The sequence below is a fragment of the Leptotrichia shahii genome (assembly GCF_008327825.1).
Taxonomy (GTDB): Bacteria; Fusobacteriota; Fusobacteriia; order Fusobacteriales; family Leptotrichiaceae; genus Leptotrichia; species Leptotrichia shahii.
Genome location: NZ_AP019827.1, coordinates 1,499,457 through 1,730,142, shown reverse-complemented (window position 1 = coordinate 1,730,142; position 230,686 = coordinate 1,499,457). Strand labels below are relative to the sequence as shown.

General features: G+C 30.3%; 189 protein-coding genes, 5 tRNA genes, 1 other RNA gene and 2 pseudogenes (2 of these 197 only partly in view). 121 read left to right on the top strand and 76 right to left on the bottom strand.

All coding sequences use genetic code 11. The features are described 5' to 3' along the window. A protein-coding gene (locus F1564_RS07960) for a hypothetical protein (RefSeq protein ID WP_018450592.1) crosses the window boundary here: on the bottom strand, positions 1-331 show its 5' portion. The gene continues 359 nt to the left of window position 1, outside the view; only the first 331 of its 690 coding nucleotides appear in the window; the start codon lies at positions 329-331; its stop codon lies off the left edge, out of view. A 157-nt stretch (positions 332-488) separates the two neighbouring features. Further along, positions 489-849: RNase P RNA component class A (gene rnpB / locus F1564_RS07955), an RNA gene on the bottom strand. 208 nt (positions 850-1,057) lie between these two features. Between rnpB and F1564_RS07950 the strand changes: the two genes are divergently transcribed. Together F1564_RS07950 and F1564_RS07945 are read left to right on the top strand one after the other, a co-directional pair. Then, a complete protein-coding gene (locus F1564_RS07950; RefSeq protein ID WP_018450593.1) occupies positions 1,058-1,708 on the top strand; it encodes a DUF3298 domain-containing protein in 651 nt (216 codons plus the stop codon). A gap of 286 nt (positions 1,709-1,994) precedes the next feature. Beyond that, positions 1,995-2,615 (top strand): hypothetical protein, encoded by a 621-nt coding sequence (locus tag F1564_RS07945; protein ID WP_018450594.1) that lies wholly within the window; start codon positions 1,995-1,997, stop codon positions 2,613-2,615. Between the two features lie 169 nt (positions 2,616-2,784). On the opposite strand, the gene F1564_RS07940 is transcribed toward F1564_RS07945, so the two are convergent. The 3 genes from F1564_RS07940 to dapD all read right to left on the bottom strand — a co-directional run bounded on the left by F1564_RS07940 (position 2,785) and on the right by dapD (position 6,089). After that, positions 2,785-3,858 (bottom strand): S66 peptidase family protein, encoded by a 1,074-nt coding sequence (locus tag F1564_RS07940; RefSeq protein WP_018450595.1) that lies wholly within the window; start codon positions 3,856-3,858, stop codon positions 2,785-2,787. Between the two features lie 95 nt (positions 3,859-3,953). After that, a complete protein-coding gene (locus tag F1564_RS07935) occupies positions 3,954-5,096 on the bottom strand; it encodes a tetratricopeptide repeat protein (RefSeq protein ID WP_018450596.1) in 1,143 nt (380 codons plus the stop codon). Between the two features lie 294 nt (positions 5,097-5,390). Then, on the bottom strand, positions 5,391-6,089 hold the full coding sequence (dapD, locus tag F1564_RS07930) for a 2,3,4,5-tetrahydropyridine-2,6-dicarboxylate N-acetyltransferase (RefSeq protein WP_018450597.1): 699 nt from the start codon (positions 6,087-6,089) through the stop codon (positions 5,391-5,393). A gap of 368 nt (positions 6,090-6,457) precedes the next feature. Between dapD and F1564_RS07925 the strand changes: the two genes are divergently transcribed. The 30 genes from F1564_RS07925 to aroC all read left to right on the top strand — a co-directional run bounded on the left by F1564_RS07925 (position 6,458) and on the right by aroC (position 43,927). Next, the gene (locus F1564_RS07925) at positions 6,458-8,167 is read left to right on the top strand and encodes a nitrite/sulfite reductase (protein WP_018450598.1); all 1,710 of its coding nucleotides are present in this window, start codon (positions 6,458-6,460) and stop codon (positions 8,165-8,167) included. Between the two features lie 23 nt (positions 8,168-8,190). After that, a complete protein-coding gene (locus F1564_RS07920) occupies positions 8,191-9,255 on the top strand; it encodes a sulfate/molybdate ABC transporter ATP-binding protein (RefSeq protein ID WP_018450599.1) in 1,065 nt (354 codons plus the stop codon). A gap of 305 nt (positions 9,256-9,560) precedes the next feature. After that, complete coding sequence (locus tag F1564_RS07915) at positions 9,561-11,309, top strand: adenylyl-sulfate reductase subunit alpha (protein ID WP_018450600.1); 1,749 nt, start codon at positions 9,561-9,563, stop codon at positions 11,307-11,309. Then, the gene (locus F1564_RS07910; RefSeq protein ID WP_006805883.1) at positions 11,293-11,622 is read left to right on the top strand and encodes a 4Fe-4S dicluster domain-containing protein; all 330 of its coding nucleotides are present in this window, start codon (positions 11,293-11,295) and stop codon (positions 11,620-11,622) included. The genes F1564_RS07915 and F1564_RS07910 overlap by 17 nt, the downstream gene beginning before the upstream one ends. Before the next feature lie 539 nt (positions 11,623-12,161). Further along, positions 12,162-13,064, top strand: a complete 903-nt coding sequence (gene cysD / locus F1564_RS07905) for a sulfate adenylyltransferase subunit CysD (RefSeq protein WP_018450601.1) — start codon at positions 12,162-12,164, stop codon at positions 13,062-13,064. Next, positions 13,064-14,749 (top strand): sulfate adenylyltransferase subunit 1, encoded by a 1,686-nt coding sequence (locus F1564_RS07900; protein ID WP_018450602.1) that lies wholly within the window; start codon positions 13,064-13,066, stop codon positions 14,747-14,749. Before cysD ends, F1564_RS07900 begins: the two co-directional genes overlap by 1 nt. A gap of 199 nt (positions 14,750-14,948) precedes the next feature. Next, on the top strand, positions 14,949-15,980 hold the full coding sequence (locus F1564_RS07895; RefSeq protein WP_018450603.1) for a sulfate ABC transporter substrate-binding protein: 1,032 nt from the start codon (positions 14,949-14,951) through the stop codon (positions 15,978-15,980). A gap of 35 nt (positions 15,981-16,015) precedes the next feature. Continuing rightward, complete coding sequence (gene cysT / locus F1564_RS07890; protein ID WP_018450604.1) at positions 16,016-16,864, top strand: sulfate ABC transporter permease subunit CysT; 849 nt, start codon at positions 16,016-16,018, stop codon at positions 16,862-16,864. 82 nt (positions 16,865-16,946) lie between these two features. Then, positions 16,947-17,720, top strand: coding sequence for a sulfate ABC transporter permease (locus F1564_RS07885; RefSeq protein ID WP_018450605.1), 774 nt, complete (start codon positions 16,947-16,949; stop codon positions 17,718-17,720). Positions 17,721-18,257: 537 nt separating this feature from the next. Next, complete coding sequence (gene nifJ, locus F1564_RS07880) at positions 18,258-21,827, top strand: pyruvate:ferredoxin (flavodoxin) oxidoreductase (protein WP_018450606.1); 3,570 nt, start codon at positions 18,258-18,260, stop codon at positions 21,825-21,827. Between the two features lie 204 nt (positions 21,828-22,031). After that, entirely contained in the window at positions 22,032-25,025 is a 2,994-nt protein-coding gene (gene recJ, locus F1564_RS07875; protein WP_018450607.1) for a single-stranded-DNA-specific exonuclease RecJ, read from the top strand. Between the two features lie 124 nt (positions 25,026-25,149). Beyond that, the gene (locus F1564_RS07870; protein ID WP_018450608.1) at positions 25,150-26,049 is read left to right on the top strand and encodes a diacylglycerol/lipid kinase family protein; all 900 of its coding nucleotides are present in this window, start codon (positions 25,150-25,152) and stop codon (positions 26,047-26,049) included. Between the two features lie 281 nt (positions 26,050-26,330). Then, a complete protein-coding gene (locus F1564_RS07865; RefSeq protein WP_018450609.1) occupies positions 26,331-27,920 on the top strand; it encodes a glycoside hydrolase family 57 protein in 1,590 nt (529 codons plus the stop codon). A gap of 21 nt (positions 27,921-27,941) precedes the next feature. Beyond that, entirely contained in the window at positions 27,942-28,409 is a 468-nt protein-coding gene (locus F1564_RS07860) for a hypothetical protein (RefSeq protein WP_018450610.1), read from the top strand. A 151-nt stretch (positions 28,410-28,560) separates the two neighbouring features. After that, positions 28,561-29,259 carry a 23S rRNA (guanosine(2251)-2'-O)-methyltransferase RlmB gene (gene rlmB, locus F1564_RS07855; protein ID WP_018450611.1) on the top strand — a complete coding sequence of 233 codons (699 nt, stop codon included), beginning with the start codon at positions 28,561-28,563 and terminating at the stop codon, positions 29,257-29,259. Positions 29,260-29,473: 214 nt separating this feature from the next. Beyond that, positions 29,474-30,055 carry a hypothetical protein gene (locus F1564_RS07850; protein WP_018450612.1) on the top strand — a complete coding sequence of 194 codons (582 nt, stop codon included), beginning with the start codon at positions 29,474-29,476 and terminating at the stop codon, positions 30,053-30,055. 2 nt (positions 30,056-30,057) lie between these two features. Beyond that, entirely contained in the window at positions 30,058-30,363 is a 306-nt protein-coding gene (locus F1564_RS07845; protein ID WP_018450613.1) for a DUF1871 family protein, read from the top strand. A gap of 148 nt (positions 30,364-30,511) precedes the next feature. Beyond that, complete coding sequence (locus F1564_RS07840) at positions 30,512-30,751, top strand: type B 50S ribosomal protein L31 (RefSeq protein WP_006806019.1); 240 nt, start codon at positions 30,512-30,514, stop codon at positions 30,749-30,751. A 762-nt stretch (positions 30,752-31,513) separates the two neighbouring features. Then, the gene (locus tag F1564_RS07835) at positions 31,514-31,834 is read left to right on the top strand and encodes a putative heavy metal-binding protein (RefSeq protein WP_018450614.1); all 321 of its coding nucleotides are present in this window, start codon (positions 31,514-31,516) and stop codon (positions 31,832-31,834) included. Between the two features lie 108 nt (positions 31,835-31,942). Next, complete coding sequence (gene aroF, locus F1564_RS07830) at positions 31,943-32,962, top strand: 3-deoxy-7-phosphoheptulonate synthase (RefSeq protein WP_018450615.1); 1,020 nt, start codon at positions 31,943-31,945, stop codon at positions 32,960-32,962. Between the two features lie 22 nt (positions 32,963-32,984). After that, complete coding sequence (locus F1564_RS07825; protein WP_018450616.1) at positions 32,985-33,986, top strand: tetratricopeptide repeat protein; 1,002 nt, start codon at positions 32,985-32,987, stop codon at positions 33,984-33,986. Positions 33,987-34,045: 59 nt separating this feature from the next. After that, positions 34,046-34,921: a prephenate dehydrogenase gene (locus F1564_RS07820; protein WP_018450617.1), complete on the top strand. Its 876-nt coding sequence runs from the start codon at positions 34,046-34,048 to the stop codon at positions 34,919-34,921. Between the two features lie 181 nt (positions 34,922-35,102). Then, complete coding sequence (locus F1564_RS07815) at positions 35,103-35,705, top strand: GNAT family N-acetyltransferase (protein ID WP_018450619.1); 603 nt, start codon at positions 35,103-35,105, stop codon at positions 35,703-35,705. A 531-nt stretch (positions 35,706-36,236) separates the two neighbouring features. Next, on the top strand, positions 36,237-37,328 hold the full coding sequence (gene aroB / locus F1564_RS07810; protein WP_018450620.1) for a 3-dehydroquinate synthase: 1,092 nt from the start codon (positions 36,237-36,239) through the stop codon (positions 37,326-37,328). 118 nt (positions 37,329-37,446) lie between these two features. Then, positions 37,447-37,980, top strand: a complete 534-nt coding sequence (locus tag F1564_RS07805; protein ID WP_018450621.1) for a DUF2262 domain-containing protein — start codon at positions 37,447-37,449, stop codon at positions 37,978-37,980. 45 nt (positions 37,981-38,025) lie between these two features. Beyond that, a complete protein-coding gene (locus F1564_RS07800) occupies positions 38,026-38,556 on the top strand; it encodes a DUF2262 domain-containing protein (protein ID WP_018450622.1) in 531 nt (176 codons plus the stop codon). A gap of 39 nt (positions 38,557-38,595) precedes the next feature. Then, positions 38,596-39,888, top strand: a complete 1,293-nt coding sequence (gene aroA, locus F1564_RS07795; RefSeq protein WP_018450623.1) for a 3-phosphoshikimate 1-carboxyvinyltransferase — start codon at positions 38,596-38,598, stop codon at positions 39,886-39,888. A gap of 160 nt (positions 39,889-40,048) precedes the next feature. Continuing rightward, positions 40,049-40,669 (top strand): Type 1 glutamine amidotransferase-like domain-containing protein, encoded by a 621-nt coding sequence (locus F1564_RS07790; RefSeq protein WP_018450624.1) that lies wholly within the window; start codon positions 40,049-40,051, stop codon positions 40,667-40,669. Positions 40,670-40,708: 39 nt separating this feature from the next. Further along, complete coding sequence (locus F1564_RS07785; RefSeq protein ID WP_018450625.1) at positions 40,709-42,655, top strand: peptidase; 1,947 nt, start codon at positions 40,709-40,711, stop codon at positions 42,653-42,655. Between the two features lie 174 nt (positions 42,656-42,829). Beyond that, complete coding sequence (gene aroC, locus F1564_RS07780; protein WP_018450626.1) at positions 42,830-43,927, top strand: chorismate synthase; 1,098 nt, start codon at positions 42,830-42,832, stop codon at positions 43,925-43,927. Positions 43,928-43,979: 52 nt separating this feature from the next. Here the strand turns inward: aroC and F1564_RS07775 are convergent, their stop codons facing one another. The 8 genes from F1564_RS07775 to F1564_RS07740 all read right to left on the bottom strand — a co-directional run bounded on the left by F1564_RS07775 (position 43,980) and on the right by F1564_RS07740 (position 52,702). Further along, a complete protein-coding gene (locus F1564_RS07775) occupies positions 43,980-44,927 on the bottom strand; it encodes a M23 family metallopeptidase (protein ID WP_018450627.1) in 948 nt (315 codons plus the stop codon). A 38-nt stretch (positions 44,928-44,965) separates the two neighbouring features. Beyond that, positions 44,966-45,436, bottom strand: a complete 471-nt coding sequence (locus tag F1564_RS07770) for a hypothetical protein (RefSeq protein ID WP_018450628.1) — start codon at positions 45,434-45,436, stop codon at positions 44,966-44,968. 12 nt (positions 45,437-45,448) lie between these two features. Then, a complete protein-coding gene (locus F1564_RS07765; RefSeq protein WP_018450629.1) occupies positions 45,449-45,682 on the bottom strand; it encodes a DUF7336 domain-containing protein in 234 nt (77 codons plus the stop codon). 68 nt (positions 45,683-45,750) lie between these two features. Next, positions 45,751-46,956: a bifunctional phosphopantothenoylcysteine decarboxylase/phosphopantothenate--cysteine ligase CoaBC gene (coaBC, locus tag F1564_RS07760; protein WP_018450630.1), complete on the bottom strand. Its 1,206-nt coding sequence runs from the start codon at positions 46,954-46,956 to the stop codon at positions 45,751-45,753. A gap of 25 nt (positions 46,957-46,981) precedes the next feature. Further along, on the bottom strand, positions 46,982-48,433 hold the full coding sequence (cysS, locus tag F1564_RS07755) for a cysteine--tRNA ligase (RefSeq protein WP_018450631.1): 1,452 nt from the start codon (positions 48,431-48,433) through the stop codon (positions 46,982-46,984). Positions 48,434-48,660: 227 nt separating this feature from the next. Beyond that, positions 48,661-49,128, bottom strand: coding sequence for a retron system putative HNH endonuclease (locus tag F1564_RS07750; RefSeq protein WP_018450632.1), 468 nt, complete (start codon positions 49,126-49,128; stop codon positions 48,661-48,663). After that, positions 49,112-50,332, bottom strand: coding sequence for an AAA family ATPase (locus tag F1564_RS07745; protein WP_018450633.1), 1,221 nt, complete (start codon positions 50,330-50,332; stop codon positions 49,112-49,114). The genes F1564_RS07750 and F1564_RS07745 overlap by 17 nt, the downstream gene beginning before the upstream one ends. Before the next feature lie 30 nt (positions 50,333-50,362). Next, positions 50,363-52,702, bottom strand: a complete 2,340-nt coding sequence (locus tag F1564_RS07740; protein ID WP_018450634.1) for an endonuclease MutS2 — start codon at positions 52,700-52,702, stop codon at positions 50,363-50,365. A 288-nt stretch (positions 52,703-52,990) separates the two neighbouring features. Here F1564_RS07740 and ppc point away from each other — a divergent pair, with 288 nt between their 5' ends. The 5 genes from ppc (at position 52,991) to adhE (ending at position 62,078) form a co-directional block, all read left to right on the top strand. Next, entirely contained in the window at positions 52,991-55,792 is a 2,802-nt protein-coding gene (gene ppc / locus F1564_RS07735; RefSeq protein WP_018450635.1) for a phosphoenolpyruvate carboxylase, read from the top strand. Between the two features lie 155 nt (positions 55,793-55,947). Then, the gene (locus F1564_RS07730) at positions 55,948-56,265 is read left to right on the top strand and encodes a PepSY domain-containing protein (RefSeq protein WP_018450636.1); all 318 of its coding nucleotides are present in this window, start codon (positions 55,948-55,950) and stop codon (positions 56,263-56,265) included. 285 nt (positions 56,266-56,550) lie between these two features. After that, complete coding sequence (locus tag F1564_RS07725; RefSeq protein WP_018450637.1) at positions 56,551-57,222, top strand: response regulator transcription factor; 672 nt, start codon at positions 56,551-56,553, stop codon at positions 57,220-57,222. A 98-nt stretch (positions 57,223-57,320) separates the two neighbouring features. Continuing rightward, entirely contained in the window at positions 57,321-58,628 is a 1,308-nt protein-coding gene (locus F1564_RS07720) for a sensor histidine kinase (protein WP_232053361.1), read from the top strand. Between the two features lie 822 nt (positions 58,629-59,450). Beyond that, positions 59,451-62,078, top strand: coding sequence for a bifunctional acetaldehyde-CoA/alcohol dehydrogenase (gene adhE, locus F1564_RS07715; RefSeq protein WP_018450640.1), 2,628 nt, complete (start codon positions 59,451-59,453; stop codon positions 62,076-62,078). Between the two features lie 79 nt (positions 62,079-62,157). Here the strand turns inward: adhE and cobJ are convergent, their stop codons facing one another. From cobJ to F1564_RS07695, 4 genes are all read right to left on the bottom strand, one after another. Beyond that, positions 62,158-62,907, bottom strand: coding sequence for a precorrin-3B C(17)-methyltransferase (cobJ, locus tag F1564_RS07710; RefSeq protein ID WP_018450641.1), 750 nt, complete (start codon positions 62,905-62,907; stop codon positions 62,158-62,160). Positions 62,908-62,928: 21 nt separating this feature from the next. Then, complete coding sequence (gene cbiT, locus F1564_RS07705; protein WP_018450642.1) at positions 62,929-63,498, bottom strand: precorrin-6Y C5,15-methyltransferase (decarboxylating) subunit CbiT; 570 nt, start codon at positions 63,496-63,498, stop codon at positions 62,929-62,931. 132 nt (positions 63,499-63,630) lie between these two features. Beyond that, positions 63,631-64,995 carry a PFL family protein gene (locus F1564_RS07700; RefSeq protein WP_018450643.1) on the bottom strand — a complete coding sequence of 455 codons (1,365 nt, stop codon included), beginning with the start codon at positions 64,993-64,995 and terminating at the stop codon, positions 63,631-63,633. Positions 64,996-65,022: 27 nt separating this feature from the next. Continuing rightward, positions 65,023-65,298, bottom strand: a complete 276-nt coding sequence (locus F1564_RS07695; RefSeq protein ID WP_018450644.1) for an ACT domain-containing protein — start codon at positions 65,296-65,298, stop codon at positions 65,023-65,025. A gap of 257 nt (positions 65,299-65,555) precedes the next feature. Here F1564_RS07695 and sppA point away from each other — a divergent pair, with 257 nt between their 5' ends. From sppA to F1564_RS07675, 4 genes are all read left to right on the top strand, one after another. Further along, positions 65,556-67,343, top strand: a complete 1,788-nt coding sequence (gene sppA, locus F1564_RS07690) for a signal peptide peptidase SppA (RefSeq protein WP_018450645.1) — start codon at positions 65,556-65,558, stop codon at positions 67,341-67,343. 115 nt (positions 67,344-67,458) lie between these two features. Then, positions 67,459-68,316, top strand: a complete 858-nt coding sequence (locus F1564_RS07685; protein WP_018450646.1) for a YitT family protein — start codon at positions 67,459-67,461, stop codon at positions 68,314-68,316. 123 nt (positions 68,317-68,439) lie between these two features. Continuing rightward, entirely contained in the window at positions 68,440-69,006 is a 567-nt protein-coding gene (gene ahpC, locus F1564_RS07680) for an alkyl hydroperoxide reductase subunit C (protein WP_018450647.1), read from the top strand. Between the two features lie 59 nt (positions 69,007-69,065). Next, positions 69,066-69,698, top strand: coding sequence for a thioredoxin family protein (locus F1564_RS07675; protein WP_018450648.1), 633 nt, complete (start codon positions 69,066-69,068; stop codon positions 69,696-69,698). 568 nt (positions 69,699-70,266) lie between these two features. On the opposite strand, the gene F1564_RS07670 is transcribed toward F1564_RS07675, so the two are convergent. Beyond that, positions 70,267-72,669 (bottom strand): glycyl radical protein, encoded by a 2,403-nt coding sequence (locus tag F1564_RS07670; RefSeq protein WP_018450649.1) that lies wholly within the window; start codon positions 72,667-72,669, stop codon positions 70,267-70,269. 46 nt (positions 72,670-72,715) lie between these two features. Continuing rightward, complete coding sequence (locus F1564_RS07665) at positions 72,716-73,534, bottom strand: glycyl-radical enzyme activating protein (RefSeq protein ID WP_018450650.1); 819 nt, start codon at positions 73,532-73,534, stop codon at positions 72,716-72,718. A 545-nt stretch (positions 73,535-74,079) separates the two neighbouring features. Here F1564_RS07665 and F1564_RS07660 point away from each other — a divergent pair. The 4 genes from F1564_RS07660 to F1564_RS07645 all read left to right on the top strand — a co-directional run bounded on the left by F1564_RS07660 (position 74,080) and on the right by F1564_RS07645 (position 78,618). Then, complete coding sequence (locus F1564_RS07660; protein ID WP_040505621.1) at positions 74,080-74,805, top strand: transaldolase family protein; 726 nt, start codon at positions 74,080-74,082, stop codon at positions 74,803-74,805. A gap of 215 nt (positions 74,806-75,020) precedes the next feature. Then, positions 75,021-75,791, top strand: a complete 771-nt coding sequence (locus F1564_RS07655; protein WP_018450652.1) for a DeoR/GlpR family DNA-binding transcription regulator — start codon at positions 75,021-75,023, stop codon at positions 75,789-75,791. A 364-nt stretch (positions 75,792-76,155) separates the two neighbouring features. Then, a complete protein-coding gene (gene hemL, locus F1564_RS07650; RefSeq protein ID WP_018450653.1) occupies positions 76,156-77,475 on the top strand; it encodes a glutamate-1-semialdehyde 2,1-aminomutase in 1,320 nt (439 codons plus the stop codon). Positions 77,476-77,628: 153 nt separating this feature from the next. Then, positions 77,629-78,618, top strand: coding sequence for a nicotinate-nucleotide--dimethylbenzimidazole phosphoribosyltransferase (locus F1564_RS07645; protein ID WP_149201933.1), 990 nt, complete (start codon positions 77,629-77,631; stop codon positions 78,616-78,618). 16 nt (positions 78,619-78,634) lie between these two features. On the opposite strand, the gene F1564_RS07640 is transcribed toward F1564_RS07645, so the two are convergent. Together F1564_RS07640 and cobS are read right to left on the bottom strand one after the other, a co-directional pair. Then, positions 78,635-79,234, bottom strand: coding sequence for a histidine phosphatase family protein (locus F1564_RS07640; protein ID WP_018450655.1), 600 nt, complete (start codon positions 79,232-79,234; stop codon positions 78,635-78,637). A 129-nt stretch (positions 79,235-79,363) separates the two neighbouring features. Continuing rightward, entirely contained in the window at positions 79,364-80,131 is a 768-nt protein-coding gene (gene cobS / locus F1564_RS07635) for an adenosylcobinamide-GDP ribazoletransferase (protein ID WP_018450656.1), read from the bottom strand. A gap of 213 nt (positions 80,132-80,344) precedes the next feature. On the opposite strand from cobS, the gene F1564_RS07630 reads away from it, so the two are divergent. The 24 genes and pseudogenes from F1564_RS07630 (at position 80,345) to speB (ending at position 108,606) form a co-directional block, all read left to right on the top strand. Next, positions 80,345-80,815: a precorrin-2 dehydrogenase/sirohydrochlorin ferrochelatase family protein gene (locus F1564_RS07630; RefSeq protein ID WP_018450657.1), complete on the top strand. Its 471-nt coding sequence runs from the start codon at positions 80,345-80,347 to the stop codon at positions 80,813-80,815. Between the two features lie 54 nt (positions 80,816-80,869). Beyond that, entirely contained in the window at positions 80,870-81,832 is a 963-nt protein-coding gene (gene hemB / locus F1564_RS07625; RefSeq protein ID WP_018450658.1) for a porphobilinogen synthase, read from the top strand. A gap of 194 nt (positions 81,833-82,026) precedes the next feature. Continuing rightward, positions 82,027-83,379, top strand: coding sequence for a Trk system potassium transporter TrkA (trkA, locus tag F1564_RS07620; RefSeq protein WP_018450659.1), 1,353 nt, complete (start codon positions 82,027-82,029; stop codon positions 83,377-83,379). Between the two features lie 141 nt (positions 83,380-83,520). Further along, on the top strand, positions 83,521-84,966 hold the full coding sequence (locus F1564_RS07615; protein ID WP_018450660.1) for a TrkH family potassium uptake protein: 1,446 nt from the start codon (positions 83,521-83,523) through the stop codon (positions 84,964-84,966). 252 nt (positions 84,967-85,218) lie between these two features. Continuing rightward, a tRNA-Ser gene (locus F1564_RS07610) sits at positions 85,219-85,305 on the top strand. A gap of 13 nt (positions 85,306-85,318) precedes the next feature. Then, positions 85,319-85,412: transfer RNA gene (locus F1564_RS07605), tRNA-Ser, on the top strand. Positions 85,413-85,447: 35 nt separating this feature from the next. Further along, positions 85,448-85,524, top strand: a tRNA-Arg gene (locus tag F1564_RS07600). 491 nt (positions 85,525-86,015) lie between these two features. Continuing rightward, positions 86,016-87,065 carry a 2,3-butanediol dehydrogenase gene (locus tag F1564_RS07595; protein WP_018450661.1) on the top strand — a complete coding sequence of 350 codons (1,050 nt, stop codon included), beginning with the start codon at positions 86,016-86,018 and terminating at the stop codon, positions 87,063-87,065. 391 nt (positions 87,066-87,456) lie between these two features. Next, a complete protein-coding gene (locus F1564_RS10335; RefSeq protein WP_018450662.1) occupies positions 87,457-88,989 on the top strand; it encodes an ABC transporter substrate-binding protein/permease in 1,533 nt (510 codons plus the stop codon). Continuing rightward, the gene (locus tag F1564_RS07585) at positions 88,986-89,705 is read left to right on the top strand and encodes an amino acid ABC transporter ATP-binding protein (protein WP_018450663.1); all 720 of its coding nucleotides are present in this window, start codon (positions 88,986-88,988) and stop codon (positions 89,703-89,705) included. Before F1564_RS10335 ends, F1564_RS07585 begins: the two co-directional genes overlap by 4 nt. Before the next feature lie 494 nt (positions 89,706-90,199). Then, positions 90,200-90,823, top strand: a complete 624-nt coding sequence (locus tag F1564_RS07575; RefSeq protein WP_018450664.1) for a lysozyme inhibitor LprI family protein — start codon at positions 90,200-90,202, stop codon at positions 90,821-90,823. A gap of 14 nt (positions 90,824-90,837) precedes the next feature. After that, positions 90,838-91,620 carry a nucleotide exchange factor GrpE gene (gene grpE, locus F1564_RS07570; protein ID WP_018450665.1) on the top strand — a complete coding sequence of 261 codons (783 nt, stop codon included), beginning with the start codon at positions 90,838-90,840 and terminating at the stop codon, positions 91,618-91,620. A 1-nt stretch (position 91,621) separates the two neighbouring features. Continuing rightward, on the top strand, positions 91,622-93,271 hold the full coding sequence (locus tag F1564_RS07565; protein WP_018450666.1) for an Hsp70 family protein: 1,650 nt from the start codon (positions 91,622-91,624) through the stop codon (positions 93,269-93,271). 364 nt (positions 93,272-93,635) lie between these two features. After that, positions 93,636-95,453: a hypothetical protein gene (locus tag F1564_RS07560; protein WP_018450667.1), complete on the top strand. Its 1,818-nt coding sequence runs from the start codon at positions 93,636-93,638 to the stop codon at positions 95,451-95,453. Positions 95,454-95,570: 117 nt separating this feature from the next. Next, a complete protein-coding gene (locus tag F1564_RS07555) occupies positions 95,571-97,409 on the top strand; it encodes a hypothetical protein (RefSeq protein ID WP_018450668.1) in 1,839 nt (612 codons plus the stop codon). 600 nt (positions 97,410-98,009) lie between these two features. Beyond that, positions 98,010-100,113 (top strand): annotated as a pseudogene (locus tag F1564_RS07545) (glutamine synthetase III family protein). A 158-nt stretch (positions 100,114-100,271) separates the two neighbouring features. After that, positions 100,272-101,237 carry an AEC family transporter gene (locus F1564_RS07540; protein WP_018451147.1) on the top strand — a complete coding sequence of 322 codons (966 nt, stop codon included), beginning with the start codon at positions 100,272-100,274 and terminating at the stop codon, positions 101,235-101,237. A 360-nt stretch (positions 101,238-101,597) separates the two neighbouring features. Then, positions 101,598-102,143 (top strand): hypothetical protein, encoded by a 546-nt coding sequence (locus tag F1564_RS07535; protein WP_018451148.1) that lies wholly within the window; start codon positions 101,598-101,600, stop codon positions 102,141-102,143. A gap of 12 nt (positions 102,144-102,155) precedes the next feature. Further along, positions 102,156-103,031 (top strand): hypothetical protein, encoded by an 876-nt coding sequence (locus F1564_RS07530; protein WP_018451149.1) that lies wholly within the window; start codon positions 102,156-102,158, stop codon positions 103,029-103,031. A 222-nt stretch (positions 103,032-103,253) separates the two neighbouring features. Further along, on the top strand, positions 103,254-104,117 hold the full coding sequence (gene speD, locus F1564_RS07525) for an adenosylmethionine decarboxylase (RefSeq protein ID WP_026231284.1): 864 nt from the start codon (positions 103,254-103,256) through the stop codon (positions 104,115-104,117). 544 nt (positions 104,118-104,661) lie between these two features. After that, positions 104,662-106,125, top strand: coding sequence for an aminotransferase class I/II-fold pyridoxal phosphate-dependent enzyme (locus F1564_RS07520; RefSeq protein WP_018451152.1), 1,464 nt, complete (start codon positions 104,662-104,664; stop codon positions 106,123-106,125). A 71-nt stretch (positions 106,126-106,196) separates the two neighbouring features. Next, on the top strand, positions 106,197-106,727 hold the full coding sequence (locus F1564_RS07515) for a glycoside hydrolase family 108 protein (RefSeq protein WP_018451153.1): 531 nt from the start codon (positions 106,197-106,199) through the stop codon (positions 106,725-106,727). A gap of 155 nt (positions 106,728-106,882) precedes the next feature. Further along, entirely contained in the window at positions 106,883-107,725 is an 843-nt protein-coding gene (speE, locus tag F1564_RS07510; protein WP_018451154.1) for a polyamine aminopropyltransferase, read from the top strand. 29 nt (positions 107,726-107,754) lie between these two features. Next, positions 107,755-108,606: an agmatinase gene (speB, locus tag F1564_RS07505; protein WP_018451155.1), complete on the top strand. Its 852-nt coding sequence runs from the start codon at positions 107,755-107,757 to the stop codon at positions 108,604-108,606. A gap of 62 nt (positions 108,607-108,668) precedes the next feature. Here the strand turns inward: speB and cbiB are convergent, their stop codons facing one another. From cbiB to tnpA, 11 genes are all read right to left on the bottom strand, one after another. Next, entirely contained in the window at positions 108,669-109,610 is a 942-nt protein-coding gene (gene cbiB / locus F1564_RS07500) for an adenosylcobinamide-phosphate synthase CbiB (RefSeq protein ID WP_018451156.1), read from the bottom strand. A gap of 67 nt (positions 109,611-109,677) precedes the next feature. Then, complete coding sequence (locus F1564_RS07495; protein WP_018451157.1) at positions 109,678-110,235, bottom strand: hypothetical protein; 558 nt, start codon at positions 110,233-110,235, stop codon at positions 109,678-109,680. 20 nt (positions 110,236-110,255) lie between these two features. Then, positions 110,256-111,059: a polyphenol oxidase family protein gene (locus F1564_RS07490; RefSeq protein ID WP_018451158.1), complete on the bottom strand. Its 804-nt coding sequence runs from the start codon at positions 111,057-111,059 to the stop codon at positions 110,256-110,258. Positions 111,060-111,102: 43 nt separating this feature from the next. Further along, on the bottom strand, positions 111,103-111,993 hold the full coding sequence (locus F1564_RS07485) for a polyprenyl synthetase family protein (RefSeq protein ID WP_018451159.1): 891 nt from the start codon (positions 111,991-111,993) through the stop codon (positions 111,103-111,105). Positions 111,994-112,224: 231 nt separating this feature from the next. After that, positions 112,225-112,446, bottom strand: a complete 222-nt coding sequence (xseB, locus tag F1564_RS07480) for an exodeoxyribonuclease VII small subunit (RefSeq protein WP_018451160.1) — start codon at positions 112,444-112,446, stop codon at positions 112,225-112,227. Positions 112,447-112,473: 27 nt separating this feature from the next. Then, positions 112,474-113,028: a 16S rRNA (guanine(966)-N(2))-methyltransferase RsmD gene (rsmD, locus tag F1564_RS07475; RefSeq protein WP_018451161.1), complete on the bottom strand. Its 555-nt coding sequence runs from the start codon at positions 113,026-113,028 to the stop codon at positions 112,474-112,476. A 53-nt stretch (positions 113,029-113,081) separates the two neighbouring features. Further along, on the bottom strand, positions 113,082-113,849 hold the full coding sequence (locus F1564_RS07470; protein WP_018451162.1) for a hypothetical protein: 768 nt from the start codon (positions 113,847-113,849) through the stop codon (positions 113,082-113,084). A 199-nt stretch (positions 113,850-114,048) separates the two neighbouring features. Continuing rightward, on the bottom strand, positions 114,049-117,606 hold the full coding sequence (gene dnaE, locus F1564_RS07465; protein WP_018451163.1) for a DNA polymerase III subunit alpha: 3,558 nt from the start codon (positions 117,604-117,606) through the stop codon (positions 114,049-114,051). Between the two features lie 33 nt (positions 117,607-117,639). Beyond that, on the bottom strand, positions 117,640-118,431 hold the full coding sequence (locus F1564_RS07460) for a Cof-type HAD-IIB family hydrolase (RefSeq protein WP_018451164.1): 792 nt from the start codon (positions 118,429-118,431) through the stop codon (positions 117,640-117,642). Positions 118,432-118,531: 100 nt separating this feature from the next. After that, positions 118,532-119,668: a cysteine desulfurase family protein gene (locus F1564_RS07455; RefSeq protein WP_018451165.1), complete on the bottom strand. Its 1,137-nt coding sequence runs from the start codon at positions 119,666-119,668 to the stop codon at positions 118,532-118,534. A 2-nt stretch (positions 119,669-119,670) separates the two neighbouring features. After that, positions 119,671-120,072 carry an IS200/IS605 family transposase gene (gene tnpA / locus F1564_RS07450; protein ID WP_018451166.1) on the bottom strand — a complete coding sequence of 134 codons (402 nt, stop codon included), beginning with the start codon at positions 120,070-120,072 and terminating at the stop codon, positions 119,671-119,673. A 249-nt stretch (positions 120,073-120,321) separates the two neighbouring features. On the opposite strand from tnpA, the gene F1564_RS07445 reads away from it, so the two are divergent. From F1564_RS07445 to F1564_RS07295, 29 genes are all read left to right on the top strand, one after another. After that, positions 120,322-121,173 carry a patatin-like phospholipase family protein gene (locus F1564_RS07445; RefSeq protein ID WP_018451167.1) on the top strand — a complete coding sequence of 284 codons (852 nt, stop codon included), beginning with the start codon at positions 120,322-120,324 and terminating at the stop codon, positions 121,171-121,173. 180 nt (positions 121,174-121,353) lie between these two features. Next, entirely contained in the window at positions 121,354-121,530 is a 177-nt protein-coding gene (locus F1564_RS07440; protein ID WP_010124639.1) for a hypothetical protein, read from the top strand. Between the two features lie 241 nt (positions 121,531-121,771). Then, the gene (locus F1564_RS10520; protein ID WP_010126420.1) at positions 121,772-121,900 is read left to right on the top strand and encodes a hypothetical protein; all 129 of its coding nucleotides are present in this window, start codon (positions 121,772-121,774) and stop codon (positions 121,898-121,900) included. A gap of 270 nt (positions 121,901-122,170) precedes the next feature. Beyond that, entirely contained in the window at positions 122,171-123,418 is a 1,248-nt protein-coding gene (locus F1564_RS07430) for an RNA-guided endonuclease InsQ/TnpB family protein (protein ID WP_149201932.1), read from the top strand. An 88-nt stretch (positions 123,419-123,506) separates the two neighbouring features. Beyond that, entirely contained in the window at positions 123,507-124,772 is a 1,266-nt protein-coding gene (locus tag F1564_RS07425) for a hypothetical protein (RefSeq protein WP_018451170.1), read from the top strand. 45 nt (positions 124,773-124,817) lie between these two features. Then, on the top strand, positions 124,818-125,498 hold the full coding sequence (locus F1564_RS07420; RefSeq protein WP_018451171.1) for a DUF6320 domain-containing protein: 681 nt from the start codon (positions 124,818-124,820) through the stop codon (positions 125,496-125,498). 166 nt (positions 125,499-125,664) lie between these two features. Next, complete coding sequence (locus F1564_RS07415; protein ID WP_018451172.1) at positions 125,665-126,297, top strand: MliC family protein; 633 nt, start codon at positions 125,665-125,667, stop codon at positions 126,295-126,297. A gap of 221 nt (positions 126,298-126,518) precedes the next feature. After that, positions 126,519-127,742 (top strand): chloride channel protein, encoded by a 1,224-nt coding sequence (locus F1564_RS07410; RefSeq protein WP_018451173.1) that lies wholly within the window; start codon positions 126,519-126,521, stop codon positions 127,740-127,742. A 420-nt stretch (positions 127,743-128,162) separates the two neighbouring features. Then, positions 128,163-130,631: an ATP-dependent DNA helicase gene (locus F1564_RS07405; protein ID WP_018451175.1), complete on the top strand. Its 2,469-nt coding sequence runs from the start codon at positions 128,163-128,165 to the stop codon at positions 130,629-130,631. Positions 130,632-130,693: 62 nt separating this feature from the next. Then, a complete protein-coding gene (locus F1564_RS07400; RefSeq protein WP_018451176.1) occupies positions 130,694-132,751 on the top strand; it encodes an HD family phosphohydrolase in 2,058 nt (685 codons plus the stop codon). Positions 132,752-132,800: 49 nt separating this feature from the next. Continuing rightward, positions 132,801-133,271, top strand: coding sequence for an rRNA maturation RNase YbeY (gene ybeY, locus F1564_RS07395; protein ID WP_018451177.1), 471 nt, complete (start codon positions 132,801-132,803; stop codon positions 133,269-133,271). Between the two features lie 38 nt (positions 133,272-133,309). Further along, a complete protein-coding gene (locus F1564_RS07390; RefSeq protein WP_018451178.1) occupies positions 133,310-134,134 on the top strand; it encodes a diacylglycerol kinase in 825 nt (274 codons plus the stop codon). A 270-nt stretch (positions 134,135-134,404) separates the two neighbouring features. Beyond that, the gene (gene prfA / locus F1564_RS07385) at positions 134,405-135,487 is read left to right on the top strand and encodes a peptide chain release factor 1 (protein WP_018451179.1); all 1,083 of its coding nucleotides are present in this window, start codon (positions 134,405-134,407) and stop codon (positions 135,485-135,487) included. Next, positions 135,480-136,652 (top strand): peptide chain release factor N(5)-glutamine methyltransferase, encoded by a 1,173-nt coding sequence (gene prmC, locus F1564_RS07380; protein ID WP_018451180.1) that lies wholly within the window; start codon positions 135,480-135,482, stop codon positions 136,650-136,652. Before prfA ends, prmC begins: the two co-directional genes overlap by 8 nt. Positions 136,653-136,722: 70 nt before the next feature. Continuing rightward, entirely contained in the window at positions 136,723-137,796 is a 1,074-nt protein-coding gene (locus F1564_RS07375; protein ID WP_018451181.1) for a hypothetical protein, read from the top strand. 131 nt (positions 137,797-137,927) lie between these two features. Then, the gene (queA, locus tag F1564_RS07370) at positions 137,928-138,923 is read left to right on the top strand and encodes a tRNA preQ1(34) S-adenosylmethionine ribosyltransferase-isomerase QueA (RefSeq protein ID WP_018451182.1); all 996 of its coding nucleotides are present in this window, start codon (positions 137,928-137,930) and stop codon (positions 138,921-138,923) included. A gap of 617 nt (positions 138,924-139,540) precedes the next feature. Further along, complete coding sequence (locus F1564_RS07355; protein WP_149201931.1) at positions 139,541-140,785, top strand: RNA-guided endonuclease InsQ/TnpB family protein; 1,245 nt, start codon at positions 139,541-139,543, stop codon at positions 140,783-140,785. A gap of 156 nt (positions 140,786-140,941) precedes the next feature. Then, positions 140,942-141,994 carry a hypothetical protein gene (locus F1564_RS07350; protein WP_018451184.1) on the top strand — a complete coding sequence of 351 codons (1,053 nt, stop codon included), beginning with the start codon at positions 140,942-140,944 and terminating at the stop codon, positions 141,992-141,994. 24 nt (positions 141,995-142,018) lie between these two features. Then, a complete protein-coding gene (locus F1564_RS07345; protein WP_018451185.1) occupies positions 142,019-142,708 on the top strand; it encodes a PspA/IM30 family protein in 690 nt (229 codons plus the stop codon). Between the two features lie 29 nt (positions 142,709-142,737). Beyond that, positions 142,738-143,724 (top strand): SPFH domain-containing protein, encoded by a 987-nt coding sequence (locus F1564_RS07340; protein WP_018451186.1) that lies wholly within the window; start codon positions 142,738-142,740, stop codon positions 143,722-143,724. Between the two features lie 455 nt (positions 143,725-144,179). Beyond that, positions 144,180-145,820 carry a Na/Pi cotransporter family protein gene (locus F1564_RS07335; RefSeq protein WP_018451187.1) on the top strand — a complete coding sequence of 547 codons (1,641 nt, stop codon included), beginning with the start codon at positions 144,180-144,182 and terminating at the stop codon, positions 145,818-145,820. 286 nt (positions 145,821-146,106) lie between these two features. After that, positions 146,107-147,405 carry an adenylosuccinate synthase gene (locus F1564_RS07330; protein ID WP_018451188.1) on the top strand — a complete coding sequence of 433 codons (1,299 nt, stop codon included), beginning with the start codon at positions 146,107-146,109 and terminating at the stop codon, positions 147,403-147,405. A 350-nt stretch (positions 147,406-147,755) separates the two neighbouring features. Beyond that, the gene (locus F1564_RS10130) at positions 147,756-147,905 is read left to right on the top strand and encodes a hypothetical protein (protein ID WP_018451189.1); all 150 of its coding nucleotides are present in this window, start codon (positions 147,756-147,758) and stop codon (positions 147,903-147,905) included. Between the two features lie 35 nt (positions 147,906-147,940). Then, complete coding sequence (locus F1564_RS07325; RefSeq protein ID WP_018451190.1) at positions 147,941-148,378, top strand: rhodanese-like domain-containing protein; 438 nt, start codon at positions 147,941-147,943, stop codon at positions 148,376-148,378. 64 nt (positions 148,379-148,442) lie between these two features. Next, entirely contained in the window at positions 148,443-148,982 is a 540-nt protein-coding gene (locus F1564_RS07320) for a hypothetical protein (protein WP_018451191.1), read from the top strand. 91 nt (positions 148,983-149,073) lie between these two features. Continuing rightward, a complete protein-coding gene (gene purB, locus F1564_RS07315; RefSeq protein ID WP_018451192.1) occupies positions 149,074-150,516 on the top strand; it encodes an adenylosuccinate lyase in 1,443 nt (480 codons plus the stop codon). Next, positions 150,516-151,070, top strand: coding sequence for a hypothetical protein (locus tag F1564_RS07310; RefSeq protein WP_018451193.1), 555 nt, complete (start codon positions 150,516-150,518; stop codon positions 151,068-151,070). The genes purB and F1564_RS07310 overlap by 1 nt, the downstream gene beginning before the upstream one ends. Positions 151,071-151,254: 184 nt before the next feature. After that, positions 151,255-151,746 carry a very short patch repair endonuclease gene (locus F1564_RS07300; protein WP_018451194.1) on the top strand — a complete coding sequence of 164 codons (492 nt, stop codon included), beginning with the start codon at positions 151,255-151,257 and terminating at the stop codon, positions 151,744-151,746. 73 nt (positions 151,747-151,819) lie between these two features. After that, the gene (locus tag F1564_RS07295; RefSeq protein WP_018451195.1) at positions 151,820-153,109 is read left to right on the top strand and encodes a hypothetical protein; all 1,290 of its coding nucleotides are present in this window, start codon (positions 151,820-151,822) and stop codon (positions 153,107-153,109) included. Positions 153,110-153,522: 413 nt separating this feature from the next. Here F1564_RS07295 and F1564_RS07290 read toward each other — a convergent pair whose 3' ends face one another. The 3 genes from F1564_RS07290 to F1564_RS07280 all read right to left on the bottom strand — a co-directional run bounded on the left by F1564_RS07290 (position 153,523) and on the right by F1564_RS07280 (position 156,122). Next, on the bottom strand, positions 153,523-154,146 hold the full coding sequence (locus tag F1564_RS07290; RefSeq protein WP_018451196.1) for a DUF4125 family protein: 624 nt from the start codon (positions 154,144-154,146) through the stop codon (positions 153,523-153,525). Between the two features lie 170 nt (positions 154,147-154,316). Beyond that, a complete protein-coding gene (locus F1564_RS07285) occupies positions 154,317-155,270 on the bottom strand; it encodes a DUF4037 domain-containing protein (RefSeq protein ID WP_018451197.1) in 954 nt (317 codons plus the stop codon). A 21-nt stretch (positions 155,271-155,291) separates the two neighbouring features. After that, positions 155,292-156,122, bottom strand: coding sequence for a tetratricopeptide repeat protein (locus tag F1564_RS07280; RefSeq protein WP_018451198.1), 831 nt, complete (start codon positions 156,120-156,122; stop codon positions 155,292-155,294). Positions 156,123-156,374: 252 nt separating this feature from the next. Here F1564_RS07280 and F1564_RS07275 point away from each other — a divergent pair, with 252 nt between their 5' ends. Continuing rightward, the gene (locus F1564_RS07275; RefSeq protein ID WP_018451199.1) at positions 156,375-157,292 is read left to right on the top strand and encodes a cation diffusion facilitator family transporter; all 918 of its coding nucleotides are present in this window, start codon (positions 156,375-156,377) and stop codon (positions 157,290-157,292) included. Positions 157,293-157,372: 80 nt separating this feature from the next. Here the strand turns inward: F1564_RS07275 and F1564_RS07270 are convergent, their stop codons facing one another. From F1564_RS07270 to F1564_RS07185, 18 genes are all read right to left on the bottom strand, one after another. Continuing rightward, positions 157,373-158,101, bottom strand: coding sequence for a gamma-glutamyl-gamma-aminobutyrate hydrolase family protein (locus F1564_RS07270; protein WP_018451200.1), 729 nt, complete (start codon positions 158,099-158,101; stop codon positions 157,373-157,375). Between the two features lie 50 nt (positions 158,102-158,151). Further along, the gene (locus tag F1564_RS07265) at positions 158,152-159,129 is read right to left on the bottom strand and encodes a dipeptidase (protein ID WP_018451201.1); all 978 of its coding nucleotides are present in this window, start codon (positions 159,127-159,129) and stop codon (positions 158,152-158,154) included. Positions 159,130-159,167: 38 nt separating this feature from the next. Beyond that, complete coding sequence (locus tag F1564_RS07260; RefSeq protein ID WP_018451202.1) at positions 159,168-159,839, bottom strand: HAD family hydrolase; 672 nt, start codon at positions 159,837-159,839, stop codon at positions 159,168-159,170. 39 nt (positions 159,840-159,878) lie between these two features. Next, on the bottom strand, positions 159,879-160,313 hold the full coding sequence (locus F1564_RS07255; protein WP_018451203.1) for a HutP family protein: 435 nt from the start codon (positions 160,311-160,313) through the stop codon (positions 159,879-159,881). Positions 160,314-160,339: 26 nt separating this feature from the next. Beyond that, positions 160,340-160,780, bottom strand: coding sequence for a type II 3-dehydroquinate dehydratase (gene aroQ / locus F1564_RS07250; RefSeq protein WP_018451204.1), 441 nt, complete (start codon positions 160,778-160,780; stop codon positions 160,340-160,342). Between the two features lie 25 nt (positions 160,781-160,805). Further along, a complete protein-coding gene (locus tag F1564_RS07245; RefSeq protein WP_018451205.1) occupies positions 160,806-161,300 on the bottom strand; it encodes a shikimate kinase in 495 nt (164 codons plus the stop codon). Between the two features lie 114 nt (positions 161,301-161,414). After that, positions 161,415-161,603, bottom strand: a complete 189-nt coding sequence (locus F1564_RS07240) for a DUF4250 domain-containing protein (protein WP_018451206.1) — start codon at positions 161,601-161,603, stop codon at positions 161,415-161,417. A gap of 19 nt (positions 161,604-161,622) precedes the next feature. Then, positions 161,623-162,459 (bottom strand): hypothetical protein, encoded by an 837-nt coding sequence (locus F1564_RS07235; RefSeq protein WP_018451207.1) that lies wholly within the window; start codon positions 162,457-162,459, stop codon positions 161,623-161,625. 184 nt (positions 162,460-162,643) lie between these two features. Beyond that, positions 162,644-163,465, bottom strand: coding sequence for a hypothetical protein (locus F1564_RS07230; RefSeq protein WP_018451208.1), 822 nt, complete (start codon positions 163,463-163,465; stop codon positions 162,644-162,646). A gap of 194 nt (positions 163,466-163,659) precedes the next feature. Next, positions 163,660-164,475 (bottom strand): shikimate dehydrogenase, encoded by an 816-nt coding sequence (gene aroE / locus F1564_RS07225; protein WP_018451209.1) that lies wholly within the window; start codon positions 164,473-164,475, stop codon positions 163,660-163,662. A gap of 247 nt (positions 164,476-164,722) precedes the next feature. Further along, the gene (locus F1564_RS07220) at positions 164,723-165,442 is read right to left on the bottom strand and encodes a pseudouridine synthase (RefSeq protein WP_018451210.1); all 720 of its coding nucleotides are present in this window, start codon (positions 165,440-165,442) and stop codon (positions 164,723-164,725) included. 37 nt (positions 165,443-165,479) lie between these two features. After that, complete coding sequence (locus F1564_RS07215) at positions 165,480-166,664, bottom strand: chorismate mutase (protein ID WP_018451211.1); 1,185 nt, start codon at positions 166,662-166,664, stop codon at positions 165,480-165,482. Positions 166,665-167,017: 353 nt separating this feature from the next. Then, positions 167,018-169,483 (bottom strand): glycogen/starch/alpha-glucan phosphorylase, encoded by a 2,466-nt coding sequence (locus F1564_RS07210; RefSeq protein WP_018451212.1) that lies wholly within the window; start codon positions 169,481-169,483, stop codon positions 167,018-167,020. 123 nt (positions 169,484-169,606) lie between these two features. Further along, a complete protein-coding gene (locus F1564_RS07205; RefSeq protein WP_018451213.1) occupies positions 169,607-171,388 on the bottom strand; it encodes an oligopeptide ABC transporter substrate-binding protein in 1,782 nt (593 codons plus the stop codon). A gap of 26 nt (positions 171,389-171,414) precedes the next feature. Next, the gene (locus F1564_RS07200) at positions 171,415-172,350 is read right to left on the bottom strand and encodes an ABC transporter permease (protein WP_018451214.1); all 936 of its coding nucleotides are present in this window, start codon (positions 172,348-172,350) and stop codon (positions 171,415-171,417) included. 11 nt (positions 172,351-172,361) lie between these two features. Further along, positions 172,362-173,324: an oligopeptide ABC transporter permease gene (opp4B, locus tag F1564_RS07195; RefSeq protein ID WP_018451215.1), complete on the bottom strand. Its 963-nt coding sequence runs from the start codon at positions 173,322-173,324 to the stop codon at positions 172,362-172,364. 3 nt (positions 173,325-173,327) lie between these two features. Further along, on the bottom strand, positions 173,328-174,299 hold the full coding sequence (locus F1564_RS07190; RefSeq protein WP_018451216.1) for an ATP-binding cassette domain-containing protein: 972 nt from the start codon (positions 174,297-174,299) through the stop codon (positions 173,328-173,330). 50 nt (positions 174,300-174,349) lie between these two features. Continuing rightward, positions 174,350-175,342, bottom strand: coding sequence for an ABC transporter ATP-binding protein (locus tag F1564_RS07185; protein ID WP_018451217.1), 993 nt, complete (start codon positions 175,340-175,342; stop codon positions 174,350-174,352). A 487-nt stretch (positions 175,343-175,829) separates the two neighbouring features. On the opposite strand from F1564_RS07185, the gene F1564_RS07180 reads away from it, so the two are divergent. The 12 genes from F1564_RS07180 (at position 175,830) to F1564_RS07125 (ending at position 189,256) form a co-directional block, all read left to right on the top strand. Further along, positions 175,830-175,915 (top strand) — tRNA-Leu (locus F1564_RS07180). A 51-nt stretch (positions 175,916-175,966) separates the two neighbouring features. Then, a tRNA-Leu gene (locus F1564_RS07175) sits at positions 175,967-176,051 on the top strand. Between the two features lie 484 nt (positions 176,052-176,535). Beyond that, positions 176,536-177,231: a hypothetical protein gene (locus tag F1564_RS07170; protein WP_018451218.1), complete on the top strand. Its 696-nt coding sequence runs from the start codon at positions 176,536-176,538 to the stop codon at positions 177,229-177,231. Between the two features lie 20 nt (positions 177,232-177,251). Then, a complete protein-coding gene (locus F1564_RS07165) occupies positions 177,252-177,614 on the top strand; it encodes an AAA family ATPase (RefSeq protein WP_018451219.1) in 363 nt (120 codons plus the stop codon). Continuing rightward, positions 177,577-178,401 (top strand): ATP-binding protein, encoded by an 825-nt coding sequence (locus F1564_RS07160; protein WP_018451220.1) that lies wholly within the window; start codon positions 177,577-177,579, stop codon positions 178,399-178,401. The genes F1564_RS07165 and F1564_RS07160 overlap by 38 nt, the downstream gene beginning before the upstream one ends. Further along, a complete protein-coding gene (locus F1564_RS07155) occupies positions 178,391-178,639 on the top strand; it encodes a hypothetical protein (RefSeq protein ID WP_018451221.1) in 249 nt (82 codons plus the stop codon). The genes F1564_RS07160 and F1564_RS07155 overlap by 11 nt, the downstream gene beginning before the upstream one ends. Before the next feature lie 662 nt (positions 178,640-179,301). Further along, a complete protein-coding gene (leuS, locus tag F1564_RS07150; protein ID WP_018451223.1) occupies positions 179,302-181,980 on the top strand; it encodes a leucine--tRNA ligase in 2,679 nt (892 codons plus the stop codon). A gap of 407 nt (positions 181,981-182,387) precedes the next feature. Beyond that, a complete protein-coding gene (locus F1564_RS07145; protein WP_018451226.1) occupies positions 182,388-183,224 on the top strand; it encodes an SDR family oxidoreductase in 837 nt (278 codons plus the stop codon). Between the two features lie 247 nt (positions 183,225-183,471). Beyond that, the gene (locus tag F1564_RS07140; protein WP_018451227.1) at positions 183,472-184,386 is read left to right on the top strand and encodes a LysR family transcriptional regulator; all 915 of its coding nucleotides are present in this window, start codon (positions 183,472-183,474) and stop codon (positions 184,384-184,386) included. Between the two features lie 205 nt (positions 184,387-184,591). Beyond that, positions 184,592-186,880 (top strand): 5-methyltetrahydropteroyltriglutamate--homocysteine S-methyltransferase, encoded by a 2,289-nt coding sequence (gene metE / locus F1564_RS07135; RefSeq protein ID WP_018451228.1) that lies wholly within the window; start codon positions 184,592-184,594, stop codon positions 186,878-186,880. 249 nt (positions 186,881-187,129) lie between these two features. Then, a complete protein-coding gene (locus tag F1564_RS07130; RefSeq protein WP_018451229.1) occupies positions 187,130-187,567 on the top strand; it encodes a Dps family protein in 438 nt (145 codons plus the stop codon). Between the two features lie 168 nt (positions 187,568-187,735). Further along, positions 187,736-189,256 (top strand): YifB family Mg chelatase-like AAA ATPase, encoded by a 1,521-nt coding sequence (locus F1564_RS07125; RefSeq protein WP_018451230.1) that lies wholly within the window; start codon positions 187,736-187,738, stop codon positions 189,254-189,256. A gap of 245 nt (positions 189,257-189,501) precedes the next feature. Here the strand turns inward: F1564_RS07125 and yihA are convergent, their stop codons facing one another. The 3 genes from yihA to coaE are packed head-to-tail and all read right to left on the bottom strand — an operon-like array spanning position 189,502 to position 191,555. Then, positions 189,502-190,092, bottom strand: coding sequence for a ribosome biogenesis GTP-binding protein YihA/YsxC (gene yihA / locus F1564_RS07120; protein ID WP_018451231.1), 591 nt, complete (start codon positions 190,090-190,092; stop codon positions 189,502-189,504). A gap of 15 nt (positions 190,093-190,107) precedes the next feature. Next, the gene (locus tag F1564_RS07115) at positions 190,108-190,908 is read right to left on the bottom strand and encodes an LCP family protein (protein WP_018451232.1); all 801 of its coding nucleotides are present in this window, start codon (positions 190,906-190,908) and stop codon (positions 190,108-190,110) included. Between the two features lie 20 nt (positions 190,909-190,928). Then, entirely contained in the window at positions 190,929-191,555 is a 627-nt protein-coding gene (gene coaE, locus F1564_RS07110; RefSeq protein WP_018451233.1) for a dephospho-CoA kinase, read from the bottom strand. A gap of 426 nt (positions 191,556-191,981) precedes the next feature. Here coaE and F1564_RS07105 point away from each other — a divergent pair, with 426 nt between their 5' ends. The 6 genes from F1564_RS07105 (at position 191,982) to nadR (ending at position 196,927) form a co-directional block, all read left to right on the top strand. Then, the gene (locus F1564_RS07105; protein WP_018451234.1) at positions 191,982-192,389 is read left to right on the top strand and encodes an acetyl-CoA carboxylase biotin carboxyl carrier protein; all 408 of its coding nucleotides are present in this window, start codon (positions 191,982-191,984) and stop codon (positions 192,387-192,389) included. An 83-nt stretch (positions 192,390-192,472) separates the two neighbouring features. Beyond that, positions 192,473-193,828 (top strand): acetyl-CoA carboxylase biotin carboxylase subunit, encoded by a 1,356-nt coding sequence (gene accC / locus F1564_RS07100; RefSeq protein ID WP_018451235.1) that lies wholly within the window; start codon positions 192,473-192,475, stop codon positions 193,826-193,828. 71 nt (positions 193,829-193,899) lie between these two features. Further along, positions 193,900-194,295 carry an Asp23/Gls24 family envelope stress response protein gene (locus F1564_RS07095; protein WP_018451236.1) on the top strand — a complete coding sequence of 132 codons (396 nt, stop codon included), beginning with the start codon at positions 193,900-193,902 and terminating at the stop codon, positions 194,293-194,295. A gap of 139 nt (positions 194,296-194,434) precedes the next feature. Then, positions 194,435-195,148, top strand: coding sequence for an alkaline shock response membrane anchor protein AmaP (amaP, locus tag F1564_RS07090; protein ID WP_018451237.1), 714 nt, complete (start codon positions 194,435-194,437; stop codon positions 195,146-195,148). Then, positions 195,148-195,567 (top strand): transcription antitermination factor NusB, encoded by a 420-nt coding sequence (nusB, locus tag F1564_RS07085; RefSeq protein WP_018451238.1) that lies wholly within the window; start codon positions 195,148-195,150, stop codon positions 195,565-195,567. The genes amaP and nusB overlap by 1 nt, the downstream gene beginning before the upstream one ends. 187 nt (positions 195,568-195,754) lie before the next feature. Next, on the top strand, positions 195,755-196,927 hold the full coding sequence (gene nadR / locus F1564_RS07080; protein WP_332103013.1) for a multifunctional transcriptional regulator/nicotinamide-nucleotide adenylyltransferase/ribosylnicotinamide kinase NadR: 1,173 nt from the start codon (positions 195,755-195,757) through the stop codon (positions 196,925-196,927). Between the two features lie 216 nt (positions 196,928-197,143). Here the strand turns inward: nadR and F1564_RS07075 are convergent, their stop codons facing one another. The 12 genes from F1564_RS07075 to F1564_RS07020 form a co-directional block, all read right to left on the bottom strand. Beyond that, positions 197,144-197,641: a ferritin gene (locus F1564_RS07075; protein ID WP_018451240.1), complete on the bottom strand. Its 498-nt coding sequence runs from the start codon at positions 197,639-197,641 to the stop codon at positions 197,144-197,146. A gap of 30 nt (positions 197,642-197,671) precedes the next feature. Further along, on the bottom strand, positions 197,672-198,088 hold the full coding sequence (locus F1564_RS07070) for a Fur family transcriptional regulator (protein ID WP_018451241.1): 417 nt from the start codon (positions 198,086-198,088) through the stop codon (positions 197,672-197,674). A 412-nt stretch (positions 198,089-198,500) separates the two neighbouring features. Next, positions 198,501-200,312: a sensor histidine kinase gene (locus tag F1564_RS07065; RefSeq protein WP_018451242.1), complete on the bottom strand. Its 1,812-nt coding sequence runs from the start codon at positions 200,310-200,312 to the stop codon at positions 198,501-198,503. 1 nt (position 200,313) lies between these two features. Then, a complete protein-coding gene (locus F1564_RS07060; protein ID WP_408610468.1) occupies positions 200,314-201,840 on the bottom strand; it encodes a subtype B tannase in 1,527 nt (508 codons plus the stop codon). Positions 201,841-202,230: 390 nt separating this feature from the next. Next, on the bottom strand, positions 202,231-202,605 hold the full coding sequence (rplQ, locus tag F1564_RS07055) for a 50S ribosomal protein L17 (RefSeq protein ID WP_018451244.1): 375 nt from the start codon (positions 202,603-202,605) through the stop codon (positions 202,231-202,233). A gap of 53 nt (positions 202,606-202,658) precedes the next feature. Further along, positions 202,659-203,633, bottom strand: a complete 975-nt coding sequence (locus F1564_RS07050; RefSeq protein ID WP_018451245.1) for a DNA-directed RNA polymerase subunit alpha — start codon at positions 203,631-203,633, stop codon at positions 202,659-202,661. 30 nt (positions 203,634-203,663) lie between these two features. After that, positions 203,664-204,251 (bottom strand): 30S ribosomal protein S4, encoded by a 588-nt coding sequence (gene rpsD, locus F1564_RS07045; RefSeq protein WP_018451246.1) that lies wholly within the window; start codon positions 204,249-204,251, stop codon positions 203,664-203,666. Positions 204,252-204,279: 28 nt separating this feature from the next. Beyond that, positions 204,280-204,669, bottom strand: a complete 390-nt coding sequence (rpsK, locus tag F1564_RS07040; RefSeq protein WP_015770205.1) for a 30S ribosomal protein S11 — start codon at positions 204,667-204,669, stop codon at positions 204,280-204,282. Positions 204,670-204,700: 31 nt separating this feature from the next. Next, the gene (rpsM, locus tag F1564_RS07035) at positions 204,701-205,066 is read right to left on the bottom strand and encodes a 30S ribosomal protein S13 (protein WP_018451247.1); all 366 of its coding nucleotides are present in this window, start codon (positions 205,064-205,066) and stop codon (positions 204,701-204,703) included. 198 nt (positions 205,067-205,264) lie between these two features. Further along, positions 205,265-205,378, bottom strand: a complete 114-nt coding sequence (rpmJ, locus tag F1564_RS07030; protein WP_015770204.1) for a 50S ribosomal protein L36 — start codon at positions 205,376-205,378, stop codon at positions 205,265-205,267. Between the two features lie 21 nt (positions 205,379-205,399). Then, positions 205,400-205,618, bottom strand: coding sequence for a translation initiation factor IF-1 (infA, locus tag F1564_RS07025; protein ID WP_006805851.1), 219 nt, complete (start codon positions 205,616-205,618; stop codon positions 205,400-205,402). 273 nt (positions 205,619-205,891) lie between these two features. After that, the gene (locus F1564_RS07020; RefSeq protein ID WP_018451248.1) at positions 205,892-206,518 is read right to left on the bottom strand and encodes a class I SAM-dependent methyltransferase; all 627 of its coding nucleotides are present in this window, start codon (positions 206,516-206,518) and stop codon (positions 205,892-205,894) included. Between the two features lie 200 nt (positions 206,519-206,718). Here F1564_RS07020 and F1564_RS07015 point away from each other — a divergent pair, with 200 nt between their 5' ends. Further along, positions 206,719-206,943 (top strand): heavy-metal-associated domain-containing protein, encoded by a 225-nt coding sequence (locus F1564_RS07015; protein ID WP_018451249.1) that lies wholly within the window; start codon positions 206,719-206,721, stop codon positions 206,941-206,943. Between the two features lie 445 nt (positions 206,944-207,388). On the opposite strand, the gene F1564_RS07010 is transcribed toward F1564_RS07015, so the two are convergent. From F1564_RS07010 to kdsB, 5 genes are all read right to left on the bottom strand, one after another. After that, positions 207,389-208,261, bottom strand: coding sequence for a tetratricopeptide repeat protein (locus tag F1564_RS07010; protein ID WP_018451250.1), 873 nt, complete (start codon positions 208,259-208,261; stop codon positions 207,389-207,391). Positions 208,262-208,319: 58 nt separating this feature from the next. After that, positions 208,320-209,576, bottom strand: coding sequence for a glutamate-5-semialdehyde dehydrogenase (locus F1564_RS07005; RefSeq protein WP_018451251.1), 1,257 nt, complete (start codon positions 209,574-209,576; stop codon positions 208,320-208,322). Positions 209,577-209,850: 274 nt separating this feature from the next. After that, positions 209,851-210,990: a glutamate 5-kinase gene (gene proB / locus F1564_RS07000; protein ID WP_018451252.1), complete on the bottom strand. Its 1,140-nt coding sequence runs from the start codon at positions 210,988-210,990 to the stop codon at positions 209,851-209,853. Positions 210,991-211,382: 392 nt separating this feature from the next. Next, complete coding sequence (locus F1564_RS06995) at positions 211,383-212,825, bottom strand: alpha-amylase (protein ID WP_018451253.1); 1,443 nt, start codon at positions 212,823-212,825, stop codon at positions 211,383-211,385. Between the two features lie 43 nt (positions 212,826-212,868). After that, entirely contained in the window at positions 212,869-213,615 is a 747-nt protein-coding gene (gene kdsB, locus F1564_RS06990; RefSeq protein ID WP_018451254.1) for a 3-deoxy-manno-octulosonate cytidylyltransferase, read from the bottom strand. A 660-nt stretch (positions 213,616-214,275) separates the two neighbouring features. On the opposite strand from kdsB, the gene F1564_RS06985 reads away from it, so the two are divergent. The 3 genes from F1564_RS06985 to F1564_RS06975 all read left to right on the top strand — a co-directional run bounded on the left by F1564_RS06985 (position 214,276) and on the right by F1564_RS06975 (position 227,519). Continuing rightward, positions 214,276-220,551 (top strand): autotransporter-associated N-terminal domain-containing protein, encoded by a 6,276-nt coding sequence (locus F1564_RS06985; RefSeq protein WP_149201929.1) that lies wholly within the window; start codon positions 214,276-214,278, stop codon positions 220,549-220,551. Positions 220,552-221,428: 877 nt separating this feature from the next. After that, the gene (locus F1564_RS06980) at positions 221,429-225,961 is read left to right on the top strand and encodes an autotransporter-associated N-terminal domain-containing protein (RefSeq protein WP_149201928.1); all 4,533 of its coding nucleotides are present in this window, start codon (positions 221,429-221,431) and stop codon (positions 225,959-225,961) included. Positions 225,962-226,286: 325 nt separating this feature from the next. Further along, entirely contained in the window at positions 226,287-227,519 is a 1,233-nt protein-coding gene (locus F1564_RS06975; RefSeq protein WP_232053360.1) for an autotransporter outer membrane beta-barrel domain-containing protein, read from the top strand. A gap of 342 nt (positions 227,520-227,861) precedes the next feature. Here F1564_RS06975 and F1564_RS06970 read toward each other — a convergent pair whose 3' ends face one another. The 3 genes and pseudogenes from F1564_RS06970 to F1564_RS06960 all read right to left on the bottom strand — a co-directional run. Next, positions 227,862-229,340, bottom strand: a complete 1,479-nt coding sequence (locus tag F1564_RS06970) for a D-alanyl-D-alanine carboxypeptidase family protein (protein WP_018449615.1) — start codon at positions 229,338-229,340, stop codon at positions 227,862-227,864. A 174-nt stretch (positions 229,341-229,514) separates the two neighbouring features. After that, positions 229,515-230,159 (bottom strand): endonuclease III, encoded by a 645-nt coding sequence (nth, locus tag F1564_RS06965; RefSeq protein WP_018449616.1) that lies wholly within the window; start codon positions 230,157-230,159, stop codon positions 229,515-229,517. Between the two features lie 30 nt (positions 230,160-230,189). Further along, positions 230,190-230,686: pseudogene (locus F1564_RS06960) on the bottom strand (TraX family protein) (it continues 113 nt past the right edge of the window).

The window sequence follows — 230,686 nt, the reverse complement described above, 5'->3', positions numbered from 1 at the left end:
AATTATTTTTATCATTAAAAAGAATCCCATTCATTCTCAAAACTTGTGCATCTTCTTTTGTAAATGGGTACCAGCCTTGTTTAATCAGACTTTTAGCATACATTTTATTGTATATAAAACCGAATATAATTGATAAAACAAATATCAATGGAAAAAATATTATACCTGCCGTACTAATTACAACAAAAGTAATTCCAGCTGTGATGTAATCCTCTTTAATTAAAGGATATATAAATCCTAAAAGAAATGCTGCTCTTGAAAAACCAAATTTCACTTCTTTTCTTAAAACGTCATTTTCCAAAATCGCTCTTTTTCGATTTATCTGTTTCATGAGTAATCATCTCCTTTTATTTTATTATTTATATTTTCAAAAATATGGTATTATCAAAACATTAAAATAAAATGAGAGCTTTTATATTTTTTAAATTTGCTGCAATATATTATAGCAATCTATGAAAAAAAAGAAAAACTCAGAAATTTTTCTGAGTCTTATAGGCTTTGGTATAAGCCGGATTCTGTATTTGTTAATCATTTATCTAAATCAATAATTGCTTATGGATTTTAGCGAGCTACCAATCAAGCCAAGACGGGCCGTCTCTTAATAGCTTTCTACTTGCCCTTGCTTTGAGAGGGGTTTACCTAGCTAATTTAATCCCTTAAATCACTGGTAGTCTCTTACACTACCTTTTCACCCTTACCTGAAAAAATACAGGCGGTTTCTTTTCTGTGGCACTTTCCTTAAGATTTCTCCCAGCAGTCGTTAACTGCCTCTCTTGCCCTATAAAGTCCAGACTTTCCTCTTAAAAATTTTTATTCTAAAAATTATCAAGCGACTAACTCCAAAACCTGAATTTATATTACCATTTTTTCTCTATATTTGTCAATTTATTCTTTTATTTTGCTTATTTAAAAAAATTTAAAAAGAAGTATAAATTTTTTATCATTTAATTGAAAAAAATAATAACAAAAAAAATTAAAAAATTTGAAATATTTTCTTGCTTATGGTATAATAAAATAGGTTTTAATTAATTAAAAAAATTTTGAGGTGATTATAAAAATGAAAAAATTAACATTGTTTTTTATGGCATTACTAGTATTCAATGTGTCATTTGCAAAAGAAAAAATTGATACGACTTTTACATTTCAAGGATATTCTCCAACATCAGCAAGTATTGTAAGAGTCACTCCAAAAACAAAAGTTTTGAAGAAATCAAAGATTTCTTATCCAGTATTTGCAGGTAGAAATTCCGATGTTATAAAGAATATGAATGCAATTATGGAAAAATTTATTTCTAATTATAAATCTACAAAACATGTATCTTATGATACTTCTTACGAAGTTACAGCTAATAATAGTTCATTTTTAAGTGTTTTGTTTACAATCAATTTAATGGATAATGATTCGGGGCAAAAAACAGTTCTTCATAATGCAATAACATATAATTTAAAAAATGGAAAGCCATTACAGCTTAAAGAATTATTTGTAGATGGATTTAATGATTCATTAACAGAAGCCGTAAACTTGAAATTTAAGCAATTTGGAATTCCACAAATTGATAAATTTGATGCTATTGATAAACAACAAAATTTTTATATGGAAAATGATGCTCTTGTTTTGATTTATAATAAGGGAGAAGCTTCTAATTTTGCTGATGGAGAAGTGTATATTCCATTTTTGTTTACAGACTTAATTGGAATTTTGAAATAATAGTAGTAAATTAGAATGATGAGCCCTAAAAAAGGATTTTCCTTTATTGCAAAGATAGAAATTATAACTTTCATTTAGGAAATACAAAAAGGGTTAAATAATAAACAAAATTTGTTAAAAAATTATAAGATTATTAAGTAATTGCAAAATAAATCTCATAAAAATTGAAAAACAATATTTCCAATAATAATTATATAAAAACAAAAGAAATAAAAAGAATATATTTTTTATTTTATAAATTTTTTAGAATAACTATTATTAAAATTGTAAATAGGAGGTTTATATTATGAAATTTATTTCATATATATTTTCAGAATATTTTTCTATTATGAATTTTTCTATAATAACAAAAATTATTCTGTTAGTTTTGTGTGTATTCTATCTATATGCGATTTATAGAGAAATTGCAATCGAACATAAGAGGCTTAAATCAAAACGTAATGAATTACTTAATGGAATCTTAGCTTTTATAGTAGGGAGCATTGCTTTTTTAGTTGTAGCTTTTATATACAAATATATAATATATACAATTGTAACATTTGTTATTTATGCTATGGAACTTCATATTTACATACCATACGATGAAATAGGCTGTTTATTTTTATTAGGTTCATTTATGTTTTATAGTTATGGAATCTTTATACAAGAAAATCCAAGGTCAACAGCAACAGGTCATTCATATAATTCAGGATACAGAAGTAAAATTTCAGATTATGAATTAGAAGAATCTAGAGAATACGAGTGGATTCAGGAATATAATACAAAGTCTAGCATTGATGAATTAAGTAAACAAATAGATCAGGATATGGCAAATATGCTAGAGATTCAAGAGCGAGAAAGCAGGCGTCAAGAGAAAATTATTAATAGTATGGTAGAAAGAGAAAAAAAAGATTTGTGGAAGTGGTAAAAAATTAATTATAGTTATAAAAAAAGATGTGTTTAAAAAAATTTAAAACACATTTTTTAATTTTTATAGATTATGTAACTTAAAGAATAGAGTAATACATAATTAAATAATCACTTGGACTTTAATTGTATGAGGGTTAGAGAATAATTGTATAGTTATTAAATAAGTCTTATTTTGTTGCTTTTTCTATAATAATTTGTCTGTTGTAAGTATCCATTTTAGCTTTTGCTCCGATTGGAACGGCTATAAAAGGTCTTACGTGTCCAGACTTGAAATTTTTTATGATTGGAATATTTAATTTTCCGAAATTGTCATAAAATACTTCATCTATTGTCATATCTGTAGGATCAGCTTGTTTGGGATTTTTAAAGTCACCAAGTATGATTCCTTGTAATTTGTCAAATTTTCCAGCTAATCTAAGCTGTTGTAACATTCTATCTATACGGTAGCTTGCTTCATTTGTTTCTTCCAGAAAAAGTATTTTTCCATCTGTATTAATTTCATGGTCTGTTCCAAGCGTTGCAACTACCAAAGATAAATTTCCGCCAGTAATTTTTCCGTTTCCACGTCCATTTTTTATAATTGAATACGTGTCATCAAAGTCTAGCAAGTTATATGATTCATTGCTCATAAATGCTTTATTAAAAGCATTTTCTGTAACTGGCGGAATATTTTTTAAGTTATCTGCCATAGGTCCTTGAAATGTTATAAGCCCTGTTTTTTCATTAATTGCCAAAAGTAATGTCGTATTATCACTAAATCCCGAAATAATTTTTGGATTTTTTTTGATTACATCATAATTTATCTTATCGACAATTCTAATTCCACCATAACCTCCACGTACAGCAAAAATAGCATTGATGTTAGGATTTGCAAACATATCGTTTATATCTTTTGCCCTTACATTGTCAGTGCCTCCAAATCCGTACCACTTTGAATAAAATGATTGCCCATAAACAACGTTAAATCCTCTGCTTTTTAAATATTCCACTTCTGCATTACTATTTTCGTTGGTGTAGTTTGCAGGTGCAATTAAACCGATTGTATCACCAGGTTTTAAGCCTTTTGGAATAATAATTTCATCTGATGTAGTATTTTTGGTATTCTCGGGACTTGCAGCATTTCTTATTCTTGTGTTTATTTCTGAAGATTTTAATGGTCTGTATGTTGCAGCATTTAATGCTAGGCTAGCTCCAATTAATCCTGATATTATTAATATTTTATTTATTTTTATTGTTCTCACATCCTTTTTTTTATAGATTTATTTAAAAAAAATAGGCAATTTATCTTAACTGATGAAAGTTAGAGATACCTTGCCTTTAATTCTTTAATTTTTTACTATTTCATAGCTTGAACTTGTTTTAAAACTTCTGCTGCTCCATTTACTTTGTTATTTACAGCTTCTTGTAAAATTTTGATTGCTTCATCTTTTTTACCTTGTCCTGCGTAAACTTGTCCCAAAACAACTTTTGCATTATTATCTTTATCCTCAGTTATTGCTTTTTTTAAGTATTTTTCAGCTAATGATCCTGCACCAACGCTTCCAAAGTAAGTTCCAATTTGTCTGTTTGTTACTTTTGGTGAAGCTGATTTCAATTGACTGTAAATTGAGTTTACTTTTGCTGTATTATTTTGTACTTCGTAAATTCCTAAAAGTAATATTTTTGCAGCTGAGTTTTTAGGTTCTACTGCTATTGTTTTTGTTAAAAATTCTTCAGCTTTTGCTGGGTTATTTTGTTGTAAATAATAAGTTCCTAATATTTCAAGAATTTGTGCATTTTTACCTTTTGCAGCCGTATTCATTTCTAATAAATATTTTTCAGCCTGTGCTGGATTTTTTTCATTCATTGCAAGTTCAGCTAATAAGATTCCTGCTCCGTTTACACGATCAGAAGCTCCTGTATATGCTTTTTGCAAGTAAGATTTAGCTTGTGCAGTATTATTTTTTGTTAAGTAATATTGCCCAATGTTGTAATTAACTTCAGCTACGAAATCTTTATTTGCAGATTGTACAGCTTTATTGTATCTTGCAGTTCCTTTTGATTGTTCATTATTATCAAAGTAGAAAATAATTAAGCTCGATACTACGTCAGCATTATTTCCTCCAGATTTTTCATCTGTCCAGATAATATATTTTTCAGCATCAGCTTTGTTTTTTTGTTGGATTCCTACAAGATAAAGTAATCTTGCGGCTTCAACAGCTTCTGGAGTTGTAGATGATCCATTTCCCCAAGCTGCTTGTAAATAAGGTTTTGCTTGAGCTATTTTATTATCTTTTAAATAATAGGCTCCTAATTCAAGATTTGCTTTTTGTGCATAAGAAGCGTCTGTTCCTTTTGCAACGCCTTCTAATACTTTTACAGCATCTGTTATTTTATTTTCTCCAGCTAATTTTACTGCTTTTTCATAATCTGTTTTTCCATCAGCGAATGAGATGGCTCCTGTGACCAAAATGGCTCCTATTAGTAATAATTTTTTCATTTTTCCTCCTAATTAATTTGAAAATTTACAAAAACTAAAAAATATTATAATTATTTTTCATAAATATTTAAAAACTTACTATTTCTTTATAAGGTATTATATCATCTGCTTATTTGATTATGCTTATAAAGAAGTTTAAAAAATTTTAATAAAGTATTTTTTCATGAAATTTCAAAAATAAAATTTCTAAAAATATTTTATATCATCTTTCATTCTATAATTAACAAGGAGTCAAAATCCTTTGTTAATAAAGAAATAAAAATAAAGATTCTATTTTTTAAATGAAAATTGTTATTAGATATTTCTTAAAGCGTCAACTAGTTCTGTTTTTGATGCAGTTTTTGCGTCTACACCCTTTATAATTCTTGCAGGCGTTCCAGCTACAACTACGCCTTCGGGTACATTTTCAGTTACGATTGCTCCTGCTGCAACGACAGATCCTTTTCCAACTCTTACACCTTCCAGCACGACTGCATTTGCTCCTACAACTACATCATCCTCAATAACTACTGGATCAGCTGAAGGCGGCTCAATAACTCCTGCAAGCACTGCTCCTGCACCTATATGGCAATTTTTCCCAACTTTTGCACGTCCACCAAGAACAACGTTCATATCAATCATTGTTCCTTCACCGATTTCAGCACCGATATTTATAACAGCTCCCATCATAATAACTGCTCTGTCTCCGATACTTACTTTATCACGGATAAATACTCCTGGCTCAATTCTTGCATTAATGTTTTTAATGTCAAGCATAGGAACACCAGAATTTCTTCTGTCATTTTTTAGATAATAATTAGTAAGATTATTTTTTTTAATAATTTTGTCAATTTCTTCCCAATTCCCAAAAACTACCTTTAGCCCTTCTTTTCCAATGATTTTACAAGAATAAGCATTTTTTATCTCTTCATCTGTATAAAGTTCTACAGGTGTAGTTTTTTTTGCATCAGCAATATATTGAATAATTGCTTTTGATTTTTCTAATTCTGTCATTATATTCCTCCAACTTTCAACTTTTATATATTTTGACTTTTAATCATTGCATTTTCCGTATTTTAGCATTTTTTTTTGATTTTTACAACTATAATTATTTTTTTGGTTTTATGAATGTCTATAAAAAATGTTAAAACTGAAATTTTGATTATCAAAATAATAATATTTGTGGAAGTTTTTTTGTAAAAATGTTAAAATACAATTGTAGATACAAATATATTAATAATTAAATAAATAAAGGTTATTTTTTAAGATTAGATATTAGAATTTTAGTAAAAATTTGAAAGTAAATTTTATTGGAGAGAAAAATTTAGGAAGAAAAAATTTTAAAATCTAAAGTCTGTGAAAAAGAGAGGAATGGTGGAAGGATGAAACTGGATAACTTTGAGAGAATTAAGAGTTATGAAGCGGAAAGAGAAAAAAAAGAGTTGGATTTTATTATAAATTTGACAAGGGAAGCACTAACTGATCCTGAAAAGGAAAAGGAATGGAATGCTGTCAGAACTTCATTTGCACTTTATACCGAAGGAAGAAAAAAAGGGACATTTATGATAAGACCTCGTTTTTTTGAAAGTAAAATTGAGATTGAAGATTTTGAGTATTTGCTAGATACTGTGCAAAAATATTCGGATAAAAGGCTTCATCTTACAACCAGACAGGATTTTCAGCTGCACGGAATAGAAAGGGAAAATTTGCCAGAACTGCTGGAAGTTATCTCAAAGAGAGGATTTTTTACAAAGGCAACTTGCGGAGATTCTACAAGGGCAGTAATTACTCCTGAAACAACTGGATTTGAAGAAGAAGTTTTTGATGTTTCACCTTATGCAAAAATTGTGACAGATTATATTTTAGATGGACGTACATTTATGCATCTGCCAAGAAAATACAAAATTGCTTTTTCTAACAAAGAGGAAAATTCACTTTATGTAAAAATAAACGATATCGGGTTTCAAGCGGTGATTCAAGATGGAAAAAAAGGTTTTAGAGTGTATGTTGGAGGCGGATTGGGACCAATTTCAACTAATGCTATTATCTTGAGGGAATTTATCGAAGAAGATGAAATTTTGTATTATATACATGCAATGAGGAATGTGTTTAATGATCATGGAAACCGTAAAATTCGTGCTAGGGCAAGACTTCGTTATGTTTTACTGAATTTGGGAGAAGAAAAATTTTTGGAATTATGCAATGAATACATTTCTAATTTTTATGCTGAAAAAGGAGACAGTCTTAAAATTTATACAAGAAAATTGCTTGATGAAAGAGAAATCTTAGATAAAGAAAAAAAAATAGAAAGAATAAAAATATTTTCTAGCGAAGAAAATACCGATGAAAGCATTAAAAACGATGAATTTTTGAAAAATGAAAAAAATATCGTGGCAGGAAAGTATAAGGGAGAATATGGATATTATTTAAGACCTGCAAGAGGAAATATTTATAAGGAAGATGGAGAAAAATTAATTAATTTTGTAAAAGGTTTAAATTATAAAGTTGAATTGAAACTTACAAGTTTTCAAAGTATTTTGGTAAAAGGATTAAAAAAAGAAGATGTTTTAAAATTAAAAGAAATTATGGAAGAGTATTATGGCGGAAATGAATTTTTCAACTCATATTCTTGCATTGGAAGTACAACTTGTAATGTTGGTATTTTAGATACTCCGCCAATATTGGATTATATTTTTAAATATTTTGAAAATCCAGAAAAAATAGAACTTACAAATTACTTGCCACAAATAAAAATTGCTGGATGTCCAAATTCCTGTGCGACACCGCAGATAGCAAGACTTGGATTTAGTGGAAGACGTAAAAAAGATGGAGAATATTTTGCAATTTTTGCAAGAGGAGAATTTACAGGTAAAACTGTTAAATTAAATGAAATTATTGGAGAGATAAAAGCTGCTAAAATACCATATTTTCTTGAAGATATTGCAAATATTATAAAAGTGGAAAATATTGAATTTGAGCGACTTGTGAATGAAGATAGATTTATTGAGCTTATTGAGAAATATAAGGAATTTGAGCTTGAAACAATTGATTTTAATGATTTTCGTAATGCTGATGCAAAGAGGGCTTGGTAAAATAAAAAAGCGGGAGCGAATTTATGTATGTTGAATTAAAGAATATAAATAAGATGTATAATGATTATAAAGCGTCAAATAATATCAATTTAGGAATAAAAAAAGGAAAATTAGTGGCGTTATTAGGACCTTCGGGAAGTGGAAAATCTACAATTTTACGAATGATTGCGGGATTAGAAACGCCTGATTCTGGGGAAATTGTGATTGACGGAAAAGTCGTGAATGATGTTTCGCCTAGTAAAAGAGGGATTGGTTTTGTTTTTCAAAATTATGCGTTGTTTCGTTATATGACGGTTTTTGACAATATTGCTTTTGGGTTGAAAATTGCAAAAGAAAAAAAGTCTGTCATTAAAGAGCGAGTGGAGAAATTGATGGAACTTGTAAATATTGAAGGGCTTGGGAAACGATATCCAAATCAGCTTTCAGGGGGACAGCGACAAAGAGTAGCTTTTGCAAGGGCGTTGGCTCCAAATCCTGAAATATTGTTGCTTGACGAGCCTTTTGCTGCAATTGATGCTAAAGTCAGACAGGAACTTAGGAACTGGCTACGGGAAACAATTGACAAAGTGGGTATTACAAGCATTTTTGTAACACACGATCAGGAAGAGGCAATAGAAGTGGCAGATGAAATCATTGTAACAAATAAGGGAAAAATCGAGCAAATTGGGAGTCCAAAGGAAATCTATGCCAATCCTAAAACTGCATTTGTAGCAAAATTCATGGGAAATCCAATAGAACTGGAAAATATAAACAAATTTAAAGGTTTTGAAAATTTAGAAAATAGTCAGAAAGCAATCATTCGCCCTGAAAATGTAAGTATTATAAAATCAAATGAAAAATTTAGATACTCAGCCTCAACAGAAACTGGAATTGTTGAATACACTTTATTTCGTGGAAAAGAAGTAGAAATTGGCGTAAGAATAAACGGAATTTTGATAAAAGGAAACAGAAAAATAGAAGAAGATACGGTATCTGTAGGAGAAGAAGTCAATATTTACATATATCGTGCCTATGTTTTTGGGAAAAATGAGGAAGTGGAAATTGTGGAAAATGCAAATACAAGAAATCAAAATGATGTTGTTATTTAAAAAAAAATAAAAAAAGATTTTTTAAATATCTAAAAATATTTTTATATAAATTTTTTCAAAGAAATTATGATTAATAGAGATTTTTTCTGTAATTTTTATGTTTTTTCTTTTTTATAAAGTAAAGGGGAACAGTCGCCATCCCCTTTGCAAACCCGGCTTGTCTAAGCATTTTTAATTATGAAAATTAATTTAATTAAAAAGATTTTAAAGTAAAATATTGATAAATAAAAAAAGAAAAATAATATAGTTTAATAGTATTGAATGGAGTAGTTAATATCATTAAAATTAATAAAAGAGGTAATTTTATGGCAGAGAATAAGGATGATAAAAATAATAAGGAAAGAAAAAAACTTAAAATAAAGGAATTGGAAACGGATGTATTAATTATTGGTGGGGGAACTGCTGGATGTTATGCGGCGATTACGCTTGGAAAAAATTCTGATTTATCGGTAATTGTAGCAGAGAAGGCGAATATTAAGAGGAGCGGGTGTCTTGCGGCTGGGATTAATGCAATAAATGCGTATAATGTGAAAGGACGTGTGCCACAGGATTATGTGGATTATGCGGCAAAGGATGCCAATGGAATTGTACGGCACGATTTGTTAATTACTGCTGCGAATAGATTTAATGAGATTACCACTGAAGTGGAAAAGCTGGGGCTTGTGATTTTGAAAGATGAGAATGGAGAGTATGTTGCACGTGGAAATAGAAATATAAAAATAAATGGAGAAAATTTCAAGCCGATACTTGCTGATGCTGTGAAAAAGACAAAAAATGTGAGAGTTCTGAATACACTTAATATTACGGATTTGCTTGTGAAAGATGGGAAAGTTTATGGGGCAGTTGGATTTTCTATAAAAAAAGAGGAGGCTTTTGTAATTAGAGCGAAAAAAGTAATAATTTCAACTGGAGGAGCGGCTGGACTTTATAAGCCTAATAATCCTGGATTTTCACGGCATAAGATGTGGTATCCACCATTTAATACTGGGGCAGGATATGCGATGGGAATTTTAGCTGGAGCAGAAATGACAACTTTTGAGATGAGATTTATTGCTTTGAGATGTAAGGACACAATTGCACCAGTTGGAACGATTGCTCAGGGAGTTGGAGCGAAGCAAATAAATTCAAAAGGAGTTGTTTATGAGGATAAATACGGGCTTACAACGAGTGAGCGTGTTTATGGAACTGTGAGGGAAAATCAACTTGGGAATGGACCCTGTTATTTGAAGACGAGTGGAATTAGTGAAGATGAAAGCGATAGTTTGTTGAAAGCATATTTAAATATGGCACCGAGTCAAACATTGAAGTGGATTGAAAGTGGAAAAAATCCAAATGAGCAAGATGTTGAAATTGAAGGGACAGAGCCGTATATTGTCGGTGGGCATACCGCAAGCGGCTTTTGGGTAAATACGAATAGAGAAACTACAATTAATGGACTTTATGCGGCTGGAGATGTAGCTGGAGGCTGTCCACAGAAATATGTTACAGGTGCATTGGCTGAAGGGGAAATTGCGGCGCTTGACATAATTTCAAAGTTAGCTGATGAAAAAAATATTAATTGTGGAAAAATTTATGAAAATGTGGAAAACTTCTTGAATGAACAAAAGAATCAAATTATTAATCAGTATGAAAAAATAAGAAATACAGAAGCCAAAAGATTTTCAACGGAAGATATGGAAGAAGGAATGCAAAAAATTATGGATGAATATGCAGGTGGAATCTCTACAAACTATCAATTTAATGAAAAGCAGCTAAATTTGGCAAAACAGAAAATTGATCAGCTTATAGAGCTTTCTGATGAGCTTTCGGCAGATAATATGCATGATTTAATGTTTGCTTATGAGCTAAAAGAGAGATTGATAGTGTGTAAATCACTAATTGGGCATCTTTTTTTCAGGAAGGAAACGAGATGGCGTTCGTTTAATGAGAATCTGGATTATCCTGAAACTGATGAAAATTACTTTAAATATGTGAATTCAAGATTAGTTGATGGAGAACTGGAAGTATTTATGAGGGAAATTGTTAAGGAGGAGAAATATGAGCATAGTAATTGATCCGTATGTGTGTATAGGATGTACAAAATGTACGTTGGTGTGTCCGGGGACTTTGATTGAAATGCAGAAAGTGGATGACATGAAAATCGAAAAGGCGGTTATGCAGTATCCAAAAGACTGCTGGGGCTGTGTTTCTTGTGTAAAGGAATGTCCGGTTCAGGCAATTTCGTTTTTTCTTGGGGCAGATATTGGAGGGAATGGAAGTACGATGACGACTAAGGAAGAAGGAGATGTTCTGAAATGGATTATTGAAAAAAGGGACGGAACTGTGGAAGAAATTGATATAAATAGGAAAGATGCAAATAAATATTGATAAATATAATGAATAATAAAAATGGCTACCCCAATTATGAGATAGCCTAAGTTGATCTTTTTTCAAAAATGCTACGTATTTTGTTATATTAATTATACAACATTTTAGAGAAAAAAACAATAGTAATTTTTAATAAAAAAAATGATTTTTTGAGTTTTTGTAGAATTTAGATTAATTTTATTATATAATGTAAGTGGCTTAAAAATAAGTTTGATCTCTTATTTTAAGTATCTCCGTAAAAAGGAGGTGCAAAAATGCTACGGTATATAAAAATAACAATACTGATTATAGTATTATTCTTTTTGATACAAAATAATGCTATGTAGCAGTATTTTTTCTCACTATTCTAAATCTGAGTAGTGAGTTTTTTTTAAACAAATTAGTTTGATGTAAAAAATATTTTTATCACAAATTAAAAATAAATTGTATATACACTTGACTGTACAAATGTAATGTGTAATAATATAGAAAAATATAATATATTAAATTTTTTTATTCATAAGTTTGAAAAAATAAAAAAAGAAAGGGTGATTTATAATATGAATGAATTATCTCATTTAGATGAATTGGAAGCGGAGGCGATATATATTATTCGGGAAGTTGCGGCTGAATGTGAAAATCCTGTTATGCTTTATTCAATTGGAAAGGATAGCTCGGTTATGTTACATTTGGCAATGAAGGCGTTTTATCCTGAAAGACCGCCTTTTCCATTTCTACATGTGAATACTGGTTGGAAATTTAAGGAAATGATTAATTTTCGTGATAAAAGGGCGAAAGAACTTGGAATTGAAATGATTGAATATATCAATCCTGAAGGAGTTGAAAAAAATATTAATCCATTTGATCATGGCTCTTCATTTACAGATATTATGAAAACACAAGCGTTGAAACAGGCACTTAATAAATATGGATTTACTGCGGCATTTGGCGGAGGTCGTAGAGATGAGGAAAAAAGTCGTGCTAAAGAAAGAATTTTCTCATTTAGAAATGCAGCACAAGCATGGGATCCCAAAAATCAACGTCCAGAAATGTGGAAACTTTACAATACAGAGATTAGTAAAGGTGAAAGTATTAGAGTTTTCCCAATTTCCAACTGGACTGAAAAGGATATTTGGGAGTATATTCAAAGGGAGAATATACCAATTGTTTCACTTTATTCGGCCGCAGAACGTCCTGTTGTGGAAAGGGATGGAAATTTAATCATGGTTGATGATGAAAGAATGCGATTGGAAGAAGGCGAAGAGCCTGAAATTAAAATGGTTCGTTTTAGAACTCTAGGAGATTATCCATTGTCTGGGGCTGTGGAATCAGATGCTGTAACTTTGGAGGAAATAATTGATGAAACATTGAGTTCAGTTGAATCTGAGCGTACAAGTAGAGTTATCGATAGAGATAGTGGGGCAGCAAGCATGGAAAAAAGAAAAAGAGAGGGGTATTTTTAATGGTGAGATTATTAAAATTTATTACTTGTGGAAGTGTGGATGATGGAAAATCAACATTGATTGGAAATATTCTTTATAACTCAAAATTGCTTTATGCAGATCAAGAGGAAGCATTGATTTTAGATAGTAAAGTTGGATCACGTGGAGGAGCGATTGATTATTCGCTACTTTTAGATGGATTGATGGCTGAAAGAGAACAAGGAATCACGATTGATGTAGCTTATCGTTATTTTACTACAAATAAACGTAGCTTTATTGTGGCTGATACGCCAGGTCATGAAGAATATACAAGAAATATGGCGGTTGGAGCTTCATTTGCCGAAGTTGCAATTTTGCTTTTAGATGTTACAAAAGGTGTACTTGTTCAAACTAGAAGACACGCAAGAATTTGCTCAATGGTCGGAATACGTCATTTCGTTTTTGCAGTAAATAAAATGGATTTAGCAAATTATAGCGAAGAGAAATTTAATAAAATTGTCAATGAAGTAAAGGAATTGGCAAAAGAATTGGAATTGGAAAATATAAAAATAATTCCTGTGAGTGCAACTGAAGGAGATAATGTTACTAAAAAATCAGAAAATATGCCTTGGTATAAGGAAGAAAGCATTATCGAATATTTAGAAACAGTTGATGTGACAGAAGATACTAAAAATTCTGATTTTTATGTACCGATTCAAAGAGTTTGCCGTCCAAATCATGAATTTAGAGGATTTCAAGGGCAAATTGAAAGTGGTTTTATAAAAGTTGGAGAAGAAATTGTTGTGTTGCCAAGTAATGAAACTGCGACTGTGAAAACGATTTTGAATGGGGATAGGAATGTAGAAGAGGCATTTTCTGGACAGGCTGTTACAATTCAGCTGGACAAGGAAGTAGATGTGAGTCGTGGTTCTGTTATCACGAAAAACAAAAATCTTTCAGTTGCAAAATCAATTGAAGCCGCATTATTGTGGATGGACGATGATAAATTAATTGTTGGAAAAGAATATTTGGCAAAACTTGGAACGAAGAAACTTCCTGCAATATTGAAGGAAATTGTTTATAAAATTGATGTAAATACTGGAGAAAAAATCGAAATGCAAAGTATTGTGAAAAATGAAATTGCTCTTTGTAAAATTGAATTTTCAGATAAAGTTATTGTTGATTTATTTAAGAAAAATAAGACTTTGGGAGAATTGATATTAATTGACAGACTCTCTCATCAAACAGCTGCTGCGGGAGTAGTGGAAAATATTGATACGACTGGAGAAAAACCATATTTTGAAAAAGATGATATAAAAATTGGCGGATATATTTTTGAGGAATTGTATTTTGATTTTGAAAATGCAAGAATGTCTAAAGAAGAAACAGGAGAAAAAACGTATCATGTAGGCGACATTGTGCCTCAAAAGGGAGATAGCTTTGAGTATCCGCAATATTTTGACATTATTTCACTTGAAAGTGAAGCGGCAGTGTTAGTTAGGGATCGTAAGATTTTTGATATTGTGAGATTAGAAGATTATCATTTTACAGGGCTTCCAGTGCTAGACGAAGCAGGATTTGGATTACAGATTAAAACTAGAGAAGATATGAAAAATTATCTTTTAGATTACAATCGAAATATAAATAAAGTGGAAATTCATAAAAAATGGGCAAGATTTGAAACTTATAGAAGAATAGTAAGTGGAGATAGTTTTTACGTAATTTAATTTTAAATTCTAGATTATTAAATTAGCAAATACAGAAACAAAAAATTAATGAATAAAAAGTAGACGGTTGTATAGTAAAACTATTTTAAAACCTAACTCAAAAATTATAATTATTTTACTCAAATCCTAAATTTATATGATTTTTAAGAGTTCAATTTTGAGTGGGTTCAAGTATAAAAAGGGAAAGGAGAAGGGAAATATGCTAAAAAAATTGAAAGTACCAGCAATATTAGCTATAATTGTAATTTTGCTTTATTTTATAGGAATTGCAAGGCAAAGCAGCAAAATTGGGAAGAATAAGCAGAAGATGGAAATTGTGAATGTTTCCTATGATCCTACCCGTGAACTATATGAGAGATATAATGGGCTGTTTAAGGCATATTACAAGCAAAAATATGGAAAAGATGTGAATATTATCCAGTCACACGGAGGCTCAGGCTCACAGGCACGTTCCGTAATTGAAGGGCTTGATGCGGATGTGGTAACTTTGGCTTTGGAAAATGATGTTGCACTTCTTGAGAAGGTAGACTTGCTTGAAAAAGGCTGGATAGGCAAATTTCCAGGCAATTCTTCTCCGTATACCTCGACAATTGTTTTCCTCGTAAGAAAAGGAAATCCACAGAATATCAAGGATTGGAACGATTTAGCAAAAAAAGGAGTAAAAGTAATAACACCTGATCCAAAAAGTAGTGGAGGAGCTTGCTGGAATTTTTTGGCAGCATGGTCGTATGGGCTTGAAAAATATGGAAAAGATGAAAATAAAATAAAAAGTTTTGTAAAGAGTATTTATGACAATGTGTCTGTAATGGATTCAGGAGCAAGAGCAGCAACTACAACTTTTGTAGAAAATAATCAGGGAGATGTGTTAATTGCATGGGAAAATGAGGCGATTGCAACGGTTAAGGAATATCCTGACAGATATCAAATTGTTTATCCGAGTGTGAGCATTTTAGCTCAGCCGACAGTAGCAGTTGTCGATAAGATTTCAAAAGATGACGGGACTTATCAAGCAAGTACAGAATATTTAAAGTATTTGTATTCAGAAAAAGCTCAGGAAATAATAGCTGAAAGCGGCTACAGACCTTATGACCAAAAAGTTCTAAAAAAATACGGAAATAAATTTGATTTAAAGATGAAATTGACAAAAATAGATAATTTTGGTGGCTGGAAAAAAGCATACGAGAAATTTTTCAATGAAGGTGCGTTATTTGATAAAATTTATGAAAATTAAAAATAAAAAAGATTTTAAATGAAAGGAGTGAAACAATGAGAATATTAGCTTTAAAAAGAAAAGAAAAAACTGTGATTCCAGGTTTTGGACTGACATTTGGAATATCACTGGCAATGTTGTCAATTTTAATACTGATACCGCTTGTTTCAGTATTAGTTTATTCCTTTAGGCTGTCGCCTTCTGAATTTTGGCAACTTATAACAGAAAAGGCAGTTTTAAGTGCACTTTTTACAAGTATTGCCTGTTCGTTTGCTGCGGCTGCTGTAAACTGTGTTTTTGGAGTAATTTTGGCTTGGGTGCTTGTAAAGTATGATTTTTTTGGAAAAAGGTTTTTAGACGGGATGTTGGAATTACCTTTTGCCTTGCCTACCGCAGTTGCAGGAATTACACTTTCAAAAATGTATTCTGATACTGGAATTGTTGGAAGATATTTTGCAAAATTTGGAATAAAAATTTCATATACTCACATTGGAATAATAATTGCATTAATTTTTGTGGGAATTCCTTTTGTGGTAAGGGCGGTTCAGCCAATATTGGAAAAGCTGGATAATCAGTATGAGGAAGCTGCATATATTTTGGGAGCAGATAAAAAAACGACTTTTTGGAAAGTGATTTTTCCCGAAATAAGACCTGCGCTTTTAACAGGATTTGGACTTGCATTTTCGAGAGGAATTGGAGAATACGGAAGCGTAATTTATATTTCAGGAAATAGCCTAAAAGAACATACACAGGTCATTTCTTATGTAATTATGCAAAAATTAAATTATGTTGACTATCCATCGGCAACTGTTATAGCTCTAGTTATGTTAATATTTTCATTCATACTTTTATTTTTAATAAACCTAGTTCAGATGAATCAGTTCAAGCGAACAAACAATATTTAGCAAAGGAGGAAATGAAATAGGGGAAAAAAATAGTGCAGCGAAATACGTATTAATAACAATAAGCATAGTCTTTGTAGGAGTTATGCTTGTACTTCCGTTAATTGCGATTATTGTAAATTCGCTTCAAAGGGGCTGGGAATTCTACATAAAAAGCCTGACAAGCAGATATGTCCTTTCAGCTCTGAAAGTTACAGCAGTTGCAACAATATCGGCGCTGATTATAAATACTTTTTTTGGTGTAACGGCAGCATGGCTTCTTACAAAATTTTCTTTTCGTGGAAAACATATTCTAGCCACGTTAATAGATATTCCTTTCTCAATTTCTCCAGTAATAGCAGGTCTTGCCTTTATTATGACCTTTGGAAGAATGGGTTGGGCAGCACCTTATATTACGGCATTGAATAAATTTTTTGTGCTTGATATAAAAATAGTTTTTGCAATTCCAGGAGTAATCTTAGCAACGGTGTTTGTAACATTTCCTTTTATATCAAGAGAAATTGTACCAATTTTGAATGCTCAAGGAAAAGATGAGGAGGAAGCAGCGGCACTGATGGGAGCAGATGGATTCACAATTTTTAGAAAAATAACGCTACCACATATAAAATGGGGATTGCTTTATGGAATAATCCTTTGTACAGCAAGAGCATTAGGAGAGTTTGGTGCAGTAAATGCACTTTCAAAAGCAAGAGGCGGAACTTTCACATTGCCGCTAGAAATTGATGCCCTTTATCTATCAGGGTCATCAGAGTCAATAACAGCCGCATTTGCAGTATCTTCACTTTTGGTAATGATTTCAATATTTATTTTAATTATAAAAAACATCGTTGAACATAAATCTACAAAAAAAGGAATTTAAAAATGATTTTCTTGGATAATTTATTTAAATTTATAACGATTTATAATACTAAAAATCCTATTTAAATGACGAATTTGTTATAGACTTTTTCAACAAAAAATTAAACTCTAGTATTTTCAAATAGTTAAAATATAATTTTTTAGTTTAATAAATTGACAGAGCTTTTATTTGTTCAACTACAACTATCTGACAACCGAAAGGAGTAGTTCTGAAGCTGAGCAAATAAAGTCGAGGTCTACCTATAGGTATCGCGTAGGCAATCTTGCCACAATTTTAATTATCAGGATAAGCCTTTACTGCGAGATAAGGAGTTGCGGCAATGAGTAATTCTGCAAAAAAAGAGAAAAAACATAATAAAAATAGTAAAAACTGTTATTAAATAAAATGACTTAAAATAATAACTTGATAAAAAATAATAGAAAGAAAAGTTAAAAAGTAATTGCAAATTTGGACTAGAAAATATATAATTATATATATGTAATTGAAATTTTATAATTAAGAAAAAAGTTATGAAATTTCTAATTTTTGGAGGGAAAAATGACAAAAAATATGAAAACAATGGATGGTAACCAAGCTGCAGCTCACATAGCGTACGCATTCACGGAAGTTGCCGGAATTTATCCGATTACTCCGTCATCAACTATGTCAGAACTTGTAGATCAATGGGCATCATACGGAAAGGAAAATTTATTTGGAACACAAGTGAAAGTTGTAGAAATGCAGTCTGAAGCTGGAGCAGCAGGAATTGTACATGGATCATTGCAAACTGGAGCTTTGACTACAACATTTACTGCATCTCAGGGATTATTATTGAAAATACCTAATATGTACAAAATAGCAGGTGAATTGCTGCCAGGAGTAATGCATGTGGCTGCAAGAGCTATTTCAGCACAGGCATTGTCAATATTTGGAGATCACCAAGATATTTATTCAGCTAGAATGACAGGATGGACAATGCTTGCAACAAGCTCGGTTCAGGAAGTGATGGATTTAGCAGGAATTGCGCATTTGGCTGCAATTAAGTCGAGAGTGCCTGTTATGCACTTTTTTGATGGTTTCAGAACGTCACACGAAATAAATAAAGTGGAAGTGATGGATTACGATTTTCTTGAAAGTCTGCTTGATAAAAAAGCAGTTAGAGAATTTAGAGAAAGGGCTTTAAATCCAGAAAATCCAGTAACTAGAGGAACAGCACAAAATGATGATATTTATTTTCAGGCAAGAGAAGCTCAAAATAAATTTTACGAAGCTGTGCCTGATATTGTAAATGACTATATGAAAAAAATTAGTGATAAAACAGGAAGGCATTATGCTCCATTTGTTTATTATGGAGCTGAAAATGCTGAGAGAGTTATTGTTGCGATGGGTTCTGTAAACGAAACAATCAAAGAAGTTGTAGATTATTTAAATAAAAAAGGAGAAAATGTAGGAGTGCTAAACGTTCACTTGTACAGACCTTTCTCAAGTAAATACTTCTTTGATGTAATGCCAAAAAGCGTGAAAAAAATTGCCGTACTTGACAGAACAAAAGAACCGGGAGCATTAGGAGAGCCGCTATACATGGACATAAAAGCGCTTTACTACGGAAGAGAAAATGCGCCTGAAATAGTAGGTGGAAGATATGGGCTGTCATCAAAAGATACAACGCCTGAACAAATTGTAGCAGTGTTCAAGAATATTGCACAAAAAGAGCCAAAAAATAATTTCACAATTGGAATTGTTGATGATGTTACATTTACATCACTTGCACTGGAGGAAGAAGTTTTCACAGGAAATGAAGATGTAAAGGAGTGCCTATTTTACGGACTTGGTTCAGACGGAACAGTTGGAGCCAATAAAAATTCGATAAAAATCATCGGAGATAAAACAGACTTGTATGCACAAGGTTATTTTGCATACGATTCAAAAAAAGCTGGAGGAGTAACAAGATCACATTTAAGATTTAGCAAAAGTCCAATTCACTCAACTTACTTAGTTACAAGACCTAATTTTGTAGCCTGTTCGGCACCTGCATATCTTGGGAAATACGATATGATTTCTGGATTGAAAGAAGGTGGAACATTTCTGCTGAATACAATCTGGGAGAAGGAGAAATTGATTCCAAGTATTCCAAATGAGATAAAAAGAGAATTGGCTAGAAAAAAAATCAAATTTTTTATTATAAATGCTACAAAATTAGCTAAAGAAATTGGATTAGGAAACAGAACAAATACTATTATGCAATCAGCATTCTTTTACCTTTCGGGAGTAATTCCGCATGAGGAAGCAAAAGAATATATGAAAGAGTATGCAGAAAAAAGTTATGGAAGAAAAGGGCAAGATATTGTTCAAAAAAACTGGGATGCAATTGATAGGGGAATTGACGGCTTGGAAGAAATTGAAGTGTTGCCAGAATGGGCAAATCTTGAAGTCAACGAACAAATTATTGAAGCTGCAAAACCTGAATTTATCAAAAAAATTGTAGATCCAATTAACCTTATGAAAGGTAACGAATTGCCAGTTTCTTCAATTATAGAAAATGGAATGGTAGACGGAAGTTTTCAACATGGGACAGCACATTATGAAAAAAGAGGAATTGCTGATGAAGTGCCAGAATGGCAGCCCGATATGTGCATACAATGTAATCAATGTGCCTATGTCTGTCCACATGCTGTAATACGACCATTTTTATTAGATAAGGAAGAAATGGAAAAAGCACCTGAAGGAATGCCAACAATAAAGGCTTTGGGGCGTGGAATGAATGATTTGAATTATAAAATTCAAGTATCGCCTTTGGATTGTACAGGATGCAGTGCCTGTGTGGATGTGTGTCCTGCACCACGTGGAAAAGCGATTGTTATGAAATCTACTCAATCTCAAATTGAAAAAAACGAAGTTGAGTATACAGATTATTTGTTTAATAATGTTTCATATAAGGATAAAATTTTAGGAAAAAATACAGTAAAAGGTTCACAATTTGCAAAACCGTTATTTGAGTTTTCTGGAGCTTGTGCAGGCTGCGGAGAAACACCGTATATTAAGTTAGTAACACAATTATTTGGAGAGAGAATGATCGTAGCAAATGCGACTGGATGTTCTTCAATTTACGGAGCTTCAACACCATCATCACCGTATACAACTGGAGAAAGTGGTTGTGGACCTGCGTGGGCATCATCACTATTTGAAGACAATGCTGAGTACGGATATGGAATGTTTCAGGCTGTAAATACAATTCGGCACAGAATTTTGAAGAGAATGGGAGAAATAAAAGAAGATGTTTCACCTAAACTTGGAGAATTGTTTATTTCGTTTGAAGAAAACTTTGATGATGGAGATAAAACTACAGAAATACGTGATGAACTGGTAGAAGCGTTAGAAAAAGAAAATGCAGAAAACGTGAATGAAAAAGTTAAAAATAATATTTCTGAAATATTAGAATTAAAACAATACTTAATCAAAAAATCTATTTGGATGTTTGGTGGAGATGGATGGGCCTATGACATTGGATTTGGTGGACTTGACCATGTTTTAGCTTCTGGAGATGATGTAAATATTCTCGTGCTTGATACAGAAGTTTACTCAAACACAGGAGGACAATCATCAAAATCTTCAAGAACAGGAGCAGTCGCCAAATTTGCGGCTTCAGGAAAACCGGCGAAGAAAAAAGACTTAGCTGCAATATTAATGACTTATGGAAATATTTACGTTGCTAAGGTGTCAATGGGAGCAAATCAGAACCAAACATTAAAAGCGATAAGAGAAGCCGAAGCATATCCAGGACCATCAATAGTGATTGCCTATTCGCCTTGTATCGAACATGGAATAAAGGCGGGTATGGGTAAATTTCAGACAGAAGAAAAATTGGCGACAGAAGTAGGATATTGGCCAATTTTCAGATTTGACCCAAGATTAGCTGAAAAAGGCAAAAATCCATTACAATTGGATACAAGAAATCCAGCTTGGGAAAAGTATGAGGAATTTCTGTTAGGAGAACGAAGATATGCGACTTTAGCTGCAGAATTTCCTGAAAAGGCAAAAGAGCTGTTAGAAGCAAACTTGAAAAATGCCAAAGACAACTGGAATTATTATAAGAGAATGGCAGCAATGGATTATTCAACAGAAGAATAACTTTTAATTAAAATAAAATTTAATTTTTTATAAAAGAAATTCCCCTTTATTTTAGGGGTTTTTCTTATTTTTAGGAAAAAATTGAAATAACTGGCATTTATTTTGGTGAAAAAATGTGGTAAAATTATGTGGGTATTTAAAAATAATTTATTTGAATATTTGGGGAGGAGTTATAAAAAAGTTTAATTAAGAGGGGAAAAAATTATGAGAAATACTAGATGGGCTGCAAAAATTATTCCTAATCCACGACAAGAGCGTGAATACATCGAAAGGGACAGCAAACAGAAAGATGATTATAAAGTAAAAAATTTGAAAAAAACTAAAAATAAAAAAAAGAATTTTGAAAATATAAATTTGAATTCATTAATTGATAATGATATTTTGAAAATACTTTATTCACGTGGGATAACGACAGAGAAGGAAGTAAGGGAGTTTTTGAATCCAAAACTTGAAAATATCCAGAATCCTTATGGACTGCAGGATATGGAAAAGACAGTTTTGGAAATTGAAAAGGCGATAAAGGAACAGAAAAATATTTGGATATATGGAGATTATGATGTGGATGGGATTACTTCGACATCTATTTTGTATATGGCGTTAAAGGAGCTTGGGGCGGAAAATGTGAACTATTATATTCCAATTCGGGATGAAGGGTATGGATTGAATAATGAAGCATTGAAAAAAATAAAAGAATCTGGGGCAGATTTGGTAATTACTGTGGATTGTGGAATTACAGCATTTCCTGAAGTGGAGTTTGCAAATTCTATAAATTTGCCGATAATTATTACTGATCACCATAATTTACATGGGGATAAAGTTCCAGACGCTATCACCGTTGTGAATCCCAAACGTCCTGAAAATGAATTTTCCTTTGAGTTTCTAGCAGGAGTTGGAACTATTTTTATGGTAATTCTTTGTCTTTATGAAAGAATCGGGAAAAAGGCAAAAGCATATAAGTATCTCGATTTGGTGGCAATTGGTACGGTTGCCGATATTGTGCCGCTGGTGGAAGAAAACAGGATTTTGACTAAGTTTGGGCTGGAGCAGCTTAGCCGTTCTAAAAATAAGGGGCTTAGATTTTTGCTGTATAAATTATTTAGTACGCAAAATTCAGATTTTAATGAGAAAACTGAGTATAATTCGTATGACGTAGGCTTTATAATAGCACCTGTCTTTAATGCGGCTGGAAGGCTTAAAGATGCAAAAATGGTAGTAAAATTACTAATTTCGGATAATGATAGAGAAATTGAGATAATCGTAAAGGAATTGATTAATAAAAATTTTGAGCGAAAAGAATTACAGAATGAAATCGTGGAAAAAGTGGAAAAACACATTGAAGAAAGCGATTTGAAGGAAGATTATGTGATTGTAGACTATTCGCCTGAATATCATCACGGTGTAATTGGTATAGCGGCTTCCAAAATTGTGGATAAATATTATAAGCCTGCGATTATCATTGAAGTGAAGGAAGATGAAGGAATAGCGGTTGGATCGTGTCGAAGTATTGGGAACTTTAATATTTTGGAAGCGTTGCAGTCAATGCCTGAACTTTTTGTGAAGTTTGGAGGACATTCTGGAGCGGCTGGATTTACGATTGGAATAAAAAATTTGGAATTATTTAGGAAAAAAATAAATAAATTTGCAAAAACAAAATTAAAGGAAGAGGATTTTGTAAAAATAATAGAAATTGACAAGCAAATCCCAATTCAAAAGGTTTCCTACGAATTTTTCCAAATAATAGAACTTTTAAAGCCGTTTGGCTTTGGAAATCCAATGCCGACTTTTAGGACAAATAACGTACTTTTTGAAAATATAAAATTTATTGGAGAAAATAAAAATCATATAATGTTTGACATAAAGCAAAAGGGATTTTTTAATAGAAATGCTGTCTGGTTTAATTCTGGCGAGTATTTTAAGGAACTGAACGAGAATTTGTTTTACGATATTGTTTATAAATTAAAGACGGAAATGTTTCAAGATAGATATTATACGAAAGTGTATGTTGAAGATGTGAAGGTGTCGCAGTTGAAGGACGATACTTTATCTTATTATCATTCGCTTTTTAACACATCTTTCCCGATGAAGTCGGTATTTTATACAAATATTGAGCTGGAAACGGAAAAGAAAATTACAATGAAAATGGAATTTGACCAGGTTTCGCTTTTTCAAGGAAGAAAGTTCATTGGACGGCTTGATTATAGCATTTCCAACTTGTTAATACTTTTAAATCAGTATTATAACTGGAATTTTACCGTGAAAATTGAGAATGTAAAGCAGGCTTCAAATCATAATATTGTAAATATACTGATAAAAAGAGATTATAATTTTAAATGTTACGATTACACGCAAATTGGTATTTTTAAGAAAATAAAAGAATTTCTGATTGGGAAAATGGAGTATAATTCACAGACTAAAGAATTGCTGGCACAGTTTTTTAAGCAAAATAAAAACTTGATTATAAAAAATATTTTTGATGAAAATGAAAAATATAAGTACAAAATGTCAAATTTTGAAAACTTTTTACTGACAGTTGGAATTTATTATAAAAAAATGACTGATAAAAAAAGTCAAATTGTAGTAAGTTCAGATAAAAAGCCATCTTTTAACAATTTTATAAAATCATATTTTGATATAAATGAAGAATATTCGGAAAACGGCTATCCATTTACATTGTTTTATAACTATAAGGATACAGAAAAGCTGGAACATATTATAAAAACAGATTTTTCAATACAAAACGAAATTTTTTATGAGGCAGAAGATAAAAATGCTGTGGAGAGTGAAATTAACGAAGATCCAAAGCAACTGGAGTATAAAAAAGTTGAAAAAATAGAATTTAAAAATAATGAGAATGTGGAAAACTCTAAGAATATTGTGGAAAAACAGCTGGAAAATACTGAAAAGTTAAGTGAAGATAGAAAACAAAAAGTGGAGAAAAGATTTTGCATAATAATAAATTCTGAAGATTTCATGGTAAGAACAGATGATTTGGACAAAAATAATATTGAAGAGATAGATACGAAAATTGAAGTGCCAGAAAATATAATATTTTTAGAAAATTCAACAAAGAAGGAGAGAAAAAATGCAAAAAATATTTTTGTGGAATATTTACCGATTGAGGAAAAAATTAAATTGAAAAAATTACTGCAAGATGGAGAAAAGATTTATTCTGATTATTCAGTTAATGAGATTTTGTAAATAATAATTGTAAAAATAAAGACTGTGTAAGTGTTTATTAAGCAAGTAATTAGGATTCCTATCAAAAGATACGGGAAATACTGAAATAATGGGTTTTATAAGTTTTGTAAAAATAGGAGGAACTATGGAAAAATTAAAAAAGGCTATTTTGGTTTACAATCCAAAATCTGGAAATGCCAATACGATTTTAAGCAATTTTGATTTAATAACGACAAAACTGCTGGAAAAAGGGATTACTTTGACACTTTACAGCATAAGTTGGGATTATGACTTGCTTACAGAAATTTTGAAAAATGAAAAATATGATATTTTAATTTTATCTGGCGGAGATGGAACTTTGAGCCGTTGCTTGAGCGAACTTTATTCTAAAAATATTGAATTTCCAGAAGTTGCAATATTTCCGACAGGAACATCAAACGACTTTGCAAAAGCATTGAAAATTGAAGAAAATATCGAAAACTGGATAGAGAAAATTACGGATAAAACTGCTAAATATGTTGACTTTGGGCTAATCAATGGTAAAACTGTATTTTTATCTTCGTATGCTGGCGGACTGTTTACTAAAATTTCCTATAATACGGATAAAACGTTGAAAAAAACCTTTGGAAAAGTTGCCTATTACATAAATGGACTTGGAGAACTTACAAATATAAAGACTTTTGACTTGGATATCGTGCTGGATGGGAATGAAACAATTAAGGAAAAGGCTATTTTATATGCAATTCTGAATGGAAAAAGTGTCGGTGGATTTGAAAATGTAATTGATGAAGCCAGTATGAATGACGGATTTATGGATATTCTAATTGTAAAAAGCATTGAAAACCCGCTAGATATTCCAAAAATTATAATCGATTTAATGAACAGCAATCTAACAAACAACGATTACATCCGAACTTTACAAGCCAAAAAATGCGAAATAAAAAAAGTTTCCGAAGAAATTGACGTAAGCATTGATGGAGAAGAAGGAGAAAATATGGATGTAACAATTGAGTTTATTAGTGGGAAATTAAAAGTTTTTTGCTAAAAAAATTTGCAATATAAGAGAACTCTAATCCAAAAAAATAAAACAATCAATTGAAATTTGGAAATCATAAAGGTATAATATAATAAATGAAATATTGTATAGGAGTATATTTTATAAAAAAAATTACTTTTAATTTTGATATTTACAATGTACACAGTAAGTTATGAATTTTTTTTGAAAAAATGATATAATGATTTTGAATAAAAATGTTTTGAATTTTTTCAAAAATATGGTATAAATATATTATATAAAAAATTTTAGAAAAGTATGGAGGAAAAATTATGAATGGATATTTTAGTCTTGTTTTACATGCACACTTGCCGTATGTAAGACATCCAGAGTATAAAGAATTTTTAGAAGAAGATTGGTTATATGAAGCGATTACGGAAACGTATATCCCTTTACTTGAAATGTTTGAAAATTTAACAAGAGATAACATTCCTTGGAATATAACTATCACAATGTCTGGAACGCTTGTAAATATGCTAAATGATGGTTTATTGCGTGAAAGATATCTTCGTCATATGAATAAATTAGTTGAATTCTGTGAAAATGAAGTGGAAAGACTAAGTCCGTATCCTGACATGCTAAATGTTGCAAAACATAATTTATGGTTCAATACTAGAGCAAGACAAGTATTTGAAGAAAAGTACAACAAAGATTTAGTGGGGGCATTTAGAAAATTTCAAGATCAGGGTAACTTAGAAATCATTCCAGTTACAGCGACACATGGATTTTTGCCAGTTATGAAAGACTATCCTGAAGCAGTAAATGCTCAAGTGCTTATGGCAAAAAAAGATTATATTAAAAATTTTGGAAGAGATCCGAAGGGAATTTGGCTAGCTGAATGTGCCTATTATCCAGGACAAGATAAGTTCTTGGAAAAACACGGAATAAGATACTTCCTAGTTGATGCGCATGGAATTATGCATAGTGATCCACGTCCAGTTTATGGTATTTATTCACCAGTCTACACTAAGAATTATGTAGCTGCATTTGCCAGAGATTTGGAATCATCAGAACAAGTTTGGAGTTCTGAATCAGGATATCCAGGAGATGGACTTTACCGTGAATTCCATAAGGATGCAGGATATGAACTAGATTATGAACTTGTAAAACCTTACTTGCACAGTGATGGAGTAAGAAGAAACATAGGAATAAAATATCATGCAATAACAGATAAGAAAGGAACTTATAAAGCAGTTTATAATCCGCAGGCAGCAGCAGATAGAGCAAAAGAACATGCTTATAACTTTGTATTCAATCGTTCAAAACAGATTGAATATCTTGCTTCAAAAATGAAATATAGAAAACCTATCGTAGTGTCACCTTATGATGCTGAATTATATGGACACTGGTGGTATGAAGGACCAATATTTTTGGAATGGGTATTCAGGGCAATAGCTGAATCTAATTTTTCTACAATAACACCATACAAATATTTACAGCAATACCCTACAAATCAAATAGTCGATGTGAGTATGTCAAGCTGGGGAGCAAACGGTTATTATGACGTTTGGATAGACGGTTCAAATGATTATGCATACAGACATTTACATAAAGCTGCACAAAAAATGATAGAACTAGCAAACGGAAGAGAGCCATATAACGAATTAGAATACAGGGCATTAAATCAAGCCGCAAGAGAATTATTAATGGCACAAACTTCATGTTGGGAATTTATAATGTACACAGGAACAATGGTTGGTTATGCTCATAAAAAAATAAGCGATCATATCCACAGATTATTCAAAATTTACGAAGACTTCAAAAATGGCAATTTAGATGAAAGCTGGATAAGTGAAATTGAAAGCAGAGATAATATTTTCCCTGAAATCGAATATAGAATGTACAGAAGTGATTGGTTGTAATTATTGAAAGTGGGGGTATATATGAAAATAAAAGTATTAATATGTTTATTATTGTCATCAATTTTTACAATGGCACAAATACCGAATGTTTGGACTTGGGATTATGAACAAGGTTCAGAAATATTTGCGATTAGTAATAAACAGAATTATATTTTGGATATTTCTTGCAATGTCCAGTCTTTTAATACAGAAGGGGATCATAGTGTTACTTTGTATAAAGATAATTATGATAAACTTATTTCGTCAGCTCCAGATATTGAATTTTTAATTGATGGAAATGCGTATTATCCTCTAAGCATGAGATCAACTACTAGAAAAGGTGCAGAAATTTGGACGGAATTTATGGATGCATTATCATCTGCTACAGAAATAGAAGTTTATAAAGATGGAAATATCATTACAACATTTAAACCTAGTGCAAGAAGTACTGAAAAAATAAGTGAAAATATGCGTCAATGTGGACCTTTTGAACCTTTGACCTGGGATTAAATAATTTAAAATATAAAACTATAAGAATCTCTTGAAAGAATAAAAAATGTGCATTTTCAGATTTTTAGATGTACATTATGAAAGTACTTTTGAAGAGATTCTTTTTTATTTGTTAAAATAATAATTAATTATAATAGAAAAGGAGAAGAAAATGGAAAAAATAATAGGAATAAATCCAGTAATAGAAGTATTGAAATCAGATAAGAATATTGAGAAACTGGAGGTTTATAAGAAGATAAAGAAAGAAACAATTAGGGAAATATTGAATTTGGCAAGTAGAAGGAATATAAAGATTTTTTATACAGATAGACGGACTGAAAATTCACAGGGAGTTGTGGCACTTGTTTCGGAATTTGATTATTATGTGGATTTTACTGCATTTCTAGAAAAACTTTTGAAAAAGGAAAAATCTATAGTTGTTGTGCTGGATCAGGTTCAGGATCCGAGAAACTTTGGAGCGATTATAAGAAGTGCGGAGTGCTTTGGAGTGGATGGGATTATTATTCAGGACAGAAACAGCGTGAAAGTTACGGAAACAGTTGTAAAATCATCGACAGGGGCGATTGAGCATGTGGATATTGTAAAAGTCACAAATATTTCTGATACGATTGATAAATTAAAAAAATATGGATATACAGTTTACGGTGCAGAAGCTGATGGACAGAATTATTATTATGAAGAAAATTATCCAGAAAAAACGTGTCTTGTACTTGGAAGTGAAGGAAACGGAATGCGAAAAAAAGTGAAGGAGCATTGCGACAAAATTGTAAAAATACACTTGAAAGGGGAAATAAACTCGCTGAATGTGTCTGTGGCTGGGGGAATAATACTATCAGAGATGTCAAAATAGTAAGATCTGGAATTTTCTTATTCATAAAAAATATTTAGGTGATTGTAAAAGTGATAAAGATCGAGTAACAGCAGTATTTATAGTCACAAAGAGTCAAGACTGCTTGTTAGTGAGTGAAGCAAAACAAAAAACTCAAGTATAAAAGAGACAGTATTTATCGAATTTTTAGATTTTTGAAAATAGCTAAAGAAATATTTTATGGGAGGGAAATTAAATGGGAAAACAAAAGTATATTTTAAATAATACTTATGGAATCAATGGGATAGAAAAAATATCTTTAAAGGAAATAATGAAAATTTTTTCTGTACCTGAAGAAGTAGAAATGAAATTGAGTGATGATAAAATAACAATATCAATAGATTTGATATATAAAGGATTGAAAATATACTATTCATTATATTTTTTTGTTGAAAATCTTAAAAAACCAGAGAATCAATCTTTGACTTTTTGTATGGAAAAATTGTACTTGAATAATCGGGAAAATATAAAAGTAGGAGATGAAATAAAGACAGTTCTTCCTAAAATAAGGAAATATCTTAAAAGAAACAATAAAAATTTGAATTTTGAATATAAAGAAGATAAATTTTTTGGGCAGTATTTATTTGATGATGGAAATATTCATATATTTTTTGAAAAATTTGGGAATAAAAAAGTAATGGATGATATAATGATAAGTTTGCCTTATGAGGATATATTGCCAGAAAATAAGGAAATTTTAGTGGAAATTAGTAAAATAATGGAGATAAAGACTAAAATAGATGAGTTATTTTGGGAAAAATACAAGAGAGTTGATTAATTGTGAAATTCAAAAAGTATAATAAAAAAGAGGAAATGTATAAAATAAAAAAACTTGAAAATAATATAAAAGAGATTATTGATTTTTGGGATCCAATCAAGTTATTGTCTTTTGCTCCACAGGATGAATACGATTTTGAAATTAAGCAAATTAAGAATAAAATGCTTATAAATAAAGATATTAAAACTGACGAATTGGCTCTTGTGATACAGACTGTATTTAAAAATGCTTTTGGAGAAGATGTATATTATTCTGATGAAAATATAGAGTTTGATATTGCAAAGAAAATTTTGAAGAAATGTATTTAAATATTTTCAAAATACAAAAAAATAGAATCTTATATATTTCATCTAAATTTTACTATATGGAGACTTGAAAAATAAAGAAAAATATGGTATTATTATATGAAATATTGAAAATAATTATAGTTATAAATAGAAAGGAGCATAAGCAATTATGAAAAAAGATTTACATCCATCATACGGATTTGTAGTATTTGAAGATACAAGTAACGGAGAAAAATTCTTAGGAAAATCAACTAAAACTTCTAAAGAAACAACAACTTTTGAAGGGCAAGAATATCCAGTAATAAAAGTTGCAACAAGTTCAACTTCTCACCCATTCTATACTGGAAAATCTAAATTTGTTGATGAAACTGGAAGAGTTGACAAATTTAAGAAAAAATACAACTTATAATTTTGAAGATATTGGAAACAGGGATAATTTATTCTCTGTTTTTATTTTATATTATTTGCCATTTAGATAGTGGGATAGTTATTAATTTCTTTGCAAGGAGGCGAAACCTTTTGTTAGTAAATAATATAGATATAATTTCTATTTTTTAACGTAGTTTAGAATGAAATAGTAAATTTATTTGACAAGGGGTTAATATTTCTTTTTTTATTAATTAAATTTTAATGGTTGACAATGTATATAATATTTGCTATTATATAATAAATCATTTTAAAGTTAAATCCGAAAGTGATAATTGATTTATTTGAATTTAGTGTTTATAATTTAATTTTAAAAAGGTTTGAGTATTTGGAAAATAATTAGTAGGATAGTAGGGTAGAAGAAATTTAATTTTATAGAAAAAATAAAAGATAATTTAGTAGTTTAGAAAAAATGTAGTGATGAAGCATTGAAGGAATTTATAAAACAAATAAAAATTTATAGTTGTTTAATTTTGAAGGACATTTTATACCTAACAATTATTGAATAATTCAAGAGTAATTAAATATAATTGTAGATGCAGAGGTTTAATATAATAATTGCTTAAAGTGCCTTATAATTTAATCTAGATTGACAAGAAAAAATTTTAGATGTAATAAATAGACTATTAAAGTATCATAAAATATATAATTAAGTATATATAAATATTTAGATTTTATCCTCTCCTAAAATTATTTTAAGAGAGTTTTTTTTATAAAAAATTACAGAAATGAGGTGTAAGTAAAGATGATTATTACAACTACAAATGAAATTCAAGATAAAAAAGTCGTGGAATACAAGGGAATTGTCTTTGGAGAAGTTATTTCGGGAGTTAATATGTTTAAGGATTTGGGAGCAAATTTAAGAAATATATTTGGAGGAAGATCTAAAGGATATGAAAATGAACTTTTGGCTGCAAGAACAAATGCTTTAGAAGAAATGAAAACTAGAGCAGCAGCTATGGGAGCAAATGCTGTTATTGGCGTAAAAATGGATTATGAAGTTTTGGGATCGGATAATGGGATGCTTATGGTAACTTGCAGTGGGACAGCTGTAATTGTAGATTAATTTTATAAAGATTAAAAAATAAGAGAAAGTTTGAAAATAATAAATTAATTGAATCTTGTAAGTTTTTACAGATATTAGAATAAAAGAAAAAGAATAGGAGAAGGCATGATGATTATTAAAGTAGATGGTGGAATTGATGAAAAAATTTTGGAAAAAATGATAAATAGATTGGAAATTGAAAATAACGTAAGTGTAAAATTAATTACTGGCAAAGATTATTCCATTTTGGGATTAGTTGGAGATATTAGTACAATTGATATTAAACATATACAATCACTTGACTATGTGTTGGATGTTCAAAGAGTTCAAGAGCCTTATAAAAGAGCAAGTAGAAAATTCAAACCAGAAGATACAATTGTAAAAGTTGGAAATGTGGAAATTGGTGGAAATAATCTTGTAATGATGGCAGGGCCTTGTTCTGTGGAAAATGAAAAGCAAATTATTGATACGGCAAAAGCTGTAAAAGCGGCTGGAGCAAATATTTTAAGAGGTGGAGTTGTAAAACCGAGAACATCGCCTTATGCTTTCCAAGGATTAGAGATGGAAGGTATTGAATTGATGAAAAAAGCGAAAGAAGAAACAGGACTTCCAATAGTGTGTGAAGTTATGTCAATTGCTCAATTGCATGAATTTGGTCCACATCTTGATATGATTCAATTAGGTGCAAGAAATATGCAAAACTTTGATTTATTAAAGGAGGTTGGGAAAACAAATATTCCAGTATTGCTAAAAAGAGGATTGAGTGCAACAATCGAAGAATGGCTAATGTCGGCAGAATATATTTTAGCTGGTGGAAATGAAAATGTAGTTCTTTGTGAAAGAGGAATCAGAACTTATGAAACAGCCTATAGAAATGTATTGGACTTAAATGCGGTACCTATGATTAAAAAATTGACACACTTGCCGATAATTGTGGATTCAGCTCATGCAACTGGAAAATACTGGATGGTAAAACCGCTTGCAATGGCAGGAATTGCTGCTGGAGCAGACGGACTGATGGTAGAAGTACATCCTGAGCCAGACAAGGCGTTGTCAGATGGACCTCAATCATTGAAGTTTGAAGTGTTTGACGATTTAATGCAGGATGTGGAGAAGATTGCAAATGTGTTGGAGAAAAGTTTTAAGTAAATTTATTAGAAGGTTGTAAAAAATGAAAAGAAAATGGCTATTATTACTAATTTTAATTTCTTCAATTAATTCTTTTTCTAAAGAAACTTATACTAAAGAGGAAAAGCAGTATTTAAAGCAAATTGAAAAAGGAGATAAGGATTCACTATTAAAATTAAGTGATTATTATTTTCGAAATAGAAAATTTGAAGAATCTGAGAAATTATTATTAAAATATGAAAAAGAAAATAATAACTTAGGAAATAGTAGAGAAATAAAAGAAAAAATTATTTCATTCTATAGATACTGGAGAGATTCAATAGTGCGTTCAGTTTTAAAAGTAAATATAGAGAAAACTAAAGAATTAGAAGAAAAAATTATTGAACGGTATAATGAATTAATAAAATCTGGTGATGTAAAAGCGTTAAATGATTTGGGAGAATTTTATATTTGGATAAAACAGGATGAAAAAGGAAATAAATTGTTGAAAGAAGCTGCTGATAAAGAATATAAACCAGCTCAAGAAACTTTGGAAAGACAGAAGAAGGATAAAAGTTTTGGTGAACAAAAATTACAAGAATATGAAAATAATTATAAGGAAACAGGTGATGTTAGAGATTTAAGAATATTAGCGTATTCTTATGTAAGTTTAAAAAAATATGATTTAGCAGAAAAAACTTATTTACAGTTAATTGAATTAGAAGACTATCAACCTGATTATGCTTCATTAGCCCAAATGTATGATTATAAAACTCAAAATTATGAAAATGCCATAAAGTATTATAAATTGGCAATACAAAAAATATCTAATAAAAAACAAAAGTTTGATGCACGGGATTATTGGATTAGAATAGGAGATATGTATTTTTTACAAGGTAATTTTATTGAAGCTGAAAAGGCGTATAAAAATTCTATGGCGTTTAAGCATCCAAATGATGGTAAAACATACGAGCGAAATATGTTAATAGAAATTTATAAGTCGCAAGGAAGAACAGAGGAAATGAAAAAATTAGAAAAGCAAAATAAAAGTTGGTGGAATAATTAAAATTTTGATAGTGGTATTTAGATTGAAATAGCTGTTTATAAGAAAATTTGTAAAAAGGGGTGTTTACAATTTTAAAAAAAATAGAAAATTTGACAGTAACAATAGTGGGACTTGGAGTAATTGGAGCAGCTTTTGCACAAAGTTTTAAGGAAATGGGAATTAAGACTGTTTACGGGATTGATATTGATGAGGAAACAATAAAGAAGGCAGAAGAAAAAAAAATGATAAATAAAGGATTTCTAGAAACTAGGGAGCCTTTGGAAAAGTCAGATTTTGTGGTAATTACTCTTTACCCGAATTTGATGAAGTCGTTTTTTGTGAATAATATTAATTATTTTAAGGAAAATGCGATAATTACTGATGTTGTTGGAATTAAAGAGAAAATTATTAAGGATATTGATCCAATTATTGAGAAGAGTGGAAGAAATATTGACTTTATTTTTGGACATCCTATGGCAGGACGTGAGAAACGTGGGATTGATTTTGCAGATAGTAGAGTGTTTAAAGATGCAAATTATATAATTATTAAGGACGAAAAAAATAAAAAAGAAAATCTAGAATTGCTGTCGGAAATTGTTAAGCTGATGGGCTTTAAGAAAGTCAGTTTTCTTACAGCAAAGGAACACGATGAAATTATTGCGTTTACGAGCCAGCTTACGCATGCAATTGCCGTTTCACTTGTAAATAGCGATAGCGAAAAGTACGATACGAATCGTTTTATTGGGGATTCTTATCGTGATTTGACAAGGATTGCAAAAATAAATGAAGATTTGTGGGCAGAACTGTTTATGGGAAATAAAAAAAATCTTTTGAAGATGATACAACAGTTTGAAAGAGAATTAGATGTAATAAAAGATGCATTGAATGATAATGATTTGGGAACATTGAAGGAAAAATTCATAATGTCTACGAGACGTAGGGAAAAAATTGATTAAGAAAAATTTTAGGCAATTGTAAAAGTAATAAAGATTGAATAACAGCAGTATTTATAATCGCACTCCTTCCTTGTCAGAGAATGGAGAAAAATAAGAAATTAAATATTAAAAATACTATATTTATTGAAAGTTTTAGACTTTTACAAATGACTATAAGAGAAATCTGTTTGGGAGGAATAAAATGGAAAATGGCTTTGAAATGAAAAAATATTTGAAAACATTGGTTGGCGATGCTGTTTATCTTTCTCCAATTTCTCTTGATGATGTCGAAGAATATGCTCAAATGGTTAATGATATAAAAGTTTCGGTTGGTTTGGGTTATCTTTCCTATACAAATATTATAGATTTTGAAAGTGAAAAGAAATTTTTAATTTCAGTAAAAAAAGAAAAAATGTTTGCTGTTAGGTTGCTTGAAAATGATGAGCTTTTGGGAAATATTGGATTTAACTCGTTAGATATTGTAAATAGAAATGGTGCATTGGGAGTTCTTATAGGAAATCCCAAACATCAGAGAAAAGGCTATGGAATGGAAGCTCTAAAGTTAATACTTGATTATGGTTTTTCATTTTTAAATCTAAGAAATATATCGCTAAGTGTATTTGAATATAATGAACCAGCTTACAATCTGTACAAAAAAGTTGGTTTTAAAGAAGTTGGACGATTACGAAAAGCCTTAGAAATTATGGGAAAAACATACGATGTGATTATATTGGATATGCTAAAGGAAGAGTTTCAGTCGGTTTATATAAAAAGAGAACTTGAAAAAAGATATAATTTGAAATAAAAATTTATTTATAGTAAAATCATTTTAAATGTGTGAATTTGGTGGTTTTGCTATATTTTAATATACAAATAACTTTAAAAATCTGTCTATATATTTTGTTTAATAACAATTTTTACTATTTTTATTATATTTTTTCTTTTTTATTTTTGTAGGATTGTTCATTGCCACAAATTCTACAACCTATGGTTAGTCTACCACATTTTTCTGCACTGACAAAAAATTAGCTATACTTAAACAGTTTTGTCAGCACAGAAAAATGTTCCGACAGATTAGTTTATACTAGATTCTATTTAAAAAGTGAAAATTATATTTTAATTATTTGAAAATATACTCGAACCCATTTAAAACCAAACTATTGAAAATTATATAAATTTAGGGTTTGAATAAAATAGTCATAGCTTTTGAGTTCAGCTTTAAAGCAGTTTTACTATACTAGGTTTTTATACTTTTTTGAAAAAGTTTGTAATAAATTCGTTATTTAAATGGGTGTTAAATATAAATTATTTATTGTAAGAGAGGATGGAGAAAATTATGGAAATATTGAATGTCGGATTGGGGAAAAATTCTTATGATATTTTGATTGGGGAGAATTTTTTTGAGAAATTTCCTGAATGTATTGGGAATGTTTATGACGGAAAAAAATTATTTGTGATTACAGATTCTAATGTGGATAAGATTTATAAAAATGAATATGGGAAAATGTTTAAAGGGTTTGACTATACGATTTATGTGCTGGAAGCGGGGGAAAAACATAAGCATATTGGGATAATGCCTGCGATTTATTCGGGGATGGTGAAGGCTGGACTTACGAGAAAGGATATGGTTGTTGCGTTTGGAGGCGGAGTTGTTGGAGATATTGCTGGATTTGCAGCGGCTAGTTATATGCGTGGCATTGATTTTGTCCAAATTCCTACGACAATAATTTCTCAAGTTGACAGCAGCGTTGGAGGAAAAGTCGGAGTTGACTTGCCGGAGGGTAAAAATCTTGTTGGGGCATTTCATCAGCCGAAACTTGTTTTAATTGACAATTATTTTTTGAATACATTGACAAATCGTTATTTTTACGATGGATTTGCTGAAATTGTGAAATATGGCTGTATTTACGATAAGAATTTTTTTGAAAAGCTGGAAAATATTGTAAAATTATCTGGACTTTCTGAAACTGACAAAAATTATAAGGAAAATTTGCGAAAACATTTGATGGAGCATATAAATGGACTTGTTTACCGTTCCTGTGAGATAAAAAAGGAAGTTGTGGAAAAGGATGAGAAGGAAAGCAACTTGAGAATGATACTGAATTTTGGGCATACGATTGGACATGCCATAGAGCAGTTTACAAATTATGAAAAATATTCTCACGGAGAGGCGATTTCTGCTGGGATGGTGGATATTACGAAAATTGGAGAGAAAAAAGGGTTTACTAAAGAAGGGGAAGCTGTGAAAATTGCGAAATTGCTTAAAGCATTGAATTTGCCAACTGAAATTGAGTATCCAAAAGATGAGATTGCGAAGATTATGAAAAGGGATAAGAAAAGTACGAGTGATGGGATTAATTTTGTGATTTTGAAAGAGATTGGGGAAGTTGAGATTATGAAGATTGGGGCGGAAGAGATTTTTGAGTAAGCATTTGAAATTGTGGAAATAGAAATGTGTGATTATGTGGGGAAATTGAAAAGGTTAGGCAGTGTCTGATAAATTTATTAAAATCTTGAATTAAAAAAGAATAAAATGGAGAACTAATATGAATAATGTTATAAAAGATGAAATTTTTGGAGAAATAAAAAATTTTGAAACTGAAGTTGAGTGGCTTGGGAGAAAAATAGGTGTGAATTTTGATTATGGAATTGAGCGTGATTGGAGTGAAGAGAAAAAAGTAGAAGAAGTTAAAGGGGCAATTGAACAATTTAAAATTATGTATCTTAATCAAAAAGAATGGGATGAAAAAATAAGAGATAGAATTGTGGAAGATTTGCGTTGGTTAGCGGAAGATTGGTTTTCTTCAGTAGATGAGGAAGATATAGATGGAATGATAGAAATACTTGAAAAAAATTCAAATTCTAAATTTACGGAAAAAGAAAAGGAAGAGTTAAAAAAACAGAAAGTTTCAAAAGAAGTTTTTAAAAATGGGATTTATCTTGAAGGGGTGCATATAACTTCTGATGGAGATTTTACGGTGTACTATTATGATGATGAAGTATTTTTTGCAGGGCATGGAATTGATTTAATGGGGAATGTTAGTGGGGAATTTAGCGGTGAAGCGGATATTATAGGATAATTTTAATTTTATGAAATAAAAAAAATAATAAAATGGAGGATTAGTGTGAGTAATATTATAAAAGATGAAATTTTTGGAGAAATAAAAAATTTTGAAACTGAAGTTGAGTGGCTTGGGAGAAAAATAAGTGTGAGTTTTGATGGTGGAATTGAGAGTGATTGGAGTGAAGAGAAAAAAGTAGAAGAAATTAAAAGAGTAATTGAACAATTTAAAATTATGTATCTCAATCAAGAAGAATGGGACACAAAAATGAAAGATTTGGTAAGTGATTATGGGAAAGACGGAGTTATGGATTGGCTTTGTGTTGACGATGAAGAAGAATTGGAAGAATTTATTGAGAATATTCATGAAAATTCAGAGATTGAATTATCAGAGGAAGAAATTGAAGAATTGAAGAGAGAAATAGTTCCTGAAAGAGTATTTAGAAATTGTATTTATTTGCAAGGTTTATGGGTAACCGCTGATGGAGATTTTACAGCATTTTATTATGACAATGACATATTTTTTCTTGGACATGCTATTATGTTAAGTGGAAATGTTAATGGAGAGTTGGATTGTGATGGTGAAGTAGGATAAAATTTTTAAAGTAGAATGAATAAAAAGGAGAAAAAATTTATGAAAATAAAAATAAAACCAAGTGTATTAAACGGTACAATAGAAATTCCGCCATCTAAAAGTTATTCACACAGAGCAGTAATTGCAGCTGCATTAGGTGAAGGCGGGAAGAGGTCAAAGATTGATAATTTGAAGTTTTCAGTAGACATTACAACAACAACGGATATTATGGAAAACTGGGGAGCAAAAATCAATCGAGAGGAAAGTTCTCTTGAAATTATTGGAAATGGCGGAAAAGTTGTTCCAAAAGATAAATATGTACAATGTAATGAATCGGGATCTACAATCAGGTTTTTGATACCGATCGGGATTACAAGTGAAAATGAACTGATTTTCGATGGAAAAGGAAAACTGGTGGACAGACCGCTTGAATCGTATTATAGGATTTTTGATAAGCAGGGAATCTTTTATAAAAATGAGAATGGAAAATTACCGCTTACAGTAAATGGAAAATTGAAGGCAGGAAATTATGAAATTGACGGGAATATAAGTTCACAGTTTATTACTGGATTTTTATATGCCTTGCCACTATTGGACGGGGATTCAAAGCTGACTATTAATAAGAATTTGGAATCTAAGGGATATATTGATTTGACATTGGAAATATTGAAACTGGCAGGAATTGAGATTGTGAACAATGACTATAAGAGTTTCGATATAAAGGGAAATCAGATTTATAAGCCGTTTGATTATACTGTTGAGGGGGATTATTCGCAAGTGGCGTTCTGGATTGTGGCTGGAATAATTTCTGCAAATAAGGATAATGAAGTGAAATGCCTGCATGTGAATAAGAACTCGCTGCAGGGCGACAGGGAAATAATAGAAATTGTTCAAAGAATGGGGGCAAATCTTGAGATTTTTGATGATTATGTGATTGTGAAACCATCTAAAACAAAAGGAACTGTGATTGATATTTCACAATGTCCTGATATTGCACCAATTTTGACTGTGTTGGCTGCCTTGAGCGAAGGGGAAACTAGGATTATTAATGGGGAAAGACTTAGAATAAAGGAATCAGATAGAATAACTTCAATAAAGACTGAACTGAATAAACTTAGAGCGAATGTGGCTGAGGAAGGGGACAGTTTAATTATTCAAGGTGTAGAGGGATTTGCAGGCGGAGTTACGGTGAGTGCTTGGAATGATCATAGAATTGCAATGTCTTTGGCAGTTGCATCATCTCGATGTGAAAAAGAGATCATTTTGGAAGAAGCTGAGAGTGTTAGAAAATCTTATCCGCATTTCTGGGATGATTTTGTAAAAATGGGTGGAGAAATAGAGAAAGATTGCTAAAAAGATTTTTTAGAAAGATAAAGTTTATTTATAATAGATAAATAAGTTAAAAATGGTAAAATCTAAAATAAAAATTTTTTTAATGAGATAGAAAATTAATAGAATATGCGGATGTAAAATTTAATTAAATTTTGTTGAGACCGTTAGGAAAGGAATTTATATGAGTAAATTATTTTTGACATCATATTTAGCAGGAACGAAAAATTTAGCGAAAGAATTTTTAAAAGATGTACCAGAAAAAGAAATTACGTTTGTTCCGACTGCTTCAAACACTGAAGATTATAAAGGATATGTAGACGAAGCTAAGCAGGCATTTTTGAAATTGGGATTTTCAATAAATATTTTAGATATTTCAAAAACAGAAAAACAAAAAATAGAAAATATATTAAAGAATACAAAAATTTTGTATGTATCAGGTGGAAATACATTTTATCTATTGCAGGAACTAAAACGTAAAAAAATTTTAGATACTATCAAAGACAAAATTTCAAATGGAATGCTTTATATAGGAGAATCGGCTGGGGCGATTATTACTTCTAAAAATATAGAATACAATCAGATAATGGATAATAAGGATATTGCTCCTGATTTGGATAATTATGAAGCAATGAATATTACAGATTTTTATATTTTGCCACATAATAATGAATTTCCATTTGTCGAAAGTACAAAAGAAACTATAAAAATTTATGAAAGTAAATTAAATTTACTTCCAATAAGCAATAGTGAGGCAGTTTTTGTAAATGGAAAAGATTTTGTTGTAAAAAATGATGATAAATAAAAATGTGGGAAAATATTATGATAAATGAAGGAAAACTTTATGAAATTAAATTGTAAAAAGAAACTATATTTTGGAATGATAGCTTTATTTTTAGTAGGAATGGGGTTTAGTACGATTTCTGTTGCAAAAACTACAAGTAAAATAGTAAAATCAATTTCAGCTGATAACGCTATTGTTGGTGTAAAATCCTATGGATTTGTTGATTTGGAAGGGGCAAAAACTTCAGCAATTATTGTTGAATATAATCAAGATATTAAGGCGAGTTCTGTAGATAAAAATGATTATGAAATTACAGATTATGCGATTTATAGTGAGAAAAAAGATGGTTTTGAGAAAACGATAGAAATTGATAAAGATAGTATAAAAGGAAATGAAGGACAAATTACGAGGATTTATGTCAATGATAATCCGGAAATTTCTAAAAATGGTGGAACGAAGGAAGGAAAATATGTTATTATTGAAGTGAATACAGCATATATGCTCATGGGACAGAATTTATCCTATACGAGTACAATGATGGCCGGTGTGAAACAGATTGGTGAAATTACTGGGAAAAATGGAAAAATTACTGCGGGAACAAAAGAAGTTTCAAATTATACTTTATCAGAAGAAACACAGACAAGACCAACAGGAGAAACTGTTACAAAAACAATAATTACAGCAGATAAAAACAAAATTATCTTGCCGGAATTTGACAAAAATAGCGGATGGAAAATACATTATATTGGAAATGGAGGATTTAAAGCTACTAAGGCATATAGTGAATATACTGGAAAATATGAGGATTTTGAAATGCCTTATGCAATTTATGTTCCAAATAAAGAAGTTTTAGAAAAAAATAAAGGAAATATTTCGGTTGTTCTGCATATGGAACATGCAGGAGCAAATGATACTGATCCAATGGCTTCGCTTACTTCTTCAAAAGCGGCGGTAAAAGCGGCAAGTAAAGAGATACAGGATAAAAATCCTGCAATAATTATTGTTCCACAAGTTGAGGAAAGTCGACGTTCTACAAATGATGTTGTTTCTTCAAGTGAAGCGAATACAGCAATTTGGGAGTTATTAGATTCAGTTTTGGCAGAATACAGGGGATATATTAATGAAAGCCGTATTTATGGAACAGGTCAATCTATGGGTGGTATGCTTCTTTTAGATATGGCGGCACAAAGAGATAATTTTTTTGCAGGTGTAGCAATTTTAGGTTCTCAATGGTCTAATAACTATAATAAAGACTTTCAGAATAATGGTGCGCCGGCACGTTCTCCAGAAAATGACCCAATCAGCTTTAATGGATTTGGACTCGATAAAAAGAACTATCAGAACTGGTATTACATGATTTCAGACGACAATGTACTTGTTCATACAGCTGCGGATGATTTGATGGCAACAAGTTTGTGGAAAACGATTCAGGAATATTTTAAGGCTGCAGGAGTTGAAATTGCTCATGATGAATGGGACCCTTATCTTTCAATTGAAGAGCAAAATAAAATTGATAGAAAAATGACAACTCATGATAATACAAAACCAGGTACTGGAATTAACTGGGGAGAATTTATCAAGGGATCGCACATGTCGACTTGGAAATACGGATATCAAATAGATTATCCTTTTGAGTGGTTATTTGAGCAAAGACGGGAAACTGCTCAAGCTCGTGGAAAAGTGGAACAGTTAAAAAATAAATGGCTTGGTCGTGATAAAGATGGAAATATTAAAAAAGGATCTGGGACTGCTGAATTGAACACAGCTCAATATACGCCTAATGGAAAAAGTGATATTTACACAGAAGATTGGAAGCCTTATGTTATTGTGAGTAAATTGATAAGTGATATTCCAAATGCTGAAAAAATAGTATTGAATAAGAGAACTGGCGAAAAATATACGAAAAAATCATACGTGGAAATGGTTCGTAAATTATATAATTTACTTTCAAAAGAAGAAAAAACAAAAGTTAAAAATTATAATGATTTAATAAAATCTGAAAAATAGAATTTTTAATTTTAAAAGTTGTAAATAGAAATTAACATTGTTAAAAAAGGGTATAAAGTAAAAAATTAAATTTTTAAAGTATTATGAAATTTTTTAAAAATATATAAAGAAAAATTGATAAAAGATAAAAATTATTTTTTGTTATAATTTTCATAAAATAGAAGGAGTGAGAAAATGGCAGCAAATTTTGGGAAAAACTATAAAATTTCAATTTTTGGGGAATCACATGGAAATGCGTTGGGCGTAAATATTGACGGAATTCCAGCAGGAACAGAGCTGGATTTGGAATTTATCTCGCAGGAAATGAGAAGAAGAGCACCTGGAAGATCGAAATTGACAACACCTAGAGTGGAAAAGGATGAATTTGAGATTTTGAGTGGATTTTTTGATGGAAAAACGACTGGAACGCCACTTGCGATGATTATCAGAAATTCAAATCAGCGTTCAAAGGATTACAGCGAATTAAAAAGAAAGCCAAGACCAGGACATGCAGACTGGAGCGGATTTAACAGATATAACGGATTTAATGATATTCGTGGAAGTGGACATTTTTCTGGGAGAATAACGGCTTCATTGGTATTTGCTGGAGCGATTGCAAAACAGATTTTGAAAGAGCAAGGAATTTTAATTGCAGCTCACATTAAATCAGTGAAAGATATTGAAGATAGAGATTTTGTGGAAAGCGATATTACAGAAGAAAATATTAATAAACTCAGAAATATGACTTTACCTGTCTTGAATGAGGAAATTGTGGAAAAAATTGAAAAGACTGTGGAAAAAACTAGGGAAGAAAAGAATTCGCTTGGTGGAATTGTGGAACTTATGGTTACAGGACTTCCTGCGGGAATAGGAGATCCATATTTTGAATCCATGGAAAGCGAGCTTTCGAGAATGATTTTCTCGGTGCCGGCTACAAAGGGAATAGAATTTGGAGCAGGCTTTGGAATTACAGAAATGACAGGGTATGAAGCTAATGATGAGATGTATTTTGATGAAAATGGAGAAATAAAATCATTTACAAATAATAATGGTGGAATTATAGGTGGAATAACGACTGGAATGCCAATTTCATTTAAAGTGGCAATAAAACCGACGGCTTCAATCGAAAAAGCACAAAAAACTGTGAATCTTGAAACAAAGCAAAATGATATTTTAGAAGTTCATGGAAGACATGATCCAATAATAGTGCCAAGAGCAGTGCCAGTACTGGAGGCGACTACGGCGATTGTAATTTTGGATAGAGTTTTGGAAGCTAAGAAACGTTTTTTGTAAATAAAAAATGTAATAAATAAGCAAGAGATTTGAATGTCCCTTGCTTTTTATTTTATTTTTTTCCCACCTTTTTTAAATTCATTTTTTTAGAATTGTTTATTATTTTTTCTTTTTTATGTAAATCATCTTTTTTTTCTAAAAATATACTTTTATTTCTAAATCCAATATCATACCCTTTTGGTTCAAACCATTCTGTTCTAGCTGCTTCAGTTTGAATCTTTATTTCATGTCTTGACATCTGATTTCCATTTTTTATTTTAAAGTACATTTCTGGATCGACTCTGTTTGTAAGCCCTTTTCCACGCATTTCAAAAGCTATTTCAAAATGGAGATGAGGAGCGTGAGTACCACTTGCATTTCCAGTTGTTCCTGTTTTAGCAATTACTTGTCCAGCTTTTACCGTATCTCCAATTTTTACGTTTACTTCGCTTAAATGGCAATATCTAATGTATTTTACTTGCATTGTATTAGGGTCATAATTTGGGCTGTATGCCCATTCTCTTGCACTTTCTTTAGGCTTGTAATTTTTTCTTTTTATTTTCTCAAGCTCCTTTGGATTAACTTCCAAATAAAAATTTAATCCATACCCTGTTTTATCCACATACATATCCACAATTTTGCCATCCAGAACCGCATAAACATCTGTTCCAGGCAATGCAAAAATATCAATTCCTTGATGCCCTCTTGCTCCATTACTTCGAGTAAGCCCAAATTTAGCCCAATCAGGATAAACTTCTCCACGAAAATTGTAATACGTAACTTGTGGATTTTTTACTGGATTAATTCTAAAAATTTTGTCATCTTCATCTTCAGTTGCAATATTTCTAAAATTAATATTTTTTCTACCAAATATCATCCCCAAAATTATAATTCCTAAAATCAATAAAGCCGTTATTCCCAAAATTATTCCTATTTTTTTTCTAGATTTTGAATTTTTGTTTTCCAAATTTTCTTTTTTTTCATTCAAAACTCTATTTACATTTTTCTTTTCATTATCCATAACATTAATTCGCTAAATTTGTATAGCTTCTCCTTCTTTTATTTATTTTTTTCTTCATCTAAAATATATTCTTCAATGTAAAAATTAGAAATATGTGAAGAAAATCCTTCTATTTTCTGATATTCCTTTATTTTCTTCCTAGCTTCTAATTTTGACAAACATACTGATAAAATTCGATGTTTTTCTTTTATTTTATCTTTACCAGTATAATAAAAATGAGAAAGTACATATAATTTTTGATTTTTTGAATTATCAATCTTTACCTCATCTTCTTTATAATAAGTAACATAACCACCTTCCCATCCAGCATATTTATCCAAATGATGCTTTTCTAGCCAGAACCCATCCAAATGTGAACAAAATCCTTTGATTTTTTTATATTTTTCCAGTGCCTTCAATCCTTCTTCCCTTGAATAATAGGCACCTAAAAACCTTGCTTCTTCATTCCACTTATACTTATCATAGACATCTCCATAATCATATCCATGTGATAAAATCCATATTTCCATAGTTTCTCCTAATTATTTAAGGCTTTTAGATTTAAACCCTTTTGTGTAGTAATTTTTCCCAATTATCATGGTTCTAATTTTAAATCCTTCAGGAAAATCCCTAAAACCTTTCATTTCTTTCCATTTATCAACAATTTCCAATGCCTTTTCCTTTGTTGAAAAAAATCCTATTAATTTATCGTCATCCTTTTCATCTCTATGATACAACATGTACACTTTTTTTATCTTTTGTTTTTCAGATTTCATAATTTATTCTCCCTTTTACAAAATCAATGAACTTATAAAAATCTACACATCCATAATTTCAAAAAACTTTATCTCTTTTTCAACTCAAAAATAACTTCATTCAAAATATCATAAGCCAATTCAATCTTGCTTTTCTGACTAATTTCCACCGAAGTCCTATCTTTTTTAATAATCTCAATCACATTTTCATCGCTGCCCATTACAGACGCATTATTTGCCACTATAATATCCAAATTTTTCTTTTCCAGCTTTTTTAAGGCATTTTCCTTTATATCATTAGTTTCTGCGGCAAATCCAACCAATAGTTGTTTTTCCTTCTTCTTACTCATCTCTAGCAAAATATCAGGATTTCTAATCAATTCTATAACAAGATTTGAGTCAGATTTCTTTATTTTTTCATTTTTATATTCCTTTGGTCTGTAATCTGCAACTGCTGCACAAGCTATGAAAATGTCAGTATTTTTAAAATACTCATCCACTTTCTCATACATTTCCAACGCCGATTCCACAGAAATAAAATTTTTAAGCCCATTTGGAACTTTCAAATCCGTAGGCCCGCTAATTAACGTTACTTCTGCTCCCAGATCAGCCGCCGCCTGAGCAAGTGAATATCCCATTTTCCCACTTGAATTATTTGACAAATATCTGACAGGATCAATATTTTCCTTTGTTCGCCCGCTTGTTATAAGAATTTTTTTACCTTTTAGTGCAGTATCAAAATTTTCTATTTTTGAAAAAATACTGTATCTTTCTATTTCATCGACAATATCCTCTGGCTCGCTCATTCTGCCCTTCGCACTATAATTACAGGCAAGTAATCCTTCTTCTGCATCAATAAACCTGTATCCAAAAGATTTTAGCTTATCAATATTCTCTTTTAAAATCGGATTTTCATACATATTTACATTCATCGCCAAAGCAAAAAATACTGGCTTTCTTACCGAAACAGCAGCAAGAATCGTCGTAGGCATATCGTCTGCAATCCCGTTTGCCACTTTTCCAATTATATTATAAGTCGCAGGTGCAATCAAAACTATATTCGCCCAATCCGCAAGTGAAATATGCTCCACCTCATAATGCGGATTGCTGTCCCACATATCCACATAAATCCTATTTCTTGATAAAGTTTCAAGAGTCAAAGGTCCAATGATTTTCGTAGCATTTTCAGTCATCACAACTTTCACATTATATCCTTTCTTTTTCAAATGCGATACAATCCCAGCCGATTTATATGCCGCAATTCCTCCTGTAACTCCTACTAAAATATTTTTCATTTTTTCCCTCTTTTTAAATCAAAAATTACAATAAATTATAATCTGTACTTCCATCCTTATTATCCTTAATTTCTACCCCAAGTGCCTTCAACTCATTCCGAATTTCATCAGATAATTTGAAATTTTTCTCGCTTCTTGCCTCACTTCGCAATTTTATCAGTAATTCAATTAATTTTTTTGTCAATTCCATATTTTCTCCATCTTCTCCCTTCACAGCATTTTCTGCTTCAATCGCTATTCCAAACACATTTTCTATTTTTGCCTTCAAAGAATCATAAGATTTTTTTATTTCATAATAAATTGTGGAAAACTCACTTTCATTTGTGGAAATAAATTTATTTGTTTCCCTAATCTGATCAAAAATAGTCGCTAGTGCCTGCGGTGTGTTCATATCCTCATCCATCGCATCTTCAAATTTTTTATCAAATTCATCAATTTTTTGAGAAAACTCTGAAATTTTAACATTTTCTATTTTTTCATTCTTACATTTTTCAACAATATCTTCAAATTTATTCATTGATTTTACAATGTTTTGCAATGCTTTTTTTGTATCCTCCATATTCTCGAATGAAAAGTTAATTGGTTTTCTGTAATGAGTGCTAAGAATAAAAAGTCTTACTACATTCCCAGAGAATTTTTCAAGTATTTCACGAAGCAAAAAGAAATTTCCTAGCGATTTTGACATCTTGTCGCCATTTATTTGAATAAATCCGTTGTGAAGCCAATAATTTGCAAAGTTTCCGTGATAAGCACACTTGCTTTGGGCAATCTCATTTTCGTGATGCGGAAAAACTAAATCCTGTCCACCGCCGTGAATATCAAATGTATCTCCAAGATATTTTTTTGCCATTGCACTACATTCTATATGCCATCCAGGACGTCCCTGTCCCCAAGGCGATTCCCAAAATGGCTCTCCATCCTTCTTTTTCTTCCAAAGGGCAAAGTCTACTGGATTTTTCTTGATTTCTGAAACATCAATCCTAGCTCCAAGTTCCAGCTCCTCTATTTTCTGATTTGACAATTTCCCATAATCCTTATATTTTTTTACCTCAAAATAGACATCCCCATCTTTCTCGTAAGCAAACCCATTATCAATTAATTTTTGAATAATCTCAATAATTTCCGCCATATTCTCAGTAACTTTAGGTCTTTTCACACTCTCAAGAATATTCAGCTTGCTAATATCCTCAAAAAAATATTTTATATATTTTTCCGAAACCTCACTCGCAGAAGTCCCTTCTTCCATAGACTTATTTATAATCTTATCATCCACATCCGTAAAATTCTGTACATAATTAACTTCCATCCCTTTATATTTAAAATATCGTGCCAACGTATCAAACACCACAATCGGTCGTGCATTTCCCAAATGTATGTAATTATAGACAGTAGGTCCACAAACATACATTTTTACCTTATTTTCTTCTATTGTTTTAAATTCTTCAATTTTATTTGTCATTGTATTGTAAAGTTTCATTTTTTTCTCCTTGAAAAATTTTCTTATTTTTTAGATTATTTCTTATAAAATTTTAATATTTTCTATTAAAAATTTTTTTAATGTTGGAAGTTCATCAAAATAATTTATAATTTCTATTTTCTCATCATCATTTCTTGAGTTTTTAATACTATTTAATATCTGATTTATGTAACTTTTTCTATAATCACATAATTTATTTTCATTTAAATTTAGAATTTCAATTGTTTTTATTGCCTTCTTGTAGTCAAGTCCAGTTTCTTTTTTTGGAATAATTTACCTGTTCTTATGCTATATGAAAAATATTCTTCTGGATTTTTTTCAACTGGATTTATAAATAATTTATTATCCCAAGTAGATTGTTTTTTATGCCCACATGTTTTGTTTTCTGAACAGGATGTTAAAAAATTTCTGTAATCAAAAGTGAGATTAGCAAATTTACTTTTTGGTTTTATATGTTCTATATGGCTTTTTTTATCTTCTTTTAAATCATTATCTTCAAAAGACAGTATCATTTCACAATAAGGACAGTAACTTTTATCTCCTATTTTTTGTTCATTTTTTAACATATAAGATTTTAACTCTGGTTTTATATGAAGATTCTCTGGTTTATTAAGAACATCCCAGTGTTTAGGATTTTTCTTTCTTTTGAACTCTGAAAAAAATTCTGGTTCATCCTTTTTATTTACTTTCAACATTTTTCAAACCTCGTTTTTTTCTAATTTGAATATCCATACCCATTAAAAGCAAATCCTCATCCTTATTACCTAATATTTCTCGTAATTTTTTATATTTAGTTTTAAATTCTTCACTCTCATATTCATTTTTATCCACTAACTCCCCAGCTTCTTCCAACAACTTAAACACTTTAGGATTTCTAGTAGTTTCCAAGCCCATAATATCCTTCAACACTCTATCTGTCGGCTGTCCGTGAGAATCATACAATTCATCCCCAGTTTTAACCACAATTTTCCCTTCACCATCCTTATCTAGCAATATAATATTCTCTTTTTTTACACTTCCTAAAATATGCGGTGAATGTGTCGCAATAATTATCTGATTGTTTTTTCCAATTTTCCTATAAACATCGACGATTCTCTGTTGCCATTTTGGATGCAACGAAAGTTCTGGCTCGTCAATCAAAATAATAGAATTTTCAGGATTTAACATTCTTATAGCTAAAGTACGTAAAAATAACTGTTTTTCCCCAGAAGACAATTCATTTATATCAAATTTATCTCCTGAAGAATTTGTGAAAATCGGTATACTTTTTGCATTTTTAGAAATTCCTGAAATTTTTATATCTAAATCCAATATTTCAAAAATCTCATTTATTTCTTTGAATACAGCTGTCCTTATTTCTTGCATTGGAGTATCTTCCTGATCATTAGCCATTTCTATAATTCTTGTCGCTATGTAGGAAGGCACATCTTTTATTAATCCCGTATCTACAATGTTTAAAAACTTATATTCTCTAACTAACATAGGAGAAGCGATTTCTACTTTTTGAAAATTTATTTCTGTTGGAACATAAATTATTTTAGGAAGAATTGATAAATTTTTTTTAATAACCAAATATGAAGAATCATTCAGATTCTCTTTTTTATCATTTAAAGAAAAATATTTCAAAGTACTATAAAAATATTTTTCACTTCCTATTTTATCTATACATTCTTTTTCTTTTTTTTCAAAAAATATTTGCAAATTATTAATAATTTTTATTGCTTGAATATCAATGTAACTTTCGAAATAGTCTTTAATACTTTCTAATATTCTAGTTTTTCCACTTCCATTTGAACCTGCTAAAACTACTAAATCTAACGGCTTATCATTTTTTTCAAAATTTATAGATATATCTCTCAATCCTTTAAATTCTTTTATATGAAGATTTTTTATTTTCATAAATTTTCATTCTCCTTTAAATCAAATGTCCTATTTCAAAGTAACCACCGTACACCCAATTCCACCTTCATTCTGATTAGCATCCTTAAACTCAGTTACATATTTTGAAGTTCTCAAGTATTCGTGGATTTTTTTTCTTAGTACCATTGTTCCTTTTCCGTGAATTATGTAGATTTCGTGGTAACCTGTGAGCATTGCTCTGTCCATATAAGTTTCGAGTTCTGCGATTGCTTCGTCGGCATTCATTCCACGCAAGTCAATTTCTCCTCGTACTTGGGAAGTTCGTTTTAATGAGGCGAAGTTTTTGAATTTATTTGTTTTTTTCTTTTGGATTTTTACAATATCGTCAGTTGATACAACCAGCTTTAATATTCCAGTTTGCACTTGGATACGGTTGTTTGGCACTATTTTCAAAATTTTTCCATTTTGGTTCATTGTTTTTACAAGCACTTCTTCTCCAACAGCAAAATCTACGTTTTGAGTAACAACTTTCTTTTCTTTTACATTTTTCTTTTTATCTGTAATGAATGATTCACGTAGCATATTCAGGCTTCTTTGAGCGTTTTTGGCATCTTCTTTTTTAGATTCCTCGCTGTTAATTTTGTCAATTAGGTTTTTGGCTTTTGCCTGCATATTCTTCAGGTAATTGTCGGCTTCTTCGTAGGCACGTTTTATAATTTCATTTTTTTCATTTTCGAGTTTTACCATTTTTTGCTCGTAAATGTTTTTCTGTTTATCAAGTTCAGCTCTTGTTGCCTCCAATTGCGCATGCATCATTTCCAATTTATCATTTTTTTCCTTTATGGATTTTAACATTTCCTCAACTCGCTGATTATCTTCGCTTATATAACTTTTCGCATTTTCAATAATTTCTTCGCTAATTCCATATTTTCTTGCAATTATAAGAGCATTGCTTTCTCCAGGTATTCCTTCCAGTAATCTGTATGTTGGTGACAATGTTTCCACATTAAATTCCATTGAGGCGCTTTTAATTCCTGTTGTGTTAAAGGCATAAGCTTTTACTTCGCTATAATGGGTTGTGATTATTGAAGTTACGTGCTTTTTGTTCAAATAATCAATGATTGCCATTGCAAAAGCTGCTCCTTCCATCGGGTCAGTTCCACTTCCTAATTCATCCATTAATACAAGTGATTTACTGCTTGCATGTTCAATTATATCTTTTATTTTGCTAACATGCCCTGAAAATGAAGATAAATTTTGCTCCAGACTTTGTTCATCCCCAATATCTGCTAATACATTGTGAAAATATCCAACTTCAGTTTTTTCATTTGCAGGAATCGGAATACCAGACAATGCCATAATTGTAAGAAGTCCAGCCACTTTCAATGTTACCGTTTTTCCACCAGTATTAGGTCCTGTTATAAGCATTATATTTTCAGGGTTTCCAAGCTCAAAATTAATTGGTACAACGATATTTTCATCAATTAACGGATGTCTTGCCTCAACTAGTTTCAAATATTCCTTGTTAATAATTTTTGGAACGATACATCTTTTATTAACTGAATAAGTCGTTTTGGCATCAATAAAGTCCAGTCTTTCCAGAATTTCCTTGATTTCCAGAATTTCTTCCTTTTTAGTTTTTATAATTTCTGTAATTCTAAGCAATATTTTCCTGATTTCTTCACGTTCACGAGCTTCATATTCACGTAATTTATTATTCAATGAAACAACGTTTAAAGGTTCAATGTAAACTGTACTTCCAGTTGCAGATCTATCATGTTCTATCCCTTTTACAAGCCCTTTAAAATCAGTTTTTACAGCAATTACATATCTGTCATTTCTTTGAGTTACTATTCTTTCCTGAATTGCATTTTGTGTATTTTTATTAGAAATTAGCTCATCAAATTTCTCCTTAATGTTTGCATTAATATTTTGTTTTTGTCTTCTGACATCTCGAAGCCCAATTGAAGCATCATCCTTTAAAACTCCTTCATCATTAATCGCTTCAGAAATAAAATTTTCAATATCCTTAACTTCCTCAACATCGCTAAACAAATTCCAAATTGCCTTATATTTATCTCTTGCATTTTTAGCCCGACTTTTAGAAATTCTAAAAATTGTTAAATTCTTCTTCAAAACTGCCAAATCCTCAGCACTCAAATAAGATCCAATAATATCAATGGAATTCATCATTCTAGTAATATCCGCAAGCCCCGCAAGTTCCAATCCATCATCATACTTATAAAAGTCAATCATCTCCATCATAAGCATAAGTTCCTTATCTAAAACTGACTTTTCCTTTATAATATCAATATCCAGAAACTTTTCTTTCGTTTTTTCCAATCGTGATAAATCAATAAGTTCATTAACTATCTTATAAAATTCCAATACATCATAATTTTTTTCCATTTTCTTTTCCTCAACATTCTTTTTAATTTCAAATATCTATCTAATTTTAAGATTATTTTTATTAATAAATATTTTCTATTTTACTCATTTCTTATTTTAACGCAAGGGGGATGGCGACTGTTCCCCTTGCCTTGTCTTATTTTGTTAAAATTATATCACATTTTGGAATAATTTAAAATCGCTATTTAATATAAAGTCTTTTTATGATATAATTTAAACGGTGAAGTACTTAAAATAAATAATTTAGACAATAAATATAATTACTAAAAGAAAGAGAGTGTGAAATAAATGGATTTAAAGAATTTACCAATAACTCCTTTACCGTCAGTAAAATTGGATAAGCATCAGGAGGATTTGCTCCTTCATAATGAGCTGTTTTCCAATTTACTTGGAGAAACGATTTTTAGGTATGCAGGTTTGCATATTTATGAAGTTACTGAAAAGTTGAAGGAGGCTTCGAGTAAATATTATAAGACACAAAAACAAGAGGCTAGAAAAAATTTGTCGTCTTTTTGTTCAGATCTTACTGATGTAGAAATTTTGAGGGTAATAAGAAGTTTCTCGATTTTTTCGGCTCTTGCTAATATTGCTGAAGATGTGTATCAAACTCACGAACAGAGATATGCGAAGATTTCCAATAAGCTTCAAATTGGATCGCTTGAAAAATCATTAAAAAACCTAAAAAATAAGGGAATTAGTCAAGAAAAAATATTAAAGGCTATGGAAAAAGTTTCTATTGTTCCTGTTCTGACTGCACATCCGACTCAAGTACAAAGAAAAAGTATTTTGGATTTGACAAAAAAATTAACGGATATTCTGGATAAATATGAAAATGTAAAATTACATCAAATTGATGAAAATGAATGGCTAAATGACTTGAGCCGTGGTATTCAAATCTGGTGGCAAACTGCAATGTTGCGGGCTACAAAGTTGCGTGTGACAGATGAAATAAGCAATGCCCTAAGTTATTACAACATTACATTTTTCAATGAAATTCCACGGCTTATGAATAAATTTCAGGAAATTTCAAAAACATTGGGAAATTCTGAATTAAAATCTCAAGCCCTACTTCCACTTACAATGGGAATGTGGATTGGTGGAGATAGGGATGGAAATCCTTATGTTACAGTAAATACACTTGAAAAATCGGCACAAGAGCAGGCTATTAAATTATTCCAGCACTATTTAGATGTAGTTCGTGAAATTTACAGGGATTTGTCAATGTCAATTGCCATGACAAATGTTACCGAAGAATTGCAAAAATTAGCTGATGCTTCTGGAGAAGTTTCGCCGCATCGTACACATGAACCATACCGTCGTGCTTTAACAGCAATAAGAGACAGATTGCTTGCTACAGCTTACAATTTGTGCGAGTATAACCGTGATTTATTGCCTCCAAAAAGAAAAAATGGAGTTGACATACCTTATAAATCAGCAAGTGAATTTACAAAAGATTTGGTAATTGTGGCAGAATCGCTTAAAAAGAACAATAGTGAATTTTTAACACAAGGAAAATTAAATAATTTAATCAGCGCTACAAAAACATTTGGATTTCATCTTGCAACAATTGATTTAAGACAGGATTCAAGTGTTCATGAAGTGTGTGTTGCAGAACTTTTAAAAAGTGCAAATATTTTGGGAGATTATTTAAGTTTATCAGAAGATGCCAGATGTGAAATTTTATTAAGGGAATTAGAGTATGATCCTAGAATTTTAAGTGATCCAACAATTCCGCAAAGTGAAACATTAGCTTCAGAACTTGCAATTTACAGAAAAGCAAAATCGTTAAGAGATCGTTTTGGAGATAAGATCATTGAAAAAAATCTAATTTCACATGCTACAAGTGTTTCAGATATGCTTGAAATAGCTATTTTATTAAAAGAAGCTAATCTTGCAAAAGGAAATGAAGGGAATGAATTTTGCGATTTACAAATCGTACCGCTTTTTGAAACAGTTGAAGACTTGATTGCAGCTCCTAATATCTTGAGAAAATGGTTTAATTTGTCATTAGTAAAAAAATGGATGGATAAAAAAGGAAGAAAACAGGAAGTTATGTTAGGATATTCAGACAGTAACAAAGATGGAGGATACTTAAGTTCAAGCTGGTCATTGTATAAAGCACAAAAAGAACTTACCGCAATTGGACGTGAATTTGATGTGGAAATCTCATTCTTCCATGGACGTGGAGGAACAGTCGGACGTGGTGGAGGTCCAAGCTACGAAGCCATTTTAGCACAGCCTGAAGGAAGTACAGATGGAACAATCAGACTTACAGAGCAAGGAGAAGTAATTGGTGCAAAATATGGAAATCCTGATTTAGGATTAAAGAACTTGGAAGCATTAGTTTCAGCTGCCCTTGAGTCAAGTGCATTGACAGCAGAAGACGCAAACTGGGAAGAATATGAAAAAATAATAGAAGATGTTTCAGAATTGAGTTACCATGCTTATCGTGATTTAGTTTACAATACAGATGGATTTTCAGATTTCTTTTTTGAAGTTACTCCAATAAACTTTATTGCTGGATTAAATATCGGTTCAAGACCTTCTTCACGTAAAAAAACACAGTCATTGGAAAGTTTAAGAGCAATTCCGTGGGTATTTTCATGGTCGCAAGCTAGAATAATGCTTCCGGGATGGTATGGTGTTGGAACAGCATTTACAAAATGGATTAACAATGATAATAAAAATATGGACATTTTACAAAGAATGTATAAAGAATGGCCATTTTTCCGTTCTACAATTTCAAATGTAGATATGGTTTTATCAAAATCTGATTTATCAATCTTTTCTGAATATGTAAAACTAGCAAGTGATCAGGAAACTGCTCAAAAAATCTTTAATGAAATTGCAAAAGAATGGATTTTGACGATTGACGTTTTGAAAAAAATTACAGGAAATGACGTTTTACTTGCAGATAACCCAGAATTAGTAAGCAGTCTGCGAAATCGCCTGCCATATTTTGATTCAATGAATTATTTGCAAATTGAGTTAATAAAACGTTCAAGAGCTGGAGATAATTCAGAAGAACTTAAAAAAGCCATTCATATTTCAATAAATGGACTGGCAACAGGACTTCGTAACAGCGGATAATACAAATAGAAGGAATATTTCTAATTAAAATTAGGACTGTTCCTTTTTTTGTAAAAATTTTTTTCCATTCATTTTATATTCATAAAACTGTATTATAATGTATTCAAGATAAGAGAGAAAAGCAAAAAATAAATGAATATTAAAGGAGAAAAACTATGAAAAAGAAAATTTTAAGTATCGCATTATTAGGAATCATGGTATTAGGAGTATCAGTGACTGTAAACGCAAAAAGTAAACACAAATATAACAGAAATGTTTCTTCAAACAGCTACATCGGAGTAAACAGGGCAATGAACATTGCGTTGAAAAAAGTGCCAGGAGCGAACAGTTCTCACGTAAAAGAAATCCATTTGGATAGAGAAAATGGGAGAATGGTGTATGAAGGGGAAATTTACTACAACGGCTGGGAATATGAATTTGACATTGATGCAACAACTGGAGTCATTGTAAAATGGAAAGTGGATAGAGATTAATAAAATATTAAAAGATATTCTTTTGGAGGGTTAATTGGAAATTTATTATTTCCAGTTTGCTCTCTTTTTATTTTTTGGAATTTGTGATATATTATAGTAAAATTGATATAGTTTTTATAGTAAAACTGCTTTAAAACCAAACTCAAAAGTTATGACTATTTTACTCAAACCCTAAATTTATATAATTTTTAGTAGTTTAATTTTAAATAGGTTTGAGTATATATTAGAATAATAGAAACTTAAGATTTTAGCATTTGCTAAAAATAATACAGGAGAGAATTAAATATGAAAATTTTGTTGGCAGAAGATGAAGTAGATTTGAATAATGTTGTAACAAGATATCTAAAAAAAAATGGATATAGTGTAGATAGTGTGCTTGATGGGGAAGAAGCACTTGATTATTTGGAATATGGCGAATATGATTTAGTAATTCTGGATATTATGATGCCAAAAGTAGATGGATTTGAAGTTATAAAAAAACTTAGGAATAAGGGAAATCATACTTCGATTCTTATGCTTACTGCAAGGGATAGTGCAGACGATAAGGTAAAAGGGCTTGACTTGGGGGCTGATGACTATATTGTAAAACCATTTGACTTTAATGAGCTTTTGGCAAGAATTAGGGCAGTTGTGAGAAGAAAATATGGAAATAGTTCAAATAAGCTTGTAATAGGAGATTTGATTTTGGATACTTCAGAAAAATCAGTAACAAGAGCTGGAAAGCAGATAGAATTAACAGGAAAAGAATACGAAGTTCTGGAATATCTCATGCAAAGCAAAAATAGGATTTTAAGCAGAGATCAGATTAAGGAGCATGTGTGGGACTTTGATTATGAAGGAGATTCTAATATAATTGATGTTTTGATAAAAAATATTAGGAAAAAAATAGATATAGAAACTGGAAAACAGATAATTTATACAAAAAGAGGACTTGGATATGTTATAAAGGAGGATTAGTTCAAATAAATTAATTATCAGGAATTTTTTGAAAAGAAAGGAATAATTGAGTTTTGAAAAATAAATTAAATAAAATTTGGGGGGACTTTCCAATTACTGTGAAAGTAACTCTTTGGTATACTGTTTTTGTAGTAATCTTAATTTCGATTATGCTAACAGTATCATTTACTGTTGCAAATAAGATGACAGGAGACTTGAACCATCGAGAATTGATGGAGGCTGTGATTGAAATGACTGTTGAGATGGTTTCTGATCCTAATGAGTTTGATGAATTTGATGATGGAATTTACTTTGTTAAGTACAGTAGCGAAGGAATAGAAATGGGCGGAATGTCGCCACGAGGATTTGATTTAACATTAAAATATAAAGAAAACACTGTCAGAACTTATGAAAAGAATGGAGAAAAATATTATTATTTCGATAAAAAAATAGACAATTCTAGAGGAGAATGGGTTAGAGGGATTGTTCCAATAAATCAGCTATCTGATGAAGTAAGCAAACTGCTTATTATAATTTTAATTTTAAGTCCACTATTATTACTAATAATAGTTTATGGCGGATACAGAATTGTAAAAAAAGCTCTAAATCCAATAGCCAAAATATCAGATACAGCTTCAGAAATTCAAAAAAACGGTGATTTTTCCAAAAGAATCAAAATTGATGAAGGAAAAGATGAAATACACAGGATGGCAGATACCTTTAATGAAATGCTAAATTCGCTTGAAAATTCCTATACACGTGAAAAACAGTTCAGTTCAGATGTTTCGCACGAACTTCGGACACCTGTGAGCGTTATACTTACAGAAAGTCAGTATTCGCTGGAATATGCAGACACTATGGAAGAAGCAAAGGACTCCTTTTCTGTGATTCAGCGTCAGGCAAAAAAAATGTCGGAACTGATAAATCAAATAATGGAACTTTCCAAAATAGAAAAGCAGACTGTTATTGAATTGCAAAAAATAAATTTTTCAGAAACAATGGAAAAAATATTAGAAGATTATAAAAATCTTTTAAACGAAAAAAATATAAAGATTTCAAAAAATATTGAACAAAATATATTTATAAACGCAGATAAAGTAATGATTGAAAGATTGCTTGACAATTTATTTAATAATGCAATGAAATTTACAAAAGATAAAATAAATGTAAAATTATATTCGGAAAATGAAAATTGTGTTATGGAAATTGAAGACAATGGAATTGGAATACCAGAAGAGGATAAAAAACTCATTTGGGGTAGATTTTACCAAGTAAATGACTCACGAAACAAAAAAGTAAATAAAGGTTTTGGATTAGGACTTTCATTAGTTGCAAAAATAATTGAGCAGCATAATGCAAGTATTGATGTTGAGAGTCAATTAAATAAAGGAACAAAATTTATTGCTAAATTTATTAAAACTGAATAATTTAAAAAGGGATAATCTCTATTTTGAGAAAATCCCTTATTTTTTTACTTTATTTCAAGTTTTTAAGCTGAATCTTCTCAATATTCTCATCCTTAATCTCATTTTCTTTAAATAAAAAACTTTCCTTCATCTGCTGATTTAAGCTTTCTATATTTTGCATATCTGTAAAACAGATATAATCTCTAAAAGCGTTTTTTATAATTAATTTCTCCTTTTATTATTTAATAAATTTCCAATTAATATTTATAATAAAACTAGATTTGATAGTATTTATTCTACTATTTAAATTCTAATTTTATTAAAAAAATAAATTGATATTAGAATTTTAACATAATATAAAAATATTTTTTAGTATTAATTTTTGAATAGGAAATGGGATTGAGAAAGTCTACAGGGATAGGAACAATTTTGCTGAAAAGCACGTAATGCTAATTAAGCCAAACCAATAGAATATAAGGAATAATGAAATAGTTGTTTAGATGTGCATAAAAAAGTTGTGAGTAAACGGATGCGCATGTTTTTAAATCAGTAGGTCAAAAGGTGAAAATCACAAAAAATATGACATTTGAAGAAGAAGAGAAGTTCTTGAAGCAATTTGAGGAATGGATAAAAAAAGGTGGTTAAACACAAATGAAATGAAACAGGAATATATTAAATGTATTTGTAAATTTTAGATTTTTTTAGTTTTTGAGACAAACTTTGTTATGAAAATATAAATTAAAATTAAAAAGTGAAAAAAAAAACTTGAGTTTTTTTAGAAAATAGAGTATTATTATAATATAAGTGGAACTAGAAAATATATGTTTTATTTTAGGAGGAAAAATGGCAATAGTTAAGGATTTAGAGAGTTTGAAGGATCTTATTCAAAGGGTTAAAAAGGCTCAGGAGGAATTTGCAACATTTGATCAGGAAAGAGTCGATAAGATTTTTAGAAAAGTGGCTCAAAAAATGAATGATGAAAGAATTACATTGGCAAATTTAGCAGTGGCTGAAACTGGAATGGGAATTGTAGAAGATAAAGTTATAAAAAATCACTTTGCTTCTGAATATATTTACAATAAATACAAAGATGAAAAAACTTGTGGAGTTTTGGAAGATGACAGATCTTATGGAGTAAAAAAAATTGCAACTCCGATAGGAATTATTGCAGGAATTGTACCTACAACAAATCCAACTTCAACAGCAATGTTTAAAACATTAATTTCGTTAAAAACAAGAAATGCAATAATATTTTCACCGCACCCAAGAGCAAAACAGGCAACAATTGAAACAGCTAGAATTGCCTTGGAAACAGCAGTAAAATATGGAGCGCCAAAAGATATAATTGGATGGATTGATGAACCAAGTGTAGAGTTGTCAAGAGAACTTATGGCAAATGCCGACTTAATACTTGCAACAGGTGGGCCTGGAATGGTTAAGGCTGCCTATTCATCTGGAACTCCTGCGATTGGAGTTGGAGCTGGAAATACGCCAGTTGTAATAGACAAGTCTGCAGATATAAAAATGACGGCAAACTATATTCTAATGTCTAAAACATTTGATAACGGAGTAATTTGTGCAACAGAACAATCTGTAATTATAGACAAGGAAATTTATGATAAAGTTAGAAACGAGTTTTTAAATAGAGGAGCTTATATCTTAAATGAAGAGGAATTGGATAAAGTAAGAGAAGTACTATTTAAAAATGGAAGCCTGAATGCAGATATAGTTGGTAAAAGTGCTTATATTATTGCAAGTATGGCAGGATTTGAAATTCCTAAAAATTCAAAAGTATTAATTGGAGAAGTGACTTCAACTGGAATGGAAGAACCTTTTGCACACGAAAAATTATCTCCAGTGCTTGCAATGTACAAATCTGAAGATTTTGAAGATGGACTTAAAAAAGCTGATGAACTAGTAAGACTTGGAGGCTTGGGACATACTTCTTCATTATACATTAATTTAGCAGAAAAAGAAAAAATAGACAGATTTGGAAGATTAATGAAAACAGGACGTACATTAATTAATATGCCGGCTTCACTTGGAGCAATTGGAGATGTATTTAACTTTAAATTAGAACCATCATTAACGCTTGGATGTGGTTCGTGGGGAGGAAATTCCGTGTCAGAAAACGTAGGAGTAAAACACTTATTAAATGTAAAAACAATCGCAGAAAGAAGAGAAAATATGCTATGGTTCAAAGTTCCTGAAAAAATTTATTTCAAATACGGATCACTTCCGACAGCTTTAGAAGAATTAAAAGGAAATCATAAAAAAGCCTTTATCGTGACAGATAAAGTATTGGCTGAATTAGGATATACAGAACATATTACAAAAGTACTCGACAGCATACACATTGATTATAGAATATTCTCAGAAGTAAAAGAGGATCCAACATTAAGTTCAGCTCAGGCTGGAGCAAAAGCTATGCTTGAATATAATCCTGACGTTGTTATCGCTCTTGGTGGAGGATCTGCAATGGATGCCGCTAAAATTATGTGGGTGTTGTATGAACATCCAGAACTTCGATTTAGAGATTTGGCAATGAGATTTATGGATATTAGAAAAAGAATCGTTGAATTTCCTGAAATGGGTAAAAAAGCCAAATTTATTGCAGTGGCAACATCAGCTGGAACTGGTTCAGAAGTAACGCCTTTTTCTGTAATTACAGATGATGAAACTGGAATCAAATATCCTCTTGCAGATTATGCATTGACACCGAACGTAGCAATTAACGACCCTGAACTCATGCTTACAATGCCAAAAGGGCTTACAATAGCTTCTGGAATCGATGTATTCACACATGCTCTTGAGTCTTATGTTTCAGTTATGGCAACAGAATATACAAAACCATATTCAAAAGAAGCAGCTAGGCTTGTATTCAAATACTTGCCAGAGTCAGTAGATTTAGGTGTAAAAGCAATTAAAGCTAAGGAAAAAATGGCAAATGCCTCTTGTCTTGCAGGAATGGCTTTTGCAAACGCATTTTTAGGAATAAACCACTCGCTTGCACATAAACTTGGAGGAAAATTCCACGTTCCACACGGTATCGCAAATGCTATGCTTCTTGAAGAGGTTATCCGTTTCAATGCAGTTGAAGCACCAACAAAAATGGGACTATTCCCTCAATACAGATATCCTGACGCAATGCAAAGATACGCTGAAATGAACGATTATCTAGGATTTGGCGGAGACACTAAAGAAGAAAAAGTAGAAAATTTAATTAAAGGAATTAACGAATTAAATAAAAAAATAGGAATTCCAGCAAGTATTAAAGAATGGGGAGTGCCTGAAAAAGACTTCTTGGAAGCAATAGACGAAATGTCCCTAGATGCTTTTGATGACCAATGTACGCCAGCTAACCCAAGATATCCATTGATGGAAGAATTAAGAGAAATTTACTTAAAATCTTACTACGGAAAAGAATGGGAAAATGAAAAGGAAAGAGTAGCACAGATTTTGGGTTTTTAATTTAAATTCTTGATAAAGAATAGAATAGAACATAATAAAATAAGGGATTTTCTCAAGTTGAGATTATCCCTTTTTAAAATTAATATTCATATTTTTTTTCATATCCTCTAGGTGTGATTATTTTCCCATTTTTTACATAAGTATTTGAATTTCCAATTAATACGATTGTAAGCATATTTATTTCAAAATCAAGCATATTTTCAAGAGTTGTAATTTCATATTCCTCATTTTCACGTCCTGCATTTCTTACAATTGCAACTGGAGTGTCTTTTGACTTATATTTTAACATAATTTTCTGTGCTTCAGCAATTTGTGTTGCTCGTCCTTTACTTTTTGGATTATATAAACTTACGATAAAATCACCTTGTGCTGCTAATTCCAGACGTTTTTTTATTAATTCCCAGTCCGTTAAAAGATTGCTTAAGCTAATTGTTACGTAATCGTGCATAATTGGAGCTCCAACAATTGCGGCTGCTGCATTTGTTGCTGTAACTCCTGCGATTACTTCAACTTCTATATCATCATTTTCATTAATTATTTCATACATAATTCCAGCCATTCCATAAATTCCAGCATCTCCACTACTAATCAAAGCTACATTTTTTCCAGCTTTTGCAAGATCTAGAACTTCTAAGCATCTATCGACTTCCTTCATCATACTGGAACTTCTGATTTCAGTATTTGGAAAATATTCTTTAATTAAATCAGTATAAGTTTTATATCCTACAATAATATCGCTATTTTTCATTTTCTCATAAGCCTTAAAAGTCATGTCTGCCTTTTTTCCAGGGCCAATTCCTACTACATAAATTTTTCCATTTTTACTCATTATGTCTCCTTATTTTTTATTTTATTTTTTTGCAGTAATCACATAAATAGGATTTTCCGCCATCATCATATTAAAATCTTTGATTTTTTTATTTTTGCTTACAATTAATTGACAAATGTCAACATCTTTAAAATTATATTTTTTTAATTCTTCAATGGCTGTAAAAATATTTTCTAAAACAATAAAATTTAATGTTAAAATCCCATTTTCTGCTAAATTTTCATAGGAATATTTTATAATTTCAACTAAATTACCAGCTGAACCGCCAATAAAAATTTTATTAAATTTTATATTCAAATTTTTTAATCCATCTGGAGCGATCCCTTTAATTACAGTAATATTTTCTAATCCAAATTTTTCCTTATTTTTTTGAATTAATTCGACTGCTTCATCATTTCTTTCAATTGCAAAAACTTTTCCGCTTCGTGCAAATCTAGCCATTTCCATGCTAATAGAGCCAGTCCCGCCACCAATGTCAAGGCATACGTCATTATCCTGCAATTCCATTTTTCCAATGCTTACAAATCGGATTTCCTCTTTTGTCATTGGAACTTTTCCTCTTAAAAATTCTTCATCTTTTATATGATACATTTTTACAGCTCCTTTATTATTTGTAGTGTGAACTACTTTCGCTTGTAGAAAGACTGCGGCTTCTTACTATCTTTTGTTAAAAAGAAAGTCAAGAATAAATCCTAACTTTCTTATTTTTATATTTTTTATTAATTAATTTTTTAAAGCCTGAATCGGAGGTGCCACTTTTCCACCACGGTTTATTAATACTGAACAATCTAAATTGTTTATGTTTATTATATCAGCTTCTCCAAGAAGTCCACCAAATACTACTCTATCTCCAGCTTTTTTTCCTGGGACTGGGATCACTCTGACTGCAGTAGTTTTTGTATTTACCATTCCAATTGCCATTTCATCAGCTATTATTCCAGAAATTACAGCTTCTGAAGTATCTCCTGGAATAGCAATCATATCAAGTCCAACAGAGCATACGCAAGTCATTGCTTCTAATTTCTCAAGTGTTAAATAACCTTTGCTTGTGGCTTCTATCATTCCCTGATCTTCACTTACTGGAATAAATGCTCCTGTTAAGCCACCAACACGAGTTGCAGCCATTGCTCCGCCTTTTTTCACAGCATCATTTAATATCGCAAGTGCAAGCGTTGTTCCATAAGCCCCAACTGCTTCCAGCCCAAATTCTTCCAAAACGTTTCCAACGCTATCTCCCACAGCTGGAGTTGGTGCAAGTGATAAGTCGATTATCCCAAATTCAACTCCAAGTCTTTCGGAAACTTCCTTTCCGATTAATTCTCCCATTCTTGTAATTTTAAAACTTACTTTTTTAATGGCTTCTGTTATTTCATCAATTTTCGCAGTTTTTGAAATATTTGAAAGTGTATGTCTTACAACTCCTGGTCCGCTGATTCCAACATTTAGGACAATATCTGGATTTTCAACTCCGTGAAATGCTCCCGCCATAAATGGATTATCAGGAACAGCATTTGTAAATACAACAAATTTTGCCGCCGCTAATCCGTCGTTGTCTTTTGAAAGTTCAGCTAGCTCTTTTACAGTTTTTCCCATCATTTTTACTGCATCCAAATTAATTCCAGATTTTGTAGAACCTACGTTTACAGATGAGCAGACTCTATCAGTTTCTGAAAGTGCTTTTGGAATACTGTTTATCAAATTAATATCGCCTTTTGTAAAGCCTTTGTCAACAAGAGCTGAAAATCCTCCAATAAAGTCAATTCCAATTTCCTTTGCCGCTTTGTCAAGAGCTTTTGCAAAAATTGTATAATCTTGTGCATCTGTTGCATTTCCAATTATTGAAATTGGAGTAACTGAAACTCTTTTATTTATAATTGGCATATTATATTTACTTGCCACTTCATTGGCTATTTTTACTAAGTCTTTTCCGTTTTTTATAATTTTGTTATAGATATTTTCTGCTGTTTTTTCTGCACTGGCATCAATGCAGTCAAGTAGACTTATTCCCATTGTTACAGTTCTTACATCAAGATGCTGCATTTCAACCATATCTATCGTTTCCAGTATCTCATCAGGTAATAAATTCATTTTTTCCTCCTAAATTTTAATAATGAACTATATTCTGTGCATAGTTTTAAAAATATTTTCATGCTGCAGGTAAACTCTTACACCTATTTGATCTTCAAAGACCTTAAATTCTTCCTGAAGCCCTTTTATGTCTGTATTTTTAGGTGCTTCTACAAGCATAATCATCGCAAAAATATCATCTTCAAAAACCTTTTGTGTAATGTCAATAATATTTAAGTTTAATTCACTTAATTTTGTTGAAACATTTGCAACAATTCCAGTTTTATCTGCTCCGATAACTGTAATAACAACTCTATCATTCATTTTCAGTCCTCCATTTTTTAATTCAAATTATACATATATATTAAATTATCGCATAATTTTAGATATTTGGCAAGTAGAAAATTTATTGATATTTATTTTGTAAAGTGATATAATTTGTCATATTTATAGCAATGTGCAAAATAGATGATTGTAAAAGTGAAAACAGTAAAATACAAAGGAAAAATTTAAATTTTAATAAAACTTTCTAAACTTTTGCAAATTATTAAATTATATAAATACAAGGAGGAAAATAAAAAATGAAATTTTGGGATTTTTTCAAAAAATTTTTAATATTCACAGCAAAAGAAATATATTCATTTTTTTTAAAACTTTCATTATCAATATTTATAATTTTTATTATCGGAATGTCAATAATTGCTGTTGTTAATTCAAAAAATAAAAATGAAAATGTTAAAAAAAGTTATGAATATATACTTTTTAATGTTTCTGACGTTGTTGAGGATAAAGTTATAGGTTCAGATTTTCTCTCAGATAGAGAAAATTTATCCTATATGGACGTTTTAAACAGCTTAGATGACATAAAGAAAAATAATCAGGTAAAGGGAGTTATCATCGCTTTAGACACAGTAAATCTGTCATCTGCGAAAGTAGAGGAATTGTCAAAGAAATTTGAGGAATTAAAGGCGAACAATAAAAAAATATATGCTTTTGGAGCTTATATTACAAATGCCAATTATAAATTAGCTTCCATTGCAAATGAAGTTGTAATGATTCCATCTGCTTCAGCAAGTTTGGATTTGACAGGTTATCATTATTCAGATATGTATTATAAAGGTCTTTTGGATAAACTAGGAGTGAATATGGAAGTTGTCCGTATTGGAAATTACAAGTCTTATGGGGAAAATTATACTGGAAATGAGATGACTCCTGAATTACGTTCTGAACTTACAAGAATCTTGGAAAATAGATATGGTAAATTTATTGAAGATGTTTCTAAAAATCGTAAAATTGACAAAAATATACTAAATAACGATATTGTAAATGGAACTGACACTAATTTAACACCATTTGCCGCACGTGATAAAAACTTAGTTGACAAGTTGGAACAATTTTCTGATTTCACAAAACGTTTAAATATTCGAGAAGATAATGTTGCAGATATTACTGACTATTATGAAAAAAGGGTAAAGGATGAAAAAGTGGGGAATCCTAGAAATGGAACTATCGCTGTAATTTATGCCGAAGGTTCAATTATGTACGATCCAAATGGAGTTACGGAAGGTGTCATAACTCCCGACAATATTTTAGAAAAAGTTGAAAAAGCAATGCAAACTAAAAATTTAAGAGGTATCGTGCTTCGTGTAAATTCAGGCGGAGGTTCAGCTCTAGCTTCTGAAGTAATCTATCAGGAATTGACAAAATTAAATATTCCAATTTATGTTTCAATGTCAGATACCACAGCTTCTGGAGGTTATTACATCTCAATGGCAGGAAATAAGGTATTTGCCAATAATGCGACAATTACAGGCTCAATCGGCGTAGTTTCAATGATTCCAAAATTTTACAATGCACAAGAAAAATTTGGAGTTCATTCAAATTCAATTTCAAAGGGTAAATATTCAGACATTAATGATAGTTTTGCACCATTATCACAAGAATCTCGTGATAAAATTACCCAATCAATGCAAGAAACATACAGTGAATTTAAATCACGTGTTTCTAAAAGCCGTAAAATTGATGAAAATACTCTTGAAAATTATGCACAAGGTAAAATATGGCTCGGTGATGAAGCTAAAAATATAAATTTGGTTGATGGAATTGCAAGTCTTGATGAAGTTATAAAAATAATGGCAAGAGATTTGGGATTACGTAATAATTACGCTGTGGAAAATATTTATTTGGAAGAAGATTTTTCTAAAAAGTTAAAAGCTCTTACAAAAATGATTGCTGAAAAGTTCAGTTTGTCTGCACAGCTTCAAAAAAATATTCCGCAAGCAAAAAATGTATTCAATGAATATGACTTTGCAATGCAGAATCAAAACAAACCATTATACTATTTAACATATAAATTGAATTTATACTAATGAGTAAATTTAAGCGAAGCGAAAAAAGAATAGTGTTTATCGAATAAATTTTTTTAAGTAGCTTCGTTTTTTATTTTCATTTATTTTTTTAATTTCTTTATGAAGGGAGTATTTTATGAATAAAAAAACAATTTTTAAATTAATCAAGGAATATTTTTTAATTGGAATAGGAACTCTTTTTCTTGCAATGGGATTACAGTTTTTCTTTTTCCCAAATAAAATAGCAAGTGGAGGAGTAACAGGGCTAGCTTTGGTTATAAATAGCTTATTTGGCTTTCCTACAGGACTTTTTGTCGCTATTAGCAATCTAATTTTATTTGCTTTAGCCTTTATCGTAATTAGCGGACATTTTGGATTTAAGAGCATTTATGCAACTGTACTTTTATCTTTTTTTCTTTCTGTTTTTGAAAAATATTATCCCAATTACACTATTACTAAAGACATATTTCTAGCCACAGTTTTTGGAAGTGCAATTTGTGCCTTAGGAATAACAATTATTTATTTATATGAGGCTTCCACAGGCGGAACTTCAATAATTGCGAGAATTATTAACAAGTATTGCCACATCGGCTACGGAATGTCCAGTTTCATTGTTGATGCTATTGTTACTCTTTTGGCAATTTTTGCATTTGGTGTGGAATTGGGGCTTGTTGGACTATTAAGTGTTTATGTAACAGGATTTATTACAGATAAATTTATTGAAGGATTTAATTCACGTAAACAGATTATGGTTATTACTTCCAATAAGGATCTTGTATTAAATTATATTTTAAAGGACTTTGACAGAGGATGCACTATTTTAAAAGGAATAGGAGGATATTCTGGAACTGAAAAGGATATTCTGCTTACAATCATTGAAAGAAGACAATTTATACAATTAAGAAAATTTTTAAAAATGCATGATCCAACAGCTTTTGTTACAGTTACAGATACAACAAAAGTCTTTGGTGAAGGATTTGATCAGCTGCATTAGAAAAAAAATGAAATGCAAAAAAAAATTATTTGACAAATTAATATTTTATGATATAATGTAATTAAGAAATAATTGTAATCATTTCAAATTAAAAATAATAATATTAATAATTAGGAGGAAATTATGTCACTAATAGGAAAAAAAATTGAAAACTTTACAGCACAGGCTTACCAAAATGAAGAATTTAGAGAAGTAAACTTTGAAAAGGACTTTTTAGGAAAATGGAATGTTGTGGTTTTTTACCCAGCTGACTTTACTTTTGTATGTCCTACAGAATTGGAAGATTTGGAAGATCATAGGGAAGAATTGGAAAAATTAGGATTTAATGTTTATTCAGTAAGTACTGATACTCATTTTACACACAAGGCTTGGCATGATCATTCTGAAGCAATCGGAAAAGTTAAATTTACAATGATTGGAGATCCAACAAAAGCTATTTCAAGAGAATTTGAAGTATTAAATGAAGAAAGTGGACTTGCCTACAGAGGAACATTTATCATAAATCCAGAAGGAAAAATCGTTGCTTATGAAGTAAATGATGAAGGAATCGGAAGAGATGCCTCAGAACTTGTAAGAAGAGCAAAAGCTGCAAAATTCGTAGCTGATAATCCAGGGTTAGTTTGTCCAGCAAAATGGAAAGAAGGAGAAGCTACTTTAAAACCAGGATTAGACCTAGTAGGTAAAATCTAAAAATTTTATGATAATTATAAAAAAATAAATTGTAAAAAAATTACTTAGAAGGAGGGAAAATGGCTTTATTAGATAGTAATATTGTAGAGCAGCTAAAAGGGTATTTTGATAAAATCAACGCAAATATTGAATTGGCCGCATTTTTAGATGATAGTGAAAAATCAAAGGAATTAGATAGTTTTCTAAAAGAAGTTGATGCAATTTCTGAAAAAGTAAACTATGTGAAAAAGTCGTTTGAAAATGATAAGGCTGATTTAGATAGAGCGAATATTACTCGTCCAACATCTTTTACAATTTTAAAGGATGGAGAAAATACGGGAATTAATTTTTCAGGAATTCCTGGCGGACATGAATTTAACAGCTTTATTCTAGCAGTTTTAGGATTAGCTGGGCTTGGGAAAAAATTAGAAGGAGATCAGCTTTCAAAAGTTGAGTCTGTTGATAAGCCTTTAAATGTTGAGACATTTGTTTCATTATCTTGTACACATTGTCCAGATGTAATTCAAGCTTTAAATCTTATTTCAACATATAATAAGAATATTACAGTAACAATGGTTGATAGTGCAGTATTCTTTGAAGAAGCAAAGGAAAAGGATATTCAGGCAGTACCAGTTGTATTTATAAATGGAGAGCAAAAATCAGTTGGTGCTAAAACTATTGAAGAGTTGATAAATCTTATTGCTAATGTATAAAATAAGGTTAAAGTAATAAAAAATTGATTTATCTAAAAAATAAAATCTGTGAAAAGAGAAAATAAAAAACTTGTGAAATTATAAATTAATTAAAAAATGTATCAATAAACTATAATGTTTAAAGGTACATTTTTTATTTATTGAAATTAAAATTTTTTTGTATAGTTAAACCTATTTAAAATTATCAAATAAATCAGAGATGACTGCCTCTTCGAGTATATTAAAATTATGGGCTATGTTTTTTCTAATACCCTTTTTCTATAAAATCTGGCATTATCTATTACTATTACCATATTTTTCTTTAATTTTTTAAATAGATGTATAAACTTTTTTTCTTTCTTTTTTAAACAAGTACTTATAGATAGATATTTATATTAGATATGTTCGATTATACAAGGGGTCAAGACCCCTTGCTTCAAGATATTTATTTTATTAAATTCTAAGTTTGTATAGTTATCGAACAGGTCTCTTATAAAACTAATAATTCGTCAATGTAAAAAAAAATACAAGAAGCTGAAATCACTAGCTCCTTGTATAAAGAGAAAACTTATCCATAAAAAATATGTATTTATATTCTTTGTTCAGTTCTCGAAATAATATCATTTTGTGTAGTTCTGTCAAGTGTAACAAATTGAGCACAGTATCCAGCAACTCTTACTATTATATCTCTATGTTTTTCAGGTTCAATTTGAGCCTGTTTTAATGTTTTTCCTGAAATAATGTTAAATTGGATATGCCATCCTTTTGAACTTATAAATGATTTTATTATATTTACAAATTTTTCAAACTGTTCTGGAGTATTTACTAATTCTGGTGAATATTTTTGATTTAATAACTGTCCACCTGTAATCATCAGAGTTGGCAATTTGTTTACAGAATTTAATACTGCTGTTGGACCGTTTGTGTCAGTTCCTTGAGTTGGAGAACCTCCTTCTGCTGCAGGAGTATAAGCGTATCTTCCGTCTGGAGTCGCACCGCTCACTGTTCCCATCGGAACATTTGAAGAAATTCCAGATGTTGAAACTCCGTAACCACCGTTAATTGGTCCTCTTCCATATCTTGTATTATGATATTTCTGAATTTCGTCAATATATGTCCAGTAGATGTTCGTAGCAAATTCATCCACTTCATCAATATCATTACCATATTTAGGCACTTCTAACAATATTTTTCTGATTCTTTCCCCGTTCTCACCTTCATAATTTGTCTGAAGTGCATTGTAAACTTCTTCTTTTGTTAGGATTTTTTTATCAAAAACAGTTGTTTTTAGAGCATATAGTGAATTTGCAGCATTTGCAATTCCAACTTGGAGTCCTGAAATAATGTCATAGACAGCTCCGCCTTCTTTTGCAGAAAGTCCTCTGCCAATACAGTCATCAACTAAACTTGATAATAAAATATCAGGAAAATCTTCTAAATGTGTATCAGCCAATGCATCAAGTGCAACAGACAGTTTTGTATAGTGTTTCATATATTTTTTCCATGCTTCCCACAAGTCCTCATAAGTTTCGTAGTCAGTCAGTTTTCCAGCTTTTAGTAATTGAAGTCCAGTTCTGGCATCATAACCGTCGTTTAACACAAGCTCAGTTGCTTTTACAAAGTTCAGGAAAGTCATTCCTGTACATCTGTAACCCCATTTTCCAGGAACAGCCACTTCTACACATCCAACCATTGAATAATTGTAGGCATCTTCAATTTTTACGCCTTTGTTTAACAATGCAGGAACTATTATTTCATCTGTATGCATTGCAGGCATTCCATAACCAGTTGCTGCTACTTCGGCACATTTTCTGATAAATTTTTCTGGAGAATTTATGTGAAATCTTGCTGACAGGTTTGGCTGTGTAAGCTTATTTTCTCCAACACTTTCCAGTATTAAATAGCTTAATTCATTTGTAGAATCTTTTCCGCTTGGAGTTGATCCTCCAATTGTAACATTCTGATAAGTCGGATAACCTGCACCATATCCAGAATGTGAAGTTGAACGGACTTTTATTACAGAGTAAAGTTTTACCCATAGACATTGCAGCATTTCCTTTGCAAATTCTCTGTCTAAATCGCCTTCCAGTACATCTTTTTTGTAAAGTGGATATAAATATTGGTCCACTCTTCCAAGAGAAGCTGAATGTCCGTTGCTTTCAATCTGAATTACTAAATGAATAAACCAGATTGCCTGTACTCCTTCCCAAAATGTCTGAGCAGGATTTTCAGGTACGTTTAGACAGTTTTTCTGAATTTGAAGTAATTCTTCTTTTCTTTGAGGATCTGTTTCCTTTTCAGCAAGTTCCTTTGCCAAATTTGCAAATCTATGAGCAAAGTCAATAGTTGCCTGTGCTACAATTTGTACTGCTTTCAGGAAATCAATTTTATTGTACCCGCCATAAACTGTAATGTCTACTTTTTCCATAGAAGCCTTAGCTTCTTCAATTACACCTTTTAGCCCTTTTGTCAAAACCTTTTTAAAATCAGGTACAATATGTCCGTCACCAGAAGTCATATTTCCTTCACCATGAATAATTTTTGCAATTCCAGCTTCTTTTATTTCCTGTGGCATCTGAGCGTGTGCTTTATCTTTTAATGTCTTTCCATGCCACCATTCACATATTTCCAAAAGTTCAGGAATTTCTTCTTCAGGAATTCTAAATTTATCTCCATCACGGTGGTCAAAGTTTCCTTTTGTATTAATTTCATCTACAATCCAGTCTACTGCGTATTCTGGGAAAAGTGGTGCTGTTCTTTCATCTACAGACTGATTTCCTACGATAAGTTCCCCATCTTTTATGTAAATTGTCATATTTTCCAGAATTTCTTTAACTGCATAAGCACGAACAATGTATTTGGATTTTCCTTCATGCTCTTTATATACTTTTGTTAAAAGCCTTCCTCTTTCGACACTGACACCAGGAAATTTTGATAAAGCTGATTCTCTTAGTTTCTTTACTCTTTCGCTTTTTAAAACAAATTCTCTCATTGCTTTTCCCTCCAATATATTTTATTATTTATCTTTAATTTTCATATTATCCATTTAATTTTGCTTTTAATCCGTAACTTTTCATTATGCTTACAGCATTATTAAGTTCTTCTTGTGTATGTTTTTCCAGTGTTTTCATAGGATATTCACGACCTAGTTTTCTATATTTTTCCAATCCCATTGTGTGGTAGGGCAGTATGTTTACTTCAAGCAAATGCAACTTTTTTAAAAATTTTGCCGTTTCGTGAATGTTTTTTTCATCATCGTTAATTCCTTTTATAAACGGAAATCTCATAATGATTTTTTTATGCCATTTGGAAAGTTTTGTAAGATTTTCCAAAATTATTTCATTTGAAACAGTGGTATATTTTTTATGTTTTCCACTATCCATATGCTTTATGTCAAATAAAATCGTATCTGTCAACTTTGCCAATTTTTCAAGCTCTCTGTAACTTCCATATCCAGTAGTTTCTATCGCTGTATTAACATACTCGTCTTTTAATTTTTCAAAGAGTTTTATCGCAAATGCCGAATTTACAAGCACTTCTCCACCACTTAAAGTAACTCCTCCACCAGAATTTCTATAAAAATTTTCATCTTTCATCACAATTGTAAAAACTTCTTCCAGAGTCATATCTTTCGCAACTTGTTTTAATGTACTTGTAGTGAGGCAGTCAGAACATGAAGTTCTGTTTCCTTTATAAAGAGAGCCGTTATAATCCCAAAATTCATTTTCCAGCTTCTGTGTTTCAGGATTGGAACACCACAGACATCTAAGCGGACATCCTTTAAAATACACGACTGTTCTGATTCCTGGACCATCAAATGTAGCTCCTCTTTCAATATCTGTAACTAACGCTCTCATAGATTACCTCCCTCTTTTTCTTTTTAAAAATGTTTTTAGTTTCAATTTATTTCTTTATATTTCGATTTTATCCTATTTTTGAAAATTTGTCAACAGTTTTATTTAATTTTCTAAAAAAATTTATATAAAATATGAAAGTTAATTTAATTTATAAATAAGAAATAAACTTGTTAGTTTTGAAGTTGTTTTTAATTTAAGATATCAGAAGAGAATATAAATTGAAATAGAATAAAAATTATATTATATACGATTTTGATATAGTATCAATTTGTAGAATGATTAGGAAAATAAACTAAAATATATGTAAATAAAAATAGAAAAAGCCAGTTCAATTTGAACGAGCTTTTGTAGTTGTTTTTTCGTATTATGATTGTTTTTTTTGTAATAAATGTAACATAAAAAAAGTAATTATTCAAACAAAATTTTTAGAAAAGTTGAAAAAAAGCATTGACTTTTCTTAAATTATATATTAAAATAATATCGAAATAAAACGAAACTAATTAAAATATAAAATTATTGTTTTAACTAAAAACGAAAAAGAGAGGATGATAAAAATGCAATATTTTATTGATACGGCAAATTTGGAGAGTATAAAAAAAATTAGTGATATTTTTCCAATAGCAGGGGTTACTACAAATCCTACTATTATTGCGAAGGAAAAAAGAGATTTTAAAGAGATTATAAACGATATTTTTGATATTGTTGGAAGAGATAAAATTGTGCATGCACAGGCTGTAGGAAGCACAGCTGAAATAATAGTAAAGGAAGTGCAGCTTCTGCATGATACTTTTGGAGAAAATTTATATACAAAAATTCCTGTTACACCTGAAGGGATAAAAGCTATGAAAATTTTGGCAAAGGATGGGCATAAAATAACTGCAACTGGAATTTTGTCACCACAACAGATAATTATAGCGGCAGAAGCAGGGGCAGAATACATGGCTCCATATATTAACCGTTCTGACAACATTGGCGAAAATGGAATTGAAATTGTAAAAGATGCTTATAAAATTCTTGAAATGAATAAAAAGACTGATGAAGAAAAATTGGCACGGTACAAAAGAATCTTTGAACCAAAAATATTAGGAGCTTCGTTTAAGAATGTAAGACAAGTTCACGAAACAATTCTAGCTGGATCAAAATCTGTAACAGTCGCTCCAGACGTTTTTGAAAAATTAATTTATCATCCTTACACAGACTGGAGTATGGATACATTTAATTTAGACTGGGAAAAAGTTTATGGAGATAAGACATTGCTTGATTTATTATAGTTTTGACTTCTTGAACTTTTCAAAACTTAGTTCTGGCATAATTAATAGACTTGCTCAGAAATTATATTTATTTAAAATTTAATAAAACAAACGTTCTGAAGCAAGGGGTCTTGACCCCTTGTTAAATAAAAAAATTAAGTTATCGAACAGATATAATAAAGTTTTGAAAATTTTGCTATAATTTAGATAATTATAAAAAATATTGGAGATTTGGTATGTTTTTGGATGAAAGACTGGAAAAAATATTAGAAATTTTAAAAAATGAAAAAAAAGTAAAAGTTACTGATTTGGCAGAAAAATTTAATGTTTCAGAAGTTATTATAAGAAAAAATTTGAAGAGACTGGAGCAGGAAGGAAAATTAAAAAGAACCCACGGAGGTGCTATTTTACTAAAAAAATTGGTACATTCAAGCACTCTTGAGGAAAGAATCATAAATAGAACAAAGCAAAAGGAAATTATTGCAAAAAAAATTATAGAAAATATTGAAAATGGAGAAACTGTATTTTTTGATGTTACAAGTATAAATTACATTGCGGCAGAATATCTTGCAAATTCTGAAAAAGAAATAACTCTTATTACAAATATGCCTAGTATTACCACACATTTTAATAAAGATTCTAAAGTGGATATTATTATGATAGGCGGGGAATATAATAAAAAAATAGGTGGCAATATTGGAAGTGAAGCAATTAATTATATAAAAAAATACAATGTTGATAAGGCTTTTGTTGGCAGTGCTGGAATAGATCTGGAAACTCAGAAAGTTATGAACTTTGAAGTAAATGATGGAAATACAAAAAAAGAAATAATGAATATTTCAAAAAAAATATTTTTAACAACTGAATATGAAAAAATAGGAATTCTAGGAAATTATAAATTTAGTAATTTATCTGATTTTGATGTATTTATTTGTGAAAAGACTCAGAAAGATTATTTGGAAAGCTATAAAAAAGTTTTTGATGAATGTGAAATTTTAATTATATAGATTTGATCAAATTTTATGGGAAATAAAAAATTTTTAAAATTACTAAGATAAAAAATGTATCAATAAACTTTAGTGTTTAAAGATACATTTTTTATTGATTAGCATAGCAATGTTCGTGGTTTTAACCATAAGAATTCCAGTATAATTGAAAGGATGATTAATATTTTTCAAATTAAAATAAATATGATAAAATATATCTAATACTAATTCCCGTTAGAGTAATGGATTTGTTATAAATCCTATTTAGCAAGGTTTTTTGATCCTAAAATAAATAAAATACGTTTTCTATTTTTCAAATAGGATTTAGTATAAATTAGTCTTGCTGTAAATTAGAAAATGGAAAAAAGAAAAGAGGAAAGCAAAAATGAATACAGATAATTCAAAAAAAATTTATGAAAAAGCGAAAAAATCAATACCAGGCGGAGTAAATAGTCCAGTTAGGGCATTTCAGTCTGTTGATAAGGAGTATCCAATTTTTATTAAAAGAGGAAGTGGAAGTAAACTTTACGATGAAGATGAAAATGAGTATGTGGATATGATTGGGTCTTGGGGACCGATGATTCTAGGACATAATTATCCGAAAGTTTTGGAAGCCGTGAAAAGAGAGCTTGAAAAGGGAACCTCGTTTGGACTGCCTACGAAAAAAGAAGTGGAATTGGCAGAGCTTGTAAAAAGTTGTTTTCCATCAATTGAAAAATTGAGATTGACTACTTCGGGGACAGAAGCGGCAATGGCTAGTGTGAGAGTTGCTCGTGCATTTACTGGGAAAAATAAGATTATAAAGTTTGAAGGATGTTACCATGGACATTCAGATTCGCTATTAGTTAAAGCTGGTTCAGGGCTTTTGACTTTTGAACATCAGGATAGTAATGGAATTACTGAAGGAGTTGTGAAAGACACGATAACATTGCCTTTTGGGGATTTTGAAAAATTGAAGGAAACTTTGGAAAGTGAGAAGGATATTGCCTGTGTGATTATTGAGCCAATTCCAGCAAATATGGGGCTTATTGAAACAGAAATGGAGTACTTGGAAAAAGTGCGTGAAATTATACGAAAGGAAAATATTGTTTTAATTTTTGATGAGGTAATTTCAGGATTTAGAGTTTCATTGGGAGGAGTTCAAAAAATATTTGGAATTATACCTGATTTGACTATTTTAGGTAAAATTATTGGTGGTGGTTATCCAGTTGGTGGCTTTGGAGGGAAAAAAGAGATTATGGACTTGATTTCGCCTGTTGGGAATGTTTATCACGCTGGAACACTTTCTGGAAATCCGATTTCGGTTGCAGCTGGAATAGAAACTATTTCAATTTTAAAGGAAAATCCTGAAATTTATGAAAATATAAATAAAAAAACAGAAAATCTAGTAAATAAAATTAATGAATTAATAAAAAAATACAATGTTCCAGCAACTGTAAATTATTTTGGAAGCCTTTTCACAATATTTTTTGCAAAGGAAAAAGTAAAAACTTTGGAAGATGCAATGAATACAGATAGTGAATTTTATAGCATATATTTTGATACAATGCTGGAAAATGGTATAATTGTGCCACCTTCAAAATATGAAGCACATTTTGTATCTTATGTTCATAGTGATGAAGATATGGAAAAAATATTGACTGGTATGGAAAAAACTTTTGAAAAAATTGCTAAAAAGTCTGGAACTATACCCAAACATATTTAAAATTGAATTATTAAAAATTACATAAACTTATAATTTTGAAAAATAGAAAATATATTTTATTTATTTTTTTATGGCAAGGGGGTGGATACCTTGTTGAAAAATACTTATTGTTAGCATTTCTAAATAATAAAATTACGAATAGAGGAATAATAAATGGGGAAATTATTATTTGATACAATAAAAAAAATAAAACCGCTAGATGAAAATAGAATGGAAGAAAAGGAAAAAGAACTAAATTCCTTGTTAAAAACTCCAAAAGGGCTGGGAAAGCTCGAAGAATTGGCAATTCGGATGGAAGGAATTGACGAAAATTATAAGCCTGATGAAAGTTCAGATGTTAAAAAAGAGATAAATCTTTCAGGAATCATTGAAAAAAAAATTATAAAGTCTGGCACTAATAATATTGTTAAAGAAGCTGCAATGACTTATGAACAGGCTGTGAAAGCAATAGAAACTGGGATTGAGATGGTTGATGAATTTGTGAAGGATGGATATAATTTATTTGCAACTGGAGAAATGGGGATTGGGAATACTACGACTAGCAGTACGGTTTTGAAGGTTCTTACGGATTTGCCGATAGATGAGATTGTTGGTTATGGTAGCGGAATTGATGATAAAACTTTGGAACATAAAAAAAATGTTGTAAAAAAGGCGATTCAAACAAATGGATTGCTGGATTTTTTTGAAAAAAGTAAAAATGCTGAAGAAAAAAAGAATATTAAAAAAGATAAAAAAAATACAGATTTTGAAAGTAAAATAAATTTTGGGAATTTTAAAACGGAAGAATATCAAAAAAGTATAATAAATGTGCTGGCTAAAGTTGGAGGATTGGATATTGCGGGGATGGCTGGAATTTATTTAGGATGTGCTAAAAATCGTGTTCCTGTTGTGATAGACGGTTTTATTTCTGCTGTTTCCGCTCTTATTTCGTATAAAATCTGCCCAGTTTCTCGAGATTTCATGATTGCTTCACATTTAAGTGAAGAGCCTGGAATGAAATATATTATGAAGGAGCTGGATTTAGAGCCAATGCTTTTTATGAATATGAAATTGGGGGAAGGAACTGGGGCGGTTATGATGTTTCCTGTGATTGAGGGAGCTTGTAATATTACTGGAGTTGTGAGAAAATATCCTGATGTTTAGAAATATTCAAATATTTTCATCTATTTATATAATCAAAATAAATAAACCCATCATCTGTCACAACCATCTTTGTAATACTTCCATTATCCAGCTTAAATTTCCAATATCCATCTAAATTATTAAATAAATAATAACTAATTACAGCTTGAATGACACCAGCATGAGCTACAATAAGAATTTTTCTATTTTGATATTTTTCTTTTATTTTATCAATTTTTTTTACAATTCGTTTTTGCAAATCATTCAGGCTTTCTCCGCCTTCAGCCTTAAAATATTTCCAATTATTTTTCATTTCATCAATATAATGCGGAAATTCTTTTCCAATTTCATTATAACTTTTTCCCTCAATATTTCCAAAATTAAGTTCTCTTAGCTCTTTTGAAAAATATTTTTTGATATTTTCATCAAGTTCGATTAATTCAAGGCTTTCTCTACATCTTTTTAAATCACTTGAAAAAACTATGTCAATTTTTTCATTCATTCCCTCAAGCCTTTTTTTCGTATTTTTTAACTGATTAATTCCAGTTTTGTTCAAACTGGGGTTCAAATGCCCGTAATATAAATTTTTTTTATTGTAATCTGTTTCACCGTGGCGTATAAATAAAATTTCTGTCATTTTATTTTTTCCTTTCTTTATTTTTTATTCGATAACCTAATTTTTTTTATTTCTACAAGGAGTCAAGACCCCTTGCCTCAGGATATTTTATTAAATTCTAAGTTTGTATGGTTATCTATTATTAAAATCTTATCTTAAAACAATTCCTAAAAATAAAACTAGAATTGAAGTAAGTTCAAGACAAGCTCCCATTGTGTCGCCAGTTATTCCATCAATTTTTTTTCGTACATTTAACATAAAAATAATTATAAATATAAATGCAATGGATATAGGAATAATTCCTTTTATGCCAATTATGAAAAAAACCAGAATAGTTGATAGAGTAAGTGAAAAAATCACTTCAAATATACCATTTTCAGAAATTATGGCATTGCTCATTCCAGATTTTCTGGCATAGTTAGAAAGTCCAGCGTTTACTGGGGTTGAAAGTCTGGCAATAATTGGACAGATTATGAGATATTTTGGGTTTATCATGATTATTTCAGAGGTTAGGACAGTTTTTGTGATAAAATACAAAATTAAAACAACTGTTCCATTTGTCCCAATTCTTGAATCTTTCATAATTTCTAGCATTTTTTCTTTTTTGGCATAGCTGAATAGTCCATCAAAAGTATCTGCAAGCCCATCAATGTGGATTATTCCTGCAATTAAGATTTCTAAAATTATTAAAAATATGGCAATTATTGTTTTATTATAAAAAATATTTTTGAAATAAACTGTAATTAAAAAATTTGAAAAATATAAAATTAAGCCGATAACTAAGCCAATTAAAGGGAAAAATTTAATTGATTTTCCGAGCTTTTTTTCACTGTAATTAATTTTTAGTGGTATTGGGATTCTTGTCATAAATTGAAGCAGGATGATAAATTGTTCAAAAAAATTTTTTATATATTTCATAATATCTCCATTTTTATTTTTTAGATTTTTTTGTTTATTTTCGTAGTTATCAAACAGATTTATTTTATCATTTTTATATTAAAAAATCACGTTATTTTTACTTCTTTTGTAAAAAATTAGTGAAAAAAATATTATGTTTTAAATTGCTTGTTTTTCTGTTTAGAATATGTTATTCTATTGTCATCAAATAAAAAACAGAAGGAGCATTAAAATATGTGGTTTCCATTATTTGTAAACTTAAAAAATAAAAAAGTTTTAGTTATTGGTGGCGGAAAAGTTGCGTTTAAAAAGATTAGTAAAATTATGGAATATGAGGCTGATATTAGAGTTATTGCGGAAAATATTCCAGAAGAGAAGTTGCTGGAACTAAAAAATTTGAAAATAGAGAATAATAGAAAAATTGAAAATAATAAAGATGAGATTGAAAAACTTGTAGAAGAGTATTTTTTAGTTATTGCAGCTACAGATAATGAGGAATTGAATGAAAATATAGCTGAAATTTGTGACTCTAAAGGGATACTAGTAAACAATGTATCTTCAAAAACTAAGATGAATTCGATGTTTGGAGGAATTGTAAAAAATGATGAATTTCAAATTGCAATTTCTACAAGTGGAAAAAATTGTAAGCGTTCACGTGCAATGAAAAGTGAGATTCAAAAGGTTTTGGATAGAATTGAAAAATAAAAAAATATCTGATTTTAAATTTAAAATAGAGAAAATGAAAAAGGTGAAATAAAAATGTTTAAAAGACATAGAAAATTGAGAAAAAATGAAGCTGTAAGAAATCTTGTAAAAGATGTCTATATTGCAAAGGAAGATTTGATTTATCCAATTTTTGTTGAAGAAGGGGAAAATATAAAAAGTGAGATTCCGTCAATGCCTGGAATCTTTAGATATTCGATTGACAGACTTTCAGAAGAGCTGGATGAACTTGTGAAATTGGGAATAAATTCAATTTTACTTTTTGGAATTCCTAAAACAAAGGATGCCTGTGCTATACAGGCATATAATGAAAATGGAATTATTCAAAATGCAGTTAGATTTATTAAGAAAAATTATGATAATTTCCTTGTGATTTGCGATATTTGCTGTTGTGAATACACAGACCACGGGCATTGTGGAATACTTAATGAAAATGGTTATGTTAAGAATGATGAAACTTTGGAAATTTTGGGGAAAATAGCACTTTCTTATGCAAAGGCTGGAGTTGACATTGTGGCTCCATCTGATATGATGGATGGACGTGTGGAAAAAATTTCAGAAGTTTTGGCTCAAAATCATTTTGAAAATATTCCAATAATGGCATATTCAGTAAAATATTCATCTGCATTTTATGGACCTTTTAGAGATGCGGCAGATTCAGCACCACAATTTGGCGATAGAAAGTCCTATCAGATGAATTTTCAATATTCAAAGGATGCAATAGACGAAGTTGATGAAGATTTACGGCAAGGAGCGGATATTATAATTGTAAAGCCTGCTATGGCATATCTTGATATAATAAAAAAAGTAAGTGATAATTTTGAAGTTCCGATCGTGGCTTACAGTGTTTCGGGTGAATATTCGATGGTAAAAGCTGCGGCTCAAAATTGCTGGATTGATGAAATGAAAATTGTGATGGAGCAAATGTATGCTATGAAACGTGCTGGAGCAAATGCGATTATTACTTATTATGCAAAGGAAGTTGCAAAATATATTTGAATCCGTTTAAAATTGAGCTATAAAAAATTATATAAACTTAAGGTTTGAGTAAAATAGTTATAGCTTTTGAGTTTGGCTTTAAATCAGTTTTACTATGGTATTATAAAAGTTTTGACCACTTTTTTAAATAAAAAAACATATAATTAGATTATGTAAAAAATAAATAAAAATTTTATAAAGAAAGAGAAAAAAATATGAAAATAGTTATAGCGGGAGCTGGTGTTGTTGGAGAGTCACTTTGCAGTGAACTTTCAGCAGAAGGAAATGATGTTATTCTTATTGAAAAGGAAGAAAAAATATTAAATAAACTTGTAGAAACTTATGATATAACTGGACTTGTTGGGAATGGAGCTTCTTATGAAACTTTGCTGGAAGCGGGAACAGATACTGCTGATATTTTTATTGCAGCGACAGAATCAGATGAGTTAAATATAATTTCTTCTATTATAGCAAAAAAACTTGGAACAAAATTTACAATAGCAAGAGTGAGAAATCCTGAATATAGTTCAAATATGCAGTTTGTAAGGGAAGGGCTTGGAATTTCTCTTATGATAAATCCTGAACAGGAAACTGCTAAAAGTATTGCAAATAAATTAATGTTTCCAGTCGCTTTAAGTGTAGAAAACTTTTTTGGTCAAAGAGCTGGATTTATTTCAATAAGAGTTCAAAAAGATAACTTTTTAAATGGAATGCAGTTAAAAGAACTCGAATTCAGTTCAAAGGATAAAGTGATTATTTGTACTGTTAGAAGAGGTGAAGATGTATTTATTCCAAGTGGAGATTTTACTATCTTAGAAGGGGATATTGTCCATATTGCAGGATCAAAGGAGGCAGTACATAAATTTTACGATAAAATCGAAAAAAGTAATTTAAAAATTGATTCTGCACTGCTTGTTGGTGGAGGAACAATTTCCCATTATTTAATAGGAAAGCTGCTGGAAAACAAAATTAAAGTAAAAGTTATAGAAAATAATAAGGAACGTGCAGAAAAATTAAGTGAGTCGTATCCAAAGGCAATTGTAATAAGAGGAGATGAAGCTGATCAGGAATTTCTGATGCAGGAAGGGATAAATAATTATGATTCAACTGTAATTCTTACAGATAGTGACGAAGAGAATACAGTTATTACAATGTTTGTAAATTCCATAACAAATTCTAAATTAATCACAAAAATGAACAGGACTCTAATGCTTTCAATACTTGAAAAAAATACAAGAACATCTACAGTTGTACCTAAAAAAGTTATTTCCGATATGATAATAAGCGTTGTAAGATCAAAAACTAATATGCGAGGCTCTACAATGAGCTTTCTATATAGGTTAGAAAGTCAAGTAGAATTTATTACTTTTGAAATTAATAAAAACAGCCGTGCTATTGATATCTCGCTGAAAGATTTAAAAATAAAAAAAGGTACATTAATTGCAAGCATATTAAGAGATGGCAAAATGATTTTTCCTGGAGGAAATGATGCAATAAAAATTAACGATAGTGTGATGGTCGTTACAACAGCATCTTCGATCGAAGATTTTGATGATATTCTAGAATAAAATTTAAATATGTGTTAATATAAAAGTGAAAGCCCTAAAAATAAAATGACAGCTAAAATTTTTTATTAAAAATTTTAGAATTAAGCTAAAAAATACTGCTGTATAAACTTTTGATATACATATTGGGTTTAAGGAGTAAAAATGAATAAAAAAATGATAAGTTTTATAATCGGAAAAATACTTATACTTGAGGCTGGATTAATGGTTTTGCCTTTGATTATAAGTTTTTTATATAATGAAAGTGCAAAATATAAAATTGCTTACGGATCTGTAATAGCTCTTCTTTTGGCAATTGGATTTGCACTTTCGGCGAAACTTCCTGAAGATCAGAGGATTCAAGGAAGAGAAGGGTACATAATAGTGTCCTTGTCTTGGATTCTGATGTCTATATTTGGAGCATTGCCGTTTGTGTTTACAAAGGAAATACCGTCGTTTATTGATGCTTTTTTTGAAATTGTAAGCGGATTTACAACAACAGGATCAAGCATAATAACAGATCTTACTAAAATTAGCCATTCTAATTTGTTTTGGAGGAGTTTTACCCATTTTGTGGGAGGAATGGGAGTTCTGGTACTAGCACTTGCAATTTTTCCAAGTTCTGCAACATCAGTTCACGTAATGAAGGCTGAAGTTCCTGGACCAACATTTGGAAAATTAGTTTCAAAATTGTCAACAACTGCCAGAATGCTTTACAAAATTTACATTGTTATGACAATAGTTTTAATAATTTTACTAATGTTTGGAGGACTTGATTTATTTGAATCTTCACTTATGGCATTTGGTACAGCTGGAACAGGTGGATTTGGAGTAAGAAACGGAAGTATTTTACCATACAATAGTCCTTACATTGAAGTAGTGCTTGGAATTGGAATGATAGTGTTTGGAGTAAACTTTAACATTTATTATTTTATTTTAATTGGAAAGATAAAAGATGTATTTAAAAATGAAGAGTTAAAATATTATTTGTTAATCGTATTTGGAGCGATTGTCCTAATAGTTCTAAATATCTGCAAAGGTTATGATTCAATTTTACATTGTATAAGAGATGTATTTTTCTCGGTTTCATCGGTTATTACGACAACAGGATATTCCACAGCTGATTTTGGAAAATGGCCGCTATTTTCACAAGTTATATTGTTAATTTTAATGTTCTTTGGAGCATGTGCGGGATCTACGGCTGGAGGATTAAAAATATCAAGAGTCGTTTTAATGGTAAAAATCTATTTTGCAGAAATAATTCAAATGATAAGCCCGAATCGTGTAGTTACAATAAAATATGATGACAAACCTGTAAATATGAAAATGCAAAAAAGCATTGCAGTATACTTTTTGGTTTATTCATTAGTTTTTGGAGGAATATTGCTAATGATTTCTTATTCTACAGATGACTTTATGACAGCTTTCAGTGCTGTTGCTGCTACATTTAACAACATTGGACCTGGATTGGGAAAAGTTGGACCAGCATTTAGTTTTGCTGAATTAAGCAATTTTGCAAAAGTAATTTTAAGTTTTGGAATGTTAGCAGGAAGATTAGAAATTTTTCCAATGTTAATATTATTCTCACCAACAGCATGGAAATTAAAATAGAAAAATATAAAATTAATTTATAAATTATGCCAAGACACTAGTAGTTTTAACTATAAGAGAATGGCATATTTTTTTGTGCTATAGTAAACTGATCTAAAACCAAATTCAAAAGCTATAACTATTTACTCAAACCTTAAGTTTGTATAATTTTTAATAGTTCAATTTTAAATTGGTTCAAGCATATTTTAGAAAATATGAAAAAAGTTATTGACAATTAATATAAAAGTATGATATACTTACTGAGTAGTTTATGGGTGGATGTCCGAACGGCTAAGGGACCGGTCTTGAAAACCGGCGAAATCGCAAGATGTCTGGGTTCGAATCCCAGTTCACCCGCCATTTGAATAATTTTGGAGAAGTGGCAGAGAGGCCGAATGCGCTCCCCTGCTAAGGGAGTATCCGGGCTAAAACTTGGATCGAGGGTTCAAATCCCTCCTTCTCCGCCATTTTTTTTTAATAAAAGAATGGAAAAAATATACATGCATCTGTAGCTCAATTGGATAGAGCGTCTGACTACGGATCAGAAGGCTATGGGTTCAACTCCTGTCAGGTGCGCCATTTTATAAATAAAATACAATATTTACATAGCTTGAAGAGATTTAAAAATACCTTTGGAGACATTTTGGAGGCGTTTTTAAGACTCTTCATTTTTTTTGTAATAGAGTTTGATACTATTTCCCATTTAAATAGCAGATTTATTATAAATTACATGCTGTTTAGCAAGGGATCAAGACCTCTTATTAGAAAATGATATAAAATAATATTTTATTTAAATTACTTTGTTATTAAAATATTTAGATGAAAAAAATTGTAAGTACATATTGATTTTGAAAAAAAATAGGGTATACTATTAAAGTCTAAAATAGTATAATAGGTGATTGTAAAAGTAATAATATAAAAACTCAAAAAATACAGTATTTTAACCTGAAATATTAAAATTTTATATCAAAAATGTCAGAGAAAAATAGTAAGAATTACAAGTGTAAAAGTATTGTAATTATTGGAGATTTTAGACTTTTACAAATAACTTAAGCATAGGAGGGAATAAGATGGCAACAATGAAAGCGGCGAGATGGCATAATAGAAAAGATGTAAGAGTAGAAGAAGTTGAAATTCCAGAAATAAGAAAGGAAAAACAAGTAAAAATTGCAGTAAAATATGCAGGAATTTGTGGAAGTGATTTACATGAATATTTAGGGGGACCGATTTTTATTCCTGCAAATGAACCACATCCTTATACGGGAGAAAAAGCGCCAATTACAATGGGACATGAATTTTGTGGAGAAATTATAGAGATTGGAAGCGGAGTTACTAAATTTAAAGTTGGAGATAGAGTTACAGTTGAGCCTATTTTGGCAAAAAATGGATTAATTGGGAAATATAATTTGGATCCAAACTTGAATTTTGTTGGACTTGCAGGTGGAGGAGGAGGTTTTTCTGAATTTGTAGTTGTAAATGAGGATCAGGCTCATAAATTGCCAGATGAAATTGATTATGAACAAGGAGCATTAACTGAACCTGCAGCAGTAGCAGTTTATGCTGTCAGACAAAGTAAATTTAACACAGGAGATACAGCAGCAGTATTTGGATGCGGACCAATTGGGCTTCTTATTATTGATGCTTTAAGAGCTTCTGGAGCAACAGAAATTTATGCTGTGGAAGTTTCACCTGAAAGACAGGAAATCGCTAAAAAACTGGGAGCAATTATTGTAGATCCTGCAAAAGTAAATTCAGTTGAATTTATAAAAGAAAGAACAAATGGAGGAGTAAATGTTTCTTATGAAGTGACAGGAGTTCCTGCTGTATTGCAGCAGTCACTTGAAGCTGCGGAAAAAGATGGAGAGTTAATGGTTGTAAGCATCTGGGAAACAGAAGCATCAATTCAGCCTAATGAAGTGGTAATTCAAGAAAGAACAATAAAAGGAGTTATCGCATATCGTGATGTATTTCCTAAAACATTGGAATTAATGAAACAAGGATATTTCTCAAAAGATTTATTAGTGACAAAGAGAATTAAATTGGAAGATATTGTAAATGAAGGATTTGAAGCGTTAGTTAAAGAAAAAAGCCAAGTTAAGATTTTAGTATCTCCAAAATAATTTGATAATTAATTAAATCTCAAATTATACTTAAATAAATAATGTTTAGCGGGAAATTTTATTTTCCTTGATATTGATAAAATTAATTTTTTATTTTTAAATATAGATTAATATTAGATAAATCTGCTTTTATTTTTTAGAATTTCTAAATTAGGGAAAGCAGATTTTTTTGTTTAAATAATAGAAATATTTTAAATTCCTATTTAATAGTAGCTTAAAATTTTTCTGTTATTAATAAATTGGATATAAGTTCTATTTTTTATATGATTTAGTATAGAAATATATAATTTTATTTTCTTTGACAATATATTTTTTTTGTAGTAAAATTTACGCATTGAAAAAAATTTGATTATTTTTAGAAAAAATTTTAATTTGAGAGTTAGGAGGAAAAATGAGAAAGAGGGCATTAGTTTTAGTGTCGCTAGTATTGACAATTTTAATATTTTTTACAGCTTGTGAAAAAAAAGATACAAAAAATCAAAATGTGAAGACAGGAAAAAAATATATTATTGCAGTAGATTTGATTTATCCGCCGTTTTCTTTTAAGGAGAACAATTTGGATAAGGGAATTGATGTGGATTTGATGAAGGCGGTGGCAAAAACGCAAGGATTTGAAGTGGAAATTCAGCCGATGGATTTTGGAGGAATTATTCCTGCGATGGAATCTGGGCAAATTGATGGTGCGATTGCGGGAGCGAATATTACCGAGGAGAGAAAAAAGGTTGTAGATTTTTCTGATCCATATTATGATACAGGAATTGTTGCGATAGTTCATAAAGATAATAATACGATAAAAACTGGAAAAGATTTGGTTGGAAAAAGACTGGCAGTTAAAAGTGGAACTGCAGGGGAAAGATATGTTCAAGAAAATTTGAAGGGAAAATCTGAGGTAAGAATTTATGATGACACAGTTTCAATGTTAAAAGCGGTTGAAAATAAACAGGCTGATGCGGGATTTGAAGATTTACCGGTAGTTTTGTACACTTTGAATCAAGATCCAGATACGCAGTTAAAAGTTGGAACTGGAAAGTTGACAAATGTTGGAAATGGATTTATGGTAAAAAAGGGAACTCACAAAGAGTTGCTGGAAGAGTTTAACAAAGGTTTGAAGACTTTAAGACAAAATGGTGAATATCAAAAAATTGTGGATAGATACACTAAAGGTGGAAAAACTGTGGAAAAAGGTGGAATTGCTGGAGTTATTGATTCCTACAAGGGAATTTTGACTGGTTACGGACTAAAGTTTTTAAGAGGACTTGCAGTTACCATTTATATCACAGTTGTTTCGTTATTTTTTGCAACATTGATTGGTTTAGGGATAGGATATTTAAATTTTGTGCCGACGGATAAAAAAGGTTTTCACTCGAAAATGGTAAAAGTTTCGCAATTTTTAGGAAAAGAATATATTGATTTAATAAGAGGAACGCCACTTATGGTTCAGACAATATTCTTTTATTTCGGAGTTGTGCCGCTGCTTCCAAAACTTTTAAAATTGACATTTCATTTGAGTAGTGAGCCAGGAATGCTTTCTCCTGAAATTTCAGGGATAATTATAATCGCACTAAATGCTGGAGCATTTTTAGCTGAAATTTTTAGAGGCGGAATACAGGCGATTGACAAAGGACAAATGGAGGCGGCTAGAAGTTTGGGGCTTTCTTTTAACAAGTCTATGACTAAAGTAATTTTGCCACAGGCTATAAAAAATATGATTCCTGCCATTTTAAATCAGTTTATAAGTTCACTAAAAGATACTTCCTTATTAGTTGTAATTGGAGTGGCAGATTTGATGAAGGAAGGGCAAGTTGCTTATAAAACTAATTTTAAAACATTTGAAACGATGCTTATAGTTGCGGCAATTTACTATATAGTAATTAAATTATTGTCTAAATTGTTCAAGAAAGTGGAGGATAAGTTAAAAGTATGATTAAAATAGAAAATTTAAAAAAACAGTATGGAAATAATGTCGTTTTAAAAGATATAAGTCTTAATGTGAAAAAAGGGGAAGCAATAAGTGTGATTGGACCGTCAGGTTCGGGGAAAAGTACATTTTTGAGATGTATAAATGGGCTTGAAGAATTATCTGGCGGACATATTTGCGTGGATGAATTTGACCTTGCGGATAAAAATTTGAACATTGACAAATTTCGTGAAAAAGTTGGAATGGTTTTCCAAAATTTTAATTTATTTCCACATTTAACAGTTTTGCAGAACATAACTCTAGCTCCAGTAACTCTAAAAAAAATGACAAAGCCAGAAGCTATGAAATCGGGAAAAGAACTCCTTGAAAAAGTTGGACTTCTTGATAAAGCCAATGTCTATCCGTCAAGTCTGTCTGGTGGGCAAAAGCAAAGAGTGGCAATTGCAAGAGCTCTCGCTATGAAACCGGAAGCATTACTGTTTGATGAGCCGACAAGTGCATTAGATCCTGAAATGGTTGGAGAAGTTTTGAAAGTTATGAAGGATTTGGCTAAAGAAGGAATGACAATGATTGTCGTGACGCATGAAATGGGATTTGCAAGGGAAGTTTGTGACAGAGTTATTTTTATGGCTGACGGAGAAATCGTAGAGCAGGGAAAACCTGAAGAAGTATTTTTGAATCCGCAAAATGAGAGGACTCAGAATTTTTTGAAAGTGTTGTAAAAAAGATAATTGTATAAATTTTAGATTATTTTTATGTAGTATTATTTTTCATTTAAATGTTGAAATTATTAAGAATTTTTTAACAAAAATTCAAATCTAAAAAGAATGCTGTTAAAAGTTATACGACAAATTGTGTGAATAATTCGATAAAAATCGAAGAAAATGAATATTTGGTTTTGCTGAAATTAAAAAAGTTAAATTGAAATATCATAAAGAAATATCAAAAGGTTATAAAATAAAGTCGAAAACATTGATAAATAGTAATAAAAATTACTACATTTCGATTTTTTTAAATGAGCATTTATTATTAATTTTTTTTAAAAGAATAAAATAAATAAAGTTAATTATTGGTAGATCCAAAATAAAAATTATGGAAAGTTTAGTTACAATATTGCTAAGTATTTTTTAAGAATAATAAATGGCATATATATATTAATATAATATTTTTTAAAAAAATATAAAATAAAAAAATTAAATAAGACAGGAGATTGAGGATGGAGCAAAATAATAATAATGGAATGAGGAATATCTTAATAGTAATTATAATTGTTTTAGTAATAGGGACAGTTCTTAGTGTGGGATTTTATATTTTTACTACTCAAAATAAAATGGCAAAATTGGAAAACGACAAAAAGAAGAAGCCAAATATAGTACAAGACCCGAATATGATTTCAATAAAGTCTGTAAAGCCCCAAGTTAATAATAGTCAGGAGAAAAAAGTATACAGCAATAATACTCAAAGCAGACCAAAAACATTGTATGAAAAGTCAATGGTAAATAGGATGGCTTCAGTTGAAAATGAATTAAATTATTACACACTTGATAATACTTCTTCATGTGATGAATATGTAGGTTATCGTGTATCTCTACATAACAAATGGGATAATGAATTAAATCAAATATATAAGCTGTTAATGTCCAGCTATCCAGATTCACAAAAGAAATCACTTAAAAGTGAGGAACTAGCCTGGATAAAGGAACGTGAAAGAACAACGGATAGAATAAGAAGTGAAGCATCTGATGACTGTTCAGCAAATATAGAGATTGAGAATAGTGAAATTGATACAATAAAGTCTAGGGCAATAGAATTGGCAGAAAGATATGATAGATTGAATTAATGGAGTTGATAGAGATGAAATTTTTTTGGAATTCAGATGAAAAGGGTAAATCGGATGAAAAAAAGGAATTTGAAGAAAAGGATGAGGTTGGAAAAACAGGAAATTCAGAAGAAGAAATGAAACAGGAAAATGAGCCTGAAGAGGTGGAAAAAATAGAAAATGATAAAGTGGATAAACCTGTGGGAAGAGAAATTGAAGGGGAGGAATATGGAGAAGAAGCTGAACAAGAAGAAACAGATAAGAATGATAATAGTAAGAATGATGAAAATAAATTAGAAAAAATCTTGGAAAATATTGAAGACATTAATGGAAAAGTTGAAATATTAAATAATTTATTTTTGAAAAAGATTCAAAGTATTGAATTTGAAAAAAAGACAACGGATAAACTATATAAGGAACTTCAGGAGTATAAGAATGATATGTATTTTCAGCTTATAAAACCTATTGTGATGAGCTTAGTGAGTATAAGGGAAAGTATGAAAAAAAATTTAAAGAGTTTTGGTGCAATGTCAGAAGAGGAAAAGTCAGAAATACTCCAAAGTTATATTGAAGAAGTGGAAATTATCTTGGAAAATAATGATATAGAAATTTATGAAACCAATATAGAAAATGATAGCTATGTTGATGTAAAAAAACAAAAAATAATAAAAAAAATAGAAACACCTTATGAACAGCTGCATGGGAAAATAGAAAATATTTTAAGCAGCGGTTATAAATATAAAGATAAAATTATTTCACCAGAAAAAGTTGAAGTAAATATTTATAAAAAACCAGAAGAAGATTTGAAGGGAGAATAAAATGTCAAAATATGTATTTGGAATTGATTTGGGAACAACTTATTCATGTATAGCTCGTGTAGATGATACTGCAAGGGCAGAAGTAATAAAAAATAATGAAGGTGAAAATATAACTCCTTCTGTAGTCGCTTTTGAAGGGGATAATGTAATTGTTGGAAATGATGCAAAGGCTGAAGCAGTTTTAAATCCAGACACAACTTCCATGTTGGTAAAAACATTGATGGGAAAAACGGACTTTGCAATTAGATATAATTATGAAGATAAGACACCAGAGGAAATATCATCATATATTTTGAGAAAATTGGCTAAAGATGCCTCAGAACAGTTAGGAATAGAAGTTAAAGATGTAGTTATAACTTGTCCAGCTTATTTTGGTACAGCAGAGCGTACAGCAACTAAAAATGCAGGAATAATAGCAGGTTTAAATGTATTGGAAATTATAAGTGAACCTACAGCGGCAGCATTGTATTATGGCTGTGCAAATGAACAAAATGAAAAAACTATTTTAATATACGATCTTGGTGGTGGAACATTTGATGTAACAATTATGAGAATAAGTTCTGATAAAATTGAAGTTATATGTTCAGACGGAGATCATGACCTAGGTGGAAGAAACTGGGATGAAGTATTAATAAGATATTTAGCTAATCAATTTATAGAAAATATAGGAGCTGAAGTAGAATTTGATGAATATGCGATACAGGATTTGAGATTGAAAGCTGAAAAGATGAAAAAGCAGTTAACTTCAAAAAATCAGGCTAGTGATATGTTAGAAGTAAATGGAAAAAGATCAAAAATTTCTGTAACAAGAGAAAAATTTGATGAAATAACTTCTACATTGCTTGATGAAACTTTAAATAAAACGAGAGAGGCAATTGAAGTTGCTAGAAATAAAGGATATGGTAAAATTGATGAAATACTTTTAGTAGGTGGATCTACAAGAATGCCTCAAGTAAAAAAAATGTTGACAGAGAATTTTGGAGAAAGCGAAATTAAAATACTTGAGCCAGATGAGGCTGTTGCTAAAGGAGCTGCTATTCATGCTGTAAATGTATATGTAAATAATCAAAAAAGTCTTGCGGGTCATGATTTTAATTCTGATAAGGAAGTGAAAGTATCAGTTAATGGAGATGAAAAGGAATTAAATGCAAGTGATTATAAGGAAGATTTGTCAGTAACGCCTGAGATGATGAGCATTGGTGGAGCTGCTAGACAAATTATAATAGCTACAACAAAAAGTTTTGCAATAAAGATAATTCATAGGAATGAAGAAAAATGTTACAATATGATAGTAAAAAATGAACCTATGAATAATGGATTTGTAAATGTTTCTCAAGTTTTTGGAACAAATGTTCGCAATCAGAATACAGCAAATATAGAAATTTATGAAAATGATTATATGGATGAATATTTTAATGTTGATGATGATTTAAAAATTGGAGAAGCAATATTGGAACTTCCTGCGGGACTTTCACAAGGGGCACCAATTGAAGTTACATTGAAATTGAATAAAGAAGGAATCCTGGATGTTAAAGGAGTAGATAAAACTGGAAATAGGGAAGTAAATGTAAGAATGGAAACAAAAGGTGTAATGTCTGAAGAAGAATTAGAAAAAATAAAACAACGTTCACAAGGCATCTCGGTTCTATAAGTTCCAGTTAATTAATGACTTATTCAATAATTTTATGATCTTAAAGAATTTAGTAAAGGGTCTTTGGTTTCTGAAAATAGAAGTAGCTTATGTGAATATTATTTACAAAAAAAGTTTAATAGTTAGAACTTTTTTATCAGAGTTCAAGATTTCCTTGCTTTAGAAAATTTTTTGATAAATTTTAAATATATAGTTTCTGAATAAGTTAAATTTATAAATTACAACTAAACATAATTAAAATTACTCAAATTTCTTTTATTAATACTGTTTTATATTTTTTGAAAAATTATAAATGTAATTTAGAGAAGTTTGAGTATATTTTAATTGGGAAAAATATTTTCGAGAAATCAAGGGAGAAAAAGAGATGGCAGATAGAAATAAAATTGAATATAACTGGTATGAAATACTTGGATTGGAGTATTATCCGGCTGCTGAAGAAAATGAAGGAAAAATAAAGGCTAGAATAGAAGAAAAAAGGAAGGAATGGCTAAGAAAAGAAACTGATCCATTAAATGGTACAAAATATAAAAATTATGGTGAACTTTTAAAGCATGGAGTTATAGAAAGTGAAATGCTTGACAGCACTAAAAGAAGAGAATTGATAAAAGATGCACAAAATAAGCTATTTGAACCGATAGATAAATTTTTGAAGTATTTTGAAGGAAGTATTATTACATCAAAGAAAATAAGAGAGATAGCCGATAAGACTAAGAGAAAAGAAGAACTAATAAAAAAAAGAATTGAAGAGAATGGTAAAATAGAATTATATGATGAAAAAATATACAAAAATTATTGTGAATATATTAATAGAAAATATGAATTTTTGACAGTTGAACAAAATTTAAAAATATTGGATAAGAAGGATTTATATAAGTTTCTTAATTCTGAAAATATAAATGCAACAAGATTGAATGAAGGGGGAATTATTGAAGCGATTAAAGAAAAAAGAAAAAATCTAATTAAATCTGATAATGAGACTTCAGCCAAGAAAAAATTGCTTACGGAATGTGAGAAGATATTTGGGAATAACGGAAAAAGAAATGAATATGATGAATATCTTAAATATTTAAAATATGTAAATGTAAAAAAGGAACTGGAAGAAATAAAAACTATCTATGAAGTTACTGATAAACAAGTATCGAATAAGGAAAATGATAATTTTAATAATATAAAAAATATATTGAATAGTGAAAAGGAAGCTAAAAATATATTTATAGGATTTTGTGAAGCAAATAAAATATCCTATAATATTTCAAAAAGATCAGATGATTCAAATAGACCGCAAGAAACACGTCAAAATGATGCAAAAAGATTAAGTGAAGCCGCCTGTGAAAGAGCCTTGAATGCTATAGAGAATTTTAGATTCAATGAAGCTGTAAAATGTTTGGATGAAGCAAAGTATTACTGGCCAGAAAATCCACGAATAGCGATGATAAGAAAAAGAATGAATGAAAAAGCGGGGGCAAGTCCTAATAATTATTACGGTAATAACAACAATCAAAATAGAAGTTCTGGGAATAGTAATAGCAATGGGACTAATGTCATATTAATTGTTAGCGGAGTAATACTTTTTATAGTAATAGTAGTTATGGTATTTTTAACAATAAAAAATATGTCAGCAAATTCTTCTGACGAAAAAAGAACTCAATCTGAAGATAATTTTCCAAAAGTGACGAGTCCAACTTCAGGAACAACCCCAGAAAATAATGAAAATACTACACCACCTGTAGATACTAATCACGAAACAATAAACGGGTATACTTATTTAAAAGATGACGGAAAAGCTTCAACATTTTCAAGTAGAGATCTTGGATATGAAGAAGGAATGATGGGTGTAAGTGATAACTCATCTGCTTATGAAAATATTAAAGCGAAATATTGCAATGCAGTAAATGAAATTGTAAAAGTAGACGAAGGAATAGTTCCTGGAACAAATACTCCATTTAGACAGGCCACATATATAGAAGTTGATGATGCATATAAGGAATACTTGCAGGAAATAGCACAAATGAGACAAGTTGTTTTCTTATTAAATAATGGAAATGATAGTGTAATAGAGCCAGAATCTGGATGTTTTTATAAGGGTACTCGTTGGAATACAGAAAATTCCAAGTATAAGGCAAAACAATTTGAAAGAGATGAAATAGTTAATTATTATAATAACTATGGAAATCAATATTAAATGAAGGTATTCACAATTTTATTTGAATATATGGATTTAGTAATTTAAGGAAATATAGGTATACTTTAATTAGAGAAAATATTTTTGATAAATATTTGAATTAAAGGAGAAAAAGGAATGACAGAAAGAAATGAAATTGAATATAACTGGTATGAAATACTTGAATTAGAGTATTATCCAGTAGCAGAAGAGAATGAGCAGAAAATAAAAAATAGAATAGAAGAGAAAAGAAAAGAATGGTTAAGAAAAGAAACAGATCCATTAAATGGCACGAAATATAAAAATTATGGTGAACTTTTAAAACGTGGGGTTATAGAAAGTGAAATGCTTGACAGCATCAAAAGAAAAGAAATAATAAAAGATGCACAAAATAAGCTATTTGAACCGATAGATAAATTTTTGAAATTTTTTGAGGGAAGTGTTATTACATCAGAAAAAATACAAGATATAGCAAATAGAACTAAAAGAAAAAAAGAATTAATTAAAAAACGGATTGAAGAAAACGGTAAAATAGAATTATATGATGAAAAAATATATAAAAACTATTGTGAGTGTATTAATAGAAAATATGAATTTTTGACAGTTGAGCAAAATTTAAAAATATTGGATAAAAAGGATTTATACGAATTTTTGAACTCTGAAAATATAAATATGAAAAAATTCAATAAAGAAGGAATTATTGAGGCTGTTAAAGAAAAAAGAAAAGATTTGATTAAATCTGATAATGAAACTTCAGCTAAGAAAAAATTACTTACTGAATGTGAGAAGATATTTGGAAGTATTGGAAAAAGGAATGAATACGATGAATATCTGAAATATTTGAAATATATAAAAGTAAAAAAAGAATTGGAAGAAATAAAAGCAATTTATGAAGTTACTGATAAGCAAATTTCAAATGAGAAAAGTGACAATTTTAATAATATAAAAAATATATTGAATAGCAAAAGGGAAGCAAAAAACATATTTATAGGATTTTGTGAAGCAAATAAAATACCTTATAATATTTCAAAAAGCTCAGATGATATAAACAAACCACAAAATACATATAAAAATGATAATAATGAGTCAAAAAAATTAAGTGAAGCTGCATGTGAAAGAGCCTTAAATGCTATAGAGAATTTTAGATTCAATGAAGCTGTAAAATGTTTAAACGAGGCGAAATATTACTGGTCAGAAAATCCACGGATAGAGATGATAAGAAAAAGAATGGATGAAAAAGCGGGGGTAAGTTCTAATAATAATAATAATAATAATTACGGTAATAATAATAATCAAAATAGAAGTTCTAGGAATAGTAATAGCAATACAACTAATGTCATATTAATTGTTAGCGGAGTAATACTTTTTATAGTAATAGCAGTTATGATATTTTTAACAATGAAAAATATGTCAGCAAATTCCTCTGACGACAGCTATTCATTAAAAAGAACTCAATCTGAAGATAATTTTCCAAAAGAGACAAGTCCAACTTCAGAAACAACCCCAGAAAATAATGAAAATACTACACCACCTGTAGATACTAATCACGAAACAATAAACGGATATACGTATTTAAAAGATGACGGAAAAAATTCGACATTTTCAAAAAGAAGTCTTGGATATGAACAAACTTTAATTGGGGTAGAAGACCAATATCAACCTTATATGGATATAAAATCTGAATATTGCAATGCAGTAAATGAAATTGAAAAAGTTGACAAAGGTATAGTTCCTGGAACAAATACTCCATTTTCACAGGCTACATACACTCAAGTTGATGATGCTTATCGAGAATATTTACAACAAATTGCACAGATTAGGCAAGTAGTAATTTTGGCAATAGCAAATGAGGATATGGAAAATGAGGTAGGCTGTTATTATAAAGGAACTCATTGGAATAATGCAAATTCACAGTATAAAGCAAAACAGTTTTACAATGATGAAATAGATAATTATTATAATAGCCATAGAAATTAATATTAAATGGGAAGATTTATTATTGTGCCAGTACTCTAAGATTATATTTTCTCAAATTAAATTATTACGATTTAACAAGGGGTCAGTTCAAAACCCCTTGTTTTTAAATAAAAATAGGATTTCCTATAAAAATCATTCACAAGGCTTTCCTTTCCTAAAAAATTTCCTACAATGGTTGTGTCTGAAATATTATAAATCTGCTGAAATAAATTTCCTATTAAAATTGGTAAAGAAAAATAAATTATAGTTTTTGGTTCATTTCCTTTTGTTAAGTCTTTCATTTTGTTTTCTCTCTTTCAGTTTTTTGTAATAATTTTTTAATTTTGAAAATTTTGATTGTAAAATAACTCAGTTATATTTTAACATTTATTTTATTTAATATGAATAACGTATTTTTTTGTGAGTATATTTTATTAATTAGTATGACTTTAGTTGTAAAATAAAGTATATTATTTTTTGTTTGTAAAAATAGAAAAAAGTAGAAAAAAATTTTTATTTGACTTATATTTTCTAGCATTGTATAATAAACTTATGTTTATAAAAGTGGAGAGTGAAAAAACTGAGCCATAAGAAAGATATGGAAGAGAAAGAGGTAAATTTATGGAAAATGCTATGAAAAGTTTTGGAGAAAACGTCTTCAGAGACAGCAACCTTAAAAAAAGAGTTTCCAAAGAAGTTTTCAAAGAATTTAAAGCATCGCAACTAGGAAAAACAGAATTGTCAAAAGAAGCTGCGGAAGTAATTGCAAATGCGATAAAAGACTGGGCAACTAAAAGGGGAGCAACTCACTACTGCCACTGGTTTCAGCCGCTAACAGACTTGACAGCTGAAAAACACGACTCATTTTTGGAACCAACTGAAAGTGAAGAATTAATTTACAAATTTTCAGGAAGCAATTTGATAAAAGGTGAGCCTGATGCTTCATCATTTCCAAATGGAGGACTTCGTAGCACATTTGAAGCAAGAGGATATACAATTTGGGATACAAGTTCATATCCATTCATAAGAGAAAATAAAAATGGAGTTACATTATATATTCCAACCGCCTTTATTTCATTTACAGGTGAAGCGCTGGATAAGAAAGTTCCTTTGCTAAGAACAATGAAGTATATAAATGAGCAGGCTTTAAGAGTGCTAAGAGCATTGGGAAATACAACTTCAAAGCATGTATTTAACACACTTGGAGTTGAACAAGAGTATTTCTTGGTTAAAAAAGAATTGTTTGAAGCAAGGGATGATTTACTTCTGACTGGGAGAACATTGTTCGGAGCTCCAGCACCAAAAGGTCAAGAGCTGAACGACCACTACTTTGGAAAAATCAAAGATAAAGTTATAAACTTTATGAGCGATGTCGATGTGGAACTTTGGAAATTAGGAATTCCATCAAAAACTAGACATAACGAAGTTGCTCCAAACCAATTTGAAGTAGCGCCATTATTTTCAGTTGCAAACTTGGCTTCAGACCAGAACCAGATTATAATGGAGACAATCGAGAAAACTGCATTAAAACACGGATTAGTCGCATTACTTCACGAAAAACCTTTTGACGGCGTAAATGGTTCAGGAAAACATAACAACTGGTCGCTTGGAACAGATGACGGAAAGAACTTGTTTAGCCCTAAAAGATCCTAAGACAAATACAAACTTCCTAATCTTTGCATCTGCAGTAATTGAATCTGTTGACAGGTATTATCCAATGCTGAGATATTCAACTGCAACTGCTACAAACGACCATAGACTTGGAGGGCATGAAGCACCGCCAGCAATTATTTCAATCTTCCTAGGTGAAGAATTGACAACAATTCTAGACAACATTGCAAACAAAAAAGATGCACCTGTGTCAGAAGCTTCAGAAGTAAACTTGTCAGTTGATGTGCTTCCAACATTCAGCATGGATTCAGGAGATAGAAATAGAACTTCACCTTTCGCATTCACAGGAAACAAATTTGAATTTAGGATGCCAGGTTCAAGCTCAACTCCAGCAACAACAGCGGCGGTAATAAATGCCATGGTAGGAAAAGTGCTGTCTGAATATGCTGAGAAGCTTGAAAAAGCAACAGAGAGAACTTTACCAAAAATAAAAAATGAAATCATTGCAAATGCCTACAAAAAACACCACAGAATTATTTTCAACGGTAACGGATACAGCGAAGAATGGGTTAAGGAAGCCAAAAAAAGAGGACTTACAAACGAAGTTTCCGCAAACACAGCACTTAGGAAAATGGTTGACCCAGAAATTCTGGAATTAGTAGATGGAATTGGAATGCTGTCAGAACAAGAATCATTAGCACGATACAACGCTTATGCTGAAAGATATGTAAAGCAGCTTACTATCGAATCAAGAACATTCATTGACATTGTAAACAAAAACATCCTGCCATCAGCTCTAAAATTTGCGAACCTGTTGGCAGACCATATTGAAAAAAATTCAAAATACGGAAAAGCCTTTATAAAAGAGCAGGAAGACTTGTTAAAAGATGTTTTGTCAAATGTGACAGCATTAAGAAAAGAAACAAAATCGCTTGAAAAAGAAATTGCAAGAGTTTCAAACGAGGAAGATCTTTCTAAACAAACTGATCTAGCAAAAGAAAAATTAATATCAGGACTTGAAGCATTGAGAGTTCCTTGTGATAATTTGGAAAAAGTTATTGGTAAGGAATATTGGGATTTTCCAACTTATACGGATTTATTGTTTAAATTATAAAGTAAATTATGGAAAGAGCAGGGATTTTTTAAGTCCTTGCCTTGTTTAATTTATAAATTTAAAGACTGTATTGAGAAAGTTAGATTTTTGTTAGATGATATTTACAAAATTATCAAATTAAGTTTAAAAAATAATAAATAAAAGGAAGGGATTGAAAAATGATTTTTTTAAAATCGTTGGGAAGTATTTTTCCCATCATTGTTATGATTGCAATTGGTTATATTTTGAAAAAAAGACACTGGTTTCACCATACATTTAGTGAAAATGTATCAAAACTTATAACAAATGTGGCTTTGCCTTGTTCAATATTTTATTCAGTTTTAAAATATTTAAATATGGATGCCCTGAAGGAAGTGTCAAACCGTTTAATTTTTACATTTGCTTCAGTGATTATTGGATATGTTACAGCTTTTGCAGTTATAAAGATAGTGAAAATGCGAGATGGAAGACGTGGAGTATTTTATAATGCGGTAGTTAATGCAAATACAATATTTATCGGGCTTCCACTAAATATGGCTCTTTTTGGAGAGGCAGCCTCAAAATACTATTTAATGTATTACATTACTAATACAGTGTCAATATGGACTTTGGGATATATGCTTTTGGCAAATGATCCAATGAATGGAGGAAGTAAAGATGGAAAAGGTGGATTTAACTTAAAAAAATTATTGTCGCCACCGCTTATTGCCTTTGTTATTGCTTTTGTCGTACTTCTTTCAGGAATAAAGGTTATGACCCCAATCGTGGAAACTACTAAATATCTTGGAAGTATTGTAACACCGCTTGCTTTACTGTATATTGGAATTGTACTGGCAGATGCAGGGCTTCATAGCATTAGATTTGACTTGGATACAAATTTAGCTTTACTTGGGAGATTTGTATTTTCTTCAATTGTTATGATTGTACTTTTAAAAATTTCGGGTCATTTTGTGCAACTTGCTGATTTGGAAATAAAAACTTTTGTAATTCAGTCAGCAGCCCCTGTATTTGCAGCATTGCCTATCTTAGTAAATGAAACTGATGGTGATATTGGATATTCTACGAATGTGGTTACTACAAGTACGATTTTATTTATATTAGTTGTGCCAATTCTTATGAGTATACTTAATGTAATTCATATTTAATTTAAAATTTAGAAAATCATTAATTTGATTTTCTTTTTTAATGACTAAAGTATTAATTAAATTTATTTGTTTTATTTTTACATACTTAAGTTTATTTAAAATCGAACTGATTTAAATTGGATAAAACTAGGATATTTTATAGAAAAATTATAATTTTTAGATTTCACTTTAAAGAAACTTCACATAGACATTAATCTTGAAATTAATAAGAAAGTATGATAAACTTATTATTAGCAATATAGGATTAAAATATGTTTATTTAGAATTTAATAAATTTAAAAATTGAATAGAGAAAGTATAACCTTTGAGTTTGGTTTTAAAATGATTTTAGTATAGTAATTGTAGATTTTAGGAGGAAAAGTGAAAAAATTAATAATGATGTTTATTTTATTAATATCGGGGATTTCATTTTCAGGTGCTGATACATGTAAATGGATAAAGAATCCAGATATATATGTGACTAAGGAAATTGAATTAATAAATCATTCCCAGTTAAAAGGAAACATTTATTGTGATGTAGAAGGTGATTTTATGACATATTATATTGGAATGGAAAATATAGAAGTGGGACTAATCTATAATGTTAATGAAAAAAAGGAGCTTACTTATGATAATATTTTTAATATAATGACTGATTTTCAACAGGATGTTGCAAAATTACTTCCTAGGAATATACCTAAAAAGAATTTGAAGAAAAAACCGAAATACTATACTTTTAGGCTTTATGCATATAATGCAAAGAAAAATGATACTTTTATGCTATTTAAATATATTTTTGATACAGATAAACCTGATGGGGATTGGAAAATTTATTATAATAATGAAATTTTTTCAAAAACAAGTGAGAAGATGCAAAAGATTCTGAAAAATACAGGATATCTTCCAACAGAAGATATTGTGTATTAATTGAGGGGAAATATGAAACTAATTTTAGAAGATGATATAGAGTATAAGGCAAAAATAAATGATTTTGGAGTCGAACCCATAAATAAACGGATTATAACAACAGGAGAAAAGTTAATATACTTTAATAAAGGAAAATTTGAGAAGAAAAGCGGAGGAAAAGTAAAAAATTGTGAAATTATAAAATATATAAAAGAAAAAAATCAATTATTCGTTTCTAGTATATTTTTTGTTTCTACGCCAAGCGGGAAAGTATATAAATGTGACGGAAATAAAAAAAGAATAGTAGAGCTTGTATTTGATATGGGAGATATAATTCAGGTTATGAATTTTATAACAAGCGGAAGAATTGTTTATATTAAGGATAGTATCCTTTTTTCTTATGATGTCGATACAAAGGAATTAATTTCCACAAAACTTTCAAAATGTAAAAAAAATGGAAATTACAAGATATTTACAAGTGGAGAAAATGTTATAATTAAATTTAGGGAAGATCATAAGCAAATAAATACAATAAATATCTTTGAAAACAGATTAAAAAAAATATTTGAAGTAAAGACAGAAAACAATCATGCCTATTCAAAAATAGTTGGACTTCAGTATTTTGCAGGAACAGAAGATGGTGAAGTTGAAATATGGAATATTTTGGATCAGGAGCTTTATAATTCAATAAAAATTTCAGACAGAAAAATAACATACATTGAAGAATTTGAAGGGAAATATTTTATTGGTTTGGAAAACGGAGAATTAATAATTACAGATAGTAAGTTCGATATTTTAAAACAGGAAAGAGTATTGAAGGAAAGAATTGTAAAAATTTGTGTAATTGAGAATGAGATTTATGTGATGGGGTGTGAAAATAGGATAGTAAAGTATAGAATGATTTTATGAAATAAAAATGTTAAAATGACAGAATAAAATATTTAAACTCACAGTTATTAATTTAGCTGTGATTTTTTTTGAAAGTTCATTTTATAATTTTCATTGTAAAAATTGTATATAAATGTTATAATTTGTCGAAAAAATAAGTTACGAATTATGAATAGAATTTAGGGGAATAGACAGATTTTTAATATTGCTATGAATGAAATTTATGAAATGAGAGAGGAAGTGATGAATGAGTTGGAAAATAATAAAATTAAGCTATATGGATTTAATAATTTAACAAAAACATTAAGTTTTAATATTTATGATATTTGCTATGCGGAAACAGAGAGGGAGCAGAAGGACTATATTGCATATATTGACGAGCAATATAATTCAGAAAGACTTACAAAAATACTTATTCGTGTGGCAGAAATGATAGGGGCACAAGTCTTGAATATATCAAAGCAGGATTATGAGCCACAAGGAGCTTCTGTAAATGTTTTGATTGCAGAAGAAAGGATAAGTCCTGAGAATATTGATAAATCTTGTAATCAAGGAAAGCCATTCTTTGAGGAAATTGGGATAGATAGTCAGAATATGAAAAAGGAAAATACAAGCCAGGACACTGATACGGTTCATGCTCATTTGGATAAAAGCCATATAACAGTGCATACTTTCCCAGAATACCATCCAGATAATTCAATTTCTACTTTTAGAGTGGATATTGATATTGCAACTTGTGGGGAAATCTCTCCATTAAATACGTTAAATTATTTGATAGACAGCTTTGATTCGGATATAATTACAATTGATTACAGAATACGTGGATTTACAAGGGATATTTCAGGAAAGAAATTTTTTACAGATCACAATATAACTTCTATTCAGGACTATATTGATCCTGAAAAGCTGAAAATTTATGATGCGATAGATGTAAATGTGTATCAGTCCAACATTTTTCATACAAAAATGCTTATAAAGGAAATTGAGCTTAAAAATTATCTTTTTAATCAGGATGTCTATGAAATTGCACCTAAAAAAAGATTGGAAATTACAGATAGACTTAGGAAGGAAATGATTGAAATTTATAGTGGAATGAATATTTATTAAAATCATTCTACACTTAAATTAAATATCAAAAAAATATTTTTTATATTTTGGTTTCTAAAGTATTTTGATTAATAATAGTATTTCTCTTATTTTTATTTATATTAATTTTTTTTAAAGCAGAGGTATCAAACGCCATACCTCTGCACTCCCGCTTCTCGAATTTCAATTTTACAGCAAAAGACAAAACTCGCTTTTAACAAAAGTTATTTTAATTTCATAAGATCGTTATTTAATTCAAATATAACAGAAAAGCTCAAACAAGTTGTCTTTTACTGAAAAATTAAAATCTCGGAAATTTATAAAAAATTTTTTAATTATATTCATGAAAATAATTAAGTAAAATAATTGTTATAATTGAATCAGAAATGTTGTGATTTTTTGGAAATAAAAATTACTGTTTGAGCGAAGTGAAAAGAAAAAACATATAAATTACAAAAAAATAGTTACTAATCAAAATGTAAACGTAAATTGTCTAAATGTTTAATAAAAAATTTTGGGATTTAAAATTATAAATAAATTAAAAAATATGAAAGGAGTTGAAGAAATGGGGAAAAATATTGATAAAGATAGACAAAATAAGACTGTTCTTTTTGATGCGTTGAAAAATCATCTTTCTAACAGGGTTGTGAGATTTGATGTGCCAGGGCATAAAGGAGGGCGTGGAAATAAGGAGTTTCGGGATTTTATTGGGCTGGATGCAATGCAGATGGATGTTAATTCGATGAAGCCGCTTGATAATTTATGCCATCCGACTTCGGTTATTAAAGAGGCACAGGATATAGCAGCGGAGGCTTTTGGGGCAAAAGAGGCTTATTTTATGGTAAGTGGAACGACTGGGGCTGTACAGGCTATGATTATGGCAACTTGCAAGGCTGGAGATAAAATCATTATTCCACGAAATGTGCATAGAAGTGCCATTAATGCGATGGTAATTTGCGGAGCAATCCCAGTTTATATTAATCCCGGGCTTAACAAGAAACTGGGAATATCACTTGGAATGTCAATTAATGATGTAAAAAAAGCAATTCATGAAAATCCTGATGCAAAAGCAATACTAGTGAATAATCCCACTTATTATGGGATTTGTTCAGATTTAAAATCTATTGTAAAACTGGCACATGAAAATAATATGCTTGTGTTAGTTGATGAAGCACATGGAGCACATTTTTCCTTTGACGATAATTTACCAATTTCAGGAATGGCAGCTGGAGCGGATATGGCGGCGATTAGTATGCATAAGACAGGCGGTTCTTTAACACAAAGTTCGATTTTGTTAAGTGGAGAGCGAATAAATGCCGATTATGTCCGTCAAATTATTAATTTGACTCAAACTACAAGTTCTTCATACTTGCTTATGACATCGCTTGATGTGGCAAGAAAAAATTTAGCAATAAATGGGAAGGAACTTTTTGAAAAGACGGTTAAATTTGCAGAATATGCCAGAAATGAAATTAATAAACTAGGTGGATATTATGCGTATGGGAAGGAACTGATTGATGGAGATTCGGTCTATGACTTTGATACAACAAAATTATCTGTGTATACAAAGGATATTGGACTTGCTGGAATTGAAGTTTATGATATTTTGCGAGATGATTATGAAATTCAGATTGAATTTGGAGATTTGGGAAATATTTTGGCAATAATTTCAGCTGGGGACAGAGGTTTGGAAATAGAGCGGCTAATTTCTTCACTTGCAGAAATTAAACGGCTTTACTCAAAAGATTCTACAGGAATGTTTGATCATGAATATATAAACCCTGATGTTGTGCTTCCGCCACAAAAAGCCTTTTATTCAGAAAAGGAAATGGTTCCCATAAAGGAAAGTGCTGGTAAAATAAGCGGGGAATTTGTTATGGCTTATCCGCCAGGAATACCGATTTTGGCACCGGGAGAGCGAATCACAGAGGAAATTATAAATTATATTGAATATGCAAAGGAAAAAGGATGTTTGCTTACGGGAACTGAAGATATGCATGTTGAAAAGATAAATGTTGTTTTGGAGTGAAATTTTTGACATAAAAATGTAGACAATATCTGCAGAATTCCACTTAAAATAAATGAAAGAAGGAAATAAAAATGGCTGACAGCAGATTTTTGAAATTTTTTAATTATATTTTGCTAGTTGAAGGAAGCTACTCTAATGATAAGAATGATAAAGGCGGGGAAACAAAGTACGGAATTACTAAAGAAAGAGCCAGAGAATGTGGGTACAAAGGAAATATGAAAGATTTAACAAAAGTAATGGCACAGAAAATTTATGAGGAAAAATATTACAAGGCTAGAAAATTGGATCAAGTGAAAAATGATAAAATGGCATTAAGTATATTTGATTTTTCAGTAAATGCTGGGAGATATGGAATTAAAAAGGCACAGGAGGCTGTGAATAAGGTTTATGGTAAAAATGTTGTGAGTATGGATGGAGCAATTGGAACTCAGACGCTAAAATATTTAAATGAAGTTAATCCAGATAAATTTTTGGTTGTATATCACAGTTTACAGCGTGAATACTATAAATATCTTGCTAAAAGAGATGCGACTCAGAATGATTTTTTGACAGGATGGTTAAATAGGGTTAAGGTTAAGGAAAATTATTTGAGAAACGTTTAATGAATGTAAGAAAATAGAACAAAATTATAAAAAGTGGAAAAACTGAGGAATTAAAAAAGTTTCAAAGTAAGAAATATTGAAAATAAAATACTAGATATTTTTTTATTGTAAGATTTTTATAAAAAAGGTAATACAAATTGAAAGGAGTATAGCAGATGGAATTATGGTATACAGAAGAGCATACGAAAAATGTTCGATTTTCTATAAAGGTTGATAAGCAATTGGTTAGTGTGAAGAGTGATTTTCAGCGAATAGATATTTTTGAATCGCAGGAATTTGGGCGGTTTCTAACGCTGGATGGATTTATGATGTTAACAGAAAAGGATGAGTTTATTTATCATGAGATGATAACACATATTCCAATGGCGGTAAATCCTAAAGCTAAGAAAATATTGGTTATTGGTGCTGGAGATGGCGGGACTGTCCGTGAACTTGTAAAATATGAACATATTGAGCGAATTGATATGGTGGAAATTGACAAGATGGTTGTTGATGTTTGCCGTGAATATTTGCCTAAGACAGCGAATAAGCTGGATGATGAAAGAGTTTGTATTTATTACGAGGATGGATTGAAATTTGTACGTTCCAAGACAGATGAATATGACATTGTAATTGTGGATTCGACAGATCCATTTGGGCCTGGAGAAGATTTATTTACGAGGGAATTTTATGGAAATTGCTTTAACGCATTAAAAGAAGATGGAATCCTTGTAAATCAGCACGAAAGTCCATATTATGAGGCAGATGCTAAAGCAACAGCAAGAGCAAATAAACAGTTAAGAGCAGTTTTCCCATTTGCAACAGTTTATCAGCTGCATATACCGACATATCCGTCAGGACATTGGCTATTTGGCTTTGCTTCAAAAAAATACAATCCTGTAGGAGATTTGAAGGCAGATGAATGGAATAAGTTTGGGATAGAAACAAGATATTATAATACGGAATTGCATAAAGGGGCATTTGCTTTGCCAAATTATGTGAAAGATTTAATAAAATAATTAGAATAAAAACTAGAAGGAGAATTTATATGAAAAATAAAAATATACATACATTTATAGGGTGTGATAATGAATATAATGAGAGCAAAATCGCTATTTTTGGAGCACCGTTTGACAGTACAACTTCATTTAGGCCAGGGACTAGGTTTGCTTCGGCGGTTATGAGAAATGAGAGTTTTGGGATAGAAACTTATAGTCCTTATCAGGATAAGGATTTGGAAGATATAAATGTTTTTGACGGGGGAGATTTGGAGCTTTCGTTTGGAAATTCGGAAAGTACGCTACATGATATTCAAGATGAAACGGCAAAAATTTTGAAGGATGGGAAAATTCCGTTTATGATTGGTGGAGAACATTCAGTAACATTGGGCTCTGTGAAGGCGGTTGCTGAGAAATATCCAGATTTGCATATTATACAGTTTGATGCGCATACTGACTTGCGAGATGAATATTTAGGGCAGTATTATTCGCATGCTTCTGTAATTAGAAGATGCTGGGATATTGTTGGAGATGGTAAGATTTTTCAATTTGGAATAAGAAGTGGAGAAAGAGATGAATGGAAGTTTGCAAAGGAACATCTTCACACAACAAAATTTAATTTTGATGGACTTGATGAAGTTGTGGAAAAATTGAAAGGGAAACCAGTATACTTTACATTGGATCTAGATGTACTTGATCCATCTGAGTTTCCAGGAACTGGAACGCCTGAAGCGGGCGGAGTCACTTTTGTGGAACTTCATAAGGCGATAGAAAAAATTTCTCAGTTAAATATTGTTGGACTTGATATGAATGAACTGTCGCCTGTATATGATCAATCTGGGCAATCTACAGCATTAGCTTGTAAATTATTAAGAGAAATCTTGTTATTTATTTATAAATAGTTTTTGATTTAGCAAGGGGTTTTAACCCCTTGTGTACACAAAACTTAAATGTAATTTAAAATTTATAACATTAAATAAACTAAATAAATTGTAGAAAAACAGCAGATTGAGACAAAACTTGTCATATACATTAATAATATATTTTTTTTTATATCATCTAATCTAAATTCTTTTAATTTATCTCCAATTGTCGGCTTTTTTACTTCTTTTCCAAAATATGAAACTTTTCCACCAAACTGAACTCCCAATGCTCCAGCTACAGCACTTTCTGGATGAGCAGAATTTGGACTTGCGTGATTTTTTCTATCTCTTTTGAATATTTTCCAGGCATTTTTATAATTGTATCTTAAAGTATAACTTGCCATCGTTATGAAAATTCCAGAAATTCTAGCAGGAACAAAATTTGCCATATCATCTAATTTTGCTGAAAACATACCAAATTTCGCATACTTCTTATTTTTATATCCAACCATTGAATCGAGAGTATTTATCGCCTTATAAGCCATCGCCAGTGGAAGACCACCCAAAAACATATAAAACATCGGTGCAATCACTCCATCCACCATATTTTCCGAAATAGTTTCCATCGTACTTCTAATAATCATAACTTTATCCATCTTTTCAGTATCTCTTGAAACCAAATAAGACAATTTTTCCCTTGCTACTTTCAGATTTCCTAATTTTAAAATTTTATAAACTCTTTTTCCTTCACGGGCCAGTGATTTTACTGAAAATACTGTATACATCAAATAAATTTCCAAAATTTCCAAAACTTTTACAATTTTTGTCAATTCCACAAATCCATACATTACAAAAAATGTACTTGCAACTACTAAAATACCTAAAACTACTCCACCAGCAAAGCTTCCTTTTTTCCCATATAATTTTTTCTCTAAAAATGTAATCATTTTACCAATAATCTGGACTGGATGTCTAATTTTTTCTGGATCTCCAAAAATTAAATCTAAAATGAATGAAATCCATATTTTTATTAAAAAATTCATTATTTATCTCCTATTATTCATTATTGTGTAACTCTTCTATAAACTATTTTACTTAAAAATCACTTTTTTAATAAACTATATCATCTGTTGCCCTTGCTCCCACTTTTTCCATAATTTCTATCATTTCAACAGCATTCTCATCATTTTTATTCCAAAAATCTTTACTATAAAAACGCTTCCATTCACCATTTATTGTATCATAAAGAATCATATAAATCATAAATTCATCCTTATTTTCAGGACTGTAAATATACATTCTGTATTTATAATATTCTGGAGAATTACTATATTCTAACTCTGTCAAATTTTTCCAAGGATATAATTTAATTACATCCTTTTCAAATTCATCCAAATAATTAGCAATTTCAATATAGGTAAGCCCCTTTTTGCTTCCTTTGTTATAAATTAACCCTACTTCCATAAAACTATCATTATTTTTATCCTCTGTTTCATATACCATTTTATTTTTTTCTACATCACAATAAATTTTATCTGTTAATTTTGTATTTTTAACCAGTTCTACCATTTTACTTGCAGATTCTGTATTCCCTGTATACCAATTGCAATTAACTGAAAATCCTATTGCTTCTATCATTAAAAATACTAAAAATAAAATTTTTTTCATAAATTTGTCTCCTCCCTTTTTTATTTAAAACTAATCATAGCCGTAGCCCTTCCAGCACTTTTCCCTTCTCGTCTATGAGAATGAAATTTATCACTTATATTTCCCATTTTATCAATTTTACCATACGTGTCTTCATAGGAAATAATCAGATTTTCTGGTTTTATTCCAAGTGATAAAGCCATTATTTCATTAAATTTTGTATTATCAAAGTGATATTTCCCAGTATTTTCATTCCATTCAAATGATTTTTGCACCAGTTCACTCTCTTTTCCAAATTTATTTGCAAAATTCTCATAAAATTCCATTCCAACTTCATAAAATTTTTGCTGCATTCCAATTCCCAATCCCATTATTACATTTTCAACTTTTGTTCCATAATTTTTTTTCATTTCCAGAAGTCCAGATTTCATCATTTCTTTAAACGTTCCAGGCCATCCCGAATGCCAGACCCCGATAACTTGATTTTCCTTATCATAAACAAAAATTGGCAGACAATCTGCATAAAACGTAAAAATCGCAATATCTTTTCTTTTTGTCAAAAATCCATCAATATCATCTTGTTTTTCATAATAATATTTCCTTGTATTTTCATCAATAATTTTCACATTGTTAGAATGTGTCTGAAAAGCCATAACTTCTTGTTTATCTTCTAAATCCAGCTCCTTTAACAACTTTTTCCGATTTTTTTTCTGTATTCCTTCTTCCTGATTTCCAAGTGGACAATAATCAGACATATTTCCAGCAATTTTTTTGGTATAAACTGCTGTTATTCCATATTTTTCAAATTCTTCAATATAAAAGTAGTTTTTCTTCTCGATAAACATTTTTTCTCCCATTTAAATTATAATTTTCAATATATTTAACTATTTATTTTTTCCTATTCCCAAAATAATCCGTCAATTCCAAAAACAATTGATTCCCATTAAAGTCATCAATAATAATTTTTCTTGCTTTTTTCAAATATTCCTGAAGTAGCCTTTTACTTTCATCCAATCCAAAAATGCTAGGATAAGTAGTTTTTTCATTTTCCACATCATTCGATTTTTTACCAATTTCCTCAAAATTCCCTTCAATATCCAAAATATCATCCTTAATCTGAAAGGCGATTCCCAATAATTTTGAATATTCTACCATTTTTTCATGCTTTTCACTTTCAATATCCAAAGCAATCATTGGTAATTCAATCGCAGCAGTCAGCAATTTTCCAGTCTTGTGAGCATGAATATATTTTAATGTGTCGATTTCCACTTGTTTATTTTCAGACTCCATATCTACAAACTGCCCTCCGACCATTCCAAAAAATCCTGCATATTCAGACAATTTCGAAATAATTTCAACCTTATTTTTATCTTCCAATTTTTTAGAATTTGCAATTATCCCAAAGGCTTCCGTCAAAAGAGCATCTCCCACAAGAACCCCAATTGCTTCATTGTATTTTTTGTGAACTGTAAGTTTACCACGCCTGTAATCATCATTGTCCATCGCTGGTAAATCATCATGAACAAGTGAATAGCAATGTATAAATTCAAGTGCAGCAGCAATTTCCTTAATTTTATCATAACTTTTACAATTATTTTTTTCAAACAAATCACAAATCATATACATCAAAATAGGACGTATTCGCTTTCCTCCGTTCATAACTGCATATTCCATTGCCTCTGCCAATTTTTCAGGATATTTACCCCTATAATTCCCAAGCAATTCTATTAGACTGCTTTCCACAATCTTTTTTTTTTCTTCCAAATATTCCCGTAACATTTTATCTCCCGTCATTCAATATCTTTTATTTTAGACAAGAGGTCTTAACCCCTTGTGACTTATACTATTCTCCACTTAAAAAGTGAAAATTATATTTTAATTATTTTGAAATATTAATTTGGAAAAGTTTGTGATAAGTTCGTTATTTAAACTGGGTTTAGTATTATTTAACCATATCCAAATTTACATAGTTATCAAACAGCCTTTTATTTAATTTAATATTTACTTTTTCTATTCAAATTCTTCCATTTCCACTTTTCCATTTTTTTCAAGTACCTTCATAACTTTCCCTTCCCCAGCTTCAAGCAATTTCTCCGAATCCTTAATCAGTTTAATCGCCTTCTCGTATTCAGAAATTGAATCATCTAGTGATAATTCCTCACTTTCCAATTTTTCCAAAATTTCATCAATTTGTGCAATATTTTCTTCATAACTTTGTTTTTTTACTGCCATTTTTATTTTCTCCTTCATATTTTTTATTTAATCATCAAACCTATAAAAACTAACTACCTTCTTATTATAATCCCTCTCATCGTACTTCACAAAATTACCTATTTTATCCGCCATTTTCTCATACGTGCTGTGTTCTGAAATTATAATTCCATCTCGTTCCAAAAGATTTTCTTCCGAAATTTTTTCAATCGTTTTCGTTGAAATATTTTCCTTGTAAGGCGGATCTAAAAAGATTATGTCAAATATTTCATTTTTTCTTGCCAGAATTTCTATCGCACGAAAAACATCATTTTTATAGGCACGGCATTTTTCTTCCATGTCTAAATGATTTACATTTTCAATAATTATTCTAAGAGCCTCCTTATCTTCCTCAATCATAATTGCTCTTTTTGCCCCACGGCTAAGTGCTTCAAATGAAACATTCCCAGTTCCTGAATACAAGTCCAGAAATTTTGCCTCCACAACTTTTTCTCCAATTATGCTGAAAATTGCCTCTTTTATTCTTTCTAGCGTAGGTCTGGTTTCTCTTCCTTCTCTTGATTTTATTCTTCTATTTTTCAATGTTCCTGCTACAATCCTCATTTTTCCTCTTTTCGTTTTTTATATTTAATTTTTATCTCAAATAAATTTAAAATCTACTCAAATTTTATCACAAGTTTGCCATCTAAATTTATTCCACCTTCAAGCAGCTGGTAATGCTCTTTTTTATTATTTTTACTGATATTTTTAAATTCATAGTCTTTAAAATCTATATTCTTAATTTTTAAATCTGATTTATTATAAATATTTACGTATAAAATTTCTGCTTTATTCTTATTAAAAAAGTTTTCCACTAAATCAAAACTATACACAAAATCTTTATTTCTTGAAAATTTAGTATTTATTAAGTCATAATAAACAGCCACTTTTCCTTCTTCCATTGATGGAATTATTTTTGAAATGGCAAACCATTCACGCTGAATATTATCTGTGACTTGATTTTCATAAATACTTTCATCAAAGTTAATGACTGCCCGCAGACTTTGTGCTTTTTTATAGTCTGTTAGAAATTTTATATTTTTTACAAATTTTCCCCGATTATTTGTATTTTTATTACTAAAATCCTTTTTATCAGTCTTTTCCACATTTGTATCAAGCCAAAACATAAATGTTGATTTTACATTGTAATTTCCAATGTTTTCAAATGTATAGACACTATTTACTTTTATTGTCCTATTTTTTTCAATTGTAATATTTAAATCCTCCCTTTTTATTACCAATGGCTCTTGCCGTACAATTTTTAAATTCCCAATTGCCAGAAATTCTGAATTTTCTGAAAACGTTAAAACAGTAAATGTAATAAATATCGCTATAACAAATATTACTGAAAAAAAGTTTTTCAATTTTTTTGTAAAAAAATTCATCTTCTCGCTCCTTTAAATTTTCTCTTATTATATACCTAATTCTTTTTAAAATCAAATAAATATATCAGGACTATTCGATAATCTAAATTTTAATTCTATAAAAAAATTTAAGATTAAACTTATTCCTACTTAATTAAATCATTTTATAAATTTTCTTAACTATAATTTTTATAATAAAATCTATTTTATAAAAAACTATTTATCTTAGTTTTATTCTCTCAATTCCAAGCAATTTTGCAACTTTTCTAATAAATTTCAGCGACAAATTCACATTATACTTCTTAGACAATTTCACAACTTCCTTTTTCTCATTCGTTTTAAATGCCAAAAATACTTGACTATCGCCTTTATTTTTTAAAATAATCTCTTTCAATTTTTGATTTGTTTCTTTCACTTCTTCGTCGATTAAGATGTATAATTTCAGATTTTTATTTTCTTCCAGATTTTCAATGTTACAAATATTATTTAAAATAACTGTATTTCTATTTTGCTCAGAATTTACAATTCCTTCCAGCACCATAATCTGCCCTTCTGTGATTTTATAGCCAAAAGTTATGTATTCTCTTGGAAAACAGATTACTTCAATACTTTTTTGAAAATCTTCCATTTCAAATTTTACCATTGGCTCTTTTCCAGCCCGTGTTGCAAATTTTTTTACGTTTTTTATTATTCCGATAATTCGTACTTTTTTTAGCTCTTTTTGAGAAATTTCTGATATTTTATTATGGGAAATTATATTTATTAGATTTTTTTTCTCATTTAAGGGATGGCTTGAAACATAAATTCCAAGATATTCTTTCTCATTTTCAAGCAAAACTTTTTGAAGAAATTCATCAGCCTTTTCCATTTCAAACTTACCTTTAAATTCCTTCTCGCCACTAAATAAAATCATTTGCAAATCCTCTTCAGATTCATATTTTTTCTGGCTATATTCTAAAATTTTATCAATAGATTTATATTTTTCAAATCTATTCCCGTTTAATTTATCTAAAGCTCCTGATAAAATAAGTGATTCCAGCTGCTTTTTCGTAATCCCATTTTGTTTCATTCGATAAACAAAATCTTCATAAGAGGAAAATTCCTCATTTTTTCTTTCTTTTTTTATTTCATTAATTAAAGCCGCTCCAATACCTTTTACCGCAAATAGTCCAAATCTAATTCCTATTTTTTTTATTTCATTATTATTTTCAAAACTTTCTTCAATTCCAAAATCATAGTCAGATAAATTCACATCTGGCAAAAATATATTAATCCCCTTTTCCTTCGCTTCATTCACAAAAACAACAAATCTATCCAGATTATGTACTTCGGTTGTCATTATCGCAGCAAAAAATTCCAATGGATAATTTGCCTTAAAATACGCTGTCCAGTAAACAATCAAAGCATAAGCCGCCGAATGTGACTTGTTAAATCCATATCCACCAAATTTTTCCACTAAATCATAAATTTCGTTTGCCTTTTTCGATAAAACTCCCTTATTTTGGGCATTTGTTACAAATTTTTCACGATTTTTTTTCATTAATTCAGGATTTTTCTTTCCAATCGCACGCCGCAGCTCGTCAGCTTCCCCAAGTGAATAATTTGCCATTTCACTCACAATTTTCATAACCTGCTCCTGATACAGAATTATTCCGTAAGTTTCCTCAAGTATGTATTTTAGTGAATTATCAATATATTTTATTTCAGTCCTGTTATTTTTCACATTAATAAAATCATCCACCATTCCACTTCGCAAAGGACCTGGACGATAAAGTGCCAAAAGAGCTATTATATCTTCAAATTTTTCAATTTTCATTTTTCTCATAAGACTTCTGATTCCTGCCGACTCACATTGAAAAACTCCCATTGTATCAGCTTTTGTAAGCAATTCATAAGTTTTTTCATCATTTAGCGGAATGTCATTTAATACAATCTTTGTTTTTCTTCTTTTCTCAATATTTTCCACAGTTTTTCGCAAAATCGTAAGATTTTTCAAACCAAGAAAATCCATTTTTAAAATTCCTAGCTCTTCTAGTTCCTTCATTTGATATTGCGTCGAAACAATTTTCGTTTTTCCATCTGAATATGTCGGAATCTCATCACTTAGCACATCTTTGGAAATAACGACTCCAGCAGCATGAACAGAGGCGTGCCGCACTTTTCCCTCCAATTTAAGCGAATAATCAATCACCCTTTTTATTTCCCTGTCAGTTTCATACATTTTTCTAATTTCAGGGATATTGTTCAAGGCATCTTTCAGTTCCGTATTAAACGGTATCATTTTAGCAATTTTATCCACTTTTACAAGCGAAACATTTAACACACGCCCCACATCACGAATCGCAAGCCTAGCCTTTAGCGTTCCAAACGTAATAATATGTGCCACGTATTCCGCCCCATATTTATTCACCACATAATTTATGACAATTTCCCGCTGTTCCTGATCAAAATCTATGTCAATATCAGGCATCGAAATACGTTCAGGATTCAAAAACCGCTCAAAAATCAGATTATATTCAATCGGATCAATTTCCGTAATATTCAAGGCATACGAAACAATGCTCCCAGCCGCAGAACCCCTTCCAGGCCCAACATAAACCCCATTTTCACGTGAGAATTTTATAAAATCCCAGACAATGATAAAATATCCATTGTATCCCATTTTATCAATAATTTCCAGCTCATACTCTGCACGCTCCAAAACATTTTCCAAATTATTTTTTAATAATTCTTCCCGAATTTTAACTTCCTTCAATTTCTGCCCAGCAATTTCATCTTTTGCAATCTCTTTTTCAATTATCTCAAAATTTTTATCCAGCTGCAATTTTTCAGAATCTGAAACAGATTTTTTCAAGTATTTGTGAAAAAGCCCCTCAAATACTAGATTTCGCAAAAATTCCTTTTCACTTACATTTTGTGGCAACGAATATTTTGGAAATTTAAAATGATGAAACTCAAAATCAACATTGCAGTTTTCCACAATTTTTTCCACATTATTAATTCCAGTTTCATAAAACTCGCTATATTCCTTATTTTCAAAACTTTTTTCTATTTCATTTTCAGATTTTAGATATAGGTCATCATACAAAATTTCACTATTTTCCGATTTTTCTGTATCAATTTTGCTTCCCTCTTTTATTGATTCCACAATTTTCTGCAAAACTGCATCTTCCCGATTTGGATAATAAACATCGTTTGTAATAACAAAATTATCAAATTTATTTTTACGCACAATGTCAAAAAGCATTTTCCTAGCCTTTCCCAGCCTTTCCACAGCAGGAACTTCAATAAAAAAATTATCCCCAAAATCCTTACCAAGTTTCTCAATAACCCTTCTAACTTGAGTATTTTCCAAATCTAGAATACCCTTTACAACCTCACTATTTATGCCACCTGACAAAATATACAAGTCATCTGAATATTTTTTCAATTCATCATACTTAATTTTATTCCGATTCCGTGTAAATCTGCTATATGAAATTGACGACAATTTTGATAAATTCTTATACCCATTCTGATTTTTAGCAAGTAAAGTAAGCGAAAACTCCCCTACTTTCTCCAGTCCATCAAGAAACACCTCAAGTCCAATAATCGGCTTTATTCCAGCATTTTTACACTTCTTAAAAAACTCGATTGCCCCAAACATCGAAGTATCGGTAATTGCAAGTGCTTTTACTCCTATTTTCTTAGCCTTTTCAACATATTCATCTATTTTCCCTACTCCTTCAAGCAGTGAATACTCCGTATGCAATTTCAAATGTACAAATTTATTTTCCATAATTTCTACCTAATTTCTATTTTTATAAAATACCTAAAGTTCTTTTATTATTTCATAAATTCCATCTTCATCATTTGACAATGTAATTCTTTCTTTTGAAAATTCCTGTTTCAGCTCTTCCGTAGCATTCCCCATAAGATACCCATATTTCACAAACTTCAACATTTCCAAATCATTCCACTGATCCCCAAATGCCATTGTTTCTTCTGGAGAAATATCATATTTTTTCAACAGTTCCTTTATTGCCAGCCCTTTATTTACTTCCTTATTCAAGCATTCTAAATAATGCGGTTTTGAAAATACAAAATTAATATGTGGCAATTTTTCTTCCAATTCCTTTTTTAACTCCAGTAAAATCGAATTTTCTGCAATAAATAACGCTTTTGTAGAAGTTTTTCCAATAAATTCGTCAAAATTTTTCACATAATATGGAATTTCCACGCTTTCTGAATATTTTGCACCTTCATCTGTTTCATTTTCAATATATAATTTGTCATCCATATATAAATTCAAATGAATTCTTTTTTCCCTCGAAACTTTAATAAGTTCCTTAACATCCTGTGCCTCAACAGGTTTCTCAAAAATAACTTCACTATTCAAAGGATTTGTAATTCTTCCGCCATTATAATTAATTACTGGATTTTTTATCCCCAGCATTTCCACAAAAGGCTTTGACGAAGAAAAGGTTCTTCCAGTCGCAATAAATATTTTCACTCCTTTTTCTTCCACTTCTCTCAATTTTCTTATCAAATTTTCCGAAACCTTATGCTCACTTGTTAGCACCGTTCCATCCAAATCCATAAATATTGCTTTTATATTATTCATTTTAATTCCCTTTCTACTAACAATTTATTAAATTTTGCTTTCTCATTTTCTATTCTTTTTGTAAAAAGACTACCTGATAACCTGTTTTGCATTTTTATATTTAAATAACTTCAATTAAATTTTCTATAAAATAATCTATTTCTTTAACAGTAGTGTCTTTCCCAATGCTAATTCTAAATGAACCTTTCAACTCCTCATCGATAAGTCCCATAGCCTTCAAAACGTGCGAATTTTCAAGCGAGCCTGACATGCATGCTGAACCGCCGCTTATGCAGATTCCTCTTAAATCTAGTGCTACCAGCAGCATTTGAATATCCACTCCTTCTATGTAAACGTTTGTTGTTGTTTTTATTCTATTGGATTTTTCTCCATTTATCCGTACTTTTTTACCTAATTTTTTAATTTCAGTTTTCAGTTTATTTTCTAGATAATTTTGCAGTTTATCTTCTTTTTCTGATATTTCTTCCAAATTTTCATAAACTTCCTCAAGTGCCACACCAAGTCCCAAAATTCCGTGAACATTTTCTGTTCCAGCCCTTCTGTTCCTTTCCTGTGAGCCACCCCAGATTTCCTTTTCAAGTGAATATTTTTTATCAATAAATACAAATCCTGCTCCCTTAGGCCCGTAAAATTTATGAGCTGTTGCTGTCAAAGCAGTTATCTTCAAATCTTTTGGTAAAATTTTCAATTTTCCTATTGCCTGAACTGCATCTGCATGAAAAAATATATTTCTCTCTGCCAAAATTTCCCCAATTTCCTTAATCGGCTGAATAACCCCAGTTTCATTATTCACAAACATTATCGAAACAAGTGCCGTATCTTCCCTCAATTCCTGCTTCAATTTTTCAATATCCACAACTCCCTTTTCATCGACACCAATATATGAAACTTCATACCCTTCATTTTCCAGCTGCTCAAAGGTTTTTAAAATCGTAGAATGCTCAATCTTAGATGTTATAATATGTTTTCCTTTATCATTGTTCGCCTTTAAAAATCCCCTTATCGCAAGATTATTCCCCTCAGCTCCGCCAGATGTAAACACAATTTCAGTCGTTTCAACTTTCAAATTCTGTGCTACAATATGTCTTGCCCTTTCTATAGCTGACTTTGCACGTTGTCCCAATGAATGTACAGAAGATGGATTTCCATAATTTTCGCTAAATGATTTTGTCATCTCTTCCATTACTTTGTTGGACATTTTTGTAGTTGCAGCATTATCTAAATATACTATTTTCATCTTTAAATTTTCTCCTTTTGTTCTTGAATATATTTATTCATTATTTCTAGTGGTGCATCCCCAACACTCATAACTAAATAACTTCTGCTCCAAAAATACTCTTTCCATAATTTTTCTCTTATTTCGGGGAAATCTTTTTTTATCAATCTGCTGGAAGCACTCTTGTAAGTATTCACAAACTTAGAAAGCTCAGTATTCGGTTTGGCATTAATCAACATACGGATATGATCAATATTGTGTTCCCATTCTTTAAGAATGATATTGTATTTTGGACATATTTTTTCAAAAATTTCTTTCAATCTGTTAGAAATTTCATCATTAATGACTTTTTTCCGATATTTTATACAAAAAATCATACGATAATTTATGTTAAAGACTGAATAATAATTATTATTATATGACATTGTTATTAACCTCTTTTAAGTTATTTTACTGAATAAATTATATCATAAACATTTTATTTTTTCAAATTTTTTCATAATATAAATTGCAATGTTAATTGTGGTATTTTCCACTTGTAGAAGTTGGAGATTTTTTGCTAGATCTTATTAAAATAAATAAGATTTGAATTGCTAAGGTTTATTAAAAAAAGTAGAAAAATATGATTAATAGGTGTATAATAATGTAAAATAGTATTGAAGGGGATGAAACTGATGAATAGAAAAACAGCGTTAGTTCTTGAAGGTGGAGGAATGAGAGGGATTTTTACTGCGGGAGTTTTAGATTTTTTTCTAGAAAAAAATATCGAAGTGGATAATTTGATTGGAGTGTCAGCTGGGGCGGCATTGGGGGCAAGTTATACTTCAAAACAGTATAAAAGAGGATTTAATGCAATTGCGGATCATATAAATAAGAGAGAATATGCAAGTTTTTATAATTTGATAAAGACTGGAGATTTTTTTGAGGAACAATATGCGTATCACGATATTCCTGAAAAATATAATCCGTTTGATAATGAAACTTTTAAAAATAGTAAGACAGAATTTCAAGCAGTTGTTACAAACTGTGAAACTGGAGAGGCGGAATATCCTGTGGTTAAAGATGCGATAAAGGAAATTGATACTTTAAGGGCGTCGGCTTCGCTTCCGTTTTTATCTAGATTTGTTAAATTAAATGGAAAAAATTACTTAGATGGAGGGGTTTCTGATCCGATTCCTTTAGATTATTCTATAAAAAAGGGAAATACAAAAAATATCGTGGTGCTGACGAGAGATAAAAATTATCGTAAGAAACAGAGCAGGTTAGGAACAATTTCAGCAATAAGATATAAAAAATATCCTAAATTTGTGGAGCTTATGAAAACAAGATACAGTCGATATAATGCGACTTTGGATCATATTTATGATTTAGAGAAAAAGGGGGAAATTTTTGTGATTCAGCCGTCAGTTCCGCTGAAGTTGGGAAGAATTGAGAAAAATAGAGATAAGTTACAGAAAGTTTATAACATTGGGTATGAAGAGGCAAAGAAAAATTATGAAAAATTGAAAAAATATTTAGAAAAGTAATTCTTAAATAGTATTTCTAATAAAAATAGTCCCATTAGATAACTATATAAACTTAAAATTTTATCCTGAACTAAGGGATCTTGCCCCCTATACAGATAAAAAACCTTAGGTTATTAAACATATCTAATATGAAATTATAAATTTATGAATGATAATAAAAAAATAAGAAGGGAGGGAAAAGTGAAAAATGAAAAAATTTGGTATGAGTTAGATGCCTTTGCAAAAACGTATTCTTCGATAATTAGTGAAGGAAGAACAACATGTTTCAGACTTTCGGCATTATTTTCAGAAAATATTGATTTAGAAGTATTGAGGAATGTGGCGATTTTGCTTGAAAAGAAGTATCCGTTTTATTAAATAGTGCAAGAACGCTCGCAACTTTTAGTCGTGAAATGAATTGCACGAAAATTTTAGTAAGCATATAGGGAAACTTGTATGTAGACACGGAGCAAAATCGTGCAACAAAGAAACTGAACTGCTGGGAACTCTTAAAGCTAGTATAACCACAACATAATATCTAAGTGAAGACATGGTATAAGTGTGAAGGTAGCGAAAGCAGAAAAAATATACTAGATGATGCAAGGTTAAATCCTAAACATTGAGCCGTACGTATAGAAAGGAATATAATAGACAATCAGCAGCTAAGCCTGAAAAGGAAAGTTCAACGACTATCCCTCGTGAGGGGAGTACAATACAAGCGATAGGTATTGGAAGTGGTTTCGCCTAAGTCCTTGAAATAGGATATGGATAAGATATAGTCTGTGCTTGTTAGAGATAACAAGAAGTTCAGGGATAATCTTCTTAATTTATTAAGGAGTATATATGCCAAGAGAACTGCATAAGTAGTAGCGAACTTATGTGAACGACGCTTCCCACTGTTGTAGGGTTTTAAAAACTTTAAAAATATTTAAAAATAAATAAAAAATATTACTTTTTTTGACAGATAAAATGTAGAATACATGGTATAATATCTTTGATAAAAAGGAGGTGATTATATATGTATTTAACATTAAAACAACAGGTAAAACATCTTAGTAAAAAGGAGTTTAGGAATTTAAAATATTTATCTCATATAGCCAAGAACTTAACTAATGAAACTATATATAATATTAGACAGTATTATTTTAATAAGAAAAAGTATTTAAGTTATAACGAAAACTATAAAATGCTTAAAAATAGTGAGAACTATAAGAAGTTAAATTCTAATATGGCTCAACAAATTTTAAAAGAAGTAGACGGAAGTTTCAAATCATTTTTTGGACTTTTAAAACTTGCTAGGAATGGTCAATATAATTTTAAAGATATAAAATTACCTAAATATCTTGCTAAAGATGGATTTACAACTCTTGTTATAGGTTTTGTTAGATTAAAAGATGGTATGCTGATAGTTCCTTATTCAAATTCATTTAGAAAGACACATAAGGAAATCGCAATAAAGCTACCACCAGTATTAAAAGGCAAGAAGATAAAAGAGATTAGAATAATACCAAAACAACATTCTAGGTACTTTGAAATTCAATATACTTACGAAGTAAAAGAATTTCAAAGGGAATTAAATAAAGAAAATGCACTAGGAATTGATTTAGGTATAGATAATCTTTGTACTTGTGTTACAAATACTGGAGCTTCATTCATAATAGATAGTAGAAAATTAAAATCAATAAATCAATACTATAATAAGATAAATGCAAAATTACATAGTATAAAAGATAAGCAAAAGACCTCCCGCACAACATTAAGACAAAAGAGAATAGCTAGAAAGAGAAATAATCGTATAGAAGATTATCTTTCAAAAGCAGCAAGAATAATTATAAATTATTGCCTTAATAATGATATAGGAAGAATAGTTCTAGGATATAATGAAGATTTTCAAAGAAATTCAAATATAGGAAGTATAAATAATCAAAACTTTGTAAATATACCATATGGGAAATTAAGAGATAAATTAATATATCTATGTAGACTATATGGAATAGAATTTAAACTGCAAGAAGAAAGTTATACATCAAAAGCAAGTTTCTTTGATGGAGATGAAATCCCGATATATGATAAAGAAAATCAAAAAGAATATATATTCAGTGGAAAAAGAATAAAAAGAGGACTATATCAAACAAGTGCAGGTAAACTCATAAATGCGGATTGTAATGGAACATTAAATATTTTAAGAAAAAGTAAAGTTGTGGATTTAAGTATCCTATACAATAGAGGTGAGCTGGACACGCCTAAAAGAATAAGGGTAGTGTAAAGCTATCAAACTTCTTAGAAAATTTTTAAATGTTTTTAAAGATTTTAGAACCCTGTGACTTTAGTCGTGGGAGGTTCAGAATTCTGAATTGAAAAAAGGAATTTTTTGGAATTATTTACAGCAGAAAAAGACACATTTTATGATTGAAGAGGAAAAAACTTATCCTTGTACGGATATACAAAAGGACAATCCGTTGCGAATTATTTATTTTAATAATAAATTGTCAATAGAAATTGCACATTTTTTAACAGATGGGAAGGGTGCGATGCTATTTTTTCAGGATTTAATTGAAGAATATGTGGAAGAGAAGTATTTTTCCAAAAGCAGTAGGAACAGAAATTTTGGGAATGTAGATATTATTGAAAATAAGGGAAAAAATGAAAATGAAGAGAAGATTGAAATAAAAGATAAAGATTTGATAAAAAATAAAAAAATGATTGATTTTCCGAAAAAAAAAGGGGATAAAATTAAAAATTTTGAAAATAAAAGTTTTTTAGAAAATAAAAAAAAGATTTTGGAAAAGAATGAAGAAATATTTGGAAATTATGATGAGGAAAATGGTGTAAAGGAAAGTAAATATGTTGACCTTTATGAAAAATATATGCGGAAAGTAAGTAAGGAAACTACAATAAAATCTGCATTTCATTTGCCAATAAAAATACTGGAGAAGGGGCAGTATCATATTACAACTGGTGAGATTTCTGTTGATAATTTGAAAATGGAAAGCAAGAAGTATAAAACGACAATTGGAAAATATTTACTTGCGGTTTATTTTAAAGTTTTGCTGGATAGGTATTCTGGTGCGAAAAATCCGATTGTTATAGGAGTTCCTGTTGATTTACGAAAAATTTTTGAGGAAAAGACATATAGGAATTTTTTTATAAATATAACTCCAAGTGTGGATGCCAGTCTTGGGGCATATTCCCTATCTGAAATTATCACTTATCTAGATAATTATTTTGCCTTAAAGATTACAAAAAAGGAATTTTATAAAAGTATTTATAAAGCAATGAATCCAATGAGAAATATAGTTATAAAGTCCGTTCCATATTTGATAAAACGGATATTTTTTCCATTTATATTTGATTATTATGGAGAACGTGGTTACACAACAGGATTTTCCAATTTGGGGATTTTTGAAATTGATAAAAAGTATGAAAAATATTTAAAAGGATTTAGATTTTTGCCACCACCAAGCAAAAGGTGCAAAATTAAGATGGGAGTTATAAGTGATAGTAAAAAAGTTTATATAAATTTTGGAAATTTAACTGCAGATTATGATATTGAAAGGGATTTTTTTGTTTATTTACGAAAAAGAGGAATAAGATCTAAAATAGTTACTAACTATTTTTAAAAATTGAAAAATATTGTTAAAAAAATAATAAAGAGGGAAATAAAAATGTATTGTATAAAATGTGGAGTAGAGCTGGAAGATGGAGTAAAAAGATGTCCGCTGTGTGAAACGGATGTTCCTGAAATAAAGGGATTGGAAGAGGAATTTGCAAGGGAATATCCGATTGTTAATATAAATTTGTATGAAATGAAGATGAAGAAAGTGAAAAAGACTGTATTTCTATCATTTTTTACAATTTCAATTATTTCAATATTGGAGGTTTTTTTTCAAAATTTGATAATGTATGGGAAACTGGAATGGGGATATTATGCGATTCCATCTATTTTAATCTTTGATTTGGGATTATTTGTATTTTTAGATTCCTATAGAATGAGAACAAATTTATTTTTGATATTGATTGGTCTTACAGCTTTTTTTCTTTTGCTTGATTTTGGGGATAAAAAATTGAGCTGGAGCATTGGACGTGGAATTCCTATTGTTTTTGCATTTTATCTCATTAGTCTTGTTTTTTCGTATGTCTGGGATAAGCATAAAGATGACAGGTTAAAAATATTGAATTTTTTTATTTTTTTTGTTGGAATATTTCTTTTAGTTTTAGAATTAATTATAAGCAAAAAAATGACTTGGAGCATATTTTCTTCGATTCCATTATTTATTTTAAGCATAATGTTGCGATATGCCTACAAATCGTATAAGGAAGAGTTTAAGCGAAGATTGCATAGGTAATAGCCACTATATTTTGATTGATTTTAGATAAATTCAAATAAATTGTAAGACTATTAAAAATATAATCAATTTAATATTAAAAACAAAGTAAAGTGTAGTATACTCCTACTGAAATTTGAGAGATAAAAATTTCAAAAATTAAATTGAAGAAAAGAGAGTGAATGTTATGAAATCTACAAAAAAAATGATTTTGGCAACTTTAATTGGAGTATTGGCTATCGGTTCTATTGGTTATTCAGCTATGTCAAAATCTTCAAGAAAAAAAACTGAAACAGTTTCTAAATCAAATTTAACAAGAAAGTTTAGCTGCAACAGCAAAGATTTAACAGTAGAAAATCTTTCTACAAATAAAGTTAAATTGACAGATGGAACTGGAAAAGTTTATAACTTGAAATTAACAAAATCTGCTAGCGGTGAAGAATACAAAGGTAATGGAGTTTCAATTCAAATAAAAGGAAATGATGCTGTATTTACATCAAATGGAACTGATGAAAGCTGTAATTTAACAAGTGATACATCTTCAACTAAAAAAACTGCAAGCGGTAACTTATTGAGAAAATTTTCTTGTGATGGTTATCAAGATTTAACAGTAGAAAATGTTTCTACAGACAAGGTAAAATTAGCTGATGGTTATGGAACTATTCATAACTTGAATTCTGCAGTATCTGCTAGTGGAGAAAAATATGCTGATGGAACTGTTTCAATCCAAATAAAAGGAAATGATGCTGTTTATACAGAAAATGGAAAAGATAAAAGCTGTAATTTAACAAGTACTGACCATGGTTCAATTGAAGAATAGTTACAAGTAAAAATTAAAAATTCAAAATTAAAAAAAAGCTGTTTATACAATTTTTTCAATTGTGTTAAATGGCTTTTTTAGTTTTTTAAATATATTTTATATTATTTGCTAACAAGAGAATCTTGACTCTTTGCAAAGAAGATTATAAACAGTCCGCTGTTCAAATGGGGAATAGTATAAAATAGTGCTTAGTATAATGAATATTTAGAAAGGAAAATTAAATGTTAAAAAATATAAAGGAAAGCTATCAGTATTCTTATTTCCTATATTTAAAATTGATAGCAGTAGCGGTTATCATTGGTTTTATTGTTGGAGTGACTGATACGATTTTTGGAAGAGAGCTTCTCTTGATTGGGGATATTAGAAAAGAGTATTTGTATTGTCTTGTGCCTTTTATCGCTTTAGCAGGGCTTTTAATTGTTTTCATTTATAGAAAGTTTGCTGGAAAAGCTGGCAAGGGAATGGGATTGATTTTTGAGATTGGGCATAAGACTGAAGAAGAGATTCCGTTGAGGCTTATTCCTGTTGTGACAGTTGCAACTTGGATTACACATTTGTTTGGGGGAAGTGCTGGGCGTGAAGGGGTTGCAGTGCAGCTGGGAGCAACGCTTTCTCATAGGTTTAATAAGTACTTTAATTTTCCTGACAAGTCTAAAGTGTTTTTGGTAACAGGAATGGCGGCAGGTTTTGGCGGATTATTTCAAACACCAATCGCAGCGTTATTTTTTGCCTTAGAAGTTTTGACGCTGGGGAATTTACAGTTGTATGCTTTGCTTCCAGCTATTGTTGCAGTATTTACTGCTAGTTGGACTTCATCTTTTTTAGGACTGGAAAAGTTTACTCACATTGTAAATACGAATTTGTCAATAACTCCAATGACATTTGTAAAATTTGCAATTTTAGGAATAATTTTTGGAATTGCTGGAAATCTATTTGTCTATTTGCAAAATTTTTTGAAAAAATTTATTTCAGAAAAAATTAAAAATCCATATTATCGAATTTTTTCTATTGGAATTTTTCTTGGCATAATACTTTTGATGTTGCATGAAGGTCGATATACTGGGCTGGGAACGAATTTGATTGAAAATAGTTTTTCAGGGAAGCAAATTTATGTATATGACTGGATACTAAAATTATTATTGACGACGTTGACATTGGCTGCTGGATTTCAAGGTGGAGAAGTAACACCGCTGTTTTCGATTGGAGCTTCGCTAGGGATTGTGATAGCATTTTTCTTTGGATTACCAATTGAATTTGCTGCAGCCGCAGGGTATATAAGCGTGTTTGGAAGTGCAACGAATACTTTGTTGGCACCGATTTTTATTGGCGGAGAAGTTTTTGGATTTAATAATTTGCCATTTTTTGTGATAATTGTGATTTTTGCTTATTTGGTTAATCGGAAGATATCGACTTATGGATTGCAAAAAAACTATTTTGAAGAATAAAAATAGGCAATTGTAAAAGCAATAAAGACTGAATAACAGCAGTAAATCATAAGAGATCAAGACCTCTTGTCAGAGAGCGGAGAAAAACAAGAAAATTAAACATTAAAATACTGTATTTTCTGAAATTTTTCTGCTTTTACAAATGGCTATAAAAAGCAGAATAAGGAGGAAAAAAGCATTTGAAATTTTATTGGTTGAATTATTGTCAATACCGTTGGAGGCACATAGTAAGGATGTGAGTAAAAAAGTAACAAAACCAGTGAGAATAGACCAAAATAAGAAAAAAAATGAAATGAATAAAAAAAGAAAAATTAATTTCTAAACAAATAATCATTGTTGTATAAGCAATGGTTATTTTTTTGTAAAGAAAAGTTGAAAAAAAACTTTTTATATAGTAAAATCTTTAGTATAGGAGGAATAATGAAAATTTCTGAATTTATTAGTAAAAAAGCAGCAAATGAGATGAGGATAGAGATTGAGGAGGCTAGCGGAAATGAAGTATTTTTTAGAGGGATTCCTGATGAAAAGGGAATTGTTTCTGAATTTGAGGTTATTGCTAGGGGAAATGAAAGCTCTGTTGCTGCATTACTGAATATGATGAGAAAAAATGAGGTTATAATACATAATCATCCATCTGGAGTGCTGATTCCGTCTGATGAAGATGTGAATATTTCTAGTATGTATGGAGAAGTTGGAGGAGCTTCATATATTGTAAATAACGATGTGAATGATATTTGTGTAGTTGTGCCTTTAAGAGAATTTATAAAAATTGATATTGATGATTATTTTGGAGAAAATGGAGTTATCCATAGGAATTTTGGTAAATTTGAAGTACGGCGGGAGCAGTATGAAATGGCTAAGTTTATTGAAAAAAGTATGAATGAGAATAAGAAGCTGATAGTGGAAGCTGGGACTGGGACTGGAAAGACGATTGCTTATCTTTTGCCTACATTGATTTATGCTATTGAAAATAATCTAAAGGTAGTTGTTTCTACAAATACGATTAATTTGCAGGAACAGCTTATTAATAAGGATATTCCGCTTTTGAAAAAAATTATTGATGAAGATTTTAATTACCAGATTGTGAAAGGAAGAGGGAACTATCTTTGTAAAAGGAAACTTTATAATTTGGAGGTTGTTGATAAGGAAACGGATACAGAAGATGAAAAAAAGGAAAAAAATATTATAAGAAATCTTATCGAATGGGATAGAAAGGTTACAAAGACAGGTGACAGGAATGAGCTGAAATATGAAATTTCAAACAGTATTTGGGAAAAAGTGAATAGTGAAGCTGATATGTGCAAAGGCGTGAAATGCCCATATTATTCAAAATGTCATTTTTTTAATGCGAGAAAGAATATTTCAGATGCGACGCTTCTTATTGTGAATCATCACATGTTCTTTGCTGATTTGGCAATTAGAAATCAAACTGGATTTTACACAAATTATTCGATTTTGCCAAATTATGATATTGTAGTTTTTGATGAAGCTCATAATATTGAAGATACTGCTAGAAATTATTTTACTTTTGAAACGTCAAAAATTTCATTTGGACGGCTTATGGGAAACATTTATAATAGACGTGTAGTGAAATCAAGTAATGGAGGGGCTCTTGTAAGACTTTTGACTTACTTGAATGAAAGCCTTTCAAGTGAAGAATACAAAGAAGTTGATGAATTGAAGGAAGATGTTGTTGAAGAACTGAATAAATTTTATGATAAGGGAATTGATATTTTTGATAAGTTGACTTGTCTTTTTTCAGAAAATAATGATAATAGGGAAATTAAAATGAAAATTGATAAGGAAAAAATGCAAGGGAGCAAGTTTTTTCGTGAGGCAATGAAACTAAATAGCCAGTTTAAGGAAAATTATGGAAATTTGGTTATAAAAATTAATAAATTTCTGAATAAAGTGAACAATTATAATCTTGAAGATAAGGATGGATTTTTATTTGAATTTTCAAGGTATTATGAAAGACTGAAGCAATATTATAAAAAGTTTGAGTTTATTTTAGAAGGAAAAGAGGAAGGCTATGTCTACTGGGCAAATATTACAACAGTACGTCCAAATGTAAAATTGTATGCGACACCTTTTGATATTTCAGATGAACTGAATGACAACTTGTTTACGAAAATGGATAGGATGATTTTTACTTCAGCTACACTTGCTGTTGACAATAAATTTGACTATTACAAAAAAAGTATCGGACTTATAAAGGAAAAACATAAAAAAATAGACGAAAAAATTGTAAAATCACCATTTGATTATGAAAAGCAAATGAAAGTCTATATTCCAGAAGATGCACTTGATCCAACGAATGTTGAGTTTATGAGGGATTTGGAAGGATTTGTTGAAAAAGCGATAAAAAGTACGAAGGGGCATTGTTTTTTATTATTTACTTCGTACAGTACCTTAAATTTTTTATATAACCGAATAAAATCACGGTTTTCACAAAAGGAATATACGCTTATAAGGCAAAATGATTTTCCCCGTCATGAAATGATTGAAATATTTAAACATTCTAAAAATCCAATATTATTTGGTACAGACAGTTTCTGGGAAGGAGTCGATGTGCAAGGAGAGCAGCTGAAATCGGTAATTATTACAAAATTGCCATTTAAGGTGCCAAATGATCCTGTGACAGAGGCAATTATTGAAAATATTAAAAGAAATGGACAAAATCCGTTTAATGATTATCAAGTTCCACAGGCTGTAATTAAATTTAAGCAAGGAATTGGAAGGCTTATTAGAAGTAAGTCGGATAGCGGGAATATAATAGTTCTTGATAATAGAATAATAAAAAAAATGTATGGGAAGAAATTTTTGGCTGCTCTTCCAAGGAATAGAGTAGTTGAAAGTAAAAATGAGATTTTAAAGAGAATGAAATAAAAATTTAAAATACGATAAAAATAAAAAGGGAGGCTTATAAAATTTAGGAAAGGATAGGGAAAATGAGAGTAAATATATTAGGGCGGGAATTTCTTCTTGAAATAAAAGAAAAAAAGAAAAAAAATAATGAATCCCAATCTTATATCAAAAATAGATTTATGTTTAGATTTGCTATTTTGGCGATAACATTTATGATATTTGGAATAATTATAGAAATGTCAAGACTAAATATAAACTATAATGTTGGAAGTATTGCAAAATCTGATATTGTGGCTTATAAAAATGTATCGTATTTTGTAGATATTTTAGATGACAGCATTGAAGAAAAAATAGTGAAGACAACACAGCCTGAATTTGATAAAATAAAGGATGTAAATAGAGAAACGGTAATTTTACTTAATAAATTTTTACGTGATATTCGAAATATGAATTTATCTGATGACGCAACTCTTGAAAAATATATAAAAGACAATAAATATACATTTACTAATGCAGATATTAGAGAGATAGCGGCAAGAACAGAAAATGTAGAATATTCTGTAAATCTTAATGAGATTATGTCTGAAATTTACAGCACAGGAATTTATAAAATGGAGAATTTGCCAAAAATAATCCGAAGAAAGGATATACAGGCTGATAATTTGGATATGAAAGTTCTTCAAAATTTTATAAAGCCGAATTTAGTCATAAATAAGGAAGCAACAAAGAAAAAAATTGCAGATAATATGATGTCGTTGAGAGATAAGGAAATAAAGATTTACAAAGGAGATATTATTGTAAAGAAGGGCGAAATAATTGATTCAGATGCATTTTTGAAGTTGGAAAAACTGAATTTGGTAAGAAATGAAGATAAGTTTAAAAAAGCAGTTGGGCTAGTAACAACATTTTCATTACTTTTAATTTTAATATATTATCTCCTCAAAAAAAATGTAAGAAAAATTGTAGAATCAAATGCATTTTATCCGACATTGATTACAATAATAGTTGTAAATATGTTTTATGTTTTATTTTTAAATAATCAGTTTCTTATTTACTTACTTCCCTTTGCAATGCTCCCAATTATTTCGACAATTTTAGGAAATAAAACTTATGCAATTATTGTAACATTTTCTAATATGGTTATGCTATCTCAGGAGGAATCGTGGTTTTTTGTGACAATAGCAGTTTCACTTGTTGCGATTTATAAGGCAGATGATCTTGTTGGTAGAAGTGATATTATTAAATTGAGCTTTTTTTTGGGGATATTTCAGGCATTGCTGGCATTTAGCTATGGAATGGTAAATCAGTCAAATTTAGGATTAATTATGTTAATGATAGTATTTTCAGTATTTTCTGGTATTCTTACTGGAATGATGTCGCTTGCGGTGTTACCATATTTTGAAGATTACTTTGATATTTTGACAACAATGAAATTGCTGGAATTAAGCGACTTTTCACACACGCTGCTTAAACAGCTGCTTATAAAAGCTCCAGGAACTTTTCATCATAGTATAATGGTTGGAGCATTGGCTGAAGGGGCGGCTGAAAGTATAGGAGCGAATGCCACTTTTGCAAGAATTGCTTCGTATTATCACGATATTGGAAAAATGAAGCGTCCAGAATTCTTCGTGGAAAATCAGCGAGATGGAATTAATCCGCATAATAAGATAAAGCCGTCATTAAGTGCATTAATATTGACTTCACATACAAAAGATGGATATATAATGGGTAAAGAGAGTAAATTGCCAAAGGAGATATTAGATGTGATTTTGCAGCATCATGGAACAACCTTGACTCAATATTTTTACTATAAGGCACTAGAAAACGGTGAGAAGGTTGTAGAAAGCAACTTTAGATACAGTGGGCCTAAGCCGAAAACAAAGGAATCAGGCATAATCCTTCTGGCAGATACAGTGGAAGCGGCTACAAGAACACTTGAAAATAAGAGCAAAGAAGGAATTGAGAATTTTATCCGATATTTAGTAAAATCAAAAATTGAAGACAAGCAATTAAGCGATTCTGATTTAACTTTAGGAGAACTGGAGAAAGTTATTCAATCATTTATAAATACGCTACAAGGTGTTTATCATGAAAGAATAAAATATCCAAAAATGGATGAAAGAACTAAAAAACATAAATAAATTTAGGTTATTGAATATATCTAATTAGAAAATGGAGAAGGTATAAAAAATGAAAAAAAAAATAGAAATAGACATAACTTATAGTATTGAAAAAATTGACAGTTTCTTCGATGAAGAAAAAATAAATGAATTTGTAAGCTATATTTTAAAAGATGAATACAAGGAAAATTTTGACAAAAATGAATACTATCTTTCACTGCTGATTACAACAAATGAGGAAATTAAGGAAATAAATCGTGAATATCGTCAAAAGGATGCTCCAACTGATGTAATTTCTTTTGCCTACAATGAAACAGAAAACGTAGGAGCAGTCAATATGTTAGGTGACATTGTAATTTCAATTGATCGTGTGAGAGAGCAGTCTAGTGAATATGGACATTCTGATGAACGTGAATTTTACTATGTTTTATGTCACGGAATGTTGCATTTGCTGGGATATGACCATATTGAGGAAGAAGATAAGATTGTTATGAGAAAGCGGGAAGAAGAAATTTTGAGTAAATTTAATTATATTAGATAAATTTTTTACAAAAAATTTAGGAAGGAGTAGAAAATTTAATGGAGAAAAATAAAAATAATGATAAAAAAAAGAAAAGATCAATATTTTCATTGTTTCATAAGAAGAATAGATATAATTGGGATATAAAAAAGGAAAGGGCAAGGGATAAAAGACTTGTTGACAGTTTTAATTTTGCTATTGAAGGGTTAATTTCTGCATTGAAAGATGAGAAGCATATGAAAGTTCATATACTTGCGGCAATTATTATTGTAATTTTGGCGATTCTTATAAATGCGAGCAAAGTGGAAATTTTGATAATTTCATTATCAGTATCATTTGTTATAATTACAGAGCTTGTAAATACTGCAGTTGAGGCAATCATTGATTTGGTTTCTCCTGAACGGCATCCACTTGCAAAATTGGCTAAGGATGTAGCGGCTGGAGCGGTTCTGGTTGCTGCGATTAACGCACTTTGTGTGGGATATTTGCTGTTTTATGATAAATTACTGGATATTTTTGATGGTGCGAATAAATTGCACGTTATAGCTGGTAGAAAAGGTAATATTTCAATTTTGATATTAATTTTAGTTTCAATTTTGGTAATTGTTTTAAAAACTTTTTTTAGAAAAGGTACGCCGCTTGAAGGCGGTATGCCCAGCGGACATAGTGCGATAGCCTTTGCAGCTTTTGGAATATTGGCATTTATGACTTCGGATATAAGAATACTGGTTTTGGGATTCTTTATGGCTGCATTAGTTGCTCAAAGCAGAGTTAAGTCTGGGATTCATAGTATTAGGGAAGTTCTGGCGGGTGGACTGCTTGGGTTTTCAGTTGCATTTGCTATATTATTTATAATGATGCAATTTGGAATTTTGTATAATTAAAAATTGAAAAAGATTAAAAAATGTGCTATAATATCTAACGTTAAAAGTTATCTGAAAAAGAATTATTGAGAAAATTTATTTTAGATAATTAAAAAGATTAGTAGACCTGTTTGGTAATTATACAAACTCAGAATTTAATAAAATAAATATTCTGAAGCAAGAGGTCTTAACACCTTGTTAGCAATATCTAAATATAATTAAGGTTCAAAAATAATTTTGATTACAAATTGTTTAAATAAAATCGAGAATTTAGGAGTTGGAAAATAGATTATGTTTCAAAAATTAGACGATGTTGTCCTAAAGCACGAGGAACTTACAAAAATGCTTATGGATCCTGAAGTTGTATCAGATCCAAAGAAAATTATGGAGTACAATAAGGCTTTGAACAGCATTGATGAAGTTGTTAGAAAATATACATATTACAAAAACCGTAGAGAAGAAATGGAAGGTTTAAAAGAAGACTTAAAATCTGAAAAAGATGCAGAAATGAAGGAAATGATGCATGAAGAAATTCATCTGATTGAAGAAGAAATTCCACATCTTGAAGAAGAATTAAAAGTTCTTTTACTTCCAAAGGATCCCAACGATGATAAAAATGTTATCATGGAAATCCGTGCTGGAGCAGGTGGAGATGAAGCGGCATTATTTGCAGCTGATATTTTCAGAATGTTTACAAGATATGCAGAAAGAAACCGTTGGAAAACTGAAATTATTGAAAAAAATGAAATCGGTGTCGGTGGACTGAAAGAAGTAACATTTTTGATTAAAGGACATGGAGCTTATTCAAGGTTAAAATTTGAAAGTGGAGTTCATCGTGTACAAAGAGTTCCAGCTACTGAATCTTCAGGAAGAGTTCATACATCTACAATTACAGTCGCAGTATTGCCTGAAATAGATGATGTAAGTGAAGTTGAAATTAATCCAAGTGATTTAAAAATTGATACGTACAGATCGAGCGGTGCAGGTGGACAGCACGTAAATACTACTGATTCTGCTGTAAGAATTACCCATTTGCCGACTGGACTTGTGGTAACTTCACAAGATGGACGTTCGCAAATAAAAAATAAGGAAGCTGCAATGAAAGTATTAGTTTCTAAATTGTATGAAATAGAATGCGAAAAACAAAGAAGTGCAGTTGAAAACGAAAGACGTTCACAAGTTGGAAGTGGAGATAGATCTGAAAAAATCAGAACTTATAACTTCCCACAGGGAAGAGTTACGGATCACAGGATTAAATTGACGCTTCATAGGCTTGAAGGAATTTTGGATGGGGATCTGGATGAAATGATAGATGCCTTGATAGCTTATGAACAAGCTGAATTATTGAAAGAGGTTGGAAATAATAATGAATAATTTGCTGGATATTTTAAATAAATCGGTTAATTATTTGGAAAAAAAAAATATAAAGAATGCTCGATTAACAGCGGAAAGCATAATTGCTGAAGTAATGAAAATGGAAAGAATTATGCTGTATGCTGAATTTGAGAGAATATTATTAGAAAATGAGTTAAAAAAAATTCGAGAAAAATTAAATGAAGTTATAAATGAATCAAAAGAAAAAAATATATTTGGTGATAACGATTTTGAAAATATAGTAAAGTCTGAAAAACAATTAAAATTGCTGCTTGACAAAAGTATTCAATATCTTAAAAAAAATGATATTGAAGAAGGTAAATTAATTGCAGAAATTGTATTTTCACATGTTTTGAATATTGATAGAATGATGCTTTTTACAAAGTATAGAGATGATATTGAAGATGAGAAAATCGAGAAAATCAGATATTTTATTCAAAAAATTGGACGTGAAAAGTTTCCGGTTCAATATTTGCTAAATGAGCAAGAATTTTATGGAAGAAAATTTTACGTTGACAAGGGAGTTTTAATTCCACGCCAAGATACAGAGATCTTAGTTGAAAAAATGATAGATATTCTGAAGCATAATATTTTAAAAACTCAAGATTTTGTGGATAAAGACAATATAAATTCAAAAGTTCATCCAAAAATACTTGATATTGGTGTTGGAAGTGGTATAATAGGGATTACAGCTGCATTAGAAATAGAAGGTTCTTATGTGCTAGGTGTGGATATTTCAGAAAAAGCGCTTGAAACTGCTCAAAAAAATAAAGAGATTTTAAAGGTTTCAAATATAAAATTTTTGAAATCTGATTTATTTGAAAATGTTGAATTTAGAGAGTTTGATATGATAGTGTCAAATCCGCCGTATATTTCCCTTAGTGAAGTTGGTATTATGTCAGATGACGCTTTATTACATGAGCCAAGCGAAGCACTTTTTGCAGAAAATGACGGATTATATTTTTATTACGAGATTTGTCGGAAGGCATCTGATTATTTAGCTAATTTTGGGTATTTATTATTTGAGATTGGCTATAAGCAGGCGAAAAATATTATAGAAATTATGACAAGCTCTGGTCTTAAAAATGTTGAAGTTATAAAGGATTTAGCGGGATTGGATAGAGTTGTTGTAGGACAGAAAATTATAAATAAAATTGAAAGTTAATTAAGCATTAAATGATTTTTAGTATTTAAAAAATATAAAAATTATTTAAAAAAAGAATGGAGATGAGTTAATGATTAGTGATAGGAGATTTTTTAAAAGAACAGGAGTATCGTTATTGAGTTTAGCATACTCAATAGTATCATTTGGAAGTGAAAATATTAAGGAGGTGTCGTTAAAAGGGAACATTGAAAGCGTAAGCACGCCTAAAACAGAACCTGCATCGGTGGCTTCAACTAAAACTAATAATTCTCAATTGGAAAAATTAATTAAAGATCAATATAATAATAAAAGTATAGATTTAAATGTAAATACAAGTTTGAAAAATATGCGTGATAGTGGAAGTTACGAACGTCCAAATGTAAACACTTATACAGCAAACAGAAAAACTCAGCAAGGAACGCCCGATATGAAGTTATCAAGGGAACAATTGCTCGCTGTAGCGGAGAAAATTTTCCAAAACGAAACTGGTGGAGTTAGAAATAATCTAGTTGACTGGAACGATGGAGAAAATTTTCCGTCACTTGGAATAGGGCATTTCACGTGGTTTAAGGCTAGTGGTGGAAGAAGCGGATTTGGAGACAGCTTACCTGATATGATTGCCTATTATAAGGAAAAAGGTGTTACATTGCCAAAATTACTTGCAGAATTTAAACATTCTCCTTGGAACAGCAAATCAGAGTTGATGTCTAAAAAAGCTAGTGGTGATAGGGATATTCAAGAATTAATTGCATTTTTTGACAGTACAAGGGATATTCAAGTAATGTTTATTTATGACAGGCTAAAAGGTTCGCTTGACAAAATGATACAGGCTTCTTCAAATAAAGAAAATTTAAAAAATCAATTTGAAAGAATGGTAAATACTCCCAATGGGCTATATGCATTAATTGACTATGTAAATTTCAAAGGTGAGGGATTAAAAGGTGTTTCATCATATAATAATGTTGCTTGGGGATTAAGACAAGTGCTTGAGAATATGAAGGGGACAGCGACTGGACAAAGTGCATTAGTGGAATTTAGCAATTCTGCTAAAGACATATTAGCCAGACGTGTAAGAAATGCTCCAAGAAATGAAAGCAGATGGCTGCAAGGATGGTATAACCGAGTAGATACTTATAAAACATTTGAAATTGGAAGTGCATATTAATAGGATATATTTAAAATACATAAAAATTATGGAAATTGGCAGGGAATTATTAAATTCCCTGTTTCCTTTAAAAAAGGAAGAATGAAAAGAGGGAATATAAAAAATAATAGAAAGTGAGAAAAATAATTTAAATGAAAATTTCAGATTTTGATTTTGAATTGCCTGAAGAGCTGATAGCACAGCATGCAGTTAATCCAAGAGATCATTCAAGATTGTTAGTGTTAAATAAAAAAGAAAAAATATTGGAGTATAAAAAATTTTATGACATTATAGATTATTTGAAAAAAGGCGATGTTCTTGTAATTAACCGTACAAAAGTTATTCCCGCAAGATTATTAGGTCATAAAGAAAATGGTGTTGTGCTTGAATGTTTTCTTTTAAAAAGATATGATTTGTATACGTGGGAGGTTTTGCTAAAACCTGCGAAAAAGTTGAAAATTGGGCAGAAAATTATATTTTTGGAAGGAATTCTGGAGGCAGAGCTTTTAGAAATTAAAGATGATGGGAATAGAGTTGTAAAATTTAGTTTTGAAGGAAGATTTGAGGAAATTTTGGATAGGTTGGGAGAAATGCCGCTTCCACCATATATTACTGAAAAACTGGAGGACAAGAATAGATATCAGACTGTATATGCAAAAGAGGGGGAATCTGTTGCCGCTCCAACTGCAGGACTTCATTTTACGAAAGAATTATTAGAAAAAATTCGTCAAAAAGGAATTATTATTGCGGAAGTATTCTTGGATGTGGGACTTGGGACATTTAGACCTGTGAAGGTGGAAAATGTGTTGGATCATAAAATGCACAGTGAAAAATACCGAGTGCCTGATGAAACGGCTAAAATTGTCAATGAGGCTAAGAAAAATGGAAATCGTGTGATTGCAGTAGGAACGACATCAGTAAGAACATTGGAATCAGCTGCTTATGAAAATGGAAAACTTATGGCAGATGAAGGAAATACAAGTATTTTTATTTATGGAAATTATAAATTTAAAATTGTTGATGCGATAATTACAAATTTTCATTTGCCGAAATCTACGTTAATTATGCTAATTTCAGCATTTGGTGGAAAAGAATTTATTTTTGAGGCTTATAAAAAGGCTATTGAAGAGAAATATAGATTTTATTAAATAGTGCAAGAACACTCGCAACTTTAGTCGTGAGATAAATTGCACGAAAATTTTAGTAAGCATATAGGGAAACTTGTATGTAGACACGGAGCAAAATCGTGCAACAAAGAAACTGAACTGCTGGGAACTCTTAAAGCTAGTATAACCACAACATAATACCTTCGTTCAAATATGGTATAAGTGTGAAGGTAGCGAAAGCAGAAAAAATATACTAGATGATGCAAGGTTAAATCCTAAACATTATGATAATAGACAATCAGCAGCTAAGCCTGAAAAGGAAAGTTCAACGACTATCCCTCGTGAGGGGAGTACAATACAAGCGATAGGTATTGGAAGTGGTTTCGCCTAAGGTATTGAGATACACTATGGATAAGATATAGTCTGTGCTTGTTAGAGATAACAAGAAGTTCAAGGCTAATCTCCTTAATTTATTAAGGAGTGTATATGCCAAGAGAACTGCATAAGTAGTAGCGAACTTATGTGAACGACGCTTCCCACTGTTGTGGGGTTTTAAAAACTTTAAAAATATTTAAAAATAAATAAAAGATATTACTTTTTTTACAGATAAAATGTAGAATACATGGTATAATATCTCTGATGAAAAGGAGGTGATATCTATGTATTTAACTTTAAAACAACAAGTAAAACATCTTAGTAAAAAGGAGTTTAGGAATTTAAAATATTTATCTCATATAGCCAAGAACTTAACTAATGAAGCTATATATAATATTAGACAATACTATTTTAATAAGAAAAAGTATTTAAGTTATAACGAAAACTATAAAATGCTTAAAAATAGTGAGAACTATAAGAAGTTAAATTCTAATATGGCTCAACAAATTCTAAAAGAAGTAGACGGAAGTTTCAAATCATTTTTTGGACTTTTAAAACTTGCTAAGAATGGTAAATATAATGGTAAAATAAAATTACCTAAATATTTTGCTAAAGATGGTTTTACTACTCTTGTTATAGGTTTTGTAAGATTAAAAGATGATATACTGATAGTTCCTTATTCAAATTCATTTAGAAAGACACATAAGGAAATCGCAATAAAACTACCACCAGTATTGAAAGGCAAGAAGATAAAAGAGATTAGAATAATACCAAAACAACATTCTAGGTACTTTGAAATTCAATACATTTATGAAGTAGAAGAAGTTCAAAGGGAATTAAATGAAAACAATGCACTAGGAATAGATTTAGGTATAGATAATCTTTGTACTTGTGTTACAAATACTGGAGCTTCATTCATAATAGATGGTAGAAAATTAAAATCAATTAATCAATACTATAATAAGACAAATGCAACATTGCAAAGCATTAAAGATAAACAAAAGATAGAGCATATAACATTAAGGCAAAAGAGAATAACTAGAAAGAGAAACAATCGTATAGAAGATTATCTTTCAAAAGCAGCAAGAATAATATTAAATTATTGTCTTAATAATGATATAGGAAAACTAGTTTTAGGATATAATGAAGATTTTCAAAGAAAATCAAATATTGGAAGTATAAATAATCAAAACTTTGTAAATATACCATATGGAAAATTAAGAGATAAATTAATATATCTATGTAAACTATATGGAATAAAATTTAAACTGCAAGAAGAAAGTTATACCTCAAAAGCAAGTTTCTTTGATGGAGATAAAATTCCAATATATGATAAAGAAAATCTACAAGAATATATATTCAGTGGAAGAAGAATAAAAAGAGGACTGTATCAAACAAGTAAAGACTATCAATTAAATGCAGATTGTAATGGAGCATTAAATATATTAAGAAAAAGTAAAGTTGTGGACTTAAGCGTCCTATACAATAGAGGTGAGCTGAACACGCCTAAAAGAATAAGGGTAGTGTAAAGCTATCAAACTTCTTAGAAAATTTTTGAATATTTTTAAAGATTTTAGAACCCTGCGACTTTAGTCATGGGAGGTTCAGAGCTTTGGAGATTCTATGTTTATTTATTAAATTTTATTTAACTTGAGGTTAAAAACCTTTTGTCAAGGAGTATTTTAATGAAAAGTGATGATTTTAGATGTAAAAATTGTGGTGGAATGATGCGGTTTGATCCGAAATCTGGGAATCTGAAATGTGAGAATTGTGAAACAGAAGAAGAATTGCCAAAAGTTTTTACACATAAAAGACACGATATAGATGATTATGAAAAAAGGATAAAAAGTAAAATATCTGAAGAAAAAACTATTGTTCAATGTAGTTCCTGCGGAGCTATGGTCGAGATGGAACCACTTGAAACTTCAAAAAAATGCCCTTATTGCGATACAAATATCGTGTTGAGCGAAAAGGCGGTATCTGTATTAGAGCCTGATGGAATAAGACCTTTTATTGTGGATAAAAGAGAGATAGGGAATCTTTTTTCAAATTGGATAAAAAGAAGATGGTTTGCTCCGAATGTTTTAAAAAATTTGTATCAAAGCGGAAAAATAACTGGAATATATCTTCCATACTGGTCTTTTGACAATAATGCAGATAGTGAATATACCGCTCAGGGAGGGATTGATAGAACGGAAACTTACGAAGAGGATGGAAAGACGAAGACAAGGATAGTTACAGACTGGTATTATGTAAGTGGAGAAGTTGAAAATAAATTCAGAAATGTCATAATGAGAGCTTCCAGAACGCTAAATGACAGGCTTTTAAAAAGTCTTGGAGGATTTAATGTGGAAAATACGATAAATTTTGATTCAAGATATTTGTCAGGGTACAATTCTGAAATTTTTAAAATTTCCATGAGGCAAGGCTACGAAGAAGCTAAAGTAAAAATGGAAAATGAAATTTATAATACAATTTCTTCAGATGTGCTAAGAAGATATGACAGAGTACGAGATATAAGATATTCTGTCTATTGGAGCGATGAATATTACAGGCTTTTACTATTACCTGTATATTCAATGTCTTATTCGTTTAATGGGAAATCTTATCAAATTGTTATAAATGGGGAAAATGGGAAAATAGTCGGAGAATATCCAAAATCGGCTGTAAAAATAGCTATTGCAGTTATATTGGCTGTAATAGCATTGGGATTGTTATTTTACTATATGAATAAATAAAAAAATATATTGGAGGAATAAAAAATGGCTGGTATTTTAGAAAGATTTAAAACAATAATGGCATCAAATATTAATGCGGTGCTGGATAAAATGGAAGATCCTGAAAAAATGATAGATCAGTATTTAAGGGATATGGAAAAGGATCTTGGGAGTGTAAAGGCTGAAACAGTTGCTGTAATGGCACAGGAAAGCGCAGCAAAAAGAAAAGTTTTGGAATGTGAAGATGAAATTAAAAAAATGGAAAGTTATGCGAAAAAAGCCCTTCAAGCTGGAAATGAAGCTGATGCAAGAATGTTTTTGGAAAAAAAGGAATCTATTAAAATAAAATTAGAATCGCTTGAAAAGGAAAAAATGGTTGCGGTTGAAAACTCTTTAAAAATGAGAGAAATGCATGATAAACTTACAGTGGATATACAAAAACTTAATGCTAGAAGAAATGAAATAAAGACAAAAATAAAAATGGCAAAATCTGCTCAAAAAATTAGTAAATTATCATCTTCTACTGGTATAAGCGGGAAAATGGATGCATTTAATTCTGTTGAAGAAAAGGCTAATAGAATGTTGGACGAAGCAAATGCAAGTATAGAACTTAATTCTCCAAAAAGGGATGAAGTTGGTGATCTTATGAAGAAATATGATGATGCAGAATCCAAGGAAAATTCATCTGCGGTTGATGACGAACTTGAAAGATTGAAAAAGGAAATGGGAATATAAAAAATAAAAATTGAAAGGAGAAATCTGTAATGGGATTATTTGGAAATCAGCTTGCCAATGTTATAGAATGGGAGCAGTATGATGATGAGACTCTTTTTTGGAAATGGTCAAATAAAGAAATAAAAAAAGGCTCAAAATTAATTATAAGACCTGGGCAAGATGCAATTTTTCTTTCTAATGGAAAAATAGAAGGTGTTTTTGAAGATGAAGGAAGTTATGATGTCGTTTCACAAATAGTTCCTTTTTTGTCGACATTAAAAGGATTTAAGTTTGGATTTAATTCAGGAATGAGAGCTGAAGTGCTTTTTATCAATACAAAGGAAGTTACTGTAAAATGGGGAACTAAAAATGCTATTAATATTCCAGCACCAGGACTTCCAGGAGGAATGCCAATAAGAGCTTTTGGCGTAATGGCTTGTAAAGTTGACAACTATAATGTATTTATTGATAAAATTGCTGGAATTAAGCAGCAGTATAATATTGATGATGTAAAAGAAAGAGTAATTTCAATGCTGGATCAGCTTCTTATGAAATGGATAGCTAGAGAAGGAAAAGATATGTTTAACCTTCAGGTTAATTCTTATGAAATTGGAAATGGGATTAAAGAAGATATGGATTTTGAAATGAGAAAAATCGGACTTTGCATTCCAAGTTTCACTATTTCCAGCTTCAATTATCCAGAAGAAATAAAACGTATGCAGGAAAAGGCAGCAGGACAAAGTATGGTTGGGGATGTAAACAAGTATACTCAAATGGCAATGGCTGACTCTATGGAAAATGGAACAGGTGCAGGAAATATGGCTGGAAACGTTGCAGGTATGCAAATGGGAATGATGATGGGACAGCAGATGGCAAATCAGATGAATCAGCAAAACCAAGCCCCAAATAATAATAATCAGGCATCACAAAATAATCAATCTTCAGGAAATACAACTGTTCCAAAATTCTGTCCAGAATGTGGAACAAAGACAAATGGAAGTAAATTTTGTCCAGAATGTGGAACAAAATTATATTAGTTTTATGAATCAATACTAAATTCATTTAAAATTTATTAGAAAAATAAATCTATTTTCAATCTTTTAAAATATTTAATACTTATGTATTTTTATTTGATATATATTCTAAAAACATAAAGAACAGTTGTTAAAAAAAATAAGAAAAAATGAAATTATCTAGTGCAGCTGGACTAATAATACTAAACCCCATTTTAAAAAAATAGAAATTATATTCTATATTATTTGCTAACAAAGGGTCTTGATATCCTTGCAAAAAATTTATAGCTAATATGTTGTTTAAATGGGAAATAGTATCAAATAAGATAGGTATTGTAAATTTTGAATTACATATTATTTTTTATTTGAAATTCTAGTAAAAAAAAGTAGCAAATTGAAAAAAAATATGGTATAAATACAACGTGATAGAATTTTTAAAGCTAAAATAAAAAATTAAAAATGAAGAGAGGATTGATTTGATGAATGCGATTAACTATCAGCAAATGGCATTTGGATTTTTAGGTGGATTAGGATTATTTCTATTCTGTATAAAATATATGGGAGACGGGCTGCAAATGGCGGCTGGAGACAGACTTAGATATATTTTGGATAAATATACGACTTCACCATTTTTAGGAGTTCTAGTTGGAATACTTGTAACAGCGTTAATACAGTCAAGTTCAGGTACATCAGTTATTACAATTGGATTAGTTGGAGCAGGACTTTTAACTTTACGACAAGCTATCGGAATTATTATGGGTGCCAATATCGGTACAACAATCACAACATTTATTATTGGATTTAATATTACTGAATATGCATTACCGATATTATTTCTAGGAGCGGCATGTCTGTTTTTTGTAAAAAATAATTTTATAAATAATTTAGGTAGAATTTTATTTGGTTTTGGAGGAATATTTTTTGCATTAACGTTGATGTCTAAAGCAATGGAACCACTTAAACATTTGCCAGCATTTACAGAACTGACAGTAAGACTTAGCCATAGTCCAATTTTGGGAGTATTTATCGGAACAATGATTACAATGCTTGTTCAGGCTTCAAGTGCTACAATTAGTATTTTGCAGAATGTCTATCAGGAGCATCTTATAACGTTGAAAGCTGCACTGCCTGTACTTTTTGGAGATAATATTGGAACAACAATAACAGCTATAATCGCAGTAATTGGTGCTAATACTTCAGCAAAAAGGCTTGCATTGTCACATACAATGTTTAATGTCATTGGAACAATATTTTTTATGATTATGTTATCGCCATTTTCAATTTTTGTAGAAACAATGTCAAAAATTCTTCATTTGAATCCGAAGGTTACAATAGCATTTGCGCATGGTTCATTTAATATCATAACAACAATTCTGTTATTTCCATTTATTGGTGTTCTAGAATACATTGTTGTAAAATTGATTAAAGAAAAAGATGAAGATGTTGTAGAACATCAGCCACGATTTTTGGATGCAGCCCTAGTTCATACACCATCAATTGCATTGGGGCAAGTAAAACAGGAAATGTTATCAATGATTTCAATTGCAGTAAAAAATCTTAGCAGATCAATCGATTTTTTCCATGAACATAATGAAAAAGTTGCCGAAAAAGTTGAAAAAACAGAAGAATCAATAAATAATATTGATCAGGAAATTACAAAATATTTGACAACGTTGTCACAGGAACACATAACTGAAAAAGATGGGGAAGAAATCAGCATGTATTTGGATATGTGCCGTGATGTGGAACGTATTGGAGATCACGCAATTGGAATCGTAAGAGATGTTAGATATGAAATTAAGAAAAAGTTGGTATTTACTAAAGTAGCTCATGCAGAAGTACAAAAATTATTTTTAATTTCAAAAGAAATCATAGAAACAGCTGAGGAAGCACTTAAAAACAATGATACAGAAAAAGCCTTTACAGTAGTTGACTTGCACAATAAACTTTATGCAAAAGAAAAAGAAGTAAGAAAAGCTCATATAAAACGTGTGAGCAAGCAGGAATGCGATGTAAAAGCTGGACTTTACTATATAGATGTTGTATCACATTTTACGAGAATTGGAGATCATGCTAGAAATTTAGTTGAAAAAATGATTGAAAATAAAACTGTTAAATAATAAATTAAAAAAATAAAATACAAAAATAGGCGATATCAGCCTATTTTATTTTGGAAATTATTAAAGTTTTAAGTATTCTTGCATTAGTTGATAAAATAGTTTGGTAGAAAAAGTTTCTTATTTTAGAAATAAAGCAAAGACAATATTGAAAAAAACTAATAAATATAGTAAAATAAATAGTAAAAAGATAAAAATTTTAATTTAGATGAAACATATAAATTTTTTTAATTTTTTACATTTCAATAAAATAAGTAAGAGAATTCTAAAAATTTGGGAGGAATGAATTATGGAAAATAATACTTTTGTAATTGTGGGAACACAATGGGGAGATGAAGGAAAAGGTAAAATAATTGATGTTTTATCTCCAAAAGCAGATTATGTAGTTAGGTTTCAAGGTGGAAACAACGCTGGACATACAGTTGTTGTAAACGACGAAAAATTCATTTTACATTTGTTGCCATCAGGAATAATAAATTCAGCTGGAAAATGTATAATTGGAGCTGGAGTTGTAGTGGATATTGAAGTTTTGCTGCAAGAAATAGATGAATTGGAAAAAAGAGGGAAAAAATTAGATAATTTATTTATTGATGAAAGAGCTCATGTAATTATGCCTTATCATATTGAAATTGATAAGGCGAAAGAAGAAGCAATGGGTAAAAACAAAATTGGTACGACTCAGAGAGGGATTGGACCTTGCTACATCGACAAAATTGCTAGAAATGGAATTAGAATCGGAGATTTATTGGAGCCAGAAAGATTTAGAGATAAACTTACTTGGAATGTAAATGAAAAAAATGATATGTTAGTTAGATATGGTAAAGGAACTTTCAATTTGGAAGAACTTTATGATAAATTTATGAAACTTGCTGAAAAAATTAAATTTAGAATTATTGATGCAGTTGTGGAAATTAATGAAGGTATTGAAGAAGGAAAAGTTGTACTTTTTGAAGGGGCACAAGCGTTAATGCTTGATATTGATTATGGAACTTATCCTTATGTAACTTCATCATCGCCAACATCTGGTGGAGTAACGGTAGGAACTGGAGTTGCACCAACAAAAATTTCAAGAGTGCTTGGAGTTATGAAAGCCTACACAACAAGAGTAGGAGAAGGCCCTTTCCCTACAGAATTGGAAAATGAAGATGGAGAAACTTTGAGAAAAGTTGGACACGAATTTGGTGCGACAACTGGGCGTCCTAGAAGATGTGGATGGCTTGACTTGGTAATTGGAAGATATGCAGTCTTAATTGACGGATTAACAGATATTGTATTGACAAAACTGGATGTATTGACTGGATTTGAAAAAATAAAAGTGGCAGTAGGTTACGAAATTGATGGAAAAGTATGCCATTCTTATCCTGGAAACTTGAGAAAATCTAAAGATTTGAAAATAATTTACGATGAACTAGATGGCTGGAAAGAAGATATTACTCAAATAAAAAATTACGAAGACTTGCCTGAAAACTGTAAAAAATATGTTGAATATATTGAAAATAAATTGAAATGTAAAATCTCAATGATTTCAGTAGGGCCTGAAAGAAGTCAGAATATTTATAGATATGATTTGGGAGAGTTTGTGAAGTAGAACAGAAATTTGATAAGGAATATCGAATTATGAAAAAAAATTTTATTAATTTTAATTTTTATAAATATTCTTAACAGTTCTAATGCTTCAACTATTGATTTTTCATCTTTAGAACGACAACTGAAAATTTATAATCATTACTCGGGAATAGAAGAAGAACTTAAAATAAGACTAGAAGAATTTATTTCAGAAAAAGATTTTTATGAATTTGATAATAATGAAAAAAAAGAGAAATATAAATTTTTTATTCCAAAAAGAAATATTATTAAATACAGTGAAGATAAATCATATTTAACTTTTTATAATAAAGTAAACAAATCTTTACTTGAAAAAAAGGAAGTTTTTTTAAATTGGATACAGATAATCTGAAATTATTTCTGTATCTTGCTAATATAGAAAATTATGAAGATAAAGTTTTGGAATTTAGGGAAAGACTTTTGGATAGAAATAAGAATTTTATAAAAGAAAAACAAGATATTGAATTTGAGAAAAAATTATGAAATAAAAAATTTGGATAATGAAATGGAGAGATAAAATGAAGATAAGAAAAATAATGTTGCTGACAATGATTGGATTATTTTCTGTATTTGAATTTTCTTGTAGTAAAACAGGAAATGAAAAACAGAGTTTAACAATGTCAAAAGAATCAAAAAATGGAAAAAAAGCAGAATATAAAAAGATAACTTCAGATGAAGCAAAAAAGATGATGGAAACTCAAAAAGTTATAGTTGTAGATGTTAGAACTTTGGAAGAATATAATGAAGGGCATATTCCAAATGCGATTTCTGTTCCACTGGAAACTATTGAAAATGAAGCAGAAATAAAATTGAAAAATAAAGACGATTTAATTCTAGTTTATTGCAGAAGTGGAAGACGAAGTAGGGAAGCAGCATTAAAATTGATTGAAAAAGGTTATACAAATGTGATTGATTTTGGTGGAATAAAAGATTGGAATGGGGAAGTTGTGAAATAACAAATGTAGTATTTAAAGATGTAAAAGAAAAAATACTGTATTTTGAATAAGAAGGGAATAGGCAATGAAAAAAATACTGATAATGTTGATGCTAGGTATTGGGATTGTTTCGTTTTCAGTTTCAGCACAAAATGATAAAAAGTCTAAAATTGATAAAACTGTGAATGAAAGTGTTGCACAAAATTTATCTTTTAATACGATTACATTGAAATTAGTTGGAACCAGAGTTTCAAAAACTGATAAAAATAAAATAGAATTGGAATATGAAAATTTTAAGGCAACTGGAAATAATAAAAAAGTTTATACAGAAAAAGACTTTCAAGTAAATGGCAAAAATCCTAAAATTATTGTAAGTAAAGTGATTTTTAAAAAAATGTTGGAAAATTTTGTTTATAGTGATCAAGAGATATTTGTAATTGGATTTTATGAAAGTGATGAAGGAATTAAATACAAACCATTTGATTTTAGTCTTAGTGTGAATAAAGATGAAGTGAAGAAAATTTCTTTTAAGGATGGGGCGATTTCTATTTTGGATGCAGATACAAATTCCACAATGCCTATTGAAGAATCTTTAAAAAATCTTGAAAAGAACTTATACCATTAGTAACTAATAAGTAATAAATTTTTTTTAATGAAGGTAAGTTGTATTAACTATAGAGAAAAACAAATAAAAATAATTAGGAGGAATTGAGAAAATGGAAAATATGAGTATATATTCAAATCCGTTGGCGGAGAGATATTCAAGTAAGGAAATGTTGCACATTTTTTCACCTGAGTTTAAGTTTAGAACTTGGAGAAAGCTATGGATTAATTTGGCGGAGGCTGAGAAAGAGCTTGGGCTTGATTTTATTACGGATGAGCAGATTGAGGAACTTAAAAAATTTAAGGATGATGTGGATTTTGAAGTTGCGGCAGAATTTGAGAAAAAATTGAGACACGATGTGATGGCTCATGTTCATACTTATGGAGAACAGGCGAAAAATGCGAGAAAAATCATTCACTTGGGAGCAACAAGTGCGTATGTTGGGGATAATACTGATTTGATTCAAATTAAGGAAGGGCTTTTAGTTATTAAAAGAAGAATGCTTACTTTGATTGAAAAAATGAGAGATTTTGCATTGCAGTACAAAGATTTGCCAACTTTAGGATTTACTCATTTCCAAGCGGCACAGCTTACTACTGTTGGGAAAAGAGCGACTTTGTGGCTTCATTCGTTACTTCTTGATTTTGAGGAGCTGGAATTTAGACTTGAAAACTTGAGATTTAGAGGAGTTAAAGGGACTACAGGGACTCAGGCTAGTTTTAAAGAATTGTTTGAAGGAGATTTTGAAAAAGTAAAACAGTTGGATGAATTGGTTACTGAAAAAGCTGGATTTCGTAAAAAACAAGGTGTTTCAGGACAAACTTATGATAGAAAAGTGGATGCGCAAATCTTGAATTTATTGTCAAATATTGCTCAATCTTCTCACAAATTTACAAATGATTTTAGACTATTGCAGCATTTGAAGGAATTAGAAGAACCGTTTGAAAAAAATCAAATTGGGTCAAGTGCGATGGCATACAAGAGAAATCCAATGAGAAGTGAAAGAATTTCATCACTTGCAAAATATGTAATTTCAAGCTCACAAACAGGAGCATTAGTTTTTTCAACACAATGGTTTGAAAGAACATTGGACGATTCTGCAAGTAAAAGACTTTCAATTCCACAAGCATTCTTGGCAGTTGATGCAATCTTAATTATTTGGCTTAACATTATGGACGGAGTTGTCGTTTATCCAAAAGTAATTGAAGCAAATATTCAAAAGGAATTACCATTTATGGCAACTGAAAATATCATTATGGAATCAGTTAAAAAAGGAATGGATAGACAGGAAGTTCATGAAATCATAAGAGAACTTTCGATGGAAGAAACAAAGGAAATTAAATTGAATGGAAATCCTAACAGATTAATTGACAGAATCATAAAAGACGGCAGATTGGGACTTAAAGCAGAAGATATGGAAGGAATCTTGGTTTCTGCTAATTATACTGGATTTGCTGGACAACAAACAGAGGATTTTATTAATAATGAGATTAATCCGATTTTGGATAGATATAAGGATGAGATTGTTGAGGATAGGGAAGAATTGAGAGTTTAATGGAAAATAATATAATTGATTATGAAAATTCTTGGAAAAGAAAAAATGAGGAAAGAGAATATTTTAATTCGGAATTTTTGGATAAAATAAATATTAAAAAATATAAAGATGAAGTTGAAAAATTTGATGCTTTAGCTATAAAAAATCGTGCAAAATATAAAATTTCTAAAAAAACAATTGACGAAATAAAGGATTACTGTTTTTCATATTTGCCAATGTTTACAGGGATGAAAAAGGAAGTAGTTGGTGAACTGTTAAATGAAAAATACAATATTGATGAAATGGAAATAGACATTCCAAATAAATTGTTTTTTGAAGATGAAGAAGTAAAAAATGAGCAGAAACATTGGTTTCAAATGTATAAAATGTTATTTGGAGAAACAGAAATTGAAGAGTTTAAAAAAGAAGATCTGATTCCAATTGCAGAAGATGAAGAATTTATGTTATTCATTGAAAGAAGAACTGGAGAAGTGTATATTAATATTTATGAATTATTCTTTTTTTGTGCAATTTCTGATAGTTTTGATGAGTTTTTAGATGCAATTAAAAAATAAGTAAAAGGTGATTTTATGAAATTTATAAAAAAATAGAAATTACTATTTTTATTGATATTTTGCATTATAATGTTAAGTTTTTTGTGCAAGTAATACTGGGAACAGCGATATTAGCACTTACAGCACTAATAGGAAGAGCATGTATAGTTGAATCCCGGATAAATGTCCATAAGGATGTGGAAAAATGAAAAAGAAAAAACCTCTCACAAGAAGCCAGAACATGGCAAGAATAAAATCTAAAAACACTAAACCTGAAATTTATATTCGTAAATTGCTTTATAAAATGGGGTATAGATATAGAGTGAATTATTCACGGCTTCCAGGAACGCCTGACATTTTTATATTGAAATACAATACTGCAATATTTGTGAACGGATGTTTTTGGCATAGGCATGAAAATTGTAAAATTGCAACTTTTCCTAAGACACATGCTGAATATTGGGAAAAGAAGTTTAGGAGAAATGTAGAGAGGGATATTAAGGTTCGTGAGAAGCTTTTTGAGATGGATATTAGTGTGATTACGATTTGGGAATGTGAAATTAATAAAATGCAACGAAATGAAGAATACAAGGAAAAATATTTGAAAATTTTGAAAGACAGAATTGAAAGAGTCTTTAATTATGAAGAAGAGGATATTTCAGTGCAGATGGAGATTGCAGAAGAAAGCATGCAATAAAATAATTGAAATTTGGTTAATTTGTACTGAAATGGCTTTGAAATAATTTGACAAAAACTAGGAGGAATTTTTTGTGAATAAGAATTTAAGCGAGTTTGAAAACAAATTGCCTAGTGTATTAGAATACGATACACAGCAGCTTTTGGATTATTATTATGAAAGTCCAGAAAAAATGAAGATTGCAGAAGTATTTTCTGAATTTCTGACGGAAAAAGGAATAAAAGTGGAATTGAAGGAAATAGGAGAATATCAGTATATTCATGAGATTGAAACTGGATATTACTTATTGCCTTTATTTGTCGGGGGTGGAACTACTGATAAAAAAATGTCAGTGAGCATTAATATTCATCTTTTTCACGAAAAATATTTTCCTGAAGGAATGAAAAATTGGAATGGATCTCAAATGAACCTTAATTATAAAGATTCCTTGGTACAGGCTTTTGAAAACTGGTTCAATTATGATAGACTTAATTATTTAAAATTAGTAAATCCCGATAAAACAGATTTGAGAAGAATAGAAATTAATGGAAAGAAGAAAATCATTGTTTCTGGAAATGTAAAAACAATATATAACTATGATGAAGAAAAATATCAAGGAAAAGAAAGGGAAGAAAATTTTTTATCAAATATATTTTCACTTATTAAAGAAAAAATTTCATTAAAAAATTCTAAAGTTGACATTTCTCTTTTAAAATATCCATATAATAATTACGGAAGCTATCTTGAAGAATTTGATAAAGGTGATTTTTATGTAGATTGCCGTATAGATGATAATCGTTTATACGGTAATGAATTAAATCCAGAAGGAAATACTGAACTTTATTATAGAGAAATTCTAAAAAACTGGAAGGATTATGAATATAGTAAAAGTCAAATATTTTTCGTACTTGACAATAAATTTGAGAAAAGTGAGTGGTTAAAAATAACGGAATTTGAATTTTTGCCTAAAATTAAGCTAAAATATGTTGAAAAACCTTCTTGGAAAAAACTGGAAGAAAATTTTGGTAATTTGAAGGAAATGGATAGAGGACACGAGGGAGATTTTGCCTTTACGATGGCTGAAGTTTTGTTTGATAGAATGATACATTGTGGTTATAATGTCAGATTAGTGGATGATTGGGTGTATGATTTTGATAATGAGTGCTATTTGCTTCCTTTGCTATCAACGAAAGACTATAAAACTATTCCGCACGATGATATTTATCAGGTTGTTACTACTATACAAGTCCATAATAAAAAATATTTTCCAGAAGGGAAATTATATATTCAAAAATTGATAGGCGAACCGCTTTATGATGCAATTTGGATAAATTATAGAAACTGGATAAATAATGATTATAAAAAGTTGTGTAAAAATATTTAAATAAAAAATAAAATTTTAAAAAGTATTAAATACAAGTAATCAGAATTAGAAAAAATGAGGGGTTAATGGCACTTAAGGAAAAAAAGGAAAAATAATAGAAGGTGAAAAATATATAAAATGGCAATGGATAGAGGTTCGCGAGAAGTGGAAGTAGAATATAATACTATATTGATATTGGAAGAACACGGTTTATAAAATATGTGTTTGATAAACTAAGTTTTTTATCTCCACAAGGGGTCAAGACGCTTTGTTTTAGGATATTTATTTTGATAAATTCTGAGTTTGTATAGTTATCGAATAAATCTATAATATTAATTTAATAAAAAAACAATATTTCATTTTAATAACAAGGGGATTTTTACCCCTTGTTAGATAAGAAAAATTTATTATTCAAAAAAAATTTAAACTATTTTTTACAAACTTTCTTCCGCTTCTTCAATTGTTTTGTATCCTTTTTCCAGCACAATATTTTCCAAATTATTTTCTGCTAAATTTATATTATTTGAAACGCAGTTTTGGATATATTCGTAATACAATTTTAAAGTTTTTATTGAATATGAAGATAATTCTCCCTTTAAATAAGTTTCAATTGAAGTATAATTTGGAGTATCATATTTTGAGTGTAAAGGACGACCTTTTGCGGTAAGTTTTGGATATTTTTCTATTATTTCTTCTTCCCAATGTAAATAAATTTTTACTATTTTTTGAATTAATTCTTTTTTTTCTTGTGAAATTTCAGGTAAATAGTTTTTGATTACTTCATATTCTTTTGGAGCACTATATTTCATCATTCTGGCATATTTATCCTGAACGATGTTTTCGCCACGATGTTTTGCTAAAATCAAGTCTTCCAGATAACTTTCCAAGATTTCATCAGGCAGTGTTTCCCATTGGCTTCTTCTCATAATTTCAAATTCCTGTGGATTATCTTGACATTCTGCTCTTCCTTCTGTATGATGCACATTTTGAAAAAATTCCCATTCTCTTTTTAAAATTTGTCTAATAAAACTTTCTTTTTTACTAACTTCTATTTCCATTTTTGATTCTCCTATTTTTAAATCCATAATTATTTTATAAAATATAATAGATATATGTTCGATAAACTAAGTTTTTTTGTCTTTACAAGGGGTCAAGACCCCCTTGCTTCAGGATATTTTATTTATTAAATCCTAAGTATAGTTATTGAATATATCTAATATTTTTTACATTAATCCATCGCAGGATTCCAGTTTCTTAACTTTTCGTCTTCTATTTTATTTTGCACAAAAGGTCCGTAATCCTGTAAAAAATCACTTGTTAATTGTCGTGGAACAATATTTTGATATTTCAATTCTAAAATCACATTAGCACTTATTTCTTCAATAATTTGAAATTTTCGATTTACTGCACCAACTGGCAATTTTACTAATTCCTCAATTAGAAAATACGTTTTTTCTCCTAAAATTTTTAAATTTTTCAAGGCTTTTGGCATCCATTTATAAAACAGCTTATACTTTTTATTTAATAAAAAAATTATATGAATTGTCTCATTTATAAATTCAGTTTCTGCCAGTCTTGCCGACACAATCTCATTTCTCCTCATACACCGCAAATAGTTATATTGCCCAGATTGTGCCATTTTCATACATCTTGTGGCTATTTTATTAAGCCGTATATCTTCTGGAAAATATTTTTCCAAGTCACTTCTAATTTTTGTAAATTTTCCCAAATTATCTAAAAAAACTTCCCCATTAACCGCCGTGGAAAGCAATTCTTCTGGAATCAATCTCCAATCATACAAATTTTCAGGTGCTTTCATATCCCCCAAAAACTTAAAAAACCAATCATCCATATTCAGAACTCCACGTCGTCCATCTCCAAATTCACTCACATTCAATGCCCTAAATCCCAAGAATTCCTTAGGTAGTTCATTAAGCCTTTTTTGCAAATTCAGCCCATATTTCCCATAATCCTCCGAAGTTAGCCAAATACAGCAAGACGGTCCAAAATCATGATCCTGCGAAATCTCATCATCAAATCCAAAACATTCTGAACCTTCTCCCGCAAGTCCAGCCGCCATTTTTTCAAAAACTTCTGAAAACTCACTTTTTATAACTGGCAGATAAATTTCTTCAAAATATTTCCTTGAAAGTTCCAGTCCTTTTATTTTATTTGAATCCATTTTTTCTCCTTCTAAAAAAATCTAAACCATTTTTTCTTTTACAATTTGAATATTTTCCAAAATATTTTTATAATTATTACTTTCCTTTCCAAATGTTTTTTCACAGATTTCTGCACTTTCCTCGAATAATTTCAATGCCTTTTCGTATTCATTCTCTTCAAAATAAAAAGTTGCCATATTATTCAAAACTGCCGCATATAAATTGTGAGATTTCCCAACTTCCTTTTCAATTAATTTTAATGATTTTTGTAAATATTCTTCAGCTTTTTCGATATTTTTTACTTTTAAATAAGGCTGTACTAGATTACTTAGCGTAATTGCATACTGAATGGGATTTTCTCCAACTTTTTCCAGTACTTTCAGACTTTTTTCCTGCAGATCAATCGCTTCTTCAAATCGCCCAAGTTCTTGATAAAATAAAGCTAAATTGTTACATACGCTTGCATAGACATAATCATTTTGAAGATTATTAGCTTCATAAATTTTCATCGTATTAAGATAAATATCTTCTGTTTTATCGTATTTTTTCATAAATCTGTAAACTTCTGCCAAGTTTAGACTGCAAGTCGCATACGGAATACTATCTTTGCCATACTTTTTCTCAATAAAGCCTTGTGCCTTTAATAAAGCATCTTTCGCCGTGTCAAACTCCCCAACATATTTAAGAGTTCCCCCAACTTCATTCAAAATTTTAATATTTTCATCGCTTTCCTCACCAAAAACATCTTCTGTAAGTTCTGCTAATTCTTTTAATACTTTAACCTCTTCCACAACATTTCCCTGTTGCATAAGTTCTTTTCTTAAGTTTGTCAATTCATTTATTCTAACTTTTTTTTCAAATATATTTGACATTTTATATTTCTCCTTTATATTAATTTTATTACTTAATTTTTATGTTATAAAAGTATGATTTGAATCTATTTTAATTATTATTTCTAACAAAAGTTTACCATACAAAATTGCAATCTGCAACCATATTAAAAATAATTTTAAGATTTCAAAATAGTTTTGCTATAAAATAAAATTATGTTGTTGAAATAAAAAAACTTCTATTATATAATTAAAATAAATTAAATATTTTTATAGGAAAGAAGGAAAGATAAGATGAATAAAAAAATTGATTTTAAGTACCATCATATAAAGCATTATAAATATCAGGCACAATCAAAGAAAACTTTGATAACTTCAATTTTACTGACACTATTTTTTGCTTTAGTTGAATTATTTGGCGGGATATTTAGTGGTTCACTTGCACTTATTTCAGATTCATTTCATATGTTTTCGGATGTCGTTGCACTTTTGTTCAGTATTATAGCAGTATTTTATTCAGCCAAAAAGCCAAACAAAAATTTTACTTATGGATTTTTGAGAATTGAGATAATTTCTGCATTCATAAATGGACTGGCTCTTATGATAATTTCAGTCGGAATAGTTATTGAGGCTGTAAAACGGCTTTTCAATCCAGAGCATGTTGATTTTTTTACGATGTTCACAATTGCAGTAATCGGACTTTTGGTTAATATAATACTTATGTTTGTGCTTATGAAAAGTTTAAAAAAAGAAAAAAATCTTAATGTAAAGAGTGCATTATGGCATTTTTTAGGCGATACGTTAAATTCTGTTGGAGTTATAATTGCTGCGATTATTTTGAAATTAACTAACCTTGTTATTTTTGATATAATAATAAGTGTGATTATAAGCGTTGTTATTTTTACTGGCGGATTAAAAATTGCAAAAGAGGCATTTTTTATTTTGATGGAAGCTGTTCCTAGTGATTTAGACATTGACGAAATACATGCTAAAATTTTGACAATTGATAAAATAAAGGATATTCATGAATTTCATTTATGGAATATTTCTGAAGAAAATATAAGTATCTCATTTCATATTTTACTTGATGAATATGATGGTGTAAATGATTACGAGATTGTAAATGATGTGGTAGAACTTTTAAAAAATGAATACGGAATAGAACATGTGACAGTTCAAATTGAAAATCCTGAAACAAATCCACACTTTTAACACATACTTTTAAAAGTGAGAAAATTTTAACTATAAGAGAAAAAGCTGACATTTAGCCAGCTTTTGTTTTTTTATAGAAGTTAATTATTACAACTTTTAATAAATTTATCAAAAATCTCTTGCATTTTCTCATTGCCACGGACTGCCATCATTTCAGGATGCCATTGAACGGCATAAAAGAATTTGTGATTTTTGTTTTGAAAAGCCTCTATTATTCCATCGTTTGCTTTTGCAATCGAAGTTAATCCATTTCCCAAATCTTTTATCATTTGATGATGATAAGAATTTGTTCTTGCTTTTTTTCCAAAAATTTCAAATAAAATATTGCCCTCTTCAATTTTTATATCATGTGTTGGCAAGTCTGGAAGCCATTTTTGCATATGGTTAATTGTTGTATCTATGTATTTTACATCTTGATACAAACTTCCACCAAAATAAACATTTGCAATTTGCAGTCCACGGCAAATTCCCAAAATAGGTTTTCCAGTTTTCATAAATTCATCCAAGATTACAAGTTCAAATTTATCTCTTTCTGGTGTAATACTTCCAACTTCCTGCAAGCAATCTTCCCCATACAAAGCAGGATCAGGATCTCCTCCTCCCGAAAGTAAAAGTCCATCCAAAAGCTGTATTTGCTCTTTTATAACTTCAATATTTTCCGTTATTGGCAAAATAAATGGAATTCCTCCAGAATTTATGACAGCTTTGCTGTAATCTACTGAAACTATTGTTTTATGATCATTTAGTCTGTTTGGATTTAGTTCCAGCGAAGTGGTGATTCCTATTAATGGTTTTCTTTTGTTATTCATTTTTTCTGTTCCCTTCTTTACTTTTCTTTAACTTTTTAAAGCTGCTTTTTTTATTTAAAATTTCTTACTCTTCCAAAAAAGTCGATAAAATTTTTATAAGTTACCATCTCGATTTCATTTAGAGAATATCCTCTATTTTTCAAGGCTTTTTCCACATTTCTCAGCTCTGTAACATCGTGCAATCCTGAAAGCCCGGAAACTTCTTCCCCTTCTGGCGTATAATATTCTGCAAAATCAAGTCCAAATCCAACTTTATCGAGTCCAATTTTATTAGCCACATATTCCAGATGATTCAAAAGCATTTCCAAATTTTTTTCACTCTCATTTTGACTTACAAAATTGTGATAACTGTTCATTCCAACCATTCCTCCATGTTCGCCAATACACAAAATCTGATCATCAGTCAAATTTCTCATTGCTGGACAAAGGCTTCTGGCATTTGAGTGGGAAGCAAAAAATGGTTTTTTAGAATGTTTTACAATATTCCAGAAAGTTTTATCATTTGCATGTGAAACATCAAGCAAAATTCCAAGTTCATTGATAATTTTCACAGCATCAATTCCAAGTGGTGTAAGTCCTCTGTTTTTATCTCCACTTTGTCCTGTCGCAAAAGCATTCGTTTCATTCCAAGTCATTCCAATATGTCGCACTCCAAGCTGATACAGCAAATAAAGATAGTCAAGTTTATTCCCAATTCCAGGGAGTCCTTCAATTCCAAGCACAACTCCAAATTTTTTATTTTTTTCATCCAGACTTTTTTCCATCATTTTAAAATCAGACGGCTCTTTTATTATTTTTATCAAATCCCTTGCATAATGCAATTCTTCAGTCATTGCCCTTAAATCTGCAAAAAAATATTCTTCAGGATTTTCCACTTCATTTGCATTCAAATAAATTACAAAAATCCCTCCAGAAAGTCCTCCCTTTAAAAATCTTTCCTTATATTTATTTCTTATAACATCTTTATTCCCCTTTTTATATTCCCAAAAATTATCTGTCCACACATCTGCATGCATATCGAAAAACATTAATTTCCCTTCTCTCTTTAATATTTTATTTATATTAATTATTTTCCTTGAAAATAATCGAGTGCCTCAATTAAGCTGTTAAATTTTTTGTAAACTAATTTTTCAATTTCTTCTGTTGGTTTTAATTTATCTGGTACCATAATTGGAAATGTTCCCGCTGCATGTGCCGCTCTTATTCCATTAAAAGAATCTTCAAATACTGCTGTCTTTTCTGGAGCTACTCCTGCTTTCTTTGCCCCAATCAGAAATACTTCAGGATCTGGCTTGCCGTGAACTACGTCCTCTGCTGTTACAAAATGAGAAAAATATTTTGCTAAGTCTTTTCCTTCAATTAGAGCTTTTGCCATATATAAATCTGAAGAAGTTGCTAAAATCATCTGCTTTTTATTTTCCTTTAAAAATTCTAGCAGTTCCAAGGCTCCTGGCTTTAATGGCACTTCACTTTTTTTAGCCAGTTCAAATATATGGGCTCTTACTGTTCCCATTACTTCGTCGTAAGGGAAATCCTCTCCTAATGCCTCTTTAAATAGCATTCTTGCCTTATCATTTACAACACCTGTCGTTTTTTCCACGATTTCCTTCGTTATCGTATATCCCATTTTCTTAGCCACTTCACGTCCATACTCAACATAAATAGTTTCTGTGTCAAATAGCAATCCATCCATATCAAATAGAAATAATTCAATTTCATCAAAAAATTTTTTCCCCATCGCAAGTTTCTCCTTATTTTTTATTTTATTTATTAACAGTTATTTTTCATTATCAAGTATTGAAACAGAACGATGAGCAACAGAAGTTATCACTTCGTTAAACTGTAATATTCCAACACTTAAAAATATTGCCACAGCCAGATGTTCTCCTTCTCTTGCCAATCCAATTTTACCACCAACACTAAGCCCGTTTATAATCGCCTCAATTTGACTCATTGCTTCTCGCATTGCTCCAATTACTGCCCCATCGTGAGCATGCACATCTTGAATAAGATTATTACGCTTTGCTGCCATTAATGCACTCTCTATAAACTTAAAACGTGACTGGGGCATTGCTCCACCGACATTTACTGCCGCTGTTTTTATTCCTTTTTCCTTATATTCCTTCATTAACTTACGTTCTTCATCTCGTGAAGAAATTGACATTTTTAATGCTAGTCTGCATATTTCTACACTTTTATTATTTTCTTCCATTTTAAAATCCTTATTTTTCGTTTTTATTAAAAATTTTTTTCTTTTAAAAGAAGCTCAATAGCTTCCACATATCCATCCTTACCTTTTCCATAAATTTGAGCAATACAGGCTGCTGCTGTAACTGAAGTTTTTCTAAATTCTTCCCTTTCGTGAATATTACTCAAATGAACTTCTACCGTTGGAACAGATATTGATTTTATTGCATCAAGAATTGCATAGCTGTAATGAGTGTAAGCTCCTGGATTTATCACAATTCCATCAAAACTTCTAAAATATGCTGATTGTAGAAAATCTATAATTTTTCCTTCAGAATTTGACTGTAAAATATCTATTCTCACTTTTTTATCTGAAAATTTTTCCTTTATATAACTGCAAATACTTTCATAATCATCATTTCCATAGATATTTTTTTCCCTGATTCCCAAGAAATTTAGATTAGGTCCATTTATAATCATTATTTTTTTCATTTTTTACACCTCATTATTGTTTAATCTAAAGTTTTCCTTTTAAAGTTGTAATTATTCTCTCAACAATTACATTCATATCATCATCATTTTTTATTATAATATCCGCATATTTTCTATATAAATTTATTCTTTCGTCATACAATTTCCAAAGATTTTCAACATTTTGTAGAAGAGGCCTATTTTCATGGTTTTCCTTTGAAATATCTTCAATTGTTCTGTTAAGAAATATAATGATCCCATTTTGTTTCAAAATATCAATATTTTCCTTTTTTTTAACAGCTCCTCCACCAGTTGAAATAATGATTTGTTCTTTTTTAGAAAGGTCTTTTAAATATTTCGTTTCAAGTTTTCTGAAATATTCTTCGCCTTCCTTTGAAAAAATATCTGAAATAATTCTATTTTCCTTTTCTTCCAAATATTTATCAGCATCAAAAAAGGAATAATTAATTTTTTGAGACATCCGATACCCAATCGTACTTTTCCCGCAACCAGGCATTCCAATTAATACTATATTTTTCATAAATCATCTACTTTCCTAATAAAGTAAAGTTTTTTATTTCTTTACTTTATTCAAATTTTATAATTTATACTAAATTTTATTTAAAAATAATATTTTATTTATCTAAATAGTAAATTATATTCTCTTAAATTGATTTTCACTTTCTGAATATTCATATCCAGCTTTTAAAAATCTATTTAACAAGCTATCTTTATCAATGCCATAATAATTTGCCAAATCATCCAAATCTAAAAATTCATCACGTAATTTCATATTTACAAGGCTATAAAGCAGCATTATATCTTTAGTTTCAAAATTTATCATTTCATCTCCCTATTTGTTTTTATAAAATTATCTTTATTTTTGATTCATCATTTTCATCAATATTTTCAATTACTACATTTTTACTTGAATCTGAAAATAAAGTGTAATATTCATTTCCACGTTTTTCTAAAAAATCTCCAGCTCTAACATTTTCAGTTCCAAGATCACCCACAACTTCATAAATTTCATTATAAATTGTTTCTAAAAATCCGATATCAAAAATTGTGAATAATTCTGGTTCGTTATCAATTCTTAAAAAAGCCTTTTCTGAAACAATAAAGTATAAAGTTGATTCATATCCCATATTTATTCCAAAAATAGAATATCCACGATGCTCTAGCTCATAATTTACAATTGAATACAGTATATCCACAAGAGATTCATCATATTCTAGTTCTTTTAAACGTATATTATCCCATTTTATATTTAAGCTGTCAGGATTTATACCTTTTTTTTCAAGCAATTCCCTAAATCCATCTGTATAACCTTTTGCTGCAAATTTATAAAAATAATTATCTGAATACTTTACTAAATATTGATAGTAGAAATCTGAAAATGTGCTAATCTTATTTTCAGAATCATTTAAAAATTCTTTTCCCAAATACTTTTTGACAGCTTCTTCAGCTTCAAACAAGTATTCTCTTCTAGCTTCTATATACTTTAAAAAATTATCAGTATCTAGCACTTCTGCAGCAAAATCATCAAGTTCATTATAAATTGACAAATCAATATGGTTTAATTTCTCATTTTTACTTATATTCTTCCGAACTTTCAGATTTTCTGTTTCATTATTTTTTTCATTTTTTAATTCTTCTTGTATTTCCTGATTCTTTTCTTCTAAATTATTATTGTTCATCTTGACTCCCACATAATAAATTTACGTTAATCAAGGATAACGCATAATCCTTTCTTCTCCTAATTTATTTATAATAATACAATAAAAATTTCAATTTTCTGCTGATATTAAATAATATTTCGTTTGTTGAATGAAAAATATGATTTAAAATTCATGCCGTTATCGAATAAATTCCATAAAAAAATTATTTTTTCTGTTTATTTTCAATTGATTGAATTATAAATTTAATATTTGAAATATTTTCAAATTTTACTAATTTTTTTAATTTTTCTTTATTTTCATAAGACAGCGATGAAGTATCTATATAATCATCAAACCATTTATCATAATTTCCATATAATTTTCTCAATTTTTTTAAACTGGATTTTGCCGAAGATGCAGCTTTTTTCTTGTCCTTTCCTTCATTTCCTCTCATATCCAGCACTCTTTCCAGTTTGTCATACTCTTCATTTACGAGTTCTTTTATTCTTGTTGATGACATTTTTTTATATTCCTCTTTTGAAATTTTATCACCGCTGCTGTATAAATAATCATAAATGGCATTAATATTTTCATCTATAGTTTTGCCATCTTTTTCAGCTTCCAAATACGTATTCATATTTAAATTAAATGTTTCCAGCAGTAAATAAGTATTTGTATAGGAATACGACTGAAATTCTCCTATATCTTCCAAAAAACTTCCAAATGCACTTTTTAAAAATTTTGGATATTCTACAACATAATCACTATAATATGCATACATTGATCTAAAATTAGATTTTCTGTTTCCTGAAAGTTTTGCAAATTCCCTGTCAAAATAGGAACGATTTTCGCTATACAAAGTTGTCATTATTTCAGAATATGCAGAATTTCCAACAGCTTGTCCGCTTTTTAACACAGCTGATGAAAAATATTTATCAAAAATTGTTTTCTGTCTTGTGTTCCCTTCATCAATTATCTCTTTATTTGTTTTTGCAAAACCAATACTAGCAACAACGATTATTCCTATCATTATTTTTTTTAGCATAAATCTTCCTTTCTTCTTAACCCTTTTTTGTTTATTATACAGATATGTTTGATAACCTAAGTTTTTATCTATACAAGGGGTCAAAAACCCTCGCTTCAGGATATTTATTTTATTAAATTCTGAGTTTGTATGGTTATCGAACAGGTCTAATATATTTTTCTGTATTTACAAGGACAAGAGTCCTATATTTTGTTTTATTTATATAATTTTTCTGACAATTTTTTATGGATTTTCTCAATAATTTCTGCTCCGTATACTTCATTATGCCATATTTCTTCAGATTTAATTGCTTGTGAAATAAGCATCATAAGCCCGTTTGCCACTTTTGTCCCTTTTATTTTATACTTTTTCATAAGCACAGTTTCTTCAGGATTGTAAACAATATCCACAACTGCATTCACATCAATTAAATTTTTATCCTCAAGTGGACAATTATCAACTGCAGGATACATTCCAACTGGTGTACAGTTTACAATTAATTCGATATTTCTAAGTCCCGCAATTGATGAATAATGAATTAATCTGTCTTGATTTCTCACTTTAAAAGTATCATTTTCTATAATTGTTGCAAGAAAAATGCTTTCCGCTCCACTATCAATTAATCCGTTATAAATAGCTTTAGAAGCACCCCCAGTTCCCAAAATAAGCACTTTTTTACCATTTACATCAATTCCATTTAATTCCAACGTTTTAAGGAAACCAAAATAATCTGAATTATCTCCAACAAGTTTTCCATCTCTAAAAGTTATCGTATTTACTGCTCCAATTTTTTTAGCAGTTTCTGACACTTCATCAAGATACTTAATAACTTCCAGTTTATACGGAATTGTAACATTAATTCCATTAAATTTGCCATCTCTTATATTTTTCATCAATTCTTCAATTTCATCAATTTCCCTTTCAATCATGTCATAGCTTGCTTTTTTTCCAGTCAGCTCAAAAAAAATCTCATGAATTTCCTTTGAATAGCTATGTCCTAATTTTTCTCCCAGTAATCCAAATTTTTCCATTCTTTCATTTTCCTTCCTGCGTTATTAATATTGGATATGTTCGACAACCTAAATTTTTTATCTATACAAGGGGTCAAGACCCCTTGCTTCAGGATATTTATTTTATTAAATTCTGAGTTTATATAGTTATTGAACAAGTCTATTAATTTTATAGCCTTATTATTTAATATATTTATTCTACAACTTAATTTTTTTATCTTTATTTCTTTCAAGACATTTCATTAGATAAATTACCAATAAATCTACTTTAAAATTTTAATTTATCCAGCTCTTCTTCTGTCAATTCTCTATATTCTCCCAATTTTAAATTTTGATCTAATAAAAGATTTCCCATTGTTATTCGCTTCAAATAAAGAACTTCATTATTAACAGCTTTAAACATTCTCTTTACTTGATGAAACTTCCCTTCAGAAATTGTTATATAAACTTGATTATTGCCATTTTCATGCGAATCTTTAGAAATTACTTCAATCTTTGCCTTTTTCGTTACAAAATTTTCTCCAAGCTTTATTCCATTTTCCAATGTTTTCACATCATTTTCACTAAGCGGTTTAGCGATTTTTACATAATATTTCTTATCTACATGCTTTTTAGGCGAAAGTAAATTATGCGATAAAATTCCATCATTTGTAAGTAAAATCAAGCCTTCAGTATCAATATCCAGCCTTCCAACAGGAAAAACATCATAAGTCCTGTATTTATTATTTAACAGGTCAATAACCGTTTTATGGTGGCTATCCTCCGTTGCAGAAATAACTCCAGCAGGTTTATTCATCATAATATAGACAAACGGCTTATAACTGATAACTTCATTTTCGTATTTTATAACATCTTTTTTTTCATCAATATGAATTTTTCCGTCCTTTACAAAAATACCATTGACACTAATTTTTTTCTTTTTCAAAATTTCCTTAACTTCTTTTCTCGTTCCAATTCCCGAATTTGCCAAAAACTTATCTAATCTCATTTAACTCGTTCTTTCTTTTTTTATTTATAAAATCCTACTAATTTGAATATATTTCCAAATTATACAGTTTATAATTACCCAAAATTTGTAAATAATTTGATTTTTCCCGCATTTCTTCAAGTGCCATCTTTACCTTTTCACTAGCCATATTTCCTTCAAAATCAATATAAAAATAATATTCCCAAGGTTTATTTACTCTTGGACGTGATTTTAAATTTACCATATTTAGCCCATACTTGTAAAAAATCTGCAATAATCCGATTAATGCCCCCGATTCATTATTTGCACTCGTTACAATGCTTATTTTATCACTTCCGTCAATTACAACATTTTCATTTGAAATGATAAAAAATCTTGTATAGTTTTCTTCTTCATTGTTAATATTTTTCTTTAGCAGTTCAAGTCCATAAACTTCCTTTGTCTTTATATTTGCAATACAGGCATTTTCCTTTTTACCTTCTGCTGCAATATATTTTCCGCTAATTGCAGTATTTGTCATGCGGTTAAGATGCCATTCGTGCTTTGATAAAAATTGTGAACATTGCATAAAAGCCTGTTCATGAGAATAAATATTCTTTATATCTTCAATTTTACTTCCCTTTACACCTAAAAGATTATGTGAAATTTTATGTCTGACTTCTCCTATTATATGAATATTTTTTGTATTAATCAGGTCAATGCTATCTCTAACTTCCCCCACAATGGAATTTTCTATCGGCAGTATCCCGATATCAATTTTTCGTGTATGCACCGCTTCCACCAAATCCCTGTGTGAGTTAAAATGAAAAATATTCTCATTTTCCTCAATACTGTCTATATCTAAATTTTTATTATTTTTCAAAATATTCATAAGAACCTCATAGGCATACGATCCTGGGACACCAGTATATCCTAACTTTTTATTTTCTAAGTTCAGATCATTTACATATTTAGTTGAAATTCCTATTTTAAATTTTTGATATTCTTTACTTGAATCCATAATATCCTTTAAAATCAGTTCAATATAATGATTCAATTCCTTATTTTTCACTCTTTTTAGATTTTTTTTAACTACTTCCTTCTCACGTTCCTCATCAAAGATCTTTTTCCCAGTTTGCTTCTTAAATTGTGCTACTTGTTGTACAATTTCCAGCCTTTCCTCCAGCAACTCCACCAGCTGGCTATCTAATTTATCAATCTTTTCCCGAATTTTACCTAAATCTAAATTTTTATTTGTATTCATCTATCTTTCCTTTTTATTTTTTATTTAAAAATAACCTATTTTATTATACCATAACTTTTTTAATTTTTCTTTAGATTTCTTTAGAAATAAATAAAAATTCATAACAAATCTACTTTTAAATTATACTAAAATAAGAAAGAAAAAGCAAGAATAGTTAATAAAAAAGGAATTATCCTTAATGTAGATTAAAAATAACTCCTTTTTTTATTTTACTTTAAAATTGTGATTTATATTATCCTCGTTTTTTTATTTCCAAAAGAGGTTAAGATTCATTGTTTCAGAATATTTGTTTTATTAAATTCTGAACATGTAGTTTCTGAATAAGTCTAATATTAATTTATTTTAATTTAAGATTATTCTTCTATATAATCTTGAATTTCAACAGGTTCAATATTCCATATTTCTTTGGCATATTCAGCAATAGTTCTGTCTGAACTGAATTTTCCTGCATTTGCAATATTTTTAAGTGCTTTTCTAGTCCATTCCCTTTTATCTTTAAATTGATTTTGAAGTCTATCTTGTGCTTCCCTGTATGATGCAAAATCTTTTAATAGGAAATATACATCTGGTCTTGAACCATCTACTCCATATAACAATGAATTTTGTAATTCTCTAAAAATTCCAGTATGGTTATCATCATAAGTTCCGTCACCTAACTGATCCACAACTTTCTTAAGCCCTTCTACATTATTGTATTCATCAAATGGATTATAACCGCCATTTGCTTGATAATTTTCAACTTCCTGTGCAGAAAGCCCAAAGATGAAAGCATTTTCATTTCCAACTTCTTCAACAATTTCCACATTTGCTCCATCCATTGTTCCAAGAGTTAATGCACCGTTTAACATAAATTTCATATTACCAGTTCCAGATGCTTCTTTACTTGCTGTAGAAATTTGTTCTGATACATCTGCCGATGGGAATATCTTTTCAGCAAGTGAAACTCTATAGTTTTCAAGGAATACAACTTTGATTTTCCCATTAATTTCAGTATCGTTATTTACTTTTTCAGCAACAGCATTGATTAATTTGATAATTCCCTTTGCACGTCTATATCCAGCAGCTGATTTTGCTCCAAAGATAAATGTTCTTGGTTCAACATCTAAATAAGGATTTTCTTTTAATCTGTTGTATAAATCCATAATATGAAGTACATTCAATAATTGTCTTTTGTATTCGTGCAGTCTCTTAACTTGGATATCAAAGATAGAATGAGGATTTACTTCAACTCCTGTAGTATCTTTTATGTATTTTGCCAATCTTTCCTTATTATGCAGCTTAATTTCAGAAATTCTGTTTAAAATATTGTCATCATCCAAGTATTGCTCCAATTTTTTCAGTTCATATAAGTCTGTAATCCATTTATCTCCAATTAATTCTGTAATTAGTGCAGCTAATTCAGGATTTGCTTTTAATAGCCATCTTCTTTGAGTAATTCCGTTTGTTTTATTTAGGAATTTTTCAGGATACAATTCGTTCCATTCTTTTAATTCTGTATTTTTAAGAATCTCAGTATGAAGTGCCGCAACTCCGTTTACTTTGTGTGAACCTACGATTGCAAGCCATGCCATTCTAACTTGTCCATTTCCAATAATTGACATTTTATTGATTCTTTCCCAGTCTCCAGGGTATTTTTCCTGCAATTCTGCGATAAATCTTCTGTTAATTTCTTCAATAATTTGGTAAGCTCTTGGCAATAATGGCTGGAATAATGAAATATCCCATTTTTCCAATGCTTCTGACAAGATTGTATGGTTTGTGTAAGCAAATACATTTTTACATATATTCCAAGCTTCATCCCATCCTAATTTTTCCTTATCCAAGAAAATTCTCATCAATTCAGGAATTGCAACTACTGGGTGAGTATCATTTAGCTGAATTGCCACTTTGTCTGCAAATTTTGAAAAATCATTTCCAAAAACTGATTTGTATCTTCTGATAATGTCCTGTAATGAAGCTGATGTAAAGAAAAACTGCTGTTTTAATCTTAATTGTTTTCCATCTTTTTCAGTATCATTTGGATACAGTACTCTTGAAATATCTTCAGCTTGAACTGCTTTTGCAGAAGCTTGTAAATAAGTCTGATCATTGAATAATTTTAAGTCAAATCCTTCAGGAGATCTTGCTTCCCACAATCTCAATGTATTTACTGTATCATTTCCATAACCGATAACAGGAACATCGTAGGCTACAGCGTGAACTGTTTCAGTATTTACACGTCTAAAGTATTCTTTTCCAAATTCGTCACGATGAACTTCGATTTGCCCTCCAAATTTTACTTCAAATACTCTGTCCATTCTTTTAATTGACCAAGGGTCACCATATTTTGTCCAGTCATCTGGATATTCCATCTGGAATCCATTTTCAATTTTTTGCTCAAACATTCCGTATTTGTATCTAAGCCCATATCCATGCCCCGGTAATGATAATGTTGCAAGTGAATCTAAAAAGCAGGCTGCAAGTCTTCCAAGTCCTCCATTTCCAAGTCCTGCATCCATTTCACGATCTTCAATTTTATTAATATCTACGCCCAATTCATTTAATGTTTCTCTAATAACGTCATTGATTTGCAAGTTGATTAGGTTGTTTCCCATAAATCTTCCCATTAGGAATTCTGCTGAAAAGTAGTACATTTGCTTTACCTGTTTTTTAGCATAAGTCTTTTTAGTATTGTACCATTTTTCCATTGCGTAATCCAAAGCTACTTTTGAAATTGCATTATATAGCTCAAATTCATGAGCTTCCTCAAGAGTTTTACCGTATTGCCTTCTCAGTTCTCTAAGAATATTGTCTTTCAATTCAGCTTTATTAATTTTCATATTTCCTCCTAAATATTTTTTTATTTACCATTTCCACTTTACCACTTTTTTAGCATTATTTCAATAGTTTTTGATAAATTTAATTACATTTATCTATTTTTTTAATTTTATACATCAAAATATTTATCTCATTGGATTAATTGCTGTAAGTTCCCACTTATAAATTCCTTCATCCTTTAGTGCCGCATCATAGCCAATATATACATTTTTTAGCCGTTTATTTACTGGAGTAAGTTTATATCTGTACATTAGCGGAACTTCCACTGCCTGTCCGATATAATATTTTTGCCAGTTTTTAAATGCTTCTGCTTTATAATTTGGAATTGTTAATGACTTTTCACCTAATATTTCTCCCATTAATCTATCGTTCTCTTCTGATACAAAACGTGAATAATTAAGTTGAGATTTTCTTCCTGCTGAACCAGTTGGATCTAGAGTCGTTCCAACTCCCCATGCTCCAAAAAAGACATCTATGTCTTTAGAATCTCCTTCTACTTTTTCGTAAAAATTTTGAAAAGCTAATAATCTTCCTGATGTAAGAACAGCTTTTATACCTATTTTTTTCCAGCTTTGAATATAATTTTGAGCAAGCGGCTCTGCCACGTCGCCTCCTGCCATAAATGCCATTTTTATTTCAAAAGGCTTTCCATTTTTATCTTCACGGTATCCATCTCCATTTACATCCTTATATCCCGCTTCATCCAGTAGTTGCTTTGCTTTTTCAGGATTATATGGATACCCCTTCAAGTCCTTTGGAAAATATTTTTTGAAAACAGGTGGAATTGATGATGTTGCCTCCTGCCTTAATCCAAAATAAAATGCCTGCGCTATTTCTTCAATATTTATACCATAAGCAAGAGCTTGACGTAATCTCACATCTGCCATCTTGGCATTTGGATCTGTTATATTTTCTCCTTTTGCCTTGTCATAATGACCTAATTTAAATGACAAATACGAATAATACAAATCTTGCTGTCCCAAAGTTTCTATATTTTTCAAATCTTTATAATTATTATACAAAGAATCAGGCATACTCATTACATAGTCATATTTTCCAGCTTTTAATGCTGCTACTATAGACTGTGAATTTACCACTTGCAATATTGCCTTGTTAATTTTAGGTTTTCCTCTGTAATAATATGGATTTGCAGTAAATTCCAGGCTTTCTCCACGTGAAACTTTTGTAAGATTATATGGACCTAATGTTACTGGTTTTATCCTAATTTTATCCGATGAAATTAAATCTTTTATTGGAATATCTTTTAAATAATGCTTTGGTAATGCATTTCCAATTAAACCATTTCCAACTGCATAGATGCTTTGTCCTAACTGCGAGAATGAAATTTCCACTGTTTTATCATCTATTTTTTTTATTCCTGAAATATTTTTGGCACTTCCGCTATGATATTCCTTCATTCCAACGATTTTCTGACTTTCCTCTGTATATCTTACACCTGGATAATCCTTATTTCCGACAACTTCATAGGCATAAATTACATCATCAGCAGTTAAAGGCTGTCCATCCGACCATTTTATTCCATCTTTTATTTTTATTGTAGCTTTTTTCTTTTTTGCATCAACTTTAAGAGTGGCGGCTCCTGTATCTGTTATTTCAAAATTTTCATCAACTTCAAATATTCCTGAACTTAAAAATGTTGAAATAATATTGCCGTCATAACCATCTGTATAAAGCACTTCATTAAAAACTCCAACAAGCGGGTCATCCTTTACTATTGCCACTTGTAAAGTTCCACCTTCTATTGCAGGCTCATTATTTGACGTTTTTATTGGAAATAATGATAAATTAAGTTTTGCACCAGGCATTTCACTTCTCTTTTTACCTGGACTGCACGACATTGCAAACATTAACACTAAAAATATTATTGTCAACTTCCATTTTTTCATAGTCAACTCTCCTTTTCCTAAAATTTTTATCCCCTTCTTTGTTTTGCATCAGCTGCCCTATTTAAAGCCTGACCAACGTAATTTATGCAAAGCATCACAATCAAAATTAATATTGAAGCTGGAAGCCATATCCACAATTTTGTCGACAGCACTTCGGGATCTGCTGCATAACCAACTAATGTCCCAAGACTCGGTGTAGAAAGCGGCAACCCAAATCCCAGAAAGCTAAGCCCTGTTTCAATCCCAATATTTCCAGCAAATGCCAATGTCAATTCTACAATTATAATTGAACTTAAATTAGGTAATATTTCTCTGAAAATTATTGTCAAATCCTTTGTTCCCATAGTTTTTGAAGCTAAAACATAGTCTTTTTTACTTTCAGAAAGTGCTTTGCTTCTAATAAGACGTGCTGATCCAACCCAGTAAAATGTACTCATTATAAGAACAAAAGTTGTAATTGTATATTTTGGAACAATTGTAACAAATACAATAATTATCATAAGTGTCGGTAAAATTGTGATAAAGTCAATAATTCTCATTATTACATTATCCACCCATTTTCCATAATATCCTGCTATTAACCCCAAAAATATTCCAATTCCTGAAGTTAAAATAGTTATTGCAAAACCAATAATAATCGAGTTTCTCGCTCCTAGTATAAGCTGTCCCAATATTGAACGCCCTCCAGAATCAGAGCCTAGCCAAAATCCCTCTTTCATAGGAATGGCATATTTATCTAAAAGGCTTATTTTCATAATTTCCTCTTGATTTGCAAAAAGCGATCCAATAAAAATTATTCCAAAAAGGATTACAAGAATAATAAGCGAAGCAAGTGCTAATTTATCCTTTAGTATCTCCCTTGCAATAACACTAATTCCAGTTGGCTTGTTACCACTTTTCTTAATAATTTCAAAATTTTCTGTTTTTTCATTATTCTCCTTTAAAACTTCATTGTTAGACATTCCTTCACCACCTACTCTATTCTAATTCTAGGATCAACAATACTAAGAATAATATCTGAAAGCAGACTTCCAAGCAATGTTAAAAATCCAAAAAGCAATATTAATGCAGTAACAACACTGTAATCCCGTGTTATTATAGAATTTACAAACAGTCCTCCCATTCCAGGATAACTGAATATTTTTTCAATAAAAATCGAACCTCCCAGAAGTCCTGTTATCGAATAACCAAAAAAAGCTGCAATTGGTAAAATCGAATTTCTGAAAATATGTCTAGAATAAACCTTGTTTTCAGGCACTCCCTTACTTTTCGCCGTTTTTACATAATCCAGATTCTTAGCATCAATTACTTCATTTCTCAAATACTGCACAATCCAAGTTGTTCCCAGCAACGCATACGTAATTGCAGGCAATATTATATGATAAATCCTGTCAAGAATTTGACCAAAAGTTCCAGTATGAAGTCCAGCTGTCACCGATCCAGTTGTTGGAAACCATCCAAGCATGTATCCAAAAAACCAGATCATTATAAGCGAAAGCACAAAAGTCGGAATCGCATAGCTCACATAATTATAAAATGTAACAAATTTGTCAAGCATTGAGTTCTGATAACGTCCAGCAAACATTCCAAGCGGTATTGCAATGCAATATGTCAGAACAAGGCTAAGTAGCGACAAAATAAAAGTATTTACTGCACGTTCCCCAATAAGTGTCTTTACAGGAACATTATAAGTGTAGCTCATTCCCAGATTTCCAGAAACGGCATTTTTTAGCCATCTCACATACTGAATATGCCAAGGATCGAGTAATCCTGCCTTTCTTCGCAATTCTTCAAGTGCCGCAGGATCAGTTTGCGGTGTAATCAGCCCAGTAAATGGATCTCCTGGCATAAGTTTTGCCAAAATGAAGATTAATACACTAAGTATGAATAATTGCGGTATCATAACAAGTATTCTTCTTAAAACTGTTTTCCACATTGATTATTTGCCTCCTTTTTCACTATTTCCATTATTTCTCAGATTTTTATCTTTAAAAGCAACAAAATGTGTATCTGTTAATTTTTTTAGATCAAAGACACGTCCATTTTCATCATAATATTTTTTTTCATTTGCTAAATATTCCTTTTCAATTTTTAACCGTCTTCTTTTATTTTCTGCGCGTTTTTCTGGATGTATTTCTGGAATTGCTGCAATTAACCGTTTTGTATAAAAATGTTCAGGATTTTTGTAAATATCATTTTTCTCTCCTGTTTCCACAAATCTTCCGTGGTACATTATAAACATGTAGTCACACATATGCTTTACAACTCCCAAATCGTGAGAAATAAAAAGATAACTAAGCCCAAACTGCTCCTGAATGTCCTTCATATAATTCAAAACTTGTGCCTGAACTGACAAATCAAGTGCCGACACAGGCTCATCTGCAATAATCAGCTTAGGCTTTGTCGCAACAGCCCGTGCAATCCCTAGCCTTTGTCTTTGCCCTCCAGAAAATTCATGTGGATATTTAAAAATATCTTCCCTGTTCATTCCTACAATTTCTAGCAGTTCCGATACTTTCCTTTTTTCCTCATCTGGTGTTAAATTTTCAAAATTTCTTAAAGGTTCTGAAATTAAATCAATCACTCTTTTTTTAGGATTTAAGCTAGATAACGAATCTTGAAATATCATTTGTACATTTCTATTATACTCACTTCTTCTATTTCTAAATTTTCTATCAATTTCTCTTCCCTCATAGATAATTTTACCGCTTTTTATTTTTTCCAGCCCGATTATTGCCTTTCCAATTGTAGACTTTCCAGATCCCGATTCTCCCACAAGTCCATAAGTCTTTCCTTTTTCAATAGTAAAACTGACTCCATCTACAGCATAAACATAATCAATTATCTTATTAAAAAATCCTCCACGAATAGGATAATGAACTTTTAAATCTTTTACTTCAATAAAACTCATATTTCTATTTTTTCCTCTCTGAATTTTTAAAATTTTTTTATTTTTAAAATTTACTTTTCAAAATGAAAATTTTTCCAGCAAGTACATCTTACAAAATGTTCTGGCTCAATTTCATGCAGCTTTGGATTTTTTTCATGTTCATTTTCCTTTATCCAAGGGATTCTTTTAGAAAATCGGCAGCCTGTTCTCTCCATCTTAGTTATTGATGGAACGATTCCCTTAATTACATGCAGCTTTTCGTGTTCACTGTCAAGCTGTGGAATTGAACTTAAAAGTGATCTTGTATAAGGATGCTTTGGATTGTCAAACAAGTCTTTTACATTGGCAATTTCTACAATTTCTCCAGCATACATTACTGCCACTCTGTCAGCCATTTCTGCAACTACACCCAAATCATGAGTAATTAATATAATCCCAGCATTTATCTCACTTTGCAAAGTTTTTAGTAAATCCAGTATTTGTGCCTGAATTGTAACATCTAATGCTGTTGTAGGCTCATCAGCTATGATAACTTCAGGCTTACATGAAAGTGCTATTGCAATCATAACCCTTTGTCGCATTCCTCCCGACAATTCATGTGGAAATTGTCTTGCTATACGTTTGGTATTTTTTATGCCAACGTGATTTAATAGCTCAAGCACACGTGCTTCCCTTTCTTTTTTAGATAATTTTGTATGGTAAACCATCCCCTCTTCAATCTGATCTCCAATTCTCATAAGTGGATTCAAAGCCGACAATGGATCTTGAAATATCATCCCAATTTTATTCCCACGAATCTTATTGTATTCTTCCTCCCCAAGTTTCAAAAGATTTTTACCTTCAAAATTTATTTCTCCTTCAATTCTCGTATTATTCAGATTATGAAGTCCAATAATGGAAGTAGCAAGTGTACTTTTTCCACATCCTGATTCTCCTACTATTGCTAATATCTCATTTCTTTTAAGTTTCAATGAAACATTGTCAACAGCTGGAAAATATTCATCTTTTATCCGAAAACTTGTAACAAGATTGTTAATTTCTATTAACGTTTCCGCCTTTTCCATGCTCTTCTCCTTAAAAAAACTTTTTTAATTTATTTTATACCCATATTGTAGCATAAAATTAACTTTTTTACTCTTTTTTTTTTAAATTTATAATTTCTATTTTGAATTTCTTATATAATAGACCTGTTCTATAACCTAAGTTTTTTTATTCCACAAGGGGTCAAGACCCCTTGCTTCAAAATTTTTGTTTTATCAAATTCTAAATACATATAGTTTCCAGTCAAGTCTAATAAAACTTATTTAATACTAACCCCCATTTAAAAAACAGAAATCATATTTTATTTATTTTCTGACAAGGGTCGTGTCCCTTTACCCAACAGATAAATCTATTGTTTTAATGGGAAATAGTATAAAACCGAACCTAAAAGCTGTGTCTATGTTATTATATGATATTTTTAAATATTAATTGACATTTTTTAATTTTGAATGTATAATAATTTTAAGATTTAATAGTTTCAATTAAAATTAATTAAAAGATTTTTAATATGCGAGTGTGGTGGAATTGGTAGACACGCTATCTTGAGGGGGTAGTGGCTTTTAGCTGTACGAGTTCAAGTCTCGTCATTCGCACCATTATAAAAAATTAATATCTTTTAATATTTATAAAACATCTAATATTTTAATGCGAGTGTGATGGAATTGGTAGACATGCTATTTTCAGAGGGTAGTGGCAGTAGCCGTACGGGTTCGACTCCCGTCACTCGCACCATTTTTTTAAACATATCTAAATAATTTTTTTCATGCAAATAAAATGAAGGCATTTCTCCTATAATTTTTATACTTCATCCTTGAAATTATTTTTCTTTAATTTTTAGAGTAATTAAGGTATAATAAATCATAGAATAACAATTAAGTTATTTCAAAATAAAACTAATAAATAATTGTAAATTTAGTATTTATTTTTATAGTAAAACTAATTTAAAATCTAGCTCAAAAGCCATAACTATTTTATCTGAATCCTAAAGTTATATAATTTTTAATAGTTCAATTTTAAATAAGTTCAAATACATTATCAAGTTTTAAAAAATTGTAAAAATAAATGAACAAAAACAGTATTTATGATCACAAGGAGTCAATAATTTTTGTCAGAGAATAAAAAGAGATTTTAAGATAATTAAACATAAAAAATACTGTATTTATCAATTTTTTTATTTTTAAAATGACTAAATACTAAGTTTAAGCAGGAGGAAAATATGAAAAAGATAATTTTAAGTTTATTTGTATTATTAAGTTTATCAAATTTTACACAAGAAAAATATCAAGTGGAAGTAGAACCAGCAGTAAAGCTCAACCAAAGTATTCTTTTGGATTACAATTCTCAAATTGAAAAAGAAGTGAGCAGAATCTATTCAAAAGAGGAAATGTTTGGAATGATGAATAAAATGATGAACGGATTTTCTGCTACAAGCGATATAAAAAATGATAAAAATCAAATGAAAGAATTAATGGAATCTTTTTTTGGGGAAGATTATTTTTCTAAAATGCTAGATACAATGTATAAGTATTATAAGATTGATATAGAAAAAATAGACTACATCAATGAAAATAAGGCATACGTAAAAGTTAAACTGGGCTTTCCTGTGAATACAGATGAAATGAGCATAGACAAAATATTTGAAAGATCAGGAGAAATGATGGACAAAATGGATAAAGCCTTTAAGAAAAAAACAGGAAAGACAATGGAAGAATACTCAAAATCAATTTCTGAAAATGATGAAAAAGCTATGAAAAAATATTTTAAAATAGCGAGTGAAATTCAAATTGAAATGATGGACCAAGAATTAGAAAGAATTACAAAAAATGGAAAATATGTAGGAAGAAAAGAAATTTTGGAAGCTAATAAAAAGAATGGAAAATGGGTTATTGAAAATCCGAATTTTGGGTATTAGATTAGGAAGGGAAGCAAATTATGATAATAAAATTTAAAAATTTAGGTCCTATTGAAAGTGGAGAAATAGATTTTAATGATTTAAAAGGGATTAATTTGATAATTGGGAAGAATAATACTGGGAAGACTTATTTGAGTAATTTTATTTATGCTGTATTAAGAAATATTCGGATTGAAAGAACATTAAATAACGAAATAAGAAGTATTGGAAAAAGAATGGAGAATAATAATTTTTCAGATGAACTGCGTGAAACAGACTTGCCTTTTGTTTTTCACACAAATAAAAACCGTTTTGAAAATACAAAAATAAATATAGAATTTGATGAGAAAGATAAATTTACTGAAAATGAAAAAATATTTTTTAGAAAATATAGAAATAAATAATATATGTTTTTTTCCTGCTGAAAGAAGTGGTGCAATTTTATTTTATAATCAATTATTGGAAAATAGAAATAATATATTAAGACAGTTGGAATTATCACAAGATATAAATTTGTTAAAAAATATTTCAAGATATTCAGAACCTGTAAATGAATATATTATACGATTAAATAAATTAGAGGAATACGAAAGCAAGGAAGAAACAGAAATTTATAGAAATCTTGTAAAAAATATTGATATTCAAAATATAATTGAAGGTGAAATAATAATAAAATCTAATCAAATTATTTATAAAAATGAAAATGATTTGGAATTAAATATGGGATTAGTTTCTTCAACTGTAAAAACTTTAGCAGGTTTCTTTTTGTATTTAAAATATCAAGCTCAAAAAGGAGATATAGTTTTTATTGATGAAATTGAATTGAATTTACATCCTGAAAATCAGAGAAAAATAGTGAAACTTATAAATTATTTGTCAAAGCAAGGAATAAAATTTATAATAAGTACACATAGTCCAATCATTACTGAAGAAATTGATAATATGCTTTTGTTTGAAAAAGTTAAGAATAGAATGAATGAGAAAGAAATGGGGAAATACGAAATTAATAATGAATATGGACTAAAAGCTAGTGATATAAATGTATTTCATTTACACAATAAAACTGTTGAAAAAATTAAAGAAAATGATGGAGAATTTGAGATAGAAACATTTAATAGTGTTCTTGAGGAAACAGATAATCTTTATCAGACTTTGTTGTTTTATGCCGAGGGGAATAATTTTGGAGAATAAGGATTTTTTTGATTATTGTAAAAATACATTACATAAAGATTTTTTTATTGTGCCTGAATACAATAATGTAAAAATAAAAGAATTTAAAGAAACAAAATTAGAAAAAGTAAAAATATATTTTGAAACAGATAATTATAATGTGCTTCAAATAACCTTTGATGTAAATAATTTAGAAAATTCAAAAGTTAGTCTTTTTCCTTATTTTAATGGTAAATATGTAAGTCAGTTGATTCGATAATTTTGGTACAAGAGAAAAATACTGAAAATTATTATCTTTTTCATATTGAATTAAAATCCCAAAAACCTGATGACACAGAAATATTTAAAAAATATATTTCTTCTATAAAAATGTTAAATTTTATTTTTGAGGTGTTATATTTAAAATATAGAGAAAAAAATAGAGATTTTAAATTTCCTGAAAAGATAGTGAATATGCCAGTTCTATTTTTTTCAGAACATAATAAGAGACTAAAAAGTCAAAGGAAAAAGGAAACAAAATTGTTAAAAAAGAAATTTTCGAGTAATAAATATATAAATTTTAAAAATGATTATTTCTATTATTACTATAATTTTGTGGGAAATCGGAAAGGAATAATTCAGTTGAAGGAAATGTGTAGTAAGGCTAAGAATAGAGGAGTGATGTTATCTGAAATTAAGTTTTTTGAAAGTTAGAAGGGTAAAGGAGAGCAATTTTGAGTGAAAAAGAGAAAGAAGAATTTATGAAAAAGATGTATGGAACAAATTGGAAAGAAGAAATAAATTATATTTAAAGCTATAGAAGATAAAATAAAATTAATTGTCAAAAAAACTAAAATATAGTACAATAATTACATTATATATTATTAAGATATGAAATAAAAAGTATCAGAAAAATAAAAACTGAAAAAATGGAGGAAAACAATGATAAAGGAATACAAACCGTCGGAAATTGAGAAAAAATGGCAGGATAAGTGGTTTGAAGGGGATGTTTTCAAATCGGAAAATAAAGTTGATGGAAAAGAGAATTATTATGTGCTTGAGATGTTTGCATATCCGTCAGGGAAATTGCATGTTGGGCATTTGAGAAATTATGCGATTGGAGATGCGATTGCAAGATACAAGAAGATGAAAGGGTTTAATGTGCTGCATCCGTTTGGATGGGACAGTTTTGGGCTGCCTGCGGAAAATGCTGCTATTGATAATGGGGCACATCCTGGAAAATGGACTAAAGCGAACATTGACAATATGAGAAGACAGATGAAGCTTATGGGGCTTTCTTATGACTGGAATAGAGAACTTAGTACTTATACTCCAGAATACTATAAATGGAATCAGAAATTTTTTATTGAGATGTATAAAAAAGGGCTTGTTTACAAGAAAAAATCTTATGTAAACTGGTGTCCAGACTGTAATACTGTACTTGCAAATGAGCAGGTTGAAGGTGGAAAATGCTGGCGTCACGGTAAAACAGATGTAATTCAAAAGGAACTTTCACAATGGTATTTCAAAATTACAGAATATGCAGAAGAATTACTGCAAGGACATGAAGAACTTAGAGGTCATTGGCCTGAACAAGTGCTTGCTATGCAGAAAAACTGGATTGGAAAATCGACAGGAGCGGAAGTAGACTTTATTTTGGACTTTGATTATAAAGGGAATAATGAGAATATTGTAAAAAATGAAAAAGGTGAAGTTGTAATAACTGTGTTTACTACGAGAGCGGACACGTTATTTGGGGCGACTTACTTGACTTTGGCACCTGAACATCCGTTAGTAGAAGAAGTTATTTTGAAGCGAAATCCTGAAATTAGGGAAAAAGTTGAGGCTATGATTAATGAGGATAAAATTAGCCGTACTGCTGAAGATAAGGAAAAAGAGGGTGTGTTTACAGGACTTTATGTTATAAATCCAATAAATAATGCAAAAGTACCTTTGTGGATTGGAAACTATGTATTGATAGATTATGGGACTGGAGCGGTTATGGCTGTGCCTGCCCATGATGCGAGAGACTTGGCTTTTGCTAAAAAATATGATTTGCCAATTAAAATTGTGGTAAATCCTGTGGATAAAGATGGGAATGTGCATGAATTGGCTCTTGAGGAAACATTTGAAAATATTTTTACTGGAAATGGAATTATGACTAATTCTGGAGAATTTGATGGAATTTCAAATGAAGATGGAAAAATCAAGATCGTAGAAAAATTGGAAAAATTAGGAAAAGGTAAGGCAACTGTAAATTATAGGCTGCATGACTGGCTAATCAGCAGACAAAGATACTGGGGAACGCCAATTCCTGTGATTTATGATGAAGATGGAAATATTTATTTGGAAGAGGAAGCAAACTTGCCTGTAAAACTGCCTACAGATATTGAGTTTAACGGAAAGGGAAATCCGCTTGAAACTTCTGAGGAATTTAAAAATGTGATTTTACCAAATGGAAAAAAAGGTAGAAGAGAAACTGACACAATGGACACTTTCGTTGATTCTTCATGGTATTACTTGAGATATTTGGATTCTCACAATGATAAAGAGCCGTTTAAAAAGGAAGATGCAGATAACTGGACTCCAGTTCATCAATATATCGGTGGAATTGAGCATGCGGTAATGCACTTGCTTTATGCAAGATTCTTCCACAAATCACTAAGAGATTTAGGATATGTTGACACAAATGAACCATTTAAGCGTCTTTTAACACAAGGAATGGTTTTAGGGCCTTCTTACTATTCTCAAAATGAAAGAAGATACTTGTTCCCAAGAGAAGTCGAGATGAAGGATGGGAAGCCTGTTTCTAAGGAAACTGGAGAAGAATTGGTAACAAAAGTTGAAAAAATGAGTAAATCTAAAAATAACGGAGTAGATCCTGAAGAAATCGTGAAAGAATACGGAGCCGACTCTTCAAGAGTGTTTACATTATTTGCTGCACCGCCTGAAAAAGAGCTGGAATGGAATATGAACGGTCTTGCAGGGGCTTACAGATTCATAAACAGACTTTATCTGCTAATTTCATCAACAGCTGATTTTGCTGATAAAAATGCATCAAAGGAAAATAATTATGGAATTAATTTAGATGCAAGAAGTGAAAAAGACAAGGAAATTCAGAAAAAATTACATCAGACTGTAAAAAAAGTTACAGACAGTATTGAGGACGATTTCCACTTTAACACAGCAATCGCCGCAATAATGGAACTTCTAAACGATATGACAACTTACAAGCAAAATGTAATTGATAAAAATGATATTTCATCAGAAAGTAAAAAAGTATGGCACGAAGTTCTTGAAAAAGCGATTTTATTAATTGCACCTTTTGCACCGCATGTAGCAGATGAATTATGGAGTGATTTAGGAAATACAACTCTTACTTTTGAGGAAGAATGGCCAACATTCGATGAAAAATTAACTGTGGAAAACAACTTTAACTTGGTTTTACAAGTAAATGGAAAAGTAAGAGATATGATTCCTGCACAAATTGGAATTTCAAAAGATGACGCTGAAAAATTGGCATTTTCTTCAGAAAAAGTTCAAAAATTTATTGATGGAAAAGAAGTTGTCAAGGTAATTGTTGTGCCTAATAAACTGGTTAATATTGTTGTAAAGGGATAACGTTTAATAAAGGGAGAGGAATTTTTAAAAAGAAAAATTAAATTAGGGGTGATTAAGATGACATATATTGCAGAAATAGAAAATAGTAAAATAATTAATGAATAAAAAAAAGCTGTAAAAAAAACTGGAAAAAGTGAAAGTGATGTATTAGTTCAATTGATGGCTAAATTTGTTGAAGAAAATAAAATTGAAAAGAATTCAATGGATATTCTATTTAATAAAATGGAAGAAAATAAAGATGTTTTTATCAGAATGCGTGATAAATAATGATTAAATATTTTGAAGTTTGTGACATTTTAAAAATACACAATAAAGTTTTAGAATTATCAGGTGGTTTAAAGGGTTATAAAGATAAATCGGAAATAGAAAAAGTATGTCTGAAATAAAAAAAGTGGGAGAGGAATAAAATGACTAAAATAGCAGTAACTGGAGTGACAGGAAATTTAGGTGGCATGGTTTCAAGATTATGCAAAGAAAATGGAATAAAAGTGAGAAATTTGGCTAGAAATAAGGAAAAAGCTGAAAAAATGGGATTTTATGATGTTTTTAAATCAAATTATGACAAGTCAGAGGATACTGTAAAATCACTTGAAGGGATTGATGTACTTTTTATGGTGTCGGGTTCAGAAAATCCTAATCGTGTTCAGCAGCATAAGGATTTTATTGATGTGACTAAAATAGCAGGAGTTTCGCACATTGTTTATCTTTCGTTTTACAATGCTTCAAAAAATTCCATATTTACATTGGGAAGAGATCATTATGCAACTGAGGAATACATTAAAGAAAAAGGCTTTAAATATACATTTTTGAGAGATAATTTTTATGTGGATTTCTTTGTAGATATGTGCAGAGAGTATGGTAAAATAAAAGGGCCTGCTGGAAATGGTAAAGTTTCGGCTGTGGTGCGTTCGGATGTGTCAGAAGTGGCTGCTAAAATTTTGGAAAATCCAGAAAAATGGGAAAATCAGACTTTGAATATGACAGGGCCTGAAGATTTAACGATGGAGGAAATTATAAAACTTGCAAGTAAATATTTAGGTAAAGAAATTAAGTATATTGCTGAAACGGTAGATGAGGCTTACGAATCACGTAAAATCTGGAAAGCTGAACAATGGGAATACGATTCTTGGGTTTCAACTTATACTGCAATTGCCCAAAATGAGCAATCAGGAGTTTCAGATGATATTGAGAAAGTTTTAGGACGGAAAGCTACTTCATTGATGGAATATTTGAAACAATTGTAGTTAAAAAAATAATAAAATAATTTAATAAATTTTTGCAATTTATACTATTCCTTGTTTAAGTAGCAGAATTGTTATAAATCTTGAATAACATACTATTTTTAGTAAAGGATTGATTCAGTTTTGGATAAATAAACATTATTTTTTAAATGGAATTTTAGTATTAATTTGACAAATCAAGTTACATAAGTAGAGAATAAAAAGTCGGCATTAAAGCTGGCTTTTTATTGTATATAAGAAGGAGGTTAAAATGACATTGCAACAGTTAAAATATGTAGTAACAGTCGCTGAAAAAGGAACATTAAGTGATGCGTCAAAAGAGCTGTTTGTTTCACAGCCAGCATTGACGAAAGCTATAAAAGAGCTGGAAGATGAAATGAATATAACAATTTTTAACAGGACAAATAAAGGAGTAATTGTTTCACTTGAAGGAGATAGGTTTTTGGGATATGCTAGGCAAGTTTTGGAACAGACGGATTTATTGGAAGAAGAATATAAAAAGGGGAATAAGATAACTCGGAGATTTTCGGTATCAACTCAGCATTATTCCTTTGCAGTGAATGCTTTTGTGGACGTGATTAAGAAGTTTGGGGAAAATAAGTATGATTTTACGCTTAGGGAAACGCAGACTAATGAGATTATTGAGGATGTAAGCAAGAGAAAAAGTGAAATTGGGATTTTATACACTTCAGGAGCAAATAAAACTGTAATTGAGAAAATGATAAAAAGAAATAACTTGAAATTTATTGAGCTGTTTACTGCAAAGCCACATGTTTTCATTAGTTTTAATCATCCTTTAGCAAAAAAGGAAAGTATTAGTCTTGAGGATTTGAAGGAATATCCGTATTTATCGTTTGAGCAGGGAGATTATAATTCTTTTTATTTTTCGGAGGAGATATTGAGTACACTTGACAGGGATAAGAATATAAAGGTACGTGATAGAGCAACTCTATTCAATTTGGCAGTCGGGCTTAACGGATACACTGTGAGTACAGGAATAATTAGTAAAGAGCTAAATGGAGAAAATATTATTGCAAAACCGCTGGAAGTGGATGAGTATATGAAAGTTGGAATTATAATGCAGAAAAATATTGAGCTGAGTGTTTATGGGAAAGTTTATGTGGAGGCTTTGAAGGAGCATTTGAAATATACAGAAATTCCATAAATTTAAATAGATTGTTATAAACTAAAGTTATAACAAACTGAAAAATAAATATATTTTACAGAAATTAAATATTTGTATATAATAATTTCATCAAAAATAGTTAGTAATATTAAATTAGAATTTTAAAATTGAAAGGTGTTATGCTGATATAATTTTATAAACTTTTGAAAAGGACAGATATTACTATAATAAAGGAGATGAGATTATGAAAACAGCAATTGTTGGATACCCTAGAATTGGGGAAAATAGAGAATTAAAATTTGCAATAGAAAAATATTGGAGAAATGAAATTACAGAGAATGAACTTTTGGAAATAGCGGAAGAGATTAGAAAAAATCAATGGCTAAAACAAAAGGAAGAAAAGATTTCATTTATTCCGGGAAATACATTTTCATTTTATGACGGAATACTGGACACAATAATTTTATTAAATGCAATTCCAAAGCATTATAGAGATTTAGGGTTAAATGAACTGAATACATATTTTGCAATTGCTAGAGGTTATCAAGGGGAAAAAGGAGATGTAAAGGCTCTTTCAATGAGAAAATGGTATAACACAAATTATCATTATATGGTGCCTGAACTGGATGATTATATAGAAATTAAGTTAAATTCAGATAAAATATTTAATGAACTTGAGGAAGCTGAGAAATTAGGAGTGAATACTCATCCGTCAGTAATCGGACCATTTACATTTTATAAATTGGCTAAAACAACTGGAAATAAAGATAAAAAAGAATATTTAGGTGATATTGTAAATGCCTATGTAGAACTATTGGAAAAATGTAATGAAAAAACTGTAGAATGGATTCAAATTGAAGAGCCGCAGTTAGTAACAGATCAGACAGAGGAAGATGTAAAGCTGTTTAAAAAAATTTATACAGAGATTTTAAAAAATAAGAAAAATGTAAAAGTGTTACTTCAGACATATTTTGGAGATGTGAGGGATTGCTATGGAACAATAACGGGACTTGATTTTGATGGAATAGGGCTTGATTTCATTGAAGGAAGAAAAACTGAAAAATTAATAGATGAAAACGGATTTCCAAAAGATAAAGTTTTATTTGCAGGAGTTGTAAATGGGAAAAATATTTGGAAATGCGATTACAGAAAAGTTTTAAATATTCTGAATAACTTAAAGGGAAAAGCTGAAAACATAGTAGTGACAACTTCCTGTTCATTGCTTCATGTACCTTATACTTTGAGAAATGAAAAAAAATTATCAGAAAATATACTGAAACATTTTTCTTTTGCTGAAGAAAAATTAGGAGAATTGAGGGAATTAGATGAATTAAGTCAAATTTTATTAGAAAATTCTTTGGAAAAAGCACAGGAAAATGAATTTTATATAAGAAATCAGGAAATCATAACTTCTGAAAGAGGTATGGAAGACAAGAAAGTTAGAGATAAAGTTGAAAAATTGAAAGATAATGATTTTGTAAGAAAAGGTACAAGAAAGGAAAGACAGAGAATACAGAGAGAAAAGTTGAATATTCCTTTACTTGCAACAACTACAATAGGATCTTTTCCACAGACGAAGGAAGTGAAGCTGAACAGAAGTAAATTTAGAAAAGGCGAAATTAATAGGGAAGAATATGATAAAAATGTATTCAGTTTCATAAAAGAATGTATTGAATTACAGGAAGAAATAGGGATTGATGTGCTTGTACATGGAGAATATGAAAGAAATGACATGGTTGAATTTTTTGGAGAAAATCTAGCAGGATATGTGTTTACAGAAAAAGCTTGGGTTCAGTCTTATGGAACAAGATGTGTAAAACCGCCAATAATTTTTGGAGATGTAAAAAGAATAAAACCAATTTCAGTCTTGTATTCTGAATATGCTCAAAAATTAACTGAAAAGCCTGTTAAAGGAATGCTTACAGGGCCTGTAACAATATTGAACTGGTCGTTTCCAAGAGAAGATGTATCATTAAGTGAAATGGCATTTCAAATTGGACTTGCTATACGAGAAGAAGTATTGGATTTAGAAAAAGCAGGAATAAAAATAATTCAGATAGATGAAGCTGCACTTAGGGAAAAATTACCTTTGAGAAAAGAAGACTGGCATAAGGAATATCTTGACTGGGGATTGAAAGCGTTTAGACTTTGCCACAGCGGAGTAAAAGTGGATACACAGATTCATACACATATGTGCTACAGCCAGTTTGAAGACATAATAAAAGATATTGACAATATGGATGCCGATGTCATAACATTTGAAGCCTCAAGATCAAAATTGACAATTCTTGATTTCTTGAAAGAAAATAATTTTGAAACAGAGGTAGGTCCAGGAGTTTATGATATTCATTCTCCTAGAGTACCTTCAGTTGAAGAAATTGTAGCAGCTTTAGAAATAATGGTTAAAAAAATTGGGAAAGAAAAATTATGGGTAAATCCAGATTGTGGATTAAAGACAAGAGGAATTACAGAAACTGTAAAAAGTTTGGAAAATCTTGTGAAAGCTACAGAAATTGTGAAAGATAGATTGTAAAAGTATTATTAAATATAGTTTTATAGACTTGTGATTAAATTACTAAAGCAATTACTGTTTAACAAAAGGTAAGGTTTTATTTTAAAATATTTTAAACGTTAATATCATAAAGAATATTTATTCAAATATTTAAAATTAATATAATTTTATAATCATTACAAAAATTGTTGACAATTTGACTTGTTTTTGATATAATAAATTTGTAAATGATAAAGATATAAATAAATTATAATTTAGGGAGTGATAAATATGTCAAAAACAGTTGAAAAATTAAATCTTTATTTAGCAAACTTAAATGTACTTTACAGAAAAGTTCAAAATTATCATTGGAATATCGTTGGTACAGGATTCTTTTCTGTTCATGCTAAATTGGAAGAGTACTATGATGCATTAAATGAACAAATTGATGATGTAGCTGAAAGAATACTTTCAATCGGTGGTCGTCCTCTAGGAACATTAAAAGATTATTTAGCAGTTTCTACTATTAAAGAAGCTGAAAATAAAGAAATTTCTATTGCTGATGCAGTTGCTGACGTAAAAAAAGAATTTGAAGCAATGTTAAAATTAGTAAAAGAAGTAAAGGAAACTGCAGATGCAGAAAACGATTACGGAACATCTGCAATGGTTGATGAATATATCAGCTCTTATGAAAAAAATTTATGGATGCTAAACGCATACTTAAAATAAATTTTTTAAGAATAGACAAAATTGTAAAAAATTATTAAAATTGCCTATTGTATATACTTTAAAGGGAAAGTCTTTTTATAGATTTTCTCTTTTTTTGTTTTCTTATTGCAATTTTTATTAAAAAATGATATAATTAATTATTAATTAAAAATTAAAAAGGTGGGGATTATGGCAATAAGTTTATTTAGCTGCAGTTACTTGGGAGTTGATACTTACGTTGTAGAAGTGGAAGTTGATCTTTCCAGAGGACTGCCTATTTTCAATATAGTTGGAATGGGGGATCAAGCTATTTCAGAAAGTAAGGAACGAATTAGGAGCTGCTTTAAAAATGTTGGGTTTGAATTTCCAGTTAGGCGTGTGCTGGTAAATTTATCACCTGCAAATATTAGGAAAAAAGGAAGTCATTTTGATTTAAGTATATTTTTAGGCATCCTTGCCAATACAGGACATATTTCAAATATAGAAGTATTAAAAAAATACTTAATTTTAGGAGAGATTTCCTTAAATGGAAAAATAAAATCAATAAATGGAGCGATAAATGCTACAATTTTAGCAAAGGAAACCGATTTTAAAGGGGTTATCGTTCCAATGGAAAATTATAACGAAGCAAAGCTGATTTCAGGGGTAGAAATTATCCCAGTTGATGAAATTAGTGAACTTTTGGACTTTCTAGATGGAAAGACTGATGTAGAAACTTTATGCAAAAAAGCCCTTGAAATGGATACTTCAAGAATTGAAGATAAAAAACTAGAAGAAACCATTGATTTTTCTGATGTAAAAGGGCAGCTTATTGCAAAAAGAGCTTTAGAAATCGCAGCTGCTGGCGGACATAATGTATTTTTAATAGGTGATCCAGGTTCAGGTAAGTCAATGCTTGCCAAAAGATTTAATACAATTTTGCCTGACATGCCTGAAGAAGAAATAATAGAAACAACCAAAATTTACAGCATCTCAGGAATGCTCAGCCAAAAAGAGCCAATAATTCGCAAAAGACCGTTCAGAGCACCCCATTATTCAGCAACGCAAGTAGCACTTGTAGGCGGTGCAAACAGAGTTGGAGAAATAACATTAGCACTAAACGGAGTATTTTTTCTAGATGAAATTGGAGAATTTGAGGGGAAAACATTAGAAGCACTACGTCAGCCTTTAGAGGATGGAAAAATCGTTATTTCAAGAGCAAATTTCAGTGTGACTTATCCTGTAAAAAATATTACAATAACAGCTTCAAATCCGACTCCAAGTGGTTATTTCCCTGATAATCCATTGTGTAATGACAGTTTAAAGGAAATAAAACGTTATCAAAAAAAATTTTCTGGACCTCTTCTTGATCGAATGGACCTTTATGTTGAAATGCACCAATTAAAAAAAGATGAAATTTTTGACGAATCTCTTTCGGAAAAGTCAAAAGACATTCAGGAAAGAGTAATAAAAGCCAGAGAAATTCAAAAACAGCGATTTAATTCAAATACACTAAACAGAGATATGAACAAGAAGCAATTAAACAAATATTGTAAAATTGACGAGGAAAGCCAAGAAATTATGAAGGCTGCTATCGACAATCTAAGATTATCAGTCAGAATGTTTGACAAAATATTAAAAATTTCAAGAACAATAGCAGATTTAGATGGACAAGAACATATAAAAAAAGAGCATTTACTAGAAGCGTTAAATTACAGAAAAAAACAATAATCTTTTGTTTGATTACATGGAGTTTTAATCACTTGCTAAAAATAAATTTGATATTTAGCTGGAAAATGATATAAATACAAATACAAATTATTTAATAATAAAAATAAGGGACTTAAAATCCCTTAAAAAAATAATTTGTAATTGTTGCTTTATTGACTTATTTAATCACAAGGGGCTTTGCCCTTTGTTAAAATAATTTTTACTTAATTCTAATTTAGAATTTAGATGAAAATTAATAAAGACTCTTATTTTTTTTGATTAATTTTTTCTCCGATAAAATCAAGCAATTCTTTTCTTCCAGTATTTTTTAAGGAAGAATAAAAAAATACATCTTCATTTTTAAACACAAGTTTTTTCTTAATTTCCTTTAATTGCTTAAACTTTTCATTATTAGACAATTTATCAGCCTTTGTAAAAATTATATAATATTCAATTCCAAAATGTTCCAGCCACTTTAACATTTCCATATCCTCAACCGATGGAATTCTACGCAAATCCAGCAAAAGAAATACAACTTTTTCACGATCCGACACAAGATAGCTTTCAATTGTTTTACCCCAGTTTTTCTTTACTGAATCAGGAACTTTTGCAAATCCATATCCTGGTAAATCCACAAAATGAATTGCATTATTTATTAAAAAATAATTTATAAGCTGTGTTCTTCCTGGAGTTTTACTTGTTCTTGCAAGATTTTTTCTCTTTGTAAGAGAATTTATAAGCGAAGATTTCCCGACATTTGATCTTCCAATGAATGAAAATTCCACAACATTGTTAAATTTTGGATAGTCCTTTTCTACAACTGCTGATTTTACAAATTCTGACCTATTTATTTCCATATTTCACCTCTTTTTTTAATTTTTAAATTCTTCCCTTGCTTGTTCCAATGATGCTTCATCAGGCATAAAATACCAAATTCCATTTATCATTTTTCCATCTCCAGTAATTTCATACTGATTAATATTTGACTGATGCATAAGAAATGCGGGCAATACTGACAATGCTTTAATCGGATTTACTGCAATATCCATATGCTGCTTTGAATAATTGTATACTTGTGGTACATATTTCCATCCAGATGGAGCAACTAACTTTTTAGCAATTCCTTGAATGACCTGTCTTTGACGTTCATCTCGTTTAAAAGCTGTGTCACTTTTTCTATGTCTTGTATATGCAAGTGCCATTCTTCCTTGTAAATTATAGACTTGCCCTTGATTAAAGTGAAATACTTCCTGATCAAAATAGTCTTGGTTAAACGTATGATTTGAAACAACGTCAACTCCGCCAATTAAAGTTGTTATATTCATGACATCTTCAAATCTGAATCTTACGTGATAATTAATTTTTGTATCAAGTAAATTTTCTACAGCGTCAATCGTACATTGAACTCCTCCAAAATGGTGTGAATGCGTAATTTTATCCTGCTTATAATTTTCACACGGAATTTCTGCATAAGTATCACGTGGAATTGAAATCATTTTTACTTGTGCCAAATATGGAACAACTCTTATAACAATAAGTCCATCACTTCGAGATCCTTCTGTAGGCTGGTTGGCATAAGCATCAACTCCTATTACAAGAATATTGAATGGTATAGAAAGCCATACAATAAATACTATTAGAAATATTCCCAATATTAAAAATATTTTTTTCATTTTTTTACCTCTCGTATATTTTAATTTTTTTGAAATTGCTGTTGTTCTAAAATTTTTAAAAATTTATCAACTTTTCTATTTAAATCATCTATATTTCCATCATTTTCAATGACAAAATCACTTTTTCCCCTTTTTTCATCCAAGGACATCTGCGAATTTATAATATCCCAAGCCTCTTTTTCACTTCGTTTATCCCTTTCCAAAACACGCCTAACCTGAATATCCCTTTTCGCAGCAACAAGCAAAATATAATCAAATTCCTTTTCCCATTGAACTTCAAAAAGTAACTGAATCTCTACAAAAATAATTTTATTTTCTTTTTCATTTTTTGATTCACATTCCAAAATTTTTTTATGCATAATTCGTAAAATTTCAGGATGCATAATAGAATTTAAAGTAAATCTTTTTTCCCTATCGGAAAAAATAATTTTCCCCAACTTTTCACGTGAAACAGTACGATTTCCATCATTATTATTTTCTAAAACTTCTTTTCCAAAATTTCTTACGATTTTTTCTACAACTGACGGAAACTCAATAACTTTATGTGAAATCACATCCAGATCAATTACAGAAAATCCTTTATTCCTCAAAATTTGGCTAACAGTACTCTTCCCTGTTCCAATTCCGCCTGTAAGTCCAATAACCATTTTTATTTTCCTTTCTGGTATTTTTTCTCAGAACTGATACTGTTCCCCATTGAAATAGCAGCTTTGTTATAATTTCTGTACATAAGGGGTCAAGACTCCCTTGTTAGGAAATAAATAAAATATAATTTCTATTTTTCAAATAGGGCTTAGTATAAAATTAAAATAGAATAATTTGATAACCATATTTACGAATTTAAATTATCAAATAAATCCAACTTTAACTTTGTTTTTATCTTTGCAATGAAAATGCGAATATATTTTATACCTTTTTTCATTTATTTGCAACAATTTTTATTTATCTTGGTAAATTTCTGATGGTTTTAAAAAAGAAAAAATTGAAAAAATGTGTATAATATGGTAAAATTATTTATAGAAGTCTAAAAAAATTTATGGAAATAAATATTTAATTTAAAATAAGGAGGTACTATGGAACTTAAGGATATTCAAGAATTAATGAAAGTTCTGAAAAAAGAAGATATAGCAGAACTAAAAGTAAGATATGGAAAAATAAAACTTACTTTAACAAATTCTGAAAATACAAAAATTGTAAATACTGTAACAGCATCACCTAAAATTACAGAAAAGAAAAAAACTGCTAAAGTTGCATTGCCAGCGGAAGAAATTGTTAAATCAAGCAATGTTGGTAAAATAAGGCTAATAAGTTCAAAAACTGGCACTTTAGTTAAAAAAGGACAAATTCTTGCTAAGATTACTACAATGGGAATTGATAATGATGTAAAAGCTACTGTAAACGGGATTTTAAAGGAAGTACTTGTAGCAGATGGTTCAGCAGTTGATTTTGCAAAGGAATTATTTAAAATTGAAGTTAGTTAAAATTAATTTGGAGATTAAATAAATTCAAAATAATTAATAATTTTTTTTAGAAACAGAAAATCTTTTAGGAGGATAGAATATTAATGTTTAAAAAAATATTAATAGCAAATAGAGGGGAAATTGCCGTTAGGATAATCAGAGCGGCAAGAGAATTGGGAGTTGCAACAGTTGCAGTTTATTCAGAAGCTGATAAGGATTCACTTCACGTAAGATTGGCTGATGAGGCTATTTGCATTGGAACTGCCAGTAGTGCAGATTCATATTTAAAAATACCAAATATTATTTCAGCGGCACAAATTACACAAAGTGAAGCAATCCATCCAGGATACGGTTTTCTATCTGAAAATCAAAGATTTGCCGAAATATGTGACAAAAATGGAATTGTATTTATCGGTCCAAAACCTGAATTAATAAATATGATGGGAGATAAGGCAACTGCAAGGGAAACTGCCATCAAACATAAAGTTCCAATAACAAAGGGATCAGACGGAATTGTACCAACTCTGGAAGAAGCAAAAAAAGTTGCAGAATGGATAACTTATCCTGTTATGATAAAAGCTACTGCCGGTGGTGGTGGAAAAGGAATGAGAATTGCACGTGATGAAAAGGAATTAGCTGAAAATTATATTGTTGCACAAAACGAAGCAAAGGCAAATTTTGGAAATCCAGATGTTTATATTGAAAAATATGTTGAAGAACCAAGACACGTTGAAATTCAAATTATAGGAGATAAATTTGGAAATGTTGTCCATCTTGGTGAAAGAGATTGTACAATTCAAAGAAGGCATCAAAAATTAATCGAAGAATCTCCATCAGCAGGAATTGATGCGAAAACGCGTGAAAAAATGGGGAAATTCGCTGCAAAATTAGCAAAAGGTATTGGTTATGACAGTGTTGGAACATTGGAATTTCTTGTTGATAAAAGTATGAACTTTTATTTTATGGAAATGAATACAAGAATTCAAGTTGAACATACAATAAGTGAGGAAATTACTGGAGTTGATCTGGTAAAAGAACAAATAAGAGTAGCTGCAGGAGAAAAACTAAGTATTTCACAAAAAGATATTAGTATTAAGGGGCATGTAATAGAATGTAGAATAAATGCAGAAGATTCTGAAAACGGATTTTTACCATCTTCAGGAACTTTAGAAGTATACATTCCATCTGGAGGAATTGGAGTAAGAGTTGACTCACATTCCTATCAAAATTATGAAATCCCGCCTTATTATGATTCAATGATAGCAAAACTTATTGTAAAGGGAAAAGATCGTGAAGAAGCTATTTTACGTATGAAGCGTGCCTTAAGGGAATTTATTATAGAAGGTGTGGATACAACTATTCCTTTCCATTTAAAAGTACTTAACAATGAGGACTTTAAAAAAGGAACTGTCTATACAAACTTCATTGAAACTCATTTCAAGGAAGCGCTTGGAAAATAATAAATAAAATTAAGTTACAAACTTGTAATTTAATTATTATCTATAAAAAATAAAAATTAGGAGGAATCAAAATGAACGAATTAGGAAATGTAAATATATCACAAGAAGTGGTAGCAACAATCGCAGAATCAGTAGTATCAGAAATCGAAGGAGTAAACAGCCTTGTTGGTGGAACTTCAAAAAATGAAATTGTTAAGTTTTTCCAAAATGTATCTTCAGGTGGAAAAGGAATTGAAGTGGAAGTTGGAGAAACTGAATGTACGTTAGATCTTTACATTGTAGCAAAAATGGGTTACAAGTTGCCAGCATTAGCTGGGGAAATCCAAACAAAAGTAGTAAAAGCAATTACTGAAATGACAGGACTAAAAGTTCAGGAAGTTAATGTATACATTCAAAAAATTGTAAAAGATGAAAAGAAAGATGTAGTTCCAGCTACTGTAGCAGAAACAGCAGAAATTGAAGAATAAGAAAGGAGAAACTGGCAGAAATACACCATAATTCAGTTTAATTTAAATATTTGTCAAGTTATTAAATTTTAAAATAAAAAATAGATTTGTTTAGAAATTATAATACAGTAAATATTATGAAATAAAATATGGTGTATTTTTGATAGTTTATATTAAATTAATGATTGCAATATTGGGATTTTTAGCAAGATTATCTGTTGTACTTGGATTTATCGGTATTGCATTTTCAAGTATATCAGATACTCTGTTTAGAACTGATTACTTAGGACAGCTTGATAGTTTAATAGATTTAAACAGTCTAAATTTTAAAATTTTAATCGGACTGTTATCGATAATTTATTTAGTCATATTTTTGCTTTCTTACATTGATAAACTTACAAAATATTCTCAAAATAGGAAAGTAAAAAATAAAAATGGGGAAATCGAAGTTTCTATAAAAACAATAAATGAAACATCAAAAAGTTTTTTAAGCAGACTGGAAATTATAAAAAATTCAAAAGTAAAATCATATCCAAGAGGAAAAGCAGTTGTCATCGAAGCTACTGTTGATACTTATAACGTTGATAACTTAAATGAAAAATTAGCAGATATTCAAAACAAATTATCCGAATACATTTTCCATTCTACTGGAATTACTGTAAAAAAAAGTATAGTTAAATTAAAAAAAGTTTTAGGCGAAACAATTGTTGAGAAAAAAATCATTGATTCTTCGGCTGTTCAAAAGAAATCTAATAAAGAACAAGAAAAAATAAAGGAAAAATTAGAAATTGAAGCAAAAAGAAGCAATGATGATGAAAATGAAAGAAATAATAATACAAAAATTGAAACTTCCCCATCTGGAAAGGAAAATTAATGACACGAAGAGGAATTAGAGAAGAAATATTTAAACTACTTTTTGAATATGAGTTAATTGATAATAATATTGAAAAAAGGATAAATGATGTAATTAAAGAAAAAAATTTAGAAAAAGAAGACGAAATTGATTTCTTAAGAAGTTACGTAACTGATATAATTGCAAATAAAGATATTTTGATTGAAAGAATTAAAGATGTGTTGGAAGGCTGGACTTATGAACGTCTTGGAACAATTGAAAAAGTTTTATTAAAAATATCATTTTATGAAATTACTATAGAAAAAATAGGATATGAAATTGCAATTAATGAAGTTTTAGAAATTTCCAAAAAATATTCCTACAGTGATACAAAAGACTTTTTGAATGGGATTTTAGCAAGATTAATAAAAAATATTAAAGAAGGAAAGAGTAACTTCTAAGTTCATTTTCAGAATAGGTTTATAGAAAACTTCTATATTTTTGAATATGGAGGTTTTTTTTAAAATAATTTAGTGAAATTTTTATTTATAATAAATACTTAATTCCTTTAACAGTCAGCCTTAATAAAATAAATGATATTACTCCTGAAAAATAAAAATCAAGAATACTTAATTTTAGCAGTTTGATATTAAAAGAGTTAAATTATTAATTATCAAAAAATTATGCTATAGAAAGGAAAACAAATTAATGAAAAAAATAGGAATAATTATTGGGAAATTTTTCCCTCTTCACATTGGACATGTAAATTTCATTCAGAGAGCCAGCGGTATAGTAGAAAGATTATATGTTGTCATCTCTTATTCTGATGATTCTGATGATTTGCTTACCTCCAATTCCCGCTTTGTAAAGGAAATTACTCCAAAGGACAGATTACGTTTTGTAAAACAGACATTTAAAAATCAGCCAAATATTTCATCTTTTTTAATGGACGAAAATCATTTTTCACAACAAGGCGAAAACTGGGAAGAATGGGCTGAAACTTTAAGAAGAGAAATTGAAAAAAGAGAGAAACTTGAAAGCAAAGCAGAAATAGACTGGAAAAACGATGTTATTTTTATAAGTAACCGTAATGAAGATAAAGAATATAATTTAAAGCATTTTGGTTCAGAAACAAGATCTATAGACAAAAATTATATTGAATATAATGTAAATTCCAAGCAGATTCGAGAAAATCCAAGTAAATACTGGGATTTTCTGCCACGTGAAGTGAGAGAACATTTAATTCCAATTATTACAATTTGTGGTGGTGAAAGCAGTGGAAAAAGCGTGATGATTGATAAACTTGCAAATGTATTTAATACAACTTCAGCTTGGGAATATGGACGTGAATATGTATTTGAAAAATTAGGTGGCGATGAAGAATCTCTTCAATATTCCGATTATGAAAAAATTGTCTTCGGTCATCAGTCAAATGTGCTACATGCCGCTAGAAATGCCAATAAATTTGCATTAATTGACACAGATTACATTACTACCCTCGCCTTTTGCCTAACTTATGAAAAGCGAGATAATCCAATTGTCCGTGAATTTGTTCAAGATTATAGATTTGATTTGACAATTTTGCTGGAAAATAACGTAAAATGGGTAAATGATGGGCTTCGTTCAATTGGGGACAATGATAGACGGGAAAAATTTCAAAATTTATTAAAACAGCTGTACAAGGAATACAATATCTCTTATATTACAGTAAAATCCAACAGCTATGAAAAGAGATATTTAGCTTGCAAGCATATTATAAAGGCTTATTTAGAGGGTTCTGATAATTTTCAGCTACAGGAAATTGCAGATAGTTTTGTATAATTCAAATTTGGTATTGGTATTAAATTTTATTAAAAAAGAGAAAAAAAGAAAAACCTGTTTACTAAATATAAAAAACATCAGTAATAGGTTCTTTTTTTGAATCAAATTTTATGTATAAAAAAAAATAGCTAAATACTTTTACTGCGCCCTCCTAAATCGTGCATACCTAGCCATTCTTAAAAAACCACTTTATAATTTATTTAATTATAAGATTATTTATTCTCTTGTTCCCATTTCTTTATCTAATAGATAAAGCGTTGCACTATTATTGTCAACATCTAAAGAAACTATTTTGTCAATTATTTTTTGAACTTGTTCTTCTTCTTCCTCTTGCTCTTCAGCAAATTCATTTAAAAATACTTCAGCTCCATAATCTCCCAATTCTCTTGCAAGTTTATGAATATTTTCAATTGATGCAGTTACTGCTTCTTCATGTGCAAGTGTAGCTTCAAATACTTCCTTTATTGAGTTAAAATCCATTTTAGGTTTATCCAATGCAAAAAATTCTACTTTTCCATTTCTCTTTAATACGTAGTTATAAAATTTATTTGAATGTTCAACTTCTTCTTTTGATTGTTCACTCATCCATTTTGAAAAACCTTCCAATGCTCTTTCATCAAAATATGCAGCCATTGCTTGATATTGATAAGAAGCTGCAAGCTCCATATTTATTTGGTTATTTAATAATGCTTCTAGTTCTTTATTTAATTTCATTTTTTCTCCAATCTTTATTTTTTTGTATTTCTAATTATGTTTTTCTAAACATTTTTTACAGACACCTTTTATATAAAAGTGTATTTCATCAATTTCTACATTACCCAATTTTGATAAATCAAATTTTGATAAATCTACATTGAAGTCCACTATCTCTCCACAAGTCTTACATTTGAAATGTCCATGATTTTCCGTGACTACATCATATCTCACTTCATTTTCTTCAATTATTATTTCTTGAATAATGTTACTTCTGACGAATGTATTTAATGTGTTATATACTGTAGTTTTGGATAAAGTAGGCATTTCAGGAGATAAATTTTGAAAAATATCATCAACTGTTGGATGTGTATGATTATCCATTAAATATTGAAATATTCTCATTCTTTGTATTGATGGCTTAATGCCATTTTTCTTTAAATATTCACCAACGTTTTCTATATGCATTTTCCCTCCTATTTTTATTTAATTTGCTTTTCCCTTGTATCCATTACAATTTTATACCTTTTTCTAGATTTTGTCAATACTTTTATTTTATTTTTATTATCAAAGTTTATTTTTTCAATACAATAAAATCTATTTTAAAATTAACATTTAAATTTCTTTTTCTAAAAATCTATTAATAGTAATTTACAAAAGTCTAAAAAACTAATAAATATAATATTTTTAGATTTTTATTTTTTTAGATTTTTAAATAAAGAATGTTGAACATTTACGAAAAAAATTTATAATAACTTTATTTTTTGAATGAAAAAATACTTAAAATAATAACAATAATTTATTTGCTTATCAATAAAAAAATACACCATCGTCAAAAATCTTTTTATTTTCTACTATTCTATTTAAATCAAAAATAATATCATTCGCTAAAAGGAATCAAAAAAGTAAAAACTGTTTGCACATCAGGCGTACTTTCCGCCGCAATCTCAATATTATGCCGTATAGCAATTTCCTTTGCAATTGCAAGCCCTAGTCCCATTCCGTTTTTATTTTCTTCTGTATTTGACTTATGATAACGATTAAAAATTTCCCCAATATTTTCAGGATTTATCCCTTTTCCATAATCACAAATCTTAAGTTCATATTTTTCATCTATTTTTCTTAAATAAATATCAATTTTCTGATCCTTGCTTGAAAATTTTATCGCATTATCCAAAATAATTATTATCATTTGTCTAATTCTCTGATAATCTCCAGTAAAAAGATAACTTCCCATTTCGTGATTGCTTTTATTTTCAAAAAAATTAATTTTTATATTTTTTTTATTTGAAATCTGTTTCATGCTTCTAACCGCATCATTCACAATTTCAGATAAATCAATTGTACTTTTGTTAATAGAAAAATCAGTATTCTGAAGTTTTGTCAAATCAATCAAATCGTTAACTAGCCTTTGTAAATGAATACTGTCTGATAAAATCTGCTCATTGTATTCTTTTAATTGCTCAGGTTTATTAATAATTCCATCACAAATAGCTTCCATCGAACCCCGAATCACAGTAATTGGAGTTCGTAATTCATGAGAAATATTTGCAATAAAATTTTGCCGCATCTTTTCAAACCGTTCACTTTCCTTGGAGCTTTTATCCAGCTGAAGTGCCAGTTTATCAATGCTTTTTGCAAGTTCTCCGATTTCATCCTCTTGATCCACATCTACTGTCACTTCATAATTTCCATGTGCCAGTTTAAGTGTAGTATTTCTAATCTTGTTAAGTGGCTTTGTAAAGCTGATAGAAAGCCAAACAGCACTGATACCCGCAAGGATTAATGCAGCTAAAATACTAAAAACAAGTGTATAAATACCACTTTTTAATGCCGAAGACATATATTTTACTGGAGAATGAAGCAGTACCACCCCTTCAATTGTTTCTCTATTTTTTATTGGAACTGCTACTGTAATTGAATTTTCGTTTAAGTAATCATTAAAATTTTCTGTTGTAATTGTTTCTCCTGCGAGTGCCCTTTTTATAGTATTTTCAGCATTTGGTGGCAACTTTAAATACGAGAGCGACTGAGTTTTTTCACTTCTTCCTTGAACAATATTTCCTGTTTTCGCATCTACTATCCAGACTTCTCCCATTGCAAGATTTTCAATCATTCTCATACTTCTAAAAATTTTAATATTATTATCTTTTTCATCTACAATTCTATGCCTATGAAAATATTCTTCTTCAGGTGGCATATTATTTTTTCTATCTTTTACATTTCTGTTATTTTCATTTTTTTTTAAATTTTTTTCCAAAATTATATTTTTTTCTTCAGGCTTCCTTTCATCCTCATCTTTTCGTATAACTTCAATAATATTATTTTCAAAAATTTTTCCCTTTATATTTCCCACAATTTTAGTATTTTCCCTATGTGGAAATTTATTTCTATCTCCTTCAGGATTTTCAGGTCTTCTCTTTCCGCCTGCATACAAATTTTTATCTGGACTTTTCTCATTCCTAATTTCATCCTCAAACCATATTTTAGATAAAGTTTCTGAAATTTTATAAGCCCTTTCCTCCAAATTTTTTTTATGCATCGCAACTGTATTTTGAATATAGATATACCCAAAAATACTTCCTACTACAACTGAAAATAAAAAAAGTGATACTCCAAAATATGAAAGCAGTTTTACAACTATTTTATTCCTATATTTCATATCTTTTATCTGTCTATTTTTTAATTTCACATTATCTTCCTTCTGCCACAACTTTATCTATCCAGCCAAACAATTTTGTCAAATCATAATCCCCCGAATGTGGAGTTGCCCAAGGTGATGCAAAATCAACTTTTTTCCCAAGATTTTCCAATTTTATGGCAAGTATCGCAGGTATTGCAAGTGAAGTATCTTTATCAATTGCACCATGTCTTATTCTCCAATATTTTACTTTTGAACTTCCAATATAGTTCATTGGATTCATCATTTTTATAATTTTTTTATCAGCCATTGTTCCATTTACTGTCGAATGTTCTAGCATATACTGTGTAAAATGCTTATTATTTGTAGTTTCATCTCCAAATTCATTATTTTCTCCTGTTGACAAATCAACATTATCAAAGGCTCCAGGCGTTTTCTGCCTTCCCATATAAGCTATGTATTTATCATAATCCAAATCCACAACTTTCCCATTTTTTATGGTTAAAAATTCAAACTCTGACAAATCAGTCCCTTTTTTCAAAGCCGTATTTGCAGAATCAATATAATATTGCTTAATCTGCTCTTTAAAACTTCCATTCCCATTCTCATCCAATGTCAAAAGTTTCCCATTTTTATCCTTTAATTTCAAGCTATTGACATAATCAGGGAACATTTTTTTCAAATCATTTGAACGTAAAATTTCATCATCAGTCAACGTACCCTCAGTATATTTTCTTTCCACATTGTAATCTAGCATTGAAATTTCTATCTTTTTATAAGTTTTCACATTATTAAACATCCACTTATAAGCTGTATTTGGATTTTCTAAATTCGTTATTGGACAATAAGCTGATACAGCATAAATATCATCTCTAGCCTTCAATGCTCCGATTTCCTTCAAATAAGGCTCGTAATCCTTGCTATTCCCAGTTGCACCTAACAGAGCTGAAACTGCTCCTCCAGCACTTGTCCCATTAGAAATAATTCTGTCAGCTCTACCAGGCATTTTATCATCATTATAACGCAAATATCTAACAGCTGCTTTCAAATCTATAATTACAGCAGGTGCCTTTCCTGTATATTTCCCATCTTTTTCCAAAGTTCTACCTCTAGCTCCAGGACTTGCCACAACATATCCATTTGATAATGCAACTAATGAAGCGTCAGGTTTTCCATCTCTTCCATTTCCAGGTACTCCAGCTGCTCCGGGCATATATCCTCCAACTGTATTTGGGAAAAATATTGGTGCACTTTTTGCATTGTATTTTCCAACTGATTTATTTTTAAAATATTCTTCTGGAATATAGATATTTATAGTTTGATATGCAATATCAACTGGTTTTGCTACATAAACTATATTTTCATAGGCACGATAAGTAATGGTTTTTCCATTAACAGTTGCTGTTTTTATCGTATAATTTTTATTTACATCAAAATTTAAATTATAACCGTTTTCTGTTTTATTTGTTATCATATCTTCGGTTATTACTTTTTTATTCATAGGTGTTCCTGTTTGTGGTTTTTTATCTTCATTCTTTTCTACACTTTTTTGAGTTTTGCTAAAATCTAAACTTTTCATAGTACATATCTCAGTGGCCATAACTGCTACTGAAATTAATAAACTCATTACAATCAATTTTTTTTCATAGTTGATCTCCTTTTATTTTTATGAAATAGATATGTTCAATAACCTAAGTTTTTCTATCTCTACAAGGGGTCAAGACCCCCTTGCTTCAAAATATTTATTTTATTAAATTCTAAGTTTGTATAGTTACTGAACAAGTTTAATATTAACAAAATTCTATAAATTTTATTAATCCAAGATTTTTTAATTTTTATTTTTTTATGCTTTTTAACAATTTACTAAAGTTTCCTACTATTAAATAAAATATTATTCAACTTTTTAGATAAAAATCAATATAAAAAAGGACATAAGTATAAAACCTATGCCTTTTAACTATTATAATTATTATACTAATTCAATAATTGCCAATTCAGCTGAATCACCACGTCTAACAGCTGTTTTGATGATTCTTGTATAACCACCGTTTCTTTCAGCATATTTAGGTGCAATTTCATTAAAGATTTTAGCAACTGCTTCTTCATTTCTTAAAAATGCAAAAGCCTGTCTTCTTAAATGAACTCTTCTTGCTGTATCAGTTGAATTATTATATTTTTTTCCTAAAGTAATCGCTTTTTCAGCGAATTTTCTTAATTCTTTAGCACGAGTTACAGTTGTTTCAATTTGCTCATGTTTCACTAAAGAAATTGTCATATTTTTAAGCATAGCTAATCTATGGTCTGTTCTTCTACCTAATTTTCTGTATGATTTATTATGATTCATTTTCCCTCCTCGTTTAAGATTTTATTCTATATTCTAGTTTAATTTTTTTATGATTACTCTTCGCTACCTACATTATCGCCTAAATCGTAACCAAGTTCTTTCATTTTATCGATAATTTCATTTAGTGATTTTTTCCCTAAATTCTTAATTTTCAATAATTCGTTATAAGTCATTGAAGTTAAGTCTGAAATTGTATTTACTCCTGCTTTTTTCAAGCAGTTATAAGAACGTACTGTAAAGTCAAGTTCTTCAATCTTCATATCTTCAATGTTATTTTCATTTTCTTCTTCAGTTTCTGTCAATTCTTCTTCACTATCTCTGTATTTACTCATACTGTTACCAATATTTGTAAATGGCTCTAAATGCCAAGTTAATAATTCTACCGCATAAGACAAGGCATCTTTAATTTCGATACTTCCATCTGTTGCAACTTCTAAAATTAACTTGTCATAATTTGTAACACGTCCAACCATAGTGTCTTCAACACTATAATTTACTCTTTTGATAGGTGTATAAATCGCATCAACTGCCAAATATCCTATTGGCCATCCATCAGTATTAATTTCATCAGAAACTACAAATCCTTCTCCAGAATCAACAAGGAATTCTATGTCAATCTGTCTATCAGTTGTTACTGTCATAATAACCTGTTCAGGATTTATAACTTTTAAGCCAGGTTCTACATGAATATCTGCTGCTGTAATTACAGCTGGTCCTTTTACTGAAAGTGTCATTTTCTTTTCACCAGGCTCATCAGCTTCAACTACTATTTCTTTTATATTTAAAATAATATCTGTAACTGCTTCTTTTACACCTTCAATTGTAGAAAATTCATTTAATACACCTTCAATCTTAATTCCTTTTATTGCAGTTCCTGGAATTGATGATAATAATATTCTTCTAAGTGCATTTCCAATAGTATTCCCATATCCTCTATATAAAGGCTCTAATGTATATTTTGCTGTATAATTATCTTCTTTTTCTTCAGTTAATCTTACATTTTTAGCTATTTTTTCAATATTTAACAAGCTAATTCATCTCCTCTGATTAAAATATTATTATCTAGAGTAGAACTCGATAATCATCGCTTCGTCAACCTCAAAGTCAACAGCGTCTCTTCCTGGATTTTCAAGCACTTGAGCTTTTAAAGTATTTTCTTCAAGTGATAACCACCCTGGAATTGCTTTTTGCCCAACAGATTCCTTAATTAAAGCTAATTCTTTAGAATCTTCCTTAACTGTAATTACATCACCTTGTTTTACTCTGTATGATGCAATGTTTACTCTTTTTCCATTAATTAAAATATGTCCATGACTTACGATTTGTCTTGCTTGTCTTCTTGTAGCACCAAATCCTAATCTGTAAATTACGTTATCTAATCTTCTTTCAAGATATTGAAGTAAAAGTTCCCCTGTTACTCCTTCTTTTCTTGTTGCTTCTTCATATAATTTATAAAATTGTTTTTCCATTACTCCATAAACAAATTTTACTTTTTGTTTTTCTCTTTGTTGTGTTCCATATTCAGTTAATTTTCTATTTGCGTTTGGTCTAATATTTCTGTTTGATTTTTTGTTTACCCCTAAAACAATAGGATCTAAACCAAGATTTCTACATCTTTTTAACACAGGCTGTCTATCTCTTGCCATTTATCTTTTTCCTCCTTAGTTTATAAAATTACGGTCTTCTCTTTTTAGGTGGTCTTGCACCATTATGAGGTACTGGAGTTATATCAACTATTCTTGTTACTTCTAATCCAGTAGCCTGTATTGATCTTATAGAAGCTTCTCTTCCAGATCCAGGTCCTTTTATTTTGATTTCGATTTGTTTCATTCCATTTTCAATTGCAACTTGAGCTGCTTGTTCAGCTGCTATTTGAGCTGCGAATGGAGTTCCTTTTTTAGTTCCTTTGAACCCTGAAGTTCCTCCTGATTTCCAAATTACTACTTTACCTTCTGAATCTGTTATAGTAACAACAGTATTGTTAAAAGTAGAATGTATATATGCGATTCCATTAGGAATATTTTTTAATTTTTTCTTTTTTGAAGTTGCTGGTCTTTTTGCCACTTATGGTTTCCTCCTTTAACTTAATAGTCTATTATTTTTTCTTAGCAATTGCCATTCTAACTGGCCCTTTTCTAGTTCTTGCATTTGTTTTAGTTTTTTGTCCTCTTACAGGTAATCCATTTCTATGTCTTAATCCTCTGTAACTCTTGATGTCAAGCAAACGTTTGATGTTAAGTCTGATTTCTTTTCTTAACTCTCCTTCAATTTTGTACTCTTCCACAGCTGCTCTTATTTTTGCTACTTGTTCTTCTGTCAAATCTTTTACTTTCGTATCTCTATCGATACCAGTTGCTCCTAAAATTTTGTTTGAAGTGCTTCTACCAATTCCAAAAATATAAGTTAAAGAAATTTCTACTCTTTTATTTCTTGGAATATCTACTCCTGCTATTCTAGCCAAATTTTTTCCTCCTCGTTTTGATATTTTTAATCTTCTTCAATATGCCCTCACATACACAATATAAGGAATAAGCCCTACAGCTAAACATACCTTTACAATCTTATTTCAATATCCATAGTAATTTTTTTATCTATATATATTTAATAAAAATGTTTTTAGGTTTATTAATCTGTTTTTAAAATAAAAAATATTTTGAAACTATCCTTGTATTTGCTTATGTTTAGGGTTTTCGCATATTACTCTCACTTTTCCGTGACGTTTAACAATTTTACATTTGTCACAAATAGGTTTTACTGAAGCCTTTACTTTCACTAAAAACCCTCCTTCCAACTGTTATTTTTTTCTATATACAATTCTGCCTCTTGACAAGTCATACGGAGAAACTTCAACCGTAACCTTATCTCCTGGCAAAATTTTTATATAGTTCATTCTCATTTTTCCTGAGATATGTCCTAAAACTTCGTGTCCATTTTCAAGCCTTACTTGAAACATCGCATTTGGTAATGCTTCGATTATTTCACCTTCCAGCTCAAGAACATCCTGTTTTGCCATAAATAATCACCTCGGATCCTTTCTATTATAACAAAAAAATAAATAAATGTCCAGTTTTTTTACATTTATTTTTGACATTTAATTTTTGTATAAAAATCAAAAAACAACAGACACTTTTTATTTACCTTATCATAATACAGTATTTATCCCATTTTGTCAATTATTTTTATTTCACAATTTTCATTCTTTAATAATGTTTTATCTTACAACTTTAAAATTTTTATAATAATCTATGCTTAACTTAATTCACTAAAAAAATTTCCAACAAATCTCCTATTTTTTAACACTTCTAAAAATTCTATATCCAGCATTAATTTCCAGAGTTTCACAATTTCCAAAAACCTCTTCCAGTTTTTTTTGTGTACTTTTTGCCCCATGTTTCGTTTGAATTACACAGTAAAATTCTCCATTTTCATTTAAGTGTTCAAAACTTTGTTCATAAATCTGAAAAATTGTCTGTTTTCCAGCCCGAATTGGCGGATTGGATAAAATCACATCAAACTTTTTAGAAATATAATCAAATGCAAATGATTTTCTTACTTCAAAATTATCATTTTCATCTTTTACAGCTCCATTTTTCAAAAGATTTTCCCTTGTAAGCTCTAAAGCTCGCTCATTCACATCTGATGAAACAATTCTAGCATTTTCAAAAAAAGACTTTATAACAACTGATACAACTCCATATCCACAGCCAATATCCAGTATATCAAACTTTTGACTTTTCTTATCCGAATTTTCTCTTAAAAACACTTTTAGCATAACATCTGTCCCAAAATCCACCTTTGTCTTTGAAAATACCCCGTTATCTGTTACAAACTCAAAATTTTTATTTTCTATTTTATATTTTATTATTTTTCTATCTGACTTTACTTCCTGCTTTTCTGAAAAGTAATGATTCATTCTATTTCACCTCTTAAATTTTCTATTTTTCACATTATTATATCATATTTTCTTATTCATATTATACATTTATTTTATTCATTGCACATACAAAAATTCTTGCATTCTCTCTAATTTTTTTATATAATAAACTTGACACAAAACTATTAATTTAAAATTTTGTGCCTTAGTAAAAATAAAATTTTATGGAGGTTTTTAAAATGATTAAAAAACTTGTCGAAATAGAAGGGCTTCACTGCGAAAACTGTGCAAAAAAAGTAGAAGAGGCTTTATACGGGTTGCCAGAAGTGGAAAATGTGGAAGTAAATCTTTCTGATAAAAATGCAAAAGTTACTTTAAATGAAGAAGTTGACGATTTGCTGATAGCAGATGTGGTAAATGCGGCTGGACATTATAAAGTGAAGGATGTTACAGAAATTTCTTAATTTTTTTTATTAACTATTTATTTACAAAAAATTAAAAAATTTATTTTGAATTGAGTTGATTTTTTTATTATAAAATGTTATAATAAGAATGTAAAAGAATAAAAATTCTCGTTGTAGTGTTACAAATCAAAAGAGAGCTAATCCCCAAAGTAAGCTCTCTTTTTTAGTTATTTCCAAAATTCTTGAATTAAAATTATTACTATTTGTAATAAAATTTCAACTAAGATTTTTATCAATAACACTCTCATTATAGTATTACCTCCTTTCTCAAGGATTGCTAAAATTATAACATTTTTTATTATATTTGTATATCATTTTTTATTTTTTTAATGAATATAAAATTTTTTTACAAAAAAAAGACGATATTGAACAATTTTACTGCTCTTTATCATCTTTTAAATTTTTTAACTAATAATTTATAATATTAAAAAATTCTAATTTTCATCTATTTCACTTTATTTTTACCTTTTAAATTATCATTTGCCTCCATTAAAAGTCCAAGAAACTCAATAGATTTCAATTTATCAAAATTTTCTTTGTACAATTTAGAATTTTTATTTTTATACAATTCTTGATTTTTATAATACAATAGCTCCATTAATTCATTTACAACAGAAGAATTATCCTGTTTCATATTAATATAGGAATCTTCGAAAAACTCTATTGCCTCTGCTAATTTTTCCTGTTTTACATAGTTATTAATTATTATTTTTTGAGCATCCACTATAAAACTTTTTTTCATGTCTTGAGTTATATACCAGTAATCAATTTTTTTTATCTTGTTATATTTTTCAATCGCTTTTTTCATATATTCTGTGCTTTCAGAATATTTTTTATTATCTAACAACTTTAAAGCCCATTGATAGTATCCTTCTGGATATTCGGGAAATAATGACATTATCTGTTTTATAGTTTCATCAGATTTTTTAGTATCGCCTAAATATCCATAAGCAATTGCAAGATTGTTATATGGTCTTGGATTTTTCGGATTTAAATTTATTGCTTTTTGATAATATTCAATTGCTTTTTTGGCATCTTTGTTAAATGCTCTTTCGTATGTTCCAATATAAAACATGGCAAGATAATTTTTATTATCTAGCTGAACAGCTTCTTCAAATGGTTTTTTTGATTTAGAAAAATCTATTCCTTGCATTTTTATTCCCTCAAAAGTTTTTTCAATTGATTTATCATTTATTTTCAATTCTTTCAGTTCCTGTCGTGTAACTCTCATAATTTCTTCCTGATCTTCAGCTAAAATTCCAAAACTTAATACAAGAAAACTTAATAAAATTAAAATCTTTAAATATCTATTATTCACACTATCCTCCTTTTAAATATTTTATCCTTTCTAAACTAAAATATAATATTGAAAAAATTTATTCCCTTATCTGCCCTTCTCCTCTAATCACATATTTCGTCGTAGTTAGTTCCCTAATTCCCATAGGCCCACGAGCGTGAAGTTTTTGTGTGGAAATTCCGATTTCTCCGCCAAAACCAAATTCTCCTCCGTCAGAAAATCTTGTTGAAGCGTTTAAATAAACATTGGCTGAATCTACTTCGTTTAGGAATTTTTCAGCATTTTCGATAGATTTTGTCAAGATTGAATCAGAATGATGAGTTCCGTGATTATTTATGTATTCAATTGCTTCATCTACGTTTTTAACTAATTTTAACGACATTATCAAATCTAAATATTCTGCTCCAAAATCTTCTTCAGTTGCCAATTTCACATCCGCTCTATTTCCAGCAATTTCCAATGCTTCTTTGGTATATCTTAACTCCACTCCATCTTTTAACAGCATTTCCGTCAATTCTGGCAAAATTTCTTTTGCAATATTTTCATGAATTAATGCCGTTTCAATAGCGTTGCATACGCTTGGACGTTGGACTTTGGCATTTTCGATAATTGGCAATGCCTGCTTTATATCTGCTGTCTCATCTACAAATATATGACAAATTCCAGCTCCTGTTTCTATCATTGGAATTGTTGCGTTTTCTATGATGAATCTTTTTAGCCCTTTTCCACCTCTTGGGATAATTACGTCAATGTGCTTATCTGCACGAATTAAGTCTTTTACAAGTTCCCTTTCTGGCTTTTCTACAAGCTGAACTGTATTTTTTGGTAATCCGTGAGCATCTGCAACTCTATTTAATAAACTATTCAAATATTTATTTGAATTTAAGGCGTCTTCTGAACCACGTAAAATTATCGCATTTGAAGATTTTATTGCAAGTCCTGCCGCATCTACTGTAACATTTGGACGTGATTCATAAATCATTCCGATTACTCCAAGTGGAACTCTTTTTTTTGAAATATTCATTCCATTTTTGTGATTCCAGCCTGTAACGACTTCTCCAATTGGATCTGGAAACATAGCCATTTCACGTAGACTTTGGGCCATTCCTTCAATTCTGCTGTCAGTAAGAGTCATTCTATCCAGCAATGCAGAAGATATCCCTTTCTTCACGCCTTTTTCCAAATCTATTTTATTTGCCGCTTTTATTTCTTCTTTTTTATTTACTAATTCATCTGCAATTGCAAGTAAAACATCATTCTTTATTTTTGTTCCAGTTTTTAAAAGTTCTCTTGATGCAATTTTTGCTTTTTTCCCAAGTTTTTCTATATAGCTCATACTTTCCCTCTTTTCTTATTATTAAATTTGTATGTGTACTCAAAACTATTCAAAATGAAACTATTAAAAATCATATAAATTTAAGGTTTGAGTAAAATAGTCATAGCTTCTGAATTCGGTTTTAAATTAATTTTACTATAAAATTTATACTTTTTATTAATATAAGAGGTTAAATTCCCTTGCTTCATGATATCAATTTAATTATAATTCTAATCATGCAACTTCCGAACAACCCCCATTTATAAAACTTTTTTATTTTTAAAAATTAGCTGTATTATTTTTTTATAACAACATTGTCAATATGAATTACAGCATCATCGTATTTATAACCTAATATTTCTTCTATATTTTCGCTTTTGAGACCTTTTATAAGATTTATTTCTTCTGCCGAATAATTTGAAATTCCAGTTGCAATTACTTTTCCCTCCAAATTTTCAATTTCAATAACCGCTCCTTTGTCAAAATTTCCTTCAACAGATTTTATCCCGACAGATAATAAACTTTTACCATTTTTCAAAGCTGTTTTTGCACCATTATCAATTGTCAATACACCTTCTTTGTTAGGTCCATAAGCAAGCCAATATTTTTTCAAGCTAATTTTTTTATTTTTCTTTACAAAAAGTGTTCCAATATTTTCTTTTTCAACAATTCTCGTTATATTTCTAGGATCATCTCCGCTTGCAATGACTAAACTTGTTCCAATTTTTGTTACCATTTCTGCAGCGATAATTTTTGTAATCATTCCGCCAGTTCCAAATTTTGAGCCTTCTGCTCCTGCCATATTTTTTATGTCCTCGCTGATATCCCCAACCATATTAATTAAGTTAGCATCTTCATATTTTCTAGGATTTTTGTTATAAAGTCCGTCAATATCCGATAAAATAATTAACAAATCGGCATCAATCAATCCTGAAACAAGTGCAGACATCGTGTCATTATCGCCAACTTTTATTTTCAAAGCATTTGATACGATTGCATCATTTTCATTTATAATTGGAATAATTTTTCTTTTCAAAAAGGCATTACAAACATTTCTCATATTCAAATATCTTTTTCTATTTGAAAATTCCTCTTTTGTCAATAAAAGCTGTCCAATTATCTTGCTATGTTCTTTAAATAACGTCTGATAAATTTGCATAAGTGAAACTTGTCCAACTGCTGACAGCATCTGTTTTTCTGCTAAAGTTTTAGGCTTTTCGCTTATATTAAGTAGTCCCATTCCAGCTCCAACTGCACCAGAAGTTACAAGTATCACATCATACCCCTTATTTTGCAAATTGCTTAGTTCCATTACAATTTTTTTAATTTTATCAATATTTAAACGTCCGTCTTCAGTCGTAAGTGTCGATGTTCCCACTTTTACAACGATTCTTTGGACATTTTCTAATATTTCTTCTCTCTTATTATTTTTCATTTCTTTTATTCCCTTTTTCCCTAATAATTTATAGAAATTTTTTTTATTGCTAAACTTTAACTGAATTTTTCACGACAGAAGTCATAAGGTTCTTAAGTACTATTTAGTTTCTTTTGGATTTCTAGTATTCAAATACTAGCTAATTTCATTAAGACTTTAATGGACAAGCTCTCCTTTTAGAAGGTTGGCATCCTGTTGGCTCGATTCAAAACCAGTTTTTTTATTTTAAAATCCTGTATATTTTAATGTTTTTACATTTCTATTTTTGATTCTTTCAATTTTTTCATTGTGTAATTTTACAAAATTTTTAAATAATTTCTAGCTTTTTCTATATCTGCTTCTTATAAAAAGAAAAACTTTCATTTACATAAACATATTTTTATACTAATTCCTTAACTTTTACGTATCCAAACAGAAATTTTTTCAGCTTCGACTTTAAAATTACCATTTCCTTCTTCATCAATTACAACATCCTCAAATCCGCTTCCAGTAACTTCCTGCCAAACCTGTCCGGCACGTTCCTTTCCAATTTCTACCTGAATTTCGCCTTCTTCATCAAAAGTGGAAAGCACAGTCACACATCCAGTCCATTCATCTCCTCCTGTTCTTTGAATTGCAATTACATTTGGATCTTCAAAATGATTTATTTGCTCTCCATAAGCATACAGTCTTCGGACTTCCAGAAGTTTATCAATTATCCATTGATGTGGACTCTTTTCTCCGCCTACACCGTAATAATCTCCATAAAATAAGCAAGGATAACCATCCTTTGATAATAGAATTATAGCATAGGAATGTGGAATAAACCAGTTTTCCACTTTTGATTCCAAGGCACTTCCCTTTTGAGAATCGTGATTATCCACAAATGTTACTGCTTCCATAGGATTTTCTGCAACTATTGTATGTTCAAAAATTTCCCGCAAGTCATAATCCTTTTTCTTTTTAGAAGCATCATACATATTAAAGTGAAGCCCAACATCAAATAAATCAGTTTTATAACCAACATTATCCAAATATTCCTTCAATTTTTCCAAGTCATTTCTCCAGTATTCTCCAACAGAATAAAATTTTTCTCCATAAGTTGCCCTTATTTGTGTCAAAAATTCTGCTATAAACTCATCTTTTATATGTTTTACTGCATCCATTCTAAATCCATCAAGTTTCAATTCATTTACAACCCATTTTCCCCATCGGATTACTTCTTTCCGCACTTCAGGATGAGAAAAATCAATATCGGCATTCATCAAATAGTCATAATTTCCAAGTTCAGAATCAACTCCTTCATCCCAGTCCTTGTTTTCTCCAACAATCTTATAAATTCCATTTTTACCTGTTCGGTTATCAAAATCAATACCGTCAAAAAGGTTATAATTCCACTTAAATGCAGAATATTTGTCGTTTCTTCCAGGAAAAGTGAATTTTGTCCATCCTTCTATTTCAAAAGGTTCAGATATTTCTATAGTCCTGTCTTCTGGATCAACTTCTATTGCCAAAAAATTCTCTGTTTCATCTGCTCCACCTTTATGGTTTAAAACAGCATCCAAATATACATTTATATTATATTTATGAAGTTCTTCTATTGCTTCAATCAATTCCTGTTTTGTTCCATATTTCGTTCTGACAGTGCCTTTTTGATTAAATTCTCCCAAGTCCCACAAGTCATAGGCTCCATAACCGACATCAGCTTGGGAAGTTCCTTTGTATGCAGGTGGAATCCAAACTCCACTGACACCAATTTCACTCAAGTGCTTTGCATCTTCCTTCAATCGTTTCCAATGTTTTCCGTCATTCGGCAAATTCCATTCAAAATACTGTATCATTACTCCATTTTCCATAAAAATCCTCTCCTTTTTGTAATATTTTTAATTTTACAATTTTTTATTCAAGTTTTATTCCTTTGTCCTTTATAAATTTAACAACTTCCCTCAAATCATCTTCTGTATCCACTCCTATCACATTTGACCTAGTTTCCAAAACCTTTATTTTGTAACCATTCTCAATAAATCTCAACTGTTCAAGCGACTCGATTTTCTCAAGCACGCCTTCCTTCAAGTTTTTCAATTTGTTTAGAAATTTTGTTGTATACCCATAAATTCCAATATGCCTGAAATACTTGAAATCTTCATTTTGATTACGTTCATAAGGAATTACTGAACGGCTAAAATAAATGGCATTGCCATTAAAGTCTGTAATAACCTTTACGTAATTTGGATTTTCAATTTCCTTTTGAGATTTTATTTCCTGCTTCAATGTAGCAATTTCTGATTTTTCATTTCTGTAATTATTTGCAAGAATATTAATTGATTCAATATCGATTAACGGCTCATCTCCCTGAATATTTATTACAAAATCATAATTTTTGTATTCATTTTTATTTATGACTTCAATTATTCTGGAAGTCCCATTTTGATGATTTTTAGCAGTCATAACCACATTTCCGCCAAATTTTTTTACAGTCTTAAAAATCCTGTTGTCATCTGTAGCCACCACCAATTCATCAATATCTGCATTCTTAGCTCTTTTGTAAACCCACTCAATCATAGAATGTCCACAAATATCCTTTAATGGCTTTCCCTCAAACCTGCTAGATGAATATCTCGCCGGTATTACTCCTAATATTTTCATGAATATACTTCTCCTTTTTTCACTAATCTTTAACTATTTGTAAAAATAATAAGAACTCCAATAAACACAATATTTTATGCTTAACTTTCCTGTTTTTCTACGCTTTTTGACAAGAGAGAAATACTGCTTTTAATTCATTTACTTTTACAATCGCTTGTACTTATCTTACTAAAATTACAATAATAATGGTTTTTAAAATCTGAAATTTTTAATTTTTATCAATTTAATTTTAAATCAGTTTTGAATATATTTTATCATATTTTTGTATAAATTACATTATTTTATTGTTATAAAGATTTTTTTATTTCATAAATTGCAATATTAATTGTGCTATTTTATCAAATTTTTTTAAAAAAACTTGCTTTTTTTTTAAATTTTAGTATAATAATAGTAAAATATTTTTTTGAAAAGATAATAAATATGAAATCATATTTTTAAAGTTTATATTCCACTAAAAAAAATATTTCAGAAAAAAATTACTTACAATTACTAAAAAATCACTTTTATTAAAAAGACATTTTGAGTGTTATCGAAAAAAACTATATAAAAATCTTAGTAGTTTTCAAGCGATTTCACCATATTTAAAATATTTTTTTGGTTTTATATCAAAAATGAAAAATTTAATTATCACAAAAAATTTTTTATAAGGAGATGTATAAAATGACAAATAACATCATAAAAATAAAGCGGGATTTGCGTGCTTATGCAAAAAGATGTAAGGATGTGCATTATACAGAAGGTCTAGCAATAACGTTTTTAATTACTGGAATGCTTTTTGCAGCGAGGAATCTATTTTCAGCTTCGGAAGGTACAAGTATAGAAAATCAGAAACAAGCAATTTCTACATCAATTAAGACAATACATCAGCAAGTCAAGGCAACACGAAAAGAAAACGACAAATTACTGAAAAGCACAAATCTTGAACTAATTCAATTAATGGAGCAAGGAGATCACGTTGTAAAGGCGCCTTGGAGCAGCTGGCAATATGGTATAAACTATATGAACAACAACTGGAATGGAACTTATAAAGGTAGAGGAGATAAAAGGGCAAAATATCCTTATGAAGGAGTTTATCAGAGAAGTTTGGACATTTACGAGAGATCAGTTTCGCCAGATAGCGATAATTATGGATTATTAAGCAGAAACAGAAGACCAAACTTTGCCTCAGGTTCAGCGGCTGGATACGGTGTAGCAAGTTTCAAGCCTGTTAAGGAGCCAATTGTACCATTTGAAGTGAATGCAGGAATACGTCCAAGAAGCATAAATAAATCAGCAATAAGAATAGCAGATAAGACGGCGGTTACACCTACATTGCCAGAAGCAATTAGCTTTACACCGCCAAGTCCAGTTATTGGATTGCCAGAATTGCCAGACTTACCAGCACCACCTACATTTAACATAGAATTAGGATCTTATTGTAACTATATGACAGGTTGTGGAAGAAGTGTGAGTGGGGGAGCTTATAACTATGATTTTGATACTTATGCGGTTTCTATTTTAGCTGATGGAACTGTTAGAGGAACACTTAGCGATGGACGTCCTTCCTTAAGACATTCATGGAATACAACAGGAAGTGTTTTATTGAAATCATACTTTGATACAGAAGGAAACTATGATTTAACAACTAATTTAACAGTTAATTCAGAAAATCCACTTAATGAAACTCAAAAACAATCTGAAAGAAATGCGGGAAGAGGTTATAATGCCCAAAGGTTCTTAGTTGGTGGTTCTAGGGCAGCTACAATGGATAATGCACCTGCAAATACAGATGTTAAGCTTGATAATAAAGCAACAGTTAATTTAGTAGGTCCTTTGACAGTGGGATTTGAAGTTCAAACAGATACGTATTATGGACCAAATGGAAGTAAAAGAGAAATGGTTAATACAGGAACAATAACAGATGCGGCTGAAACAACACTTGCAACTATTGGTGGACTAAACAAGGGAGATTCTGCACCATTAACTCTTGCCCCTTTATTAGGAAATGAGATTGTTGATATAAATAGAACTGCAGCTGGATATACAGGATATAAGATTGGTATGATATTAACATATGAAAATCCTGATACAAGAGTTAATACTAAATATGTATTAACAAATAATGGAATAATTGATTTTGGTGGCGAAAGATCAATAGGAATTCAAGTTTATGCACCAGGTTCGCCTTCACTTGTAGAAGTAGCAAATACAAATAAGATGAATATAGGCGGTACAGCAAGTTATGGTATGAAATGGTCTTCACGTGTAGGAGCTAACAGTACAATGATTAATGATAAAAGTGGAGTAATTAACGTAACTGGTGATGCTGGAGTTGATTCGAAAAATAAACCAGTAAATTCTTTGTCGTCAGGAATTGCTGTAATAGAAACTAATGCAGCGAAAAGTGCCACAATAAGAGCGTATAAAGGAAAGGTTGAAAATAAAGGAACAATTAACGTGTCTGGTGGTAAAGGTAACACAGCTATGGTTTTGATTGTAAAAGCAGACGATGATATAACTAATAGCGGAACAATAAATGTTAACAGTGCTAAAAAAAGACAGAACATCGCTATGAGAGTTGATAAGGGTTCAGTCGCAACAGATGCTGCAAATGAAACACCTAAGGCAACAAATAATGGAACAATCAATTTAGACGGCGATTCATCAATAGGTATGGTTGGGACAAATGCTGATGTTGTAAATAATGCCAATAAAACAATAGGAACAACTAGCGGAAAAAACATTATTAACGGAATTGGAATGGCAACATCTGGTGGATCTCTTACAAATAATGGAACAATTACATTGGAGGGAACAGGAGTTTCAAGTAATGTAGGAGCATATATGACCAAAGGAACTGGAAATCCTACTGGAACTTTTGGTTCGGGAAGTGCTATTACAGTAAAAGGTACTGATTCAACTGGTGTATTGATTACAAACGGTACATTAAGTTATCAAGGAACTACGGAAGCACAAGGAGATGGAGTGACAGGTCTGTTAGTTGGAGACAATGGCTCTAAGACAGCTACTGTAACTGCTGCTGGTTCAGGAACTGTAACAGTAAATGGTGGAAATGCTGCAACATCTGCTGGAGTTTATGAAAATGCTACAACTAAGGTTAAAAAAGGATCTTATGGTATTGTTGTAGGGAAGGGATCAAGTCTAGTAAGCAGCGGATCTAATAATGTTAATGTAGTTGCCAATGTTAAAGGAGCGGAATCAATCGGATTATATTCTGGAGAAAGTGCAATATTGGAAGTTGGGGATCATGATATAAAGGCATACGATGGTGCTGTAAACTATGATGCTGATAAAAATTCAACTATAACATTAAAAGGAACAGGAACTGCAACTACAGGGCAAAAATCATTGCTGTTCTATACAGGGTCAGACAATGCAAACCAAGGAAAAGTTTTAATAAATGGAACTATGACGGCAACTATTGAAGGTGGAACGACTCCTAACACTAGAGGTAACGCTTTTCTTTATGTAGGAAATGGTGGAGACTTTGGAAAATCTCAGATTGAAAACTGGGCAAAGACTAACTTTGGAAATGGTACAAGTACAACTTTAGGGCATTTAACATTAAATATGAACAGCGGTTCAAGACTGTTCATTGCGCAAAATGTCAAGATGAACCTGTCTGATACGACTGGAAATACAGTTTCAACTGCTACGGGTGCACATATAAACGGAACTGACTACAAGACATTCATGCTGTACCTAAGTAAACTTGCAATCAATCAGGATGTAAACCTGGATGATGCAACTGACGCATATAACCAGCTTGAAATTTCAAATTCATCAATAACAAATGAAAATACAAAAACTATTACAGGGACAAAGGCTGATCAAGTAGCGATGGCTCAGGAAAATGACAGCAAGCTGTATGCAAGAAACAAAGTTGTATTGTCAAATGAAGGGACAATTAGCTTGAGCGGTACAGGGTCTACAGGAATGTATGCTAAGTTTGGAGAACTGTACAATAAGGCAACAGGAGCTATGACAATAGGTGACAAGTCAACAGCCATCTATGGAATTGAAGATTCGCTTATTGAAAATGCAGGTAAGATTACGGTTGGCTCAAATTCGACTGGGCTTTACTCAGAAGGGGCTAAGACACAGACAATAAAAAATACTGGAACAATAGAAACAACAGGAAATGATTCAGTTGCGATTTCCTACAAGCCAGATGCGGCGCTTGCTTCAGGAACAGTGCTTGAAAATACAGGAAAGATCACAATGACAGGTGACAGAAATACGGCGATTTACGCAACAGGGACACCAGGATACACAGCTAAGAACAGCGGAACAGTCACACTGGGAGATTCAGCCTCAATTACAAGCCCTAATGTCGGGCTTTACACAGACCATAACACTGTAACATTGCAGAATACAGGTAAAATAGAGTCTGGAAACAATACGATCGGAGTATATGGACACAATGTAGACAATTCAGGAGACCTGAAGATAGGAGATGCCGCAGTTGGAATATACTCTCAAAGCGGAAACGTAAACTTGACAGGAGGAACAATTACAATTGGAACGGATGAGGCAGTTGGAGTTTACACAGTGGGAAGCGGGCAAACCGTTACAAACAGCGGAACAGCATTCAACATTGGGAACAATTCATTTGGATTTGTAAATGTCGGAACAGGGAATGCAATAACTTCAAGCATATCAAATGTTGGTCTTGGAAACAACAACGTGTACCTTTACTCAAATGATACTGCAGGAACAGTGACAAACTCTACAAATATAACTTCTACCGGGGAACAAAACTACGGTATTTACTCAGCAGGGACAGTAACGAATACTGGAAATATTGATTTATTAAGCGGAGTAGGAAGTGTTGCAATTTACAGTATAAAGGGAGGAACTGCAACAAATAATGCAACAATTACAGTCGGAGCTTCAGATGTGCCTAGTAGTTCATATTCGATAGGTATGGGTGCGGGATATAGCACAACTGATACAGGAAATATTGTAAACAGAGGGACAATCAATGTAAACGGAAAGCACAGCATAGGTATGTATGCAAGCGGAGCGGGAAGTACAGCGACAAATGATGGAAATATTGTGCTGAATGCAAGCAACACGACAGGTATCTACGCTGACAATGGAGCGACAGCAATTAATAACAAATCAATTACGACTGGTTCAGGAACTTACACAAATGCAGTAGGTGTATATCTTGGAAAAGATTCAAAATTGATAAACAACAAGGGTGCAACAATTAACATAAATGCTAAGAACGGTGTGGGAGTCTACTTGAAAGGCGGAACGGTAGCAAACTACGGAACAATCACAGTGAACGGAGCTTCCAAGACAAATGACAATGAAGTGGACGGAAACATAATATACCAATTTACAGTGCCTGAGACAGGAAAGGGAGTAGGCGGAGTAGCAATTGACGCACCGGCAGGGGCGCAAACAGCTACAATCACAGCAAATGGAGTGCCGCAAACACCGGTGGTAGTAAACACTACGGGAAGAAACCCGGTAACAGTGTCAGCATCAAGCATCGGGCTTTATGTAAATACATCAGGAGTTGACTACACAAAATCAATAGAGGGGCTGCAAAACTTGACAAGCGAAGCGGACTTGATAATTGGTAATGAAGCTGCTGAATCAACAAACAGCAAGTACATATTAGTAAACGACCCTAACATAATAAACCCATACAAGACAGCAATGCTGAGCAACCCGAACATCAAATGGAACGTGTACTCAGGATCAATAGGATGGATTGCAACTCCGACACTGGATCCTAATGACGGTTCAATAACAAGCCTGTACATGGCTAAGATACCGTATACAGAATGGGCAGGAAGAAAAGCGACGCCAGTCAACAGTTTGGATACATACAACTTTGCAGATGGGCTGGAGCAAAGATATGGAGTGGAAGCCTTAGGAACTAGGGAAAGACAGATATTCAGCAAATTGAATGGAATTGGAAACAACGAGGAAGTATTGCTGTACCAGGCATTTGACGAAATGATGGGACACCAGTATGGAAACCTTCAACAAAGAATCAATGCAACTGGAGGATTGCTTGACAAGGAGTTCAAGTACCTGAAACACGACTGGAGAAATCCATCTAAGCAAAACAACAAGATTAAGGTATTCGGCATGAGGGACGAGTACAACACTGATACGGCAGGAATCATTAACTATACAAGCAATGCCTACGGTGTAGCCTATGTTCATGAAGATGAGAAAGTGAAGATGGGCAACTCAAGCGGATGGTACGCAGGAGCTGTAACAAACAGATTCAAGTTCAAGGATATTGGAAAATCTAAAGAAAACCAGACAATACTTAAAGCAGGAGTGTTCAAGACAATGTCGCCTAAGAAGGACTACAACGGGGCACTGCAATGGACAATCGGCGGAGATGTATTTGTAGGTATTAACGACATGAAACGTAGATACCTGGTTGTAGACGACGTATTTCAGGCAAAATCTGACTACCATTCTTATGGAGCGGCTCTAAAAACTGATTTAGGATACGATGTAAGACTGAGCGAAAGAACACATTTCCGTCCGTATGGAGCCTTGAAGATGGAATACGGCAGATTTAACAGCATCAAGGAAGACAGAGGGGAAATGAGACTGGAAGTAAAAGGAAATGACTACTTCTCAGTAAAACCTGAAGTTGGAATGGAATTCAAATATGTTCAGCCGTTAGCAGTAAGAACAAACTTGACAGTGGGACTTACAGCAGCCTATGAGAATGAACTAGGAAAAGTTGGGGATGTAAACAACAAGGCAAGAGTAAGATATACAACGGCAGACTGGTTTGGAATCAGAGGAGAAAAGGAAGACAGAAAAGGAAATGGTAAGTTTGACTTGAATGTCGGCGTTGACAATACAAGATTTGGAGTTACAGTAAATGGAGGATACGATACTAAAGGTAAGAATGTAAGGGCAGGTATTGGATTCAGAGCTGTTTACTAGTAAAACTTGATGAGCAATAAATATTTAACTTAAGAAATTAATTTGAGAGAAAAAAGAATAGGAGCAGTGAAATTTAGTTTTTGCTGCTCTTTTTATTTAGAAATAAAATTTTAATGTTATTTAATTTTACTGGTTTTATATTGAAATGAACTGAGTATAATTTATAATAGATATAATTTAATAATTAATACAAATAAAAAATAGGATTTTTTAAATAAATTTAAGATAAGGAAACTATTATTAAATACATAGAAAATCAAATTTTCTTGTAATAAAAATTTATTCATTGCTTAGTTAAAAAAAAGATTAAAATCAAAAAAAGTCCTTTAATATTTTTTTATTAAATTATTTTTTAATAATATAATAAAAAACAATTAAATATAAAAGAATAAAAAAGTATTTTGAAGAAAAAAAACAATTGACTTTTTAAATTTTTTTGCTAAAATAGAAGTGTGATAAAATATTTGTAAAAATTCATTTTATAAAATCATATTTTTAAAGTTTATCCTTTACTAAAAAAAATAATAATAAATAACTAATTATTTATTAAAAATGACAATATTATGTTTAACCTAAATTTTAAATTAATCTGATTTTCAGTAAATTTTTTAGAAGTCTGGGCATTTAGATAATTTTAAAAATATAAATTATGATAAAATATTTAACTAAAATAAAATATTTTAGGGAAAAAATCACTTACAATCACTAAAAAATCACTTTTGTTAAAAGACATTCTGAATGATGTCTAAAAGAATTATAAAAAATTCTTAATAGTTTTCAAGTAATTTTATTATATTTTAAAATATTTTTTTGGTTTTATATCATAAATGAAAAATTTAATTATCACAAAAAATTTTTTACAAGGAGATGTATTAAAATGACAAATAGCATCACAAAAATAAAGCAGGATTTGCGTGCTTATGCAAAAAGATGTAAGGATGTGCATTATACAGAAGGTCTAGTAATAACGTTTTTAATTACTGGAATGCTTTTTGCAGCAAGGAATCTATTTTCAGCTTCGGCAGGTACAAGCATAGAAAATCAGAAACAAGCAATTTCTACATCAATTAAGACAATACATCAGCAAGTCAAGGCAACACGAAAAGAAAACGACAAATTACTGAAAAGCACAAATCTTGAACTAATTCAATTAATGGAGCAAGGAGATCACGTTGTAAAGGCGCCTTGGAGCAGCTGGCAATATGGTATAAACTATATGAACAACAACTGGAATGGAACTTATAAAGGTAGAGGAGATAAAAAGGCAAAATATCCTTATGAAGGAGTTTATCAGAGAAGTTTGGATATTTACGAGAGATCAGTTTCTCCAGACAGCAGCAATTACGGACTGTTAAGCAGAAACAGAAGACCAAACTCTGCCTCAGGTTCAGCCGCTGGATACGGTGTAGCAAGTTTCAAGCCTGTTAAGGAGCCAATTGTACCATTTGAAGTGAATGCAGGGATACGTCCAAGACAAGTAGTGAAAGAGAGAATAGCAATAACAGCACCTACTTTTACAACGCCAACAGCACCAGAGACAATTAGTTTTGTTCCTGCAAATCCATCAGTTAGTATAAATGCAACACCACCTACTGCACCACAATCAGTTTCAGCACCTGGAACAGGAAACGGACCAGAATCATATTTATTAAAAAATACTGGTGGAGTTTGGGATTGGCAAGCTGGGCAGAGTCCATACTATACAGCTTCAGACAGGGCAACAGTAGCTCTTGCTTCTGAAATGAGTATGGATCAGTTAGGAGGTACGCGAGCAGAATTGAATTATCATGTAGGTGGAAATGTAGAATTTAAAAATGCAACACTTACAAGTGCAGGAGATACTACAGGAACAGGCTGGCCGTTTACACCAACTAATTATACTGTAAGTGGATTTAATGGATATGCTATTATAAAAAATGTAGGTAATGCTGATATTGAAATAAAAAATACGGATATCAATTATACAGGAACAGGTGGGAGTGGAACTAGTTCTCGTTGGCTCTTCCATACAGATGCACATAATTCCAGTCGAACTTCTGCATGGACAATTGATGATTCTACAAGGATAAATATAAATGGTACACAACTTATGATGTATACAAGTCAGTTACATCATGGAGATTACAATGCAACATTTACTAATAATGGAAAAGTTAACGAAGCAGGAAATAAAAATGTAATATGGCTAGCATTAAATGAACGTGCAAGTGTAAATAGAAGAACTGAAACGTTTACTAATGCAGGAGAGATAACGTTAAATGGAACAAATGGAATTTTTGCTTACATTGATATGCCTACAACACTTAATACAGGTACATGGGTAGGAGTTCCTGGAGTTGCTCCTACAACTGGAAATGGAGATACGGATGCAAATAGTAATGCTTGGGTATTAACAAATAGTGGAAAATTGACTCTTAATGGAAGTGGAAATACAGGTGTATTTGTAAGTGATAGTTTTAGATATTGGGCAGCTGAGATTCAATTAACGAATGCTGACAATTTTAAAGTTGATGGAACAGGAAATGCAGGAGTGTATTTTAAAGGATGGGCTGATTTAGATGGAGGAGCAACACAAAATAACGGTACAGCTGGAACCTCAACAACTAGTGCCTCGACTTTTAATATGAGCCTTACAGGAACAGGTAATACAGGTATATACTTTAATTATGCTGGAGATGATAGTGAACCAGATACAAAGAAACATACATTTAAATTAACTGGAACCTCAACAGTAAAATCTAGTAATAAAGATAACATTTTAATTTATAATGCAAATGGAGATGTTGATTTATCAAATGCAATAACTTTAAATCCTAATGGAAAAAGTAATGTTGGAATTTATAATAAATCTGCTGATAAGTTAGTAACGGCTGCCAAGATTACAGGAACTGGAGAAAGTGCTACTGGTATTTATTCAACGGGAACAGGGTATACAAAAAATGATGGAACTATTACTATGACAGGAGAAAAAGTGAAAGGAATAGTTGCTGGAGATAGTACAAATGTAGGGACAGCAATAATTCATAATACTGGGAATGTTACAGTAAAAGGAAAAGAAGCTGTTGCAGTAATTGCTCAAAAGGGAGGTACTGTGAATCTTCCATATATTGATCCTGTAACAAATGTAAAAGCTGGAACACCGATAATTACCACAGAAGGACAATCTGCCTTAGGTTTATATGCAACTACTAATGGTATTATAAATGCTGTTGACACAACTGTTAATGCGAGTGGTGGTGCAATTAATGTCTATAAAAATGGTGGAAATATTAAATTAAAAAATTCAACATTAAACACTAATGCTGATTCACTTGCTTTCATGACTGGAGGAAGTGGAAAAATAGACTTCACAAGTACAGATGTGACAACAGCTAATATAAATTCAAAAGGAACAGCTTTCTATTATGATGGGTCAACATCGGCTGGACCTACTGGATATGCTGATTTCTCAAATACAGGTATTCAAACTTGGGCATCTAACAGTTTTGATAACTTAAACAAATTAAAACTTAATATGACAGCTTCAGATTCAAGAATGTTTATTGCTTCTCAAGTAAAAATGAATTTAGCAGATACAAATTTAACACCAGCAAATGTAGCCTCATTATTTGGAAGTAACAGTCCACAAATTACAGGGGTAACAGATTATAAAACATTCTTACTTTATAAATCATTATTAACTATTGCAAATACAGATACAGTAGATCTTGATAATCATACTGAACCATATAATTTGCTGGAAATTTCAAATTCAAGTATTACAAATAATGGAAAGATTACTGGTACAAAAGCTGGACAATATGCCATGGCTCAGACAGATGATACCAATAATGCTTCAGGAACAGAATGGGTAAAATTAATAAATAATGGTACAATTTCATTGTCAGGAAGTGGATCTACAGGTATTTATGCACAAGCAGGAGAAATTACAAACAATGGTACAGTAACAGTTGGAGATTCTTCAGCGGGAATTTATGCTGTGGAAAATACAAAAGTAGATAATCAAAAGGACATAACTGTAGGCTCAAAATCAACAGGAATATTTTATACAGATATATTTAAAGACCCTGTAACTGGAGTAGTAACAACATATACTACAACAACTCCATTGAAAAATACTGGTAAAATAACGTTATCAGGTAATGATTCAGTAGGAATGACTTATGAAACTGATAATATTGGTTCAGGTGCAGCTATGGAAAATACGGGAACTATAATTGCAAATGGTGATAGAAGTATAGCATTGTATGCAAAAACACCTAAAACAAGCGGTTCTTACACAACAACAAATAGTGGAACTATAACAATGGGAGATTCTGCTAAGTTAGCTACTCCAAATGTAGCTTTGTATACTGATGCAACTAAAGCAGGTGTAACTCCATTGAAAAATACTGGTAAGATAACTGTTGGAAATAATGCGTTAGGAATTTATGGATATGAATCTGATAACTCTGGGGATATTACAGTAGGAAAAGGTGGTATCGGAATTTATTCACAAGGTGGAAACATTAATTTGACAGGTGGAACGATTAAAACAGGAGAAAAATCAGGAAATGAAGAATCTGTTGGTGTTTATACAGTAGGAAATGGACAGACAGTTACAAATAGTGGAACAGCATTTGATTTTGGAAAAGATTCATTTGGATTTGTAAATGTTGGAACAAGTAATAAAATTTACTCAAATGTTGCTAGTACTTCATTAAAAGATAACAATGTTTATATTTATTCAAACGATACAAAAGGAACTGTGGTAAATAACACGAATATAACTTCAGGAGCAGGAGCACAAACAAATTATGGTATTTATTCAGCAGGAACTGTAACGAATAATGCAAATATTGATTTATCAAGCGGAGTAGGAAGTGTTGCAATTTACAGTATAAAGGGAGGAACTGCAACAAATAATGCAACAATTACAGTCGGAGCTTCAGATGTGCCTAGTAGTTCATATTCGATAGGTATGGGTGCGGGATATAGCACAACTGATACAGGAAACATTGTAAACAGAGGGACAATCAATGTAAACGGAAAATATGGTATTGGAATGTATGCAAGCGGAGCGGGAAGTACAGCGACAAATGATGGAAATATTGTGCTGAATGCAAGCAACACGACAGGTATCTACGCTGACAATGGAGCGACAGCAATTAATAACAAATCAATTACGACTGGTTCAGGAACTTACACAAATGCAGTAGGTGTATATCTTGGAAAAGATTCAAAATTGATAAACAACAAGGGTGCAACAATTAACATAAATGCTAAGAACGGTGTGGGAGTCTACTTGAAAGGCGGAACGGTAGCAAACTACGGAACAATCACAGTGAACGGAGCTTCCAAGACAAATGACAATGAAGTGGACGGAAACATAATATACCAATTTACAGTGCCTGAGACAGGAAGGGAGTAGGCGGAGTAGCAATTGACGCACCGGCAGGGGCGCAAACAGCTACAATCACAGCAAATGGAGTGCCGCAAACACCGGTGGTAGTAAACACTACGGGAAGAAACCCGGTAACAGTGTCAGCATCAAGCATCGGGCTTTATGTAAATACATCAGGAGTTGACTACACAAAATCAATAGAGGGCTGCAAAACTTGACAAGCGAAGCGGACTTGATAATTGGTAATGAAGCTGCTGAATCAACAAACAGCAAGTACATATTAGTAAACGACCCTAACATAATAAACCCATACAAGACAGCAATGCTGAGCAACCCGAACATCAAATGGAACGTGTACTCAGGATCAATAGGATGGATTGCAACTCCGACACTGGATCCTAATGACGGTTCAATAACAAGCCTGTACATGGCTAAGATACCGTATACAGAATGGGCAGGAAGAAAAGCGACGCCAGTCAACAGTTTGGATACATACAACTTTGCAGATGGGCTGGAGCAAAGATATGGAGTGGAAGCCTTGGGAACTAGGGAAAGACAGATATTCAGCAAATTGAATGGAATTGGAAACAACGAGGAAGTATTGCTGTACCAAGCATTTGACGAAATGATGGGACACCAGTATGGAAACCTTCAACAAAGAATCAATGCAACTGGAGGCTTGCTTGACAAGGAGTTCAAGTACCTGAAACACGACTGGAGAAATCCATCTAAGCAAAACAACAAGATTAAGGTATTCGGCATGAGGGACGAGTACAACACTGATACGGCAGGAATCATTAACTATACAAGCAACGCCTACGGTGTAGCCTATGTTCATGAAGATGAGAAAGTGAAGATGGGCAACTCAAGCGGATGGTATGCAGGAGCTGTAACAAACAGATTCAAGTTCAAGGATATTGGAAAATCTAAAGAAAACCAGACAATACTTAAAGCAGGAGTGTTCAAGACAATGTCGCCTAAGAAGGACTACAACGGTGCATTGCAATGGACAATCGGCGGAGATGTATTTGTAGGTATTAACGACATGAAACGTAGATACCTGGTTGTAGACGACGTATTCCAGGCAAAATCTGACTACCATTCTTATGGAGCGGCTCTAAAAACTGATCTGGGATACGATGTAAGACTGAGCGAAAGAACACATTTCCGTCCTTATGGAGCCTTGAAGATGGAATACGGCAGATTTAACAGCATCAAGGAAGACAGAGGGGAAATGAGGCTGGAAGTAAAAGGAAACGACTACTTCTCAGTAAAACCTGAAGTTGGAATGGAATTCAGATATGTTCAGCCGTTAGCAGTAAGAACGAACTTGACAGTGGGACTTACAGCAGCCTATGAGAATGAACTAGGAAAAGTTGGGGATGTAAACAACAAGGCAAGAGTGAGATACACAACAGCAGACTGGTTCGGAATCAGAGGAGAAAAGGAAGACAGAAAAGGAAATGGTAAGTTTGACCTGAATGTCGGCGTTGACAACACAAGATTTGGAGTTACAGTAAATGGAGGATACGATACTAAAGGTAAGAATGTAAGGGCAGGTATTGGATTTAGAGCTGTTTACTAAATTCTGAACTGATAATATATTTAAATTTTAAAGAAAAGAAAGTATCTGTTTATCAAATAGGATATTTGTAAGGCTATGTAAAATTTTTTTGTAAACCTCTAAATAATATATGGTAAAAAACTGTATAATATTTGGAGGTTTTTGTTATAGCTAATACTATAAATAGAGTTCTAGTATAAAAAGAAAATTGACAAAGAAATTTTTGATAATTATGATATATTAAAGATATGTTTAAGGATATGCTATTAATTATTATGGGTACTTTCAGAGTTACTTCAATGCTAAATTTCATTTCAAAAAAAAGAGTCATTTAAATTTTTAAACGACTCCATATTTTTTATCCTATGCCATTCCAAAAGTTACAAATCTTAAGATACGTCCAAACACAGATAACTGCTTATAATTATTTTGAGCTAAAATATCCACAGTTCCTACAACTTTGTTATCATTCGACAGTACTTCCAGCTTACCAATTACATCTCCTTTGGAAATTCCTTGTTTTTCAGCCGTAACCTGTAAATCCTTTACTTCAAATCTATAATTTGTATTATCAATTTGATATACATTGCTTGAAAGGACACCGTTTATTTCCTTTTGTTGAGCATTTTTTACTTTAAATTTGCTTCCTATTTCTTGTCCTGCCTTATAAACTGGGATCATTCTTTTTTCCAGCTGTGTAAATTCTTTTTTCTGATCTTCAGTCCTGTCACTATCTGTCTTATTTCCCAATGTTACTGAAATAATTTCAAGATTTCCTATTTTACTTGAAACAATCATATTGTATCCTGCTTGTGCATGAAATCCTGTTTTTAGACCATAAATGCCAAATTGATCCAACAGATGATTTCTATTATTATAAACTACATCTTCTCCTTCAGAGTTTTGTAATACCAATTCAGATTCCTTCATCCAAGCTCTTAATCTTTCATCTCTAATTGCTCTTTTTCCAAGAAGATACATATCATAAGCTGTAGAAATGTCCATATTTTTCTTAGTCATAGAAGATGGCAGACCCGCTGGAGTATAATAATGTGTATCTTTCATTCCAAGTTCTTTAGCCTTTTCATTCATCAATTTTACAAAATTATCATAATTTCCATGCCCAATGTGATATGCTACCAAATATGCTGCATTATTGGCAGAATAAATAATTTCAGCACGTAATAAATCTCTTAATGTATAACAATCGCCAGCTTTTGCATTTAACCAGCTTCCACCCATATTTACTATTTCAGATGTAAAACATACTTTGTCATCAAGTTTTGCATTTCCTCTATCCACTTGATCAAGTGCAACAAGGATATTCATAACTTTTGTAAGTGAAGCTATCGGATGCTTTTGTCTTGACATTTTATCTTTCAAAACTTTTCCATCTGTAGTCGCAATATATTTTATTACTTCTCCAGAATATTGTGAAACACCTTCTTGCTCATGTTCTATCGCTTTTACAACTTTTTTTTGTGGAGCTGGCTTACTGCTGTTACTTTTGGAAGATTTATTTTTATTATTGACTTCCTTTGCTTTATTATCCTTTAAATTTTTCTGATTTGCAGCTTTTACATGTTCATTATTTTTTTCAATGTTATTTCTTTTCTCGCTTTTTCCAATTTTTGAGCCTTCCCTTTTTACAGCCCAATGTTCAACCTCGCTATGTCTTTCACTATTTTCTCTTACAGCTGGAGAACTTTTTTTCTCTTCCCTGACTGTAACGCTTTCTTTTGGAGCAACACTCCCATTTTCCTGTTCACCTTCCGCATAAATCAGTGACGCAAGTAATACAGCAACACCCAAAACCAAAACTCTTTTTACTCTTTTAACCATTCTTTTCCTTTCTCATATTATTTAAAATTGATAATTATAACGAACCACTTTAAAACAATCTTATAGTAATTTTTATTTAAAATATTTTATTTTAGTTAATGAAATTTATTTCTACTAAAGAGATCTACTATGTAAGTAAAAAATAATATAAAACAAAATTTAAAAATTACAATATTATTTTTTTAAATTATCCAGATTATATTTACAATAATCCCGAATTTCACATATATTACATTTTGGACTTCTAGCAATACACTTATCCCGTCCGTGTAAAATCATATAGTGCGAATACACAAACCAGTCCTTTTTTGGCACAAACTTCATAAGTTCTTTCTCTATAATTTCAGGATTTTCACTTTTTACAAATCCAATGCGATTAGACAGCCTTTTTACATGTGTATCGACTACAATTCCCTCTCGTATGTTCCAAAGTTCACCAAGAACGACATTTGCAGTTTTTCGACCTACGCCTGGCAATTCCACTAGCTTTTCCAGTTCCTTTGGAATTTTATCATCATATTTTTCCAGCATCATTTCAGCATTTAATTTTATATTTTTGGCTTTATTTCTATAAAATCCCGTCGACTTTATGTACTTTTCCAATGTTTCTAAGTCCATTTCCCTTATATCCTTTGGATATTTCACAACTTTAAAAAGTTCCTTTGTAACAATATTTACACGTGCATCAGTGCATTGAGCCGAGAGAATCACTGCTACCATTAGCTGATAAGGCGTTTCAAATTCCAAAGCTGCTTTTGGATTCCCAAACTTGTCCTTTAATATTGGAAATATCTTTTTAAATCTTTCCTTCTTTGTCATTTTTCTCTCCAAAATTTTAAAAAAATATTTTTACGTTTTTTCTAAAAAAAATTTTATTACTTCCAAAATAAAAAAATGTATTGGATAAAATAAATAAAAAAAGTACTTCATACTTCTTCCCTTTTTTCCGTTATACATAAAAATAAATACTAATGAAATTAATGAAAAAAATTGAGTGTCAACTAAATCAAAGACCTTTGGAAAAATCATATTAAAAACATTTAATACAAGAAAATTCATCAAAATTTTAAATTTATAATTTCTAAAAATATTAAAATTCATAATAAGCAGAATCCCATACATTCCATAATCCAATTTAAATTTTTGTGAAAAAAATAAAATAAATCCAATTAAAATAATTTTCAAAATTATATTTATTTTTTTTAAATTAAAAATATAAATAGACAAAAGCCCTAAAATAATGTAAAAAAATATTCATTGAATAGTCATAACCAAACAGGATTGATGGCATTTGAATACTAACAGCAAAAATAAATAGCCTGAAAAGATACTTTTTTAAACTCCGA

Bases quoted from the DNA above. Each gene is read 5' to 3' on its own strand.
- F1564_RS07950 (WP_018450593.1), top strand. From the start codon at position 1,058: ATGAAAAAATTAACATTGTTTTTTATGGCATTACTAGTATTCAATGTG.
- F1564_RS07945 (WP_018450594.1), top strand. From the start codon at position 1,995: ATGAAATTTATTTCATATATATTTTCAGAATATTTTTCTATTATGAAT.
- F1564_RS07935 (WP_018450596.1), bottom strand. From the start codon at position 5,096: ATGAAAAAATTATTACTAATAGGAGCCATTTTGGTCACAGGAGCCATC.
- dapD (WP_018450597.1), bottom strand. From the start codon at position 6,089: ATGACAGAATTAGAAAAATCAAAAGCAATTATTCAATATATTGCTGAT.
- F1564_RS07925 (WP_018450598.1), top strand. From the start codon at position 6,458: ATGAAACTGGATAACTTTGAGAGAATTAAGAGTTATGAAGCGGAAAGA.
- F1564_RS07920 (WP_018450599.1), top strand. From the start codon at position 8,191: ATGTATGTTGAATTAAAGAATATAAATAAGATGTATAATGATTATAAA.
- F1564_RS07915 (WP_018450600.1), top strand. From the start codon at position 9,561: ATGGCAGAGAATAAGGATGATAAAAATAATAAGGAAAGAAAAAAACTT.
- F1564_RS07910 (WP_006805883.1), top strand. From the start codon at position 11,293: ATGAGCATAGTAATTGATCCGTATGTGTGTATAGGATGTACAAAATGT.
- cysD (WP_018450601.1), top strand. From the start codon at position 12,162: ATGAATGAATTATCTCATTTAGATGAATTGGAAGCGGAGGCGATATAT.
- F1564_RS07900 (WP_018450602.1), top strand. From the start codon at position 13,064: ATGGTGAGATTATTAAAATTTATTACTTGTGGAAGTGTGGATGATGGA.
- F1564_RS07895 (WP_018450603.1), top strand. From the start codon at position 14,949: ATGCTAAAAAAATTGAAAGTACCAGCAATATTAGCTATAATTGTAATT.
- cysT (WP_018450604.1), top strand. From the start codon at position 16,016: ATGAGAATATTAGCTTTAAAAAGAAAAGAAAAAACTGTGATTCCAGGT.
- F1564_RS07885 (WP_018450605.1), top strand. From the start codon at position 16,947: ATGCTTGTACTTCCGTTAATTGCGATTATTGTAAATTCGCTTCAAAGG.
- nifJ (WP_018450606.1), top strand. From the start codon at position 18,258: ATGACAAAAAATATGAAAACAATGGATGGTAACCAAGCTGCAGCTCAC.
- recJ (WP_018450607.1), top strand. From the start codon at position 22,032: ATGAGAAATACTAGATGGGCTGCAAAAATTATTCCTAATCCACGACAA.
- F1564_RS07870 (WP_018450608.1), top strand. From the start codon at position 25,150: ATGGAAAAATTAAAAAAGGCTATTTTGGTTTACAATCCAAAATCTGGA.
- F1564_RS07865 (WP_018450609.1), top strand. From the start codon at position 26,331: ATGAATGGATATTTTAGTCTTGTTTTACATGCACACTTGCCGTATGTA.
- F1564_RS07860 (WP_018450610.1), top strand. From the start codon at position 27,942: ATGAAAATAAAAGTATTAATATGTTTATTATTGTCATCAATTTTTACA.
- rlmB (WP_018450611.1), top strand. From the start codon at position 28,561: ATGGAAAAAATAATAGGAATAAATCCAGTAATAGAAGTATTGAAATCA.
- F1564_RS07850 (WP_018450612.1), top strand. From the start codon at position 29,474: ATGGGAAAACAAAAGTATATTTTAAATAATACTTATGGAATCAATGGG.
- F1564_RS07840 (WP_006806019.1), top strand. From the start codon at position 30,512: ATGAAAAAAGATTTACATCCATCATACGGATTTGTAGTATTTGAAGAT.
- F1564_RS07835 (WP_018450614.1), top strand. From the start codon at position 31,514: ATGATTATTACAACTACAAATGAAATTCAAGATAAAAAAGTCGTGGAA.
- aroF (WP_018450615.1), top strand. From the start codon at position 31,943: ATGATTATTAAAGTAGATGGTGGAATTGATGAAAAAATTTTGGAAAAA.
- F1564_RS07825 (WP_018450616.1), top strand. From the start codon at position 32,985: ATGAAAAGAAAATGGCTATTATTACTAATTTTAATTTCTTCAATTAAT.
- F1564_RS07815 (WP_018450619.1), top strand. From the start codon at position 35,103: ATGGAAAATGGCTTTGAAATGAAAAAATATTTGAAAACATTGGTTGGC.
- aroB (WP_018450620.1), top strand. From the start codon at position 36,237: ATGGAAATATTGAATGTCGGATTGGGGAAAAATTCTTATGATATTTTG.
- F1564_RS07805 (WP_018450621.1), top strand. From the start codon at position 37,447: ATGAATAATGTTATAAAAGATGAAATTTTTGGAGAAATAAAAAATTTT.
- aroA (WP_018450623.1), top strand. From the start codon at position 38,596: ATGAAAATAAAAATAAAACCAAGTGTATTAAACGGTACAATAGAAATT.
- F1564_RS07790 (WP_018450624.1), top strand. From the start codon at position 40,049: ATGAGTAAATTATTTTTGACATCATATTTAGCAGGAACGAAAAATTTA.
- F1564_RS07785 (WP_018450625.1), top strand. From the start codon at position 40,709: ATGAAATTAAATTGTAAAAAGAAACTATATTTTGGAATGATAGCTTTA.
- aroC (WP_018450626.1), top strand. From the start codon at position 42,830: ATGGCAGCAAATTTTGGGAAAAACTATAAAATTTCAATTTTTGGGGAA.
- F1564_RS07775 (WP_018450627.1), bottom strand. From the start codon at position 44,927: ATGGATAATGAAAAGAAAAATGTAAATAGAGTTTTGAATGAAAAAAAA.
- F1564_RS07770 (WP_018450628.1), bottom strand. From the start codon at position 45,436: ATGGAAATATGGATTTTATCACATGGATATGATTATGGAGATGTCTAT.
- F1564_RS07765 (WP_018450629.1), bottom strand. From the start codon at position 45,682: ATGAAATCTGAAAAACAAAAGATAAAAAAAGTGTACATGTTGTATCAT.
- coaBC (WP_018450630.1), bottom strand. From the start codon at position 46,956: ATGAAAAATATTTTAGTAGGAGTTACAGGAGGAATTGCGGCATATAAA.
- cysS (WP_018450631.1), bottom strand. From the start codon at position 48,433: ATGAAACTTTACAATACAATGACAAATAAAATTGAAGAATTTAAAACA.
- F1564_RS07750 (WP_018450632.1), bottom strand. From the start codon at position 49,128: ATGTTGAAAGTAAATAAAAAGGATGAACCAGAATTTTTTTCAGAGTTC.
- F1564_RS07745 (WP_018450633.1), bottom strand. From the start codon at position 50,332: ATGAAAATAAAAAATCTTCATATAAAAGAATTTAAAGGATTGAGAGAT.
- F1564_RS07740 (WP_018450634.1), bottom strand. From the start codon at position 52,702: ATGGAAAAAAATTATGATGTATTGGAATTTTATAAGATAGTTAATGAA.
- ppc (WP_018450635.1), top strand. From the start codon at position 52,991: ATGGATTTAAAGAATTTACCAATAACTCCTTTACCGTCAGTAAAATTG.
- F1564_RS07730 (WP_018450636.1), top strand. From the start codon at position 55,948: ATGAAAAAGAAAATTTTAAGTATCGCATTATTAGGAATCATGGTATTA.
- F1564_RS07725 (WP_018450637.1), top strand. From the start codon at position 56,551: ATGAAAATTTTGTTGGCAGAAGATGAAGTAGATTTGAATAATGTTGTA.
- adhE (WP_018450640.1), top strand. From the start codon at position 59,451: ATGGCAATAGTTAAGGATTTAGAGAGTTTGAAGGATCTTATTCAAAGG.
- cobJ (WP_018450641.1), bottom strand. From the start codon at position 62,907: ATGAGTAAAAATGGAAAAATTTATGTAGTAGGAATTGGCCCTGGAAAA.
- cbiT (WP_018450642.1), bottom strand. From the start codon at position 63,498: ATGTATCATATAAAAGATGAAGAATTTTTAAGAGGAAAAGTTCCAATG.
- F1564_RS07700 (WP_018450643.1), bottom strand. From the start codon at position 64,995: ATGAATTTATTACCTGATGAGATACTGGAAACGATAGATATGGTTGAA.
- F1564_RS07695 (WP_018450644.1), bottom strand. From the start codon at position 65,298: ATGAATGATAGAGTTGTTATTACAGTTATCGGAGCAGATAAAACTGGA.
- sppA (WP_018450645.1), top strand. From the start codon at position 65,556: ATGAAATTTTGGGATTTTTTCAAAAAATTTTTAATATTCACAGCAAAA.
- F1564_RS07685 (WP_018450646.1), top strand. From the start codon at position 67,459: ATGAATAAAAAAACAATTTTTAAATTAATCAAGGAATATTTTTTAATT.
- ahpC (WP_018450647.1), top strand. From the start codon at position 68,440: ATGTCACTAATAGGAAAAAAAATTGAAAACTTTACAGCACAGGCTTAC.
- F1564_RS07675 (WP_018450648.1), top strand. From the start codon at position 69,066: ATGGCTTTATTAGATAGTAATATTGTAGAGCAGCTAAAAGGGTATTTT.
- F1564_RS07670 (WP_018450649.1), bottom strand. From the start codon at position 72,669: ATGAGAGAATTTGTTTTAAAAAGCGAAAGAGTAAAGAAACTAAGAGAA.
- F1564_RS07665 (WP_018450650.1), bottom strand. From the start codon at position 73,534: ATGAGAGCGTTAGTTACAGATATTGAAAGAGGAGCTACATTTGATGGT.
- F1564_RS07660 (WP_040505621.1), top strand. From the start codon at position 74,080: ATGATAAAAATGCAATATTTTATTGATACGGCAAATTTGGAGAGTATA.
- F1564_RS07655 (WP_018450652.1), top strand. From the start codon at position 75,021: ATGTTTTTGGATGAAAGACTGGAAAAAATATTAGAAATTTTAAAAAAT.
- hemL (WP_018450653.1), top strand. From the start codon at position 76,156: ATGAATACAGATAATTCAAAAAAAATTTATGAAAAAGCGAAAAAATCA.
- F1564_RS07645 (WP_149201933.1), top strand. From the start codon at position 77,629: ATGGGGAAATTATTATTTGATACAATAAAAAAAATAAAACCGCTAGAT.
- F1564_RS07640 (WP_018450655.1), bottom strand. From the start codon at position 79,234: ATGACAGAAATTTTATTTATACGCCACGGTGAAACAGATTACAATAAA.
- cobS (WP_018450656.1), bottom strand. From the start codon at position 80,131: ATGAAATATATAAAAAATTTTTTTGAACAATTTATCATCCTGCTTCAA.
- F1564_RS07630 (WP_018450657.1), top strand. From the start codon at position 80,345: ATGTGGTTTCCATTATTTGTAAACTTAAAAAATAAAAAAGTTTTAGTT.
- hemB (WP_018450658.1), top strand. From the start codon at position 80,870: ATGTTTAAAAGACATAGAAAATTGAGAAAAAATGAAGCTGTAAGAAAT.
- trkA (WP_018450659.1), top strand. From the start codon at position 82,027: ATGAAAATAGTTATAGCGGGAGCTGGTGTTGTTGGAGAGTCACTTTGC.
- F1564_RS07615 (WP_018450660.1), top strand. From the start codon at position 83,521: ATGAATAAAAAAATGATAAGTTTTATAATCGGAAAAATACTTATACTT.
- F1564_RS07595 (WP_018450661.1), top strand. From the start codon at position 86,016: ATGGCAACAATGAAAGCGGCGAGATGGCATAATAGAAAAGATGTAAGA.
- F1564_RS10335 (WP_018450662.1), top strand. From the start codon at position 87,457: ATGAGAAAGAGGGCATTAGTTTTAGTGTCGCTAGTATTGACAATTTTA.
- F1564_RS07585 (WP_018450663.1), top strand. From the start codon at position 88,986: ATGATTAAAATAGAAAATTTAAAAAAACAGTATGGAAATAATGTCGTT.
- F1564_RS07575 (WP_018450664.1), top strand. From the start codon at position 90,200: ATGGAGCAAAATAATAATAATGGAATGAGGAATATCTTAATAGTAATT.
- grpE (WP_018450665.1), top strand. From the start codon at position 90,838: ATGAAATTTTTTTGGAATTCAGATGAAAAGGGTAAATCGGATGAAAAA.
- F1564_RS07565 (WP_018450666.1), top strand. From the start codon at position 91,622: ATGTCAAAATATGTATTTGGAATTGATTTGGGAACAACTTATTCATGT.
- F1564_RS07560 (WP_018450667.1), top strand. From the start codon at position 93,636: ATGGCAGATAGAAATAAAATTGAATATAACTGGTATGAAATACTTGGA.
- F1564_RS07555 (WP_018450668.1), top strand. From the start codon at position 95,571: ATGACAGAAAGAAATGAAATTGAATATAACTGGTATGAAATACTTGAA.
- F1564_RS07540 (WP_018451147.1), top strand. From the start codon at position 100,272: ATGATTTTTTTAAAATCGTTGGGAAGTATTTTTCCCATCATTGTTATG.
- F1564_RS07530 (WP_018451149.1), top strand. From the start codon at position 102,156: ATGAAACTAATTTTAGAAGATGATATAGAGTATAAGGCAAAAATAAAT.
- speD (WP_026231284.1), top strand. From the start codon at position 103,254: ATGAATGAGTTGGAAAATAATAAAATTAAGCTATATGGATTTAATAAT.
- F1564_RS07520 (WP_018451152.1), top strand. From the start codon at position 104,662: ATGGGGAAAAATATTGATAAAGATAGACAAAATAAGACTGTTCTTTTT.
- F1564_RS07515 (WP_018451153.1), top strand. From the start codon at position 106,197: ATGGCTGACAGCAGATTTTTGAAATTTTTTAATTATATTTTGCTAGTT.
- speE (WP_018451154.1), top strand. From the start codon at position 106,883: ATGGAATTATGGTATACAGAAGAGCATACGAAAAATGTTCGATTTTCT.
- speB (WP_018451155.1), top strand. From the start codon at position 107,755: ATGAAAAATAAAAATATACATACATTTATAGGGTGTGATAATGAATAT.
- cbiB (WP_018451156.1), bottom strand. From the start codon at position 109,610: ATGAATTTTTTAATAAAAATATGGATTTCATTCATTTTAGATTTAATT.
- F1564_RS07495 (WP_018451157.1), bottom strand. From the start codon at position 110,235: ATGAAAAAAATTTTATTTTTAGTATTTTTAATGATAGAAGCAATAGGA.
- F1564_RS07490 (WP_018451158.1), bottom strand. From the start codon at position 111,059: ATGTTTATCGAGAAGAAAAACTACTTTTATATTGAAGAATTTGAAAAA.
- F1564_RS07485 (WP_018451159.1), bottom strand. From the start codon at position 111,993: ATGTTACGGGAATATTTGGAAGAAAAAAAAAAGATTGTGGAAAGCAGT.
- xseB (WP_018451160.1), bottom strand. From the start codon at position 112,446: ATGGCAGTAAAAAAACAAAGTTATGAAGAAAATATTGCACAAATTGAT.
- rsmD (WP_018451161.1), bottom strand. From the start codon at position 113,028: ATGAGGATTGTAGCAGGAACATTGAAAAATAGAAGAATAAAATCAAGA.
- F1564_RS07470 (WP_018451162.1), bottom strand. From the start codon at position 113,849: ATGAATTTTTTTACAAAAAAATTGAAAAACTTTTTTTCAGTAATATTT.
- dnaE (WP_018451163.1), bottom strand. From the start codon at position 117,606: ATGGAAAATAAATTTGTACATTTGAAATTGCATACGGAGTATTCACTG.
- F1564_RS07460 (WP_018451164.1), bottom strand. From the start codon at position 118,431: ATGAATAATATAAAAGCAATATTTATGGATTTGGATGGAACGGTGCTA.
- F1564_RS07455 (WP_018451165.1), bottom strand. From the start codon at position 119,668: ATGAAAATAGTATATTTAGATAATGCTGCAACTACAAAAATGTCCAAC.
- tnpA (WP_018451166.1), bottom strand. From the start codon at position 120,072: ATGTCATATAATAATAATTATTATTCAGTCTTTAACATAAATTATCGT.
- F1564_RS07445 (WP_018451167.1), top strand. From the start codon at position 120,322: ATGAATAGAAAAACAGCGTTAGTTCTTGAAGGTGGAGGAATGAGAGGG.
- F1564_RS07430 (WP_149201932.1), top strand. From the start codon at position 122,171: ATGTATTTAACATTAAAACAACAGGTAAAACATCTTAGTAAAAAGGAG.
- F1564_RS07420 (WP_018451171.1), top strand. From the start codon at position 124,818: ATGTATTGTATAAAATGTGGAGTAGAGCTGGAAGATGGAGTAAAAAGA.
- F1564_RS07415 (WP_018451172.1), top strand. From the start codon at position 125,665: ATGAAATCTACAAAAAAAATGATTTTGGCAACTTTAATTGGAGTATTG.
- F1564_RS07410 (WP_018451173.1), top strand. From the start codon at position 126,519: ATGTTAAAAAATATAAAGGAAAGCTATCAGTATTCTTATTTCCTATAT.
- F1564_RS07405 (WP_018451175.1), top strand. From the start codon at position 128,163: ATGAAAATTTCTGAATTTATTAGTAAAAAAGCAGCAAATGAGATGAGG.
- F1564_RS07400 (WP_018451176.1), top strand. From the start codon at position 130,694: ATGAGAGTAAATATATTAGGGCGGGAATTTCTTCTTGAAATAAAAGAA.
- ybeY (WP_018451177.1), top strand. From the start codon at position 132,801: ATGAAAAAAAAAATAGAAATAGACATAACTTATAGTATTGAAAAAATT.
- F1564_RS07390 (WP_018451178.1), top strand. From the start codon at position 133,310: ATGGAGAAAAATAAAAATAATGATAAAAAAAAGAAAAGATCAATATTT.
- prfA (WP_018451179.1), top strand. From the start codon at position 134,405: ATGTTTCAAAAATTAGACGATGTTGTCCTAAAGCACGAGGAACTTACA.
- prmC (WP_018451180.1), top strand. From the start codon at position 135,480: ATGAATAATTTGCTGGATATTTTAAATAAATCGGTTAATTATTTGGAA.
- F1564_RS07375 (WP_018451181.1), top strand. From the start codon at position 136,723: ATGATTAGTGATAGGAGATTTTTTAAAAGAACAGGAGTATCGTTATTG.
- queA (WP_018451182.1), top strand. From the start codon at position 137,928: ATGAAAATTTCAGATTTTGATTTTGAATTGCCTGAAGAGCTGATAGCA.
- F1564_RS07355 (WP_149201931.1), top strand. From the start codon at position 139,541: ATGTATTTAACTTTAAAACAACAAGTAAAACATCTTAGTAAAAAGGAG.
- F1564_RS07350 (WP_018451184.1), top strand. From the start codon at position 140,942: ATGAAAAGTGATGATTTTAGATGTAAAAATTGTGGTGGAATGATGCGG.
- F1564_RS07345 (WP_018451185.1), top strand. From the start codon at position 142,019: ATGGCTGGTATTTTAGAAAGATTTAAAACAATAATGGCATCAAATATT.
- F1564_RS07340 (WP_018451186.1), top strand. From the start codon at position 142,738: ATGGGATTATTTGGAAATCAGCTTGCCAATGTTATAGAATGGGAGCAG.
- F1564_RS07335 (WP_018451187.1), top strand. From the start codon at position 144,180: ATGAATGCGATTAACTATCAGCAAATGGCATTTGGATTTTTAGGTGGA.
- F1564_RS07330 (WP_018451188.1), top strand. From the start codon at position 146,107: ATGGAAAATAATACTTTTGTAATTGTGGGAACACAATGGGGAGATGAA.
- F1564_RS07325 (WP_018451190.1), top strand. From the start codon at position 147,941: ATGAAGATAAGAAAAATAATGTTGCTGACAATGATTGGATTATTTTCT.
- F1564_RS07320 (WP_018451191.1), top strand. From the start codon at position 148,443: ATGAAAAAAATACTGATAATGTTGATGCTAGGTATTGGGATTGTTTCG.
- purB (WP_018451192.1), top strand. From the start codon at position 149,074: ATGGAAAATATGAGTATATATTCAAATCCGTTGGCGGAGAGATATTCA.
- F1564_RS07310 (WP_018451193.1), top strand. From the start codon at position 150,516: ATGGAAAATAATATAATTGATTATGAAAATTCTTGGAAAAGAAAAAAT.
- F1564_RS07300 (WP_018451194.1), top strand. From the start codon at position 151,255: ATGAAAAAGAAAAAACCTCTCACAAGAAGCCAGAACATGGCAAGAATA.
- F1564_RS07290 (WP_018451196.1), bottom strand. From the start codon at position 154,146: ATGGAAATAGAAGTTAGTAAAAAAGAAAGTTTTATTAGACAAATTTTA.
- F1564_RS07285 (WP_018451197.1), bottom strand. From the start codon at position 155,270: ATGGATTCAAATAAAATAAAAGGACTGGAACTTTCAAGGAAATATTTT.
- F1564_RS07280 (WP_018451198.1), bottom strand. From the start codon at position 156,122: ATGTCAAATATATTTGAAAAAAAAGTTAGAATAAATGAATTGACAAAC.
- F1564_RS07275 (WP_018451199.1), top strand. From the start codon at position 156,375: ATGAATAAAAAAATTGATTTTAAGTACCATCATATAAAGCATTATAAA.
- F1564_RS07270 (WP_018451200.1), bottom strand. From the start codon at position 158,101: ATGAATAACAAAAGAAAACCATTAATAGGAATCACCACTTCGCTGGAA.
- F1564_RS07265 (WP_018451201.1), bottom strand. From the start codon at position 159,129: ATGTTTTTCGATATGCATGCAGATGTGTGGACAGATAATTTTTGGGAA.
- F1564_RS07260 (WP_018451202.1), bottom strand. From the start codon at position 159,839: ATGGGGAAAAAATTTTTTGATGAAATTGAATTATTTCTATTTGATATG.
- F1564_RS07255 (WP_018451203.1), bottom strand. From the start codon at position 160,313: ATGGAAGAAAATAATAAAAGTGTAGAAATATGCAGACTAGCATTAAAA.
- aroQ (WP_018451204.1), bottom strand. From the start codon at position 160,780: ATGAAAAAAATAATGATTATAAATGGACCTAATCTAAATTTCTTGGGA.
- F1564_RS07245 (WP_018451205.1), bottom strand. From the start codon at position 161,300: ATGAAAAATATAGTATTAATTGGAATGCCTGGTTGCGGGAAAAGTACG.
- F1564_RS07240 (WP_018451206.1), bottom strand. From the start codon at position 161,603: ATGATAAATTTTGAAACTAAAGATATAATGCTGCTTTATAGCCTTGTA.
- F1564_RS07235 (WP_018451207.1), bottom strand. From the start codon at position 162,459: ATGAACAATAATAATTTAGAAGAAAAGAATCAGGAAATACAAGAAGAA.
- F1564_RS07230 (WP_018451208.1), bottom strand. From the start codon at position 163,465: ATGCTAAAAAAAATAATGATAGGAATAATCGTTGTTGCTAGTATTGGT.
- aroE (WP_018451209.1), bottom strand. From the start codon at position 164,475: ATGGAAAAATTTGGATTACTGGGAGAAAAATTAGGACATAGCTATTCA.
- F1564_RS07220 (WP_018451210.1), bottom strand. From the start codon at position 165,442: ATGAGATTAGATAAGTTTTTGGCAAATTCGGGAATTGGAACGAGAAAA.
- F1564_RS07215 (WP_018451211.1), bottom strand. From the start codon at position 166,664: ATGAATACAAATAAAAATTTAGATTTAGGTAAAATTCGGGAAAAGATT.
- F1564_RS07210 (WP_018451212.1), bottom strand. From the start codon at position 169,483: ATGAAAATTAATAAAGCTGAATTGAAAGACAATATTCTTAGAGAACTG.
- F1564_RS07205 (WP_018451213.1), bottom strand. From the start codon at position 171,388: ATGAAAAAATGGAAGTTGACAATAATATTTTTAGTGTTAATGTTTGCA.
- F1564_RS07200 (WP_018451214.1), bottom strand. From the start codon at position 172,350: ATGTCTAACAATGAAGTTTTAAAGGAGAATAATGAAAAAACAGAAAAT.
- opp4B (WP_018451215.1), bottom strand. From the start codon at position 173,324: ATGTGGAAAACAGTTTTAAGAAGAATACTTGTTATGATACCGCAATTA.
- F1564_RS07190 (WP_018451216.1), bottom strand. From the start codon at position 174,299: ATGAGTTTTATTGAAGTAAAAGATTTAAAAGTTCATTATCCTATTCGT.
- F1564_RS07185 (WP_018451217.1), bottom strand. From the start codon at position 175,342: ATGGAAAAGGCGGAAACGTTAATAGAAATTAACAATCTTGTTACAAGT.
- F1564_RS07170 (WP_018451218.1), top strand. From the start codon at position 176,536: ATGAAAAAGATAATTTTAAGTTTATTTGTATTATTAAGTTTATCAAAT.
- F1564_RS07165 (WP_018451219.1), top strand. From the start codon at position 177,252: ATGATAATAAAATTTAAAAATTTAGGTCCTATTGAAAGTGGAGAAATA.
- F1564_RS07160 (WP_018451220.1), top strand. From the start codon at position 177,577: ATGAAAAAATATTTTTTAGAAAATATAGAAATAAATAATATATGTTTT.
- leuS (WP_018451223.1), top strand. From the start codon at position 179,302: ATGATAAAGGAATACAAACCGTCGGAAATTGAGAAAAAATGGCAGGAT.
- F1564_RS07145 (WP_018451226.1), top strand. From the start codon at position 182,388: ATGACTAAAATAGCAGTAACTGGAGTGACAGGAAATTTAGGTGGCATG.
- F1564_RS07140 (WP_018451227.1), top strand. From the start codon at position 183,472: ATGACATTGCAACAGTTAAAATATGTAGTAACAGTCGCTGAAAAAGGA.
- metE (WP_018451228.1), top strand. From the start codon at position 184,592: ATGAAAACAGCAATTGTTGGATACCCTAGAATTGGGGAAAATAGAGAA.
- F1564_RS07130 (WP_018451229.1), top strand. From the start codon at position 187,130: ATGTCAAAAACAGTTGAAAAATTAAATCTTTATTTAGCAAACTTAAAT.
- F1564_RS07125 (WP_018451230.1), top strand. From the start codon at position 187,736: ATGGCAATAAGTTTATTTAGCTGCAGTTACTTGGGAGTTGATACTTAC.
- yihA (WP_018451231.1), bottom strand. From the start codon at position 190,092: ATGGAAATAAATAGGTCAGAATTTGTAAAATCAGCAGTTGTAGAAAAG.
- F1564_RS07115 (WP_018451232.1), bottom strand. From the start codon at position 190,908: ATGAAAAAAATATTTTTAATATTGGGAATATTTCTAATAGTATTTATT.
- coaE (WP_018451233.1), bottom strand. From the start codon at position 191,555: ATGGTTATTGGACTTACAGGCGGAATTGGAACAGGGAAGAGTACTGTT.
- F1564_RS07105 (WP_018451234.1), top strand. From the start codon at position 191,982: ATGGAACTTAAGGATATTCAAGAATTAATGAAAGTTCTGAAAAAAGAA.
- accC (WP_018451235.1), top strand. From the start codon at position 192,473: ATGTTTAAAAAAATATTAATAGCAAATAGAGGGGAAATTGCCGTTAGG.
- F1564_RS07095 (WP_018451236.1), top strand. From the start codon at position 193,900: ATGAACGAATTAGGAAATGTAAATATATCACAAGAAGTGGTAGCAACA.
- nusB (WP_018451238.1), top strand. From the start codon at position 195,148: ATGACACGAAGAGGAATTAGAGAAGAAATATTTAAACTACTTTTTGAA.
- F1564_RS07075 (WP_018451240.1), bottom strand. From the start codon at position 197,641: ATGAAATTAAATAAAGAACTAGAAGCATTATTAAATAACCAAATAAAT.
- F1564_RS07070 (WP_018451241.1), bottom strand. From the start codon at position 198,088: ATGCATATAGAAAACGTTGGTGAATATTTAAAGAAAAATGGCATTAAG.
- F1564_RS07060 (WP_408610468.1), bottom strand. From the start codon at position 201,840: ATGAAAAGTTTAGATTTTAGCAAAACTCAAAAAAGTGTAGAAAAGAAT.
- rplQ (WP_018451244.1), bottom strand. From the start codon at position 202,605: ATGAATCATAATAAATCATACAGAAAATTAGGTAGAAGAACAGACCAT.
- rpsD (WP_018451246.1), bottom strand. From the start codon at position 204,251: ATGGCAAGAGATAGACAGCCTGTGTTAAAAAGATGTAGAAATCTTGGT.
- infA (WP_006805851.1), bottom strand. From the start codon at position 205,618: ATGGCAAAACAGGATGTTCTTGAGCTGGAAGGTGAAATAATCGAAGCA.
- F1564_RS07020 (WP_018451248.1), bottom strand. From the start codon at position 206,518: ATGAATCATTACTTTTCAGAAAAGCAGGAAGTAAAGTCAGATAGAAAA.
- F1564_RS07015 (WP_018451249.1), top strand. From the start codon at position 206,719: ATGATTAAAAAACTTGTCGAAATAGAAGGGCTTCACTGCGAAAACTGT.
- F1564_RS07005 (WP_018451251.1), bottom strand. From the start codon at position 209,576: ATGAGCTATATAGAAAAACTTGGGAAAAAAGCAAAAATTGCATCAAGA.
- proB (WP_018451252.1), bottom strand. From the start codon at position 210,990: ATGAAAAATAATAAGAGAGAAGAAATATTAGAAAATGTCCAAAGAATC.
- F1564_RS06995 (WP_018451253.1), bottom strand. From the start codon at position 212,825: ATGGAAAATGGAGTAATGATACAGTATTTTGAATGGAATTTGCCGAAT.
- kdsB (WP_018451254.1), bottom strand. From the start codon at position 213,615: ATGAAAATATTAGGAGTAATACCGGCGAGATATTCATCTAGCAGGTTT.
- F1564_RS06985 (WP_149201929.1), top strand. From the start codon at position 214,276: ATGACAAATAACATCATAAAAATAAAGCGGGATTTGCGTGCTTATGCA.
- F1564_RS06980 (WP_149201928.1), top strand. From the start codon at position 221,429: ATGACAAATAGCATCACAAAAATAAAGCAGGATTTGCGTGCTTATGCA.
- F1564_RS06970 (WP_018449615.1), bottom strand. From the start codon at position 229,340: ATGGTTAAAAGAGTAAAAAGAGTTTTGGTTTTGGGTGTTGCTGTATTA.
- nth (WP_018449616.1), bottom strand. From the start codon at position 230,159: ATGACAAAGAAGGAAAGATTTAAAAAGATATTTCCAATATTAAAGGAC.